Below are 223,321 nucleotides of genomic sequence, written 5' to 3' on the forward strand. Positions count from 1 at the left end.
TGCCAACACCACCACCGGCCTGCCCTTCACGCTGAAGCTCGCGCGGCGCGGCATCACGGTGCCGGTCGCTGCCGACCAGACCGCCGTCGATGCGCTGCACGAAGTGGGCATCGACATTCCCGTCTCGTGCCAGCAGGGCCTGTGCGGCACCTGCGTGGTCGAGGGCGACGGCGAAGCCGCGGAGCACCGCGACTTCTGCCTCACGGGCACCGAGCGGCGCAGCAAGGTGGCACTGTGCTGCTCGCGCGCCAAGGGCCTGGAACTGGTGCTGCAGCTGTGAGCGTCGAGGAAGCCGACAGCGAAGCACCGGCCACGCGCGGGCGCTCCCGCAAGTACACGCAGGTGCTGGGCGTCATCTACCAGGCCGCCATCGAGGTGTTCGCGAGCGAGGGCCTGGCCGGCGCCACGACACAGGCCATCGCCGACAAGGCCGGGCTCTCCAAGGCGCAGCTGCACTACTACATCGACAGCAAGGAGGCGCTCTACCGGCTGGTGCTGCAGGACATCCTCAACGACTGGATCGTGGTGTTCGGTTTCAGCGACGAGGCCTTCGGGCCGCGCAAGGTACTGAGCGATCTGATCCACCGCAAGATGGTCTTCTCGTTCCAGCACCCGCTGCGCTCGCGCATCTTCACCGCCGAGATGATGCGCGGCGCGCCGGTGCTCAACACGATGATGGACACGAGCAAGGCGCGCACCGACCAGGCGGCTGCGGTGATCCAGAACTGGATGAACCAGGGGCTGATGGACGAGGCCGATCCGATGCTGGTGCTGTTCCACATCTGGGCGGTGACGCAGTTCTACGCGGACCACGCGACGCAGGCCGCGTACTTCCGCAACGTCGCGCAGGACGGCGACGACAAGGACCGGCGCTACCTGATCGCGCAGGTGACGGAGTTCCTGCTGAAGGGGGCGGGGGTCAAGTAGCCGGCCGGGGCCTGTCCTCTCCCCATCCATTCACACCGAGCCCCATCCGTTCACGCTGAGCTTGTCGAAGCGCTGCGCAAGGCTTCGACAAGCTCAGCCCGAACGGGAGGGAATCGTGTCCATCATCCGTTCACGCTGAGCCTGTCGAAGCGCCGCGCAAGGCTTCGACAGGCTCAGCCCGAACGGTTCTTCGCAGATGGCCCGCTCACCGCTTCTGCGGCAGATACATCGTCGCTTCGACTTCCACCAGCACCTCGTCCCCCGGCAGGAAGCGCGACACCTCGACCACCGTGCTCACCGGCGGCTCGCCCGGATAGAAGAGCCCGCGCACGCGGTTGTAGAACGCGTAGTGCGGCAGATGGCGGAAGTACTGCACCAGCTTGACCACATCGTCCATCGTGCCGCCATGCTCTCCAGCGATCTGGCGGATGCGCTCCAGCACGAACCAGCTCTGCGCGACGATGGCGGCTTCGAACACATCGACCGACATCTGGCCGGTGGCGTAGCCCACGCCCTGCAATGCAGTGCGGGCTTCTTCGGGGATGTCGTCGTAGCCCGCGACCGCGCGGCGCTTGGCCGGATCGACCGCGACCACGCCGCTCATGAAGACGAAATCGCCGACGCGTTTCGCGGCGGCGTAGTTGGCCATTGGCTTGCCCATGCTCATTTAGTTTTCTCCAGAATTCGACCGGCACGGATGACCGTGCGTTCGCGCCCACGCGCACCGACCAGCTCATGCTCGTCGGTCGCCGCCAGCAGCACCAGGTCCGCGGGGCAGCCCGGCGCGATGCGGCCGTCCCACGCGAGGCCGAGCGCCTTCGCGGGGCTGACGGTGATCGCATCGAGCCAGTCGCCCGCGGGCGCGAGGTGCGCCATCTGCACGCCCAGGCCGAAGGTCTCCAGAAGATCGTAGCTGCCGTAGGGATAGAAGGCATCCTGCACGTTGTCCGTGGCCAGGCTCGCACGCAAGCCCCGTGCCGCCGCCTCGTGGATGCGCGTGATGCCGCGCGGCACGGGCGTGCGGTCCCAGGCGCCTTGCAGGTAGAGGTTGGTGGTCGGCAGCGCGACGATGTGCAGGCCTGCCCCGGCGCAGAGCGCGAGCGTTTCGTTGGCGACCGCGTCGTCCTGCACCGAGAGCGAGCAGCAGTGGCCGCAGACGACGCCCCGCTTGAAGTCTCGCGCGCGCACCAGTTGGGCGATGCTGCGAAGGCCCGTGGCGTCGGCATCGAGCCCTTCGTCCACATGGAAGTCGAGTGCGAGGCCGTGCTGCTGCGCGAGGTCGAACACGCGGCCCAGCTTGTGGACGATGCCTTCGTTGCGGTAGACGAACGCGCCGAGCACGCCACCCGCGCGCTTCACTTCGCTGGCGATACGCTCGCCGGCCGCGAGGTCCGCGAACACGTCGAGCGGGGTGAGCGAGACGAACTGCAGCTCGACGCGGCCGCGCCATTCCTCCCGCAGCGCCTCGAACACGGCCAGCGCGGCCGGCGGCTCGGGCTGCACCCAGTCGATGTGCGTGCGCAGCGCGCGCGTGCCCGATTGCCAGGCGTCGTGCAGCGCGCGTTCCATGCGCAGGCGCAGCGTTTCGCCGGTCCAGCCGGCGCGGTGTTTCTCCATGCGCTCGATGGCCGCGAACAGGTTGCCCTGCGCCGCGCCCACCTCCTGCACCGTGTAGTTCTTGTCGATGTGCGCGTGGGCCTCGACCAGCGCGCTCAACAGCGTGCCGCGCGCCTGCGTCTGCGAGGCGCTGGGCGCGATGGCCGCGACCCTGTCGCCATCGAGCGTGACGTCGAAGACCTGCGCATCGCCCGCCGCGAAGCCGCGCAGCGGCGCCGGAATGCGCAGCGCCTGGAGCTTCATGCGCGCTGCTGCAATGCGCGCAGCCAAGCCAGGCCCGCGGACGTGCCGCCGGGTTCGGCGCCGCGCTTGGGCCGGTACTCGCAACCGACCCAGCCCTGCCAGCCACTTTGCTTCGACACCTCGTCGATCACGTCGAAGAGATAGCCGTAGTTCTGCTCGCCGATGTCGGGCTCGTGGCGCTCGGGCACGCCGGCGATCTGCAGGTGGCCGACGCGGCCGGCGGGCAGGTACTTGCGGATCTTCATCGCCACGTCGCCCTCGACGATCTGGCAGTGGTACAGGTCCATCTGCACCTTGAGGTTGGGCGCGCCGACAGTCTCGACGATCTCGTGCGCGTGGTCCTGGCGGTTGAGAAAGAAGCCGGGAATATCGCGCGTGTTGATCGGCTCGATCAGCACGTCGCAGCCCGCCTTCGCGGCTTCCTCGGCGGCCCAGCGCAGGTTGTCGAGGTACACGGGCTGCACCGCATCGCGCTGCAGGTCCGCGGGCACGAGGCCGGCCATGACGTGGATGCGCGGGCAGTCGAGCGCCACGGCGTAGTCGATGGCTTTCGCGATGCCGTCGCGGAACTCGGCGTCGCGCCCGGGCAGGCACGCCAGGCCGCGTTCGCCGCCCTCCCAGTCGCCGGGCGGGCCGTTGAAGAGCACCTGCTGCAGGCCGTTGTGCTTCAGGCGCGCGACGATGTCTTCCTTCGCGAAGGCGTAGGGGAAGAGGTACTCGACGGCCTTGAAGCCGTCTTTGGCGGCGGCATCGAAACGGTCGAGGAAATCGAGCTCGGGATAGAGCATCGAGAGGTTGGCGGCGAATTGGGGCATGGCTTGTTTCTCTTGCTTCTGTCACCAGCGCGCACCGAAGGTGGTGCGCAGTTCATCGATCTGTTGGGCATCCAGCGGCGCGGGCCTCGCGGCGCTCGTGAGCATCTGGAGCCTGGCGGTTTCCTCGAGTTCCTCGAGCACGGCCATGGCGGCGGCCGGCGTCTCGTGCCACACGTTGGGGCCGAGGCGCTCCAGCATCACGGCGCGGAGGGGCGTGCCCGCCGCACCGAAGTGTTCGATGGCTTGCGCCACCAGTTCTGCTGCCTCGGGCGCACCGGGGCGGTGGTACGGAATGAGCGGCACGTGGCCGACCTTCATCACGAAGTACGGCGTGAGCGCGGGCAGCAGTTCGTCGCCCGATGCGTTCAGCGTGAGCGCGACGCAATGGGTGCTGTGCGTATGGATCACGCAGGCCGTCTGCGCGTCGAACCTGCGCGCGGCCGCGTAGATGCGCGTGTGCAGCGCGATGGTCTTGCTGGCGCGGTCGCCGCCGGTCTGCTTGCCATCGGCATCGAGCCGCGCGAGCCGCGCCGGATCGAGAAACCCGAGGCACGCATCGGTCGGCGTGATGAGGAAACCATCGTCCAGCCGCACGCTGATGTTGCCCGCCGTCGCATGCACGTAGCCGCGCTCGAACAGGCTGCGGCCGACGCGGCAGATTTCTTCGCGTGCTTGGTTCTCGGTCATGCCAGCACTGTAAAGGCCTTGGTGAAGAAATCGTCGCCGCCGAAGTTGCCGGACTTGAGCGCGATGTGCACGCCCGCGCCACCAGCGGCCTTGGCGGCCTCGGCGCGCGCGTGGCACCACGGCACGCCGGGGTCGATCTGCGGGCCGATCTGCATCTGCGCGATGCCCAGCGCCTGCACGCACGCGCCCGAGGTTTCGCCACCCGCGACGACCAGCTGGCGCACGCCCTGGTCGACCAGGCCGCGCGCGATGGCGGCGATGGTGCGCTCGACCATCGCGCCGGCCTCTTCCACACCGAGTTGGCCCTGCACCGACTTCACGGCGCCGGCCTCGGCGGTGGAATAGACCAGCACCGGTTGCTTGCCGACCAGCGGCGCGGCCCATGCCAGCGCTTCGGCCGCGACATCGACGCCCGCCGCGATGCGCAGCGGATCGATCGCCAATGCCGCGCCGCCGCGCTGGATGAAGTCGAGCACCTGCCGGTTGGTGGCGAGAGAACAGCTGCCCGACACGATGGCGCGCAGCCCGCTCGCCGCCGGCAACGCGCTGGCCTGCGAAGAAGGCGCGAGCCCGAAGTTGGCGGGCAGCCCGATGGCCACGCCCGAGCCGGCGGTGACCAGCGGCATCGTCGCGAGCGCCGGGCCGAGGCGCAGCAGATCGTCGTTCGACACCGCATCGACGATGGCAATCGACACGCCCTCGCCTTTCAGTTGCGCGATGCGCTCGGTGATGGCCGCGTCGCCGCGCGCCACCACCGTGTGATCGATGAGCCCCACCTTGCGCGTGCACTGCGCCTGCAGCACGCGCACGAGGTTCGCATCGGTCATCGGCGTGAGCGGATGGTTCTGCATGCCGCTCTCGTTGAGCAGCACGTCGCCCGCGAACAGGTAGCCCTTGAAGACGGTGCGCTTGTTGTCGGGGAAGGCGGGCGTGGCGATGGTGAAGTCGCATTGCAGCGCGTCCATCAGCGCCTCGGTGACGGGGCCGATGTTGCCTTGCGGCGTGCTGTCGAAAGTGGAGCAGTACTTGAAGTAGATCTGCCGCGCGCCCTGCGCCTGCAGCCAGCGCAGCGCGTCGAGCGATTGCGCGATGGCCTCGGCCGGCGCGATGGTGCGCGACTTGAGCGCGACCACCACGGCATCGACATCCGCATCGAGCGGCGTGGTGGGCACGCCGATGGCCTGCACCACGCGCATGCCTGCGCGCACGAGGTTGTTGGCGAGGTCGGTCGCGCCGGTGAAATCGTCGGCGATGCAGCCGAGCACTAGCTTGCCCATGGGTCAGTCCTTGGTGGCAATGGAGAGGACAGGCAGTTTCACCGCCTGCGGGTTCTCGCGCACGTAATCGCGCAGGATGGCGTCGAAGCTCGCATCCGCCGCGAGGCCCAGCGCCCCGGCGCGCGCGGCGTGGATGCGGCTCGGCCAGCTGGTGACGATCCTGGCGACCTGCGCGTCGGGCGTCCAGTCGATCAAACCCGTGGCGTCCTTGCCCGCGAGGCGCTCGAGCGCATCGGCCATCTCGCGCACCGTGGTGGTCAGCGCGGGCAGGTTGATGGCGGTGCGCGCGCCCCATTCGGCCGCGCTCGCGGTGGCGGCGCGCACGAGGCCCGCGACGGTGTTGCCGGGCGAGGCCAGCGCGACCGGCGTTTCAGGCGCGACCGGGCAGCGTGCGCGCTCGCCGGCCAGTGGTTCGCGCAGCATGCCGCTCAGGAAGCTGGAGGCCGCGCCGTTGGGGCGGCCGGGGCGCACGGACACCGTCATGAGCCGCACGTTGCGGCCCTGCACGAAGCCCTTGCGCGTGAAGTCGGCCACCAGCTGCTCGCCGATGAACTTCTGGATGCCGTAGCTGTTCTGCGGCGTCGGCAGCGTCGTGTCCTCGATCACCGCGGGCAGGCGCTGCTCGGGCGAATCGCCGAACACCGCCACCGAACTGGAGAACACGAACACCGGCGCATGGCCCGCGCGGCGGCAGGCGTCGAGCAGCGCGCGGGTGGTGTCGAGGTTGCTGCGCATGCCCAGGTCGAAGTCGGCCTCGCATTCGCCGCTCACGGCGGCGGCGAGGTGGAAGACGGCGTCGGTGTCGGCCAGCGGCAGCGCGCCGTTGCCGGCCTGCTCGTACAGGTCGCCCTGCACGAACTGGACGCGCGCGTCGGACGCGAGATCGGCAGGCGGCGGCACGCGGTCGGCCAGCGTGATGCGCGCGATTTCTTTGGCAGCGCCGCCGGCCAGCGCGAGCGGGCCGCCCGCGAGCAGCGTGCGCGCGAGCCGTGCGCCGAGGAAGCCGCAGCCGCCGGTGATGAGGATGTGCATGGTCGGGTGATTCCTTCTTCAGGCTTTCTTGTTCGGGGTGGGCAGTTCGATGCCCGGGAAGATCTTGATGACCGCGCTGTCGTCCTCGCGCGCGAAGCCCGCGGTCGATGCCTGCATGAACATCTGGTGCGCGGTGGACGAGAGCGGCAGCGGAAACTTGCTCGCACGCGCCACGTCGAGCACGAGCCCCAGGTCCTTCACGAAGATGTCGACGGCCGACAGCGGCGTGTAGTCGCCCGCGAGCACGTGCGCCATGCGGTTCTCGAACATCCAGCTGTTGCCCGCGCTGTGCGTGATGACTTCGTAGAGCGCGTCCGGGTCCACCCCTTCGCGCAGGCCCAGCGCCATCGCCTCGGCGGCCGCGGCGATGTGCACGCCGGCCAGCAGCTGGTTGATGACCTTCACCTTGCTGCCCGCACCGGCCGAATCGCCCAGGCGGTAGACCTTGGCGGCCATCGCATCGAGCATGCCGCCGGCCTTCGCATAAGCGGCGGGGGTGCCAGCGGTCATCATCGTCATCTGGCCGCTCGCGGCCTTGGCGGCGCCGCCGGAGATCGGCGCGTCCAGGTACAGGATGCCCTCTGCCGCCAGCCGCGCCTCGAGCGCGACCGACCAGTTCGGATCGACGGTGGAGCACATCACGAAGAGGCTGCCGGGCTTCATCGACGCCGCGCAGCCGGGCGTGGTGCCGTCGCCGAAGAGCACCGACTCGGTCTGCGCCGCGTTGACGACGACGCTGACCACGATGTCGCATTGCGCGCCGAGCGCGGCCAGCGTGTTGCATGCCGTGCCGCCGTCGCGCGCGAAGGCCTCGGCCACGCCCGGGCGCACGTCGAACACATGCGGCGCATGGCCCGCGCGGCGCAGCGATTGCGCCATGCCGCTGCCCATGGCGCCCAGGCCCACGAGGCCGACGACGGGGGTGTTGTCTTGGTTCATTGGCTCGGGCTCCATCGGGTTTTTTGAAAGGTTGGACAACACGCAATTTGAAGTTCAGGAATTTCCGCGAGGACCGGCTTTGCAGGCGCTGCTCCGGGGAGGAAATTCGCGGAGCGACTCCGGTGCGCAGGGCGCAGAAAGGAGGCAAATGCAGGGAAGCGAGGTCGCGTGCCGGCATCCCGTTCGGTTCTCTCGATTTGTCGGGTCATCATACAAGTTGAGACCCCATTCGTTCAGCCGGGGCAAACCCGCAGGGAACACTTCGCTCCCCCTGCTGGCTCACGGGCCGGCCTTCGCGCAGCACCGAATTGCGCGCCGTAAATGCGAGCCCGCGCCGCATCTCACGCCCCGTGAAGGCCGGTCCGCGTGGCGTGCAGCAGGTTTCAGGAATGCGAGTAGACCAATGCGAGCCTGCGCTCGTATTCTTTCGACACCCGAATCATTCAACGATGTGACTGGAGATCGAACGCATGGAAACCCAATTCAAGGACCGCCCTCATTCCCGCGAGGCGGGCACTGCCTGAACACGCCGATGCTGTACACGACTGCCCTGATGATCCACACCGGCGCGACGCTCGCGGCGATTCTTTCGTTCATGGCCGGCGAGCTGCTTTTTGCCATGGCCCGGAAAGGCCGATGGCGGCCCGCGAGGATGGCGCTGCGCGCCGGCCGCTCCGCGCACTTGCTGCTCAACCTGGGGGTGCTCGCCGGCATCGTCCTGGTGTTCCTCGGTGGCTGGCCGCTGTGGACACCGTGGCTGCTCGCGGCATTCGCCGTCATCGCCGTTGCCATGGCGGTGCGGCACGGATTCGTCGCCCCCTGGGAGTTGCGGGTCGAATCGGCGCTCGGCGGCGAGGCTTCGGTTGCGCAGATCGGAGCGTTCGCGAGCGAAAAGTTTGCCCTCGCTGCGCGCGTGAGCGTGATCGCCCTCTTCGGCGTCGTCGCGGCCTTGATGACGATGAAGCCGGGCTTGCCGCTCCTGTTCGGCGGTTGATCCCGCCGCCCACGCGCGAGGCCCGCACGGATCGATGGACCCGTGCGGGCCGCAGCCGCTAGCATGAGCGACGGCCCGCATTTTTTCATTCGTCTTCAGGAACGCCGACATGCCACGCAAGGCCATCACCCGACCCCGAAAGCACGCCACGCAGGAGCGCTCCAGAGTGACCGTCGATGCGCTGGTCGAAGCAACGGCCCGCATCCTGGTGAAGGAAGGTTTCGACAAGGCCAGCACCAACCGGATCGCCGAGGCGGCGGGCGTCAGCGTCGGCTCGCTCTACCAGTACTTCCCGAGCAAGGAGGCGCTCGTGGCGGCCGTCATCGAACGCCACAACGAGGAGATCGCGCAGCTCGTGCGCGGTGCCATGGCGGAGGTCGCCACGCAGCCGGTGGCCAAGGCGGTGCGCAGGCTCGTTGCGGTGGCCATCGAGGCGCACCGCATCGATCCCAAGCTGCACCGCGCCCTCGCCGAGCAGATTCCGCACACGGGCCGCTTCGAGAACGCGGTGGGCCTCGTTCGCGAGAGCCACTCCTTCTTCGTCGGCTATCTCGAAGCCCATCGCGATGAGCTTCGCGTGACCGACCTCGAGCTGGCCGCCTTCATGTGCGTGACGGCCATCGAAGCGCTGGCGCACACCGCGGTGCTGCACCGCGCGGAGATGCTGTCGGACAAGGCATTGAAGAAGCTCACCGACGAGACCACGCGCTTCGTGGTCGGCTACCTTCAATAGGCGTTCGCCCGGGAGGGCTCGGCTTCGAGAAAGTCCGTGATGCCATCGCGGCTCGGCGTGATGTCCCTCAGTTGCAGAAGGGCCCCGGCATTGCCCCGGTGGTAGCTGCCGTGCAGGCACACATGCAGGATGATTTCGCCGCGCGTCATGCGCGCGGGCTTTCCGCTGGTGAAGACGAAGTCGACCGGCTCGTCGGCATCGCCGGCCGCGAGGCCGTCCACGTAGGCGACGTACCAGTCGTCGATTTCGCGGGTGCCGCTCGCGAGCGCGCCGATCTCGGGCAGTTCTTCGGAGCGTGCCGCCCGGAACGTGTGGGGCAACCCTTGCAGGTGGTGCTGGAAGATCCGGTCGACCGCATGCATGTGGTCGAGAACGCGCCGCATGAGGACAGCGTCCTGCGGACTCAGTTTCCCGAGATTGCGGTCCGCGGCTTCGTAGAGGCCGCGATCGGCCCAGCGCTTCATGGCGACCAGCTGCGCGTAAGGGTGCGCAGCGCCGGCGGTTGCGTGCATGCGCTGTGTGGATGCGATTTTCTCGACGCTCATGGTGACTCCTGTTCGTTGTGTCGTCAGGAAAATAATATGAGCGGAGACTCGCTTTAGATACTCGCATTCGGGCCGCGCCCACGCGCAGTCTCTCGACTGAGAGAACGCGGCGATCGTCTTTTCACAACTCGCATTTCGCCCGGAGAAGAAGGCCGCAACCGACGCGCCAGCGGCGCGCCGGAGGAGCTCAAGAGGCGGTGCCGAGTGCGTAGCGCGCGGCCCGCGCGATGCTCGCCGCGTCCACGCTGAAGAACGCGCGCAGCGCGGCGCGCGTGTCGCTGCGCCCGAACCCGTCGGTGCCGAGCGTGAGGTAACGGCGGCCTTCGGGGAGGAAGGCGCGCACGCTCTCGGGCACGGCGCGCACGTAGTCGGTGGCGGCGACGATCGGCGCCTTGCCCTTGCCCAGCTGCTGCGCGATGAATGCCTCGCCGGCTTCTTCGCCCGCGATGGCGCGCTGCTCGCATGCAAGACCATCGCGCGCGAGCTCGCTCCAGCTGGTGACGCTGAACACCTCGGCCTCGATGCCTTCGTCGGCCAGCAGCTGCGCGGCCTTCACGACCTCGGTGAGGATCGCGCCCGAGCCCATCAGCGTGACCTTCTGCTTGGCCTTGCCGGAACCCGATGCGGCGGGCGCATAGGTGCCGAAGCGATAGCACCCGCGCAGGATGTCGGCTTCCGCGCCCGCGGGCACATCGGGCTGCGCGTAGTTCTCGTTCATGAGCGTGACGTAATAGAAAACGTCCTTCTGCTCGACCATCATTTCGCGGATGCCCGCATCGACGATCACCGCCATCTCGCCCGCATAAGCCGGATCGTAGGCCTTGCAGTTCGGAATGGTCGCGGCCACGAGGTGGCTGCTGCCGTCCTGGTGCTGCAGGCCTTCGCCGCCGAGCGTGGTGCGGCCCGACGTGGCGCCCAGCAGGAAGCCGCGCGCGCGCTGATCGGCCGCGGCCCAGATCGCATCGCCCACGCGCTGGAAACCGAACATCGAGTAGTAGATGTAGAACGGCAGCATCGCCAGGCCATGCACGCTGTAGCTGGTGGCCGCGGCCGTCCAGCTCGCGATGGCGCCGGCTTCGCTGATGCCCTCTTCGAGGATCTGCCCGTCGGTGGCTTCGCGGTAGCTCAGCACCGAGCCGATGTCTTCGGGCGCATAGCGCTGGCCCACGCTCGAATAGATGCCCACCTGCTTGAAGAGATTCGCCATGCCGAAGGTGCGCGCCTCGTCGGCCACGATGGGCACGATGCGCGGGCCCAGGGCCTTGTCCTTCATGAGGTTGCCCAGCATGCGCACGAACGCCATGGTGGTGCTCATCTCCTTGCCGGCCGCGGCCGTGGCGAACTGCGCGTAGCCCGCGATGTCGGGCTTGGGCACCACGTCGCACGCGGTCTCGCGGCGCGGCATGGCGCCGCCGAGCGCTTCGCGGTGCTGGCGCAGATAGCGCATCTCGGCACTGTCTTCGGCCGGGCGGTAGAAGTCCATCGCGGTGGCCTGCGCGTCGGTGAGCGGCAGGTTGAAGCGGTCGCGGAATTCGAGGAGGTCCACGTCGCCCATCTTCTTGTGCGAGTGCGTGGTCATCTTGCCCTGCGCGGCGCTGCCCATGCCGTAGCCCTTCTTGGTGTGGGCGAGGATCACGGTGGGCTGGCCCTTGTGCTTGGCGGCCGCCGCATAGGCGGCGTGGATCTTCACGAGGTCGTGGCCGCCGCGCTTCAAGCGATCGATCTGCTCGTCGGTCATGCCTTCGGCCAGGCGCGCGAGTTCGGGGTTCTGGCCGAAGAAATTGTCGCGGTTGAAGCGGCCGTCCTTCGCGGCGAAGGTCTGCATCTGGCCGTCGACGGTGTTGGCGAACACGCGGGCGAGCGCACCGCTCACGTCCTGCGCGAAGAGGCCATCCCAGTCGCTGCCCCATACGAGCTTGACGACGTTCCAGCCTGCCCCCGCGAAGAGCTTTTCGAGTTCGTCGATGATGCGGCCGTTGCCGCGCACCGGGCCGTCCAGGCGCTGCAGGTTGCAGTTGACGACCCACACGAGGTTGTCGAGTTTTTCGCGCGCGGCGAGCGTGAGCGCGCTCATCGATTCGGGCTCGTCCATCTCGCCGTCGCCGAACACGCCCCACACCTTGCGGCCCTCGCAGTTCAGGAGGTTGCGGTGCGTGAGGTAGCGCATGAAGCGCGCGTGGTAGATCGAGCTGATGGGGCCAATGCCCATCGAGCCGGTGGGGAACTGCCAGAAGTCCGGCATCAGGTACGGATGCGGATAGCTGCTCAGGCCCCGCGCGCCGCGGCCTTGCGTGAAGGCCGGCGCGGTGAGTTCCTGGCGGTAGTGCGCGAGGTCTTCTTCGCTCAGGCGCCCTTCGAGGAACGCGCGCGCATAGACCCCTGGCGCGCTGTGCGGCTGGAAGAACACGAGGTCGCCGCGGTGCTGCTCGCTGCGCGCATGGAAGAAGTGATTGAAGCCCGTCTCGAACAGGTCGGCCGCGCTCGCGTAGCTGGCGATGTGGCCGCCGAGTTCGCCATAGGCCTGGTTGGCCTTGGCCACCATCGCGAGCGCGTTCCAGCGCATCAGCGACGCCAGGCGCTCTTCCACCGCGAGGTCGCCGGGGAACGGCGGCTGGTCTTCGGCGGCGATGGTGTTGACGTACGGCGTGGCCAGCTCGGGCTGCCAGCCGATGCGCTGCTGGCGCGCCACGCGGGCCAGTTCGACCAGCATCTGTCGCGCGCGCTGCGGGCCGTGCGTCTGCGCGAGCGCGAGGAAGGCGTCGCGCCATTCGGCGGTCTCTGCGGGATCGGGGTCGTGCGACATGGGGCTGTCGAGCAACAGGGCGCGCATCTGGTCGGCGGAAATCGGGGCGTTCATGACGGCACTTTAAGCCGACATGCGGAAAATTAGCTACCGGCGCACGCAAGCCCACGCGGGCATCGCAGCATAAAATTCCGCCATCTTTTGATTTCGAAGCATTTCATGCAACTCGATGCCATCGACCTGCGCATTCTCGACGAGCTGCAACGCGACGGCGCGCTGTCGAACGTGGAGCTCGCGCGCCGCGTGCATCTCTCGCCCTCGCCATGCCTGGCGCGCGTGAAGGTGCTCGAAGCGAACGGCGTGATCGACCGCTACGTGGCGCTCGCGAGCGCGAAGGCGCTGGGCCTCGGGCTCAACGTGTTCATCTCGATCAGCCTCACGACGCAGAGCAAGCAGTCGCTGGCCGACTTCGAGCAGCGCATCGCCGAGCACGACGAGGTGATGGAGTGCTACCTGATGACGGGCGACAGCGACTACCTCATCCGCATCGCCGTGGCCGACATGGCGGCGCTGGAGCGGTTCATCATGGAACAGCTCACGCCGATTCCGGGCATCGAGAAGATCCGCTCGAGCTTTGCGCTCAAGCAGGTCAGATACAAAACGGCGCTGCCGTTGCCAGCAGCGCCGTCCTGAAATCCGGGCCAGCCCGAAGGCCGGCTTACTTCTTGAGCTTCGGCTGGATCGGGTCGGCCGTGAGGTAGCCGACGACGGCGCTGAAGCCGTCCTTGTAGTTGGTCTTGATGAGCGGGCCGACCGCGTCCTTCACGCCCTGCACCGTGGTGCCGATGAATTCGCCCGCGTGCTGGAAGTTGCTCATGATGTACGTCCAGCCGTTGATCTCGTCCACGGCATGCAGGCCCGTGCACTCGGCGCCGGCCGGGGTCGAGAGGATGCGGCTGAGCTTCTTCGTGTCGACGTTGTAGGCCCACAGGAAGTTGTTCACGTGGTTGCCGCTGTCTTCGCCGATGAAGAGAGTGCGCATCTTTTCCGAGAACTTGATGTTGTCGGGGCTGGCGATCTTGTCGGGGTTGGCGGTGTTGCCCAGGGCGTCGGCGGCGATGTCCTCGCCCACGATCAGCGCCTTGGTCGAGAAGGGCACCCAGTCGCTGTTGATCGCGGTGCCGCCGATGTCCTTCTTGCCGCCGGCCATCGAATGGGCCAGCACGCCGCCGGCCTTCAGGAGCTTGTCGAGCGAGACGTTCATCTCCGCGCGCCAGGCCTTGCCGTTCTTGACCATCGAGTCCTGGATGTTGGCCAGCGCCGAGTAGGCGACCTTGTCCTTGGCGTTGACGGTGGTGCCTTCCATCTTGGTGAAGGCCATGCTGGCGCCCACGAGGTTGGCGTAGCGGTGCGTCTCCAGGAAGGCAGCGGCCTTCTCCATGCCGGGCACGAGCTTGACCCACTGCGCGACGCCGTCGGCGAAGATCTTCGTGTAGCTCGCATCGAGCGGGTCGGCGAACTTCACATCCATGATGTCGGTCGGGGCGATGGTGTTGGCCAGCGTCTCGATCTCGGCGCTGGTGGCGTGGCCCAGCTTGATCCAGGTGAGCTCGGCGCCAGCGGCGGCCGGGTCGATCGAGAAGCCGGTGCCCACCTTGGCGACGTACAGCGTGCCGGCCGAGAGGTCCTTCTCCTTGTCGGCCACGAACATGAAGAGGCCGCCGTTGGTGTAGTCGTCGCCCATGAGCGCCGTGCGGTTGTCGGGCATCACCTGGATCAGCTCGTGCGAGATGCGCCCGAGGCAATAGTGCTTCTTGACGCTGCCGGTGCCGTCCGGGTTCACGGTGACTTCAGGCAGGTGGCCGTAGTGGTAGGCGCGGGCCGCGGTCTCGCTGCCGAACACGTTCTTGCTGTAGGCCTTGAACTGCGCGTTGGTCGAGGCGGTGAAGGCATCGGGCTCGTACTCTTCGCTGGAGAGGTGCGTGCCCCAGGGCGAGAGGCTCGCGCCGCAGGTGATCCACAGGCCGTGGGCGCTGGACATGTCCACGTTGTGGTACTTCACCAGGCTCAGCTTGCCGGTGGCCTGGTCCTGGTCGAGCGTGAGCACGGCGATCGGCGAGGGCAGCTGGCCGTAGGTGCTGTCGCCCTTCTGGTTCTTGGTCGTGTATTCGAACTGGACCACGGCGAACACCGGCTTGCCCTTGACGCCGGGCACGCTGGCGTTGGGCAGGCTCAAGAGCGAGCTGCCGTCGGGTGCGTCCGAGAAGAACTGGCGCTCCTTGCCGACCACGGAGGCGTCGACGATCGGCTTGTTGTTGATGTCGACGTAGCCGCCGGCGAGCACCTTGCCGCCGTTGCCGTCGGACACCATGTCGCCGGTCAGGAAGAAGGGCTGGTAGGCCAGCTTGTATTCGGTGGAGCTGCCGTTGTCGAACGACACCTTGAGCGTGGAGCCCACGGTGGTGGTGGCCATGGCGGCGGCGTCGGTGAGCGACGGTGCGGCCATGCTGCTGAATTCGGCCGAGACGAAGTTGACGGCGGGCGTCGGTGCGGGCGGTGCCGGCGGGGGCGCAGGCGGCAGCACGATGGGCGGGAAGGCCTGGCCGCCGCCGCCACCGCCGCCGCAGGCGGTGAGGAAGGCGACGCCGCCCAGCGGCAGCATCGGGGCCGCGCCCAGCAGTTTGAGGGCGTGGCGGCGGGAGGCCGTGGGGGCCTTGGTGGAATCAGTCATTTTGTTTTCCGCAGATCGTGGGGTGGTTGCGGTGAGGCCAAAAGTCAGCCTCCCGTCAGACCGTGGACCTTAAGAGGCGCCCGTGACGAATCTGTGCATCGCCCATGACAGAACGATGACGCCGCGCCCTGAAAGCGCTCGCCGGCGGAAAAAGGAAAACGGCGCGGCTTATTTCGGCCAGAGCGCCCACAGGCGCAGCGGCTGGTTCATGCTCGCGGCCAGCCGGCCCGCATCGGGGCCTGTGCCTGCGAAGTAATCGGCGCGCACCGCGCCGAGGATCGCGCTGCCGGTGTCCTGCGCCACCACCAGCTTCTGCAGCTGCGCCGCCGGCCCGCTCGAGGCGAGCCACACCGGCGTGCCGTACGGAATGCTGTCGCGATCGACCGCGATCGAGCGCCCCGCCGTGAGCGGCACGCCCTGCGCGCCGCGCGGGCCGAAGGCGGCGTCCACCTCGCTCATCGTTTCCTCGCGGAAGAACACGTAGCGCGGATTGCTCCACAAAAGCTGCGACACGCGCTGCGGGTTCTGCACGGCCCAGGCCTTGGTGTCGTCGGGCCACTTGCCCACCTTGCTCACGCCCTGGCTCATGAGCCATTGCTGCACGCTGCGGTAGGGCTGCTCGTTGGTGGCCGAGAAGGCCACGCGCACGGTGTGCTGGTAGCCGTTGGCCTCGGTGATGCGCAGGCGCCCGGAGCCCTGGATGTGCAGCATCAGCGCATCGATGGGGTCGGCCATCCACGCGATCTCGCGGCCGCGCAGGGCGGCTTGCGCTTCGGGCAGCGTCTCGATTTCCTGGCGCGTGTACCAGGGGCGCTTGGGCACGAGGCCATCGGGCGCCTGGTAGAGCGGCACGCTGAAGGTGGCGTTCGGCACGCGCGAGGCTTCGTACACCGGCTCGTAGTAGCTGGTGAGCTTGCCTTCGCTCTGGCCCGCGAGCGATTCGACGCGGTAGGGCTGCAGCCGGTCGGTCATCCACTGGCGCTGCTCTTCGGGCGTGGCGATGGCCAGCTGGCGCACCTCGCGGCACAGCGGCGCGAAGGCGGCGTTGGGGCGCGCGCAGTTGGCCAGGAGCGCGATCCAGGCTTCGTGCAGCGGGTCTTCGCCGAAGCCCGGAAGCTCCGCCCAGCCGACGGGCACCCAGCGGCTCTTGGGGTGCGCGAGCGATCCGGTGAGCGGTCCGAGCTCGCGCGGCGGGGTGGCGGCGGGGCGGGTGGGGGCGTCGGGCACGCGGGGGCCGACGGAACAGCCGGCAAGCGTTGCTACGATCGCAAGCCCGACCAGCCACTGGAGTCCATTTCTCATGGGTTTGATTCTGCTTGAAGCCCTCGCCGCGGGACTCGTGTTCATCTTGATCATCTGGTGGACCATGTTTTCCGGCCGCAGCAAGGGCGAATTGCACGACGACGCCGAGCCCGAAGCCGACCGCGCCGCCGATGATCGGGACCCGCCGCCGAAAGCGTGAATTGCTTGTGTAGCCGCAGGCCGCGCGCGCATGTCGGAGAAGCACCTTGTCGCTATTACTTTAGTAGCAATCATCGCAGCAAACATGCGGAACGGCGAAGGTTTTCTTATTTTCCGTAGGGCCTTGAGCCCGTACCATCGCGTACTCTCCCGGGGCTAAGCTCTGGCCCGCTTGATTCAACATCGAAAGGGATCGCCATGAAAAAGTTCGTACTCGCCACCTGCGCCACCGCCATCGTCCTGTCCGGCTGCGCCGGCGGCATGACCGACACGCAACGCAACACCGGCATCGGTGCCGGCATCGGCGCATTGGGCGGCGCCGCCATCGGCTCGGCCACCGGCGGCAACCGCGGTGCCATCGGCACGGGCGCGGTGGTCGGCGCGGCAGCCGGCGCGCTCGGCGGCTACCTGTGGTCGCAGCGCATGGAAAACCAGAAGCGCCAGATGGAAGCCGCCACGCAGGGCACCGGCGTGGCCGTCACGCAAACGCAGAACAACGAGCTGAAGCTGGCCATTCCGAGCGACGTGTCGTTCGACGTGGGCCGCGCCAACATCAAGCCGAACTTCGCGCCGGTGCTCGACCAGTTCGCGAGCGGCCTGCGCAACAACCCGAACGCCGAGGTGCGCATCATCGGCCACACCGACAGCACCGGCTCGGACGCCATCAACAACCCGCTGTCGGTCGACCGTGCCACCAGCACGCGCGACTACCTGGTTGCACGCGGCGTGAACGCGGCGGCCTTCCGCATCGAAGGCCGCGGCTCGCACGAGCCGGTGGCCGACAACAACTCCGACGCCGGCCGCGCGCAGAACCGCCGCGTCGAAATCTACGTGGGTGAGCGCGGCCCGCGCGGCTGAGGCCCATCCACCGGGGAAACCGGCCGCGTCGAACGGCCGGTTCCCCTCACCGTTTTTTCAATGGTCCATTAGAGGGAAATCTCATGAGGAAGCTTCTTGTCTCGGGTGCAGCAGCAGCGGCTGCGTTGATGTTCATTGCAGGTTGCGCTTCGCAGTCCGCACCGCCGCCGGCACCCGCGCCGGCCGCACAGCCGGCACCGCCCGCCAACAGCTGGACCGCGCGCCTGGCAGCCCTGAAGACCGACCTGGAAGCCTCCACCAAGGGCACGGGCGTGGTGATCGAGCAGACCGCCGACAACCAGCTGCACGTGGTGATTCCGAATGAGCTCTCGTTCGACACGGGCCGCGCCAACGTCAAGCGCAACCTCGCGCAGGTGCTCGACAAGGTCGCCGAAGGCCTGAAGACCGCCACCGCCGCCAGCGTGCGCGTGGTCGGCCACACCGACAACACCGGCAGCGAAGAAGGCAACGAGCGCCTCTCGGTGAGCCGTGCCGACAGCGTGCGCAACCACCTGGTGGGCCGCGGCGTGTCGACCACCGCCATCACGACCGACGGCCGCGGCTCGCGCGAACCGCTGGCCGACAACGGCACGCCCGCTGGCCGTGCCCAGAACCGCCGCGTCGAGATCTTCGTCGCGGAAAAGGCCTGATCTCCTAGAGATCCCGAAGTCGGTTCGCCAATTCGACGGCCGACTTCACTTCCATCTTCTCGAACACGCGCGCGCGGTGGACTTCCACCGTGCGCACGCTGATGGCCAGCTGGTCGGCGATCAGCTTGTTCGGCAGTCCCTCGACCACGAGCCGCATCACGTCGCGCTCGCGGTCCGTGAGTTCGGCAATGCGCCCGGCAAGACCGCGGCGCACGCTCTGCACCTCCAGCGCCCGCAGCGACGCACCGAGCGCCTGCTCGATGCGGTCGACCAGCGCGTTGTCGGAGAACGGTTTCTCGCAGAAATCGAAGGCACCGCGCTTGACGGCATCGACCGCCGTCGGCACGTCCGCATGGCCGGTGAGGAAGATCACCGGCATCGCGTCCAGCAGGCCGCGCTCGGCCAGGCGGTCGAACAGCACGAGCCCGCTGGTGCCGGGCATGCGCACGTCCAGCAGCAGGCAGCGCGGCTGATCGGGCAGCGGGCCCTGCGCCAGCAGCTGCTCGAACGCCTCGGCGCTGCCGAAATGCTCGCTGGCCAGGCGCCGCGAGCGCAGCAGCCAGGCCAGCGCCTCGCGCACGCTGGCGTCGTCGTCGACGATATAGATGAGTCCATCGATCAGCGGTTGCATATCCATTTCCAAAACAAGCGTGTCCCCTTCCAGGGACACCGCGGAACCGGCTTCGCCGGGCCACAGGTGTCGCCCCCGGCGCGGGGGGAGGAGAAGCGACACGAAGTGCGCGAAGCCTGGGGGTGAGTCATGTACTTGGCAGGGTGAAGCGGAAGATCGTGCCGCGCGGCCGGTTGGGTTCGTGCATCAAGGCGCCGCCATGCTGCTCCACCACCGTGCGGCACAGGCTCAGGCCCAGGCCCATGCCGTCGGCGCGGGTGGTGAAGAAGGGCGTGAAGAGCCGCTCGGCCACGTCCTGGCCGATGCCGCAGCCCAGGTCGGCCACCGAGAACTCGAGCCAGCGCCGCGCGTCTTCGGTGCCCGGGCCCCCCACCGCCACGGCGCGCGCCACGCGCAGCCGCAGCACGCGGCTGCCGACGTTGTCGGGGCTGTCCATCGCCTGCATGGCATTGCGCGCGAGGTTCAGCAGCACCTGCTCGACCAGCGTGCGGTCGCACATGGCCGCGGGCAGCCGGTCTTCCAGCACCACCTCGATGATCACGCCGAGCTTGCGCGCCTGCAGCCGCACCAGCGGCAGCACCGCGTCGATCAGCGCTTGCGGCGCGACGGCCTCGCGCGTGCGGTCGCGCCGGCGCACGAAGTCGTGCACGCTGCGGATCACCTGGCCCGCGCGGTCGGCCTGCTCGGCGATGCGCCTGACCGCCATCGCGACCTCGCCCTGGTCGCCCTTGGCGTTCGGCCCGAGCAGATTGAGCGAGCCGCTCGCGTAGCTGGCGATCGCGGCCAGCGGCTGCGTGAGTTCGTGGCTTAGCAGCGATGCCATCTCGCCGACCGTGGCCAGCCGGGCGCTCGCCTGCAGGCGCTCCTGGCTCGCGCGCGAGAGCTCCTCGATGCGGCGCTGCTCGCTCACGTCGATGAACGCGCTCATCCAGCCGGTCTGCACGCGGTGCGCGTTGATCAGCGGCGCCTCGAAGATCAGCACCGGAAAGCGCGTGCCGTCCTTGCGCATGAAGACCGATTCGAACCCTTCCCGCGGCGGCATGCCGCCGGCCAGGCGCCGCGCCTGGCGCTGCTGGTATTCGTGCGCGAGTTCGGTGGGCCAGTAGGGGGCTTCGGGCGCATCGGCGATGTCGGCCATGAGCTCCTCTGGGGTGAAGCCGACCATCTCGCAGAAGGCCGGGTTCACATAGGTGATGCGCCCCTGCAGGTCGCGCGCGCGCAGGCCCGTGATGACCGAGTCTTCCATGGCCTTGCGGAAGGCGAGCGCATCGGCCAGGTCGCGCTCCGCGCGCAGGCGCCGCCGCGTGTCGCGCGCGAGCAGCACCAGCACCGACACCAGCGCGATCGAAATGGCGGTGACCAGCGCCGTGAGCATGTTCGGGAACAGGTCGGGCGCGGCGCGCCAGCCATCCACGCGCAGCATCAGCGCGGTGCCCGGCAGGTCGATCAGCTGCTGCGAGGTGAAGACGCGCGTGCCCACGCGGCGCGAGCTGCCCAGCGCCACCAGCCGCGTGCCGTCGGCCTCGGTGAACGAGACCTCCTGGCCGCGCGTGAGCGTGGGGCCGACCAGCTCGATGAGGGCGTCCCGCAGCGAATAGCTCGCCACGAGAAAGCCACCGGCGTCGATCGGCACGCAGAACTCCAGCACCTCGACACCGCCGCCGCCGGCGATCGGCACGTAGTGGCTCGGCGAGTACGCGCCCGCGCCGAGCTTGCGCGCGGCCGCGCAGGCCAGCATCACGTCCGACTGCTCGGGGCCGCGGCTGGTCTCGTCCAGGATGCGCATGCGGTAGGGCGTGTTGACCGCCTCGAGCGGCCGCAACGCAGCGTCGCGCCATTCCAGGCGCAGCCACTCGCGGTGCTCGCGCAGCAGGGCGGCCGCGGCATCGTTCCATTGCGCGCGGTCGGTGCCCGGCAGCTGCGTGGCGCGCAGGCTCTGCGCATTGCGCTGGAAGCCGCTGCGCAGGTCGGAGACGGCATCGGCGGTGTCGCGGTCCATCTGGACCTGCATCTGCTCGACCTCGTGCCGTCCCGCGAGCCACACCACCGTGACCAGCAGCACCGACACCAGCACCGCCAGCAGCAGCCACAGGAACCAGCGCTGCCACAGCGAGCGCAGCCGCACGAACGCGGAGCGCGCCCACCGCGGCGGTGCGACGGTCAACGCATCGGGCATCGCTAGAGAACGCAGTGCGACAGCACCGGCAACTGCGTGCGCGTGCGCTCGATCTGCCTGGCGTCGATGTCGAACAGCACCACACCTTCGTCCGTCGCCTGCTGCGCCACCACCGTGCCCCACGGGTCGATGACGAGCGACTGGCCCCAGGTCTGGCGGCCGTTTTCATGCGTGCCGCCCTGCGCGGGCGCCACCACCCACGCGAGGTTCTCGATGGCGCGGGCGCGCAGCAGCACCTCCCAATGGGCGGCGCCCGTCGTGCGGGTGAAGGCGCTGGGCACCAGCAGCAGGTCGGCGCCTTGCCTGGCGAGCGCGCGGTAGAGCTCGGGAAAGCGCAGGTCGTAGCAGACGCTCATGCCGATGCGCCAGCTGTGGCCGTCGCGCGAAGGCAGGTCGAACACGACCGGCTGGGCGCCCGGTGCGATGACGCGGCGCTCGTCGTAGCGCTCGGTGCCGTTGTCGAAGAAGAAAAGATGGATCTTGTCGTAGCGCGCCACGCAGTGGCCCTCGGGCGAGAAGGCCAGCGAGCTGTTGAAGACGTGCTCGGCATCGGTGCTCTCGATGGGCAGCGTGCCGCCCACGATCCACAGGCCGAACTCGCGCGCCGCATCGGCCAGGAAGCCCTGCACCGTGCCCGCGCCGGCCGTCTCGCGCAGGCCCAGCTTGTCGGTGTCGCGCGCGCCCATCATGCAGAAATACTCGGGCAGCACCGCGAGCTCGGCGCCCGCGGCGGCCGCCTCTGCGAGCAGGTCGTGGGCGCGCGCGAGGTTGGCTTCGCGGGCGATGGCCGACACCATCTGGATGGCTGCGACTTTCATTGCGTGGTCTCCGTTTTTCTGCCTTCTTCCGCGGTCGAGGAACCCGTCTGGCCGCCTTGGCCGGGGAGACCCGGCAGCTGCAGCGTGCGCGGCACCTTGGCGATTTTGGGGTCGGCCCAGGTGCCTTCGATGTGGAACTCCTGCGTCGCGGCGGCGGCGAGCGGCTTGCTCAGCACCCATTGCGCGAGGAAAGTGCCCAGGCCGATGGCCGGGTTGATGGCGGTGGCCACGAGCGCGGCGGTGCCGGCGTTGATCTCGGGCACCACCACCACGCGCAGGTTCTGCGTCTCGCGCACGATGTCGGCCGAGCCGTCCATGAGCGCCGCGGCGTTCACGCCCTTCATCTGCAGGTTGTTGGTGCTCGCAATGCCTTTGTTGATCTTCGCATCGCCGCGGATGAAGTCGAAGGCGAAGCCCTGGCTGAACACGTCTCGGAAATCGAGCGTGAGCCGGCGCGGCAGCGCCTGCAGGCTCAGCACGCCCAGGAGCTTGGCCAGCCCCGGGTCGGCCTTGAGGAACTGGCCCGATTCCACATCGACCTGCAGATTGCCGCCCAGGCTCGGGTAGTCGAGCGAGAACGGCGAGCCGCGCCAGTTGACGTCGCCTTCCAGCCGCCCCTTGCCGCGCCGCAGCACGCCGGGCATGCCGAAGCGCGCGAGCAGGTCGCCGGCATCGGCGATGTCCAGCTTGAAGGTCATGGCCGTGCGGCGCTGGCCGGCCGCGGCGCCGGGCACGGCGGCCCAGGTGCCCTTGGCCGCGAAGCTCGCCTCGGGCATGGTGAAGGTCAGCTTGTTCAGGAGCCACTCGCGGCCCGCGCCGCCGCGGTTGACCGCATCGATCTCGGCGCGGCCCAGGCGCTTGCCGAGCAGCTCGAAGTCGTCGATCACGATGTCCAGCGCGGGCAGCGTGCCCGGCTGCTCGTCGAGCAGGGCCTCCACCTGCGTCGCCTCGGACGGCGCGATCTTCAGGCGCGCGAGCCGCGCATAGAGCCGGCCGGCCTGCGTGTGGCGGTACTCGGCGTAGCCGCTCAGTTCGGTGGCGTCGATGTTGGCGCGCCAGAGCGCGCCCTCGCGCGTGCCGCCCAGCACCACATCGTGCAGCGTGCGCCCGGCGACGTTCAGCTGCTGCGCGCGCACCGCGATGCGCGTGGGCAGGTAGGCCTGCGCGGCATCGTCGCCGGCGCCGGCGGTTTCGCTCGGGGTGCTGCTCGCGGCGGCGCCCAGCAGCGCGTCCCATGCGGGGATGTCGAGCTTGGCGACGTTGACATTCGCGAACACGCCCTTGTCGGGCAGGCTAGCGGTCTCGCCGGCCGAGAGGCCGACGCCGATGCCGCCGCGCAGCACGCGCGCCTCGGCGCCCGAGATGTCACGCACGAACTGCACCGAACCGACGCGGCCCAGCTCCAGCGAGAGCTGGTCTTGCGTGGCCACCGTGACGCCGCCCTGACGGGTTTCACGCGCCAGCACTTTCTTCTCGATGCGCAGCGGCATCTGCTCCTCGGCCGTCTTCACGAGCGGGGCCGGCAGCTGCAGCGCAAGGCCTTGCAGGCTGCTCGTCAGCAGGAGTTCGGAGGCGCCGTCGCGCACCGAGAACGTGGCCGCGTATGGCGTGCTGCCGGTGGCCTTGCCTGCGAGGCGCGCGAGCCAGTCGGCCTCGCGCGCGCCGCGCAGGCCCTCGGCGGTGGCCGTGCCCTGCGCCTTGAGCGCGACCTCGCGGTTGGGTCCGGTGAAGCGGCCCTTGCCTTCGATGCGGATGTCGCCGCCGAGCAGCCTGGCCTGCACACCGGCCAGCGAAAAACCGGTCTCGGTGAAGTTCAGCGTGCCCTTGCTGTGCGTGAGCGAGGGCGCCTCGGGCACGAGCTGCAGTTCGTTGTCGGCCAGCGCGACGCTGGCCTGCACCTTGGCGTTGTCCATCGCCGCGAGCGGCAGCTCCAGGTGCAGCTTGTAGTCGGCCGAACCGGTGGCGCGCGCCTTCAGCATGAGTTCGCCGGTTTCGCCGGCCAGCGGCGCGCCGACGCGCAGCACTTCGCCCAGCGGCCCCCTGGCCTGTGCATCGACGCGCAGCAGCGAGGCGTGATGCGACATGTCGGCGATCTGCGCCTCGGCCTTGGTCACCTCCACGCCGTTGGCGCCGGCCAGCTTTCCGCGCGCATTGCGCACCAGCATGCCGGCGCGCTCGAACACCAGTTCGCCCGACAGGCCCGTGAGCGCGGGCCACGCCGGCGCCGGCGTGCCGGTGCGCGCGGGGATGGCGGTGGCAGTCTGCGGCACGTAGGCGTAGTTGACGTCGGCCACCTTGGCGGCGATGCGGAAATCGCCCTGCTTCGGGTCCATGAACGGCATGTCGTGCAGGTCGCCGCGCACGCGGAAATCGACGGTGCTGGCGGTGCCCTTGGTGACGGCATCGCGCACGTAGTCGCGCGTGTGTTGGGGAATGTCCAGCGGCAGGTAGCGGAACACGCGCGTGCCGTCGGCGCGGGTGAGCTTGCCCTGCAGGTCGAGCACGCCCGGAAAGCGCCCCTTGCCTCTGGAGACGGCCGGATCGCTGGTGCGCCATGTCGCTTCGGCATCGCCCTCGGCGTCGGTGTTGGCGAAGCGCAGCTTGGAGACCTGCACCTGCGCGTTGCCGTTGTCGAGCTTCCACTGGACCTGGGTGGAGAGCCGGTCGATCGGGATGACGGGCTCCTCGAACACCCCGGGGAATTCGAGCGTGCCCTGCGCGATGGCCAGCGTGGCCGTGCCGCCGGTGTGGGTGGCGTCGAAGTCGACGGTGGCGCCGCTCAGGCCGGGCGTGCCGGGATGGGCGTGCGGCGGCGTTGCGGTGGCCGTCGCGGAGGCGGGCGTTGCGGGTGCCGGTGCCGGCGTGGGCGTGGGCGGCGCCGGCTGCGAGGCGACGCGCATGCCGCTCACGCGGCCGCGCGCCTGGTACTTGTCGGGTGCGCCCAGCGAGCCCTGCCAGTTCAGGTCGATGTGCTCGACCAGCCCGCGCGGCGCGTAGCTGTCGAGCACGCGGTGCGTGGCTTCGCCCAGCGGCAGCCGGTCGGCGATGAGCGCGAGCGCGGCCAGGTCGAGCCGGTCGGCGCGCAGGGCGCCCTTCTCGGGCGTGCGGCCCTTGGCCGGCGTGTGCTGCAGCCAGAGATTGCCGCCGGGCCAGCGCAGACCGTCGGAGGTGTCGAACTGCAGCGCGGTGGTCGAGAACTCGAAGGTGTCGTCGTTCAGCTGGCCTGCGAGACGGCCGGTGACCGAGCGCAGCACCAGCGGCTGCAGCCCCTTGCCCAGCGAGGCATCGACGCGGTCGAGCCCCAGGTCGGCCGCGCCGCCCACGAGCTGGCCGTCTTCCACGTCGGCCCAGAGGCGCACCGCGCCGTTGCCTTCGCGGATGCGCGCGTCGAGCGAGACGTATTGGCCCAGGCGCGTGACGTCGATGTAGGGCAGGTCGGCGTAGATCTGGCCGTCCCAGGTCTGCCAGCGGCCGGTGCGCACCGACAGGAGCGGTTGGCGGAACTGCCCGCGCAGCGTGAAGCGCTGGCCCCAGCCGGCCGGCGGCGTGGCGTCGAGCCGGAGGCCGTGGCGGCGGCCGCCGTTGCGCGCCACGAAGCGCACGTCGGTCAGAAGGAGCGGCTCGGCCTGGCGCTGCTCGTCGGTCCAGCGCACGGTGCCGCCTTCGATGACGAGTTCGCGCTGCGCGAAAAACCAGTCGGCGGCGCGGGTCTCTCCGGTCGTGTCGGTGTCCATGTGCAATCCAGCCACATGGAGTTTTCCCTGAGCATCGCGGCGCACATCCAGCTGCGGGCCCTCGATGTAGAGCTGCTCGAAATTCAGGCGCCAGAGCGATCGCGGCGACACGCTGGCCACCACGCGCACGAGGCGAAGGGCCTCGCGCTGGTCGGCATCCTGCAGCACCACGTCGCGCAGTTCGAAGGCGGGGAAAAGCCCCTCGGGGCGGGCGGTGATAGAGCCGATGCGCACCGGCACGCCGATGGCCTTGCTAGCCTGTGCCTCCAGTGCGCCGCGAAAATCACCGATTCGCGGCACAATCCACGCGTGTAGGACAACGACTGACAGCGCCAGCAGAAGCCATGCAGCGATCAGCAAACCCAACAGCCAGCGCGCCGTCACAGCGGTGATTTTGAGCAGACGTGAAGGGGTAGACGCCGTGTCGTTCATTGAGGATCGCGCTGTGTCGGGAATTATGACCGCCAGCATTCAGAGGGGTTCCACGGAAACCGATAGCAGTGTGAACCAGTTGCCAGCCACTTCGACGCAGACCGCGCAGATCGCGTTCTCTTCCTACTCCCGTTTCGTCCAGCGCCTTCGCCGCAGGTATGCGGCCGAGCTTGCATTGCTTGCCCCGGGCGAGCCGCGGCGCGAATCGATGGCCGTGGCCTTCGAGGCATTGCGCCAGCGCGGTGACGCGGTGGGCGATGCCTTGCGCATTGTCAGGCAGCTGGTGATGGAGCGGCTGGTCGCGCTCGATTGCGACCAGCAGGCCCCGCTCGCCGTGGTGACCACCGCGGTCACCGAGCTGGCCGAATTCGCGCTCGACATCGCCTGCGCCGACGCCTGCCACGAACTCGATGCCGTGCACGGCGCGCCGCTCGGCCCCGAGGGCCAGCGCGCGCAGCTCTGGGTGATCGGCATGGGCAAGCTCGGTGCGCGCGAGCTCAACGTGTCCAGCGACATCGACCTCATCTACCTGTACGACCTGGACGGCGAGACCCAGGGCGACGCCGACGGGCGCGGGCGCCTCGCCAACCAGGAGTACTTCTCGCGCGCCGTCAAACGCATCTATGCGCTGGTGGGCGACACCACCGAGCACGGCTTCGTGTTCCGCGTCGACCTGGCCCTGCGGCCCAACGGGAACTCGGGGCCGAGCGTGGTCTCGCTCGATGCGCTCGAAGAGTATTTCCAGGTGCAGGGCCGCGAGTGGGAGCGTTTCGCGTGGATGAAGAGCCGGGTGGTGGCGCCGCGCGACATCGTGCTCGGCGGCCACGCGCAAGGCCTGCGCGGCGCGGTGCTGCCCTTCGTGTTCCGCCGCTACCTGGACTACAGCGTGTTCGACTCGCTGCGCACGCTGCACCGGCAGATCCGCGAGCAGTCGGCGCGCCGCAGCGCCGGGCGGCCCGAGCGCGCGAACGACGTGAAGCTCTCGCGCGGCGGCATCCGCGAAATCGAATTCACCGTGCAACTCTTGCAGGTGGTGCGCGGCGGGCAGTTCCCCGAACTGCGCACGCGGCCCACGCTCGATGCGCTGCAGCGCCTGGCGCGCGCCAACCTCATGCCGCAGGAAACCGCCGACGCGCTGGCGCTGGCCTACGAGTTCCTGCGCCGCGTGGAGCACCGCATCCAGTACCTGGACGACCAGCAGACGCACGTGCTGCCGGTGGCCGACGACGACCTGCGCTGGATCGCGCAGTCGATGGGCTATGCCGACTGCTGCCCCTTCCTCGCGCAGCTGGACACCCACCGCGAGTTCGTCGCGCAGGAGTTCGACAAGCTGCTGGGCGGCGAGAAGCCCTGCAACGGCAAGTGCAACGGCAAGAAGGCCGCGGCGCCCACCGACCTGGCGGACCTGCTCGACGACCTGCCGCCGGTTTTCGCCGATCGCATCCGCGACTGGTGCGAGACGCCGCGCGTGCTCGCCCTGCGCGAGGAGACACGCGGACGGCTGCGCCAGCTGGTGCAGCGCACCGGCCAATGGCTGAAGGAACCCGACGGCGATGGCGCAGGGCAGACGCCGCGCCACGTCGATGCCGCGATGCGCTGGGCCGATTGGATCGAGCCGCTGATGCGCCGCGAGAGCTACCTGGCGCTGTTGGTCGAGCGGCCCGCCGTGCAGGAGCGCCTGCTGCGCCTCCTGGGCGCGGCGAAATGGCCCGCGCGCTACCTGATGCAGCACCCGGGCGTGATCGACGAACTGGCGAGCGACGAGATGCTCTCCGGCCGCTTCGTGGCCGAGGAATTCGAGCGCGAGCTCGAGGCGCGCCACGCATCGCTCACCCGCACCGGCGAGGCCGACGAAGAGCGCCTCCTGAACCTGCTGCGCCATGCCCATCACGCCGAGGTGTTCCGCACCTTGGCGCGCGACGTCGATGGCCGCATCACCGTCGAGCAGGTGGCCGACGACCTGAGCGCGCTGGCCGACACCACGCTGCGCGTGACCGCGCGCTGGTGCTGGCCGCATGTGCGCAACCGGCACCGCGAGGTGGCGCAGTTCGCGATCATCGGCTACGGCAAGCTGGGCGGCAAAGAGCTGGGCTACGGCAGCGACCTGGACATCGTGTTCGTCTACGACGATGACGACGAGCGCGCCGGCGAGGTCTATGCGGCCTATGTGCGCAAGCTGATCAACTGGCTCACGGTGAAGACGCGCGAGGGCGACCTGTTCGAGATCGATACGGCGCTCAGGCCCAACGGCAATTCGGGCCTGCTCACCACGAGCTTCCAGGCCTACGAGAAGTACCAGCTCGGACGCGGCAGCAACACCGCATGGACCTGGGAGCACCAGGCCATGACGCGCGCGCGCTTCGTGCTCGGGAGCGCGGACCACGGCGCCGAACTGGGCGCGCTTTTCGACCAGGTGCGCGAGGCGGTGCTGGTGTCGCCGCGCGACCGCGAGGCGCTCAAGGCCGAGATCATCGCGATGCGCGACAAGCTGCGCGGCGCGCGGCCGGTGAAGGCCGACCGCTTCGACGTGAAGCACAGCCCCGGCGGCATGGTCGATGCCGAGTTCGCGGTGCAGTTCCTGGTGCTGTCGTCCGCGGGCGAGCACCCGGAGCTGATCCCCAACGTGGGCAACATCGCGCTGCTGTTGCGCGCCGAACTGGCCGGACTGCTGCCCGAAGGCATCGGCCGTAGCGCGGCGCGGGCGTATCGCGAGCTGCGCCGCGTGCAGCATCGCGCGCGGCTGAATGAGGAGCCGACGCAAGTCACTCCGCCGGCCCTGGCCGCCGAGCGCGACGCCATGCTGGCGCTATGGAAGGCCGTATTTGGTTGAACTGGCTCTCCCCCAGGCTTCGCGCACTTCGTGTCGCTTCGCCAACCCCCTCACCGGGGGTAACACCGGAGGCCCGGCAAAGCCGGTTCCTCGGTGTTTCTGGCGTGGGCCGTATCTAGAAGCAGCGGGGGTGTGCGCAGTGGCAGTCGCCGTCCTTCTGGCCGGCTGTGCAAGCGGCCCGCGCAGCGGCGGCGGCGTGGCCAGCGGCCGCGACGGCCCCGGCACGAACATCCCCTCGGACCTGGACCGCGTGCCCGACGCCGAGCCACGCATCGAGCCCATCCGCGGCAGCGGCGGCACCAGCAAGCCCTACACGGTGCTGGGCCGCGCCTACCAGCCGATCACCGACGATCGGCCGTTCCAGGAGTCCGGCATCGCCTCGTGGTACGGCCGCAAGTTCCATGCGGCATCGACCGCGAGCGGCGAGCCCTACGACATGTACGCGATGACGGCCGCGCACAAGACGCTGCCGCTGCCCAGCTACGTGCGGGTGCGCAACCCGGCCAACGGGCGCGAGGTGATCGTGCGGGTGAACGACCGCGGGCCGTTCGTCGACGGCCGCATCATCGACCTCAGCTACACGGCCGCGCTCAAGCTGGACCTGCTGCGCGGCGTGGCGCCGGTGGAGATCGAGCGGATCACGAACGAGGACATCCGCACCGGCGCATGGCGGCGGGATTCGGGGACGGCGTATGCCGCCGCTGCCCCGTCGGAGCCGCAGGGCGCCGTGGCGGTGTCGGTGCCTGTGCCTTCGGCATGGGTGGCGCCCGTGGCGATGAGTGCGCCGGTGGCGTCGACGATGCCAGTGGCGCCCCAGTCACCGACGACACCCGTGGCGCCGATCGGGCCTGCGGAGTTGCCTGCTGCACAGGCAGCGCCGCCGGCCGTCGAGCCGGGCGCTGCGCCGTCTTCCGCCGCGGTGGCGGGCTTCTGGGTGCAGCTGGGCGCCTTCCGCGAACGCGACGGCGCCGAGACCATGCGGGGCCAGGCCGCGCGCGGATTGCCTTCGCTGGCGCCGCAGCTGCGCGTGTTCAGCGAGGCCGGCACGCACCGGCTGCAGGCCGGGCCATTCGCCTCGCGCAATGCCGCCGGCGAAGCCGTCACGCAGTTGCGCGAGAGCCTGCGGATCGCGCCGATGGTGGTCGAGCGCCGCTGAGGACGCTCAGTCCAGCGCCTTGACGGCGACGGGCACGCGCATGCCGACGTTGATGCGGTTCCAGGTGTTGATCTGCGCGACCGCCACGGTGAGCTCGGCGATCTCGACGTCGCTGAACTGCGCCTTCAGGGCCGCGAATTCGACTTCGCGCTCGTCGTGGTCGTCGGCCAGCCGCGTGAGCGATTCGGCCCAGGCCAGCGCCGCGCGTTCGCGCTCGTTGAAGAAGCTCACTTCGCGCCATGTGGCCAGGCTGTTGATGCGCTGCCAGCCTTCGCCCTGTTTGCGCAGGTCGCGCACGTGCATATCGAGGCAATAGGCGCAGCCGTTGATCTGCGAGACGCGGGCGAAGACGAAGTCGAGCGTCGTCTTGCCGACGGTGCTCGCGTCGATGCTGGCGCTCACGGCCAGGATGGCTTCGAAGGTCTTGGGGATGGTCTTGAACCAGTTCAGGCGGGGGGTCGTGTTCATGAGAGGACTCCAGTGGGGGGGTTGAAAAAATCTGCTTCCTACCCACTGAAGACGGGCCAGCCATCGGCCCTGTGACACGCCGCGCGAACTATTTCGAGGCAACGATCTGCGCGATGCGCGCGAGCTTGTCCGGGTTGCGCTGCACGCGGATGCGCGCGATGCGTTCGTCCTCGATCTCGAAGGTCTGCGCCGATTCGAGTTCGCCGTCGATGAAGCGCAAGAGGCCCGGCTCGCCGTTGATCTCCACCAGCTCCATGCGCACCACCGGGCCCATGCGGCGCCAGAGCGAGAAGTAGAGCTGCGCGAGGCGCTGGTTGCCGGTGAGGACCTTGCTGAAGGTCTGCACCTTGCCGCCGCCGTCGCCGATGAGTTCGACCTCTTCGGTCATCAGCGCCTTCAGGTCCTGCATGCTGCCGCGCGCGGCGGCGTCGGCGAAGGCGCGCAACAGGCGCTGGTGCGTTTCGCGCGAGACCTGGTAGCGCGGGCGGGCGTCCTGCACCTGCGCCTTGGCGCGGTGCACCAACTGGCGGCAGGCGGCTTCGCTCTTGCCGAGCGTGAGCGCCACTTCGTCGTAGTCGGCGTCGAACACCTCGCGCATCAGGAAGGCGGCGCGCGCCTCGGGCGCCAGGCGCTCGAGCACGGCGAGGAACGCGACGGAGATGCTGTCGGCGCGCTCGAGCGATTCCTCGGGCGTGTCGGGCGACTCGGTCAGCGTCGGTTCGGGCATCCAGGCGCCGATGTAGTGCTCGCGCTGGACCTTGGCGGTGCGCAGCCGGTCGATCGACAGGCGCGTGACGACGGTCACGAGCCAGGCTTCGGCGCTGTCGAAACTGGCCTTGTCGGCCTCATGCCAGCGCAGCCAGGCGTCCTGCACCACCTCTTCGGCCTCCGCAACGGAGCCGAGCATGCGATAGGCGATGCCCTGCAGGCGGCGACGGTGGCTGTCGAAGGTGAGGGTCGGGTCGTCCATGCCCGATTAGACGTTCGGCGCCCGCGGGTTGTGACACCGGACGCCCAAAAAAAATCGCCCCGGATGGCGGGGCGAAGTTTCTGTTCAAGCGCCTTGGTACTCAGGCCTGGGGCCGAGCGTCGCGGCGACTTCCTTGCGGTAGCGGTTCAGTTCCTGCACGGTCTTGAAGCTGCGGTTCATCAGGAGGCTCAGGTTGTGCAGGATGCGCTCGCCGACCTTGGTTTCCCAGACGGCATCGAACTTGATCTGCTTGTCGAGCCAGTGCTCCAGCCAGTCCGGATCGGGCATGCGGCTCTGGATGGTGTCGTTCGGGAACAGCGCCTTGTTCACGTGCAGGTTGGTCGGGTGCAGGGCCTGGGCGGTGCGGCGGGCGCTCGCCATCAGGACGCCGACCTTGGTGAACGCGGCACGGGCCTCGTCGCCGAACTTCTCGAGCGCGCGCTTCATGTAGCGCAAGTACGCGCCGCCGTGGCGGGCTTCGTCCTGGCTCAGCGTGGTGTAGATATGCTTGATGACCGGCTCGGTGTGCCACTGGGCGGCGCGGCGGTACCAGTGATTGAGGCGAATCTCGCCGCAGAAATGCAGCATGAGGGTCTCCAGCGGGGGCGCCGGGTCGAAATCGAAGCGCACTTCGTGCAATTCGGCTTCGGTGGGAGCGTGCTTGGGGCTGAAGCGCTTGAGGTACTCCATCAGCACCAGGGAGTGCTTCTGCTCCTCGAAGAACCAGATCGACATGAAAGCGGAAAAATCGCTATCGTGGCGGTTGTCGCGCAGGAACATCTCGGTGGCCGGCAGCGCTGCCCACTCGGTGATGGCATTCATCTTGATGGTCTGGGCCTGCTCTTCCGTCAGCAAGGAAGCATCGAACGACTGCCAGGGAATGTCCTTGTCCATGTCCCAGCGGACGGATTCGAGTTGTCTGAAGAGTTCCGGATAGAGCATCAAAGTCTTTCTATGGCCGCCGATTTTAGTCGGCCCGTTTGGCGCGCCCATGACAGACGCGCGATGATGCGGATACGTGCGCCGTGGCGGCACGGATGCACACCCCCCTTTTTGAACCAGGAGCCCGCCATGCGAACCCTTTTCTTATTGTCGACGCTCTGGCGCTGCGCACCGGCTGTTTCCCTCGTGGTGGGGCTGTTTACAGCGCTGCCGGCGAGCGCCCAGACGACGCCCGCCGTGCCCGCTCCGGCCGAGGTTGCCGGATGCCCCGTTATTCTTCAACACACCTTCCCGCGCCTGCAGGATGAAAAGCCCCAGACTTTGTGCCAGTACTCGGGCAAGGTGGTCCTGGTGGTCAATACGGCGAGTTTTTGCGGGTTCACGCCGCAGTACAAGGGCCTGGAGGCGCTGGACCTGAAATACCGCAACCGCGGTCTCGTGGTGCTGGGCTTTCCGTCGAACGATTTCTCCCAGGAATCGGGCTCCAACAAGGAAATTGCCGACTTCTGCGAAAGCACGTTCGGCGTGAAGTTTCCGATGTTCGCCAAGTCGTCGGTGCGCGGAACGGACGCCAATCCGCTGTTCAAGCAACTCGCACAAGCCTCCGGCACCACGCCGAAATGGAATTTCTACAAGTATCTGATCGGGCGCGACGGCAAGGTCGTGCAGGCTTGGTCGAGCATGACCGCGCCGGACGAGAACGGCTTCGTGAACGTCATCGAGAAGCAGCTCGGGACAAATTAAGACTGATCAGTTCACAAAAATACGAATCGGTAATATTATTTACCGATGCGTCCATATCATCGTGAACTGAACGTCACAAACGCTTACCACTGCACAGGGAACCGGTCCGGCGAGGGCGTGCTCATAATTTGCGTGGGCGGTAAAAGCCCACCGGTTTTCATGTTGCGAGGTCTTCCAGGCGCTTGTCGTCTGGTCGAAATCCCGAGGCGATTCTTCTCCTCCTCCCTCCCTCCCTCCTTCGCGTCGGGGCGCCTCGCAGCATTTTTGTATTCCCGCCGGAACGGGGGCTCGCGATGACGCAGCCCCCTCGCGTCGCCATCGTCGGCGCCGGCATCTCGGGACTGGCCGCAGCGCACGCCCTGCGCGACGCGGCCCGCATCACCCTCTTCGAAGCCAGTGACTACTTCGGCGGCCACGCGCACACGGCCACGATCGAGCTGCCGCGCTCCCCGAGCGATCCGACCCGCGTCGCCCACGGCGTCGACACCGGCTTCCTGGTCTACAACGACCGCACCTACCCGAACCTGATCCGCCTGTTCGCCGACCTCGGCGTCGAGACCGCGCTGTCGGAAATGTCGTTCTCCGTCCAGGCCACCCGCGACAGCGGCGGCCGGCTCGAATGGAGCGGCAACAACCTCTCCACCGTGTTCGCCCAGCGGCGCAACCTCGCCGACCCGCGCTTCCTCGGCATGTTGGCCGACCTCCTGCGCTTCAACCGCCTGACCACGCGCATCGCCCAGGCCGGCACCGAGGGCGAACTGGCCCAGCCGCTCGGCGAGTTCCTGGCCACCCACCGCTTCGGCGCCGCCTTCCGCGACTGGTACTTCCTGCCGATGATGGGCTGCATCTGGAGCTGCTCGACCACGCAGATGCTGGCGTTCCCGGTCGCGACCATGATCCGCTTCTGCCACAACCACGGGCTGATCCAGATCGCCAACCGGCCGCAGTGGCGCACGGTGCGCGGGGGCTCCCGCCACTACGTCGAGAAGATCGTCGCGGGCATCGAGGACAAGCGCTTGCGCACGCCGGTACGCCGCATCACCCGCACAAGCGAAGGCGTGCTCGTCGCCACCGACGCCGGCACCGAGCGCTTCGACCACGCGATCCTGGCCACCCATTCCGACCAGTCGCTCGCCATGCTCGGCGACGCGAGCCCCGCCGAAGCCGCCGTGCTCGGCGCGATCCGATACCAGCCGAACCACGCCGTGCTCCACACCGATGCCTCGGTGCTGCCGCAGCGCCGATCGGCCTGGGCTGCCTGGAACTACGAGCGCGCGGCCGCCGGCGAGCGCGAATCGGGCCGCGTCTGCCTGCACTACCTGCTGAACAAGCTGCAGCCGCTGCCCTGGGCGCAGCCGGTCGTCGTTTCGTTGAATCCGGTGCGCGAGATCCAGCGTAGTCAGGTCATGGCCGAATACGACTACGACCACCCGGTGCTCGACCTTGCCGCGATCCGCGCGCAAGCCGAGGTTTCCGCCCTGCAAGGCCAGCGCAACACCTGGTTCGCCGGCGCGTGGATGGGCTATGGCTTCCACGAAGACGGCCTCAAAGCCGGCCTGGCCGCCGCCGCAGGGCTCCGCGCCGCGAGGCCCGCGGCATGAGCCAGGCGCATCCGCTTCCGCTGATGGGCTTCGGCGACGTGCGCCACACGCGCCTGCGCCCCGCGCGCAACGCCTTCGTCTACCCGACCTATTTCCTCATGCTGCCGATGCGCACCTTGCGCGCGAACGGCAGCGACGCGCTCGCGCTCAACCGCAGGGCCGCCCTCTCCTTCCACGACATCGACCACGGCGACGGCCGCACGCCCGCGCAAGGCGGCGCGCTGGCCTGGCTCGACGACCTGCTGGCCGCCCACCAGATCCACGATGCGACCGGCGAGGCCTGGCTGCACTGCTATCCACGCGTGTTCGGCTACACCTTCAAGCCGGTGAGCTTCTGGTACTGCCACACGGCCGAGGGCGCGTTGCGCGCCATCGTGGTCGAGGTGAACAACACCTTCGGCGAGCGCCACTGCTACCTGCTGGACCACCCGGTCTACGGCCAGGAGCTCAAGGCCACCAAGGCTTTCCACGTCTCGCCGTTCTGCCAGGTCAGCGGCGGCTACCGCTTCCGCTTCTTCGTCGATGCGGAATTCGCCCACACCGTGGTGCGCATCGACCACGACGACGCCGACGGCCCCCTGCTGCAGACCAGCGTGAGCGGCGAACTCGCACTGCTCACCGCCGCCAGCGCACGGCGCGCACTTTGGCGCTATCCCGCCATGACCTTCGGGCTCATCGCGCGCATCCACTGGCAGGCCGCCAGGCTCTGGCTCAAGCGCGTTCCCTTCGTCGCCAAGCCCGCGCCGCCCCGCCATTTCGTGTCCAGCGACCATCCGCACCAGCAGCAGGCGAACCCATGACCCCGACCACCACCGCCCCCCAGGTTTCGCGCTTTTCGCTGCCGCAGGACGCCCCCGGCGCCGCGCGCACGGTGCTGGGGCTGTTGCAGCGCCTCGCCCACGGCTCGCTCACGGTGCGCCTGCCCGACGATTCGGTGCGGCACTTCGGCGCCGCGCCCGGCAGCAGCAACCTCACGGCCTCGCTCACGCTGCGCAACTGGGAGGTCTGCAAGGCCGCGCTCAAATCGGGCGACATCGGCTTTGCCGAGAGCTACATCGCGGGCGACTGGACCACGCCGAACCTGGTGGAGCTCATCAAGGTGTTCATCGCCAACCGCCGCGCGATCGAGGACGTGGTCTACGGCAGCTGGTTCGGCCGCCTGGTGTACCGCGTGCGGCACCTGATGCACCGCAACAGCAAGGCCGGGAGTTCGCGCAACATCCACGCGCACTACGACCTGGGCAACGCGTTCTACAAGCTCTGGCTCGACGAGACGATGAACTATTCGTCGGCCTGGTTCGAGGGCAACTTCGACAAGCCCATGCCCGACGCGCAACGCGCCAAGGTGCGCCGCGCGCTCGACATGGCGGGCGTGAAGCCCGGCGACCGCGTGCTGGAGATCGGCTGCGGCTGGGGCGCGCTGGCCGAGATGGCCGCCTTCGATTTCGGCGCCTCGGTGACGGGCGTGACGCTCTCCACCGAACAGCTCGCCTTCGCCCGGCAGCGCACCGCGGGCCTTTCGGCCGACCTGCGCCTGCAGGACTACCGCGACATCGACGACGCGCCGTTCGACGCCGTCTGCTCCATCGAGATGGTCGAGGCCGTGGGCCGCGAGTACTGGCCGACGTATTTCCAGAGCGTGAGCCGCCTCCTCAAACCCGGCGGCCGCGCCTGCGTGCAGAGCATCGTGATCGACGACCAGCTCTTCGACCGCTACATCGACTCCACCGACTTCATCCAGCAGTACATCTTCCCGGGCGGCTGCCTGCCCTGCCCGCGCGAGTTCCGGCGCGAGGCCGAGGCGGCTGGCCTCGCGGTGGTGGACGAATTCGCCTTCGGCGCCGACTACGCCGAGACGCTGCGCCGCTGGCGCGAGCGCTTCCTGGCCGAGCGAGGTCAGATCCTGCAGCACGGTTTCGACGAGCGCTTCATGCGCATCTGGGAGTTCTATCTCGCCTACTGCGAGGCGGCGTTCTCGCAAGCCAACATCGACGTGGTGCAGTACACGCTGCAAAAGCGCTAGCCCTTCGTGTCCACCTTCGGACCTTTGGCCGGCGTGCGCTACGGGCTGCTCGGGCTGCCGCTCGCGTTCGTCGCGCTGCCTCTTTATGTGCTGCTGCCGAACCACTACGCGCGCGCCTTCGGCGTGCCGCTCGCCACGCTGGGCGCGGTGCTGCTGGGCGCGCGGCTGCTCGATGCGCTGATCGATCCGCTGCTCGGGCGGCTCAGCGACCGGCTGCATGCGCGTTCGGCGCAAGCGGTGCTCGGCTTCGGCGCTGTCGCCGCGGGCGTCCTGCTGCTGGGCTTCGGGCTGCTCTTCTTTCCGCAACTGCTGGTCGATCCCGCGCGCCATGGCGCACTGCTCGTGGCTGCCGCCGTGCTGCTCGCGCTGACCTACGCGGGCTACAGCATGCTGAGCATCGCGCACCAGTCGTGGGGCGCGATGCTGGGCGGCGACGCCTCGCAGCGCAGTCGCATCGTGGGCTGGCGCGAAGGCATGGGCCTCGTTGGCGTGGTGCTGGCCTCGGTCGTGCCGACGCTGGCGGGACTGCCCGCGATGGTCGCGCTGTTCGGCGTGCTGCTGGTGGTGGGATGGGTCTTCTGGACACAGGCGCCACGGCCGGTGCGCGCCGCCGCGCCGCATGCGTCGATGGACCTGCGGCTGCCGCTGCGCCGTGCGCCGTTTCGCCGCCTGCTCGCGGTGTTCGTGCTCAACGGCATCGCGAGTGCGGTGCCGGCCACGCTGGTGCTGTTCTTCGTGCAGGACCGGCTGCGCGCGCCGGCCGCGATGGAGCCCGCGTTCCTCGGCCTCTACTTCGTGGTGGCCGCCGCGTCGATTCCGGCGTGGCTGCGCATCGTGCGCCGCTGGGGGCTCGCACGCAGCTGGCTCGGCGGCATGAGCATGTCGGTGGCGGTGTTCGCATGGGCCGGCGCGATGGGCGCGGGCGATGCGGTACCGTTTCTCGTCGTCTGCGCGCTGTCGGGTTTCGCGATCGGCTCGGACCTCGTGCTGCCGAGCGCGCTGCTCGCCGGAATCATTGCCGAGGCCGGCGACCAACCGCACGCCGGCGCGTACTTCGGCTGGTGGAATTTCGCGACCAAGCTCAACCTCGCGCTGGCCGCCGGCCTCGCACTGCCGCTGCTCGGGCTGGCGGGCTACGTGCCCGGCGCGCGCGATGCGTCGGCACTGCAGGCGCTGTCGCTCGCTTACTGCCTGCTGCCCTGCGTGCTCAAGGTGATCGCGGGCGTGGCGCTGTGGGCGTTGGTGATTCGATCACCCGCTTCCGCGCCGCCCGTGCCGCTTCCGGCGAAGGCTGCACCGTGAAGCCCTTCAATCCGCCGCTCGCCGACTGGCACGGCAAGACGGCGTGGATCGTCGGCGCCTCCTCGGGCATCGGCCGCGCGACGGCGCTGGCGCTGCTCGAAGGCGGCGCGCGGGTCGCGGTGTCGGCGCGCAACGGCGACGCACTCGAAGAACTTGCATCGCTGCACAACGACGCCGCGCTGCCGCCGCGCGTGATCGTTCTGCCGCTGGACGTGCGCGATGCCGCCGCGGTCGCCGCGGCGTATGCACAGCTGCAGGCGATGGCCGGCACCGTCGATCTGGTGCTCTTCAACGCCGCCACCTACGGCGTGCTGCGCGCCGACGCTTTCGCGCTCGACGAAATGCTCGCGCACCAAGAGGTCAACTACGTCGGCGCGTTGAACGTGCTGGCGGCCGTATTGCCCGGCTTCGTGGCGCGCGGCGCGGGCCACGTGTCGCTCACGGCCAGCGTCGCGGGCTTTCGCGGCCTGCCGAAAAGCCTGGCCTACGGCCCGACCAAGGCCGCGCTGACCCACCTGGCCGAGGTGCTCTACATCGACCTGCATGCGCGCGGCATCGGCGTGAGCGTGATCCAGCCGGGCTTCGTGACCACGGCGCTCACCGCGAAGAACGACTTCGCGATGCCGGCGCTGATCACGCCTGCACAGGCGGCGGAGGCCATGCTCGACGGCTGGCGCCGCGGCGCGTTCGAGATCCACTTTCCGCGGCGCTTCACGTTCTGGATGAAGCTGATGCGGTTGCTGCCGTACCGGCTCTACTTTCCGGCGGTCGCCAGGTTCACCGGGCTCTGAAAAAGAAAAAGGCGCCGCGTGGCGCCTTTCTTCGGGGCTGTGCCGTCTCAGGGCTTCGTGTCGATGAAGCTCGGGCGCAGCATGAGCTTGTCGTAGAGCTTGGCCAGGTTGCCGTGCTCGTCGCGCCAGTCGATGTCGGGAAAGCGCAGGCTGAGCCAACCCAGCGTGCAGCCCACCGCAATGTCCGACAGGCTCAGGTGGATGCCGCTGCAAAAGGGCTTGTCGCCCAGGCCCTTGGACATGGCGGCCACGCCGTCCAGGACCTTGGTGCGCTGGCGCTCGATCCAGCTGGCGCTGCGCTCGTGGTCGTTGCGGCCGGTCCAGGTGGCCTCCAGGCGCCAGAGCACGCCGGCGTCCATGACGCCGTCGGCCAGCGCTTCCCAGGTCTTGACCTCGGCGCGCTCGCGGCCCTGCTGCGGAATGAGCTTGCCGACGGGAGAGAGGGTGTCCAGGTACTCGACGATCACGCGCGAATCGAACATCGCGTCCCCGCCTTCCATGATCAGGCAGGGCACCTTGCCCAGCGGATTGGAGTTGGAGATGGTGGTGTCGGCGGACCAGACGTCCTCGATCACGAACTGGTAGTCGAGCCGCTTCTCGGCCAGCACCACGCGCACCTTGCGCACATAGGGGCTGGCGGCGGATCCGATCAGTTTCATGAAGGCTCTCTCCCTTTGCTCTTGGCTGTATGACACTTGTTCATAATCATTTTAGGTGAACGGGAAAACCGCAGGTCCGGATCCACCCCAATGTGTCGGTACCGCCCCACGAACCGCCGGCCGCCTAAAATTCGGGCATGAGCTTTTCCACCGTCTCCGCCCTCTCCCCCCTTGACGGCCGCTATGCGGCCAAACTCGCGGCGCTGCGTCCGCTGATGAGCGAACAGGGCTATATGCACCGGCGCGTGCAGGTCGAGGTGGCGTGGTTCATTGCGCTGTCCGACTGCGGCTTCGCCGAATTCAAGCCCCTGACCGGCGGCGCCCGCAAGTACCTGCTGGGCCTGGTCGCCCACTTCTCCGAGGCCGATGCACTGGCCATCAAGGAGATCGAGAAAACCACCAACCACGACGTGAAGGCCGTCGAATACTGGATCAAGTCCAAGTTCGAAGCCCGGCCCGAGCTCCTGGCCGCCGCCGAGTTCGTGCACTTCGCCTGCACCAGCGAAGACATCAACAACACCAGCCACGCCCTGCAGATCCAGGCCGCGCGCGAAAAGGTGGTGCTGCCGGCCATCGACGGCCTGATCGCCAAGCTGCGCGAAATGGCGCACCAGTTCGCGGACGTCTCGATGCTCTCGCGCACCCACGGCCAGACCGCCAGCCCGACCACCGTGGGCAAGGAAATCGCCAACGTGGCGGTGCGCCTGTCGAAGGCCCGCGCGCAGATCGCCTCGGTGCAGCTTCTGGGCAAGATGAACGGCGCCGTCGGCAACTACAACGCCCACCTGGCCGCCTGGCCCGACTTCGACTGGGAAGCCTTCAGCCGCAAGGTCATCGAGACGCCGGCGCCGCTCGGCCTGGGCCTGAGCTTCCAGCCGTACAGCATCCAGATCGAGCCGCACGACTACATGGCCGAGCTCTTCGACGCGGTGGCGCGCGCCAACACGATCCTGGTCGACTTCTCGCGCGACGTGTGGGGCTACGTGAGCCTGGGCTACTTCAAGCAGCGCCTGAAGAAGGGCGAGATCGGCTCCTCGACGATGCCGCACAAGGTCAACCCGATCGACTTCGAGAACGCCGAAGGCAACCTGGGCCTGGCCAACGCGGTGCTGCGCCACCTGAGCGAGAAGCTCCCCATCAGCCGCTGGCAGCGCGACCTGACCGACAGCACGGTGCTGCGCAACATCGGCGTGGCCTTCGGCTACGCGACGCTCGCCTACGCGAGCCTGGCCACGGGCCTGGGCAAGCTGGAGCTCAACGAAGAGGCGCTGGCCGAAGACCTCGATGCATCGTGGGAAGTGCTGGCCGAACCGATCCAGACCGTGATGCGCCGCTACGGCGTGCAGGGCGCCTACGAGCAGCTGAAGGAAGTGACGCGCGGCAAGACCGTCACGGCCGAGGCGCTGCACGGGCTGATCCGCTCGCTGGCCATTCCGGAAGAGGAAAAGGCCCGCCTCCTGGCCATGACTCCCGCCAGCTACGTCGGCAAGGCTGCGGAGCTCGCCCGTAGAATCTGACGCGCTTGTGCATCGATCTACCAACCGCGGCGAGCGGTTGGCGCGGTCCGCACACAGACCCCGACTTCCCAGCCAACGCACCCCGCCGCGGGCGCGCCAGCCAACAACCATGACGGGACTCCTCGAGGTCCCCGTGATTCATGCTGCGCGCTCCGCTGCGACGTCTCTGGCTGAAGATCCACCGCTGGACCGGGCTCACGCTCGGCCCGATCCTGGCCCTCACGGCGCTGCTGGGCGCGGTGCTGGTGGTGTCCCGGCCGATCGATCGCCAGGTCCATTCCGATTTCTTCGTCGCGCGCACCGCGGGTGATGCCATCGCGGCCACGGCTGCGCTGCCGCTGGAGCCCCTGCGCCAGCGCATCGTGGCCGAGTTCGGCCCCGACACCAGCTTCACGCTGCGCCCACCCCACCACCCCGACGAAACGCTCTGGGTGCTGGTGCGCGGCAAGTGGGACGGCACGCTCTACCTGGACCCGGCCACCGGCGCCGAGCAGGGCCGGCGCGGCACCGAAGAGGGCTTCTACAACCTGGCCTACAAGGTCCACAACAGCCTGCTGCTGGGCAGCACCGGCAAGGGCATCCTGGCGTTCGTGGCGCTGTCGTACCTGTTCCTCCTGGTGACGGGCCTGGTGCTGTGGTGGCCCACGCGCTGGCCGCCGTCGCTGCGCATCGTGCTGGACCGCGGATTGCTGCGCGGCCTGTTCGACCTGCACCGCACGGGCGGCGCGGTGCTGGGCCTCCTGATCGCGGTGTCGGTGGCCACGGGCGCCTACATGGCGTGGCGGCCGCTGGGCGGCTTCATCTCCGCCGCCGTGGGCCAGAAGCCGGTCAAGGCGCCGACGATCCCCAAGAGCAGCGCAAGCGGCCCGCGCATGCCGCTGGACGAACTCGTGGCCCGCGCGCAGCAGGTGTACCCAGGCCAGCCGATCGGCTACCTGCTGGTGCCCGGCAAGGCGGATCGACCGATTCGCGTGCGCTTTCGGCTGCCCGACGATCCGCACCCGAACGGCATCAGCTCCGTGTGGCTGAACCCGGTCAGTGGCGAGGTGCTCGCCGCGCGCAAGTGGCAGGAGCTGGACGCCGGCAACGGCGCGGTGGCGGTGATCTTTCCGCTGCACACGGGCGAGCTGGGCGGCGTGGCCCACCAGGTCGTCACCGCGCTGCTGGGCCTGGCGCTCGGCGGCCTGGGCTTCAGCGGCATCTGGCTCTGGTGGCGCCGCCGCGCGATGGCCGCCGCGGCTCGCAACAACAACGCGCTGTCCAGCCGGACGACGTCCTGAGGCCCGAGGCCATCCTCGAACCCGAAGAAGACGCCCCACGTCCCGCGCACGGTTTTCCTGTTTTTTTCATTCCCGGAGGAGTCCCCTTGTTCCCGCACAAACGCACAGCCATTGCGATGGCGCTGTTACCCCTGAGCCTGCAGAGCTTCGCCGCCGACGCAGACCCCGCGGCCGATCCGTCCAAGTCGTCGCTGGACACCATCACCGTCACCGGTGACTGGCTCGCCAACCCCAACGAGAAGAAGGTGCTGGAGCACGCCGGCGCGCGCAGCATCGTGGAGCGCAAGCAGATCGAGGAAAGCGGCGCCTCCAGCGTGCGCGACGTGCTGCGCCAGATCCCGGGCGTGCAGGTGCAGGAGAGCAACGGCACCGGCGGCAGCGACATCTCGCTGAACGTGGGCGTGCGCGGCCTCACCTCGCGGCTGTCGCCGCGCTCGACGATCCTGCTGGACGGCGTGCCGCTCGCCTACGCGCCTTACGGCCAGCCGCAGCTGTCGCTGGCGCCACTGTCTCTGGGCAGCATCGAGACGGTCGACGTGGTGCGCGGCGCGGGCTCGGTGCGCTATGGCCCCCAGAACGTGGGCGGCATCATCAACTTCGTGACGCGCGCGATCCCCAAGCAGTTCTCGGGCGAGGTGGGCGTGGGCCTGGAGAGCGCCGGCCACGGCGGCGGCACCAAGACGACGCCCACGCTGTTCGTCGGCGGCACCAACGACAAGGGCCTGGGTCTCGCGCTGCTGTATTCGGGCACGCACGGCGACGGCTTTCGCCAGAGCAACGACCACACGAGCATCGACGACCTGATGCTCAAGGGCGCCTACCGCATCTCCGGCACCGACGACATCGCGGTGTCGCTGCATCACTTCGAGGGCAGCGGCCGCATGCCGGGTGGCTTGACGACGGCGCAGTTCGCGGCGAATCCGTTCCAGTCGGACCGCCCCTTCGACGAATTCACCGGCCGGCGCACCGACGGCTCGATCAAGTACACGCACAACGACGGCGTGAACAAGTTCGAGATGCTGGGCTACTACACCGACTCGTTCCGCGGCAGCCACCTGGAGCAGGAAGGCACCGGCGCCAATGCCGGGAAGCGCCGCCTGACCAGCGCGCCGCGCAACTACAAGACCTTCGCCATCGAGCCGCGCTACTCGCGCCTGATCGATTCGGGCGACGTGGTGCAGGAAGTGAGCGTCGGTTTCCGCTACCTGCGCGAAGAGGCCTCCGAGGTGGCGACGCGCAGCGCCTACTACACGCCGCGCCCGGGCTTCGATGCCTACAGTCTGGCCAACCCGGCCTACCAGACCAGCAAGGGCGGCACGGTGGCGCACGCGTTCTACATCGACGACCGCATCGACATCGGCAACTGGACGATCACGCCGGGCGTGCGCTATGAATCGTTCCGTTCGCACAACGACGTGTTCACCGTGGCGAACAACCGCATCACGAACGCGATCTATCCGACGATCGATTCCAACGAAGTGCTGCCCACGCTGTCGGTGCTCTACCGCATGAACGAGCGCTGGTCGCTGTTCGCGAATGCCGGCGTGTCCTTCGGCCCGCAGCAGTACGCGCAGCTTGCGCAGTCCACCACCAGCCTGCACCCCGAGAAGGCCAAGACCTACGAAATCGGCACGCACTACAAGGGCGAGGCCTGGAGCGGCGAGCTCACGCTGTTCAACATCAACTTCGACAAGGAGCTGCTGCTGGCGCGCTCGATCACCGGCGACGTCGGCCAGTGGACCGACCTGGGCGCCACGCGCCACCGCGGCGTGGAATCGGCGCTGCGCTACGAGCTGAGCGACCTGAGCGCATCGCTCAAGGGGCTGTCGGTGTCGGGCACGTACACGTACACGCAGGCCACCTCCAAGGCCGGCAATTTCGCCGGGCGCGACCTGCCGTTCTATTCGCGCCAGATCTTGACGCTCGGCGCGCGCTACGAGCGCGGCCCGTGGACGCTCAATGCCGACGTGTACGCGCAATCCAAGCAGCGCTCGCCCGGCTCGCCGGACGACGGCGCGCAGTACGTGACGCTGGAAGATTCGACCGGCCGGCTCGGCAACATCCCGGGCTACACCACGATGAACCTGCGCGCCGCGTACGACTTCGGCCCGTCGATGAGCCACCTGAAGCTGGCCGTCGGCGTGAAGAACCTGTTCGACCGCCGCTACTACAACCGCTCGGTGGACAACAACGGCGGCAAGTACGTCGGCCAGCCGCGCACGGTGTACCTGCAGGCGTCGGTGGCGTTCTGACGGCCGTCGTGCGCGGGCGGTCGTGGACGTGCGCGGCAGGCATACTCGCGCACCCATGGCCCTCAAATCCACCATCTTCAAGGTCGCCCTCGCGGTGGCCGACATCGACCACGGCTACTACGCCGACCATGCGCTGACCCTGGCGCGCCACCCGAGCGAGACCGACGAGCGGATGATGATCCGCCTGGTCGCGCTCGCGCTGAACGCCCACCAGCTGCAGGACATCTGCCAGGGCGACGGCACGCTCGCGTTCGGCGCAGGCCTCTCGAACGTGGACGAGCCCGACGTCTGGCTGCGCGACTTCACGGGCGAGACCAAGATCTGGATCGAGGTCGGCCAGCCCGAGGACAAGCCCATCATCAAGGCCTGCGGCAAGGCGGACGAGGTGATCGTCTACTGCTTCAACCATGCGGCCGAGATCTGGTGGCGCGGCATAGAGAACAAGCTCACGCGGCCGCAGAACCTGAAGGTCTACCGCGTGCCGACGGAAGCCTCGCAGGCGCTGGCCGCGCTCGCGCAGCGCAGCATGCAGCTGCAGGCGACCATCCAGGAAAACACGCTCACGCTGGGCGATGGCACGAACAGCATCGACGTCGAGCTGCTGCGCTGGAAGTAGCGCCTCGCCCCCGCAGCGCTAGGCGGCCGGCATCATCTCGCCGCACTGCCAGCACTGCTCGAAACCACCCTCGATCCGCTCACCGCACACGCACTGCCAGTTGCGCTGCGGCCGGTGCTGCGCTGCGTGCAGCAGCTCCTTGGCGCGCTCGAACTGGGCGTCGTCTTCGATCCAGATTTCGGGCAGGCACTGGTCGGGCGGCAGCTGGCCCATCACGGCACCGAGGAATTCGCGCTGCACCGAGGCTTCGACACCGTCCTCCCGCAAGGCGTGAACCCACAGCGTCGCGATCGCGAGATTGGGCGCTTGGGCGAGGCGACGCATGGGCTGCCTCTCAGGGCGCGTCGTCGGGGCCGAGAGGCTCGGCGGGGTCATCGGGCCACTGCGGCGGCTCGGCTTCGCGCGCCCGCTCGGCGTACTTGTTGAAGCGCCAGGCCGAGTCTTCCATCGTGATGCGGCGCCAGGTCACGCGCTTCTCGACCGGCGTCATGGCGGGCCAGTGCTGCACTTCGTCGAAGCTGCGCCCGCAGCCCTTGCATTCGTCGTCGCCCTGGCTGGTGGAGCAGATCGCGATGCAGGGCGTGTCGGGGGTGCTGTGGTACCAGTCGAGCCAGGCGGCCCAGGCCTTGGGCGGGAAGCCGACCTCGTCGACCTCGTCCTCGTGGTGGTACACCATGAGCGCGTAGACCTCGGCGAGCGCGCGCAATTCGGGTGCCAGCGTGACGCCGTCGGGCGAAGGACTCTTGGCGCGCCAGTGGTTGATGGCGGCCTCGATGTCGGTGATGTGGATGGCGGCCATGGGAGAGTGAAAAAGCAGCGAGCGGCGATCATAGTCCGCCAATGTCCCGCGGCCGCGAAGGGACATGAGTGCTACAAAAAACATAGCGCGAGAGCCCCTGTTCACGGGCCCTGCCGGGCGGTTCCTTTTAAATCGCTGAAAACTTTCGGTTGCCACGCCGCGGCCTTCGATGCTCTAATTCCGCCCACGAAGGGGAGTAGCTCCCGACCGCTGTGGACAACGGCGGACATCGACAGGTCGTCAATACGAAGCACAACACTTCCGGCCTTTCGGACAACGCATGCGCACTGGCGCAGGCGCTGTCGAGCAAGACCTTCGATTTGAACCTGTGCAGGTTTGGTCGAAGCGTTCACCAAGTCCCCGGAGTCTCCGGCGTCTTCGTTTCTTCGCTTTCGACCAGCCCCGCGCGGGATGAATCGAAACGCATCGGTATGCGCCTGTCCGTCGTGATCCACACAAGGAGCGGCAGGAACGGCGCGAAGACAAAGAGGAAACTATGGAACTGTTCATGACCCCGGAGTTCTGGGTCGCTGTCGGTCAGATCATCATGATCGACATCCTGCTGGGTGGCGACAACGCCGTCGTCATCGCGCTGGCTTGCCGCAAGCTCCCGCCGGCCCAACGCACCAAGGGCATCCTGTGGGGCACCGCCGGCGCGATCATCCTGCGCGTGATCCTGATCTTCTTCGCGCTCACGCTCCTGGCCATTCCGTTCCTGAAGCTGGTGGGCGCGATCCTGCTGGTGTGGATCGGCATCAAGCTGCTGGCGCCCGAGCATGACGACGCGCACGGCAACATCACCGGCAGCGACAAACTGTGGGGTGCCGTGAAGACCGTGATCATTGCCGACCTGGTGATGAGCGTGGACAACGTGATCGCCATTGCCGGCGCCGCACAGGGTGCGGGCGAAGGCCACCAGATGCCGCTCGTGATCTTCGGCCTGCTCGTGAGCATTCCGATCATCGTCTGGGGCAGCCAGCTGGTCATCAAGCTGATGGACCGCTTCCCGCTGATCATCACGCTGGGCGGCATGCTGCTGGGCTGGATCGCCGGCACGATGGCCGTCTCGGACCCGGCGCTCGCGAACCCCGCCAACTGGACCTGGGTGCCCAAGGTGCCGCAGACCGACACGATCAAGTACGCAGCCGGCATCGGCGGCGCACTGCTGGTGCTCGCGGTCGGCAAGTGGGTGGCCATGCGCCAGGCCCGCAACAAGCCGGCTGCGGCCGTGACGACCGGTTGAGCACTGGCTTACCCCATTGATCGCCCGAAGCTTCGCTGAGAAACTTTCCTGTCCAAACCAGTCTCTGCCACTCTAACTATCCGAAGGAGCACTCATGGAAAAGATCATTCTTTATGTCGACGACGCCGTGTATGCCAGCGAGCAGTTCGCCGAACTCGCACCGGACGCCAACAGCGTCGTGGCGCGCCATTGGGTGCTCGTGGCCTGCGCGCCGCGCATGACGCATCGCATCAGCAAGTGGGTGAGCCACAGCGCGCGCGAGAACTGGCGCGCCAAGTGGTTCAGCAAGGTGCAGGCACAGATGCTGCCCCTGCTCGAGCGCAACGGCGGGCAGGTGACGGCGGTGCTGGCCAAGGGCCCGCTGGCCGAGCTGACGCAGCAACTGAAGCGCGAGCACGCGGCCACCCACGTGGTCGATGCGCGCCGCCCGAAGATCGGCGTCGACCTGGAACCGGTCACGCCCGAGCAGACGCCGGCCCACCAGTCGGGCTGGGCCTTTCCCGGCGCGGTGATGGGCATGGGCGCGTTGCTGGTGCTGGCGAACGAACTGGCTGAATAGGCAAGGCAGACACTCCCCGACGAGCCCCGGCGCGGCAACGCTCCGGGGCTCGTTGTTTTGAGGGCTCTGGGGTATCCTGCGCCGCATGCGCATCATCATCAAATGGCTGCTCAGCGCTGTCGCGCTGCTCGCGGTGGCTTATCTCTACCCCGGTGTCCAGGTTGCGAGCTTCGGCTCCGCGCTCATCGCGGCCGCGGTGATCGGGCTGCTCAACATGATCGTGCGGCCGGTGCTGGTGGTGCTGACGCTGCCGGTCACCATCGTCACGCTGGGGCTGTTCCTGTTCGTGATCAACGCGCTGCTGTTCTGGGCCGCGTCGGGGCTCCTCGGCGGCTTTCACGTCAACGGCTTCGTGGCCGCGCTGATCGGCTCGCTGATCTACTCGCTGCTGGGCCTTCTCATCGAGACCGCGCTGGGCGGGCTGCTCTCCAAGCGCTGAGCATCACCCGCGCCGCTGCCGCTACTTCAGCGGCGGCTCTTCGGCCTGCTGCTTCACCAGCACATCGACGGCCCGCGCGCGGGTGTCGATGATCGACGCCTCGTAGTGATCGATGGGGCCGCCCGACTTGCGCACCAGCTCCTGCGCCGCCTTGAAGCGGTCGCGCGCCGCGGGGTAATCGAGGATCGCCACGTTGGCCTCGGCATCGGCGCGCACCGCGCGCAGCGTGTCGTTCTGCGCGCCATAGAGGTTCCCCAGCGCGCGCCACACCGTGGCGTCGCGCGGATTGGCGGCCACCCAATCGCGCAGCACAGGAATCATCGGCGCGGGCTGGCGCGTGGCGGTTGCGGCCTCGGCCGCGAGGATCATCTCGGGACGTTCCTTCGATCTGGCATCGAGCAGCGCGGCGGCCTTGGCCGGCGCGCCGGCGGCCAGTTCGATCTCGGCACTGAGCCAGCGCGCCTGCTTCGCCGCGGCCGGGTCTTCCGCGGTGCGTGCCACGAGCCGCTCGGCCAGCGTGCGCGCGGCCTTGTAGTCGCGCAGCTCCTTGGCCGCGAGCGCCGCCGCGTAGAGCGTTCCGGCCTGCTGGGCCGGCGTGCTCCGGGCGAATTCGCCGCTGCCGGCCGAGTCGATCCAGAGCCGCAGCACATCGACGCCCGGCCGCGTCAGCACGCGGGCGCGAGAGGCGATCATCGCGTGGTCCATTGCGAGCGGCAGCGCGGGGGCGGTGTCCATGCGGAACTGGAAGCGCCCCTGCATGTCGGAGATACGCTCGGTCGTGAGTGGATGGCTCCGCAGATACGGGTAGGAGCCGTTGTCGTTCAGGCGCGAGGCGTACTGCAGCTTCTCGAACATGGCCGCCGCCCCCTGCGGCGAGAAACCCGCCTGCGTCATCACGCCGAAGCCGATGCGGTCGGCCTCGCGCTCCATGTCGCGCGAGAAGCTCAGCTGGTTCTGCATGAAGAGCGCCTGGCTGCCCATGATCACCGCCTGCCCGGCGTCGCCGTTGCGGCTCTTGCTGGCCGCGATCATCCCGAGAATGAGGCCCGCGATCATGAGCGGCATCTGCTTGCCCTGCTTGCTCATGATCCGCGAGATGTGGCGCTGCGTGACGTGCGAGAGCTCGTGCCCGAGCACCGTTGCCAGTTCGTCGCGGCTGCCGACCGCGGCCACCAGCCCCAGGTTCAGCCCCAGGTAGCCGCCCGGCAGCGCGAAGGCATTGATGTTGCGGTCGCGGCCCAGGAGGACGGTCCAGGCGAAGCGCTCGTCCAGCTCGGGCGTGAGCTCGCCGCGCGCGCGGGCGGCGGTCAGGAGGCGCTGCCAGATCTCCTGCACATAGGCGGCGATCACCGGATCGTCGATGTAGTCGGTGTCCCGGTAGAGCTCGCGGGCGATCTGGTCGCCCAGGCTGCGCTCGGCGCTGGCGGTCATTTCGCCGCCGTCGCCCAAGCCGGGCAGGATCTGCTGCATCTGCGCGCTGGCGGGTATCGGCATCAGGGCCTGTGCCGCTATCAAAACGGAAGCACATATCGCGCGCAGGGCGGGCGTTGCGGTGGTCTTTGGCTTTGCGGAGGGAGTCAAGCGCAGCATTCCTCGTCCATGGCTCGGGCTCGTATGATGCATCTTCAAAACGAACGTTCACCCATGAGCGCCGCGCCGGGCCGCTGCCCCTAGCAAGCCGGGCATCGCGGTGCGAAGCACGAAGGTATCTCCATGAGCACACTCACCCATTTCGACGCCCAGGGCCAGGCCCACATGGTCGACGTGGCCGCCAAGCCGGCGACCCACCGCGTGGCCGTCGCCACCGGACGCATCGAGATGCAGGCGGCGACGCTGGCGCTGATCGAATCGGGGACGGCGAAGAAGGGGGATGTGCTGGGGGTGGCGCGGATCGCGGGAATTCAGGCGGCGAAGAAGACGAGCGACCTGATTCCGCTGTGCCATCCGCTGGCGTTGACGCGGGTGGCGATCGGGTTTGCGCTGGCTGAAGGCGGGGGGGCGCCGCAGGTGGCTTGTACGGCGACTGTAGAGACGGTCGGGCCTACCGGGGTGGAGATGGAGGCGTTGACTGCTGTGCAGGTGGCGCTATTGACGATCTACGACATGTGCAAGGCGGTGGACCGGGGGATGCGGATCACCGATGTGCATGTGTTGGAGAAGCATGGGGGGAAGTCGGGGAGTTGGGTGGCGGGGTGACTCTCAAGCTAAGAATAAACATAGAAAAGAGCGCTAAAGGCCTCTGAATGGGCCGAAATTGAGGGACGAGCGGCATATCGTCCCTGACAGGCGGTTTTTGCGGTTTGCTAACGATTGGTGACAATCTGTGACCACTGTCACTAGATTGCTTCCCCTCGAACGAGCGGGAAACACCTCAGGAAAGCCCGCCGTGAATTACTTGCCCTCCAGCAGCCGCATCCTTGCCTTCCGCCGCCTCGAGCGGGGCTTCACCCTGATCGAGATCATGATCGTGGTGGTGATCATTGGGGTGCTGTCGGCCATTGCAGTGCCGTTGTACGGCGAATACGTACTGCGTGGGCGCATTCCGGACGCAACGGCAAATCTGTCGGCGCTGGCGGTGAAGATGGAGCAGGGCTTTCAGGACAATCGCACCTACAACTTGACCGGCTCCACGACCAAGTGCTTGGTCGACGATGCGACCACAGGGGACATCGTCAAGCTCAACAATACGAACAAAAGTTTCGAGTTCAAGTGCCTGGCTGGAGCCGCGCCCGACACGTTCAAGATCACGGCCACGGGCAGGACAAACACCATGCCCGGTTTCGAGTTCACGCTCGATCAAAAGGGCATCAAGACTTCCAAGGGCAAGACTGGCTGGACGGCCGGTACCAACTGCTGGATCACCAACAAGGGCGGGTGCTGAATGCCGGCCCTCCAACCTCTTCGATCGCCTTCAGCGATGGCCCAACGGGGCGTCTCGCTGATCGAGCTACTCGTCGGCATCGCGATCATCGCGATCGCAGTAGCCATCGGCGCTCCTTCTTTTAGCGAGTGGATCTACAACTCGCAGATCCGCAGCACGGCGGAGTCGGTGCAGAACGGCTTGCAGCTGGCGCGCGCCGAAGCAGTACGCCGCAACACCCCCGTGCGAATGCAGCTCGTCACTTCGCTGGACAACTCCTGCGCCATCGCGACGGCCGGTCCGAATTGGGCTGTGAGCACGGCGTCGCCGGCCTCGAATTGCCTCAGTAACACCGACATCTCTCAGGTCGGGCAGTCCGTTTCAGCACGCACGAGCAGCACGATCGACAGCAACCATTCGGGAGTTTTCGGTTTCAACGGACTGGGCCGCATGACCCCGACAACATCTCCCGACACGAAGGTGGAAGACGCTGTCATCAATATTCAGTCCAGCAAAGGCACCTGCGCCGCCGACGGTGGCAACTTGCGGTGCCTGCGGATTCTGGTATCCGCCGGCGGGCAGATCCGCATGTGCGATCCCAAGCGAGGCAGCGGGGATCCGATGGCCTGCATTCCCTGACGAAGACCATGAACGCCACTCTTCACCATCGAAGCACTCGTCGCGCCCCTGTCGCTCGTGAGCGCAAGCACCAACGCGGCATCGTGCTGCTGGAAGCACTTGTCGCACTGCTGATCTTTTCGGTTGGCGTGCTCGGGCTGATCGGTTTGCAGGCCACATCCGTCAAGCAGGCATCGGCTGCCGAGTACCGCTCGACCGCCGTGCTGCAGGCCAACGACCTGATAAGCCGCATGTGGGTCAGCGACCGCTCCGACGCGATTCTGAAAGCTCAGTTCGCCGCCACCGGCGACGGGTACAAGGCCTGGAAAGACGCCTGGGTCGCTGCGCTTCCGGGAGCGGCCGCCAACCCGCCCGAGGTCGTGATCAAAAGCGAGGACAAGGGTGCCACGGCGTCTCTGGGCACCAACACCGTCACCGTCACCATCTACTGGAAAGCACCCAGTGACGATGACACGCGCAAGTACGTTCTGGTCGCGCAGCTCGACCAACCGCAGAAGTAAGCCCAGCGATGAATCAACCTATCCGCTCCCGCCAATGCCAGGCGGCCTCAGGCTTCAGCCTGATCGAGATCCTGGTCGGCCTGCTGATCGGCATGCTGTCCGTCATCGTCATCATGCAGGTCTTCGGCGTCTTCGAAGGCAACAAGCGCACCACCACCGGCGGCGACGACGCGCAGATCAACGGCACCGTCGCGTTGTATGGCATCGAACGTGACGTGCGCGAAGCCGGCTACGGCATCAATACCTTCAGCTTGCTCGGCTGCAGCCTGAGCTTCAAGACAAGCGAGGACACGAAGACAGTCAAGCTTGCGGCGCTCGCGCCTGTGGTGGTCAACCCCGCGACGACCGTCGTTCCGGCGGGCACGGCCGGCACCGACACCCTCCTGGTCATCTTCGGCACCAGCGACAGTCCTTCCGAAGGCGACCTGATTGCCACGGCCCCTTCGACCAAGACCTATCCGATCACCACGGCCAAGTCCTTCGCCGTTGCCGACTATGTGATCGCCCAGCCCTCGGCCAGGCCGACGCCCTGCGATTTGACGCTCGACAAGGTCACGGCCATCAGCGGCACCACGCTCACCGTGGACCCGGGTGACTCCACTGGCCTGGCACTGGGCAGCATGGTCTACAACATGGGCAAGGGGCTGGTGGTTCGCGCCTACGCGGTGCGTGACGGCAACCTCACCGTATGCGACTACACCGCCTACAACTGCGCCGACGCGACCTACGCGACGCCCAAGAAAGTCGATCCGAAAGTCTGGGTCTCGATCGCCTCCAACATCGCCGGCATGCGCGCGCAATACGGGCGCGACACCTCCGGCATCTCTTCCAACAAATTGTCCGGAATCGTGGACACCTACGACCAGATCACGCCCGGCAGCACAGCGGACACGAGCGGGTTGGCAGTGCAATGCGCGTGGGCACGCACGCTCGCATTGCGCGTGGCACTGGTGGCACGCAGCGGCCAGTACACCAAGTACGACGCAGCAGCCGGTGAGGCACCGTCGACAAGCACGGCGCCCACATGGGCGGGCACGTCGTCCGCGCCCATCGACCTGAGCGGCGAGGGGGATTGGAAGAACTATCGCTACAAGACACTGCAAACCACGATCCCGGTCCGCAATCTGGTCTGGCAAGGGTCGCAGACCACAGCGCAAGGAGGGACCGGCGGATGCTGAGCAATGAATTTCGAATGGGGCGTCCGGGCATGAGCAAAGGGCGCGCGCCCGGCCATCGATCGCGCCAACGCGGCGTCGTGCTGATCCTTGCGCTGATCGTTCTGGTCGCGCTGACACTGGCGGCCGTTGCGCTGACGCGTTCGGTCGGGACCTCCAACTCCATTGCGGGCAATCTCGCATTCCAGCAGGCAGCCACGCATTCCGCCGACCGCGGCGTCGAAGCCGCCGTGAAATGGCTCGAGGACAACGTCAACGAGGCCACAGGCTGCAGCTCCGGCAGTGCGGTGGCATGCGACCAAACAGCCAAGGGCTACCTCGCTGCCAGGACAGATCCCGACACGGCGAGCAAGCAAAGCTGGGGCGAATTCTGGACAAAAGCGCTCATCACCAAGGCCACGCCCGTTGACATCAGCGACGCGTCAACGGGCAACAAGGTGAGCTACATCATTCAACGCATGTGCGAGACCACCGGGGAAGCCAATACCAGTGCGAACGTGTGCGCCACTGCGCCGCGCGCCGTTGCAGGCAGTTGCCCCGGAGGCACGTCGTGCACGGGCGGCGGCGGCCGCGGCGGCACGGGCAGCAATGTGGACTCGCCCAAGCAGACCTACTACCGCATCACCGTGATCGTCAACGGCCCACGCAACACCCAGAGCATGGTCCAGGCCATGGTGGCGATCTAGTCGCCGCAACAGGAAGACATATCCATGAAACGCAGCACCACCCATTTCTTGCAGGCGACTTTCTGCATCGTGCCGTTGCTGGCGGCGATGTACACCGCCATCGCAGCACCAACCGACCTGGCCTCGGCGCCGCTCGAAACCTCGAGCCCCACGCTGGTCAAGCCCAACCTGTTTTTCGTGCTCGACGACTCGGGCAGTATGACCTGGGACTTTTTGCCGGACTGGGCGGGCAGCGACACCGACTACACCGGCACGCCCGGGCTTGTTCGCAACAGCGGCTACAACAAGATCTACTACAACCCGCGCAACACCTATGCCCCGCCGGTCAAGTACGACGGCAGCAGCTATCCCTCGATGACGTCGGACAAATGGGCCGCTGTGCCATATGACGGCTATGGCGTCCAGGTGGCGGATACCGGCAATCCCGGCGGCCTGGCGCAGCTCTTCACCACCAAGAACTCCGGCGTCACACAGAACCTGGTGGGCAACGCCTACTACTACACGTTCGTAGCGGGCGAGTACTGCACGGACCAGAGTCAGCGCAGCTGCACCACACAGACCGCGCCGACGACGGCAAACCCCGTGCTCGCCACCCTGCGCTGGTGCACCAGCAACACCCTGGCCGACTGCCAGGCAACGCGAATCGACACGGCACCGTCCGGAGGCAGTTCCTACACCTACGCACGCTATCCGGGCCAGACGGTCACCGGGCCCAAAAGCGCGACAGGAAAGCTGACCATCGGCGGCTCGGGCTCGTCGTCCGTCAGCGGAGTTACGGTCAACGGCGTGCAGATCATGGCGAACGCCACGGCAGCCACCACCGTTCGCGGCACGCTGGCGCAGTCGATTGCAGACAGCATCAACAAGTGCACGGCGAGCGTCACCGGCAATTGCGCGGTCGCGGGCTACAGCGCGGTGACGTCAGGCTCCACAGTGACGATCGTCGCCCCCAGCTCCCTGGGCGCCATCACCGATTCGCCCACTGCGAGCAAGTCGGGGAGCATGACGATCACTCCCAGCGCTTTCAGCGGCGGCGTGACGGGCGTCTACGTGCCCGGCCAAACCGTGCTCACGACGATTGCGGACGGCGGCAGCTATCCGCAGACCGGCACGCGTGCCGACTGCGTCAGCACCACCTCGTGCACTTACACGGAGGAAATGACCAACTTCGCGAACTGGTGGGCGTACTACCGCACGCGAATGCAGATGACGAAGACGGCCGCGGGCCTTGGCTTCTCCGGTCTGACGAGCAGCTATCGCATCGGCTACATGAGCCTGAACAACAACACGAACTCCGACTTCCTCAACATTGCGGACATCACCACCGCGAAGGATGGGCAGAAGGATCTTTGGTACCGCAAACTGACGGCGTCCAAGCCGAACAACGGCACCGGCCTTCGCGTGGCCCTTTCGACGGCGGGCCGCATGTACGCAGGCAAACTCAAGGGCAGCCAGAAACTGTGGCAAGACGCCTCCAGCGGCAACACGACGGCCGTGAGCGTCGACGACCCGATGCAGTACGCCTGCCAGCGCAATTACACGATGCTCTCGACCGACGGCTATTGGAACGAGTCCGAAACGGTGACGCGCAACAAGGTCACCAGCAACACGATCACGCGCGTCGATGGTACGACCGCAATCGGAGACCAGGACAGCGACAGCACCGTGCTCCGGCCGTACTACGAAAGCGCGAAGGTGTCGAACACGCTGGCCGACGTCGCGCAGTACTACTACACCACCGACATTCGCTCGTCGATCCTTGGTACCGACAAGAACACCGGCGGCACGGACGTCGGAGCCGACAACACGCTGGCCGGCCAGCAACGCATGTACACATACACGATCGGCCTCGGGGTGTCCGGCTACATGCAATACCAGCCGGACTACCAGACGGCGACCAGCGGTGACTATTACGACGTTCTCAAAGGCACGACCGCCTCCAACACGAAGTGCCGCTGGCAGAGTTCGGGCGAGTGCAACTGGCCCACGCCCGTGAGTGGCTCACAAACCACCGTGGACGACCTGTGGCATGCCGCGGTCAACGGCCGGGGCACTTACTACAGCGCCGGCGATCCGGTGGCCGTGAAAGACGGCATCACCAACTTCCTGAACAACGTCGACGCACAGAACAGTGCCGGCGCTGCTGTGTCGCCCAGCACGGCCAACGTGACGAGCAGCGACAACTTCCTGTTCGACTCGGGCTTCACCTCGGTGCAATGGTTCGGCGAAGTGGCTCGGTACTCCATCGATCCGGTGACGGGTACGCCCGGCACCGTGCCCGCTTGGTCGCAATCGGGCACCGCCCAGACGACGTCTGCAACGCCGCCTACTCCTCTGCTGGACAACCGGGCCTGGGCCACGCGCAAGATCTACACCAACGACGGCACCACGTTGACAGACTTCACCTGGAACACGCTGAGCGACGCGATGAAGAACTACTTCAAGATGTCGGCCATCGGCTCCCTGTCGCAGGTCTGCGCAGCAGGTAGCGCTTGCGTACCCGTGGCCCAGCAGATCAACAGCACGACAGCGGGCGCGGACACCGGTATGGCCGGCACGAACCTGGTCAACTTCCTGCGTGGTGATCGCAGCAATGAAGGCGACGGCGGCGGCAAGTACTACTTCAAGCGCACGCACGTACTGGGCGACGTTGTCGGATCGCAATCGGCCTACGTGAAGAAGTCGAACTTCAACTACACCGACACCGGCTACGCGCTCTTCAAGAAGAACAACGAAACGCGGCAAGGGATGCTCTACGTGGGCGCCAACGACGGCATGCTGCACGCGTTCAACGCCGACACCGGCGCCGAGAGCTGGGCCTACATCCCCTCGACCCTGCTGCCCAATCTCTACAAGCTCGCAGAGAAGAATTACAGCCGCAATCACGCGTACTTCGTGAACGGCTCGCCGCAGCAAGGCGAAGCGTATTTCGACGGTGCGTGGCATACGCTCCTGGTCGGCGGCCTTGCTGCCGGCGGCCGTGGCTATTACGCGCTGGACGTCACCACGCCCGACACGCCCAAGGTGTTGTGGGAGTTCAACGTCAACAACGACAACGACCTCGGCTACACCTACGGCATCCCGGTCATCTCCAAGCTGAATGACGGCACCTGGGTCGTGCTCGTGACCTCGGGCTACAACAACGTCTCGCCTGGCGGCGGCGGCGGGCACCTCTGGGTGCTGAATGCAAAGACGGGCGCGGTCATCAAGAAGATCAACACCGGCGTGGGCAGTGCCACCGCCGCAGTCGCGGGTTCGGGGTGCACCGTCGCTCCGTGTCCCAGCGGGCTGTCGCGCATCAGCGCGTGGATGGACAACATCAACCTCAACAACACGTTGACCCAGGTGTATAGCGGCGACCTCTATGGCAACGTGTGGCGCTTCGATCTGAGCAAGTTGAAGTCCGACGGCTCGGGCGCCTCGACCGTCCAATTGCTCGCGACGCTTCAGGACGCCACCAACAACCCACAGCCCATCACCAGCTGGATCGAGCTTGGCTTTACCGCCAGCAGCCACGTCGTCTATGTCGGTACGGGGAGCTACCTGGGTGTTTCGGACCTCGACCCGAACAGCGATCGCGGCAAGCAGGTCCAGACCATCTACGCCATCAAGGATCCGCTGACCGGCAGCAGCGCTGTCACCAGCCTGTACGGCAGCCCGCGAACCACGGCTTGCACCACGACGCTGAAGACCAATTGCTTCATGAAGCAGACGTTCACCGACAAGGACGGCGTGCGCACCGTGTCCAGCACGATGAGCTATGCCACCAACCTGAGCAACATGAATGGCTGGTTCATCGACCTGCCGAATACCGGCGAGCGGATCAACACCGACTCGACGCTGCAGTTGGGCGTGCTGGTGTTCGTCTCGAACATTCCGAACAATGCCAACGCGTGCGGCATCGGCGGATCGAGCTACCTGAACTACGTGGATTACAAGACGGGCCTCTCGCTGTTTGCGGCAACGAAGGCCCAGGTCGTCGGCACCCTCCTCGCAGGCGGCAATGGGTTGGGGGCTTCGGCAGCTGTCTTTGCGCGAAAGGGCAGCCAGCTGATCGGCAGCGTGAAGCTCTCGACCGGCAAGCTGGAGAACGTCGAGTTGCCTCCGGGCGCAGGTGGCCCTGGTACCCGCCGCGTGTCGTGGCGCGAGCTCGTCAACCAGTGATGGCCTGGCGATGAGCGGCAGACGCTGAGGTCAGGAAGCCGATGAATCGATCGGCTTTCCTTCCAGCCAGAGCCCGTACTCGAGCGGAAACGCGATGCTGAATCGCTCCGCTTCGGTACGGGCTTCTTCGTGGAGGCCGAGCAGTTGCGCGCTTTCGACCAACTTGACGATCACGCGAGGCTCGGGGGAAAAATGCAGGATGCGCTGGGCCAATAAATGCACCTCCGCCGCGTTGGCCGTGGTAACGGGCGTTAGCGTGAGCTTCGCGAAGCGGACTTGGTTTGCGAATAACCAGGAGCCATGCACTTTCGTAAGCGTGTCGTCCTCGTACGCAGGCAGACGCTCGTCACGCGGCAGATAAATCTGGCTGATGCGGATGTAGTCCCAGCCTGCGTAGCCGACGACGGCAACCAGTAGAGCGGCTGCCATCGCCGGGAGCCTGCGAGCCCAGGGACACGCGGCTGTTTCGTTGCGATCTTCTGCGGGCCAGAGAATGCCGAGGCACAGACCGAACACCAGTTGAAAGGGGCCGTACCACAGCGGGTATTCAAGAAGGCTGTGCAACACGATCACACCGAGCAGAGCCCAGGCCATGATCCGGAACGGATTGCGATCGCGCCACGGCCGGGCGCGAACCACCAGCCAGAGGAAACCTCCGCAGATCAACGCGGCCGCGGGGATGCCGAGCTCTACGGCCAGATGCAGCGGGAGGTTGTGCGCGTTATCGAGGATTTCGACGAAGCGCTGTCCCGGGTAAAGCCCGCTGTGCATGTAGTGTGCGAAGCTCAGCTCACCCCATCCCCAACCGGTCCATGGGCGCTCGGCGATCAGGGTCAGTACGTTGCTCCAGAGGATCAGCCGGCTGTGTCCGGTAGGCGCGCCCTCGCTCAGACGCTGCATCATGCTGTCGACACCGCTGCCTGCGAGTTGGGGCAGGAGCCAGGCGATGGCGAAGTACAGCGGTATCCACGAAAGCACGACAAGGGGGGACGGCAGTCGCGTCGCGAATACCGAGCCGGCGCGCTGTGCCTGCCGTTCTCGCCGGGCGATGAAGGCGGCCGTTCCGACGATGGCGAGAACCTCGAGCAGGCCGGTGCGTGATGTGGAGGCAGCAGCGGCAGTCAATAAAAGTGCGACGACGGCCGCCCATAGCAAACGTCGCGGCAAAGCTGCGCTTCGGTGGCTCGCGTAGAGCCACAGCGCCGCGATGAGCGCCATGCTGATGAGGCTCGCAAATTGATTGCGTTGCCGCAGGTTGCCGAAGGCCTGGCCGGCGCCGGGTTCGGTGGTCAACGGATGGAGAAAGCCCGCGAGGTCGTAGTACTGCAGCAGCCCCAGCACCGCGCTGAGGGCGCCTGCCCATATGAGGCCGTGAGCCAATGCGGCCTGCATCCGGGCGCGATCTTGCTGCGCGAGCCCGGCGCCGACGAAAGCGACCATGCACGTGGCGAAGACAACTGCAGCGGCGCAGAGCCAAGGGGTGGGTTCGAGAAGAGGGCTGCGGAAAACCGCAACGAGCGCCGCGCTCGCTGCGAGCCACACGAGAACGGACGGGCGTGGCTCGATTTGCTTGGCCCCTGTCAAGAGAAGGAGCGCCGCAACACACATCCAGGAAGCCAGCTGTTGCCAGATGTTGACCGACGGGCCTGCGGTGATGGGAAAGAGAAAGGGCAACGCGATCAACGCGCTGCAGATCCGGGGGGAGAGGTTTTGCTTGGAATGGTCGTCAGCGCTGGCGTGCGTTGCGGAGGGGCTCATCCAGGTGATTTTGCCTCTGGCTCGTGGGCCAAGGCAGGCACCTCACTACAGCGGGCAGGCCGGGGCAACGTACTTGGCGTCAATATTGGCTGCCTTGCAACTCCAGGAGCCGTTCAAGTCGCGGGACCAAGTGATTGTTCCAGCGGTTGCGCCTTGCAATGGAGATCCTGCGAGATTTCCGAAGGTCGCGACAATCTTTGAAGGGACGCTATCAGAAAGAGTGACTTGTGGCACCCCAGTCCCCGCTGCAGCCCAAGTCTCGGCAATTGTGGGCGCTGCATTGCCTGCGGTCGCTTGCATGTTTGACCCGGTAGCTTGGGGATCGCAGTTTTCGGTTAAGGCGGGATCCCCTATCTTGATCTTCCCATTCGACAAGCAGATTTCAATGGCTGGCTTGATTGCTCCCGATTCGCCGACCACGCGCTGTACTTGGGATCGAAAAACGTACGTCTGATACTGAGGAATAGCGATAGCAGCAAGAATCCCGACGATCGCAACCACAACCATCAACTCGATCAGAGTGAATCCGCGAGCCCTGGCGTTTGAGGTGTTCATGACTACTGCTCGAGGGGTTTGGGGTACAAAAAAGCCGCCCGAAGGCGGCCTTTTGGTTGAGTTCACTGATTACTTGACAGTGCCATTCGGGCAACCGGCCGCCGCATACTTTGCGTCAGCGGAGGTAACGCAGCTCCAGCTGCCGGTGTCATCACGAGTCCATTGCACTGCAGCCTTTGCAGCCTTGAGTGCTGCAGATGCGGAGTTGCCAAACGTAGACGTCAAAGTGGCGGTGTTCTTGGCCGAGTCAATAACCAGGACCGGAGCACCGGAGTTCGCGGCGGGCGCGACACCGTTGACGGTGTTACCACCGTCAGCGAGCAGATTCGAGCCGGTGGCGGTGCCACCGCACGTCGTTGCATCGGTCGCCTTGCCAGTGTTAATTTGGCCATTGTTCAGGCAGTCTTCCACAGCAGTCTTTTGCGAGCCGGTTTCCGACACAACACGCGAAACTTGCGACTTGGCGATGTAGGTTTGATATTGCGGAATCGCGATAGCAGCCAAGATACCAATGATCGCCACAACGATCATCAGTTCGATAAGGGTAAAGCCGGCCTGTGCGCGGCGGGCAATCTTGCGAACGTTCATGAGAAAACTCCAGGTTGGTTTGTTAAAGCCCGGGAACCAGCCCGGAGCGGAGTACCTTCCGCAGCATCTGTGCCACCCGGTTTCCCACCCCTGCAGTGACCGAATGCGTCACCTTTGATCACATTCGCGTTACAGCAAGTGACACAACTTGCTTCAAGATGCTACAAGCAGTGACAAATTTGTCATGCCGCGCACCCGGCTAGGCATCAGAAAGTCAGGATCCCATCCGCCTTCAGCCAGCGAATATCTCGCTGCGCCAACCCCGCCACCTGCCGCCCGGCCAGCGTCTCGATCTGGCTCATGATTTCTTCGGTTTCCGCCGGCTTGGTATGGGTGATGTAGATCGGGTATTCCTTGCCCGGATCGATGTGCGCCAGTTCGTCAGCCAGCACCGCGGGCGACAGGTGCAGGCTGCGCTCGGCCAGCGCCTGCTCGCGGCTGCTGAAGGCCGTCTCTATGACCAGCATCGCCACGTCGAGCGCGTTGACGCGGTCCCAGAAGGGCGCGTTGCGTTCGGTGTCTCCGCTGAAGACCCAATGGGGGCCGCCGGTCGCTCGGCGCACGGCGAAGCCGCAGGCCGGCACGGTGTGCACGGCCGGCAGCACCTCGATCAGCTTGGGGGCGACGGTGCCCAGTTGCAGCATCTGCCCGACCGAGATGTCGTGGAAGCTCACGAACGGCGCCTCGGGGCTCGGGATGCTCTCGAAATCGGGCCAGATGACGTTGTTGAACACGTGCGCGCGCAGGGCCTCGATGGTCGCGCGCAGCGCATGCACGCGCAGCGGCTGGGTGCGCCGGCTGCCCACGGCGTCGAGCATCAGGGGCAGGGCGGCGATGTGGTCCAGGTGGCTGTGCGTGAGCACGACGTCGTCGATGCGCGCCATCTCGTCGAGGGTGAGATCGCCGACGCCGGTGCCCGCATCGACGAGCAGGTCCGTGTCGACCAGGAATGAGGTCGTGCGGCAGTCTTTGGCGATGGCGCCTGAGCAACCCAGCACACGAACCTGCATTGTGAGAGACCCCTCGTCTGTGTCTGTCGTCATTTGGTTTCGAACCGGGTTGCGCCGTCCCAGCTCGGGTCTTGCGGACGCAACGCCATCGAGGCTAATCGCTGCGCGTAGAGCTGGTAAAGGACTTTTTTCGCATCCGCGGCGAGCAGGGGCGCGAGCAAGTTCCGGCCCATGGCCCAATCCTGCCGGCGGTAAGCGGCAAGCACCTGCGCCCACCGCTGGAGCTGCCCCGTGCGCTGCGCGGCAATGGCCGCTTCTGTGGTGAGCGGCGTAAAAACGGCAACGGCTTGTGCCTTGCCTTTGACGAGCACGCTGTCCAGTTCCTGCCAGGTGTAGTCGGGGGTCAGGTCGCGCGTCGTTCCGCTGGCCACGATCTCCACCCCGTAGTGCCCGCTGAGGCCCTCCAGGCGCGACGCGAGATTGACCGCGTCGCCCACCACCGTGTAGCTGCGGCGCGCGGCCGAGCCCATGTCGCCGACGCTCATCACGCCGCTGTTGATGCCGATGCCCACGCTGATTTCGGGGCGCCCGCCCGCGCGGTGGATGCGGTTCATGTCGCGCACGGCATCGGTCATGTCGAGCGCCGCGCGCACGGCCAGCGCGGCGTGGTCGGGCGTGTCGATCGGCGCGCCCCAGAAGGCCATGACGCAATCGCCCATGTACTTGTCGACGGTGCCGCGGTGCGCACTGATCACGTTGGTGAGGCGGCTGAAAACGGTGTTCAGGAAGGCCTGCAGTTCAGCCGGCGTCATCTGCTCCGACAGGCGCGTGAAGTCGCGCATGTCGCAGAACAGCACGGTCATTTCCTTGCTCTCGGCGCGCATGCTGTAGCGGCCGGGGCGCTGGAGCATTTCGTTGACCAGTTGGGGCGGCACGTAGGTGCCGAAGAGCCGCACCAGCCCGCGCCGCGTGCGCGACTCGATGAAGTAGCCCCAGCTCATGTTGAGCGCGAAGGCCAGCGCCACCATGACGAGCGCCGACGCGAGCGGCAGCACGAGGCTGTGGCTCGCATAGAGCCAGGTGTTGAGCGCAACCAGCACCGCGGCCGTTCCCGCGCCCAGCAGCACGGCCCGCGGTGCCGACAGCAGCGACAGTCCGAGCGCCAGCACGAGCCCCGCGACGAGCACCGTCAGCACCTCGTAGCCGGGCGCGTAGTCCGGCACGGCGAGGAGGCGGTGATCGAGCAGGCCCGAGACGATGTTGGCGTGCACCTCGACACCCGGAAACGCCGCGCCGACGGGCGTCGCGCGCAGGTCCTGCAGGCCCGGCGCGGTCGCGCCCATGAGCACGATCTTGTCCTTCAGCTCGCCGGGCGCGAGCCGGCCTTCGACGACATCGGCGGCGGCCACGTAGCGGAACGAGCCGCCGTTCGCGCCGCCGGGTCCGCGAAATGGCACCTGCATGCTGGCGGTCTGGTCGACAGGGATGCGCAGGCGCCCGATCGCGAGCGATTCGAGCTGCGGCGCGGCGCCCGGCGCCAGGAGCGGGCGCACCGGCGGCGAGCCGTTCGCGAGCCTGTAGACGGCCAGGCCCAGCGATTCGTAGTAGCCCGGCTGCGCCTGGTCGCCCTCGTAGCGCGCGATGAGCGGCGCGCTGCGAATGGCGCCGTCGCCGGTCTCGCCGACCAGCGTGTTGAGGAACCCCGCGGCGGGCGCGGCCTGCGCCAGCATCGGCAGGCTGGCGCCGAAACCGTTCCAGCCCGTGGCGTAGGCGGCGCCTGCCGCAAAGGTGTCAGGCGGCAGCAGCGGTACCGCCGGCAACTGCCCTTTCGCGCTCGGCACCGGTGTCCGGGTGAAGTAGTAGCCGAGCGCGACGCGCCGGTTGCGCAGCGCCCCGGCGAACGTGATGTCGTGGTCCAGCGTGGGCGCAAGCCGTTCGATTTCGGCGGCAAGCCCCGGCATGTGGCGCAGCGGCCCGTTCGCGATCTGGCGCAGCCGCTCAGTGCTGGAGCTGCGATCGGGCTCCAGGAACATGACGTCGAACCCGAGCACCGCCACCTGCTGGCGGACCAGGAGCTCGGTCGTGAGGCGAGCCATCGTGTCGCGCGCCCAGGGCCATTGCCCCTGGCGCGCGAGGCTCGCATCGTCGACGTCGACGATCACCACGCGCGTGTCCAGCGTCCGCGGCATGGTGGCGCGCAGGCGGATGTCGTAGATCAGGTGATCGAGGCGCTCCAGCGCCGTCAGCGGCCAGATGCCGGTGGCATGCGCCAGCGCCAGCAGAACCGGCAGCAGCGTGATGGCAATGCGCGGCCAGTGCCGCCGCAGCGCGTTCATGCGGTCTCGCTCAGACGGCCTGCGTTGCGCCGGGAAGAAGGAAAAGGCTCAGACCCGGACGAACTGCATGCGCGTGGCGCCGCCGAGTTCGAGCACGTCGCGCTCCTGCAAGGCGACGGCGTCGGTGCCGAGCACCGCGCCGTTGAGCGTGACGTTGCCCATGACGCTGGCCGCCACGTAGCCCTGCCGGCGTCGCGTGACGACCGCGACGGCCACGCCGGGCTTGCCGATGGTGGTGACCACCTTCTGCAGGGGCACGTCCTGCGCGTCCTGGCCATCCGGGTTGTTACCGCTACCGGAGAGTACGCGAAGCATTGGGATGCCCAGCTCGATGAGCGCGCCCGATTCCGTGGGCGCCGACGAGAGCGGAATGGCGGTGGAGAACTCGCCCGGGGCACTGCGCGCGGAGCCCGGGCCGATGGCCAGGTTGCTGCGGGCGCGAAAGTGGATGCGGCAACCACCGACCTCGACGACGTCGTTGTCCTTGAGCGTCTGCTTCTGGACGGCCAGCGCGTTGACGTAGGTGCCGTTGGTGCTGTTGAGATCTTCAATTTGGACTTCGCCACCGCTCATGTGCAGCACGGCATGCTCGCCGCTGACCGCCAGATTGTCGATCACGATGTCGTTGTAGGCGCGCCGGCCCAGCGTCGTGCGGTCCTTGGCGAGCGCCACTTGTCCGATGACCACGCCATCGACCGAAATGATCATCTTCGGCATTGCCGGCTCCCCAAGTGCAAAACTGTATCGAGCGCAAGCGGGGCGGCTGGTTGCCGCCGAGGCCTGCTACCTGGCCATCCGGGACGTGTCGCCAACGTCCGCCCTTGCCAGAACAACCGAAATGTTGTCCCGGCCGCCATTGTCGTTTGCAATTGCAACCAAAAGTTGTGCTTTTTTCTGAAGGCCGACATCGTGTCCTAAAAGCGTGAAAAGCTGCGCATCCGTGATCATCTCGCTCAGCCCATCGGAGCAAAGCATATAGAGATCGCCGGGTCTTGCAGTGTGTTCATGCATCTCCAGCAAGACTTGGGCCTCCACGCCGACCGCCCGGGTCACGAGGTTTCGGGTGGGCGAATTCAGCGCTTCCTCGGGGGTGATCGCGCCGGCATCGAGCTGCTGCTGGCGCAGCGAATGGTCGCGCGTGAGCAATTCCAGCTTGTTGTTGCGCAGGCGATAGCAGCGCGAGTCGCCGATGTGACCGACCAAGACGCGCTGCGGCCGGAAAGCCGCCAGCACCAGCGTCGTTCCCATGCCCTGCAGTTCCGCGTTGGTCGTGCCGGCATGCAGGATCGATGCGTTGGCCTCGTCCGTGGCGGCCTGCAGCGCCCGGCGAACCACGCGCGCCGGCGCCTGGAGCCCGGCCTGGGCGAACCAGCGGGCGAAGCTGGCGTGCAGCAGCGAGACGGCCATGGCGCTGGCCACCTCGCCGCCCTTGTAGCCGCCCATGCCGTCGGCCAGCACGGACAGTCCGAGCTCCGGGTCGACGTGCACGGCGTCTTCGTTGTGGGCCCGCACGCGCCCGGTGTCGGTCAGCGCCGCGAACTCCCAGCACAGCGCCGGGCGGCTCGAGAAAAGGGAAGCGCCGACGCTCGCCATGGTCTGAAGGCGTCGGCCGAGCGAACGCTCAGTGGGCAGCGGCGTGGGAGCGCCGTTGCAGCAGGCGGCCCACGGCCACGACGAACACCGCACCGGCCGCAGCCGCTGCATAGTGCAACCAGGGGTTGGCCACCAGCACGTCGCGCAGCGCGACGTCGCTCACGATGGTTTCGCCGCCGACCCAGCCGATCAGCGCGGCACCCAGCATGACGATGATCGGGAAGCGTTCCATGAGCTTGATCATGAGGGTGCTGCCGAAAATGACCAAGGGAATGCTGATCGCCAGGCCCAGGATCAGCAGAACCATGCTGCCCTGTGCGGCGGCCGCCACGGCAATCACGTTGTCCAGGCTCATCACCAGGTCGGCCAGCAGGATGGTGCGCACCGCGGCCATCATGCTGCCGTATTCCTTGGATTCGCCGTCGCCGTCGTCTTCTTCGCCCAGGAGCTGCAGGCCGATCCACAGCAGCAGGATGCCGCCGATGACCTGAAGGTACGGCAGCGCCAGCAGCTTGGCGGCCACCACCGTCAGCACGATCCGCAGCACCACGGCCGCGCCCGAGCCGAACAGCACGGCCTTTTTCTGCTGCGCAGGCGGCAGCGAGCGCGCCGCCATGGCGATCACCACGGCGTTGTCGCCCGAAAGAATGATGTTGATCCAGATGATCTTGACCAGACCGATCCAGAAATCTGTGCTTTGAAGGAGTTCCATGTCTCTGATCCCACTGTGTTTTATTTGAAAAAAGCGCCCGCAATCGAGTGCGGGCGCTTTTTTATTTCTGTGGTCCTCGCATGACCCGGCTCTGTGGCCGGTGTCCTGCAGCCGTCTCTTACAGCTTGGCCTTGAGCAGCTTGGCCAGTTCCGAGAAGTTGCGCGTCACGGTGAAGCCGCACTCTTCCATGATGGCCAGCTTGGCATCGGCCGTGTCGGCGCCGCCCGAGATCAGCGCGCCAGCGTGGCCCATGCGCTTGCCGGGAGGGGCGGTGACACCGGCGATGAAGCCGACGACCGGCTTCTTCATGTGTTCCTTGCACCAGCGGGCTGCATCGGCTTCGTCGGGGCCGCCGATTTCGCCGATCATGATGACGGCGTCGGTGTCCGGATCGTCGTTGAAGGCCTTCATCACGTCGATGTGCTTCAGACCGTTGATCGGGTCGCCGCCGATGCCCACTGCCGACGATTGGCCGAGGCCGATTTCGGTCAGCTGAGCCACGGCTTCGTACGTCAGCGTGCCCGAGCGCGAGACCACGCCGATGCGGCCCTTGCGGTGGATGTGGCCGGGCATGATGCCGATCTTGATTTCGTCGGGCGTGATGAGGCCGGGGCAGTTCGGGCCCAGCAGCAGCGTCTTCTTGCCGCCGGCCGCTTCCTTGGCCTTCATCTTGTTGCGCACTTCGAGCATGTCGCGAACCGGGATGCCTTCGGTGATGCAGATCGCCAGGTCCAGATCGGCCTCGACGGCTTCCCAGATGGCGGCCGCGGCGCCTGCCGGCGGCACGTAGATCACCGAGACGGTGGCGCCGGTCTGCGAAGCGGCTTCTTTCACCGAGCCGAAGATCGGGATGTTGAAGATCGACTCGCCGGCCTTCTTCGGGTTCACGCCCGCCACGAAGGCGTTCTTGCCGTTCGCGTATTCCTGGCACTTCTCGGTGTGAAACTGGCCGGTCTTGCCGGTGATGCCTTGCGTGATGACTTTGGTGTCTTTGTTGATATAGATCGACATGACTTGTTCCTTAGGCCTTCTTGACTGCTGCGACGACCTTCTGGGCCGCGTCCGCCATGGTGTCGGCGCTGATGATCGGCAGGCCCGAATCGGCCAGCAGCTTCTTGCCTTCGACTTCGTTGGTGCCCTTCATGCGCACGACCAGCGGCACTTGCAGGTTCACGGCCTTGCAGGCCGCGATCACGCCGGTGGCGATGGTGTCGCACTTCATGATGCCGCCGAAGATGTTCACGAGGATGGCTTCCACGTTCTTGTTCTTCAGCATGATCTTGAAGGCTTCGGTGACCTTCTCGGGGGTGGCGCCGCCGCCCACGTCCAGGAAGTTGGCCGGCTCGCCGCCGAACAGCTTGATGGTGTCCATGGTGGCCATGGCCAGGCCCGCGCCGTTCACCAGACAACCGATGTTGCCGTCCAGCGAGATGTAGGCCAGGTCGAACTTGGAGGCTTCCACTTCGGCCGCGTCTTCCTCGTCCAGATCGCGCAGAGCCACGATGTCGGGGTGGCGGAACAGCGCGTTGCTGTCGAAGTTGAACTTGGCGTCCAGGGCCATGACGTTGCCCTTGCTGTCACGGTTGAGCGGGTTGATCTCGACCAGCGAGGCGTCCGTCTCCATGTAGCAGGTGTAGAGCTTCTTGAGGATGTCGACCGTCTGGGCGGTCGAGTCGGCCGGCATGCCGATGCCGTCGGCGATCTGCTTGGCCTGTTCGTCGGTCAGGCCCTTTTCGGGGTCCGCGAACACCGTGATGATCTTCTCGGGCGAGGAGTGGGCCACTTCCTCGATGTCCATGCCGCCTTCGCTCGAAGCGATGAAGGCCACCTTCTGGGTGGCGCGGTCGGTCACGGCCGAGACGTAGTATTCCTTGTTGATGTCGGCGCCATCTTCGATGTAGAGGCGGCGCACCTTCTGGCCTTCGGGGCCGGTCTGGTGGGTCTTGAGCTGCATGCCGAGGATTTCACCGGCGAGCTTCTTGACGTCTTCGATCGACTTGGCGACCTTGACGCCGCCGCCCTTGCCGCGGCCACCCGCGTGGATCTGGGCCTTGACGACCCAGACCGGGCCTCCAAGCTTCTGGGCGGCTTCGACAGCCTCCTGAACCGTATAGGCCGGGATGCCGCGCGGCACCGGCACGCCGAACTTGGCAAGGATTTCCTTGCCTTGGTACTCGTGAATCTTCATGAGGGATGTCTCTCGGAAGGAGGAGGTTGAGAACGGGAGATCTGGGGTCTGAGGCTTCTTTGGCTCTGTTGCTCGCGGGCGACGGCAGCCTGACGGCTGGGGGCGGCGAACAACCGCGGACTGTATCATGGTGCGCCGCACCAATACTCGACGTGCGGTTGCGGTCAATACGTACTTTCTTCTAGTCACTCTACGCACACTCCGATATGGCCAAGGTTTTCATCGACGGCGAAGCCGGCACCACCGGCCTTCAGATTCGCGAGCGGTTGCAGACGATGCCGAACATCGAACTCGTGAGCATCGCGCCCGAGCTTCGAAAAGACGTGAACGCCAAGCGCGAACTCATGGCCGGCGTCGACCTCGTGGTGCTGTGCCTGCACGACGACGCGGCCCGCGAATCGGTCGCGCTGATTGACCAGCTGCCGGCCAAGAAACCCAAGATCATCGACGCCTCCACCGCGCACCGCGTGGCGCCCGGCTGGGTGTTCGGCTTCCCCGAACTGGTCGAAGGCCACTGGCAGGCCGTGGCGAAGGCCGACCGCGTCGGCAACCCCGGCTGCTATGCGACCGGCGCCATCGCCATCGTGCGTCCGCTGGTCGACGCGGGCATCCTGCCTGTCGACTTCCCGGTATCGCTCCCTTCGGTGAGCGGCTATTCGGGCGGCGGCCGGGCCATGATCGAGGAGTACGAGGGCGGCAAGGCGCCGCTGTTCGAGACCTACGCGCTGGGCCTGAAGCACAAGCACATTCCCGAAATCATGAAGTACACCGGCCTCACGCGCCGCCCCGTCTTCATTCCCTCGGTGGGCAATTTCAAGCAGGGCATGCTGGTGCAGTTGCCGCTGCATCTGGACCTTCTGCCCGGCAAGCCGAAGTCCGGCGACCTGCAGGATGCGCTCGCCGCGCACTACGCGCGCAGCAACACGCCCGAGCAGTTCGTGAAGGTGCTGCCGCCCACCGAGAACGGCAAGCTCGACGCGCTGGCGCTCAACGACACCAACGAGCTCGATATCCGCGTGTTCCCGAACGAAGACCACCGCCACGCCGTGGTGATCGCGCGCCTGGACAACCTCGGCAAAGGCGCCAGCGGCGCCGCGGTGCAGAACCTGAAGCTGATGCTGGCGCTCTGAGCGCCACGCACCTTTTCCGTCTTACCTGACGAGCCAGAGGCCCACGCCCAGCAACACGGCGTGCGCGCCCAACGCGATGTAGAGCGGCTTGCGCGAAGGCGTCGACATCTCCTGCAGCGTCTCGTTGATGCGGCGCGTGAGCAACGCGCGAAGCGCCGGGTCTTGCGCCGCACCCTCCCCCGCCACCGGCTCGCCATGTTCGACGCGGCCTTGCTGCCACTCGGCCAGCATGTCGCTGAGCGGCAGGCGGTTCACCACGAACGCCACCACCGACCGCACCGCCCTGCCCTCGCCCAGCACCGGTGCGAGCTGCTTGGTCAACGCATCGACCGACAGCCAGTCGGCCGTGCGCTGCAGCGCGCCGTGCGTGCGCGGCATCGCCTCGATGCGGCCCGCGACGGCGCCCGCCAGACGCTGCGACACCGCCTCGCCACGCGCGGCGACCAGGTGCTGCATCGCCTTGGCGCGCCCCTGCTGCACGCCCAGCATCGCGTAGACGACCACGAACAGCAGCAGCAGCACCGCGACCAGCACCGGCGGCGAGGTGACGAGCGCCACGATGGCGCCCGCACCGCCGGCCCGCGCCGCCGGATTGCCGGGCCCGTTCAGCTGGCTCAGGTAGAAAAAGAAGACACCGCCACCGAGCACGATGCCCAGCAGCACGCCCTTGATGACCGAGCCGGCGAAGCTGAGGCCGGCCTTGGCGCCGGTGCGGACGAGAGACGGTTGGCTGACAGGTTCAGATGGCATGGGGGCTCCTCCGGGATTTTTTTGGAAAACCGGCGCATGCGACGCCGGCCGCCGCAGATCATGCCATCGCCGCCCTGCCCCACCTCGCCGCAGGCGCGATCGGCTCCGCTTCGAGCAGCCGCTTGAGCGACTGCAGGTCGCGCGCGATCCAGGCGGCATCGCGCTCGAAGGCCGCATCGTCCATGTGCGGCTGGCGCAGCAGCGTGAACTGCAGCTCGCAGGCATCGGGCGCAACGCCGATCACGCGGAACGGCAAATAGACCTCGGGCACGCCCTCGGGCGCGACCCAGTGGTCGAGCACGCCCAGGTCATTGGCGGGCGCAAAGCGCATGCGGGCATCGCCGCTCTCGGGCGTGCGCACGATCCAGTGGTCGCCCTGCGGCAGCAGCGCGCTCTTGGCGAGGCCGCTGGCCCAGTCGGGCAGGCGCGCCGGATCGGCGGCGACCCGGTAGGCACGGCGCCATTCGCAGGCCACGCGCTGCACGATGACGCGCGACTGCGCGCCGCGGTCTTCATTCGTCTGCTGTTGGTTCATCGAAATCGCTCCTGAGCACCTTGGACACGACGGCGCCCGAGAAACCGCGCGCCATCAGGAATCGCATCTGCTTGCCCCGCTCCTTCGCGTCGGCCGGCGGCGCGTCGAAGCGGCGGCGCCAGAGGGCCGTGGCGCGTTCGACCTCGGTGTCCCGCAGGCCGGCCACCGCCTCGGCGATGGCCTCTGGCGCAATGCCCTTGGCCTGCAGTTCCTGCCGCACCCGCAGTGCGCCCGAGCGGGCGGCACGCTGGTTCAGCACCGAGGCCACCACGCGCGGCTCGCTGATGAAGTCCTTGGCGACCAGTTCGTCGAGCGCCTTCGCCAGCGTGCCAGGCTCTTCTTCGTGCTTCGCGAGCTTGCGCTCCAGCTCCGCGCGCGAATGCTCCCGCTGGCTCAGGAGCCGCAGCGCGCGGCCTTTGAGGGAAGGAGCACCGAAAGCCATTCGAAGGACCAGGACCGCTCGCGCGGCCCATGAAAGGCCGCGCGCTCGAACTTACTCAGCCGCCTTGTCGGCCTTGGGCGCCTTGGCGGGCTTCTCGGCCTTCTCGGGCTCCGAGCCTGCGTCGGCGGCCAGCAGCGGAATGCCCAGCGACTCGCGCACCTTGTTCTCGATCTCGCGCGACAGCTCGGGGTTCTCGCGCAGGAACTCGCGGGCGTTGTCGCGGCCCTGGCCGATCTTCTCGCCGTTGTAGGCGTACCAGGCGCCCGACTTGTCGACGATCTTGGCCGTCACGCCCATGTCGATGACCTCGCCTTCGCGGCTGATGCCCTCGCCGAACAGGATGTCGAACTCCGCCGTCTTGAACGGGGGGCTCACCTTGTTCTTCACCACCTTCACCTTGGTTTCGTTGCCGATGGCCTCGTCGCCCTTCTTGATGGTGCCGATGCGGCGGATGTCCAGGCGCACCGAGGCGTAGAACTTCAGCGCATTGCCGCCGGTGGTGGTTTCGGGCGAGCCGAACATCACGCCGATCTTCATGCGGATCTGGTTGATGAAGATGACCATGCAGTTGGTCTTCTTGATCGTGGCCGTGAGCTTGCGCAGCGCCTGGCTCATCAGGCGAGCCTGCAGGCCGGGCAGCGAGTCGCCCATTTCGCCTTCGATTTCGGCCTTGGGCGTGAGCGCGGCGACCGAGTCGATGACGATCAGGTCCACGGCACCCGAGCGCACCAGCGAGTCGACGATTTCGAGCGCTTGTTCACCGGTATCGGGCTGGCTGATCAGCAGGTCAGACAGGTTCACGCCGAGCTTCTGGGCGTACTGCACGTCGAGCGCGTGCTCGGCGTCGACGAAAGCGCAGGTGCCGGCCTGCTTCTGCATGGAGGCGATGACCTGCAGCGTGAGCGTGGTCTTGCCCGACGATTCCGGGCCGTAGATCTCGATCACCCGGCCGCGCGGCAGGCCGCCGACGCCCAGGGCGATGTCCAGGCCGAGCGAGCCGGTGGAGACCACCTGGATGTCTTCCAGCGCCTCGCCTTCACCCAGCCGCATGATCGTGCCCTTGCCGAATTGCTTTTCGATCTGGGCCAGCGCGGCTTGAAGAGCCTTGGCCTTTTCACTGTTGGCGACCGAGATGCTTGCGCCCTTGACGACTGCGTCCATGTGGAAATCTCCTTGAAAATCAACGGTTTGTGTCTGGTTTCAATCCATCTGCTTTTAATCACAGGCTGGATGCTTGAACAGTAGTGTAGGGGTTGATGGGTTTCCGTAAACCCATTTTTTAGTCAGTTTGATTTACCATCTGGTGCCATGGCCGAAGCCGCTTTCCCGACCGATCCCGACGCCTGGCGCCAGACCCACCTGGGCCGCCTGCTGGGCCATGCGATGCGCCGTTTCGACGAGCGCGTGCTGGAGCTGATGGCGCACGACGTCGATGTGCCGCTCGCCCTCTCGAACCTCGCCGCGCGCGCCCAGGTGAGCGCCGCGCACATCCACATCACCCGGCATCTCGCGCGCGAGGGTTCGCGCCTCACCGAAATGGCCGAGCGCGCCGGCATGACCAAGCAGGCGATGGGCGCGCTGGTGGACCAGTGCGAGGCCTGGGGGCTGGTCACGCGCGGGCCCGACCCGCTCGATGCGCGCGCGCGGCGCGTGCTCTTCACCGCCGACGGCCTGGCCTGGCTCGACGCCTTTCGCAGCGCCGTGACCCAGGCCGAGCGCGAGTTCCGCAGCAGCGTCGGCGACGAGATCGCCACCGTGGTAACCATCGGTCTGGAGGCCTACACAGCGGGCTAGACTCGCCCGGAGAGACAAATGTGAACGGCGCCGGCATGGCGCCCGAACCGGCCGGAGGTGGCTCATGCGAATACTGATTGCCGAAGACGACCAGGTGCTCGCCGATGCCCTGCTGCGCAGCCTGCGCACCTCGGGCGCGGCGGTCGACCACGTGGCCAACGGCTCGCAGGCCGACACCGCGCTCATGACCCACAGCGAGTTCGACCTGCTGATCCTGGACCTGGGCCTGCCCAGCCTGCACGGCATCGAGATCCTCAAGCGCCTGCGCGCCCGCGGCTCGCAACTGCCCGTGCTGGTGCTCACCGCGGCCGACAGCGTGGAAGAACGCGTCAAGGGCCTGGACCACGGCGCCGACGACTACATGGCCAAGCCCTTCAGCCTGCAGGAGCTGGAGGCGCGCGTGCGCGCCCTCACCCGCCGCGGCATGGGCGCCACCAGCAACGCGATCCGCCACGGCCCGCTGGTCTACGACCAGGCCGGCCGCGTGGCCACCATCGACGGCAAGATGATCGAACTCTCGGCGCGCGAGCTCGGCCTGCTCGAAGTGCTGCTGCAGCGCGCCGGCCGCCTTGTGAGCAAGGACCAATTGGTCGATCGCCTCTGCGAATGGGGCGAAGAGGTGAGCCTGAACGCGATCGAGGTCTACATCCACCGCCTGCGCAAGAAGATCGAGAAGGGCCCCGTGCGCATCGCTACGGTTCGTGGCCTGGGCTACTGCCTCGAAAAGATCCAGTGAAGGTGGCGCAGCCGCCCCGCATGCGCCGAATGCACCACGTGCGCGACATGCGGGACGTGCGCGGCATGCCGAAGGGCTCGGCCCGATGAAGTTGTTCCAGCGCGCGCAGCGCTCCCTGTTCGGCGAGATCCTCGACTGGATGCTCACGCCGCTCCTGCTGCTGGTGCCCGTGAGCATCGGCGTCACTTGGCTGGTGGCGCAGGGCATCGCCAACGCGCCGTTCGACCGCGCGCTCGAACACAACGTGAAGGCGCTGGCCGAACTGGTGACGGTGAAGGACGGGCAGACGCAGTTCGTGCTCTCGCAGCCCGCGCGCGAGATCCTGCGCGCCGACAACGCCGGCCACGTGTACTACCAGCTGCTCGACGGCCACGACACGCTGCTCAGCGGCGATCGCGAACTCCCGATGCCCGGCTTGGACGAGCCGCTGCCCCCCGGCCAGGTCTTCCTGCACAACAGCGCCCTGCACGGCAAGGAAGTGCGCGTGGCCTCGCTGTGGATCGCGAGCGGCGTCGAAGACGTGCCGCCCACGCTGCTGCAGCTGGCCGAGACGCGCGAGAAACAGTCGGTGCTCGCCATCGAGATCATCAAGGGGGTGCTGCTGCCGCAGTTCGCGATCCTGCCGCTCGCGGTGCTCTTGATCTGGCTCGCGCTGGTGCGCGGCATCAAGCCGCTGTCGGTGGTGGAAGCGCGCATCCGCGAGCGGCGGCCCGGCGACCTGAGCCCGCTCGATGAATCGTCGGTGCCGCTCGAAGTGGTGCCGCTGGTGTCGTCGGTCAACGAACTGCTGAACAAGCTCAACGATTCGATCGACACGCAGAAGCGCTTTCTCGCCGATGCGGCGCACCAGCTCAAGACGCCGCTCGCGGGCCTGCGCATGCAGGCCGACCTGGCGCAGCGCGAGGGCGCCAACGCCGATGAGCTCAAGCAATCGCTCAAGCAGATCGGCCGCGCCAGCGTGCGCGCCACGCACACGGTCAACCAGCTGCTGTCGCTCGCGCGCGCCGAGGGCAACAGCGCCAACACGCACCGCCAGCCCTGCGACCTCGCGCGGCTCACGATCGAGGTGGTGCGCGAAGCGGTGCCGCGCGCGATCGAAAAGCGCATCGACCTGGGCTACGACGGCGCGGAGGCCGGCGCGCCCGGCGTGATGTTCGAAGGCAACCCGACGCTGCTGAAGGAGCTGGTGCGCAACCTCGTGGACAACGCGATCAACTACACGCCCTCCACGCCCGATCACCCCGGCGTGATCACCGCGCGCGTGCTGGCCGACCCCTTCGGCCACGTGCTGCTGCTGCAGGTGGAGGACAACGGCCCGGGCATCGCCGAGTCCGACCGCGAGCTGGTGTTCGAGCCCTTCTACCGCGTGCTGGGCAACGAGGCCGACGGCTCGGGACTGGGCCTGCCGATCGTGCGGGAGATCGCGAACCAGCACCACGCACAGGTGAAGCTGGAGGATGCGCACCCCGGCAAGCATCCACCGGGTGCGCGCTTCACGGTGCGCTTCGAGAGCGGGGCGCTGCCGTAAGAGCGAGCGGGCCGGTCAGGGCGCGGGCGCGCCCGCCTTCACGTCCTTGCGCACCTGCACCCACTCGGGCTTGATCTGCCGCGCCATGCGCTGCGGCTCGCGCTCGTTGAGGCTCGCCGGCGCGAGGCCGAAGCCCACCAGGTCGCCGCGTGCCCACAGGAAGTAGCCGGCGTTGGCCAGCAGCAGGACGATGAGTGCCAGGCGCAGTTTCATGGGTGATGTTCAGAAAGCCATGCCGCGAGGGCGCACGCTCACTTCGTCGCTCGTGATGGTCTGCAATCCCGCGTCCGTGCGCACCTGCAGCTCGCCGCTCCAGGCCACGCCTTCGCAGACACCGGCCGTGCCGTCGCTGAGCACCACCTCGCGGCCGCGCAGCACGTCGCGCGCCGCAAAGCGCTCGGCGAACTGCGCGAAGCCCTGCGCCTGGAAGGCCAACACATTGCGCACCAGCGGCTCGGCCAGTTCGCGCAGCACCTCGGGCGCGGCCGCCTCGGGGCGCCACTGGTGCAGCCATGCGGGCGGCGTGCGCATGCCGTCGGATTCGCGCGCGCCGATGTTGATGCCGATGCCGATCACCACGTAGCGCTGCGCAGCGGGCCCGCCGGCGTGCGGCAATGCGGTTTCGATAAGGATGCCGACCAGCTTGCGGTCGTTCACCCAGATGTCGTTGGGCCACTTGAGGCCGACCTTGTGCGCGCCCGACGGGTCGAGCCCCTCGGCCACGCTGACACCGACGGCGAGCGACAGGCCCGACCAGTCGGCCGGCGCGAGCGGCAGGCCCAGCGAGAACAGGAGCGATGCCTGCGCGTCGCCCGGCTGCGCGCTCTGCCATGCGCGGCCCAGGCGGCCGCGGCCCGCGGTCTGGCGCTCGGCCACCAGCAGCACGGGCTCTGTGCGGCCGGCGCGCGCGCGGCGCATCAACTCGGTGTTGGTGGAATCGATCTCGGCCACGGCCTCGACCGCGAACCCGGGCAGCAGCGGCGCCACCGACGCGGCAATCCGGTCTTCGTGCCAGTCGACCGTGGTGTTGCCCATGCTCAGTCCTTCTTGGACTTCTTCTTGTCGGTTTTTTTATCGGCCTTTTTTTCGGCCTTCTTTTCGGATTTGGCGTCCGATTTCCTGTCGGCTTTTTTGGCCTCTTTTTTCTCGGCCTTTTTCTTTTCGGCCTTCTTTTTGGCCTTCTTCTTTTTTTTCTTTTCTTCGTCCTCATCCTTGGGAGTCAGCAGCGTGCCGCGGCACTGCTCGGAGCCGCACCAGCAAGGAAATTCGGACAGGAGCTTTTCCGTGTACGGCTCGTCGATGATCAAGCCGTAGTCGTAATTGAGCTCTTCTCCTGCAGCGATGTTGCGCAGTGCCTTGATATAAACGCGCCCATCGACTTCGTCGGCCTCGCAATTCGGCTCGCACGAGTGATTGATCCACCGGGCGTCGTTGCCCTTGACGTTGCCGTCGATCACGCGGCCGTCGTCGATGTGGAAATAGAAGGTGTGGTTCGGCTGGGCCGGGTCGTGCGGATGGCGGCGCAGCGCCTCTTTCCAGTTGATGACCTCGCCCTTGTATTCGATCAGCGTTTCGCCTTCGGCCAGGTCCTGCAGGGCAAAGACGCCGTTGCCGTGGACATCCGAGCGTCGCATCTGGATGCGGCGGCCGGCGGAAAGTGGGGATTTGGAAGGCATCGCCGAAGTCTGTTAGTTTGAATATGCACACATGCGCGTGTGCGCGTGTGCACGCGGGAAGCCGCAGAGTATAGAGAGCCCTTAGATGACAAAGACGTTGGTAATCGCAGAAAAGCCGTCGGTGGCGCAGGACATCGTCCGCGCACTCACGCCCGTGGCCGGCAAATTCGACAAACACGATGAGCATTTCGAGAACGACAGCTATGTCGTGACCAGCGCTGTCGGTCACCTGGTCGAAATCCAGGCGCCCGAGGAGTTCGACGTCAAGCGGGGCAAGTGGAGCTTTGCCAACCTCCCCGTGATCCCGCCGCACTTCGACCTGAAGCCCGTCGACAAGACCAAGACGCGCCTGAACGCCGTGGTCAAGCAGGCCAAGCGCAAGGACGTGACGCAACTCATCAACGCCTGCGACGCGGGCCGCGAGGGCGAATTGATCTTCCGCCTGATCGAGCAGTACGCCGGCGGCAAGAGCCCGCTGGGCAAGCCGGTCAAGCGCCTGTGGCTGCAGTCGATGACGCCGCAGGCGATCCGCGACGGCTTCGATGCGCTGCGCACCGAAAAGCAGATGCAGGGCCTGGCCGACGCGGCGCGTTCGCGCTCCGAAGCCGACTGGCTGGTGGGCATCAATGGCACGCGCGCCATGACGGCATTCAATTCGCGCGACGGCGGCTTCTTCCTGACGACCGTGGGCCGCGTGCAGACGCCGACGCTCTCCGTCGTCGTGGAGCGCGAGGAGCAGATCCGCAAGTTCGTCTCGCGCGACTACTGGGAAATCCACGGCAGCTTCGCGGCCGAGGCCGGCCAGTACCCGGGCAAGTGGTTCAACCCCGACTGGAAGAAGGCCAACGCGCCGCTCCTGGCCAACGGCGAACCCGATGCCGAGCAGCGCGCCGACCGCGTCTGGAACGAGCAGGAGGCCATTGCCATCGCCAACGCCGCGCGCGGCAAGCCCGCCACGGTGACCGAGGAGAGCAAGCCCACCACGCAGGCCTCGCCGATGCTGTTCGACCTGACCTCGCTGCAGCGCGAGGCCAACGGCCGCTTCGGCTTCAGCGCCAAGACCACGCTCGCGCTGGCCCAGAGCCTGTACGAGCGCCACAAGGCGCTGACCTATCCGCGTACCGATTCGCGTGCGCTGCCCGAAGACTATCTGCCGGTGGTCAAGGACACCATGGGCATGCTGGCCAACAGCGGCATGAAGCACCTGGCGCCGTTCGCCAAGCAGGCGGTCGACGGCAACTACGTCAAGCCCAACAAGCGCATCTTCGACAACGCCAAGGTGTCGGATCACTTCGCCATCATCCCGACGCTGCAGGCCCCCAGCGGCCTGAGCGACGCCGAGCAGAAGCTCTATGACTTCGTGGTGCGGCGCTTTCTCTCGGTGTTCTTCCCGAGCGCCGAGCACCAGGTGACCACGCGCATCAGCACGGTGGAAGAGGGCGGCAAGAAGTACCCGTTCCGCACCGACGGCAAGGTGCTTGTGAAGCCGGGCTGGCTCGCCATCTACGGCAAGGAAGCCCAGGACGACGAGAAGGAAGACGACAAGGACGGCAAGCGCCTCGTGCCGGTGAAGCCGGGCGAGATCGTCAACACCGAGTCGGCTGACACCAAGGGCCTGAAGACGCGCCCGCCCGCGCGCTATTCGGAAGCGACGCTGCTCGGCGCCATGGAAGGCGCCGGCAAGACCATCGACGACGACGAGCTGCGCGAAGCCATGCAGGAGAAGGGCCTGGGCACGCCAGCCACGCGCGCGGCCACCATCGAAGGCCTGATCACCGAGAAGTACATGCTGCGCGAAGGCCGCGAGCTGATTCCGACGGCCAAGGCCTTCCAGCTCATGACGCTCCTGCGCGGTCTGGGCGTGGAAGAACTCTCCAAGGCCGAGCTCACCGGCGAGTGGGAATACAAGCTCGCGCAGATGGAGAAGGGCGCCCTGAGCCGCGATGCCTTCATGCGCGAGATCGCCCAGATGACCGAGCACATCGTCAAGAAGGCCAAGGAGTACGACCGCGACACCGTGCCGGGCGACTACGCCACGCTCGCGACGCCGTGCCCCAACTGCGGCGGCGTCGTGCGCGAAAACTACCGCCGCTACGGCTGCGTGGGCAAGAGCGGCACGGGCGAGGACGCCTGCGGCTTCTCGTTCGGCAAGTCGCCGGCCGGGCGCACCTTCGAGGTGGCCGAGGCCGAGGCGCTCCTGCGCGACAAGCACATCGGTCCGCTGGAGGGCTTTCGCTCCAAGGCGGGCTGGCCGTTCACCGCCGAGATCATCCTCAAGTACGACGAGGAAGAATCCAAGAACTGGAAGCTGGAGTTCGACTTCGGCGACGACAAGAACGGCGACACCGGCGAGATCGTCGACTTCAGCGAGCAGGACACCGTGGGCCCGTGCCCGGTGTGCGGCGCGCCGGTGTTCGAACACGGCAGCAACTACGTCTGCGAGAAGTCGGTGCCGACCAACGCGCAGCCCACACCCAGCTGCACCTTCAAGACCGGCAAGATCATCCTGCAGCAGCCCGTGGAGCGCGCGCAGATGGAAAAGCTGCTGGCCACCGGCAAGACCGACCTGCTGGACAAGTTCGTGAGCATGCGCACGCGCCGCGCCTTCAAGGCCTTCCTCACGTGGAACGCCGAAGAAGGCAAGGTGACCTTCGAATTCGCGCCGCGCGAAGGCGGCAGCAAGTTCCCGCCGCGCAAGACCTTCGGCAAGCCCGCGGCCAAGACCGCGGCCGCGAAGAAGGTCGCGGCGAAGAAGACGCCCGCCGCCAAGAAAGCACCGGCCGCGAAGAAGGCCGCCGCGCCGCGCAAGCCCGGCGCGGGCCTGAAGCCCAGCGACTCGCTGGCCGCGGTGATCGGCGCCGAACCGGTGGCGCGCACCGAGGTCATCAAGAAGCTGTGGGACTACATCAAGGCCAACGGCCTGCAGGACGCGACCAACAAGCGCGCGATCAATGCCGATGCGAAGTTGAAGCCCGTGTTCGGCAAGGACCAGGTGACGATGTTCGAACTCGCGGGCATCGTGGGCAAGCACCTCTCGGCGCCCGACGCGGCCTGATGAAGATGCAGCGCCGACCACTGGCCGTTGCACTGGCTGCAGCGATGCTGCTGGCCGGCGCGGGCCTCGCCAACGCCGCCGCGTGGCCCGACCGGCCCGTCAAGCTGGTCGTGCCTTTCCCGCCGGGGCAGGCCACCGACATCTTCGCCCGCGCGCTCGCCGAGCAACTGGGCAAGCGGCTGGGCCAGCCCGTCATCATCGACAACAAGGCCGGCGCCGGCAGCAACATCGGCACCGAGTTCGTGGTGCGCGCGCCGCCCGACGGCTACACGCTGGTGGTGGCCGGCAGCGCGATGGCGGTGAACCAGACGCTCTATGCCAAGCCCGGCTTCGATCCGCGCCGCGACCTGGTGGGCATCTCGCTCGTCGCGAAGGTGCCGCTGGTGTTTCTCGCCACGCCCGAGAGCGGCATCCGCACGCTGCCCGAGCTCACCGCGCGCGCCAAGGCCGAGCCGGGAAAGCTGAGTTACGCGAGCGCCGGCATCGGCGGCACGCAGCACCTGTCGGGCGAGATGTACAAATCGGCCGCGCATGTGTTCATCACGCACATCCCGTACCGCGGCAGCGGGCCGGCGCAGTCGGATTTCCTGGGCAACCAGGTGCCGCTGATGGTCGATTCGGTGACGGCCGCGCTGCCGCACATCAAGTCGGGCAAGGCCGTTGCGCTGGCGGTGACTTCCGCCACGCGCTCGTCGCAACTGCCCGAGGTGCCCACCGTGCGCGAGAGCGGCGTGGCGGGCACGAAGAATTTCGAGGCCGTCGGCTGGCTCGGCCTGATGGCGCCGCGCGGCACGCCGCCCGAGGTCGTGGAACGGCTGAACCACGAGGTGACCGACATCCTGAAGACCGAGCAGATGGCGCGCTTCATCCGCGAACGCGGCGCCGAACCCGCGCCCACGAGCGGTGCCGAGTTCGACCGCTTCGTGGCGAGCGAGATCGGGGTCTGGGGCGCGGCGGTGAAGGCCTCGGGCGCGAAGCCCGAATAGCAGGCCGGGCCGCAAGGGCCCCGGCGGCGCGTGGGTTGTTACAGAAGCGGGCGGGGCGCGCGCCTATAGTGGTCCGCAGTCCCACCCATTCCTGGAGTTTTCCGTGAAGTCATTCATTGCAGCTGTGTTCGCCCTCGCGATGGGCGCCCTCGTGGCGGGCTGCGCCGGCACCGGTTCGACGAGCTCGGCCAGCGGCGCGCCCGGTGCCTCGTCCGGCAGCGGCGTCACCGTGTTCGGCACGATCGACGCCAGCGTCAGCGGCGGCACGAGCCGCTCGGACCGCCGCTGATCCTTCAGCGCCGCAGCAGCGCCTGGCGCAGCACCCGCGCCGCACGGTCGCGGATCTTGCCGGAGCCCGAACGCGGCGGCGTCTTCGGCGCGACCTTGGCGGTCGCGCAGGCCCACAGGAAGTCATGCAGGATCGGCGTGTCGTCGACCGTCTCGGTGCTGCCGTACTTGTGGAATTCGGGGTGCCACTGGGTCGCGGCGATGTAGCTGCGGCCGCGCTCGGGCCGGCGGCGGATCGCCTCGGGCACCCGGTCGGGCAGGCTCCAGGCCTCGATCTCGAAACCCGGGGCGAGCCCCTTGATGCCCTGGTGGTGGATGCTGTTGACGCGCGCGGTCTCCACCTGCGGGTAGAGCTTGGACAGGCGCGTGCCCTGCACGATCTCGATCTCGTGGAAGTTCTGGTCGTAGGTCACCGGGTCGCGGTGGCGCAGGCCCCCTTCGTGCTGTTCCTCGATGTCCTGGTAGAGCGTGCCGCCGAAGGCCACGTTGATGAGCTGAAGGCCGCGGCACACGCCGAAGACGGGCTTGCCGGCTTGCTCGAAGGCCTCGACCAGTGCGAGGTCGTAGAGGTCGCGGATCTGGTCGCCGATCCACGCGTCCTTCAGCGGCACCTCGCCGTAGCTGCCGGGCCAGACGTCGGCGCCGCCGTGCATCACCACGCCGTCGAGCCACTCCGCGTAGTGCGAGAGCTTGGTGTCGCCGCGCGCAGTTTCGCCGGTGGGGCAGGGCACCATCACCACCATCGCGCCGGCCGACATGAGCCAGTGCGCGATCGATTGCTCGACGTACTGCAGCGTCTTGTTGGTGAAGAGCGAGCGGGCCGGGTCGGCGTGCGAGAAGCAGGCCGACAGGCCGATCTTGAGCCGGGCGGAAACGGGTTGCGTCATCGCGGGACTGTCAGCGCGAACTGATCGGAGGGTGCGAAAAGGAAAGTCCATTGTGGCTCGTTGGCCTCTCGCACGGGGTCGGACGACACGCCAAGTATGCTTTCAACGCCGCCACGGCGTATAAGGAAGACAAGCCATGAAGACCATCAAGGGCCCCGCCATATTCCTGGCCCAGTTCGCCGGAGACACCGCCCCCTTCAACACGCTCGACGCCATCGCCGGCTGGGCCGCGGGCCTGGGCTACAAGGGCGTGCAGATCCCCAGCTGGGACGCGCGCCTGTTCGATCTCCAGAAAGCCGCCGAGAGCAAGACCTACTGCGAGGAAGTGAAGGGCACGCTCGCCCATCACGGGCTGGAAATCACCGAGCTCTCCACGCACCTGCAGGGCCAGCTGGTCGCCGTGCACCCGGCCTACGACGCGGGCTTCGACGGCTTCGCGGCGCCCGAGGTGCGCGGCGACCCGGTGCGGCGCCAGCAATGGGCCGTGCAGCAGCTGCACTTCGCGGCGAAAGCCTCGGCCCATCTCGGGCTCACGGCGCACGCGACCTTCTCGGGTGCGCTGGCGTGGCCGTATCTCTACTCGTGGCCGCCGCGCCCGCCGGGACTCATCGAAGAGGCCTTCGACGAGCTCGCGCGCCGCTGGCGCCCGATCCTGGATGCCTTCGACGCCGCGGGCGTGGACGTGGGCTACGAGATCCACCCCGGCGAAGACCTGCACGACGGCGTGAGCTACGAGATGTTTTTGGAGCGCGTGAACAACCACCCGCGCGCCTGCCTGCTGTACGACCCGAGCCACTTCATGCTGCAGCAGCTGGACTACCTCGCGTACATCGACCACTACCACGAGCGCATCAAGATCTTTCACGTGAAGGACGCCGAGTTCAACCCGACCGGCAAGCAAGGCGTGTACGGCGGCTTCCAGAGCTGGATCAACCGCGCCGGGCGCTTCCGGTCGCTGGGCGACGGGCAGGTGGACTTCAAGGCCATCTTCTCGAAGATGGCGCAGTACGACTTCCCCGGCTGGGCGGTGCTCGAATGGGAGTGCTGCATCAAGCACCCAGAAGACGGCGCGCGCGAGGGTGCGGCCTTCATCGCCGATCACATCATCCGCGTGGCCGACCGGGCCTTCGACGACTTCGCGGCGGGCGGCGTGGACGTGGCGTCGAACCGGAAGATGCTCGGCCTCGGCTGAACCTTCTCAGCGGTGCAACGGGCACCCGTTGCGTTCGCTGCGGTAGTTCGACGAGGCGGCATACGCGGCCTTGCGCGCGCGCATCACCTGGCCCAGCGGCCGGTGCGCGGCCAGCGCGTGCCAGGGGTTGAAGGCCATGCCGTCGTCGATCTCGCGCGCGAGCTCATCGCTCCAGCCGGCCTGCGGGCCGACGGTAATGCGCGCCACGGGCACGAAGGGGCTCAGGTCCTGCGGCCATTCGACCGAGGCGTCTTCGATGGGCATGCGCTCCAGGTCCACGCACAGCTGCACGCGCAGTTCCCATTCGGCGGGCTGCTGACGCACGACGTCCATGACCGCTTCGCGCGTGCCATCGGGCTTGTCGTCCAGGTCGATCGGCTGGCCCTCGAGCGCCAACAGGTTGGGCGAGACCGGCGCCAACTGCAGCTTCGCGATGTGGTTGCCGTAGCGCAGCGGCACCTGCGTGAAGAAGGTGGCGCCCAGCGGATGGACCTCGGGGTGGCCGCCCATCGCGATCAGCTTGCCGCTCTGGCCGCCGACCGCCTCGACGGCCTTTTCCACGCCCTGCAGCACGCTGGAGAGCACGCGCTTGGCGTTGGGCGCCTTGTCGGTGGTGCCGGCCAGCAGCTTCAGGCTCTTGAGAAATCCCTTCGCGTCGGGCGCGAGGAACACGGGTCCGTCGACGAACAGGAAGTCCTGCGTGGTGTGGGCTTCCGAGCCTTCCACGCGCTCGCCTTCGACGTCCATCACCTTGAGCGCCATGCCGCGCGGCAGCGAGACGCGGTCGTCCAGCATCTCGGCGGGCGGCGTGGAGATGCGCATCACGACCGCATGGCGGCCCGGCGCGGCGAAGAGGCCCTGCGCCAGCGGCTCGGACAGGCCGTCGAGCACACGCAGTTCGCCGTGCAGCAGGCCATGGCTCTTGGCATGCACGCTGCGCGCCGCATGGCCGGTGTGGTCAGCCATGGTGCGGGACATGCCCAGCAGCGTGGCGACGAGTTCGGCCTGGGTGTGGAGCTCGTCGTCAACCAGCGTCTCCACGGACGGGTCGAAACGCACGGGGGTGGCGGAAAGCGTGGCGGTGTTCATCGGCGGTCTTTCTTCTGCGTGGGACTGAAACCCACGATCCGGCGCGCCCGCGAGGCGCCGTGTAGGAGCGCAGCGCCAATGCGTGCGCGAAGGGCGGCGCTCAGAGCAGCGCGGCGAGGCGGCGGATCGCGCCGTCGATCTGCGATTCGTCGATCAGGCCGTAGCCGAAGGCGAGGCCGTTGGGCACGCCGGGCGCGTTCGGATCGAATGCGAAGCGCGAGAGCGGCGGCAGCGTGATGCCGGCCGCGGCCGCGCGTTCGACCGCGGCGTGGTCGCGCGAATCCGTGCGCAGCCACGCCGACAGGTGCAGCCCCGCATCGGACGGAATCACCTCGAGCCGCCCCGCGCAGTGCCTGGCCAGCGCCTCGAGCAGCGCGGCGCGCCGCGCGCCGTAGACCTTGCGCATCTTGCGGATGTGGCGCGCGAGGTGCCCCTCGGCGATGAAGGCGGCGAGCGCCTCCTGCCCGAGCACCGGGCCGTGCCAGTCGGCCAGCTCGCGCGCCCGCACGAGCGCCGCGCGCGCCCAGGGCGGCGCGACCACGAAACCGAGACGCAGCGCGGGGAACAGGCTCTTGGAGAAGGTGCCGACGTAGCAGACCGATTCGGCGCGGTCGAGCGTCTGCAGCGCGTCGAGCGGGCGGCCGGCGAAGCGGAATTCGCTGTCGTAGTCGTCCTCGATGACCACCGCGTTGCGCGCCCGCGCGAAGGCCAGCAGCGCCGCGCGGCGCTGCGGCGACATCGCGACGCCTGTGGGGAACTGGTGCGAGGGCGTCACGCAGATCACGCGCGCCTCGGGCGGCAGGCGCTCGACGCACAGGCCCTCGACATCGGTCGGCACGGTGACCACCTTCGCGCCCGCGGCGGTCATGGCCTCGCGCAGCGACGGATAGAAAAGCTGCTCCACCGCGACCACCGTGCGCCCGGGCACGACGAGGATGCGCGCGAGCAGCCCGAAGGCCTGCTGCGCGCCGGCGGTGACCACGATGTCGTCGGCCGTGCAGCCGACCGCGCGGGTGAACGACACGTGCCTGGCGATCGCCTCGCGCAGCGCGGCCTGGCCCTGCGGCTGGGCGTAGTCGGCGGGCTCGCGTGCGATGCGGCGCAGCGCGCGGTCGGACAGGCGCCGCCAGATATCGAACGGAAAGGCGCCGGTGTCGGGCAGGCCGACGCGGAAATCGTCGCGTGCGCGTGGCGGCTGCAGCGTGGGCGCGAGGTCGGCGCCGGGCACGTTCAGCGGCACCAGCCGCGGATCGCGCCGGGCCGGTGCGCCTTTTTTGGACGTGCGGCCGCGGCGCGACCGGGGCAGAGTGTCGGCCACGTAGGTGCCGGCGCCGGGGCGCGCGAGCAGGTAGCCCTCGCTCAACAGCAGGTCGTAGGCCGCGAGCATGGTGTTGCGCGAGACGCCCAGCCGCCCGGCGAGCGCGCGCGTGGCGGGCAGCCGCGCGCCGGGCTGCAGCCGGCCGTCGAGGATGGCGTCGCGCAACTGCCGGTGCACCTCGCGCAGCAGGTCGCGCGAGCCGGTGCCCGGCAGGCGAATGGCGAGTTCGAAAAGTGGCTCCATGAAGTTCGCCGATTGTGGTTCTTTTGAAGAGCCAATCGCAAGCCTATTCTGAAGGCCTCAGAACGCTCACCGGAGTCTCGCCATGCACACCGAACCTCTCGCCGCCGCGCCCGCGCAACCCGCCGAACGCCTGCCCCTCGGCCTGGCGTGGCTGGCGCTGGGCGCCTTTGCCCTGGGCACCGAGAGCTTCATGGTCGTCGGCCTGCTGCCGATGCTGGCGGCCGACCTGCAGGTGAGCGCCACGCGCGCCGGGCAGCTGGTGCTGCTGTTCGCGCTGAGCTATGCGATCGGCTCGCCGCTGATGGCCGCACTGTTCGCGCGCTTCGGCCGGCGGCCGCTGCTGGTCGCGAGTCTTGCGGCATTCGCGGGCATCACGCTGGCCGCCTCGATGGCGCAGGGCTTCGCGCAGCTGGCGCTGGCGCGCATCGCGCTCGGACTGGTGGCCGGCGTGTTCCTGCCGACAGCGAGCGCGGTGGCGGCGTCGATGGTGTCGCCCGCGCTGCGCGGACGGGCGCTGGCCATCGTGACGGGCGGCGGCACGGTGGCGGTCGCCGTCGGCGTGCCGCTGGGCGCGTGGATCGCGGGCTGGGGCGGCTGGCGCACGGCCTATTTGCTGGTGGCCGCAGTCGCGGCGCTGGCCGCCTGGGGCGTGGCCGTCGGTTTGCCGCGCAGCCTGGCTTCTTCGGCGCCGGCGACTGCCGCGCGCGCGCCGTCGTTCTCGGTGGCCCGCGCGCCCGGCGTGCTGCCCGCGCTGCTGACCACCGTGCTGTGGACCACGGGCGGCTTCAGTTTCTATACCTACATCGCGTCGTTCCTGTCGGGCACGGTGGGCTTCGGCGCCCAGGGCGTGAGCGCCGTGTTCTGCGCGATCGGCGTCGCGGCCGCCCTCGGCACCGCCACCGGCGGCTGGGCGACCGACCGCTTCGGCGCCGACCGCGTGGCGCAGGCCTTCGCGCTCGTGCTGGTGGCGATCTTCGGCGGGCTGTCGTTCTCGGCGCAGATGCTGCCGCGCGAGCTGGCGCTGCCGCTGATCGTGGGCCTGTCGGCGCTCTGGGGCTTCGCTGGCTGGGGGTTCGGCCCGGCGCAGGCGGTGCGGCTGATCCGCCTGGCACCCGATCGCGCGCCGATGACGCTGTCGCTCAACGCCTCGGCGATCTACCTGGGCATCGCGGCGGGCTCGGCGCTGGGCGGCGTGGTGATCGACCTGTTCGGCGTCGGCGCGGTTGGCTGGGCGGGCGCCGCCAGCCAAATCGTGGGGCTAGGCCTGATGTTGCGCGCGGCCCACAGGTCGCGGACGGCGCTTTCTTTGCCGACATCGCCGCTGGCTGCCTGATTGCGGCGTGTTTTGCTATATTTTCAATAGCAGACTTCGCAGGAGCGACCGTCCTTCGCGGGGCCATCGGGCCCCGGCTTGCTTTGAAGATGAGCAACTGTCATGCCCGTCAAGCTATAATGACGGGTTCGTTTCGATACCACGACGAAGCACTTCGTCATATTGCCGGCTGACCTGCACTGTCCCTTGGATTCTTCAGGCCCCCACACTTTCAGCCGGCTTCACAGTGTGTTGGAGCGCCAGACCGGGCGCCCATGATTGCCACCACTGCCTTCGTTCTTGTTGAAGCGAATAGCGCGTTCGCCGCGCCATTGCGGCCGGCCCACGCCCGTTTTCAATTATTTTTCAGGCACTTCGCGTCCAACATTCGCGCGCTGTGCCAAGGCTCCATGGACATCATTCAACACAGTATCGCGGTGGGCAAGTACCTTGTTTCCCCGCTCATTCGACACCAGGACGACGGCCATTTCGCCGCCTCCGTCTCGATCCGCTCCGGCCACGGCAGCGGCATGCACGACCGCGTGATGCGCTTCACGCCGCGTTTTGCGAGCCACGCCGCCGCCCTGCGCTATGCCATCGACCAGGGCCTTTGCTGGGTGCGCGAGCGCAACACGCGCAACGCCCCGCTCGCCTTGCCGTGCGCAGGCTGAAACAATCACGCCCATCTTCATATCCAACACACATCGAACGAGATTCAGAGGTAATCACACATGCCCAAGGAAGAACTGATCGAAATGAACGGCGCAGTGACCGAAGTCCTGCCCGACTCGCGCTACCGTGTCACGCTGGACAACGGCCATCAGCTGATCGCCTACAGCGGCGGCAAGATGCGCAAGCACCACATCCGCATCCTGGCGGGTGACAAGGTGTCGCTCGAACTCTCGCCCTACGACCTGACCAAGGGTCGCATCACCTTCCGCCACCTGGAACGTCGCGGCCCGCCGCCGACCGGCGGCAACAACTCCCCCCGCCGCTGATCCGCGACGGACAAGAGGCCTTGCGGCACCCCGCGAAGGGTGCCGGCAAGGCCTTTGTTTTTCCCGGGTCCCGGCTGCTGAAACGATGACCACGACCAATCCCACAGCCGACGGCTCCAACGCCCAGGTTTCGACCGACAACGGCTTTGCCACGCTGGCGCTCTCGCCCCAGATGCTGGCCAACCTCACCCAGCTGGGCTACACGCAGATGACGGCCATCCAGGCCGCCGCGCTGCCGCCGGCGCTGTTGGGCAAGGACCTGATCGCCCAGGCCAAGACCGGCAGCGGCAAGACCGCCGCCTTCGCCCTGGCGCTGCTCGCCAACCTCAACGCACGCCGCTTCGCCATCCAGGCGATGGTGCTGTGCCCGACGCGCGAGCTGGCCGACCAGGTCACGACCGAGATCCGGCGTCTCGCGCGCGCCGAAGAAAACATCAAGGTGGTCACGCTCTGCGGCGGCGTCGCGCTGCGCGGGCAGATTGCGAGCCTTGAGCACGGCGCGCACATCGTCGTGGGCACGCCGGGCCGCATCATGGACCACCTGGAGCGCGGCAATCTGGACCTCTCGGCGCTCAACACGCTGGTGCTCGACGAAGCCGACCGCATGCTGGACATGGGCTTCTTCGAGGACATCGTGAAGGTCGCGCGCCAGTGCCCGAAGGAGCGCCAGACGCTGCTCTTCTCGGCCACGTACCCCGAAGGCATCGCCAAGCTCGCGCAGCAGTTCATGAAGAGCCCGCAGCAGATCACGGTGCAGGCGCAGCACGAAGGCAGCAAGATCCGCCAACGCTGGTACCAGGTGAAGGACAGCGAGCGGCTGCACACCGTGAGCCTGCTGCTGGACCATTTCCGCCCTGTCAGCACGCTGGCCTTCTGCAATACCAAGCAGCAGTGCCGCGACCTGGTCGAAGTGCTGCAGGCGCAGGGCTTCAGCGCGCTGGCGCTCTTCGGCGAACTCGAACAGCGCGAGCGCGACCAGGTGCTGGTGCAGTTCGCCAACCGCAGTTGCTCGGTGCTGGTGGCCACCGACGTGGCGGCGCGGGGCCTCGATATCTCGCACCTCGAAGCGGTGATCAATGTCGACGTGACGCCCGATTCCGAGATCCACATCCACCGCGTCGGCCGCACCGGCCGCGTGGGCCAGTCGGGCGATGCCGAAGGCCTCGCGCTGAACCTGGCGAGCATGAACGAGATGGGCAGCGTCGGAAAGATCGAGCAGTTGCAGGGCCGCGAGTCCGAATGGCACGAACTGGCCGAGCTCACGCCGGCCAAGGGCGCGCCGCTGCAGCCGCCGATGGCCACGCTGCAGATCGTGGGCGGGCGCAAGGAAAAGATCCGCGCCGGCGACGTGCTGGGCGCCCTCACGGGCGACTGCGGCTACACGAAGGACCAGGTCGGCAAGATCAACGTCAACGAGTTCTCGACGTATGTGGCCGTCGATCGCGCCATCGCCGCCGAGGCCGCGCACAAGCTCGGCAGCGGCCGCGTCAAGGGCAAGTCGGTCAAGGTGCGGCTGCTGACGCTGCAGGACCAGTAGCGGCCACAGGCTGCGGCGTGGCGAGCGCCGCAGCATCGCCATGCGCCGAAGTCGGCGCCACCGGCGCATCGAGCACGGGAGTGGGCGCTTTCGCCGACGGCTCCTGCCGCGCCAGTTTCGACGCCAGCCGGAACGCCACCACCACCGCCAGCAATCCGAAGATCGACGAGCCCACGGCCTGCCCGACGAGCACGCCGGCCGCGCCGTAGTGCGAGCCCCACCAGGCGAACGGAATCGTGCCCAGCGTGGCGCGCCCCCAGTTGAAGAACGTCGACAGCAGCGGATGCCCGAGGTTGTTGAACGACGCGTTCGCCACGAACAACCCGCCCGCAAAAAAGAAGCTCGCCGCGAGCCACGTGCAGAAGAGCGCGATCAATTCGGCCGCCTGCCCCTCGGCCGAGAACGCGCGGATCAGCACGCCCTGTCCCAGCGCCAGCACGAGCCAGGCGACGGCCACCGAGGCCACCATGAACAGCAGGCTGTCGCGCAGCCCCTCCTGCACGCGGCGGTACTGGCCCGCGCCGAGGTTCTGCGCCAGGATCGGCCCGACCGCGCCGCTCAGCGCGTAGACGAGCCCGAAGGCCACGGGACTCAGGCGGTCGATGGTCGCCGCACCCGCCACCGCCGACGGGCCGAACTGCGCGATCGCATGCGTGACGAACGCAGCGCCCACGGGCGTCGCGAGGTTCGTCAGCACCGCCGGCCCCGCCACGCTCGCAAGGGCGCGCGCGTCGCCCGCCAGCCGCGGCGGCTCGAAGCGCCCGAGCATGCGGTGCTTCACCATCACGCCGTGCAGCCCGATGGCCGCGAGCGCCATGCGCGAGACCACCGCGCTGATCGCCGCGCCGTCGAGCCCCAGCCCGAAGCCGAAGATCAATATCGGATCGAGCACCGCCGTGACGAACGCCGCCGCGAGCGTGACCGTCATCGAGCGGCGCGCATCGCCGATGGAGCGCAAAAGCGCCGAGCACGCCATGCCCAGGCCCAGCAGCGGCAGCGTGTGCACCGTCACCGAGAGATAGCGCTGCGCGAGTCGCGCCGTCTCGCCCTCGGCGCCCAGCGCGTGCAGGGCAGGGTGCAGGAAAAAAGCCGTGCCGCTGCCCACCACCACCGACGCGGCCGTCATCAGCACGAGGCTGGAGGTGGCGATGCGGCGCGCATCCATCGCGCGGCCGGCACCCACGGTGCGCGACACCACGGCCGCGATGCCGATGGTCAACCCGATGCACAGCGATGCATGAAAGAACCCCACCACGCCCGCGAAACCGACCGCCGCCGCCGTCTCTTTCTCCCCGAGCAGCGAGATGTAGAAGAGGTTGATCAGGTCGACCGCGAACACCGCGATCAGCCCGATGGCACCGGTGCCCGCCATCACGCAAACATGGCGCAGGAGCGAGCCCGAAACGAAGCGCGGACGCTCGACGGCACCCGCCGTTTCGGTTATTGGCATATGAAATCCTCGATGTGGCCTAATTGCAGGTTCGAACATTACTTTTACCCGAGCTTTTCATGCCCAAGACATTCCGTACCGAAGCCGAACGCGTTGCCACCCCGAAGCCGACGCCGCTGCCCGGCTACGCCCTGCCCAAGACCGGCGGTGGCCAGAAGGTCAGCCTGGAACGCGGCACCGCAACGCGCAGCAAGAAGAACCCTGGCAAGCGCGCCAAGAAGGGCGGCTGATCCAGCCCCTGCGGCTCCTCTGGAGCCACGACGAACGCGCCCCCGGGCGCGTTTTGTCATTGGGCCAGCTATAAAGCAGCGATGTCCGACGACAACCAGATCTTCATCCCGCCCTCGTTCTTCGCGGTCTACAGCGACGCGCGCCAGCGCCTGAGCGAACCGATCGGCGTGGTGCGCGAGCGCTACGAGATCTGCGAGGACCTGGCCAGCCACCTGGTGGGCCACGCGCAGATCCAGCACCACACCGAGGTGCCGGTCGAGAGCGAAATCCTGCGGCGCATCCACGCCGGACTCGCGACGCCGGAATCCGGCGTGTCGCCCGCCGAGGCCGAATGGATCGTGCAGCGGCTGGCCGAGCTGCTGGGCTGGCCCGGCCCCGAGCCCACACCGGCCCCGGCACCGGCCGGCGAATAAAAAACAAAGAGGCGCGCGATGCTGCTCAAGGTCGGCGAACTCGCGAAACACACCGGCCTCACGGTGCGCACGCTGCACCACTACGACGCCATCGGGCTGCTCGCCCCCTCGGCGCGCTCGGACGCCGGCTACCGCCTCTACAACGCCGCCGACATCGGCCGGCTGCACGCCATCCAGGCGCTGCGGCTGCTGGGGCTGCCGCTGGCGGAAATCGGCGGGCTGCTGGGCGCCGAAAGCGGCGCGCTGCCCCCGATCATCCAGCGCCAGATCGCATCGCTCGACCAGCAGATCGCGCAGGCCACGGCCCTGCGCGAGCGGCTCGGCCTCCTCGCGCAGCGGCTCGCCGAAGGCGCCCAGCCCGACATGAAGGACTGGCTCGTCACGCTGGAGCAGATGACCACCTACGGCCGCTACTTCAGCCCCGCCGAGATCCAGTCGCTCATGGCCAACTGGCGCGCCGTGGCCGGCCAGTGGCCCCCGCTCATCGCCGACGCGGCCGCGCTGATGACGCGCGGCGTGCCTGCCGATGCGCTCGAGGTGCAGCCGATCGCCGCCCGCTGGATGACCTTGATGGGCCAGTGGATGGACGGCAACTACGACCTCATCACGCGCTGGGGCGAGATGTACCGGCGCGAGCCCGTGGCGCGGCGCGACGACGGGCCGCCGGCCGAACTGATCGACTACATCGGCGAGGCCATCGGCCTGCGGATGGCGGCGCTGCTGCGCCACCTGGACACCGAGGACCTCGCGCGCCTGGGCAGGCCGCCCGAAGACGAATGGCACCGCCTCGGCGCGGAACTGGCCGCGCTGCAGGCCGGTGGCGTGCGTCCCGACGACCCGGCCGCGCAGGCCATCGCGCAATCGTGGCTGCAGCTCTTCGAGGCGTTCACGGACCACGACCCCGCGCTCGCGGCCCGCCTGTCGGCGGCAATCGCCGCGGAGCCGGTGCTGCAGGCGGCCGCCGTGGTCGGCCCCGCGGTGCGCGGTTACCTGCTGCAGGCCATCGCCGCGCTTCCGCCAAAAAGTCCGGCGCCAGGTCCGAAACCCCCTTGACCCTGACGTTGCGTGAGGCCCAACAGTCGGCCTCATGAACAACGCACACACCCCACACCCCCAACCACGGCTCCACGCGCTCGACAACCTCCGCGCCCTGATGATGTGGCTCGGCATCGTGCTGCATGTGGCCATCAACCACCTCACCGTCGATTCGCCGCTGCCCTGGCGCGACCCGAAGACATCGCATGTGGCCGACCTGCTGCTGCTCTTCATCCACAGCTTCCGCATGCCGGTGTTCTTCGTGCTGGCCGGCTTCTTCGTCGCGCTGCTGGTCGCGCGGCGCGGGGCGGACGGCATGCTGAAGAACCGCGGCTTGCGGCTCGCGCTGCCGTTTGCGATCTTCTGGCCGCCGCTGTTCGTGCTGACCACGGTGCTTGCGATGGTCTACATCCACCTGACCGCGCGCGGCGTGCCGGGCATCGACACCGCGCTCACGCCCGCGCGGCAGCCCGGCGGCTCACCCTTCAACACGATGCACCTGTGGTTCCTCTACCAGCTGTTCTGGTTCAGCGTCGTGGCATGGGCCGGCGTGCGGCTGCAGCGCTTCATTCCGATGACGGTGCGCGATGCCGTCGCCCGCGGCTTCGCGGTGCTCGCGGAACGCCGCTGGGGCTTCGTGGTGCTCGCGCTGCCGCTGGCGGTGACGGGCGCTTTTCATCCGTCCGGCTTCGTGATGGAAAGCAGCGCGTTCCTGCCCTCGTTCTCCGAGTGGGTGCAGAGCGGCCTGTTCTTCGTGTTCGGCTGGTACCTGCACCGCGACCAGGAGCGCCTGCTCTCGCGCTTCGCTGCGCGCTGCAAGGGCCATGCGCTGGCCGGGCTGGTGTTCTTCATCGCGACGATCGCGCTGCTGGGCGCGCTGCACGGGCCCGGTGCGCACCGCCTGCCGCATCCCGAGTTCTGGATCGCCTTCGCCTACAACGCGGCTTCGTGGCTCTGGAGCCTGGCGTTGATCGGCGCCTTCGTGCGCTGGCTGCCGCGCCAGAACGCGGTGCTGGCGTACCTCTCGCAAAGCTCGTACTGGGTGTACCTGGTGCACATGCTCGGCACCATCGGCTTCGGCATCCTGCTGTTCGATGCGCCGCTGGGCGCGCTCGCGAAGATGGGCCTCAACATCGCGGCCACTTCGCTCGTGGCACTCGCGAGCTACCAGCTGCTGGTGCGCTACACGCCCGTCGGCACGCTGCTGAACGGTCGGCGAGTTACGCCGGCGCTGCGGCCGTCGCCTGCCTCAGAAGGCTCAGATAACCCGGCTGAACTTCCATCCGCTCGGTGATGCCCCGGCGCAGCAGCAGGCGGTGCGCCTCTGGCAACGCCCAGCAGGGCAGGCTGGTGAACACGTGGTGCTCGCAGTGGTAGTTGACCCAGTACGGCGCAATGAGGATGCGCTCGATGAGGTTGGCATGCGTGGTGCGCGCCTGGCGCAGCGGATCGGCCTCGTTCTGCGCCACCAGCGCGTGCTCGGCGATGTTGCGCACGCGGCTCACGAGCGGCAGCCACGTCGCCATCGGCAGCAGCCACATCAGCACCCAGGCCCACCCGTAGCCGGCCAACGCAAAGGCCAGCAGGCCGAGGCCGTTGCCGACGAGGAATCGCCTGTCCTTCGCGATCTCGCGGCCGAACACCTTCAGCGCCGATTCGCCCGGCGCGCGTTGGCGGATGCCCTCGGCGATGTGCCCGAAGCGCTGCTTGTAGAAGGTCTGTCCGCTCAGGTCGCGCACGACCTTGCGCCACATGGATTCGCGCGTGATCGGGAAGGGCGCCGAGAGCACGAGGTCCGGGTCTTCGGTCTGCTGCACGAAGCGGTGATGCTGCAGGTGATAAGGCCGGTAATCGCGCAGCGTGGACGAGCACAGCCAGTGCCCCACCCAGTCGTTGACCTTGCGGCTGCGGTGCAGGCCCGCGTGCGCCGCGTCGTGCATCAGGATGAAGAGCCCCAGCTGCCGCGCGCCGACGATGGGCACCATGAGCGGCACGGTCCACGGCCACACGCTGCCCGCGAGCATCGCGGCGCCGACGACGCCCCAGCAATGCGCCACCAGCCACAGGCCCTTCCATGACGAACGGCGGGTGAGCGATTGCCACTCCTCGGGCGTGAAGAAGTCCTCGGGTTGGGCGCGGGGTGCGACGGCCATCGGGCCAGTATGCGCCGCGGGCCGCGGCAAACCACTCGGAATTCCCCGGTAGTCCTTCGACCTATTTGTCGATGATCTTGCGGGCGAAAAGCTCCAGGTAATCCATGAGGCGTTCGGCACCTGCAATGGCCGCCGCCTCGTCGCCGGTCGCGATGCCTTGCGCCAATTCGAGGTGCGCGTTCGCGCCTTCGACGATCTCGCCTTCGTGCTGGTAGGCGTACCAGAAGCGCCGGCATTGCACGATGGGCGGGATCACCGCCTTCACCGCCGAATCGTTGTGGCTCGCCTGGTGGTTGACCAGGTCGAGCGCGTGGTCGGCGCGCATGTAGTCGGCCAGGTCGCCGCGGCCCGCGGCCTCGACCATCGCCTCGGCGCAGCGCACGATGTCCTTGCGCTGCAGCGCGGTCGCGCGGCGCGCCGAGCACGCCGCGATCAGGCGCTCCAACACGCGCCGGGTCTGGATCACATCCAGGTGGTCGGCCAGGTCGATCGCGGACACCAGGAGCCCGCGGCGCGGCTGCTGCACGATGAGCCCGATCGACACCATGCGCATCAGCGCCTCGCGCACCGGCGTGCGGCCCAGGCCCGTGCGCTCGGCGAGGTCGGCCTCCACGATCTGGCTGCCGGGCTCCAGCTGCATGGTGGACAGCAGCGTCTCGATGGCGTCGTAGGCCACGTCGGCGGCGCGGCGCTTGGGCGGGGGGCGGAGGGCGGTTTTCGGGGCGGCCATGGTTGTCTTCGGATGGGGCCTCATTGTCGGGCGTCGCTCCCTTCCGCGAGGTTCGCCAGGCCGGCCAGCGTCGCGATGCGCACCGGCGACAGCGGCGGGCGCGGCGCGGGCGGCGTCCAGCCGAAGAGGAACTGCGCCGCATCGCCGCACACGCGGCCCTGGCAGGCGCCCATGCCGCAGCGGCGATGGAGCTTGGCATCGGTCCAGCCGATGCAGTCGGCGAGCGCGGAGTAGGGCACGTCTTCGCAGCGGCACACGAGGGTGTCGGGCTGCGGCATCTGTTTGATCTCGGGGGCGAGCGCGAAGCTGCGGTGCAGCTGCGCGGCGAAGGCGTTCCAGCGGGCGCGTTCGCCTTCGTGCTGCTTTGCGGCGCGCTCGTTGCCGACCGCCGCGTAGCCGGCGATGGCGCCTTGCGCGAGCGCGCGCTCGCTGCCGCCGAAGCCGGTGCACTCGCCGGCGGCGTAGACGTCGGGCAGGCTGGTGAGCTGCCGCGCATCGACGGCCAGCGCCTGCGCGCCTTCGGACGCGAGGGCGCAGCCGAGCAGACGGCCGAGCTGCGTGTTGGGCGTGAGGCCGAAGCCGCAGGCCACGCGCTCGCAGGCGATTTCCACTTCGCGGCCGCCCTGAAAAAGCCGGACCGATTCGACCTGCGCGCCGCCTTGCGCCGAGACGATGCGCGACGCGGTGCGGTACTGCGGATCGGCCAGCGTCACCGACTGCGCGGCCTTGCCGGGCCAGCGCCACAGGTTCGCGGCGAAACCCGCGACCGACGCGAACGCGGCCTGCTCGGCGATGCGCACGACCTTTGCGCCGGCAGCGCGCGCAGTAGAAGCCGCGGCGAGCAACAGTGGCCCGCTGCCTGCGATCACGATGCGTTCGCCTTCGACCGGCATGCCCGCCTTGATGAGCGCCTGCAGGCCGCCCGCACCCGTCACGCCAGGCAATGTCCAGCCGGGAAACGGCAGCAGCAATTCGCGCGCGCCGGTGCAGAGGATCAGTTTTTTCCACTGCATGCGCCAGCCGCGCTCGGCGTCTTCCAGCAGCAGTTCGTTGCGCGCGGGCGCGGCGATCACGCGCGTGCCGCTGCACACGCGGATGTTGGCGTGGCGCGCGAGCGCATCGCGCCACTTGCGCGCAGCGGCAGGCAGTGAGGCGCCGGGTCCGTCGCGCCAGATCTGTCCGCCAGGCGCGGGGTTGTCGTCGATCACGACGATCGATGCGCCGCTCGGCGCGGCAGCAACCGCCGCCGCCATGCCGGCCGGGCCCGCGCCGACGATCAACACATCGCAGTGTTCGAGCGCGGTCATTCCGAGGTCTCCACGCGCATGCCTTCGGCGCAGACCGTCTGGCACGCGAGCCGGCGCCGGCCGTCGATGAGCACACGGCATTCCTGGCACACGCCCATGCCGCAGAACGGCGCGCGCGGCAGGCCCGTGACGGAGGTTCGCGCCACGCCCATGCCGCCTGCGATGCGCAACGCGGCGGCGACCGAACTGCCCGCCTTCACGCGCACGAGGTTGCCGTCGATGTGCAGCAAGGTGTGGCTGCTCATGCCATCTCCAGCAGGCCGCGCGGCGCATAGGGCGCCGCATCGAATTCAGGTGCAGCGCCGGTCATCAGCGCCGCGAGCACATGCGCGCTGCCCGGCGCGGTGGTCACGCCCAGGCCTTCGTGGCCGACGGCGAGCCAGAGCTTCTCGCGCCATGGGTGCTTGCCCAGCAGCGGCAGCCCATCGGGCGACGCGGCGCGCATGCCGGTCCACGCGCGCACCGCATTGAGATTGCCGAGCCCCGGCAGGTAGTCGAGCGTGCGCTGCAGCATGCGCGCGAGCATCGGCGCTTCCACGGCCGGATCGGTCGTGTCGAACTGCCGCGAGGAGCCGACCAGCAACTGCCCTGTCGGCCGCGGCTGCACGTTGAACGCCACCGAGTCGCCGTCGCTGTGATGCGCGCTGGTCACGTAGCCGAGCTCCACGAGCTGGTGATGCACCGTGCCCGGATAGCGGTCGGTGATCAGCAGGTGGCCTTTCTTCGGGCGGATGGGGAGCTCGGGGCAGAGCGTCGTCGCCTCGATGCCGTTGGCCAGCACGATCTGCGGCGCGGTGCGGCGGGTGCCGTCGGCCAGACGCAGCGTGCCGTCGTCTTCGATCGCCTCGACCTTCGCGTGCTCGATGCGGATTGCATCGCCACCCTGGCCGAGCAGCCAGCGCGCCGCGTTCGGCGCGTAGAGGATGCCGTCGCCCGGCACTTCGAGCGCGCCCGCGAGGCCTTTGCGCAATGCGGGTTCGGCGCGCGCCAGTGCGGCTGCGTCGAGCATGCGGGCATCGATGCCGTGTTCACGCAGGCGCTGTTGCTTGCGTTCGGCCTCGGCCATTTCTTCTGCGTTCGCGGCGATCCAGAGCGTGCCGCAGGCGCTGTACGCGCAGTCCTCGGGCATGTGCGGCGCGAGGGCGCGCCATCGCGCGGTCGAGTCGCGGCTCAGTGCAAGCTCGGCCGGGTTGTCGTCCATCACCACGAGGTGGCCCATGCCCGCGCCCGTAGCGCCGCCGATGCGCGCATCGAGCACCAGCACCCGGCGGCCAGCCTGCGCCAGCGCATGGGCGCAGGCGGCGCCGACGATGCCGGCGCCGATGACGATCACATCCGCGTTCATGCCAGCGGCGTCAGAAGGTGTGAATGAATCCGGCGTGCCCGAGCAGCCCGCCCAGGCGCGCCCGATCAAGGCGCAAAGCACAGCCATAGCTCGGGCTATGGCGAGCATTTGCAACGCCGAGCGGGTGTGCTTGGGCGGGATGAGCGGGCATGGCGGGTTCGTTCACACCTTCTCAGAGCCGGATGCCCCATCCGAAGGGATCGTTGTCATCGACCAGCAGCGTGGCCTCGGCACTGATGTGCGCGCGGCCGCGCAGCGTCGGGATGACCTTGTCGCCGTCCATCGCGTAGCTGGCCTCGAAGCGGCTGCCGATCACGCTGGCCTGCGTCCACGTCTCGCCCGGCGCGAGCTTGCCGTCGGCGGCGAGGCACGCGATCTTGGCGCTGGTGCCGGTGCCGCAGGGCGAGCGGTCGTAGGCGTTGCCGGGGCAGAGCACGAAGTTGCGGCTGTCCGCGCCATCGTCGTCATTCGCGAAGAGCTCGATGTGATCGATCTCCGCACCGTCCGCACCCGTGATGCCCTGCGCCGCGAGCGCTTTGCGCAATGCGGCGGTGTAGTCGGTCAGCGCCGCGAGGTTGTCGCTCGCCACGCGCTGGCCGTGCTCGCTCACCAGGAAGAACCAGTTGCCGCCATACGCCACATCGCCGCGCACGACGCCATGGCCCGGCAGCTCGACCGCCACCTGGTGCAGGTGCCGGTACGCCGGCACGTTGCGCACGCTCACCGAGCCGTCGTCGTGCAGCGTGGTGGTGACCGTGCCGACCGGCGTCTCGATGCGGTGCTCGCCCACGCCGATGCGCCCCATGTGCGCCAGGCTCGCGACCAGCCCGATCGTGCCGTGGCCGCACATGCCCAGGTAGCCGGCGTTGTTGAAGAAGATCACGCCCGCGGCCGCGTCGCGCGACACCGGCGCGCACAGCAGCGCGCCGACCACCACGTCGCTGCCGCGCGGCTCGAGCACGGTGGCCGCGCGCCATTTGTCGTGCTGGTCCGCGAGCAGCGCGCGGCGCGCGGCCATGCTGCCGCCACCCAGGTCGGGAAACCCGCCGATCACAAGGCGCGTGGGCTCGCCGCCCGTGTGCGAGTCGACGATCTGGATGCGTTGCATGGGCGTCGTCCGATCAGTAGCTGGCGATGGGAACGGGAGCGGCGTTCTTGAAGGTGAACACCGTGATCGGCGCCTGCTTCATGTTGCCCTTGTCGTCGTACGCATACGTCGCGGCCACGCCCTTGTAGGTGTCCTTGTAGAGCTGCGCGCCCACCTTGTCGGGGTCGATCGAGTTGGCCTTCTTCATCGATTCGCCGATGAACAGCACCTGGTCGTAGTACGAGGCGGCGTACGCATCCGCATCGGCGCTGAAGCGCTTCTTGAACTTCTCCTTGAAGGCCGGGCCGCTCTGCGCCTTCTCCAGGATGGAGCCGCCCTGCGCGCAATACACCAGGTCGTTGACCGCGTCGCCGCCGAGCTTGCCGGTGGCGGGGCTGCAGACGGTGTCGCCGCCCAGGAGCTTGCCGGGCACGGCCAGCTGCTTCATCTGCCGTGCCATCGGTGCGGCCTGCGGCGCGTAGCCGCCGAAGAAGATCGCCTCGGGCGCCTTGGCCTTCATGTTGGTGAGGATGGCGGTGAAGTCCACGGCCTTGTCGGTGGTGAATTCCTTGCCCACGACCGTGAGGCCCTGCTTCTGCGCTTCCTTGGTGAACTCTTCCGCCAGGCCCTGGCCGAAGGCGGTGCGGTCGTCGATCACGCCGACCTTCTTGACCTTCAGCTCCTTGGCCGCGTACACGGCCATGCTGGAGCCGATCTGGTTGTCGCTCGCGATGATGCGGTAGAGGTTCTTGTAGCCGCCCTGCGTGACCTTCGGGTTGGTGCCCACGGTGGAGACCAGGGTGCCGCCGTCGCTGTAGATGCGCGAGGCCGGGATCGCCACGCCCGAACAGTACGGGCCCATGACGAACTTCACGCCGTCGTCCACGAACTTCTGCGCCACGCTCACGCCGGTCTTGGCATCGCACTGGTCGTCTTCGGAAACCAGCTCGAACTTCAGCGTCTTGCCGCCGACGCTGAGCTTCTTGGCGTTGAGCTCCTCGATGGCCAGGCGCACGCCGTTTTCATTGTCCTTGCCCGCGAACGCGTTGGGGCCCGAGAGGGGACCGCTGTGGCCGATCTTGACGACCTGCTCCTGCGCATTGGCATGACCCGCGAGGGCGAATGCCGCGAGGCCGACGAGACCGAAAAAGGGAACCATGCCTGCTTTTGTCTTCATGTTTCTTCCTAGGTTGGGACAATGAAAGGGCGGTTATTACACAACCGATTGGTACTGCGCCGGCCGCGTCGCGAGCGCCTTCTTCACGATGCCTTCGATGAAGGCGCGCTCATCGCCGATGAGCGGCAGGCGCGGGCGGCGCATGTGCTCGGTGCCCACGCCGACCAGGAGGTCGATGAGCTTGAGGTTCTGCACCAGCTTGGTCGATACGTCCAGGTGCAGCATCGGCGTCATCCACTGGTAGAGCTTGAGCGCCTCGGCGAACTTGCCGGCCTTCATGAGGTCGTAGAGCGCCACGGTCTCGCGCGGGAACGCGCAGCCCACGCCGGCCAGGAGGCCATCGCAGCCGAGCGCCAGGCCCTCGTAGGCCAAGTCGTCCACGCCCAGGAACAGCTGGTAGCGGTCGCCCACCGTGTTGCGCAGGTCCGTGATGCGGCGGATGTTGTCGGTGCTCTCCTTGATCGCGGCGATCCATTCGCAGTCGGCCAGCTCCACCATGTGCTCGGGCTTCAGGTCCACGCGGTAGGCCACCGGGTTGTTGTAGACCATGATGGGTTGCTGCGCGGCGTTGGCGATGGTGCGCACGTTGAGCATCGCCTCGCGCGCATCGGCCACGTAGATCACCGAGGGCATCACCATGAAGCCGGCCACGCCCAGCTTGTTGGCGCCGTCCACGTAGCGCAGCGCTTCACGCGTGCTGGTCTCCGACACGTTGGCCAGCACCGGGATGCGGCCGTCGGCGGCCTCCAGCGCAATCTTGGCGACCTGCAGTTTTTCCTCGAGCGTCAGCGTGCTGGCTTCGCCGAGCGAGCCGCAGGTCACCAGGCCATGGATGCCGTTGCGGATCTGGAAGTCGATGTGGCGCGCGGTGCCCTCGGCATCGATGCTTTCGTCGGCGTGGAACTTGGTGGTGATGGCGGGAAAGATGCCTTGCCAGCGGGGATTGCTCACGGGTTGCTCCTCAGGGGATGACGGTGGGAAAGGTCCGCACTTTAAATATATTAAGGATATATCGTCAAGCTGCGCGTGGGGCAAGCGCTCTTCCGTAGCGGGTGGGTTGTGTGATATCGCCGGGCGGATCGCGCGCCGGCGCGGCGCCGGCGCCTATTTGCGGCCGTCCGCCGGGCGCAGCAGGCCTTTGCGCAGCGTGACCGGCTTGCCGATCGGCGGCGCGGTCTTCGTCTCGACCGTGCGCAGCGAGCCGTTGTCCATGCGCACCGCGACCTCGTAGACCGTGACGGTGCGCACGTGCTTCTCGACCTCATTGCCCGCGAAGCCGCCGCCGACCGCGCCCAGCACGGTGGTCGCGACGCGGCCGTTGCCATGGCCGAACTGGTTGCCGACAAGCCCGCCCACCACGCCGCCGGCCACGGCGCCCACGCCGGTGGTGTTCTGCGCGCGCTTTTGCACCGGGCGCACCGATTCGACATGGCCGCAGACGGCGCAGGGTGGTGGGGCCGGAGCGACGGGTGCGGCCGCAGCGACCGGGGCGGCGCCGGGGCCTGGGGACGGCGCAGGTGCGGCAGTCATGGCCTGCGGCGCCGCGCCGGTCGTCACCGGCGGCACGGCCGGCGCTGGCGCCACTGGCATCGCTTCAGGCTTGAAGTCGTCCGGTGCGGTGGGCGAACCCGCGGCCGGCGCGGCGGCCACTATCGCCGGCGGCGCGCCCGCATCCTGCCGATGCAGCAACACGCCGCCGAGCGCGGCGACGGCCACTGCCAGCACGCCGATCACCGGCCACAGGACCTTCGGCAGCCTGCTCGCGGGTGCGCCCGAAGGCAGGTTGGGTGGCGAAATCGAGTCCATGAAAAGTCCCCTTGCGGTCCGGGGCGGATGCACCGGAACTCACCAAGGAGCATGAGCGCGGCGGGCGCGTTGTCAATTGACCGGCGTCCTACACGCCGCGCCGGCCGCGCTCAGTCGATCTTCGCGCCCGACGCCTTCACCACCACGCCCATCGCATCCCAGTCCGCGCGCAGCAGCTTCTGGAACTCTTCCGCGCTCTGGCTGCGCGGCTCCACGCCCAGGCGCTTGAAGCGCTCTTGGATCGCCGGATCGGCCAGCACCTTGTTGGCCGCGGCATTGAGGCGCTCGACCTCGGCCTTGGGCGTGCCGGCTGGCGCGAGCAGGCCGATCCACGAATCGAAGGCGTAGCCCGGCAAGCCGCTCTCGGCCACGGTCGGCAGCTTCGGCAGGAAGGGGCTGCGCGACTGGCCGGTGGAGGCGAGCAGCTTCATGCGCGCATCGTCCTGGAAGCCCATCACGCCGATGCTCGAGGAGATCACCGCCTGCACCCGGCCCGCGAGCACTTCGTTGACGGCCTCGCCGGTCGATTTGGTCGGGATGTGCGTCATCTGCAGGCCCGCCTTCGCGAGGAACGACGCCATCGCCAGGTGCGTGGCGCTGCCGTTGCCGGCCGAGGCGTAGTTGTACTTGCCCGGGTTGGCCTTGACCTCCTTGATGAAGTCGGCCGTGTTCGACACGTTCATGCCGCTGGCCACCGCCAGCACGTAGCCCGCGTTGCCCACGTTGGCCACGCCGACGAAGTCCTTCAGCGGGTCGTAGGGCAGCTTGCTGTAGAGGAACGCCGCGATGTTGTGGCTCGCGGCCGCCAGCACCAGCGTGTTGCCGTCGGCCGGCGCGCGCGCCACGATGGCCGCGCCCACGGTGCCGCCCGCGCCCGCGCGATTCTCCACGATGGCGCTCGCATTGAGCGCCGCGCCCAGCTCGTTGTTGAAGGCGCGCGCCACCGTGTCCTGCACGGCGCCGGTGCCGAAGGGCACGATGACGTGGATCACGCGCTGCTGCGCGTGGGCAGCGCCGAAACTGCCGAAACCGCAGAAGGCCACGGCGGCTGCAGCCGCAGCCAGCGAACGCCGGGTGAACAGGGTGGAAGTCATCGTTGTGGCCACTTTCATCATCGTCAACAGGAAAGGAACTCAGGTGCCCGACGGCAGCCAGCGCTGCACCAGCTTCACGAAATAGCTGGCACCGATCGGGATGATCTCGTCGTTGAAATCGAACGAGGTGTTGTGAATGATGCAAGGGCCGGGCCCGTGGCCGTCGAGCCGGTGGTCGCCGTCGCCGTTGCCCAAAAATGCATAGCAGCCGGGCCGCGCGAGCAGCATGTGCGCGAAGTCTTCTGCGCCCATCACTGCGGGGAAGTCGTCGGTGACCATGTCGTCGCCCACGACCTCGCGCATCACGCCGGCGGCAAAGCGCGCCTCGGCCGGATGGTTCACCGTCGGCGGGGAGGAGCGGTTGAAGTACACCTCGGCCGTGCAGCCATGCGCCGCCGCCACGCCGGCCGCCACTTCACGCAGGCGTGCCTCGATCTTGTCGATGGCCTCGATGGAGAAGGTGCGGATCGTGCCGCCGACCGTCGCCACATCGGGAATCACATTGGGCGCATCGGAGCCCTGCATCTGCGTGACCGCGAGCAGTGCACGCTCGGTGCTGGGAATGGTGCGCGCCACGATCGTCTGCAGCTGCTGCGCGAGCGTGACCACCGCGGCCACCGGGTCGATGCCCGTGTGCGGCATCGAGGCGTGCGTGCCGCGCCCGTGCACGGTGATCCTGTAGGTGTTGCTGGAGGCCATCAGCGCGCCTTCGTTGAGCGCGAAGCGGCCCACGTCGCCGACCGGAAAGTTGTGCAGCCCGAAGACCGCGTCGCACGGAAAGCGCTCGAAGAGGCCCTCGTCGATCATCTTCCTGGCGCCGGCCTTGCCCATCTCTTCGGCGGGCTGGAAGATGAAATGCACGGTGCCGTCGAAGTCATCCGGCCCTTGCTGCGACAGGTGCCAGGCGGCGGCCAGCAGCATCGTCGTGTGGCCGTCGTGGCCGCAGGCGTGCATGCGGCCGGGGTGGGTGGACTTGTGGGCGAAGTCGTTGGCTTCGTTGAGCGGCAGCGCGTCCATGTCGGCGCGCAGGCCGATGGTGCGGCTGCCCGTGCCCTTGCGCAGCACGCCCACGAGGCCGGTGCCCGCGATGCCGCGGTGCACCTCGATGCCCCATTCGGCCAGAAGGTTGGCCACCTTCTCGGAGGTGCGGTGTTCTTCGAAGCCCAGCTCGGGGTGGGCGTGGATGTCGCGTCGGATGTCTACGAAGCGGGCGGCGTTGCTGGCAAAGGCGTCAACGAGGTTCATGGCGGGTGGGGCTGCGGGAGTCGTTCGAAGCGAACGATTCTGGCGCAGCCGCCCGCCGGGCGCACGCTGGTTTGCGCTGGGTCTGCTCTTGGCCTGCTGTGGCCGAATCAGCCCAGCCGGCCTTCCTGCCGCAGCTTCGCGCCGATGCGGCGGATCTCCGCCTCGCCCTGCTCCAGCGTTGCGCGGCTCGTGTGCACCGAGTAGTGCCCCATCACGAGGTCGTGCGGGTGCTTGACCGCCGAGCCCAGCACGAACGACGTGTCGCCGCGCGCCGTGAAATCGATGGCCTCGCCGGACTCCTCGAACACCGCCAGCTCGCCGGTGCCGATCGGCCCGCCGGTGCTGTCGCCCGCATCGAGCGCGCCGCCATTGACCGCGACCCACCCGACCGTGTGGCCGGCCGGCGGCGTGTAGCGCCAATGCTCGCCGTCCTTCAGCTGCACGGCCAGGTAGTTCATCGGCGCCGGCGCCGGAATGGCGCTCTGCGCCGCGCCGTAGCGCCCGAGCAGCACGCGCGCGGGGCCCTCCTGCGGCACCTGCGAAGGCGCGAGGTAGATGCTTTGCGCCGGCGCGTTTTCTTCCGAGGCCGGGAGCGCCACCCAGAGCTGGAAGCCGCGCACGCGCTTCACGTCCGGCGCGGGCGCGCCCGTGTGCCACACGCCGTTGCCCGCGCGCATCCACTCGACGCCGCCGCCGCGCAGCACGCCCCGCTCGCCCTCCTTGCCGGTCGTGTCTTCGTAGAGCGTGTCGCCCTCGATGAGCCAGGTCAGCGTCGCGATGCCCGAGTGCGGGTGCATGCCGAAGCCCTTGTGGCCGCCGCCGACATCGAAGCCGAACAGGTCCAGGAACACGAAGGGCTTCAAAAATTCGCCCAGGTCGCCCGGGCTCATGAGCCGGGTGATCGGCCCGTGCTGCGCGCCGCGCGTGCGGTAGACGATGGCGCGGGCTTGCGTGGCGACTTCAATTGCGGTGGTCATGCGGCCTCCCTTGCTGTCTTCAGCGCGCGGGTCCACCACGCGAGGTCGTCCAGCATGCCGGTGGCGGCCTGCGCGAGGTGCGGAAAGTCGTCGAAGCTCTTGCCCTGCTGCCAGATGCCCATGAACTCGACCATGCCGATGTGCACCGCGTTGCGCACCGGCGCCATCTGCATCTCGACCGCGACCAGCCGCAGCTGCTCGACCGCGCGCGCCGCGCCCACGCCGCCGTAGCCCACGAAGCCGATCGGCTTGCGCACGAACTCCTTGTAGGCCCAGTCGATCGCGTTCTTGAGCACGGCGCTCGGGCCGTGGTTGTATTCGGGCGTGACGATGACGAGGCCGTCGAAGGTGGCCAGCTTGGCCTGCCAGTGCTGCGCGGCCTCGTTCTTCACCGGGCCCCAGGCGGGCGCGCCGGCTTCGTTGAAGAAGGGCAGCGGATGGTCGCGCAGGTCGACCAGCTCGAAGGCGAGATCGGTGCGCTGCTTTGCGATGTCGTGGATCCACTGCGCAGGCTTCTCGCCGAAACGGCCCTCGCGGGTCGAGCCGAGGACGATACCGATGAGAGGTTTTTGCTGGGTCATGGAGTGCTCCTGAATGGGGGTGGGCTGGAGGCTGGAAAAGCCATGACCTGAAGATTAGGGTCACACCCATTGATCGACTAGACGGTAGAGTCGGATTGCACTCGTCCATTCTTGGAAGGAATCCACCCATGCTCGACCTCAACGACATCGCCATGTTCGTGCAGGTGGTGCGCCACGGTAGCTTTGCCGAAGCCGCCCGGCGCCTGGGCCTGCCGCCCAACACCGTGAGCCGGCGCATCCAGCAGCTCGAGGCGCAGTTGGGCACCCGGCTGATGCAGCGCTCGACCCGCAAGCTGACGCTCACGAGCGCGGGCGAGGCGTTTCACGAACGCTGCGCGGGGGCCGTCGACGGGCTGATCGACGCCGGGCAGGAGCTGATCACCGGCAGCCAGGAGCCCAGCGGGCTCGTGCGCGTGGCGGCGACGGCGGATTTCTTCGATTTCTTTCCGATGGAGTGGGTGGCGGATTTCCTGGCGGCGAATCCGCTGGTGCGCGTCGATTTCGTGCTGAGCGACGCGAAGGCCGACCTGATCGCCGACCAGATCGACGTGGCGTTTCGCGGCGGAGCGCTGCCCGATTCAGGCTTCGTCGGCCGCAAACTGCTGGGGCCGCGCACGGACGGGATGGTGGCGAGCCCCGCGTACATCGCCGCGCGCGGCGCGCCTCTGACGCTGCAGGACCTGGCGGATCACGACTGCGTGACGGCGGCGCATCCGAGCGGCCGGGCGACTTGGCGCGTGACCGGGCCCGATGGGGTGGACGAGGAAGTGCAGGTCACCGGGCGCTTCAGCGGGAATACGGCGCAGGCGTTGCGCAAGGCCGCGGTGGCTGGTTTGGGGATCGCGCTGCTGCCGCCATCGATGGGGCGGCTCGATGTGGAAGCTGGTCGGCTGGTGCCGGTGCTGCCGCAGTACCAGCGCACGGGGCATGGGCTGAGCGTGCTGTATCCGAGCCGCAAGCACCTGCCGCTGGCGGTGTCGGCGTTCATCGGGATGGTGATGGAGAAGCTCAGCACGGAGGAGACGCTGCCGGCGGCGTTCAAGTCGTGGGAAAACCTGGGTCCAACGGCGAATCGATTTCCACAGAAAATGCCCCGATGAAAATCGAAAAAGACACCGTCGTCACCATCAAGTACAAAGTCTCCGACGCCCAGGGCAAGCTCATCGAAGCCAGCCCCGAGCCGATGGCCTACCTGCATGGTGGTTACGAAAACACGCTGCCCAAGATCGAGGAAGCGCTCGACGGCAAGGAAAAGGGCTTCCAGACCGTGCTGAACCTCGCCCCCGAAGACGCCTTCGGCCAGCGCGACGAGGCGCTGGTGCGCACCATCCCCAAGACCGAATTTCCTCCGGGCGTGAAGGTGGGCGGGCAGTTGCAGGGCCGGCTCGACGACGGCACCGAGCACGTCTTCACCGTGACCAAGATCAAGGGCCCGGTCGTGCTGCTCGACGGCAACCACCCGTGGGCCGGCAAGGCGCTGAAGTTCAGCCTGCAGGTGACGGACGTGCGCGCGGCGCTGCCGGTGGAAATCGAGCACCGGCATGTGCATGGTGCACACGGGCACCATCACTGAGATCGAAGCTCGGCGGGCGCGCGCCGGCTACTTCCAGAACCGCGGCGCCTCGTCGATCCCGTTCAGCGCCTTGCGGCATGTCTTTGCATGGACCGCATGCCTCGCGCTGAACCAGCCGACCGCAAACCACGCGCGCCCATCGCGCTCGGTGGCTTCGCGGTAGAGCGCGAGCGCGACGGCTTCGTCGTTGAATTCGCCCAGCGCGTCCTGCGCGGGGCGCAGGTGCTTCAGGTAGCGCTCGGCGGCTGACGACGACTTTTCATCGGCATCGAACAGCGGGGCGACGAACTCCGCGAGGTAGCGCAGGCGCTTGAGCCGCTTGCGCACGCGGTGCTGGCTTTCGGTGTCGAGCGACTCGAAGCGCTTGCCGTCGCGCACCGCTTGCTTGTGCAGGTGCTGGAGGCGCTTGCGCAGGAAGCGGCGGGCGTCGTTCAGGCTCATCGGGGCCGGCGCCGGAGGGGTTTCGTCGGTCGTTTCGGCGTCGGAGGCCTTCGGCGCGGCTTCTGGCTCCGGCGCTGCAGCGGTGAAGCCGATCAGCGAAACCAGCACCGACTGGAATGCCGGCGCGCGGACGATGTCGCCCGACGACGGCGCATCGACCGCCGCCGCGTCACCGCCCGCCAGCGGATCGAACTCCGGCGCCCCTGCTTCGCGCAGTTGCGGCTGCGCCAGCTTCACCACCTGTTCGCGATCGCGCAGGTCGCCGAGCGCGCGGAAGGCGTCGACCAGCGGCGGCTCCCATCGGGCCGCGTCGAAATGGCCGCTGCCCGCATTGAGCCCCGCCAGTTCGCGCAGCGCGGTGCGCAGGCGCCGGATGCCGATGCGCAGTTGGTGGATCTGCTCTTCATCGGTGCTGCCCGCCGCGATCTCGCTGGCGTTGGGCAGCATCTGCGCGAGGCACGACGCGACGATGGCCTGCTGGATCGCGCGGCCGTCGAGCTTGTCCTTGCCTTCGGGAAAGCGCGGTGTCTCGGCCTTCACGGCCGCCACGACCTCCACCTTCGCCAGCAGCCGCGCGCCGCGCTCGGCCTTGGACACGGTGCTGAACCACAGCCCGTGCTGGTGCGACCAGCGGCGCGCGAGCGCCACGAGCCCCTGCACGTCGCCGCGCTTGAGTTCGAGCTCCAGTTCGCACACGGGCGATTCGGACTGCTCGGGCGTGCCGGCGTGCGCCACGACCTTGCCGACATCGAGCGCCATCTCCACGACCGCGGCGCCGGGCCCGCTGACGCGCACGTCGCGCGTGAGCCGCACGATGTCGGTGGACTGCCGCTCGACCAGCGGCGCGCCGCTCGCGGCCAGCGCCTTGGTGAGCCGGTCGCCCACGAGCGTGCCCTGGTGGCGCTGCGGGTCGATGCTCGGTGATGCGGCGGCGGTGCCGAGTTCGACGTTGTGCTCCAGACGGTGCAGCGCGTTGTCGCCCGTCGCCTTGACGGTCTGCACCCAGCGCCGCCCCTCCTTGCGAAGGCGCAGCACGATGCCCTCGGCGGCGAGCGCCTGGTCGGCGGTGTCGAAATAGCGCGCCTGCAGGCGGGTGCGCACGACGGTGCCGCGCCGCAGCGCCGCCTCGACGGCCTGCAGCCGGTTGGCCGGAATCTCAAACTTGAACTCGATTTCCATGGCGGCCATGATGCCCCGCCTTCTTCGGGCGCCACGCAATCTCCCGAGGGCCCGACCGGGCAAAAACAAAGATTCGAAAAATCATGTGGACGCCGTCCATTTTCTTTGTTATCGTTTGTGGACGGTGTACACAACACACCGGCAAACCTCCAGATCCAACCCTTCATCGACACAGGAAACATCATGGCCAACAAGCAGATCTTCGTGAACCTCCCCGTCAAGAACCTCGAGAAGACCAAGACGTTCTTCGCCGCGCTGGGCTACACCTTCAACGCGCAGTTCACCGATGCGAATGCCGCCTGCATGGTGATCGAGAAGGACAGCATCTTCGCGATGCTGCTGGTGGAGGACTTCTTCAAGACCTTCACCACCAAGAGCATCACCGACACGAGCACCAGCACCGAGGTGCTGGTGTGCCTGTCGTGCGAGAGCCGCGCCGAGGTCGACGCGCTGGTCGCCAAGGCGGTGGCCGCCGGCGGCACCACGCCGCGCGAACCCCAGGACTACGGCTTCATGTACGGCCACGGCTTCCAGGACATCGACGGCCACCTCTGGGAGCTGATGTACATGGACCCGAACGCGGTCGTCCAGCACCAGAACCCCTGACGCCCCGGCGCTGAGGAACAAGAGCCATGCCCATCGTTCCATACGCGCTCTTCACTGTTGCAGGGAAGGCCCCTACCGGAAGGCGCAGGCGCCCCGATATTCCATCCATTGGCACGGCATCATCGGCCGAGCCCCCCATGGAAAGGAATAGCCGCATGTCCGACAACAACAACAACAAGGGTCCCATCGTCCAGGTCAAGCCGCTCGGCTTTCCCTGGCAGACGATCGACCCGTTCCTGTTCTGCGTCTATCACGACGACGCCTACCCCAAGGCCAACGGCCGCATGGGCCCCGAGGCCTCGCTCGCGGGCCGCCAGATCGGCCAGGACTTCAGCCGCAAGGACGGCTGGAGCATGTACCACGGCGACACGGTGCCGGGCTTTCCCTCGCACCCGCACCGCGGATTCGAGACGGTGACCATCGTGCGCAAGGGCCTGGTCGATCACTCCGATTCGCTGGGCGCCACCGCGCGCTTCGGCGGCGGCGACGTGCAGTGGCTCACTGCCGGCAAGGGCATCGTGCATTCGGAGATGTTCCCGCTGCTGGACGCGGCCGCGCCCAATCCGCTGGAGCTCTTCCAGATCTGGCTCAACCTGCCGGCCAAGAACAAGATGGCCGAGCCGCACTTCACGATGTTCTGGTCGGACGCGATTCCGCGCTTCGCCTCGGACGACGCGAAGGGCGGGCGCACCGAGGTGGCGGTCATCGCGGGCCGGCTCGGCGACGCCGGCAACGGCCAGGATCCGATCCAGCCGCTCGCGCCGCCGCCCGCTTCATGGGCTGCAGAGGCCGATGCCGACGTGGCGATCTGGACGATCAAGATGACGCCCGGCGCGCAATGGACGCTGCCGCCCGCCACGGGCGAGGGCACGCGGCGGATGCTCTATTTCTTCAAGGGCGCGGCCGCGCAGATCGGCGGCGAGCGCATCGAAGGGCCGGTGGCGGTCGAGCTGCGCGCGGATGCGGCTGTCGAACTGGTCAACGGCGACGACGAGAGCGAGTTCCTCGTGCTGCAGGGCCGCCCGATTGCCGAGCCGGTGGCGCAGTACGGCCCTTTCGTGATGAACACCCAGGCCGAGATCAGCCAGACCATGGCCGACTACCGCCGCACGCAGTTCGGCGGCTGGCCCTGGGACGACTCGGCGCCGGTGCACGACGCCAAGGCCGCGCGCTTTGCGCGGCACCCGGGCGGCCGAGAGGAAGTGCCGGCAGCGACGTAAGACCCGGGGGTCTTGTCGCGAAACACCGCGGAACCGGCTTCGCCGGGCCGCAGGTGTTGCCCCCGGTAGGGGTTGGCGAAGCGACACGAAGTGCGCGGAGCCTGGGGGCGAGCTCGATGTTCTGGGGCGAGGTCGATCAGAACGTCTTGATGACCTCGATGCTCGGGGCGGTCATGCTGGGGACGAATTCCGTCACGTCCATCCGCGCCACGCCGCCCTGCACGAACGGGTCGCGCGCCAGCACCGCTTCGAGCGCCTCGCGGTCGCCTGAGCGCGCGAGGATCACGCCGCCCGTGCGCGGCACCTGCCGGCCCGACGCCACGAAGAGGCCGCTCTCGTAGTGCTTCTTGAGCCAGACCATGTGCGGGTCCATCAGCGCATCGACTTCTGCCAGGGGGCGGGTGTAGGTGAGGGTGACGATGAACATGGGCAGGATGGCGTGAATACGGAAAGCCCCAATCCTATGCCTTGGCGGGGTACCCACCGCGCGAGAGTGTGCGCGTGCGTAACCGAACGCCTGCGCGCTATTCGATCGCCACGCCGCCTTCTTTCAGCAACTTCGCGAATCTGGCGGTTTCCTCGCGGATCTGGTGGGTCATGTTCTGCGGCGAGCGGTTCGCTGACAACTGGAAAGAGAAACCGCCACGGCCCGCGCCTGCGGCTTTCTGCTACCGTATTTTTCATCGCCGACCGCTCACCGGAGACCTGCTCATGCCGCTTCGCCCGCCACCGATCCTGCCGCCCAGCTTCGTACCGCCGTACCTGCTGGACCGGCTCGCGGCGCACGCCGATGCACCGGTCAGCGCGCGCGCGGCCAACACGCTGATGATCGACCGCGAGCACCGCGGACTGCGCGAATTCCTCGCGCCCAAGGTGTCGTCGAGCCCCGCGCCGCAGTACGCGAAACGCGGCTCGCCCGAGCGCAAGATCCATGACGCGGGCAACACCACGCAACTGCCCGGCAAGCTGATCCGCAGCGAAGGCCAGGCGGCCAGCAAGGACCTCGCGGTCGACGAGGCCTACGACGCCCTGGGCGCCACCTGGCGCCTGTACCACGACATCTACGCGCGCGACTCCATCGACGCTGCCGGCATGCCGCTCACGGGCAGCGTGCACTACGGCAACGACTACGACAACGCCTTCTGGAACGGCACGCAGATGGTGTTCGGCGATGGCGACGGCGAGGTGTTCAACCGCTTCACCATTGCCGTGGACATCATCGGCCACGAGCTCACGCACGGCGTGATCGATCACGAGTCCGGGCTGGTCTACCAGGGCCAGTCGGGCGCGCTCAACGAATCGATCTGCGACGTGTTCGGCGCGCTGGTCAAGCAGCACGTGCTCCAGCAGACCGCGCAGCAGGCCGACTGGCTGGTGGGCGCGGGGCTTTTCAAGGAAACGGTGAAGGCGCGCGCGCTGCGCTCGATGGCCGAGCCCGGCACCGCTTACGACGACCCGGTGCTCGGCAAGGACCCGCAGCCCGCGCACATGAAAGACATCGTCGTCACGCGGCAGGACAATGGCGGCGTGCACATCAATTCCGGCATTCCGAACCGCGCCTTCCATCTCGCCGCGACCGCCATCGAAGGCCCGGCGTGGGAGACGGCCGGGCGCATCTGGTACGACACCGTGTGCGACCGCCGGTTGAAGCAGGACGCCGATTTCGCCGCCTTCGCCGAGCTGACCGTGAGCGCCGCGGCCAAACGCTTCGGCGCCGGCAGCGCGGCGCACAAGGCGGTCATCGCCGCATGGAACACCGTGGGAGTCACCGCATCATGATCCACCTGCCGCCCCTGACCGAAGCCACCGTCGTGCGCGTAACGCGCGAGGGCGGCATTGCCTACATGCCGGGCCTCGCACGGCCGCGCAGCTTCCAGCTGGGCGATTGCACCGAGGAGCTGCGCCGGCAGATCGACGACGCGCTGCAAAGCGCCATGCCGCATGCCGAGGAAAGCGGCGCCACATCGCCGGGCGGCGACCAGCGCGTCTACCGCGTGGAGGTGGTGATGGAGAACACGGCCACCGCCAGTTCGGTCAGCTTCGACGTGCCCGAGACCGAGGCGCCCGCGGCGCTGGTGCATCTGTGGAAGGACGCGGGCAAGCGCCGCTGACCTTGCGCTTTGTCCTCAGCCCTTGCCGAGGACGACGGAGCCGATCAGCCACACGTTGGCCGCGCCGATCACACCGAAAAGGCCCCAGGCCAGCAGCTTCACCACCGGGCCGTTGGCAAAGCCGCCCATCATGCTGCGGCTGCTCGTGAAACGGATCAGCGGCCACATCGCAAAGGGCAGCTGGAAGCTCAGCACCACCTGGCTGAGCACCAGCATCTTGCCCACGCCGCCATCGCCGAACCACCAGACACCGAAGAACGCCGGGCCGAGCGCCAGCGCGCGCGTGAGGAGGCGCCGCTGCCAGCAGGGGATCTTCAGGTCGAGAAAACCTTCCATGATGATCTGGCCCGCGATGGTGCCGGTGAAGGTCGAGCTCTGGCCCGAGGCCAGCAGCGCGATGCCGAACAGCGTGGCCGCGAACGCGCTGCCCACGATGGGTTCGATGAGCCGGTAGGCATCGTCGATCTCGGTCACGTCCTGGTGGCCGGTCGCGTGGAACGCGCTGGCCGCGAGCACCATGATGGCCGCGTTGACCAGGAGCGCGAGAGACAGCGACACCACCGCGTCGAGCGTGCAGAAGCGCACCGCCTCGCGGCGCGCCGCATCGGTGTCGGCGATGAGCCGCGTCTGCACGATGGACGAATGCAGGTACAGGTTGTGCGGCATCACGGTGGCGCCGACCACGCCGATCGCAAGGTACAGCGCGCCCGGCTGCTGCAGCCGCTCGAAGCTCGGCGCAAAGCCCATCGCCACGCCGAACCAGTTGGGCTGCGACATCGCGAGCTCCACGATGAAGCAGCCCGCGATGGTGCCCACCAGCCCGAGCACGATGGCCTCCACGCGCCGGAAGCCCGCGCCCTGCAGGCCCAGCACGAGCAGCGTGTCGAAGGCCGTGATGGCAATGCCCACCGGGATCGACACGCCGAACAGCAGGTGCAGCGCGAGCGCGCTGCCCAGCACCTCGGCGAGGTCGCAGGCCACGATGGCCAGTTCGGCACCGAGCCAGAGGAAGCGGTTCACGCGCGGCGAATAGTGCTCGCGGCAGGCGCGCGCGAGGTCTTTCTGTGCGACCAGCCCGAGCCGCACGCACAGCGTCTGCAAGAGCATCGCCGCCAGGCTCGCGAGCAGCACCACGAAGAGCAGGCCGTAGCCGAAGCGCGAGCCCGCCTCGATGTCGGTCGCCCAGTTGCCCGGGTCCATGTAGCCCACAGAAACCAGGAGGCCCGGACCCGCGTAGCGCAAGAGCTTCTTGCCGAAGGGCAGGTCCTGCGGAACCGCCACGCTGCCCTTGACTTCGGAAGGGCAGAAGGGCGCAGTGGCCGTGCGGGGGAGCGGGAAGAACATGCGCGCGATGATAGGGTGGGGCACCGGGTCTCGTGCAAGACCTGCGCCGCGGCGCCGGATCTTTTAGATTCGACGTTCGCACTCAACAACATCACAACCATCCGGAGCCATTCCAATGATTCACGTAGTCGCTGTCATCAACGCCAAGCCCGGCCAGCGCGCCCAACTGCTCGAAGCCTTCGCCGCCAACCGCGCGGCCGTGCTGGCCGAAGAGGGTTGCATCGAGTACGGCGCGACGATCGATGCGCAGGGCGTTCCTCCCTCGAAGGCGAGCTTCGGGGCCGACACTTTCGTCGTCGTCGAGAAGTGGGAAACGCTCGCCCACCTGCAGGCGCACGCCGTCGCGCCGCACATGAAAGCCCATGGCGAGAAGACCAAGGAGCTGGTCGAGAGCAAGCTGATCCACGTGCTAGAACCCGTCTAGGTTCTTCCCTTAGCGGCCTTCGCGCGCGGCGCGGGGCGTGCTACCTTCGCGCCGGGAGCAGAAGACATCTCGGACGAGGGGACTCGAGACATGGCGATCGTTTTCAGACCGCATGGTTTCCGCCTGCACGCTTTCGCCGCGAGGCTCGGCGCATGCGCCGCGATGCTGCTTGCGGCCGGTTGCGCGCAGCTCGGCGCGCCGCCTTATGCCGCCGACTACGAAGCGCTCGATCGCCTGGAGGCCAACAACCCCGGCAAGGTGGCGGTCGCCAAGGTGCAGCCGACCGACCCCAGCGACAAGATCAACACGCTGAGCCTGCGCCGCGCAAAACTCGTGTCGCCCAGCGGCACCTTCGCGCAGTACCTCGAAGACGCGCTGATGCGCGACCTGAGCGAGATCGCGGTCTACGACCCGAAGGCGCCGACGCGCATCGCGGCGCGCATCGTCGTCAACGAACTCGACCTGGGCGTGATCAACGGCACCGGCCGCATGGACGTGGAGGTCACCGTCACGCGCGATGCGGCGCAGAAGCTGCGCAAGACCTACCGCGGCGAGATCGCCTTCGATTCGAGCTACGCGAACATCGTGGCGGTGCCCGCCGGGCAGGCCGCGTATCCGAGGCTGGTGCGCGCGCTGCTGCGGCAGATGTATGCCGATCCGCAATTCGTCGCGGCCATCGCCACGTCAGCGCCATAAAGCCGGAGAAGCACCATGTCGTTTCTTCTTTCTTCTCCGATGCCCCGCCTGGCTGCCGCGCTGGCAACCGCTGCCCTCCTGGCCGGCTGCTCCCACCCGATCACGATGATCACGGAGACGGCGCCGCCGCGCTCCGTCGCACACCTTATCCCGAAGAAGGTCGCGTATGTGATGACCGATGCGCAGCGCGACCTGCAGGTCACGACCGCCGGCGGCAGCGGCGACCGCGTGAGCTACTACCCGTACCGCGACCTGGAAAAATCCATCCGTGATGCGCTGCGCGGGGTCTACCGCAACGTGATCGTCGTTCGCACCGCGAGCGATGCGAAGGCCAACGAAGCAGCGGGCGTCTCGCTGGTGTTCACGCCGCAGATCAAGACGGATTCGAGCTCGTCCTCATGGGTCACCTGGCCGCCCACTGCGTTCACGGCCGAGGTGTCGTGCGTGGTGACGGACGCCGCGGGCGCCGAGGTCACGCGTGTGCGCGCGAGCGGCAACGGCACGGCGGAATTCGGCGAGTTCAATGGCGACTACGGGCTGGCCGCGCGACGTGCGGCCAGGCAGATGACTTCGCAGCTGAGCAGCGAGATTCGGAGGAACGAGAAGCTGCGCTGAGTGCGTTGCCGCGTCGGGCCCAGCGGCAGTCTGTGTGACGAAATACCGCGCTTCGGTCGTAGCACCGTGTTACCGTTCCGTCTCCAAAACAACCCATAGAGGAGGAGAGCGTGACAGTAACTCGCATGCATGGATTTGCCTTCTGCGCCTTGGCCGTCCTGGCCACAGGGTGCGCACAGTTGAAGGCACCGCCCTACGCGGCGGACTACGAAGCCCTTGACCGGCTCAAGGCAAGCAAGCCGGCCCCCGTGGCAGTGGTCAAGGTGCAGCCGACCGATCCGAACGATCCGGTCAACAACCTCTCGCTGCGCGGCGCGCGCCTGATTTCGCCCAGCGGCACATTCGCCAAGTATCTCGAGGACGCGCTGGTGAATGACCTCAAGGAAGTGTCGGCGTACGACGCGAAATCGCGCACGCGAATCGACGCACGCATCCTCAACAACGAGATCAGCGTGGGGAACATCGTCACCGGCACAGGTGTGATGGAGGTCCAGATCGAGGTCACGCGCGAAGGTGTGCAGCGCCTGAAGAAAACCTACAAGGCGAACACCAGCTTCGAGTCGAGCTTCGCGGGCATTGTGGCCATCCCTGCAGGGCAGGCCGCCTACTCGGATCTCGTGCGCACGCTGCTGCGGCAGGTGTATGCCGACCCCCAGTTCGCCACCGCCCTCGCTTCCTAAAAAAACAGAACCCGGAGAAGAAATTTCATGTCCATCGTTTCCAGAATCCTTCGCGTCGCCACGGCGTTCGCTGTGGTGGCCGTGCTCGCAGGCTGCGCGCATCCCATCAATGTCGGCACCGACACCTCGCCGCCGCGCGTGGAAGCCAACCTGATCCAAAAGAAGGTGGCCTACACCATGACCGACGCCCAGCGTGCCCTGCAGGCCGTGACGCCAGGCGGCGGCGGCGACCGGATCAGCTACTACCCGTACCGTGACCTGGAGAAGTCGATCCGCGATGCGCTGCGCGCGGTCTACCAGGACGTGGTTGTCCTCAAGTCCACCGCGGACGCCGGTGCCGTCCAGACGTCGGGCGCCTCGCTTGTGTTCACGCCCGAGATCAAGACCGATTCGGGCTCGCCGTCGCCCTTCACCTGGCCGCCCACGTACTTCACGACCGAGGTGTCGTGCGTCGTGACCGACCCGTCGGGCGCCGAGATCACCCGCGTCAAGGCATCGGGCCGGGGAGAAGCGGAGTTCAGCGAGTTCAAGGGCGAGTTCGGTCTCTCCGCAAAGCGCGCTGCGACCAAGGTGGCCACCGAGCTCAGCAGCGAGATCGCCAGGAACGAGAAGCTGCGCTGAGCGGCCCTGTCATCCGACCCATGAAAAAACGCGCCCGAGGGCGCGTTTTTCATTGAAGCCGCGAAGCCTTACTTCGACACGACCTTCACCATCTCCAGGCACTTGTTCGAGTAGCCCCATTCGTTGTCGTACCAGCTCACGAGCTTCACGAAAGTGCTGTCCAGCGCGATGCCGGCTTCGGCGTCGAAGATCGAGGTGCGCGGGTCGCCGCGGAAGTCGGTGGCCACCACCTTGTCTTCGGTGTAGCCCAGCACGCCATTGAGCGCGCCTTCGCTCTGTGCCTTCATTTCGGCGCAGATTTCCTTGTACGTGGCTTCCTTCTCGAGCTCGACCACGAGGTCGACCACCGACACGTCGGAGGTCGGCACGCGAAAGCTCATGCCCGTGAGCTTCTTGTTGAGCTCGGGGATCACCACGCCCACGGCCTTGGCGGCGCCGGTGCTCGAGGGAATGATGTTTTCCAGGATGCCGCGGCCGCCGCGCCAGTCCTTGTTGCTCGGGCCGTCGACGGTCTTCTGCGTGGCGGTGGCGGCGTGCACGGTGGTCATCAGGCCGCGCTTGATGCCCCACTTGTCGTGCAGCACCTTGGCCAGCGGCGCCAGGCAGTTGGTGGTGCAGCTGGCGTTGCTGATGATGGCTTCGCCGGCGTACTTCTTGTCGTTCACGCCGTAGACGAACATGGGGGTGTCGTCCTTGGACGGTGCCGAAAGAATCACCTTCTTGGCGCCCGCGTCGATATGCTTTTGCGCCGTTTCCTTCGTGAGGAAGAGGCCGGTCGATTCGAGCACGACGTCGGCACCGACTTCGTTCCACTTGAGCTGCGACGGGTCGCGCTCTTGCGTGAGGCGAATCTTCTTGCCGTTGACGATCAGCGTGTTGCCTTCGACCGTCACTTCGCCCTTGAAGCGGCCATGCACCGAGTCGTACTGGAGCATGTAGGCGAGGTAATCGGGCTCGAGCAAGTCGTTGATGGCAACGATCTCGATGTCGTTCTTGAAGTTCTGCACCGCTGCGCGCAGCACGTTGCGACCGATGCGGCCGAAGCCGTTGATACCGAGTTTGATAGCCATCTGACTTGCTCCTAAGGTTGAAAAATTCGTGATCGGACGGGAAGAAGAACGCCGGGGACGATCAGTCCCGCAGAGCGGCTTCCACGGTGGCGGCGACGTTCTCTGCCGTGAATCCGAAATACTTGAACAGCTCCGGTGCCGGTGCCGATTCGCCGTACGTGTCGATGCCCACGACGGCCGCGCAGCCGTACTTCCACCAGCCGCCGGTGCAGCCCATCTCGACGGCGATGCGCGGGATCTTCTTGGGCAGCACGGCCTTCTTGTAGGCGACGTCCTGGCGGTCGAAGGTGGTGGTCGAGGGCATCGACACCACGCGCACGGCGATCTTCTTGTCGGCCAGGAGCTTCTGGGCGGCCAGCGCGAGCGGCACTTCGGAGCCGGTGGCGATGATGACGGCGGCGGTCTTCTTGCTCTTGAGGCCCACGGTCTCGGGCTCGGACAGCACATAGGCGCCGCGGCTGATGTCGCCCAGTTCCTTCTTCGGCGCGTAGGCGATGTTCTGGCGGCTCAAGAGCAGCGCGGTCGGGCGCGACTGGTTCTGCAGCGCCACGGCCCAGGCCACGGCGGTTTCGGCCGTGTCGCCCGGACGCCAGACGTCCAGGTTCGGAATCAGGCGCAGCGACGCGGCGTGTTCGATCGACTGGTGCGTCGGGCCGTCTTCGCCCAGGCCGATGGAGTCGTGCGTGAACACGTGGATCACGCGGCGCTTCATGAGCGCGGCCATGCGGATGGCGTTGCGGCTGTAGTCGCTGAAGGTGAGGAAGGTGCCGCCGTAGGGGATGTAGCCGCCATGCAGCGCCACGCCGTTCATGATGGCGGCCATGCCGAATTCGCGCACGCCGTAGTTGATGTGGCGGCCGATGGTGCCGTGCGGTGCTTCGGCGGGGGCTTCGGGCTTGGCTTCGTCTTCGGCGCCTTGCTTGGGCGGCACGGCCGGCACGTTCATGACCACGGCGCCGGTCTTCGCATCGAAGCGGAGCGCCGCGGTGCTCTTGGTGTTGGTGAGGTTCGAGCCGGTCAGGTCGGCGCTGCCGCCGAGCATTTCGGGCAGCGCCGCCGTGAAGGCTTCCAGCGCGAGCTGGCTGGCCTTGCGGCTGGCGACGGTCTCGCCCTTGGTGTGGGCGGCGACCACGGTGTCGAACGCGACCTGGTGGAAGTTCTTGGGCAGCTCGCCCTTCATGCGGCGGGTGAACTCGCCGGCCAGGTCGGGGAAGGCCACGGCATAGGCGGCGAACTTCTCGTTCCAGGCGGCTTCGGTCTTGGCGCCGGCGTCCTTGTGGTCCCAGTCGGCGTACACCTCGGCCGGGATCTCGAAGGGCGCGTAGTGCCAGTCGATCGCGTCGCGGGTGAGCTTGATTTCTTCGGCGCCCAGCGCCTCGCCGTGCGCCTTGGAGGTGCCGGCGCGGTTCGGGCTGCCCTTGCCGATGACGGTCTTGCAGTTGATGAGCGTGGGCTTGTCCGTCGACTGCTTGGCCTTGGCGATGGCCTTGGACACGGCCTTGGCGTCGTTGCCGTCGATCGGGCCGATCACGTGCCAGCCATAGGCGTGGAAGCGCTCGGCGACGTTGTCGATGTACCAGGGCTTGACCTGGCCGTCGATGCTGATGCCGTTGTCGTCGTACAGCGCGATCAGCTTGTTCAGGTGCCAGGCGCCAGCCAGGGCGCAGGCTTCGTGGCTGATGCCTTCCATCATGCAACCGTCGCCCAGGAACGCGTAGGTGTGGTGGTCGACGATGTCGTGGCTCTTGCGGTTGAATTCGGCCGCGAGCAGCTTCTCGGCGAGCGCGAAGCCGACCGCGTTGGTGATGCCCTGGCCCAGCGGGCCGGTGGTGGTTTCCACACCGGGGGTCACGTCGATCTCGGGGTGGCCGGCGGTCTTGCTGTGCAGCTGGCGGAAGTGCTTGAGCTCTTCCATCGGCAGGTTGTAGCCCGTGAGGTGCAGCACCGAATACAGCAGCATCGAGGCGTGGCCATTGGACAGCACGAAGCGGTCGCGGTCGAACCAGTGCGGGTTGGCCGGGTTGTAGCGCAGGTGCTCGCCCCAGAGTGCGACGGCCATGTCGGCCATGCCCATCGGTGCACCGGGATGTCCGGAATTTGCTTGTTGGACGGCATCCATAGCCAGAGCGCGGATTGCGTTGGCCATCAGGGCGTGGTTTGCCATGTGCGGTGGACTTTCGGAGGGAAAAGGAAAGGTTGGGGGCGGGAGAACCCGCGATTTTACCGGGCGAGCCCCGGCCGGCCTCGATACGCCCAGAACACCCTTCCGATGTTCTCTTGTGCACCGGGCCGGCTGCTAGAGTTGCCACCCATGCATGGGTTGCACCTCACCGCCGATCTCCACGACTGCCGATGCGGTCTCCAATGGCTCACCGACGGGGCGGCCCTCGGGGCGGTCTGCCTCAAGGCGGTATCGGCCGCGGGGCTGCAGGCGGTGGGCAAGATCGTCCATTCTTTTCCCGCGACGCCGCAAGGGCCGGGCGGGGTGACGGCCACGGTGCTGCTGGCCGAATCGCACCTGTGCATCCACACCTGGCCCGAGCAGCGCGGCGTGACGCTGGACGTGTACGTGTGCAATTTCGGGGGCGACCATTCGGCAAAAGCGCATGCGCTGATGGAGTGCCTGGTCTCGCTGTTCCAGCCGACTCACAGCGAACGCAACGAGCTGCAGCGCGGCCGCATCGCAGCGTGAGCACGGCGATTTCTCCCGTGCGGGCGATGATCCTGGCCGCAGGCCGCGGCGAGCGCATGCGGCCGCTGACCGACGCCACACCCAAGCCCCTGCTCGAAGTGCGCGGCAAGCCGCTGATGCAGTGGCCGATGGAGGCGCTGGCCGACGGCGGGTTCACGCAGCTGGTCGTCAACACCGACTGGCTGGGCGCGCAGATTTCGACTCGCTTCGGCGCAACGCCCTTGCTGGACGGGCATGGCGCGCTATCGATTTCATATTCCGACGAGGGCCATGACTTCGGCGGCGCCCTCGAAACAGCCGGCGGCATCGTGCGTGCGCTGCCTTTGCTTGGCGAGGTGTTCTGGGTCGCGGCCGGCGACGTCTTCGCGCCGGAATTCCGCTTCACGCAGGCCTCGGTCGACCGCTTCCTGGCCAGCGGCAAGCTGGCGCACCTGTGGCTGGTGCCGAACCCCGCGCACAACCTCAAAGGCGACTTCGGTCTCTCCGCCGGAGGGCTCGCGCTGAACCAGGCTGCCGAGAAGCACACCTTCTCGACCATCGGCCTCTACCGCGCCGCCCTGTTCGCGCCGCCGTACTGCGGCATCCCGCCCGGCAATCCGGCCGGCGTGAAAGCCCCGTTGGCGCCGATCCTGCGGGCCGCGATGGACAATGAACGCGTGAGCGCCGAGCTCTACACCGGCCCCTGGACCGATGTGGGAACCCCCGAACGGCTTGCCCAACTGAACACCACGCCAAGATGACCTCCGCAGACACCACCACGATCTACGCTGAGCGCCGCGCGCGCCTCGCCTCGCACCTCGGCAAGGACGGCATCGCCATCATCCCGACCGCGCCCGAGCGCCCGCGCAACCGCGATACCGATTTCCTGTACCGCCACGACAGCTACTTCTATTACCTGACCGGCTTCACCGAGCCGAACGCCTGGCTGGTGCTGGCCGGCGACGGCCGCGCCACGCTGTTCTGCGCGCCGAAAGACCTGGAACGCGAGATCTGGGACGGCTACCGCCTGGGCCCCGAGGCGGCGCCAGCGGCGCTCGGCGTGGACGAAGCGTTCTCCGTGACCGACCTCGACGCGAAGCTTCCCAAGCTGCTGGAGAACCGCTCGACCGTCTGGTTTCCGTTCGCCATCCACAAGGGGCTGGAGACCCGCATCGACGGCTGGCTGCAGTCGGTGCGCGCGCGCGTGCGCTACGGCGCGCTGTGCCCCGAGGAGCAGCGCGACCTGTGCGGCCCGCTCGACGAGATGCGCCTGGTGAAAGACGCGCACGAGCAGGACATCATGCGGCGCGCCGCGCAGATCAGCGCCCGTGCCCACGTGCGCGCGATGCAGCTGTCGTCGCGCATGCTGCGCGAGGGCAAGGACGTGCGCGAGTACCACCTGGATGCCGAGCTGCTGCATGAATTCCGCTTCGGCGGCTCGCAGTACCCGGCGTACTACTCCATCGTCGCGGCCGGCGCCAACGCCTGCGTGCTGCACTACCGCGCCGACGCCGCGCCGCTGCGCCCGGGCGAGCTGGTGCTGATCGACGCGGGCTGCGAGCTGGACGGCTACGCGAGCGACATCACCCGCACCTTTCCGGCCGACGGCAAGTTCACCGGTCCGCAGCGCGCGCTGTACGACCTGGTGCTCGCGAGCCAGGATGCCGCGGCCGCCGCCACCAAGGCCGGCAACCGCTTCACCGACCCGCACGACGCCGCGGTGCGGGTGCTGGCGCAGGGCATGCTCGACTTCGGCCTGCTCGATGCGAACAAGGTCGGCAGCGTTCAGGATGTGATCGACTCGCGCGCCTACTTCCAGTTCTACATGCACCGCACCGGCCACTGGCTGGGCATGGACGTGCACGACTGCGGCAGCTACGTGGAGCCCACGCAGGTGGGCGAGGTGAGCGAGCGGAAAGATCCGCTCTCCAACGAAGTCATCAAGAACCGCCCGAGCCGCATCCTGCAGCCGGGCATGGTGCTCACGCTGGAGCCGGGCATCTACGTGCGGCCCGCCGAGGGCGTGCCCGAGCAGTTCCACAACATCGGCATCCGCATCGAGGACGACGCGATCGTCACGGCCACAGGCTGCGAACTCATTTCGCGCGGCGTGCCGGTGAAGGCGGACGAGATCGAGGCGTTGATGCGGGCTTGACGGCGCGCTGCGACACCGGCGGCGGCGCATGCCGTGCCTGCAGGAAGTCGATGAACACCCGCAGCTTGCGCGGCACCTGCGCGCGGCTCGGGTGATAGAGATAGAAGCCCGGAAAGGTCGGCCACCAGGGCTCCAGCAGCGGCACGAGGCGGCCGCTCTCGAAGTCGGCGCGCACCGCGTCCTCGAACGCCACCATGATTCCCGCGCCCGAACGCGCGGCCGCCAGCAGCACGTCGCTGTCGTTGCTGACCAGCGGCCCGGCCACCTCGACATCGAGCGCGCGGCCGTCCTGTGCGTATTCCCACCGGTAGAGGCCGCCCGTGGTCAGGCGGTAGTTCAGGCACTGGTGCGCGCGCAGGTCCTCGGGTGACCTGGGCAGCGTGCGGCCCGCGAGGTAGCGCGGCGATGCGAAGGTCACCATGCGCTGCGGCCCGCCCACGGGCACGGCCACCACGTGCTGCGCCAGGCTCTCGCCGAGCCGGATGCCTGCGTCGAAGCCGCCTTCCACCAGGTCGACCATGCGGTTGTCGCAGACCAGCTCGATCGTGATGTCGGGATAGGCCTGCGCGAAGTCGCCGAAGTGCGGATAGAGCAGCAGCTCGGCCGACACGCGCGCGGCATTCAGGCGCAGCAGGCCGGCCGGCTTGTCGCGCGCCTCGTCGATGCCCTCCACCGCCTGCGCCAGCGCGTCCAGCCCCGGCGCCGCGCCCGCGAGGAATTGCTGGCCCAGTTCGGTGACGCCGACGCGCCGCGTGGTGCGATCCAGGAGGCGCACGCCCAGGCGTTGCTCGAGCGTGCGCACGGTCTGCGACAGGGCGGAGGGCGACACGCCCAGTTCCTGCGCGGCGCGCGTGAAGCTGGCGTGGTGGGCCACCCGCGCGAAGGCGGCGATGGCGGGGAGCAGTTCGGGCGACATGCCTGCAATTATGAAGACTGGCTTCACAAAGCATCCGCCCAGGCGGGCTTTTTCCGAATCAATGCCGGCACTACCTTCGAGGCCATGGCGATGCAGCCGCCTCGCCGCCCACCTCGAAAAGGACATTCACCATGAAGCTGGACAACTACCTCACCCTCGGCCGCTCGGGCCTGCGCGTCAGCCCCATGTCGCTGGGCACCATGACCTTCGGCCAGGAGTGGGGCTGGGGCGCCGATGCCGGCGAATCGCGCCGCATGTTCGACGCCTACGTGGCGCGCGGCGGCAACTTCATCGACACCGCCAACTTCTATACCAACGGCAGCTCGGAGCGCCTGGTCGGCCAGTTCATCGCGGACAGGCGCGAGTCGGTGGTAGTCGCCACCAAGTACTCGCTCAACATGCAGCCGGGCAACCCCAACGCGGGCGGCAACCACCGCCGCAACATGGTCCGCTCGGTGGAGGCGAGCCTGCAGCGCCTGGGCACCGACTACATCGACCTGCTGTACCTGCACATCTGGGACGACCTCACGCCCTTCGAGGAAGTGATGCGCGCCTTCGACGACCTCGTGCGCTCGGGCAAGGTGCTCTACGCGGGCATCTCGGACACGCCGGCCTGGCAGGTCGCGCGCATGCAGACGCTGGCCGAACTGCGCGGCTGGGCGCCGCTGGTGGCGCTGCAAATCGAGCACAGCCTCATCGAGCGCACCGTGGAGCGCGAGCTGCTGCCGATGGCGCACGAGCTCGGCCTGGGTGTGATGGCGTGGTCGCCGCTGGGCAGCGGCGTGCTGACCGGCAAGTACACGCGCGCCGACCTCGACCACACGCAAAGCACCGCCGCCGGCGTGACCGGTTCGCGCAAGGACGTGGCGGCCGGCAACGGCGCGCTGCATGCGCGCTCGCTCGACATCGCGGACGTGGTCGCGCAGATCGCGAAGGAGCAGGACCGCTCGCCGGCGCAGATCGCGCTGGCCTGGCTGCTGCACCGCAGTGCGCCGACGGTGATGCCGATCATCGGCGCGCGCACCTTCGCGCAGTTCGAGGACAACCTGGGCGCGCTCGACGTGACGCTCGACAGTTCGGCGCTGCAGCGCCTGGACGCGGTCAGCGCCATCAAGCTGGGCTTTCCGCACGACTTCATGGCGCTGCCGACGACGCAGGGCGTGCTGTCGGGCGGCGCTTCGGTGCGGCGGCCGGCGTGAAGCGGCTGGTGATCGGCGCCGGCGGCGCCATCGGCTGAGCTGCGGCGCGTCGCCCGCGCATCGCGATTTCGTCCAACCCCGTGCCGACGCCCCCGGCTTTTACTTCGCCTGCAGCAACGCCCCCACTTCAAGCAACACCAGCTCGTTGTCGTCCGCCTTGTTCGGCTCGCGGCTGCTCGAGAACGGCAGGTTGTTGTCGTTGCCGACCACGATGTGCGTGGCGTCGATCACGTCGACGTTCTCGATCGTGAAGAACGGAAACTTCAGCACGCCGTCGTTCAGCGGTTTGCGCGCGAGCTTGTCGGGGTCGGCGATGTTCAGGAGGTCGATGTAGCCGATCTTGCGCACCGCGCCGCCCACGTTCGCATCGCTCAGCTCGATCTTGTAGACGCGCTTGAACTTCGCGATGTCGTGGAAGCAGTCGGTGCGCTTCTGGCCTTCGGGGCAGGCCTTGTCGCTCGTGCCTTCGCCGTTGTCGCGCTCGATGATGAGACCCGTGGCGCCGTCGATCATGTTGAAGTCGCCGATGGCGTTGCCGTTGGCTTCGAGCGGGTACTTCCAATGGCGGCCCGTCCATTTCTCGGACGCCACGTCGAACTCCAGAACGCGCAGCGCCTCCTTGCCGTCGAGCTTCTCGTAGTCCTTGGTCTCGGCGTTCCACACCGGGCCTTCGAGCAGCGCGTAGAGCTTGCTGCCGTCCTTGGACGAGGCCATGCCTTCGAAGCCCTTGGAGCGCTTGATCTGGAAATCGACCGCGCCACCGGGCACGCCAGGCGTCGTCACTGCCGGATGATCGGGCGAGCGCACGACCTTGCCATCGACCTGCGTGTCGAACACCGCGAGCACCTTGCCCTTCAAATCGGCCATGATCAGGAAGGGACCGAACTCCTCGCCGATCCACAGCGCGCCACCCGCGAACTGGAAGCTCTCGGGATCGAAGTCCGACCCCGTCAGGTAGCGCTGCTTCGTGCCTTCGTGGACGATGCGAAACGGCACCTTCTTGTCCGGGTCGTGCAGGAAGATCGTGCTCAGGCGATTGAACTTGCCGCTCTTGAAGTCCACCTTGTAGTGGTTCAGGTAGAGCATGAAGTCGGGCGAGTTGGCCTTCGCGCCGGCGCCGTTGTCGGTGAGGATCCAGAACGAGCCGTCGTCCATCTTCTTGATGCCCGAGTGCCCCTGCAGCGGCTGGCCCTTGAAGGGCACCGAGACGCCCGTGCCGCGGCCGCCCGAGAGCCCTTCGACGGTGCCCAGCGACTCGACGCGCTTGCCCGAGGTGAACTTGCCGCTCGCCTGCAGGTCGGCCGGCGCGTCCTTGGGCGCGGCGACGAAGCTCTGCGCGGGCAGCACCGCGTGGCCGGCGAGCGTGGCGGGGAAGGCGGTCTGTGCGGCCGTGCCGCCGCAGGCGAGTGCGGTGGCAAGGGCAATGAAGGAGAGGGAGGCAAGACGCGTCATGAGCGGGAAAGTCCAAGTCGAAAACGCGTGACCATGCCGGCGATGCATGACGTGGCCATGACATCCGTGACGCCCGATGTGCGTTTGCGATCAGTCCACAAAAACCGTTCGGGCTGAGCTTGTCGAAGCCTCGCGCCGCGCTTCGACAAGCTCAGCGAGAACGGCTCTGTCGTTGAAGACCAGGGATGCGACCGCTACGGTGCGATGTCCACCGTCACTTCGCGTGACTCGGCGCGGCCCTGGTCGTCGACTGCGCGCAGCACGTAGCGCCGGCCCGAGTCGGCCATGTCGGGCATCCACGTGATGCCTTCGCCGGGCGACGCCTTGCCGATCAACGCGTCGTCGGCGAACCAGTAGATCGCCTGCGTGCCCGCGGCTGCTTCGGCGCGCAGCACGAGCGGCTCGGGCTTCTTCACGCGCAGCGTGTGCCGCACGCCGCGCAGGGGCGAGGTGATGAGCGGCGCCGTCTCCGAGGCATCGCCTCTCTCGCAGCCATCGGCCGGCAAGCTCGCGCGCGGCAGGCCGGCCTGGCGGAACAGCCGGCGCATGTCGCTGCCCCATTGCTCGACCACCTGCTGGCGCGCGTTGGGCTGCGGCCCGCACACCACCTTGCCGGTCGTCTCGTCCACCCACACCGCGCGGTGCAGGTTGCTGACCTGGATCGGCGACTTGCCGGCGATGAACCATGTCGTGGTGCGCACCGGGCACAGCGCATCGGGCAGGCCGCCCGTCGCGGTGCACACCTCGACCTGCCGCAGATCCGCCGGCTGCCGCGTCGCGACTTCGCCGGGGTCGAGCCGCTCGGCGCGCAGCGCATCGACCATGCGCAGGAAGAGCGGCGCGGCCGCATCGACGCCCACCAGCGCGGGGTTGCTCGTGCCGTCGAAGTTGCCGACCCACACCACCAGCACATGGCGGCCGAACACGCCCGCGGTCCACGCATCGCGAAAGCCCCACGAAGTGCCCGTCTTCCATGCGATGGCGGGGCGCGCGGGCAGCGTGGTGTCGGGGCGCGGCGTGTGGCGCAGCATGTCCAGCGTGATGAACGATGCCTCTTCGCTCAGGAGGCGCAGCGGCTGCGCGGGCCGCTCGTCGGGCGCGGGCTGCGTGTAGCGAATCGGCTGCGAGATGCCGCCATTGGCCAGCGTCGCGTAGAGGCCCGCGAGCTCCTCGGGCGTGACCTCGCCACCGCCCAGCACCAGTGCGAGGCCGTAGTGCGATTCGCTCTGCAGCTTCTGCACGCCCGCGAGCCGCATGAAGTCGTAGAGCCCGGGTTTCGAGAGCTTCGCGGCGATGGCCACCGCGGGGATGTTGCGGCTGCGGATCAATGCCTCCTGCGCGGGCAGGGGGCCGGCGAAGCGATGGTCGAAGTTCTCGGGCGTGTAGGGGCCGAACGATGTCGGCGCGTCCTTGAGCATGGTCTTCGGATGCAGCAGCCCCTGGTCGAGCGCGAGCGCATAGATGAAGGGCTTGAGCGTGGAGCCCGGCGAGCGCTTGGCCTGCGTGCCGTTGACCTGCCCGGCGATCGCATCGTTGTGCCAATCGGCCGAGCCGATCAGCGCGCGCACCTGCATGGTCGAGGCATCGAGCAGCAGCGCGCTCGCATTGGTCATGCCCACGTCGGCGTGCGTGCGCAGGTACTGGCCCATCACGCGTTCGAGCGTGGCCTGCATGCGCAGGTCGATGGTGGTGCGCACCTCGTTCTGTGGAGCCCCCACGCTCGGCACTTCGTGTCCTCGCTGCCCCCCGAGGGGGCGCCGCCCGCCTTGGGGCGGCCCGGCGGCGGACTCGCCGCGCTCCTGCGCGAGCAGCATGTCGGTGGCGTGCGGCGCGAGAAAGGGGAGGCTGCCGCGCGACTGTGCGGAGAGCGCGAGTTGCGCATCGGGCGCGTGCTGTTTCGCGGTCGGGTCGCGCTCGGCCCACAGCGCCCACAGCCGTTCGCGCGCCGATTGCAGTTCGGCATTGCGGCCGCGCTCGGCGATGCGCTTGACCGGGTTCTGCGGAATCACCGCGAGCGTCAGCGCTTCGGGGAGGCTCAGCTTGGCGGCGTCCTTGCGAAAGTAGATGAGGCTCGCGGCCTGCACGCCTTCGATGTTGCCGCCGTAGGGCGCGGTGTTCAGGTACGCCTCGAGGATCTCGCGCTTGCCGAAGCGCGCCTCCAGCCAGAGCGCCGCGCCGATCTGCGCGATTTTGCCCAGCGCCGTGCGGCTGTCGATGCCGTAGACGCGCCGCGCGAGCTGCATCGTGAGCGTCGAGCCGCCCTGCCTGCGCTCGCCGCTGGCGATGCGCCAGGCACTGCGCGCGAGCGCGGCCGGGTTGACGCCCGGATGCGCGTAGAAGCGGCGGTCTTCATAGAGCAGCACCGCATCGACCAGCGTTGGAGAGATGCGATCGAGCGGCACCCAGAGGCGGTATTGCTCATCGCCCGCGAGCGTGAGGCGCAAGAGCTCGCCGCCTTGCGCGTACACAGCACGCGAGCTGCCGACGGTTTCGCTCAGGGGCGCGTGCGGCCACAAGCGCAACAGCGCGAGCAGGAAGGCAACCGCCAGCGCCCACAGCGCGGGCTTGCGGAGCCTTCCCAACTTCACGCTGAAGCGCATCACGGTCTCGCTGCCTCGCGTCAGTTCGCGACCACCTGGAAGCGCGCACCCGCCGAGCGCGAATACACGCGCCGGTCGTACATCGCTTCGCCATACGCGGCCGGCACCACGAAGTCGCCGACGTTGGTGGCGCGCGCCTTGTAGGTCACTTCGAGCAGGTTCTTGTCGACGGCGCCGTAGAACACCACGCGGTCTTCGCGGATGTCGGCGTACTGCACCTTCCACGAACCGCCGCCGCCCAGGCGCTTCTTCCAGATCGGCGCATCGGCATTGGCGTCCTCATCGTCGCCCACGGCCTGCAGCACCGGCTCCAGCCCGCCGGGCAGCAGGTCGACCAGCGCCACGTCGTTGAGCTGCGCGCGCTCCAGGCTGCGCACGCGCACCCGCACAGTGACCTCTTCGCCTAGCCGGGCCTTGGTGATCGGATTGCCCTTGGCATCGAGCACTTCATGAAAGATCTCCAGGCCCTGGTTCACCGGCGTGGCGGGCACGTTGCGCTCGAAGCCCTGTTCGGCCCAGCTGTAGTAGAGGTTGAAGTCGCTGTCGTTCGAGAGCTTGAGCTTCGCCGTTCCGGCCGGCACCGCGGCGCGCGTGATCGGGTTCACCGCGCCCAGCGCGAGCGCCGCGGCCTGGCCTTGCGCGTTGACGCTCTGCGCCGTCAGCTTGCCTTCGACGTTCTGGCCCACCGCCTCGAAGTACGCATCGACCGCGAGCAGCATCGAGGCCGACGACAGGCTGTTGTACCAGCCGTCGCGCACCATCGCGCCCATGCCTTCCCACACCTCGGGCTTGAGCGTCTTCAGGCGCGAGGGGAAGTGGCGGCCCACCAGGTGCAGCGTCATGCTGTCGTGCACCAGCGGGTCGTAGTAGGCACCCCAGACGTTGCGGCGCTGCTTCTTCTCGGTGCGGGCGAGCAGGTCCGACCACACGGCGTTCAGCAGCTCGTTGGCCACCTGCTCCTGCTTCACGAGCTGGTAGCTCGCGGCGAGGTACACGGCGCCCAGGTCGTCGCTCCACCCTTGCGTCTGCTTGTTGCGCCAGGCTTCGCGCAGGTTGGCCAGTGCGGCCGGCGCGATGATGCCCTGGCGCGTGAGGAGGTACGCCGCCTGCGTGCGCTGGCGCCAGCCATCGAGCGACGTGTCGGCGCTGCCGAGCCAGCCCTGAAGGTAGGTGTTGGCCTTTTGCAGCAGGTCCTGCGGCACGGGCAGCTTGTGGTCCTTGGCTTCGATGAGCAGGTGCACCGCGTAGAGCGTGGCGAAGGCATCGGTGCCCGCGCCGGGCCACAGCGAGAAGCCGCCGTCGGCCGTCTGCCGTGCGCGCAGCTGCACGAGGTAGCGCTCGAAGGTCTTGCGCGCCTCGGGCATCGGGCCCTGCTCGGGGGTGCGGCCGCGCGCCATTTCCTTGACCAGCTCGGGGCGGCTCGATAGCAGCACGGCCGGGAAAGTCTGACTCGTGATCTGCTCGGTGCAGCCGTGCGGGTAGACCTCCAGGTACTGCATGAGGCCGGTCGCGAAGGCCCACGGCGCCGCCGATACCGCCACGTCGCTCTTGCGGAAGTTCGGGTACAGGTCGGCCTTGCTCGCGAGCTCGCCCGCGCGCTGGAAGCTGCCCGCCTGCACCATCGTGACGAACGGCGACGCGGGCCGCACGCTCACTTCGGTCGACAGGCGCGCGCTGAAGGTCTTGTGCGTGGAGGTGAACACCAGCGCCGACGAACCCAGCACCGCCTGCTCGCCCGGCTTGGCGCGCACGTTGAACTTGGTGCTCGCTTCGCCGCGCTCGTTGACCTTGAGCGTCTGCGTCGCGTCGCCCACCACTTCGAGGCCGCCCGAAGCGGTGAGCGTGAGCGCGATGGGCACGTCCTTGCCCGAGCCCACGATGTTGTTCGCCAAGCCCACGCCCACTTCGACGGTATCGCCCGGCGCCATCGCGAGCGGCGCGTTCGGCAGGATCACCATGTCGCCGCGCACCACGGTGCGGGTGCTCTTGGCGGCGGTGGTTTCGTCGTTCACCGCGACGGCCATCACGCGCAGGCTGCCGTTGAAGCTCTCGGGCACGGTGTAGCTGAATTCGCGGCTGCCGTTCACATCGACCAGGCCCGACCAGTAGGCCACCGGCTTGTCGCGCTTGCGCTTGAACGGGTTCAGGTGCTTGCCGAGCTCGCCTTCACCGTCGCCGCCGGGGGCTGCGCCCTGCATGAGCTTCTTGAACTCCGGCAGGATCAGGTCGAGCGTTTGCAGCGTGCCGACTTCGAGCGCCCGCTTCTGGAAGAAGTGCTTGAGCGGGTCGGGCGTCTTGTAGCGCGCCACCTGCAGGATGCCCTCGTCCACCGCGAACAGCACGGCGCGCGTGGGCTTGTCGCTGGTGAGCTTCATCTTCACCGTCTGGCCGGGCTTCACGAGTTCGCTGCTGGTGAGCTGCAGGTTCGCGGTGCGCTTGGCAAGGCTCGTGGCGAAGGGGATGACGCCGTACGACAGCGGGCTCATGTAGACCTCGTCCGAGGCCGGGTCGCGCACGAAGTGCACGTTGATGTAGCCGGTGCCCTCGAAGTCCTTGGGCAGCGTGATCTTCTGCACCGAGGCGGTCTTGTCGGTCTTGAACCACGCGTGGGCGTAGACCTTGTCGCGCTCGATGGTGATGAGGCCCGCGCCCACGTACGGCGCGCGGATGCTCACCTCGATCTCCTGGCCCGGCTCGTAGTCCTTGCGGTCGAGCGTGAGCTGCAGTTCGGCGTTGCGGTCCAGCGAGCGCGAGACGTTCGCGTTGCCCGCGACGCTGTATTCGACGCGGTTCAATTCCAGCCCACCCGCATTGCGCACCACGTAGGCGAAGTTGCCGGGCGTGGATGTGTTCAGCGCGATGGTGTTGCCCGCGGCGGCGATGGCCAGCGGCTTCTCGTCGATCACGATTTCCTTCTTGCGCGACTCGTAGCGGTACAGGCCGCTGTCCTGCTTCACGAGCACCGACAGCACCTTGCGCTCCACGCGCTCGATCTTGAGGTCGTCCACGGCCGTCTTCTTCGCCTGCGGGTCGATCGCGATCACCGTGGCGTTGCGCGCGGCGCCCTTGCTCACGTAGCTGGTGTCGCCGTCGACCTTCACGCCCACGAGGTAGGGCATGTCGCTCACCAGCGTCTGTACTTCGGCCGAGACGCTGCGGCCGCCCTCGGGCTCGAAGGCCTTGGCGAGCACATGCACCTGGTACGTCGCTGCATCGAAGCGCGAGAGGCGCAGGTCGAACTCGGCCTTGCCTTCGGCGCTGGTCTGCACGCTGCCCAGGTCGTCGACCTGCTTCTCGGTGGCGCGCTGCGGATCGAAGAAGGCGTAGTCGGCGAACGCGCGGAACACCGGGAAGGCCGGGCTCAGCGTGAGCGTGCCTTCGACCTTGCGGTCTGGCGCGGGCGTGCCGAAGAGGTTCTGCACGTCGATGAGCGCCTTCAGGTCCTTGGGTTTGACCCATCCCTCGGCGACTTCGCTGCTGAGCTTGGCGACGACCTTGGTGCGGTCGGGCAGGAACTCCTGCACCTTCACCGTGGTGCTGCCGATCAGCAGGCCTTCCACCTCGGGGTTGCCGGGCGACGACTCGCGCGGCAGGTAGAGGTTGACGGTGTAGTTGCCGGTGGGCGACGTGTCCTGCGTGGTGTGGGCGATTTCCGCCGCGCCGCCGGGGCCGAGCTTGAGCTTTTCGCGGCGCACGCTCAGGCCGCGCGCATCGATGATCTCGGCCTCCAGCGGCAGGTCGCGCAGCGACGTGGCCCAGTTGCCGGCCTTGACCATCATCGCGATGTGCATCGTGTCGCCCGGGCGGTAGATGCCGCGGTCGCTGAACACGTAGGCCGTCATCTGGTTCGGCACGCCGGCCGCGCGCAGGCCACCGACGTCGAAGCGCGAGATGTCCAACGTGCGGTCGCTGCGGTTGAAGGGCAGGAAGCTCAGGTCGCCGTCCTTGCGCACGACCAGCACCACGGGCGCTTTCTCGCGCTGGTAGCCGGCGAGGTTGGGCAGCTTGGCGGCGCCCGTGGCATCGGTGGATTGCGACGCGACGATCATGCCGTTGCGGCCCCACACCTCGACCAGCGCACCGGCCACGGGCTGGCCGTTGGCGATGCTCTGCACGAACACATCGCGCGTGCCGTCGAGCGATTTCTTGGCGACGATGCCCAGGTCTGTGACCAGCACCAGGCGCTGGTCCTTCTGGTCTTCGGGGTTGCCGCTTTCGGGATTGCCGTCGCCCTCGTACTGTTGCTGCTCTTCCTCGGGCTGCGCCTGGGTGGCATCGCCTTCGGGCTTCTTCTTGGCCTTGGGATCGAAGCCCTGCACCTTCAGCAAGAACACGCCGCGGCGGTCAGCCACGTCGCTGCGCAGGTACTCGGCGAAGTCGACGGTTTCGTAGTGCGCCTTGCCGGCGGGGATGCTGAGCGGGATCTCCTTCTGGAAGCGATCGACGAGGTTGTCCGACTGCAGGCCGCCATAGAACTGCGGATGCGCGAAGTCGCCGTTGGTCTGCGTGACCAGGTGCTGCAGCTGCTGCGGCAGCAGGCGGCCGATTTCCAGGCGGATGCCGGGCAGGTCGCGCACCAGGATCGGCAGCTTGCGCTCGCCCGAGAGCGCGAGCAGCGAACCCTGGCTCATGATGGTGAGTTCGGGCGCGAAGGTCTTGAGCAGGCGCACGTCCTGCCGCGCGGCGCCGAGCTGGTAGCCGCCGGGCGTCTTCAGGCCCTTGGCCACGCGCACCAGGAGGTAGCGGCCGCCCTCGGCTTGCGGGAGGCGGAAGCTGACCATCTCGGTCACTTCGCGCTCGCTGGCGATGGGCTGCAGGGTGATCTTCTTCGCGCGGCGCAGCACGGCGTCTGTCACCTTCGACGGATCGGCGGACCAGTCGAATTTTTCCTCCGGGTCGCCCTTGGCTTCTTCGGTGGCGGGCAGGAGCCAGGCCTGCACCACGCGCGCCATTTCGCGTTCGTGCACCGGCATCGATGCGGTGACGTGCATCACATGCTCGGGCTCGCCGTTCTCGCCCGTGACGATGGTCGGGTCGATGCTGGCGATGTCGAGGCTGAAGAGGCCGGGGATGTCGACCGCGCGCGAGATGTCGCTGCGCTGGGCGGGGCCGCCCTTCTGCGCGACCGCGCCGGACGTGAGGCTCAGCACGACGGGGCGCGTCTTCTCTGGAATGGGCAGCGGCTCGGACTGCAGCGTCGCGGTGAGGCGCAGCTTGTCGTAGCTGACGGTGAACTTCTCGCTCGCGCACTTGCCCACGCTGAAGATCGAGGTGCCGCAGGCCTGGTCATAAGTGAGCACCAGGCGCTTTTCGAACTCTGCCGTGTTGACGGGGTGCGAGAAGCGCACCTGGAAGAGCGCGCGCCGCACGTTGGCCTGCACCGGGTCTTGATAGAACTCCGCGCCCGCGATGCGCGCGTTGAATTCGGGCGAGGTGAATTCGTACTTGCGCTGCTCGATCTCGATGTGCGGCGCGAGCGCATCCTTCGCGAGCTGCACCTTGTAGGGCTGGCCGACCGGCCAATCCTGCGCGGGCAGGAATTCGAGCTTCTTCTGGCTGCTCCACGTCCAGCGGCCGGCGATGGCGGGCTCGATGGTGACGCCGGTCGCCTCCTGGCCGATGCGCGCGATCGGCGCGACCGAGGCGGTGAAGTTGATGACGACCGGGTTGGGCCCCTTGTCGTTTTCGATCTGCGTGCGCGGCGGCGGCACGATCTGCGCGGTCGAAACGACCGGCTCGACGCGATCTGGCGTGAGGCCGTGCCACCACTTCAACACATGCGGGCTGGCGAACCAGCCGGCGAGCACCAGCAGCGCCAGCACCACCAGCCAGGCCAGCCGTTGCTGCAACCACTGCAGTGCGAAGAGAACAAAGGCGCCCACGATGCGCAGCCACCCCGGAGGTCGCCAGGAACCGACGAGTCCGCGTGCCAGCGGCCGCAGAAAACCGAGCGCACGGCCCAGTCCGGTGAAGAGCACGTCGCTGAGCGACGCGAGTTTTCGATTGGCGATTTGAAGCATGAAAGCTCCCCCGGTGTTTTTGTTGGCGCCTGGCAGTCTCCCGACTGCCTGTGAAGCAATGGCGCTGTGTGTGAAGTCTGCGTGAAAACCGCACAGGCCCGCGCACCGGCCCGTCTCGAATCAGAACGAAAGCGCGGGTTTGTTCACCATGAGCCAGAAGACCGCGGCCATGGCCACGAAAGCCGGGTAGCCGAGCAGTTCCCAATAGCGTTGGTAGCGCGCGTACAGCGGCGGCAGCGGCATGGCGTCGTGATGCGCCCGCCCGGCCATCGTGGCCATGCGGATCTGCAGCCACACCACCGGCAGCCAGCAGATTCCCGCGAACACGAAGAGGCCCAGCGACACAGCGAGCCAAGGCGTCGACAGCGGCCAGCCCGCCATGTGCGCCAGCGCGAAGCCGGTGGCCGGCTGCAGGATGACCGTGGGCGTGGTGAACCACCAGTCCGCGCGCACCACCAGCCGGCTCACCACCGCCTGCGCCGGCACGCTGCCGCTGCGGTTGGCAAAGAACATGTAGAAGGCCGAGCCCAGCCCCGTGCCGACCATCAGCACGCTGGAGACGATGTGCAGCCACTTGAGGACGAGGTAAGTGTTCATGGCACGGAGCGCCGGTACAGGTGCCAGAGCAGCGCGGCGATGGGCAGGTTCTTGAGCAGCGGGCCCAGCGGATGCAGCCACAGGGCGGGCTGCAGAAAGGTCGCAACCGCGGTCATGAGCAGCATCAGGCCGAGGGCCGCGAGATAGCTCGCGCGACCGGGCCGCAGCCAGAGCGCCAAGCCGATGACGAGATCGGCCGCCGCACCGCCGAAGATCAGCCCCTGCACCAGCCACGGCGGCGATGCGATGCCGGCATCTGCCAGCACCTGGCGGCTCTGCCCATTCAATTCGACGATGCTGGCGAAGGCCGTGAACAGCCAGACCGCGACGAGGCTCAGGCGCAGCAGGCGATCGTCGTCAGCCGGTCGCGTCATGAGGCGGACAACGTCTCGTCGATCACGTCGGTCACCATCCCCCAGCGCGCGAACTCGGGCTCGAATTCCGGCAGCGTGAGCAGCCCGGCGCAGGCATGCGCCCCGACAGCGAGCGCACCGCCGCGCGCGAGCCGTCGTGCCAGCAGGATCGCGGCCATGCAGGGAATCTCGGGGCCGTGGTTGTCGTCGGCGGCGATGTGCCAGGCGCGGCGCGCTTCGGCGCCTTGCGCATCGATGCCTTCGACCCGCACCACCATGCCGCCCAGCGTGGTGCCGAGCGCATCGAACACGCCGCCCGTCGAGTGCAGCAGCGGCGCCAGCTTCTGCGGCGCGCGCAGCAGGCCGATGCGGTGCATGGACGCCATGAAGGCGAAGGCCTGCTGCGCGATGCCGACTTCGAGCGCCGCGCGGAACATGACCGACTGCACGCCCGCATAGCGCGACGGAAAGAGTTCGAGATCGGGGATGTCGCACAACGCACCGCGGCGCGGCCGCATGCGCGCGAACTGCACCTTCACGGGATTCGACCAGCCGGGCTGCTCGGTCCATCGGCCGTCCTGCCAGACGCGGATCGGCGCGCCGCAGTACGCGAGCACGCCCGCCAACGTGGCCTCGCCGCGCGGCGCGCCTTGCGCGGGCGCGATGCAGATATCGATGCTGCGCACGCCTTGCCAGCCCGCCGTGAGATGGTCGACCACCGCCGACGAGAGCGCCGGCACGGTGCTGGCGCCTGCAACGGCCGTTCGCCCTGCATCGCGGAAGGTGGTATCCATCGCGACGGGAAAGTCGCAGACGAAGCGGCGGCCATCCGCCAGGTCGATGTAGTGCGCGCCGGCGGCCGCCACGGCTTGCGGCACGCGGTAGTCCTGGTTCTGAAACGGGCCCGCCGTGTGGATGACGAGATCGACGCCCAGGTACCCCAGCCCTTGCGCGAGATCGGGTGATTGCGCATCGACGCGAACGCCGCGCGCACTGCCGCCCAGCGATTGCGCAAACGCCGTCGCGCGCTCCAGGTCGCGCCCGCCGATCAGCAGTTCGATGCTTGCATCCGCCGCCAGCGCACGGCAGATGCGCGCGCCGAAATTGCCGTAGCCGCCGAGCACCAGCGTCTTCATGCCAGGCTCGCGCCCGCGACGTGGCCACGCGTGAACGCTTCCTCGAAGATCGAGTAGCCCGACCAGTCCGCGTGCGCGAACGACAGGCGTCCCGCGATGACGCTGCCGCGATGCGCATCGTCCGGCGCGGTGCGTTGCGAGCCGATCTCGGCCAGCAGCCCGGGCCGGGGGATCGACATGGCATGGCCGTAGCGCGTGATCTCGATGCGCGTGGCAAGCGAGGGCAGGTCCGGGTGCGGCACCGACAGCTCGGCGAGCAGGTCGTCGCGCCAGCCGGTCCAGGGGCGCTCCAACAGCAGCTTGCGGCCGTCGGCGGTGTCGTAGCTGCTTGGGCCCAGCGGCCGGTACCAGCTCAGCACTGTGCCGCGCGGCGTGGGGTCGAGCGTCTGGTGGCGCGCATCGACGTAGCCCAAGCCGCGCGTACCGTAGATGACGTTGTCCCAGCTCGGCGCGGCGCCCACGCGGTCGGCCAGCGGACCGCGCAAATGCACGTTGGCCACCAGCCAGGGCGCATAGCGCACGTGCGCGGCGGCGTGCTTCAGCACCTCGGGCGCATTCTCGACCACGCGCGCAGCGATGAACACCGGCAGCGCGACGATGCAGCGCTCGGCCTGCCAGCGCACCATCGATTTCGATGCGGCATCCCACGCATCGACCTCGACGCCGCCGCGCAGCTCGGCGATGCGCGTAACGACCTGGCCTGTGCAGAGGCGCTCGCCGAGCGGCGCGGCCAGTTGTTTCGTGAGCCAGCCGTTGCCTTCGGGCCAGGTGAGCACGCCATCGCGCTCGGGGTTCGCGTCGTTGGCGCTGCCGCTCGGGTCGCCGGGCGCATGGAAGCCGTGCCGGCTCGCGAAGTAATGGATGCCGGCCCAGGCCGAGACCTGCTCGATGCCCGCGCCGTAGTCGTCGCGGCAGCAGTAGTCCAGGTACCAGCGCAGCTGCGCGTCGCTGAAGCCTTCGCTGTCGAGCCAGCGCGAGAAGGCGATGGCATCGAGCGCCAGCAGCTCGGGCGTGACCGCGACCTTGAGCGTCGGAATGGCGAAGTGCGCCGCGTGCTGCAGCGCGTCGATGCGCTGCGCGAACTTGCGGTACTGCGCGATCGTGTCCACGCCCACGCCGTGCATGGGCAGCAGGCCGTCCTGCCACTCGCCGTGGAAGAAGAGACGCTCCTGCGGGCTGTGGCAGAGGTTGCGCTCGTCGTACGCCCAGCGGCCCGCCACGCGCTGGCGCAGGCCCAGTTCCTCGAGCAGGTCCTGCACCTCGCGCGCGTCGTCGCCAGGCACCGGCAGGTAGTGCGCGCCGAGCGGACAGGCAATGCCGTTGACCATGCCGCCGCGCGCATTGCCGCCGGCGGTGTCTTCCAGTTCGAGCAGGGTGAAGTCTTCGATGCCCGCGAGCCGCAAGGCGCGCGCGGCCGCAAGACCCGCGACACCGCCGCCGGCGATCACCACGCGCGTGCGCTTCACGATCGCGGGTGCCTGGCTCCTGAGCGCGCCGTCGCGCATCGCATGGCCGCGCGCGACGTCGATGCCGGTGAAGCCGCCTTCGATGGGCGGCGGCACCTCGCAGCCGGCCAGCGCCAGGGCGCTCGCCGCACCTGCCACGCCGAGGAAGTCGCGCCGTTGCATGGTCTCGAGGCTAATGCGCCATTACCTTGCCCCACTCCTGTTCATAAGTGGTGACTAGGGTCTGATTCGACAGGCGATTCACTTCGGTCGGCACGCGCGCCATGTCGAGCGGAAAGTCGAACATCAAAGGCAGTGTCGAAGGCGAGAGGAAGCGCAGCCCCGAAGGCAGCGCATCGGGCATCCGGTAGGGCCGGCGGCTCGCGATGATGTAGCCCCATTCGCCGAAGCTGGGCACATGCGCGTGGTAGGGCGTCGCGCGCAGCCCCACCGATTCGATGGTCGTCGCCACGGTCCAGTAGCTCTTGCGCGCCACCAGCGGCGAGGTGGTCTGGATCACCGCGTAGCCGCTGGCCGACAGGCGCTTCTCCAGCAGCGAATAGAAGCTGTTGGTGTAGAGCTTGCCGATCGCGAAGTTGGTCGGATCGGGAAAGTCGACCACGATCACATCGAACATGTCGCCCGGCTGCTGCAGCCACTGGAAGGCGTCGGTGTTGACGATCTTCACCTTGGGCGACGACAGCGAATGCGCGTTGAGCGCGGCCAGCGTTTCGTGCTCGGTGAAGAGCTTGGTCATGTTCGGATCGAGTTCCACGAGCGTGACCGATTCGACCGAGGGGTACTTGAGGATCTCGCGCACCGCCATGCCGTCGCCGCCGCCGAGCACGGCGACCTTCTTCGGCGCGCCCTGTGCGGCCATCACCGGATGCACGAGCGCTTCGTGATAGCGGTACTCGTCGCGCTCGGCGAACTGCAGGTTGCCGTTCAGGAAGAGGCGATGACCCAGTTGCCCGCGCGTGACCACGATGCGCTGGTAGGGCGAGGTGGCGCTGAAGACGATGCGGTCCTGATAGAACTTGTCTTCGGCCAGCGTAGTGATGTGGTCGGCCCCGGCGAAAGCGCCGATCAGCGCGGCCAGCGCGAGAAAGCAGGCCAGCGCGTGCGCGCCGACGCGGCGCAGTTCATGGCGAAAGAGCCACAGCGCCCACACCGCCACCGCCGCGTTCATGACGCCGAACAGCAATCCGGTGCGGATCATTCCGAGCTGCGGCACGAGGATGAGCGGAAACGCCACCGACACCGCGAGCGCGCCCAGGTAGTCGAAGGTCAGCACCTGCGAGACCAGGTTCTTGAGCACGATGTTGCGCTTCAGGATGCGCATGACCAGCGGGATCTCCAGCCCCACCAGCGTGCCGACGACCATCACGAGGCCGTAGAGCAGCAGCCGGAACGCGCTCGGAACGTACGCGTTGGCCAGGAACAGGATCGCCGGCAGCGCGCCGCCGATCAGCGCCACGAGCAGTTCGATGCGAAGGAAGTGCGCCGGCAGCTGGCGGTCGAAATAGCGCGAGAACCAGGAGCCCACGCCCATCGCGAACAGGTAGGTGCCGATGATGGTGCTGAACTGCAGCACCGAATCGCCGAGCAGGTAGGAGCTCAGCGCCGCCGCGCTCAGTTCGTAGACCAGCCCGCAGGCCGCGACCACGAACACGCTGGCGAGCAGGGCGATCTCGATGGGCTGCGGCCCGCGCGCGTCGGCTGGGCGCGCGGACAGTGCCGCCTCCTCGTTCAATGGATTGCTGCGGCGACGATGATGCAGATGCCCAGGCTCATCGCGGCGACCACGAGGCCGAGCGCCACGTTCTGCTTCTCGACGATCTCGCCCCACAGGTCATAGGGCGTGATCTTGTCGATGATGAGAAAGCACAGCCAGAAGATGATCACGCCGATCAGTGCGTACACGAGCGATCCGAGGACCACGCCCGGTTTCAGCCATTCAAATCCCATGGGGACCTCCAGTCGTAGCAGTCATAAGTGAAATTGCAATGGGCGAGCGCATCTTCGTCATTTGTGGCCGCCACCGCTCGAATAGCCCCCGTACGAGCCGCCCGAGCTGCGGTAGCCGCTCGAGGAACCGCCACGGCCGCTGCAGGTGCTCAGGATGATCAAGAGGATGATGATGACGACGATGATCAGGATGATCGTGCCGCAGCCCATGCCGGACGCGGCGCTCACCGGCAACGCGTCGCCGCGCTTGAACATGTCCTTCTTGGCATCGAGCTTGAAGGCGGTCGCGACCACGCCGCTGTCCAGCTTGATGCCCGACGACCAGGTCAGCTCGTTGGCCGAGCGCTCCATCGACAGCAGCGCCGGGCCGCTGGCGAAATCGCGGTTGAAGGTCTTCTGCCCGCGCTCGACCTGCCAGTAGAACTCGCCCGCCACGTAGGTGGTCTCGGCGTTGTAGGCGTACTGCTGCTGGTAGCGCTTGCTCAGATAAGTGGCGGTGCTGCCGTTCTCGGCCATCACCGGCGCGCCGGTGGTCGGCTTGACCATGCTCCAGCCGTCCTCGGCATCGACCAGGAAACTGAAGCCGCGCTTCTGGTTGAAGAGCAGGTACTCGTCCCAGCCGAAGTGCTCGTCGTCGCCGGGCTCCACGCCCATGCGGTGCTGGAAGCCCACCACCTGCCACTGCGCGCCCTGCAACTGGCCCATGGTGCCCAGGGCGATGAGCGGTCGCACCGGCTCTTCCTGTGTCGCGTGCTTGAGTTCGCCGCCGATGCCCTGCGACAAGTCGATGATGCTGTTGCACGAACGGCAGGTGATGCTCTTGCTGTCGGCCAGGTTGACGGTGACCGGCGAGCCGCAGTTGGGGCAGTTGAAGCTGCGGCCCTTTTCGTCTTTCGCGGACTCCTCGCGCAGGCCTGCAAGTTGCAGGTCTTCCAGCTGCACCGAGCGGCCGAGGTAGGCGCTGGGCTTGGCGGTGCCGTAGTCGATGCTGAGCACCAGCCCCTTGTCGTTGCGCAGCTCGACCATCGCGAACGGCCGGCCGAGATCGGGCAGGTGCGGCAGCTCGCCCTGCGCGGAGGTGAGCGCGACCTGCTCGTTCGAGGTGACGGTGTAGCTCTGGCCGGCGAAGGCGCTGGTGGCGCCCACGCGCAGGTCGACCGGCGGCGGCGCGGTGCGCTGCAGGTCGAAGGGCAGCGCGAAGACGTAGGCGCCGTTGTCCTCGCTCAGGATGGCGGTGCGCTCGTCGTCGAGCGCGGCGATCCATTCGGTCCAGCGGCCGCCGGGGTAGGTGTATTGCAGCCGGCCGATCAGCGTGAAGGGCTTGTCCTGGATGCGGCCGATGGCAAAGAGCTGCAGCGGGCTGAAGTCGTCGAACAGCTCCGCCATCTTGCCGGTGCGCGCGAGCGTCTCGCCCTGGCGCACGACGGTGCTCTGGCAGTAGGGACAGACCGCGTGCGTCGATTGCGCCGAGCGGAATTCGACCGGCGCGCCGCAGCCGGGGCAGGGCGCGCGGTAGTAGCGTTGGTTGCCGGTTTCCTCAGCCATCACGGCCGCCGGCAGCAGATGCAGTTAAGGGGAATGCCGTGGAACCGGCTGCGCCGGGCCACAGGCATTGCCCCCTGCAAGGGGGAGGGAGAAGCGACACGAAGTGCGCGAAGCCTGGGGGTTAGACCAGCTTCTTGAGCAGTTCGGCCTTCTTGGCGTCGAACTCTTCCTGCGTAAGGATGCCCTTGGTCTTGAGCTCGCCGAGCTTCTCGAGCGTGGTCATCACGTCGACGGGGCTCACCACGGCCACGGCGGGTTGCTGCTGCGTTGCCGCGGCCTGGGCGGCCGCATTCGGGCTCAGGCCCTGGGCGAGGTTCTGCGCCAGCACCTGGCCGAGCGCCACGCCGGCGCCCAGGCCCATCGCGTCGCCGGCGATGCCGCCGCCGTTGGCCGCGCCTTCGGCGAATTTCGGAATCGCCTGCGCCGTCTGGTACTGCATGAACTTGCCCATGTCGTTGCCGACCATGCCCATGCCGATCTTCTGGTCGAGGATCTTCTGCAGCTCTTCGGGCAGCGAGACGTTCTGCACCGTGATGTTCTCGAGCTTGATGCCGATCTTCTCGAACTCGGGCACGAGCTGCGCGGCGAGCGCCTGCGCAAACTGGATCTGGTTGGCCGCGAGATCGAGGAAGGGCACGCCGCTGGACGCGATGGCATTGCTGATGTTCTGCAGCACGAGGCCGCGCAGCTGGCCGTCCAGGTCGGCCACGCTGTAGATGTCGCGCGTGCCGGAGATCTCGGTGTGGAACAGCTTGGCATCCCCGATGCGGAAGCTGTAGTTGCCGAAGGCCCGCAGGCGCACGGCGCCGAAGTCCTTGTCGCGGATGGTGATCGGCTGGGGCGTGCCCCACTTCTGGTCGACCTGCTGGCGGGTGCTGAAGAAGTAGACGTCGCTCTTGAAGGGGGACTCGAAGAGCTTGTCCCAGTTCTTCAGGTACGTGAGCACGGGCAGCGTCTGCGTCGTGAGCTTGTACATGCCGGGGCCGAACACGTCGGCCACCTTGCCTTCGTTGACGAACACGGCCACCTGCGACTCGCGAACGGTGAGCGAGGCGCCGTTCTGGATTTCCATCTCGGCCATCGGGAACCGCCAGGCCAACGTGCCATCGCCGGTCTCGGTCCACTGGATGATGTCGATGAACTGTTTCTTGATGAAATCCATCAGGGCCATGGTTGCTCCTCTACGAGTTTTTTCAGGTTTTGTCCGAGCGGTGGATATTGCCACATCGTCTTGACAGCGCCCCGTGCTTTTGGTCATGCCTCGCACCGGCCATGCGGCGTATGGCTTTACGAACCGAGGTCTACAATCGGCGCCCCCAGAAGAAGCGCCACCAGGAGCTACAGGCACATGTCCGATTCGACCCCTTCGACCTCATCGACTCCCACGCCCGAAGACAAGCGCGCCGAGCTGCGCCGTGCCGCCCTCGAGTACCACGAGTTTCCCGTCCCCGGCAAGATCGCCATCGCGGCGACCAAGCAGATGGTCAACCAGCGCGACCTGTCGCTGGCCTACTCGCCCGGCGTGGCCGCGCCCTGCGAGGAAATCGTCAAGGACCCGCTGAACGCCTTCAAGTACACCTCGCGCGGCAATCTCGTGGGCGTCATCAGCAACGGCACCGCGGTGCTCGGCCTGGGCGACATCGGCGCGCTGGCGTCCAAGCCTGTGATGGAAGGCAAGGGCGTTCTCTTCAAGAAGTTTGCCGGCGTCGACGTGTTCGACATCGAGATCGACGAGAAGGACCCGGTCAAGCTGGTGGAGATCATCGCTTCGCTGGAGCCCACCTTCGGCGCCATCAACCTGGAAGACATCAAGGCCCCGGACTGCTTCTACGTGGAGCGCGAGCTGCGCAAGCGCATGAAGATCCCTGTGTTCCACGACGACCAGCACGGCACGGCCATCACCGTGGCGGCAGCCATGGTCAACGGCCTGAAGGTGGCCGGAAAGAACATCGCCGACGTCAAGCTGGTCACCTCGGGCGCGGGCGCCGCGGCGCTGGCCTGTCTGAACCTGCTGCTCAAGGTGGGCCTCAAGCGCGAGAACGTGTTCGTCACCGACCTGGCCGGCGTGGTCTACGAAGGCCGCGAAGAGCTGATGGACGACGACAAGCGCCAGTACATGCAGAAAACCGAGCTGCGCAAGCTCGCGCAGGTGATCGTCGGTGCCGACGTGTTCCTGGGCCTCTCGGCCGGTGGCGTGCTCAAGCCCGAGATGGTCGCCAGCATGGCGGCCAAGCCGGTGATTTTCGCGCTGGCCAACCCGAACCCCGAGATCGCCCCCGAAGACGCGCACGCAGTGCGCCCCGACGTGATCATGGCCACGGGCCGTACCGACTATCCGAACCAGGTCAACAACGTCCTGTGCTTCCCGTACATCTTCCGCGGCGCGCTCGACTCCGGCGCGACCACGATCACCGACGAGATGGAAATCGCCGCGGTTCACGCGATTGCCGATCTGGCGCAGGCCGAGCAGAGCGAACGCGTGGCTGCCGCGTACGTCGGTGAAAAGCTGTCCTTCGGCCCCGAATACCTGATTCCGAAGCCCTTCGATCCGCGTCTCATGATGAAGATCGCGCCGGCGGTGGCCAAGGCGGCCGAGGAAAGCGGTGTGGCAACGCGTCCGATCAAGGACATGGATGCCTACCGCGACAAGCTGCAGAACTTCGTCTATGCCTCGGGCACGACGATGAAGCCGATCTTCGAAGCGGCCCGCCGGGCGCAGAAAAAACGCGTGGCGTACTGCGAGGGCGAGGAAGAACGCGTGCTGCGCGCCGCGCAGATCGTGGTCGACGAAGGCATCGCGCGCCCGACACTGATCGGCCGCCCGGCCGTCATCGCGCAGCGCATCGAGAAGTTCGGCCTGCGCCTGAAGGAAGAGCTGGACTACGACATCGTCAACGTCGAGCAGGACCACCGCTACCGCGATTTCTGGCAGACCTACCACCGCATGACCGAGCGCAAGGGCCAGACGGTGCAGACCGCCAAGATCGAGATGCGCCGCCGCCTCACGCTGATCGGCGCGATGCTGCTGCACAAGGACGAGGTCGACGGCATGATCTGCGGCACCTGGGGCACCACACTGATCCACCTGCACTACATCGACCAGGTGATCGGCAAGCGCCCTGGCGGCTGCGAGAGCACCCCGCAGGACGTGCCGGTGTACGCCTGCATGAACGGCCTGCTCTTGCCGGACCGCCAGGTGTTCCTGGTCGACACGCACGTCAACTACGACCCCTCGCCCGAGGAACTGGCCGAGATCACGACGATGGCGGCCGAGGAAATGATGCGCTTTGGCTTGAAGCCCAAGGCGGCGCTGCTGTCGCATTCGAACTTCGGCACCAGCAACGAGCCCAGCGCCATCAAGATGCGCAAGACGCTCGACCTGCTGCGCGTCCAGGCGCCCTGGCTCGAAGTGGACGGCGAAATGCACGGCGACGTGGCGTTGGACAGCAAGCAGCGCGCGGTCGTCATGCCGCACAGCGCGCTGGCGGGCGATGCCAATCTGTTGGTTTTTCCGAACATCGACGCGGCCAATATTTCGTACAACCTGCTCAAAACTGCAGCAGGCGGCAACATCGCCATCGGCCCGGTCCTGCTCGGCGCGGCCAAACCTGTGCACATTCTCACGGCCAGCGCGACTGTTCGGCGCATCGTGAACATGACAGCCTTGACAGTGGCCGACGCAAACGCCGAGAGATAGGCCATTCGGCGAAAGTGGACGCTGACTTAGCGGCCCACTTTCGCTTCTTGCGACTGCTCAAACTTTGGGCAGTCGCTTGCTATTTTGGCCAGCGTGGTGCACACTCGCGGGCTTGAATTTGCGGGTTAACCCCGAGGTTGAGCGCAATTCGAACCCCCCGCTCTTTTCTCTTGTGGTGTCCCATGGCGGCTTACGCCTCGATCACGTCCTCTGTCTCAAAGTTTGCGCTCACCAGCTTGATGCTGTTGGCGTTGACGACCGGGGCCGAGGCTCGCGGATGGTTCGGCGCAGGAAAAACGTCCGCTGAGGAATCGATTGCACTGACCGACCTTCCGGTACAGGGCCAGCGAACCTATCAGGCCATCTTGAACGGTGGCCCCTTCCGGTACGAAAAGGACGGCACCGTATTTGGCAATCGTGAGCGTCTTCTGCCGCCGGCACGGCGCGGCCACTACCGGGAGTACACGGTGACGACACCGGGCGCTCGCAACCGGGGTGCCCAGCGAATCATCTGCGGCGGCGAGCAGCGCACGACACCCGAGGCCTGCTGGTACACGGCAGACCACTATGCAAGTTTCAGACGGATTGCGCCATGAGCGATGAAAACGACCTGAGCGGCGCCCCCAAGCGCCCCGAAGAAATGATGATGACTATGGAAAGACCAGCGGAGATGACCTTATCCCTTCGTGCCGTACGCCCGAACATCGTGCAATCGATCCGCGCGTTCCGCGTGAACGACCTGCAGGACGCCGCCAACGCGGCCGGCCAGCACTTCCTGTACGCCAACCTGGGCAACGCCCAGACCAAGCAGGACGTGCTCGACCTGATCGCCCAGCAGTTCACCTTCCCGGCGCACTTCGGCAAGAACTTCGACGCGCTGTACGACTGCATGACCGACCCGTTGCATAAATCGGGCCCGCAGCCAGGTTTTGTCATCGTGCTCGAGCAGATCCCGGCCAACGCCAAGTTCGACAAGGAAGCGCGCGAGCAGCTGCTCGACATCTTCCGGGACGCTTCGGATTACTGGGGCGACCGCAAGGTCCCCTTCCGGTGCTTCTATTCTTTTCTGTAGCCCGTTCTGCATCTACCAGCCAAGCAGAACGGGCGAACGAGGCTCAGCCGAACGCTGAAACCCTCGATGGCATCGAAGTGAACCCCAACGCCGCCGCAACGGCCGCCGCCAGCACCGAGCCGGCCGGCGAAAAAATGCCGACCGACAAACTGGTCGACGTGTCGCCGCTGGCGCTGCGCATGAGCAGCCCCTTCAACGCGGGGTACTGGCTGGCCGCCGCTTGATTGCAGCAACCGCCTGAATGAAAAAAGCCCGTCGACGACGGGCTTTTTTCATGGGGGAACGGCCTGGGCCAGTGCGACGTATTCGGCCACCGGCACTTCCTCGGCGCGCCGCTGGGGGTCGAACGCCCCCTCGAAGCCATGCGTCTCCAGCCATTTGCCCAGCGTGTGCCGCAGGATCTTGCGGCGCTGGCTGAAGGCCACCTGCACGATCTCGCCCAGCCGCGCGGCATCGACCACCGGCGGCTGCGCCAGCGGCACCATCCGCACCACGGCGCTGTCCACGCGCGGCGGCGGATCGAAGCTCTCGGGCGGCACGAAGAGCACGTTTTGCATGTCGTAGCGCCACTGCAGCATCACGCTCAGGCGGCTGTAGTCCGACGTGGCGGGCCTGGCCACCATGCGGTCGATCACTTCCTTTTGCAGCATGAAGTGCTGGTCCGCGATCAGGTGGGCAAAGCCCAGCAGGTGGAACAGGATCGGCGTGGAGATGTTGTAGGGCAGGTTGCCCACCACGCGCAGCGGCTTCGGCGCGGCCTTGGCCGCGAGTTCGGCGAAGTCCACCTTCAGCACATCGGATTCGATGACCTCCAGCTGCGGGTGCTCGCGCAGCCGCTTGGCCAGGTCGCGGTCGAGCTCGATGACCGTCAGGCGCCCGAGCCGCTCGACCAGCGGCTGCGTGAGCGCCGCGAGCCCCGGCCCGATCTCGACCATCGCATCGCCGGGCTGCGGCGCGATCTCGTGAACGATCGCATCGATGATCCCGCCGTCGGACAGGAAATGCTGCCCGAACCGCTTCCTGGCGATGTGTGCCATCGGATCAGGACTGCGGCGGGTCGCGGTATTCCACGTAGGCGCGCGCGCGCACTTCCTGCACCCAGGTGGTGAAGGCTTCCTCGACGCGCTGTTCGCGCAGCACATTGCGCGCGGCCTCGCGCTGCTCGGTCTGCGTGAGCTTGGAATCGCGGCGCCCGACCACCTGGATCAGGTGCACGCCGAAGCGCGACACGACAGGATCGCTGATCTGGCCCGGCGACAGCCGGTCCATGGCTTCCTCGAACTCGGGCACGAACTGGCCGGGGCGCGACCAGCCGAGATCGCCGCCTTCCTTGGCGCTCGCGTCCTGCGAGTTGTCGCGCGCCAGGCCCGCGAAGTCGGCCGTGCCGGCCTGCACGCGGCGCTTGAATTCCGCCAGCTGCGCCACCGCCTGCGCCGTGGTGCGCTTGGGGTCGTTGAGCAGCAGGATGTGGCGCACCTGGGTCTGCGTGACGGTTGCGTCCAGCGAGCCGATCTGCGCCTTGGCCAGCACCTTGAGCACATGGAAGCCGGCGCTGGAGCGGACCGGGCCGGCAATGCCGTTCAGCCCCGTCGATTGCACCGCGTCGACGAACAGCGGCGGGTAGCGATCGGCGGTGCGCATGCCGATGGCGCCGCCGTTGGCGCGGTCGGGCGAATCGGAGTTCTCCCGCACCAGCTTGGCGAAGTCCTCGCCCGAACGGGCGCGATCGGCGATGCCCTGCGCCTTCTTCTGCGCGGCGGCCACCTGGGCGTCCGTGGCGTTCTCGGGGAGGGCGACGAGCACCTGCGCGAGATTGAGGTTCTGCAAGGCCGCATTCTTGGTGGTCGAGTTGCGCTGGTCGCGCAGGTACTCGTCGGCCTCGGTGTCGCTGATCTTGACCTTCGACTCGACTTCGCGGTCGCGAAGGCGCGTGAGCAGCAGCTGGTCGCGCAGGTCGTTGCGGAAGTCCGCGAGCGCGATGCCCTCGGCCGCCACGCGGCGGCGCAGCTCGACCAGGCTGATCTCGTTCTGGCGCGCCACGGTCTGTTCGGCCTGATCGATCGCCACGTCGTCGACCTTGATGCCGCCTTCCTTGGCCAGCTGCAGCTGCGCGCGCTCGGAGATCAGGCGCTCCAGCACCAGGCGCGTGAGCTCGCCGCGCGGCACGCGTTCCGCATCGGGGTTCTCCTTGAGCAGGCGCGTCACCCGCGACTGCACGTCGGTGTTGGTGATCGGCTCGGAGTTGACCAGCGCCACGATGAATTCAGCCGCCCGCTGCACGGGCGCCGCCGTCGGCGCGGCCGGGGCGCGCTGCACCGGCGGGGGCCCCAGTCGCGGACCGGCGCGCATGATGTCCGTGATGCCGCTGCCAGAGCGAAAGCCCTGCGCACCCGACGTTGCGGCCATTGCCGCAAGGCAGCCCAGGGTGATGATGGAACGGATGTGTTTCATGGCGTTGCTCAGTCAGTCGTCTCAGTCGTAATTGGTGAAGCGGCTCGGCGCCTCGCCAGGTTGGCGCAGGGGTTCGTAGCGCTGGATGTTCTGCCGCAGCGCCTGCATCGGGCTGGAGCCGATGCTGGAGAAGCCGACAAATTCGAGCTGGAACATGATGCGGGTGTTGGCCGTCACCTGGCCGGTGGTGATGCGCTGCAGCACCACGCGCCCGATCCAGCAGCAGCCGTCGTACTCGAAGCCGAGCACGCCGTCCGTGAGTTTCTTGTCCTGCAGGTCGTAGTTCAGACGGCCCACCGCGTACCAGCGCCCGCCGCCCTGGCCCTTGCCCGGGCCCAGGTTCTTGCCCTTGTCGCCCCACAGGTCGTTCAGCGGCCACTGCCAGCCCACGTCGATCGACTTGTTGCCGTCGTTCACCGCGGTGGTGTTCGGGTTGGCCAGCAGCGCGGCCTGGTACGCCGCGCTCGGCGCCTGGTAGCGGAACGCCACGCTCAGGTTGTGGTACGGCTCGGGGTTGTAGCGCGCGCTGAGCGCCGCACGGGTCGAGCGGCGCGTGTCGGGGTTGTACTGCACGAGCGCGTCGGTGCTCCACTTGGGCGTCCAGTTGATCTGGCCGCCCACGAGGAAATCGCTCGCGCGGTCGGTCACCGGCAGGCCGCCGGGGAGCACGACCTTCTGGTCGGCAAAGCGCAGCCGCTGCGCGATGCCGATGCGTGCCGCCTCGACGCCGGTGTCCGGGTCGATCAGGCGCGAACTCACGCCCAGCGTGAGTGCGTTGGTGTCCGAGATGCGGTCGTTGCCCGAGAACGCGTTCTCGGTGTAGATGGTCGCAAAGCTGAAGTCGTTGGCCGCCGAGTCGTAGTTCGGCAGCATGCTCTGGTTGCGGTACGGCGTGTAGACGTAGTACGCGCGCGGCTCCAGCGTCTGGCGGAAGGCGCGGCCGAAGTAGCTGGCGTCGCGCTCGAAGATCAGGCCGCTGTCCAGGCTGAAGGTCGGCACCGTGCGGTTGGCCGAGGTCGGGAAGAAGTACAGCGAATTCGGGTTGTAGGGCACGCCGTTGACGTACTGCACCCCGTTGATCGTGAGCTTCGGAATGTCCGACTGCGGCCGGTAGAAGCTGTACGACGTCGCATTGAGCTGCAGCTTCGGAATGACGAAGGAGCTGGGCGTAATGAACGGCCGGCTGATCGTGGCCAGCGCGAAGGCGCGGTCGCCATCGGGCTGCGACTGCTGGATGAGATCGAAACCGGGCTGGCCGCTCAGGATCGTGTTGACCCGGAAGCGCGTGTAGTCCAGGTTCAGCGAGACGTCGAAGCCGTGCCAGTCGTACTTGTTGTAGTTGGCCGTGATCTGCGGCATGCGGTCGTACGACGGCACGATGGGCGACAGGTTGTACTGCAGCGTCTGGTAGCGCAGCGCGCGGACCGCGCCGCTCCAGTCGTCCTTGCTCCAGTTGAGCGAGGCCTCGTTGGGCAGCTGGCGTTGCGCCAGCGTCGGCGTGCGCGTGAAGTCGCGCCAGTAGTCGTTGTCGCTGACCCGGTTGATGTTGATGTTGGCCGACAGCGAATCCAGGCCGAGCGCCTTGGCGTCGAAGTCCTGGTGGTGGTTCGCCCAGATGCCCCAGCGCTTGGTGCTGCCGGGCGGCGCGGTCAGGTCCTTGGCCTGGATTTCTCCATTGGCCAGCTGCTGCAGCTGCGAGGCGCGCAGCTCGTTGTAGCGCTGGCCCACCAGGCGGTCGGCCCCCATCAGGTCCAGCCGGATGCTGCCGCTGTAGTCCTTCTCCAGGTACCGGAACTCGGTGCCCAGGTTCAGGCCGCGCTTGCTCATGATCGTCGGCGTGATCGTGGCGTCGCGGTTGGGTGCGATGTTCCAGTAGTACGGCTGCGAGATCTCGATGCCGTTGGTGTTGTCCACGCCGATGGTGGGCGGCAGGAGGCCGCTCTTGCGCGCGTTGGACAGCGGAAAGCTCACGCTCGGGATCGGCGGCGTGCTGATGCCCATGAAGCTCAGGCGCGCGTTGGTGGCCACGCCCTCGTTCTCTTCGGTGTCGGTGGTGATGGTGGCCGCGGTCAGGAGCCACGCCGGCATCCAGCCCGGAAAGTCTTCGCGGCGGCAGGTGGTGTAGGTGGCGCGCCGGGCGATCGAGACGTTGGCGTCGACGAAATCGATGCGCTCCGCATCGCCGTGGCCGCCGTTCGCCAGGAACCGGTAGCGCACGTTGTTGAAGAAGCCCTCGAAGGTCTCCAGCTTGAGTTCGAGCTCGGGGCCTTCGTACACGTTGCCGCCCTGGTTGACGCGCACATTGCCCTTGGCCTTGGCGCGGTCGTCGGGCTGGTAGTACTCCAGGCGGTCGGCGGTGATGGCGACCGGGCCGCGACGCAGCGTCGCATTGCCTTCGACCACGGTCTCCAGGTCGGGGCGGCCGGACATCCGGTCGCCGGTGACCAGGCTGGGCAGCTGGCCGCGCTCGGTGGGCGGAATGACTTCGGTGAGCAGCGGGGTGCGCTTGAGCGTCAACGGGCCGTCCAGGCCGCCGGCGGGCTGTGCGAAGGCGCCGTGCGCCTGCAGGAGCGCCAGCGACAGCATGGCCAGCTTCAGCGGCGGGCTGGCGCGTCGCAGGGCAACACGTCGGCTCATCAAGCCTCCCGCCAGGCCGTTCCGAGGAAAGCCCGCGGCCCCCCCGAGGAGAGCAGCGAGCGCACAAGGTGCCAAGCGTGGGGGCTTTGGGTCGTAGGCATCGGTTCGGAACGAAAGATCGTCGGGGAGACGGCGCGGCAGGCCGGCGGGTTGCAGGGGCCGGCAGCAACCTCTGTTCGATCGGTGGCCGACCGGAGGGGGTTGCCGCGCCAGGCGGATTTGTAGAATCGATTATCCATGACAGCACCCCTGCCCCCGGCCTCATTGGCCCCACGCCCCGCCGAGGCCCTTCTCTGGACAGATCCGCAGCGCGCCGAAGTGTTCCGGGGCTGGCTGTCGGGCATCGCCGCCGCACAGCATCTTCTGCCCGACACCGTGCGCCTGGCCTCGGCCGATGCGAGCTTTCGCCGCTATTTCCGCGTCGACACGCGCATCCCCGGCACGCCGACGCGCATCGTGATGGACGCCCCGCCCGACAAGGAGAACAGCGATCCCTTCGTGCAGGTGGCCGGGCTCATGGCCGAGGCCGGCGTCACGGCGCCGCAGGTGCTCGAATGGGACCGCCCGAACGGCTTCCTGCTGCTGGACGACCTGGGCCGCCAGACCATGCTCGAGGTGATCGACCCGGCCCAGCCGGACGCCAGCCGCCCGCTCTACGACCAGGCCATCGATGCGCTCATCCGCTGGCAGCTGGCCTCCAAGCCCGGTGTGCTGCCGCCCTACGACCGGGCGCTGCTGGAGCGTGAACTGGCGCTCTTTCCCGAGTGGTACATCGGCCGCCACCGCGGCGTGGCCATCGAAGGAAAGCTTAAGGAGCGCCTGGAGCGCAGCTTCAAGCTGATCGTGGAGAGCAACCTGGCGTCGCCCAGCGTCTACGTGCACCGCGACTTCATGCCGCGCAATTTGATGATCGGCAACGGCACCGCCCTCGGCGTGCTCGACTTCCAGGACGCCGTCTACGGCCCCATCACCTACGACATCGCCAGCCTGATGCGCGACGCCTTCCTCAGCTGGGACGAGGAGTTCGTGCTCGACGTCACCGTGCGCTATTGGCAGGCGGCGCGCAAGGCGGGGCTGCCGGTGGACGAGGATTTCGGCGCTTTCTATCGCGCGGTCGAATGGATGGGCCTGCAGCGCCACCTGAAGGTCGCCGGCATCTTCGCGCGCCTCACGCTGCGCGACGGCAAGCCCCGGTACCTGGCCGACACGCCGCGCTTCATCGCCTACATCCGCGCCACCGCCAGCCGCTACATGGAGCTCACGCCGCTCGTGCGGGTGATCGACGAGGTCGAGGGCACCTCGGCGCTCACCGGCTTTGCCTACGGCCGGGTCTGAAGCGAAATTTATAAAAAACCGCCCGGGATGCCCACGCCACGGCTGCATTCCTTGCTCCACATTTCATAGCATGCCCCGTTTCCATTGCTCCGTGCCGCTGAGCGCCGGCGCCGCTTTCGCGCTGCCGCCCGGGGCCGCGCGCCACGTGCAGGTGCTGCGGATGCAGCCCGGCGATGCGCTGACCCTGTTCGACGGCGCGGGCGGCGAGTACGAGGCCACGATCGAGCGCATGGGCCGCAGCGACGTCTCGGTGACGGTCGGCGCCCACCACCCCATCGAGCGCGAGGCGGCGCGCGCGGTGCACCTGGCCGTCGGCATGCCGGCCAACGAGCGCATGGACTGGCTGGTCGAGAAGGCCACGGAGCTGGGCGTCGCGAGCATCCAGCCGCTGGCCACGGCGCACGGCGTGCTGCGTCTTTCGGGCGAGCGCGCCGAGAAGAAACGGGCGCACTGGGAAGCCATCGCCATCGCGGCGTGCGAGCAGTGCGGCCGCAATCGCGTGCCGGTGATTCATCCGGTGCGGTCGTTCTCGGGAAATTCGGGATGGATCGATGCGCAGGGCGAAGCAGGCGCCGCGGCGCGCTTCGTGCTGAGCCTGGCCGAGGGCACGCAGGACATCGCCGCGGCCGTTGCGGCGCACGCCCCCGACCACCGCGACGTGCGCGTGCTGAGCGGCCCCGAAGGCGGCCTCAGCGCCGCCGAGGAGCAGGAAGCGATCGCACGCGGCTTTGCGCCGGTCACGCTCGGCGCGCGCGTGCTGCGCGCCGAAACCGCCGCGCTCGCGGCCCTGGTGTTGCTCGGCGGCGCCTAGGGGGTGTTTTCCGCGACGCGCGCGCGGACAGGCTGCGGAAGAATGGGTACCTCACCCGTTCATCACGACCAAGAAGGACCCTCCGCCCATGTCCCGTTCGCTCCGTCTCGCGCCTTTTGCCCCTCTCTTTCTCGCCGCGCTGTGCGCCGCGAACAGCGTCCACGCCCAGAGCAACGCCGTCGCGCCCACGCCGGCGCAGGTCAGCCCTGAAGTCGACAGGACCTACACCCAGCTGATGGCCTCGCCCGCGATCCAGAAGCTGCTGGACGCGGTCAAGGCCGACCACGAGCGCGCGGTCGATGAGTTGAAGACGCTGACGGAAATCGAGGCGCCGCCCTTCAAGGAACAGAAGCGCGCCGAGGCCTTCCTCGCGCGCATGAAGGCCCTGGGCCTCGCCGACGCGAAGATCGACGCCGAAGGCAACGTCGTGGGCCTGCGCAAGGGCGTGGGCAATGGTCCGAAGCTGCTGATCTCCGCGCACCTCGATACGGTGTTCCCCGCCGGCACCGATGTGAAGGTGAAAGAGCGCGACGGCCGGCTCCATGCACCCGGCATCGCGGACGACACGCGCGGCCTCACGGTGCTGCTGTCGTGGCTCAAGGTGCTCAACGACAACAAGGTGCAGACGGCGGGCGACCTCTTGATCGTCGCCAACGTCGGGGAAGAAGAGCTGGGCAACCTGCGCGGCATCAAGGCGATCTTTCGCGACCACCTGGACATCGACGGCATGGTCGGGCTGGAGCCATCGCCCGACGGCCACGTGCTGGTGCTGGGCACCGCGAGCCATCGCTACGAGGTCAACTTCAAGGGCCCGGGCGGCCACAGCTTCGGTGCGTTCGGCCAGGTGCCCAGCGCGATCCACGGCATGGGCCGCGCGATCGCCAGGATCGCCGAGGTGCGCACGCCGAGCTTTCCCAAGACCACCTTCACCGTCGGCACCGTGGGCGGCGGCACCTCGGTCAACACTATCGCGCCGGATGCGCGCATGGCCATCGACATCCGCTCGGACGACATGGCCTCGCTGCTGGAGACCGAGAAGAAGATCCTCGCGGCCATCGACGAAGCGGTGGTGGAAGAGAACAAGCGCTGGAACGTGACCACGCTGAGCGCGAGCCACAAGCTGATCGGCGACCGTCCGGGCGGACGCACCCCGACCGACTCGGTGATCGTCGAAGCGGCCACGCGTTCGAACACCGCCTTCGGGCACAAGACGCTGCTGCGCGGCGGCAGCACCGATGCCAATGTGCCGATCTCGCTGGGCATCCCGGCCATCATCATCGGGGGCGGCGGCAAGTCCTCCGGTTCCCATGCGTTGAGTGAGTCGATCGACGTGACAGATGCATGGAAAGGCGCGCAGAATTCGCTCGTGACCGTGCTCGGGCTCGTCGGCGTGCAGGGGGTCACCCCCGCATTGCTGCCCAAACGCCCGGCACGTACCAAGTAATTTGTCACGTTGCAAGTTCGAAAGTGGGCGCTCCACTTACGGCTTGCGGTCCGTCACACGGAAAATGCGACGGTTCTGTCACACACCAAGGAAATGACCATGGGATTGCTCGATTCGGTGCTCGGTCAAGTGCTCGGAGGCGCTGGCCAACAGCAGCAACCGCAAGGCGGAGGCATCGGGGGATTGGGAGATCTCGGCGGCCTGGCCGGCGCGCTGGGTGGCCTGCTCGCCAACAACGGCGGTCAAGGCGGCCTGGGTGGCCTGGTCTCCAAGTTCGAACAGGCCGGCATGGGCGATGTCATCGGCTCGTGGATCGGCAAGGGGGACAACCAGCCGGTGTCGGGCGACCAGCTGCAAAACGCGCTCGGTGGCGACACCATCGCGAACATCGCGGCCAAGCTCGGCATCAATGCGCAAACGCTGCTGCCCATGCTCGCCACCATGCTGCCGGCCCTCATCGACCAGCTCACGCCGCATGGCAAGGTGCCCGACCAGGGCCTGGGCAACCATGACGACCTGCTGGGTTCGCTCAGCGGCTTGCTGCAAGGCAAGCAGTCCTGAACGAGGCCTGCCTCACCAGAATTCCGGCGCCCGCGAGGGCGCTTTTTTTTTGGCCGGCTCATGGCCGATCCTTGGCTGGCGCCTAGACAACGAATCCCGTAGAACCCTTGCCATGAACCGCAACCTCTGGCTCCTGGCCATCTGTCAGGGCCTCTTCCTGACCAACAACGTCACCTTCATCGCCATCAACGGGCTGGTGGGCCTGGCCATCGCGCCGCGCGGCTGGATGGCGACGCTGCCGGTGATGGGCTATGTGGTGGGCGGCGCGCTCACCACCGGGCTGGTGGCGCGCACGCAGCAACGGTTCGGGCGCCGCGGGTCGTTCCAGATCGGACTGGCGGTGGCGCTGGGCTCGGCACTGCTGTGCGCCTATGCGGCGATCTCCAGGAACTTCTGGCTGCTGTGCTTCGCGACGGTCGTGGCCGGCTACTACAACGCCAACGCCAATCTCTACCGCTTTGCCGCTGCCGAGCTCGCTGCGCCGGAATGGCGCGAGAAGGCGGTGTCGCTGGTGATGGCCGGCGGCCTGATCGGCGCGGTGGCCGGTCCCAACCTCGCGTCCGCGACGCGCGAACTCTTCGCCGTGCCGTTCGCGGGCGCCTACATCGCGCTGGCCGCGGTGGCGCTGCTCTCGATGGCGGTGATGCGCTTCATCGACTTCCCCGCGCCCCTGACCCGGCAGCAGGCCCTGGGCGGACGGCCGCTCTCCGAAATCGTGCGGCAGCCCGTGTTCATCGTCGCCGCCGCCGCGGGTGCGCTGGGCTTCGGCGTGATGAACCTGCTGATGGCCGCGACGCCGATCGCCATGCAGATCTGCAGCCTGCCGTTTTCCGACGCCGCGCTGGTGCTCGAATGGCATGTGATCGGCATGTTCGCGCCGGGGTTCTTCACCGGCCACCTGATCCGCCGCTTCGGCGCGCTCCCCGTGATGGGTGTGGGGCTCGCGCTCAACCTGGGCTGCATCGCCGTCGCGCTGTCGGGGGTGGAACTGCAGCACTTCCTCGTGGCGCTGTGCCTGCTGGGCGTGGGCTGGAATTTTCTCTTCACCGGCAGCACGACGCTCTCGCTCACGGCCTACACGGCCGAGGAGCGCGACCGGGCCCAGGGCGCGCTCAATTTCTGCGTGTTCGCAACGCTGGCGCTGACCTCGTTCGCCTCGGGCGTGCTGGTCATGACGCAAGGCTGGCAGCTGCTGAACTACGGTTCGCTGGTGCCGGTGGTGCTGACCGGCGCGGCACTGCTGTGGCTCGCGCGGACGCGGCGGCGCTCGGCCGCGGTCTGACGCGGCGCGATCAGTTCGACGGGAACCGCTGGTCGAGCCAGCGCTGCAGCGCGGCGAACACGGGCTCGGCGTCCAGCTCGTTGAAGATCTCGTGGTACAGGGTCTCGAAGCACTGCGCCTGGACCATGCCGCTGGGCGCCGCGGCAGCAGCGAATGCGCGGCTCGCGGCGGGCTTCACGAGCCGGTCGTCGCCCGCGTAGATCAGCAGCGTGGGCACCGGCCAGCGCGCTGCCGCCTGCTGCACCGTGGCGCCTTCGTAGGCGAGGAAGCGCGCGAGCCGGCTGCCGATGCGGTCGTGCGTGAGGGGATCGTCGCGGTAGGCCTGCACGACGGTGCGGTCGTGCGAGAGAAAGTTGTCGTCCAGCCCGTTGCCCACGCGCAGGTTCGGCGCGATGCGCGGGAGCACCGCGAGCAGCGCCTTCTGGAACCCGCTCAGGCCCGGGTCGAGCCCCGGCGACGAGAGCACCAGGCCATCGACCGGCCGCACGCCGCGCGCCACCAGGCTGGCCGCGACCAGCCCGCCGAGGCTGTGCCCCAGCAGCACGAGCGGCACGCCGGGGTTTTCGCGGCGCGCGTCGTCGATCACCAGCGCGAGGTCGTCGACCAATCGCAGTTCACTCGGCAGGCCGCCCCGCGCACCGGTCGATTCGCCGTGCCCGTAGTGGTCGTGCGCCCAGACAGCGAAGCCCCATTCGTGCAGCCGCTTCGCGAGGCCGTGATAGCGCCCCGAATGCTCACCCAACCCGTGGACCACAACCACCACGGCGCGGGGCGTTGCGGCAACGGGCAGCCGGCGCAGGGCGAGCGTCTCGCCATCCGGAGTGGGTAGCGCCACGCGCTGCGGCAGCGGCAGCGCGTCGCTCATTGGTGCACCCTTGGCGCTGCGCGCCTACCCGCCAAGCGGGAGCGAGCTTGCCTGGGGCGGCCCGGCGCGTCGCTCAAGCGGCCGCCGGCTCCACGGCGGCAGCGCGGTGCGCGACCGGCAGGGCGGCGATCACCTCGGCCACGGCAGCCGTGAGCTTCTTGGCATACGGCACGTGCAGGAACTCGTTGGGTCCGTGCGCGTTGCTCTTGGGGCCGAGCACACCGCAGACCATCATCTGCGCCTTGGGGAAGCCGGCGCTCAACATGTTCATCAGCGGGATGGTGCCGCCCTGGCCGATGTAGCCGCAGGACGCGCCGAAGTGCGCCTGCGAGGCCTTGTTGAGCGCGTCCTCGAACCACGGGGTGATCGTCGGCGCGTTCCAGCCGGTCGCGCCGCCGTTGCTCTCGAAGGTGACGCGCGCCTGGTAGGGCGCGTTGTCTTCCAGCAGCTTCTTGAGGTGCTGCACCGACTCGGCCGCATCGACCAGCGGCGGCAGGCGCAGCGAGAGCTTGAACGCGGTGTAGGGGCGCAGCACGTTGCCCGCGTCCTTCAGCGCCGGAAAGCCTTCGGCGCCGGTGACCGACAGCGTGGGCTTCCAGGTGCGGTTGAGCAGCGCCTCCACCGGGTCGGTGGTGGTGGGCAGCGCGAACATCGTCGAGCCGCCGCAGTCGTAGTGCGCCCACGGAAAGCGCTTGTAGACCTCTTCACCGAGGATCGCGGCGGTCGCCTTGGCCTGCGCGAGGCGGTCGGCCGGCACTTCGCAGTGGAAGCTCGCGGGCAGCAGGCGCCCGGTGGCGCTGTCTTCCAGGCGGTCGAGCACCTGCCGCATGATGCGAAAGCTCGAGGGCACGAGGCCGGAGGCGTCGCCGGAGTGAATGCCTTCGGTCAGCACCTCGACCTTGAGCGTGCCGCTGGCCATGCCGCGCAGCGACGTGGTGAGCCACAGCTGGTCGTAGTTGCCAGCGCCGGAATCCAGGCAGATCACGAGTTCGACATTGCCCAGGCGCGGACGCAGCGCGTCGACGTAGGGCAAGAGGTCGTAGGAGCCGCTTTCCTCGCAGGTCTCGATCAGCCCGACGATGCGCGGATGCGCCACGCCCTGCGCCTTGAGCGCCTGCAGCGCGGCGACGCTCGCGTACACCGCGTAGCCGTCGTCGGCGCCGCCGCGGCCGTAGAGCAGGCCGTTCTCGTACTTGGGCGTCCAGGGGCCGAGGTCGTTGCGCCAGCCGGTGAATTCGGGCTGCTTGTCCAGGTGGCCGTACATCAGAACGGTCTCGCCCATGTCGGTGCCGGTGGCCGGCACTTCGAAGAACAGCACCGGCGTGCGGCCATCGAGGCGCACGATCTCCAGCTTCAGGCCTTCGACCTTCTGGGCCTCGACCCAGGCGGCGGCGTTGCGCAGCACGGTCTCCAGGTAGCCGTGGGCCGACCAGTCCTTGTCGAAGCCGGGCGACTTGGCCGGGATGGCGATGTAGTCGGTGAGCTGCCTGACGATGTCGCCGTCCCACTGGGCGGTGACATCGGAGAGGGCGCGCGTCGCGTCGAGCGTGCCGGCAGGCATTTCGCGGTGCAGGGGGGCGTTCATCGGTGGGTTCTCCGCGTGGGACGAAAAAAACGCATTTTGCGCCTCGCGGCGAGCGCGCGTAGAGTGCGGGCGATCTCAACCCGGAGCGCAATGTGAGCAAGGCAACGACGACTCGGATCAAGGTGGGCATCGGAGGCTGGACCTACGAGCCCTGGCGCGACAACTTCTATCCCAAGGGGCTCGTGCAGGCCAAGGAGCTGAACTACGCGAGCCGCCACGTGAGCGCCATCGAGATCAACGGCACCTACTACAGCACCTTCAAGCCCGAGACCTTCCGCAAGTGGCACGACGACACGCCCGAGGACTTCATGTTCTCGATGAAGGCCTCGCGCTTCACCACCAACCGCAAGGTGCTGGCGACCGCGGGCGAATCGATCCAGCGCTTCATCGACAGCGGCGTGAGCGAACTGGGCGACAAGCTCGGGCCGATCGTATGGCAGTTCATGCCGACCAAGCAGTTCGATGCGGAAGACTTCGAGGCGTTTCTGGAACTGTTGCCGAAGAAGGAGGGCAGCCGCGTGCTGCGGCACGTGATGGACGTGCGGCACGAGAGCTTCATCACGCCCGCGTACAAGGCGCTCGCGAAGAAGCACAAGGTCTCGACCGTGTTCACCGACGCGGACAAGTTTCCGTCGTTCGAGGAGCCCGAGGGCGACGTGGCCTATGCGCGGCTCATGATGGCCGACGCGAAGCTCAAGACGGGGTATGGACCGAAGGCGCTCGATACCTGGGCCGAGCGCGCGCAGGGCTGGACCGAGTCACCAAAGAAGCGCGATGTGTTCGTCTACTTCATCAACGGCGCCAAAGAAAGAGCACCGGCCGCGGCCGGTGCCTTGTTGGAGCGCTTGGGGTGGAAGCCCCCCGTGGAGGCTTAGGCTGCCGCTTGCAGCGACGGCTTGGCGCCGAAGCTGATTTCGCCGGACAGCTGGCCGCCTTCTTCGATCACGATCTTGCCGTAGCGGATCTTGCCGGTGACCTTGCCGGTCGAATGGATCACGAGCTTCTCGCGCACCGTGAGGTTGCCGTCGAAGATGCCGCGGATTTCGGCAATGTCTATTTCGGCCGAGCCCTTGAACTCGCCCTGTTCGGCGATCTGCATCAGGCGCGAGTCCATGGTCGCTTCGACCAGGCCTTCGACCACGAGCGTGTCGCAATCGGTGATCTCGACGCCCTTCAGCTTGATGTTGGGGCCGACGGTGAGTTTGCTGCCGCCTTCCTTGGCGACGGGTGCTGCCGCTGCGGCGGCGTTGAGGCCGCCTTGCTGCGCGGTCAACGAAGAGGGATTGACGGGCGTGCCCGACAGATTGGTGCCCGAACCGACCAGCGGTGCGGGGCGGGATGTCAACGAGTCGGTGTCACGATCGCGCTTGCCGAAGAAGGGGGACTGTGTAGCCAATGGGGAGCTCCTCAAGAAAGGGACTATCGTAAGAACGCACTCACGGACCGCGGCACTTCATTGCGCAAGAAGCGTAACTGAATAAATCGACCGTGGACATGACAATGTGCGCCATGACCCGTCCGAACGCCGAGCCCCTGTCCTCCGCACATCCTGCACTCGCCTCGCGCGCCATGTCCTCCGTCACCGACGCGCGCTTCGACAAACCGGCGCACGGCTGGCGGCGCACGCTGTTCACGGTGATCTTCGAGGCCGACACGCGCGCGGGCCTGATGTTCGACCTGGCGCTGATCGCGGTGATCGTGACCAGCGTACTGGTGGTGATCCTGGACAGCGTGCAGTCGATTCGGGAGCACTGGCGGCCGCTGTTCAGCGCGCTCGAATGGGTGTTCACCATTCTCTTCACGCTGGAATACATCGCGCGGCTGAGCTGCGTGAACAAGCCGCTGCGCTACGCGCTGAGCTTCTATGGCGTGATCGACCTGCTCGCGCTGCTGCCGACTTTTCTCGTGGCCTTCGCACCCGAGCTGGCCTACCTGATCGACGTGCGCATCCTGCGGCTCCTGCGCGTGTTCCGCATCTTCAAGCTTTCGCGCTACTCGGTGGAGTACCGCGCGCTGGTGTCGGCCGTGGCGGCGAGCCGGCGCAAGATCACGGTGTTCGTGGGCTTCGTGATGCTGGTGGTGCTGGTGATGGGCACGCTGATGTACGTGGTCGAGGGGCCGGTGCACGGCTTCACGAGCATTCCGGTGGCGATCTACTGGGCGATTTCGACGATGGCCACGGTGGGCTTCGGCGACCTCGTGCCCAAGACCGACCTGGGCCGCGCGATCGCCTCGGTGATGATGCTGCTGGGCTGGGGCGTGCTGGCCGTGCCCACCGGCATCGTGACCGCCGAGATGGCGCGGCGTGGACCCGACGACGAAGTGATGCCGCTGGCCGGGCGCGGCATCCTCGCGATGACGCCGCCTGCCGCACCGCCGCGGCGGCTCACGCCGGCTGCCAGACGACGCGCCCTTGCGCAGCATCGTCGAGGCGGGCGATGAAGGCATTCGCCTCGGGCTCGGCAAGCGTGAAGGCGAAGTGCACGTCGTCAGCGTGCTGCACGCTGTCGAGCACCGCGCCGACGGCGGCCAGCTCTCGCCGCACCAATCCTTCGAGCGCATAGGGCACGGCGCAGCGCAGGTTCCGCTGGCGCACCAGCGGCACGAGCGTGGCGCCGAGCAGGGCCTGCGCGATGGCGTCGGTGTAGGCGCGCACGAGGCCGCCGGCACCGAGCTTCACGCCGCCGAAATAGCGCACCACCGTCGCGAGCGAGCCTTCGATCTGTTGATGGCGCAGCACTTCCAGCATGGGGCGTCCCGCCGTGCCGCCGGGCTCGCCGTCGTCGTTGGCCGCCGACTGGCCGCCGGCCATCAGCGCCCAGCACACATGCGCGGCCACGGGGTGCTCGACACGCAGCGATGCGACGACGGCCAAAGCGGCCGCGCGGTCGGCCACGGGCTGCACGCAGCCGATGAACCGGCTCTTCTTGATGACCAGTTCGCTGTGAACCGGCTGGGCCAGCGTGAAGCTCATCCGGTGCGCTGCGGCGCGGTGTTCAGCCGCCGCGCTCGAACTTGAAGACCGCGGTGCTGGCGCGCGCGTTCGGCAGCCAGCGCACGTCGCGCCCGTTCTGCAGGCCGAAGGCATCGAGCACGCGCAGGTTGTTCTTGCCGGCCAGCACCTCGAAGTCCTTGAAGGTGCCCACGCGGATGTTGGGCGTGTCGTACCACTGGTAGGGCAGGCGGCGCGTCACCGGCATGCGCCCGCGCGCGATGCTCAGGCGGTTTGGCCAGTGCGCGAAGTTGGGAAAGGCGACGATGCCGATGCGGCCCACGCGCGCGGTTTCGCGCAGCATCACTTCGGCATTGCGCAGGTGCTGCAGCGTGTCGATCTGCAGCACCACATCGAACGAGGCGTCGTCGAACATCGCGAGGCCTTCGTCCAGGTTCAGCTGGATCACGTCGACGCCGCGGCGGATGCACTGCAGCACGTTGCCATCGGCGATTTCCACGCCGTAGCCGGTGCAGCCGCGCTCGCGCTGCAAGAGGTCGAGCAGGGCGCCGTCGCCGCAGCCCAGGTCGAGCACGCGCGCGCCTTCGGGCACGAGCGCGGCGATCAGTTTCTGGTTGTCGAGGTCGCTCATTGGATTTCCTTGGCGACGCGTTCGAAGTAGGAGCGCACCACGCCGATGTAGCGCACGTCGTCCAGCAGGAAGGCGTCGTGGCCGTGCGGCGCGTCGATCTCGGCGTAGCTCACGTTGCGGCGGTTGTCCAGGAGCGCCTTCACCAGTTCGCGACTGCGCGCGGGCGAGAAGCGCCAGTCGGTCTTGAAGCTCACGAGCAGGAACTTGGCAGTCGCCTTCGCGAGCGCGGTGCTGAGCTGGCCGCCGTGGCCGCGCGCGGGGTCGAAGTAGTCGAGCGCGCGGGTGATCAGGAGGTAGGTGTTCGCGTCGAAGTACTCGCTGAACTTGTCGCCCTGGTAGCGCAGGTAGCTCTCGATCTGGAACTCGACGTCCTGCGTGGAGTAGCGGTAGTCCAGCCCCGCGGCCTCGCCCTCGACGGCGCTGCGCAGGATGCGCCCGAACTTCTCGTTCATCACGTCGTCGCTCAGGTACGTGATGTGGCCAATCATCCGCGCGATGCGCAGGCCCCGCTTGGGGATCACGCCGTGCTCGTAGAAGTGGCCGCCATGGAAGTCGGGGTCGGTCACGATGGCGCGGCGCGCCACTTCGTTGAAGGCGATGTTCTCGGCCGTGAGGTTGGGCGCGCTGGCCACGACCACGGCGTGGCGCACGCGGTCGGGGTACTGCAGCGTCCACGAGAGCGCCTGCATGCCGCCGAGGCTGCCGCCCATCACGGCGGCGAGCGTCCGGATGCCCAAGGCATCGAGCAGCACGGCCTGCGCATCGACCCAGTCTTCGACGGTCACCACCGGGAAGTCGGCGCCGTAGACGCGGCCGGTCGCGGCGTTCACGTGCATCGGGCCGGTCGAGCCGAAGCAGGAACCGAGGTTGTTGACGCCGATCACGAAGAAGCGGTCGGTGTCGACCGGCTTGCCCGGGCCGACCATGTTGTCCCACCAGCCCTCGGAGCGCGCCTGGCCTTCGTAGACGCCCGCCACGTGGTGCGAGGCGTTCAGCGCATGGCAGACCAGCACCGCGTTGCTGCGGTCGGCGTTGAGGGTGCCGTAGGTTTCGTAGGCGAGCGTGTAGTCGCTGATCGATGCGCCGCTGCGCAGGGCCAGCGGGCCTGCGAACTGCATCGACTGCGGACTGACGACCAAAGGAGGTGACGACATGAATGAAAAAACCCGGCCTCGCCAAAAACGAGCCGGGTTCCGGTGCCGTCTTTAGCTGAATTTATAAAGCGCCCGCAAGCTGTAGCAAATCGGCGCAATGCAAAGTATATCCCCCAGGCTGCGCGCACTTCGTGTCGCTTCGCCAACCCCCTTCGGGGGCAACACCTGCGGCCCGGCGAAGCCGGTTCCGCGGTGTTTCTGGAAGGAATCCTTTCTACCAGCCGACGATCATCACGATGCCCAGCACCAGGAAGATCGCCGCCGAGATGCCATGCACGAGCTTGATCGGCACGCGCCGCACGATCTTCTCGCCCAGCCACACCACCGGCGCATTGGCCAGCATCATCCCGAGCGTGGTGCCGGCGACGACCCAGAAGTAGTCCTGCGTGAAGCGGGCGGCGAGCATGACGGTGGCGATCTGGGTCTTGTCGCCCATCTCGGCCAGGAAGAATGCGACGAGCGTGGTGCCGAAGACGCCGAAGTGCGAGGCGCCGGGCGCGTCGTCATCGTCGAGCTTGTCGGGAATCAGCATCCAGACGGCCATCGCGATGAAGGAGCCGCCAAGGATCCAGCGCAGCACCTCGGGACCGAGCCAGCGCGTGATGTAGTTGCCGACGGCGCCCGCCAGCGCGTGGTTGACGATGGTGGCGGCGAAGATGCCCAGGACGATGGGCCAGGGTTTCCTGAAACGCGCGGCCAGGAGAAGGGCCAGGAGCTGGGTCTTGTCGCCCATTTCCGCGAGCGCGACGACGCCCGTTGCTACGAGAAAAGCTTCCATGATGAACGTGGGGTTCCTTGGGCCGAAGGACGCAATTGACCGTGCAACACCTTCGGCCATATTCCCGAAGTTGCACGGTCAAAGGTCTCGCCAGGTGTGTTCACTGCACGCGCCATGTCCTGTGTGGGGCAGGACAAGTCTGTTGACGCGGGCCCTTCTCGAAAAACGGAAGGCGGCTACTCCCCAATGACGGGGCGGATTCTACCTGTAACGCCAACCGCCTCATTCCGTTCCGGTAAGCGTGCGCTAGCTTTCCTGGGTTTTGACAAGTGCTACTCCAAGAAGCAATTTCCCGCTTGCTTTTTGCATATTTCACCCATAATGCACGAGCCTCCCTCTTCATTTCTGGTCGGGGGGTAGTTCGGTGATCGGTCAGTTTCGCGCGACTCGACGGCTCTCGTTTGAGTGATGCTTTCGGGACTCCATCGCTTTTCTTGATGTGTTTATAGGAGTCCCTTGATGGGCAACAAACTGTACGTCGGCAACCTGCCTTACTCGGTGCGCGACGGTGATCTCGAACAGGCATTCGGACAATTCGGCGCAGTGACCAGCGCCAAGGTCATGATGGAACGCGACACCGGTCGCTCGAAGGGCTTCGGCTTCGTCGAGATGGGCAGTGACGCCGAAGCGCAAGCTGCCATCAGTGGCATGAACGGCCAGCCCCTGGGCGGCCGCAGCGTCGTCGTCAACGAAGCACGTCCCATGGAAGCTCGTCCCCCGCGCAGCGGTGGTGGCGGCTACGGCGGCGGCGGTGGCCGCAGTGGCGGCGGTGGTGGCGATGGCGGTTTCCGCAGCCCCTACGGCGCGGGCCCCCGTGGCGGCGGCGGCGGTGGTCGCTCCGGCGGTGGTGGTGGCGGCTACGGCGGCGGTGGCAACAGCGGCTACTGATCCCTGCGCACACAAAGACAAAAGGCTCCCTCGGGAGCCTTTTTCATGGGTGAATCGCCCGACTTGTTCAGCTTTCGCCGCTGCGCTTCTTGCGTCCTCGGCCTTGGACGACGCGGTCGAGCGCGGCATTCGGCAGCATGCGCATGATCTTGGCGATCACGCCCATCTGCCACGGAATCACGCGGTAGCTGGTGCCGGCCTCGATGGCGCGCAGCGCTTGGTCCGCGAAGTCCTCGGCCTTCATGAGAAAGGGCATGCCGTAGCGGTTGCCATGCGTGAGCGGCGTGTCGATGTAGCCCGGGCACAGCGTGACGACCTTGACGCCGCTCTTGTGCAGCTCGCCGCGCAGGCTTTCGCAGTACGCGACCACGCCCGCCTTGCTCGCGCAATAGGCGCCGTGCCCCGGCAGCCCGCGGATGGCCGCGACGCTCGCGATGCCGACCAGCCGCCCGCTGCCGCGCCGCCGCATCGCCGCCACGAACGGATGAAAGGTGGCCATCAGCCCCACGTTGTTGGTCGCGAAGGTGCGTGTCATCACGTCGATGTCCCCGCGCTCCACGGTATCGACGCCGACGCTGATGCCGGCGTTGGCGATCACCACGTCGGGCAGCCCCTGGTGCTCGATGCAGGCGGCGCCGGCCGCCACGATGCTGTCGGTCTGCGACACGTCCGCGCTGTAGATCTGGTAGCGGCCTGCGTCCAGTCGGCGGGCGCTCGCCCACGATTCGATCTCAGCCGTGCGCCGTGCCACCAGCGCCAGCCGATAGCCCGCGTCATAAAAACGCGAGGCCAGCGCCTGGCCGATGCCGCTCGATGCGCCGGTGATGAAGACGAGCGGGGAGGTGGTTGTCATGCGTGAGTGGGTGTCTTCTTCAGCGCGGCTTCTTGCCAGCGCCCGCGGCCGTGGCGGCCGAGGGCACCAGCAGCCCGCGCACCCGGCCGGTCAGGTTGGCCACGCCGCTCAGGTTGTCGTAGTCGAGGTTGTCGGCGGTGAACTGGTCGACGCCGCGAATCAGCGTGACCGGCTTGTTCGACGTCACCCGCTCGGTGTCGAGAAAGGCGTGCAGGAAATCGCCGCGGAATTCGAGCCGCGGCGTGGGCTTGCCGTTGGCGCCCACCGACGGGTCGCGGATGACGATCGCATTGCCGAACAGCTGGATCTCGCTACCGTCCGAATTCGAGAGCCCCCGGTTGGCCGTCGCGTGCGTGGTGTAGCCCTGCGGCGAGACCGAGCGCATGCGCACGTCGTCGACCTCGACCGTGTCGGTGTCCGGATAGTGCCGGCCTTCCTTGCCGTGCAGTTCGCTGCGCAGGTCGCCGTTGGGCAGGAAGTTCTTGATCACGAAGTCGCGCATGAAATAGTCGGGCTCGTGCGTGGGCGCCACCTTGGCGGTGGGCTCCAGCAGCTTGGGCGCGTTGCGCACCAGCCAGTAGGTGCCGAGCGCCACGGCCGCCGTCAGGATGATCGGCAGGTAGATCGTCGCGCGGTCGAGCACGTCGCGCACCAGGCCCCATGCGCTTTTCAGGTTGGTCATGGGTTCGGGCCTCGCGCGGCGTCGAGCAGGTGCCGGTACTGGCCGCAAGCCGTGAGCAGCAGGTCGCAGAATTCGCGCGCCGCGCCTTCGCCGCCGCGCGCCTGGGTGACGTAGCGCGCAACGCCGCGCACTTCGACATGCGCATTGGCCGGCGCCGCCGCAAAGCCCACGCGGGTGAGCACCGGCAGGTCGGGCCAGTCGTCGCCGATGGCCGCGGCCTGCGCCCAGGTGAAGCCCAGTTGCTCGAGCATGGTTTCGGCCGCGGGCAATTTGTCTTCGGTGCCGTAGCGCACATGCTCGATGCCCAGCGCCTCGAGCCGCACGCGCAGCGGCTTGGAATCGCGCCCCGTGATCACGGCCGGCACGATGCCCGCCAGCCGCAACAGTTTCAGGCCGTAGCCATCGAGGATGCTGAATCGCTTGAGCGTTTCGCCGTGCTCGGTGAAATAGACGCCGCCGTCGGTCAGCACGCCGTCGATGTCGAAGAAGACGATGCGGACATCCTGCGCGGCGAGCAATGTTTCGGCCTGGAACGCGAGCGGCATCAGATGACTTTCGCGCGCATCAGGTCGTTGATGCTCAGCGCGCCGATCAGGAGGCCCGCGGCGTCGACCACCAGCACGCTGGTGATGCGGTGGTTTTCCATCAGCTCGGCCGCCTCGACGGCCAGCGCGTCGGCGCGCAGCGTGCGGGGGCCCGGATGCATGACGTCGGCGGCCGTCAAGGCGCGCAGGTCGGCGCCGGTCTCGACCTTCCGGCGCAGGTCGCCGTCGGTGAAGATGCCGATCGCCCGGCCCTCGGCGTCGACCACGGCGGTGGCGCCGAGCCCCTTGGAGCTCATCTCGCGCATCAGCTCGCTCAGCGATGCGGTGGGCGCGACGCGCGGCACCTCGGCGTCCGAGCGCATCACGTCGCTCACGTGGGTCAGGAGCTTGCGACCCAGCGCGCCGCCGGGGTGCGAGCGCGCGAAATCCTCGGAGCCGAAGCCGCGCGCATCGAGCAGCGCCACGGCCAGCGCATCGCCCATCGCCATCTGCGCGGTGGTGCTCGCGGTGGGGGCGAGGTTGAGGGGGCAGGCTTCCTTGGACACACCGGCGTCGAGCACGATGTCGGCATGGCGTCCGAGCGTCGAGTCGGCGCGGCCGGTCATGGCGATCAGCGGCACGCCCTGGCGCTTGACCACGGGCAGGATCACCGTGAGTTCCTGGACCTCGCCGCTGTTGGAGATGGCCAGCACCAGGTCGACCGCCTTGATCATCCCCAGGTCGCCATGGCTGGCCTCGGCCGGGTGCACGAACATCGCCGGCGTGCCGGTGGAGGCGAGGGTGGCGGCGATCTTGCGGCCGACGTGGCCGCTCTTGCCCATACCCATCACGACCACGCGGCCGCGCACCTCCAGGATCTTGCGCACGGCGTCCACGAAGCTGGGACCGACACGGTCCTTCAGGCCGAGGACGGCTTGGGCTTCGATGTCGAACGTGAGGCGTGCCCGAGCGAGGATGGCGTCGGGGTCGACCACGGGGGCCGGGGCGGGGCGGGAACTCATCGGCCGATTTTACGGGCCGCTCAGAGTCGATTGGCGGCTTGCCCCGGGGAAGCCCGGGGCACGGACATTGCTCTAGCATCCGCACCCATGTCTTCGTTCGATCTCACGCTGTTGTATTTGCTGGCCGCAGTGATCGGCGTGGTGGTCTGCCGGTCGCTCAAGCTGCCGCCGATGCTGGGGTATCTCTCGGCGGGGGTCCTGATCGGGCCGCATGCATTCGCATTGGCGCAGAACTCCGAAGGCATCCGCCACCTGGGCGAATTCGGCGTCGTGTTCCTCATGTTCGTGATCGGGCTCGAGTTCAGCCTGCCCAAGCTGCGGGCGATGCGCAAGCACGTGTTCGGCCTCGGCCTCCTGCAGGTGCTGCTCACGATGGCCATCGCCACGGCCGGCGCCCTGGTCATCGCCACGCAGCTGCCGCCGGCCTGGCGCCTGGGCTGGCAGACGGCGCTCGCGCTCTCGGGCGCGCTCACCATGAGCAGCACCGCCATCGTGGTCAAGCTGATGTCCGAGCGGCTCGAGCTGGAGAGCGAGCACGGCAAGCGGGTGATGGGCGTGCTGCTGTTCCAGGACTTGGCGGTGGTGCCGCTGCTGGTGCTGATCCCCGCACTCGGCGCACCGCCCGAGGCGCTGGCCAAGGCGCTGGGCCTGGCGCTGGTGAAGGCGACGGTTCTCATCGGCCTTCTGCTCTACGGCGGCCCGCGCGTGATGCGCTGGTGGCTCACCATCGTTGCGCGGCGGCGCAGTGAGGAGCTCTTCATCCTGAACGTGTTGCTGATCACGCTGGGGCTCGCGTGGCTCACCGAGCTGGCGGGCCTGAGCCTCGCGCTGGGTGCGTTCATCGCCGGCATGCTGGTGTCGGAGACCGAATACAAGCACCAGGTCGAAACCGACATCCGCCCGTTCCACGACGTGCTGCTGGGCCTGTTCTTCATCACGGTCGGCATGTCGCTGGACTGGCACATCGTGGTCGACCGGTGGCTCCTGGTGGCCGTGCTGCTGCTGGTGCCGCTGCTCTTCAAGCTAGCGCTGGTGACGCTGCTCGCGCGGGTGCTGGGCGCGACCTCCGGAGTGTCGCTGCGCACCGGCCTCTATCTTGCGCAGGCCGGCGAGTTCGGCTTCGTGCTGCTGACGCTCGCGCAGGACAGGAGCCTGCTGCCGCCCTGGCTTGCGAACCCGGTGCTGGCCTCGATGGTGCTGTCGATGCTCGCGACGCCGTTCATCATCATGTACAGCAACGCCATCGTGCGAAAGCTGGTGGCCAGCGACTGGCTGCAGCAGTCGCTGCAGATGACCAGCATCGCGCGCAAGACCATCAACACCGCCAGGCACGTGATCATCTGCGGCTACGGGCGCTGCGGGCAGAACCTGGCGCGCATCCTGGAGCGCGAAGGCATTCCGTACATGGCGCTCGACCTCGACCCCGACCGCGTGCGCCAGGCCGCCGCCGCCGGCGACTCGGTGGTGTTCGGCGACGCAGCGCGGCTGCAGGCGCTGATGGCCGCGGGCCTCGCGCGCGCCAGCGCGGTCGTCGTCACGTACCTGGACGTGCCCGGCGCGATGAAGGTGCTGGCCAACACGCGCGCCCACGCTGCCCATGTGCCGGTGATCGTGCGCACGCAGGACGACCACGACCTGGAGAAGCTGCAGGCCGCCGGCGCGACCGAGGTGGTGCCCGAGGCGATCGAGGGTTCGCTGATGCTCGCGAGCCACGCGCTGGCGCTGGTCGGCGTGCCGATGCGCCGCGTGATCCGCGTGGTGCAGGACCAGCGTGACGCGCGCTACAACCTGCTGCGCGGCTACTTCCACGGCGCCGACGACGACAACGCCGACGAGATCGACCACGAGCGGCTCAACAGCTTCACCCTGAACCCCGGCGCCCGCGCCATCGGCCACACCCTGGAGCAGCTGGCGCTGGACACCCTGGGCGTGCGCGTCGCCACCCTGCGCCGCCAGGACGGCCAGGCCCGCGTGCCCACCGGCGAGACCGTGCTGACGGATGGCGACACGCTGGTGCTCTCGGGCAAACCCACCGCCCTGGCCATCGCCATCGAACGCCTTCAAAAAGGCTAGCTTCTTGTTCGGGAATACCGAGGAACCGGCTTTGCCGGGCCTCAGGTATTGCTCCCGGTAGGGGGTGGGCGAAGCGGACACGAAGTGCCGCGCAGCCTGGGGGCGAGCTAATTGATCAGGGTGGGGTTGCGCTTTTCTTCTTCGAGCCGCTGCTGGCGCCGCACCGCTTCGCACTGCGCATGCGCCTTGAACTCGGGCTTCACGCACTGCGCCGCCATGCACTGGGCCTTGGCGATGAAGTTGCGGTCGCCGCACAGGGCCTGCGGTTCGGCGGGAGCGGCCGGAGCCGCGGGCGGCGGCGCCGGCGCGGCGGCGGGTGCCGGGGCTTCGGGCGCTGCGGACGGCGGCGTGGCTGCTGCCTGCTTGCGCGGCGGCTTGGCCACAGGCTTGGGTGTTGCGGCCGGCGTGGCTGGGACCGCTTCTGCCGCAGTCGCTTCGACAGCCGGCGTCTCAGGGAGTGCAGCGGATTCGGCGGGCGGTGGCATGGCAACCGGCGGTGCGGCAGCAGGTGCCGGAGCAGGCACTGCGACGGGCGGCGGCGGCGCCTCGGCCTGCTCCGCCGCCTTGCGCGTGCCATAGCCATACCAGCCGGCGATAACCATCACCACCGCGACCGCCAGCAGGCTCAGCCAGAGAACGAGGCCACGCCGGCGCAACGCCGGTTCAGGCGGCTCGGGTGTGCGAGGCACCTTGACCCGCGCGCGCTTGCGTTCGGACCGCTCGCTGATGGAAGACGGCGTCGGCACAGGCTGGCCGGGCGCGAGGATCACGGTGCGCTCGTCGCCCGGTACAGCGGCCGGCGCCCGGCCGAAAAAGCTGCGCGCGGACGGCGCGGGCTCGGGGAGGTCGAAAAGCGGCGCCGGGATCGTCGGCGCGCGCAACTGGGCGGGCGCGGTGGTGGCCCATTCGCGATCGGCCTGGCTGCCCAAATTGAGGGGGCTGGGGGCAGGAGGAATCCGGCTCGCCGTCGCGGACAGCGTCGTGCCGCAGCTCTTGCAGAAATTCGCGCCGTCACGGTTTTCCGTGCTGCAGACCGGGCAGATCGAGGCCATGGCTTACTTACTGACTACTCTCGGAATCCAAAAGAACAAACACTCTGCTGCGCGTGCGGCCTGCGAATCGGTCTGGCTGTGCGCCGAAGGCGCCTCAGGTCACGGCCACGCGCTTGGAGCGGTGCGCCATGCGCTTGGCGATCACGGCGCCCAGCGCCATCGCGATCTCCAGCGCCATGTTGGGCTGGCGGTTCGACATTTCCGCAAAGCGGATCGCGGTGAGGCGCCAGACGCGTCCCGCGCCGGTGACGACCACGTTGGCCGAGTGCGGCTGGCGCGAGAAGAAAGCGCCTTCGCCCACCACCGCGCCGGGCGTGAGGACCGCCAGGCGCATCTGTTCCTTGCTGCTGACGCGGTGCACGCTGATGGCGCCGCTCTCGACAAAGAACACTGACCGGTCGGGTGTGTTCTGCTCGATCAGCACGTCGCCCACGCCGGTGTCGATGGGCTGCAGGTAACCGGCCACCGTTTCCCATTGCTGGACGGTGAAGGTCAACGCAAAGGCGTCGGTGCTCGTGTTTTCCGCGATGGCGCGGCTCAGGTTCAGGATGGACATGTTTTTTTCGGCCCCCGCATGTGAGTCGAAGTATCCGCGAAGGCCACGCGTTTCGGCTACAAGTGTTTACGTTTCGCCGGGCGGCGCGTCGCCATGTGTCGCTATTTCCCGATACAGAAGCGCGAAAAGATGACGCCCAGCAGATCGTCGGCGCCGAACTCCCCGGTGATCTCGTTGAGCGCGTTCTGCGCGAGGCGCAGCTCCTCGGCCAAGAGATCAAGCAGCTGCGCTTGGGCCGCGAGGTGGCTCGCGGCCAGCGCCAGGTGCGTCTCGACCCGGCCGAGCGCCTGCACGTGGCGCGCGCGCGCGAGGTAGACGCCTTCAGGCACGGATTGCCAGCCGGCCATGGCCAGCAACTGATCGCGCAGGGCCTCGATGCCCAGGCCGGTCTTCGCCGAGAGCGCGATGCCTTGAGCCGGAGCGGTGCCCGGCGCAGCGTCCTGCTTGTTCCAGACATCGAGCACCGGCACGCTCGCGGGCAGCTTGCCCTGCAGGCCGCGCAGGATTTCGGCGTCGGCGGCGGCGTAGTCCGGCTGCTCGGCGCGCGTCAGGTCGTGCAGGAACAGCACGGCGTCGGCGTTTTCGATTTGTCCCCAGGCGCGCGCCACGCCGATCTGCTCGACCTCGTCGCTGCTGTCGCGCAGGCCCGCCGTGTCGGCCACGTGCAGCGGCACGCCGTGGATCTGGATGGTCTGCGAGACCACGTCGCGCGTGGTGCCCGCCACCGCGCTCACGATGGCCAGCTCGGCGCCGGCCAGGGCGTTGAGCAGCGAGCTCTTGCCCGCGTTCGGCTGGCCCGCGATGACGACCTTGATGCCTTCGCGCAGCAGGGCGCCTTGCTTGGCGCGCTGCTGCACGGCGGCGAGTTGCGACTGCAGCCTCGCGAGCTGCCCAGCCGCATCGGCCTTCTGCAGGAAGTCGATTTCCTCTTCCGGAAAGTCGAGCGTCGCCTCGACCAGCATGCGCAGGTGGATCAGCGCATCGCGCAGCGTGTGGATCTCGCGCGAGAACGCGCCCGAGAGCGAACGCCCGGCGCTGCGTGCCGCGGCCTCGGTGCTGGCGTCGATCAGGTCGGCGATGGCCTCGGCCTGCGCCAGATCGATCTTGCCGTTGAGGAACGCGCGCTGGCTGAATTCGCCCGGCTCGGCCACGCGCAGGCCGACAAGGCGCGGGCGTCCGGTGACCGGGTCGGCTTCGGCCGCGGCTTCGAGACAGCGCGCCAGCAGCAGCTGCAACACGACCGTGCCGCCGTGCGCCTGCAGCTCGAGCACGTCTTCGCCGGTGAAGGAGTTCGGCGAAGGAAAGTGGATCGCCAGCCCGTGATCGACCGGCTCGCCGCCGGCGTCCCGAAACGGCAGGTACGTCGCCTCGCGCGGCTTGAGCGCGCGCCCGCAGACCGCCTCGATCAACGGCGCCAGCCGGGCGCCGGACACCCGCACGATGCCCACTGCCCCGCGCCCCGAGGCGGTGGCGACGGCGACGATGGGATCGGTGGTGCGGGCGAAGGTCATGGCAGCGCGATTCTTTCAGCAAAAAGGAAAAGGGCCGCGGATGCGGCCCTTTGCGGTGGCGACGAAGCGCCGGTGGGTGGGCGGCTTACTTGCCCAGCACGCCCAGCCGCTTGTTGATGAACCACTGCTGCGCGATCGACAGCACGTTGTTCGTGATCCAGTACAGCACGAGGCCGGCGGGGAAGAAGATGAACATCACGCTGAACGCGAGCGGCATGATCCACATCAGCTTGGCCTGCATCGGATCGGGCGGCGTCGGGTTGAGCCAGGTCTGGAAGAGCGACGTGAGCGTCATCACGACCGGCAGGATGTACCAGGGGTCCGGTGCCGAGAGGTCGGTGATCCAGCCGATCCACGGTGCGTGGCGCATTTCGACCGACGACAGCAGCACCCAGTAGAGCGCGATGAACACCGGGATCTGGATCACGATGGGGAAACAGCCGCCCATCGGATTGACCTTCTCGGTCTTGTAGATCCGCATCATCTCCTGCTGCATCTCTTGCGGCTTGTCTTTGAGCCGCTCGCGCATTTCCATGATCTTGGGATTGATGGCCTTCATCTTGGCCATGCTGGCGTAGGCCTTGGCGTTGAGCCAGTAGAAGGCCGCCTTCAGCAGCACCACCAGCGCCACGATCGACCAGCCCCAGTTGCCCAGGATGCCGTGCAGCTGGGTGAGCAGCCAGTACAGCGGCTTGGAGATGATCGCGAAGATGCCGTAGTCCTTCACCAGGTCCAGGCCGGGGGCGATGGTTTCGAGCTTCTTTTCTTCTTCGGGGCCGGCGAACAGCACGCTGTTCACGAGTTGCGTGGCGCCCGGGGCAATCTTGGGCAGCGTGGCCACCATGGCGACGGTGAAGAGGTTGTCGCCCAGGTCCTTCACGCGGAATTCGCGGCGCAGTTGCTCGCTGGCCGGGTCACCCTTGAGGAGCCAAGCCGACGCGAAGTAGTGCTGCACCATCGCGATCCAGCCGTCGTTGGCCGGCGGCGGCGGCTCGATCTTGCCCTTGGCAATGTCCTTGAAGTCGAGCTTGTGGAACTTCTTCTCGTTGGTGTAGGCGGCCGGACCGGTGAAGGTGTTGGTGCCGAACATCGTGCTGCTGGCCACCGTGCCGTGGCGCAGGAGCTGCATGTAGAGCTGCGCGTCGCGCGGCTGGTCGCTCACGTTGGCCACTTCGTGGCGCACGCCGATGGCGTAGTCGCCGCGGTGGAACACGTAGGTCTTGGTGTACTTCAGGCCGCCGACGGGGGCGCTCTCGAAGCTCACTTCCAGCGTGTTCTGGCCGTCGGCCATTTCGCGGGGGCCGGCCTTGGCCGTCATCGGCGTCAGGTGGTTGGGAAAGCGCTCACCCGAGTCGACGGGGTTCAGGAGGCCCGTCTGCGCCACGTAGCGCGTGGCCGGCGAGCCGTTCTCGAACAGCACGACGCGCTTGGTGCGGTCGGCCTCGTCGTACTTCTGCAGCTCCAGGTTGTTGACCGTGCCGCCATCGCTGTCGATCGTGGCCTTGAACAGGTCGGTGGTCACGACGACCTGCTCGCGGGGCGCGGCCGCCGCGGCCTGCGTGGGCACGGCGCCGGCGTTGCCGCTGGTGGTGCCGGATGCCGTCGGCACGCCGTTGCTGCTGGTTGCGGGTGTGGTGCCGGCCGGCGCTGCGGCCACGGCCGCCGGCTTGCTCGACGGCAGGAAGGTCGGCTTGTTGCCGTTGAAGACCTGCCATTGGTCCCACAGCAATACCAGCGAGAACCCAAAAATCACCCACAGGATCGTGCGGCGGATATCGTTCATGACGAAGACTTCTTGTCGGAGGAGAGAAGAGACGAAAACAGCGAGCCTGACTTGTCAGTGCGACACGGTGATTTCGGTGGAACCGGATCGTGGCCGCCCTGGCACCAGGGCTGGCAACGCGCGATGCGGTGCAGAGTGAGGTAGCTGCCCTTGAGCGCACCGTGCACCTCCAGCGCCTCGATCGAATACACCGAGCAGGTCGGCGTGAAGCGGCACGACTGGCCGAGCCAGGGGCTCAGCAGCAGGCGGTAGCCCTTCACGAGGCCGATCAGCAGGCGTTTCATGAGGAGGAGGGAGAAGAAGGTGCCGGTGCCGGTGCCGGTGCGGGTGAACGCGCGGCGCGCGCCAGCAACTGCTGGAGTTCGGCGCGCACGGCGCCCTTGAGCTTGTCCGAGGACGCGCTCACGAATTCCTTGCGATCGAACCCCGCCCGCAGCCGCACCACGTGCGCAGCACGAGGCAAGCCGACGTCGGGCGCGGCGCTCACGGTATAGATCTGGCGCTTGATGGCGTTGCGCGTGACGGCACGACGCGCCCAGCGCTTGGGCACCATGGCGCCCAGCCAGACATCGTCAGACGCGAACAGCGGCGCTGCGCTCGATGCGAGATCGAGCGCACAGCGATGCAATGCGAAATGGGCAGTGCGCGCCACAGTGGCACCTGCGAGGACGGCCTGGAATTGCGCGCGGGTCTTGAGCCGCTGCATGGAACCCGAGCCGCGTCCGTCGTTACCGATCGGGCCGCGTGCGCCAGCTGAAGGTGCTGGCGCGGGCGGTTCGGCTGCTGGCAACGGCAGGTGAGCCGCCGTCAGACGGCCAGGCGCTTGCGGCCCTTGGCGCGGCGTGCGTTGATGACGGCACGGCCGCCGCGGGTCTTCATGCGGACCAGAAAGCCGTGGGTACGGGCGCGGCGGACTTTGGATGCTTGGTATGTGCGTTTCATGATGGTTCCAGATTCCCTGATTTCCGCATGCGAAAAGCGCGCGGGCGCTGGGGAGCGTGTTTCGGATGGCCCCCGAAAGACGCAATGAGGTTTTCAGGGAAACCCGCAATTATCGCAAACATTCGGCCGGGGAACAATCTTCGACTGGATTTGCGGGCCTTTCGCAGCCGTCCACAGCGTGTGGATAAGGTTTTGACAAGTTAGAATGCCCGGCGCCTTCCAGCAGAGAATATCCACAATACCTATACCAAGAAATGCCCGAGGGATTCACCACTTTTCAAAGCGCCCATGTCGACTGACGGCATCGGCGAAAGCCTCTGGCAGGCCTGCGTCGACCAGCTCGCGCAGGAGCTGTCCGAGCAGCAGTTCAACACCTGGATCAAGCCCCTGACCGCACAGGTTGCGGACGACCTGTCGCGCATGACGGTGTTCGTGGCCAACCGCTTCAAGCTCGACTGGATCCGCGCCCAGTACGCCGGCAAGATCGCCGCCATGGCCGAGAAGATGTACGGCCAGCCGGTGGCTGTCGAGTTAGCGCTTGCTCCTCGCGAAGCGCCCGTGCGCTCTACCCCCGTGGCCGTGATGACCGAGACCGACGTGCCGCGCGACGTGGCCGGTCCGGGCGAGGAGCCGGCCGCCGCCGGCTTCAAGAATCGCCTCAATTCAGGCCTCACTTTCGACACCCTGGTCGAAGGCACGGCCAACCGCATGGCGCGCGCCGCGGCCATGCACGTGGCCGGCATGCCGGGCCATCTGTACAACCCGCTTTTCATCTACGGCGGCGTCGGCCTGGGCAAGACCCACCTGATGCACGCTGTGGGTAACCGGCTCCTGGCCGATCGCCCCGATTCCAAAGTTCTCTACATCCACGCCGAGCAATTCGTCTCGGATGTGGTCAAAGCCTATCAGCGCAAGACTTTCGATGAGTTCAAGGAGCGGTACCACTCGCTCGACCTGCTCCTAATCGACGACGTGCAGTTCTTCGCCAACAAGGACCGCACGCAGGAAGAATTCTTCAACGCGTTCGAGGCCCTGCTGGCCAAGAAGTCGCACATCGTGATGACCAGCGACACCTATCCCAAGGGCCTGGCCGACATCCACGAGCGCCTGGTTTCGCGCTTCGATTCGGGCCTCACGGTCGCGATCGAGCCGCCCGAGCTCGAGATGCGCGTGGCCATCCTGATCAACAAGGCGCGCGCCGAATCGGCCGAAATGCCCGAGGAAGTGGCCTTCTTCGTCGCCAAGAACGTGCGCTCCAACGTGCGCGAGCTCGAAGGGGCGCTGCGCAAGATCCTGGCTTACTCGCGCTTCAACCAGAAGGAGATCTCGATCGCCCTGGCGCGCGAGGCGCTGCGCGACCTGCTGTCGATCCAGAATCGCCAGATCTCGGTCGAGAATATCCAGAAGACGGTGGCCGACTACTACAAGATCAAGGTCGCCGACATGTACAGCAAGAAACGCCCGGCCAGCATTGCGCGGCCGCGGCAGATCGCGATGTACCTGGCCAAGGAGCTCACCCAGAAGAGCCTGCCGGAAATCGGCGAGCTGTTCGGCGGGCGCGACCACACGACGGTGCTGCACGCGGTGCGCAAGATCTCGGGCGAGCGCCAGCAGCTCACCGAGCTCAACCAGCAGCTGCACGTCCTCGAACAGACGCTCAAGGGCTGAAGCCGGATGCCATCAAAAATGCCCCTCGCGACAGCGGAGAATGGCGTCTTACAAGCTGATTCAAAGAGATAAGAGAAGAGGAAGAAGACATGATCGTTTTGAAGGCAACCCAAGACAAGGTTCTTGCAGCGCTGCAGTCGGTGTCGGGCATCGTCGAGCGGCGCCACACGCTGCCGATCCTGGCGAACGTGCTGATCCGCAAGACCGGCGGCCAGCTGCAGCTGACCACCAGCGACCTCGAGATCCAGATCCGCACCACGGCCGAGCTGGGCGGTGACGAAGGCAACTTCACCACCACCATCGGCGCGCGCAAGCTCATCGACATCCTGCGCACCATGCCCGCCGACCAGACCGTGAGCCTGGAATCGAGCGCGAGCAAGCTGGTGCTCAAGGGCGGCAAGAGCCGCTTCACGCTGCAGTCGCTGCCCGCCGAAGACTTTCCGCTGGTGCAGGAAGCGGCCAATTTCGGCCCCGTGTTCAGCGTGCCGCAAAAGACGCTGAAGGACCTGCTCTCGCAGGTCTCGTTCGCGATGGCGGTGCATGACATCCGCTATTACCTGAACGGCATCCTCTTCGTGGCCGAAGGCAAGCAGCTGAGCCTGGTGGCCACCGACGGTCACCGCCTGGCGTTCTCCTCGGCCATGCTGGACGTCGAAGTGCCGCGGCAAGAGGTGATCCTTCCGCGCAAGACGGTGCTGGAGATGCAGCGCCTCCTGTCCGACGCCGAAGGCGCCATCGAGATGCAGTTCGCCAACAACCAGGCCAAGTTCAGCTTCGGCGGCATGGAGTTCGTCACCAAGCTGGTCGAGGGCAAGTTCCCCGACTACAACCGCGTGATCCCCAAGAACCACAAGAACACCGTCACGCTCGGCCGCGCGCCGCTCTTGGCCAGCCTGCAGCGCACCGCCATCCTGACCAGCGAGAAGTTCAAGGGCGTGCGCCTGAACATCGAGCCGGGCACGCTGCGCATCGCATCGAACAACGCCGAGCAGGAAGAAGCCCAGGACGAACTCGACATCGACTACGGCGGCGACGCCATCGAAATCGGCTTCAACGTCACCTACCTGATCGACGCGCTGTCCAACATGGACCAGGACATGGTCAAGCTGGACTTGGCCGACTCCAACAGCTCGGCCTTGTTAACCATCCCCGAGAACGCATCTTTCAAGTACGTCGTGATGCCGATGCGTATCTAGCAGACAGACCACAAAGCGCCTTGCGCACACAACCCGCGGCCCTCCGCGGGTTTGCGCTTTCAAGAGGCGGCGAATTGAGTTCTTGAGAGCCCGAAAAATCACGTCAATGCCGTGAGAGAGATAGAGGAATATCGAATGAGTGCAGAAGAAAACAAGCCCGAAGTCCCGCACACCGAGCCGGTCTACACCCCTGAAGTCCAGATCGTCGCGCCCGAGGTCATCCTGGCCGACACCAGCTACGGCGAAGGCTCGATCACGATCCTGGAAGGGCTTGAAGCCGTGCGCAAGCGCCCCGGCATGTACATCGGTGACACCTCCGACGGCACGGGCCTGCACCACCTGGTGTTCGAAGTGGTGGACAACTCCATCGACGAGGCGCTCGCGGGCCACTGCGACGACATCGTCGTCACGATCCACAGCGACAACTCCATCTCCGTCACCGACAACGGCCGCGGCATCCCGACCGGCGTGAAGATGGACGACAAGCACGAGCCCAAGCGCTCGGCCGCCGAAATCGCCCTCACCGAACTGCACGCGGGCGGCAAGTTCAACCAGAACAGCTACAAGGTCTCGGGCGGCCTGCACGGCGTGGGCGTCTCCTGCGTGAACGCGCTGAGCGTGAAGCTGCGCCTGATCGTGCGCCGCGAAGGCAAGATCCACGAGCTCGAATTCAGCCGCGGCTTCGTGCAGAACCGCCTGCTGGAAACCGTGAACGGCTTCGAGGTCTCGCCCATGAAGATCATCGGCGACACCGACAAGCGCGGCACCGAAGTGCACTTCCTGCCCGACACCGAGATCTTCAAAGAGAACGCCGACTTCCACTATGAAATTCTCAGCAAGCGCCTGCGCGAGCTGAGCTTCCTGAACAACGGCGTGCGCATCCGCCTCTTGGACGAGCGCACCGGCAAGGAAGACGACTTCTCGGGCACCGGCGGCGTGCGCGGCTTCGTGGAGTTCATCAACAAGGGCAAGACCGTCCTGCACCCGAACTCGTTCTATGCGGCGGGCGAAAAGCCGGCCGACACCTACGGCGGCATCCCCGGCACGCACATCGGCGTGGAAGTGGCCATGCAGTGGAACAGCGGCTACAACGAGCAGGTGCTCTGCTTCACCAACAACATCCCCCAGCGTGACGGCGGCACCCACCTGACGGGCCTGCGCGCCGCGATGACCCGCGTCATCAACAAGTACATCGAAGAGAACGAGTTCGCCAAGAAGGCGAAGGTCGAAGTCACCGGCGACGACATGCGCGAAGGCCTGTGCTGCGTGCTGAGCGTGAAGGTGCCCGAGCCCAAGTTCTCCAGCCAGACCAAGGACAAGCTGGTGTCCAGCGAAGTGCGCGCGCCCGTGGAAGACATCGTCGGCCGCCTGCTCACCGACTACCTGCAGGAGCGCCCGAACGACGCCAAGATCATCTGCGGCAAGATCGTCGAGGCCGCCCGCGCCCGCGAAGCGGCCCGCAAGGCCCGCGAAATGACCCGCCGCAAGGGCGTGCTCGACGGCATGGGCCTGCCCGGCAAGCTGGCCGACTGCCAGGAGAAAGATCCTGCCCTCTGCGAGGTCTATCTGGTGGAGGGCGACTCCGCCGGCGGGTCCGCCAAGCAGGGCCGCGACCGGAAGTTCCAGGCCATCCTGCCGCTGCGCGGCAAGATCCTGAACGTGGAGAAAGCGCGCTACGAGAAGCTGCTCACCAGCAACGAAATCCTGACGATGATCACCGCGCTGGGCACCGGCATCGGCCGCGCGGGCGCCACGACCTCGGGCGGCGGCGCGGACGACTTCAACGTCGCCAAGCTGCGCTACCACCGCATCATCATCATGACCGACGCCGACGTGGACGGCGCCCACATCCGCACGCTGCTGCTCACGTTCTTCTACCGGCAGATGCCCGAGCTGGTCGAGCGCGGCCACATCTACATCGCGCAGCCGCCGCTGTACAAGGTGAAGGTCGGCAAGGAAGAGCAGTACCTGAAAGACGGCCCCGCGCTGGACGCGTTCCTCTTGAAGGTGGCGTTGAAGGACGCGCGCATCGAGACCGGCGGCGCCGGCTCCACCACGCTCTCGGGCGACACGCTGGGCGAGCTGGCGCGCAAGCACCAGGTGGCCGAGGCCGTGATCGCGCGCCTTCGCAACTTCATGGACGCCGAGGCCCTGCGCGCCATCGCCGACGGCGTGGCGCTCGACCTGGACACCACGCCCGCCGCCGAAGCCTCGGCCGTGGCGCTGCAGGCCAAGCTGCGCGAACTCAACACCACCGGCATCCCGGCCGAGGTGAGCAGCGAATTCGACGCCCGCACCGACAAGCCGCTCTTGCGCATCAGCCGGCGCCACCACGGCAACATCAAGAGCAGCGTGCTCACGCAGGACTTCGTGCACGGCGCCGACTACGCCGCGCTGGCCGAAGCGGCCAACACCTTCCGCGGCCTCCTGAGCACCGAAGGTGCCGTGGTCAAGCGCGGCGAGGGCGAACGCGCCAAGGAAGAAAAGGTCGACGACTTCCGCCAGGCCATGAAGTGGCTCATCAGCGAAGCCGAACGCGCCACCTCGCGCCAGCGCTACAAGGGCCTGGGCGAAATGAACCCCGAGCAGCTGTGGGAAACCACCATGGACCCGGCCGTGCGGCGCCTCCTGCGCGTGCAGATCGACGACGCGATCGAAGCGGACCGCGTGTTCACGATGCTGATGGGCGACGAGGTGGAACCGCGGCGCGAGTTCATCGAGCAGAACGCATTGCGGGCGGCGAATATCGACGTTTGAGCGGAGCGCGTAATTTCCGAAATGATTGCCGCAATTCCTGAGGGGATTGCGGCAATTTTTATTGCGCCGACGCAATAGGCCGGAATTTACCGAAAATACCTTCACCGAATTATCAATTCCTGGCGCAGGAATTGAATGACGTGCGTTGGAAAATTCCATAGCCCGAGGCGTTCAAATGCCTGCGCCGTGGCGTCTTGACGGGATGATCTCTCGGCTTTCAACCGGCGGGAGAGCCAGAAATTTCTCCGGCCTTCCTGGGCTGAAGCCGCATAAACAGGGGCTTCCGGGCGATCACTGGCTGGCTTATTTATCAGCCGTATATTCTTCTTCCCCCTGACTTCTAAAGCAAAAAAATCCGGGGGAGTTCTAATTAAATTGCCTATTCAATTGCTTCGCTCTTGCACCGCGCTATTGGCGGCCTAGCCAAAACCGCCGGTCCCGCGCTGCCTTTCTTTCGCTCCGCAAGCGATCCTGCGAATTCAAATCCTGCGGCCGCCGCGCGGCGACATCGAGCCTTCTGACGTATTCATCTAGCTGGCTGCATCCGGCTATTGCGCTGTTGGTGTTGCTGCTCGACGATGACAACTCGTGAGACATGGCTTTTCGTGTTCATCGAGGCATGAATAAAGGCACGCGGACGCGAGCCGGCGCGCGGCCATGCACCGCCGTAGGCCCGGCCCATGCACCCCCGCGGACCGCCCTCCAGACCGTCGCACATCAGGGTTTCCGTGAGGTAGGTAGCCGAAACGGGCCGCGATGCCCGTCACACAGCCGTCATCAGCTATTAAAACAATAGCGTTCAACTCGAATTCGAGGATCGTTCCTCGTAAACGCTATATCTAGCCCGACTCTTGCTAAGCAAAATCCTCGACGGATTTCACGTCATGCAAGATCGAGGACAACAAGCAATGAACCCTACGCGTCTCCGGCGGCCCCTGGCCGCTTTGGTACTGGGCGGTACAGCAGCATTCCTCGGCGCCGTTTTGCCGGCCCACGCTTTCTCGAACCCGCCCATCCAGGTGGCGCAGGGCATCGAGTACATGTGCGGCGGCGCAGTCAAGGGCGAGGCCGAGTTCATGGAAATGGTGGCGCCGCGCTGGGCCGCGACGATCGAGCTGGGCGTGAGCGATGGCAAGGGCGCGCAGCTGGCCGGCTTTCCGGCCAAGGCCTCGGTGCAGATCCGCCAGAAGTACACCGGCCAGGCAGTGATGGACGTGGAAACGCGCGCGCCCTACATGCTGGCGCGCCTGAACCCCGGCGCCTACGACGTGAACGTGACGCTGGGCGGGCTCACGCTCACCCAGTCGCTGATCGTGATTGCCGGCGCGCCGGCCCGCGCGTCGTTCCTCTGGCCGTCGAACTTCGACATGGCCTCGGTCACGCCGCCGATGCCGCAGACGCAGGCGCTGGCGCAGACTTCCGCCGCCCGCTGAGCATTCATCGGCAAGAGCACCACGGCCGCATGCGTGGCCTGTGGTCAGCCTTTTCTAAGTCGTGCGCCGCACATTCGCGATGTGGCTTCTCGCCACCACGACCAGGAAAGGATTCAAGACCATGACCTCCCGTTTTTCTTCTTCACCGGGCACGCGGCCGCTGGCGGCCGCCCTGTTGTGCGGCGCCGTCCTGCTGGGGGCGTTTTCGACGGCCCAGGCGGCGGTGAATCCGCCGATCTACATGACGCACGGCGTCGAATACATGAGCGGCGGCATCGGTAGCGATGAAGCGCAGCTGATGGAGACGGTCTCGCCGCGCTGGCCCGCCACGTTCGAATTCGCGGTCAAGGACCACAAGGGCAGCGCCGACTTCGCCGCCGGCGTGCACGTCACGGTGCGCGACAGCAGCGGCACCGCGCTGCTGGAGAACGTGGTCTCGGGCGGCCCGTTCATGGTGGCGCGGCTGGAGCCGGGCAACTACGAAGTCGAAGCGCGCATCGGCAGCCAGGTGCTCAAGCAGCCGCTGCATGTGCTGCAGGGCGCGGCCGCGAAGGCCGTCTTCGAATGGCCGGCGGGCACCGACATGGCCTCGGCCGGCACGCGCACGGTGCAGTGACGCGGCGGCGCCGGCGGACGGCACAGTTCGCCGAGGCCCGTCCGGCGGCGAAATTTTGACGATCGTCAACCCGCAGCGCCCGCTATCCGGGCGCCGTGCGCTATAGAAAAAATAGCGACGGCAACGCCTTCGGGCGTCTTGAATGCGCGGCATGCGCCTTGCAGGTGGTGTATCCCGGGCAATGCCCGAACCCATTGCCCCGATGCCGATCCGCCCCCTGAGCGCCCTGACCGCGCTGCTGCACGTCTACATCGCGCTGCGCCTCGTGCCCGCGCTGGCCATGCTCACGCCGGCGTGGCCGCTGGCGCTGGCGCTGGTGCTGCTGGCGCTGCTGGTGGTGTCGGCGCTCACGATCCCGTTGCCTTTCGTCTCGCGCCGCATCGCGCCCAACGCATCGGTGGGCGAGGTGCTCAAGTGGGTCGGGCTCATCAGCATGGGCTGGTTCTCCTCGATGTTCGTGCTGACGCTGCTGCGCGATGCCGGCCTGCTGCTCACCTGGCTCGCGAGCGCGCTGGGCGTGGCAGAGGTGCGCTGGAATGCGCTCTTGCCGTGGAGCGCGCTGGCGGTGCTGGTGATGGCCACGGGCACGTCGCTGGTGGGCTTCATCAACGCGCGCCGCACGGCGGGCGTCAAGCGCGTGGAGGTGCCGATCCGCGGGCTGCCGACGGCGCTGGAGGGCTTCACGATCGCGCAGCTGAGCGACATCCACGTCGGGCCGACGATCCGCAGCGCCTACATCCAGCGCATCGTCGACGCGGTGAACCGGCTGGGCGCCGACGCCATCGCGATCACCGGCGACCTCGTGGACGGCACGGTGCCCGAACTGCGCGAACACATCGCGCCGCTCGCCGGCCTGCGCGCGCGCCACGGCACTTTCGTGGTCACGGGCAACCACGAGTACTACGCGGGCGCGCATGCCTGGATCGACGAGCTGCGCCGGCTCGGGCTGAAGGTGCTGCTCAACGAGCACGTGGTGCTGCAGACGCGCAACGTGCGCGGCGCGCAGACCGATGAGGAACTCTTCGAAAGCGCCCTGGTGCTGGCCGGCGTGACCGACTTCACCGCCGGGCACTTCGACGCGGCGCATGCGAGCGATCCGCACCTGGCGCTGTTCGATGCGCCGCCGCTGGTGCACACGCGCGTGCTGCTGGCGCACCAGCCGCGCAGCGCGACGGTGGCGGCCGCGGCGGGCTACCAGCTGCAGCTGTCGGGCCACACGCATGGCGGCCAGTTCTTTCCGTGGAACCTGTTCGTGCCGATGCAGCAGCCTTTCACGGCGGGCCTGCACCGGCTGCACGACATGTGGATCTACGTGAGCCGGGGCACCGGCTACTGGGGACCGCCGAAGCGCTTCGGTGCGCCTTCGGAAATCACGCTGCTGACGCTGGTGCCCGCGCGGCCCTGACGGCGCCGCGCTTCTTTTCTCTTCAGGATTGCAGTTCGGCCAGTCGCCGCGCGTTCGACGTGGCCGCGGCGTGAATGGGCTTGAGGCCTTCGCGCGCGATGCGGACAGCAACGCCGGAGAGCTGGCTGGCTGCGTTCGCCGAGCGGGTCGCGGTCTGCACGAAGGCATCGCTGCGCGCGGCCGCCTGCGCAGGGGTGACGCTGCCGGCCATCGAGAAGAAGGCCGTCGTGCCCTGGAGCCACTGCTGCAGCGCCTTGTTGGCCAGCGCGAAATGGCTGCTGTGCCACTGCTTGACCATCGCGATGCCCGATTCGCTCGCGGCGGCGAGCTTCTCGTGCCCCATGAGCTGGAACTCCGCCAGATCGGCCGCGGTGGGCGTGAGCCCGGCCTTGGCGATGCGCTCGGTCCGCATGCGGATCACCGAGCCGGAGGACAGCAGCATCTCGTTGGTCTTCTGGGCCAGGTCGAGCCACTGCATGAACGGATTGGCCAGACGGGCGGTGGAACTGAGAGATGACATGTGGGGGGCCAATGCGTGGGAGGAGGAGAACCACTATAGGCCTCGACCGTTTCGATTGCTGCAGTGCAGCAATATCAATCCGCATTCTTGGTGAACAAGTCCTACCTTCGGATGTGGAAATTACGTGCTGTCGCCGCGCGGGACGTCATGGAAAGTAAATATGCAGACTTTCTCTCACCATCCGCATCGGACGCTCACAACATGAAATCAAATCCTTGCGCGCCCCTCCGGGCCGCCGTGTTCGCAGGTCTTTTCGGCTTGCTGGGCACGGCGGCTCACGCTTTTGGAGACGACACCCGCGGCTTCTACATCGATGGCGGCCACGCACGGCACGGGGAACGGGGCGACACCAACTCGACCACCCTCGGCATGACGGTGCCGTGGTCGATCACCGAGAGGCCGCCGGGAGGCGCGCTCAGCTCGTACCTCGACTTTTTCGTGAGCAACTGGCATGCGCGCCCGCTGGACGACGGCCCACGCAATTTCGTCCAGATCGGCGCGATCTACACCTTGCGCTATCGCTTCGGCGACGGCGCCTCGCCCTGGTTCGCCGAAGGCGGCGTGGGCGCGACCTTGATGGACCATGTCTACCGCACGCCCGACCGCAGCTTCAGCACAGCCTTCCAGTTCACCGAGGTGCTGGGCATCGGGCGCAGCTTCGGCGACAACGGCGCGCACGAAGTCTCGCTGCGGGTGCAGCACGTGTCGAATGGCGGCATCAAGAAGCCCAACCCGGGCGAGACGTTCCTGCGCCTGCGCTACACGTACCATTTTTGAGGCAGCTTCTGAGGCAGGGCGCTAGGCCAGCCGGCGACGGCGGCGCGCGCGCATCTCCATGACCAGGTAGGCGCCCAGCGCCACCGCCAGGGGCAGCAGGTAATAAAGGCCGCGATAGGCCAGCAGCGCCCCCAGCAGCGTGGCTTCGGGCACCTGGTACGACAGCAGCGCGACGAACACCGCCTCGAGCACGCCGAGCCCCGCCGGCACGTGCGTGACGACGCCGGCCACAGCGGCCACCAGCAGCACCGCGAGCACGTGCGGATAGCCGACCTGACCCTGCAGCAGCAGCCAGATCACGCCGCCCATCAGCGACCAATTGAGGCACGACATCGCCAGCTGCAGCAGCGCCATCGCGAGCCCCGGCGTCTTGAACGTGTGGCCGCGCACACGCCACACGCGCCCGGCCGAAAAGGCGCACAGCGCCAGATAACCCGCCGACAGCGCCAGCAGCGCAGCGCCGAGCACGCGCAGGCCGCCGCTGCCGAGCTTCCATTCGGGCGGCAGCGTCATCGGCCAGAAAAAGAAGGCCGCGCCGGCCACCACCAGGTAGCCGAGCCAGTTGGTCAGCATGCTGAAGCCCAGCACGCGGGTGATGGTCGCGTTGCCCAGGCCCAGGCGCGAATAGAGCCGGTAGCGAAAGGCCACGCCGCCGACCAGCGAGCCGAAGTTCAGGTTGAAGGCGTAGCTGATGAAGGTCACGCCCATCACGGAGCCGGCGCCCAGCTTGTGCCTGGTCAAGTGCCGGCCCAGCAGGTCGTAGGTGCTGTAGAGCGCGAAGCTGCAGGCGGCCAATGCGCCGGCCGCGAGCAACGTGGTCGCGGGCAGCGCGCGGATCGCATCGAGCACCTCGCTCCAGTCGATGGCGCGCGCCTGGGTCACCAGCAGCCAGGCGACGAGCCCGAAGAAGCCCCACACGACCACGCGGCGGGCCCAGGGCCACCAGGACTGGCGAGCGAGGGCCATCGCGGTCATAACTTGATGGGCCGCACCAGCCTCATGCCGCTTCCGTCGGCGTGGCGCCGCCGGTGTTGTTGTGGGCGTTGTTGTTCTTCTCGTTCTTCTGCCGTTCGGCCAGATCGGTCGCCTCGGCGAGCGTCAGCCGCGGCGCATGGCGCGGCAGGCGGTCCAGCCACGCGGGATACCAGCGCAAGAAGTGAAAGATGAAGAAGCTGCGCACCAGCCGCCAGCCGCTCCATTCGCTCGCGAGGTCTGTCGTTTCGATGCGCTTGCAGCTGTTCTGCATGAGCTGGTCCATGCGGTTCCACAGCACCTCGTTGAAGGCCTTGTCGCGCACGACCACGTTGGCTTCGAGATTGAGCGACAGGCTCAGCGGATCGAGGTTGCTCGAGCCCACCGTGCTCCAGCGGTCGTCCATCAACGCGACCTTGCCGTGCAGCGGCCGGTCGCAGTACTCGTAGATGCGCACGCCCGCGTGCAGCAGGTGGTGGTAGAGCATGCTGGCCGCGGTCTTCACGATCGGCATGTCGGGCTCGCCCTGCAGGATGAGCCGCACGTCCACGCCCCGGCGCGCGGCGCGCCGGAGCTCCTTGATGAGCCGGTAGCCCGGAAAGAAGTACGCGTTGGCGATCACGATGCGCTCGCGCGCCGAGCGGATCGCGGCGCGGTAGTGGCGCTCGATGTCGTTGGTGTGGCGGCGGTTGTCGCGCGTGACGAGGATCGCGTCGGCCTCACCGGCCACGGTGTGGCGCACCGGCGGCGCCTGCTTGAGCCGGCGGCGGAACCACCCCGCGCCCTTGCCGCCGACGGCGATGGCACGCAGCACGAACTGGTGGATCTCCGCCACGATCGGGCCGGCGAGCTCCACCGCGTAGTCCTGCTTGGCCTTGGGGCCGAAGTCCATCAGATGGTCGGCCGAATAGTTGATGCCGCCGACGAAGGCGCGCTCGCCATCGACCACCACGATCTTGCGGTGCATGCGGCGGAACACATTCAGCCGCTGCCCCATGAAGCGATGGCCCGGATCGAACACCCGCACCTTCACGCCGACCGAGGTGAGCCCTTCGATGAATTCGCGCGAGAGATCGGGCGAGCCGAAGCCGTCCACCATCAGGTCGACCTTGGCGCCGCGCTGCGCGGCTTCGCGCAGCGCCGCGTGCAGCGCGAGGCCCACCTTGTCCTCGAACAGGATGAAGGTCTCGACGATCACTTCGCGCTCTGCCGCGCGGATCGCGTCGAACACGCGCGGAAAGAACTCCTCGCCGTTCTCCAGCAGCTCGATGCGGTTCCCGCCAATCCAATGGTTCTGGCTCATGGCTGCGCCCCGCTCAAAGATCGATGTCCGCCACCAGCGGCGCGTGGTCCGACAGGTGCGACCAGGGCCTGCGCGGCAGCACCACCGGCGCGTGCACGCCGGCGTTGCGAACGTAGATGCGGTCCAGCGAAAGCACCGGGAACCGCGAGGGAAAGGTCTTCGCGGCGCGCCCGTTGGCATGCACGAACACCTCGCGCAGTGCGGCGCCTTTTTCCAGCACCTCGTGCGCGCGGCCGCGCCAGTCGTTGAAGTCGCCCGCCACGATCAGCGGCGCGTCGGCCGGCACTTCGTCGCGCACGATGTGGCAGAGCAGCTCCAGCTGCTGCTGGCGGTGCGCCTCGGCCAGCCCCAGGTGCGCGCAGATCACATGCACATCGACCGTGCGGCCCGGCAGGCGCAGCACGCAGTGCAGCAGGCCGCGCTTCTCGGGGCCGCTCACCGACACGTCGTGGTTGCGGAAATGCACGATCGGAAATTTCGACAGGACCGCGTTGCCGTGGTGGCCCTTCGGGTACACGGCGTTGCGGCCGTAGGCGAACTGCGGCCACATGGTGTCGGCCAGGAATTCGTAGTGCGGCGCCTCCGGCCAGTTGCTCACCTTGCGCGAATGCCGCGAGTGCGTGCCCAGCACCTCCTGCAGGAACACCACGTCGGCGCCCACCGTGCGCACGGCGTCGCGCAGCTCGGGCAGGATGAACTTGCGGTTGAGCGCGGTGAAGCCCTTGTGGGTGTTCACCGTCATGACCTTGAGCGAGGTCGGCGCGGGCGCCGGCACGGCCTCGGGGATCGGGGAGGAAGACATCAACCCGGTTGTACGTGGGCGCACCGGCTGCGCCTGTAGGAACGCGCCACCTTCTTGCGTGCCGTTCCGCGCACCGTTTCGCGCGGTTTTCGCTACACCTTCGCGCGCGGGAGGCGGGCTCCTACAGGCACGCCTGCCGCGCCCCGACACGGGCCGCTTCAAGGGCCTCCTACGGTGATTTCAGGGCTGGCGAACAAGGCGGCCCAAGTTTCTCCATTCACTCCAACCATCACTCATTCGAGACAAGCAAAGGAACACACCATGAAGCAGCAAACCATTGTTCGAAGTACGGTGCTTGCCGTGCTGATGGCCGCGGCCGGCGGCGCGATGGCCCAGGCCACGTCGATCCCCGCGCAGCCCGACCCGTCCGTGGGCGGCGAGGCCAGCACGATGACGCCGGCCGGCGTGGCCAATCCGCCGCAGCGCCCCGACAACTCGATGCCGGCCTCGCGCGAAGCCGTGAAGGCCGAGGCGCGCGTGCAGAACCGCAACAACGCCAACAGCATGGTGCCCAAGGGCGAGGCCACGACCACCATCAACCACCAGCCCAACGCCATGCCGCAGCCGACTGGCGAGATGTCGCGCGCGGAGGTCAGCCAGCAGGCGCGCAAGGTGAAGCCGCGCTTCGGCGAAAAGGGCGAGCGCCCGGAAGTGCCGACCAATCCGACCGACAAGACCGGTACGCCGAAGTAAGCGGGTACCGCACCTGAACGAAAAAGAGCCCGCAGCGCCTTGTGCGCTGCGGGCTCTTTTGTTTCAGGGGCCACCGTCGGCGGTGGTCCGTTGCTCAGCTCTTGACGGGCGCTGCGTTGCGCTGGCCGTCATGGCCGTCGTGGCCGCGATGGAAGCGATGGCCGTGGCCGCCGGCATGCACCGTTTCGGCATCGAAGGTCTTCTGCTGCTCGGGCGTCAGCGCGGCATAGAAGGTCTTGGTGGCATCGGCGCGCTTGGCGAACATCGCGCTGCGCTCGGCCTGGCGGGCCTTCATGCGTTCCAGGCGCTCGGGCGTGGTCAGCTTGGCGAACTCGGCGCGGTCCATGCGCTGCGGGCGGGCACCGGCCGGCGGCTGGTTGGCCGTGGTGTAGGTGCTCCATGCGCCTTCCTGGGCGGCGGTCAGCTTGAGCTTGTCCTTCAGCGCGGCGAGGCGCTTGGCACGGTGCTCCTTCATGCGCTCCATGCGCTGGGCCGGGTCCATGCGCTTGTGCTGCGCCTTGGGCGCGGCGGTGGTGTCGGCCTGCGCCACGGCGGCGGCAGGTGCCGGCGTGGTGGTGGCGGCCGGCGCTTGAGCGAAGGCACCCGAAGAGGCGAGGGCGGCGGAGCCCAGGAGGCTCGCCCAGACGATGCGTTGGCGAAGAGAAATCATGAGAAGTGCTTCCTTTCGAAGAAGCCCGCCACCGAGGGGCAGCAGGTGAGGGCAAGTGTGGAAGACCTCTGTATCGCCTCCGTTAGCCTGGAGTGAGCTTGCGTAAAGAATGGTGAATCGCGCGATGGGCCACGCCTTTTGCGTGTGACTTATTTGGGTCGCGGGTGCTTCAGGCCCCGATCGGGCGCCTGCAATTTGCCGGCGCGCAATTCGCCCACGGCGCGAGCGACGGCGCGCGCCACGTTGCGCACTTCTTCCTGCACGTCGGCGTCTTCGTCCAGCGCGTCGTGGCTGGTCGCATAGGGCTCGTAGTAACCGATGTAGCGGTCCAGGCGCGCCTGCATGCCGGCATCAATCAAACCCATCCAGTCGAGCCAGTCGGTGAGATTGCGGCGCAGGCTTTCGACGCCGGCCACGTCGCCGTGCACCACCACGCCGTAGACGCGGCCGTCGAGGTGCTTGGGATAGCCCCAGCCCTCGAGCTCGAGGGCCTTGGCCTCTTCGGGCTTCTTGCCGTGCGTGCTGGTGGGGTCGGGGTTGCCGCCGTCGGCGCACACGAGCCGGTCAATCATCAGCTTCAACGGGCTGGTGGCCTGGTACCAGTGCGTGGGCGTGAGCAGGATCACGCCGTGCGCGGCGACCCAGCGTTCGTAGATCTCGTTCATCCAGTCGCCGGTCTGGCGCAGCGAATGGTTGGGGTAGCAACTGCAGGGCCAGTGGCACAGTGGCATGGCGGTGGAGACGCAGCCCTTGCAGGGATGGATCTGCCGGCCGTATTCCGAGGTGACGAGGCTCAGGTCGAGCACGTCGGTTTCGATGCCGCTGCCTTCGAGCACTTCGCGCGCCAACTCGGTGAGGCGCCAGGTCTTGGAGATCTCGCCGGGGCAGGTGCCGTCGTTTCGCGGGGAGCCGTTGATCAGCAAGACGCGCGAGCGCGTCTGCGGCTGGCCCCACGCCGCCTGCGCGGCATCGATGCGCGCCTTGGCCTCGAGCCAGTCGACCGAGAGGTCGTAGTCGGGGTCCGCATAGCCGGGCCCCGCCTTGCGCGTGACGGGCGACTTGCGGCCTTCCTGGTAGGCCTCCCACGCGATCAGTTCGATGCGCTGCAGCGAATCGGACTCGGCCTTGAAAGCCGGGTCCTGGAAGGGCTGCATGAAGCGGTTGTGGAACTGGGCGCGCTGCAGCGTGTCGGGCGCCTGTCCTTTGCGGATCGTGGGGGGCATGTGCGCAATCTATGCGCCGGATGCCACGACGCGGCCTGCACCGCGATGCCGACTTTCGGTAGGCCCGCGACTACAACCTGGCCTCAGCGCTCGGCCTCTCGACCTTTCAGCCTCTCAGCCTCTCAGCCGAGCTGGCCGTTCTGGAAGTCGTGCACCGCCTGCTTCACTTCTTCCTGCGTGTTCATCACGAACGGACCGTACTGCGCGATGGGTTCGTGCAGCGGCCGGCCCGCGATGAGCAGCGCGCGCGCCGGGCTGTGGTTGGTGGCGCCGGCACGCAGCACCACGCCGTCGCTGCCCGCGTCGTTGGCAAGAATCGCCATGCGGCGCGTCGGCACTTCGCTTCCCGCAATCCAGAGCGATTCGCGGAACACGTAGACCAGCACGTTGTGGTCCGCGGGCAGCGGCTGCGCGAACTCGGCGCCCGGCGGCAGCGTGATGTCCAGGTAGAGCGGCTCGGTGTGCGCGCGCAGCACCGCGCCTTCGATGCCGTGGCTGGTGCCGGCGATCACGCGCACGTGCACGCCTTCGGCGGTGGTGTATTCGGGGATCTCTTCGCTCTGGATGTCGCGGTACCAGGGCTCGCGCATCTTGTCCTTGGCGGGCAGGTTGAGCCAGAGCTGAAAGCCTTCCATGAGGCCCTCTTCCTGCTCGGGCAGCTCGCTGTGCACGAGGCCGCGGCCGGCGGTCATCCACTGCACGCCGCCGTTCTCCAGCAGCCCTTCGTGGCCCGCGCTGTCGCGGTGGCGCATGCGGCCCGCGATCATGTACGTGACGGTTTCGAAGCCCCGGTGCGGATGGTTCGGAAAGCCGCCGATGTAGTCGCCCGGGTTGTCGCTGCCGAAAGCGTCGAGCATCAGGTACGGGTCGAGCCGTTTCTGCAGCGGCTGCTGCAGCACGCGGGTGAGTTTGACGCCGTCGCCGTCGCTGGTGGAAACGCCCGCCACGATGTGGTCGAGGCTGCGCGGCGTGGTGACGGGTTCGGTGGGGTGGTTGGCATTCTTCTTCATCGGCCCATGGTGTCACTAACCCCCCGACCGCGCCACCGGTGGGGACGAGCGCATCCGTGTCAGCCGGCAGCCTGGAATTTCGCCCGCATGTGCTCGGGGTACCACTGGGTGAAGCGGATCGCGCCGACGATGGCCGCGACCGTCACCGCAATGCCCACCCACAGGGGCAGCGCGGGCAGGTAGATCATGGCCACGTCCGCCAGCACCATGAGCGCGAAGGCGACGGCCCATGCGGCGGTGATGACGTTGTTGACCCACCGGAAGCCCGGCTGCGTCCACACCTCGGGCGGCGTCTGCTCCTTGGCGTACTGCAGCGTGAAGGGCTGGCCGATGAGCATGGAGCCGAGCACCACGATCAGGAGGCCGGCGTCCACGCGCAGGCGCACGCCCAGCAGCGACCACTCGGTGTGCGCCGCGAGGGCATAGACGGCGAGGCCACCGAACAGCAGCACGGTGCCGATCTCCAGCACCTTGACCGTGCGCTTGGGGCTCAACCAGTCGCGCGCGAGGAAGGCGGCCGAGAGCAGCGCCGCGGCGCACAGCGCGGGCACGACGCCCAGGACGCGGTCGAACACCGCGAAGACGATGAAGGGCACGAAGGCCAGCAGCATGCTCATGCGCGTTCTCCAAACCAGTTGCCATGAAAGCCCACCGGCACGCGGTGCGGCAGCGACGCCGTGCAGACCGGCCCCTTGGCCAGCGCGCGGGCGTCGAAGATGACGAGATCGCTGGTGTTCGTCGCGCCGCGCCACACGGTGGCCAGCAGCCAGCCGTCGCCTTCTTCCGCATCGGGCGCGCGCGGGACGAAGACGCCCTCGGACACCAGGTCGGGCGCGGGGAACACGTACATGTCGTGCCCACCCAAGACGTGGTCGACGTGGCGCAGGCCCGCATAGAGGCGCTGCGGTTCGCCGGGCTGCGCCTCGGCCCGGCACACGTACCAGCCGTGGCGGTACGGCAGGCCTGCGAAGCGATCGTCGATGCGCGGGAATTCGCCCGAAATGTCCTCCAGCCGCGTCTGCGTGAATTCGCGCGACGGCATCGACAGATCGAACTGCCAGCGCGCCAGCCAGCTGGGCGGCGTCGTCTCGCTCGCGGGCGAGCCGTCGGGCTTCGGAAAGAGCGGCGGCGTGGCGAACTGGATCACGTCGGCGAACAGGCTGCCGCCGGCCTCCCAGGCGTTCATGACGTGGAACATGTAGCAGCTCGCGCCGCGCCACCAGACGATGTCGGCGGTGCTGCCGCCCCGCGGCATCACGCCCACGCGGGTGCCGTATTCCGGCTCCCAGGCGTAGGGCGGGCGGCCGCTCTGGGCGCGCTCCATGCTGGCGGTGAGCGGCATGATGGGGAACATCACGTGGCGGTCGGTCACCATGAAGTCGTGGACCATGCTGGCGTAGGGCGCCTCGAACTGCTCGAAGCGCGCGACGCGGCCCTCGGGCGAGATCACGCCGAAGCTCATGCCGTTCGACAGCCGCGCCGGCGTTCCGTAGCCGAAGAACAGCAACTCGCCGGTGCGCGGATCGGTCTTCGGATGGGCGGTGAAGCTGCCCTGCAGGGCGCCGTCGAAATCGGTGGCGCCCAGGGTGTCGAGCGTGCGCAGGTCGACTTCGATCGGCAGGTGCGCCTCCTCCAGCGCGAGCATGTGGCCGGCGTGGCCGATCACGTTGGTGTTGGCCGTGCCGTCGGTCGGCTGGGGCGCCTGGCCGGCGGGTGCCTTCTGGAAGCCGCTTGCGAGGTCGCGCCCTTCGGTGGCGGCCCGCCAGAGCTCGGTGCGCACCCAGCGGTTGCGGTAGCCCACCTGGCCGTCCGCCAGGGTGAACGAATGCAGCATGCCGTCGCCCGCGAACCAGTGCGCCTTGGGATCGGGCACCACTGGGTTCGGGCCGTTGCGCACCAGCGTACCGCGCAGGCCTTCGGGCAGGGCGCCTTGCAGGGGCAGCGGACCGAGTTCCGTCTCGAAGTCGATCGGCCCCATGTTGGGCGGCGGGGTGCGGGGGAGGGTGGCGTCGTTCATCGGGGCTCCTGGGAATTCGTTAGATCGCTCGCATATCTTTCCAGTGGAAATATCAACGAACCGGCCGATGAAGTCAAGGGATTTTTCCAGTGGTAAGATTTTTGACTTCCTTCCCGTTCTTCGCTCTTCTCCCCGATGACCACCGACACCCCGCCCAAGCGCTACCACCACGGCTCCCTGCCCGAGGCCCTGCTCGCCGCGGCCGAGACGGTGCTGCTGCGCGACGGCATTCCCGGCCTGGGCCTGCGGGCCATCGCCCGGGAGGCAGGGGTGTCGCACACGGCGCCCAAGCACCATTTCGGCGACACGACGGGCTTGGTGAGCGAGCTGGCCGCGGTCGGCTTCCGGCGCCTGACCGAGGCGATGCGCAGCGCCGCGCCCGAGACGGCCGACGTGCGCGAGCGCCGCAATGCGATCGCCCGCGCCTATGTGCACTTCGCCCATGACAACGCGGCGATGTTCGGCCTGATGTTCCGCAACGAGATGATCGACATGCGCCGCCCCGCGCTGCACGAATCCGCCCGCGAGGCGATGCGCGTGATGGCCGCCATCATCGGCGGCAGGCCGGAAACCTCGGGGGAAACGCCGGTGTCACTGGGCGACACCGAAGCCGTGCGGATGACCGCCGCGTGGGGCTACGTGCACGGCCTGGCGATTTTGCTGATCGACCAGCGCCTGGGCGGCATCCTCCAGGTCACGCCCGGATTCGCTAGCCCGATCGATTTGGTCGATGCAACGCTGCGGGATGCGCGCTTCGGCTTCGAAGCAGGCGAGGCGCCTGAACAAAAGCCCTGAGGCTTTATCCAGGCCACTGCTGGCGTTGCCAGTAGCGGTATTGCCAGTGGGTTGTGAACCCGGCGCGGCGGTAAAGCGACAGCGCCGGATGGTTCTGCGCATCGACCTGCAGGAACACGCGTTCGAAGCCCGCCGTCAACGCCGCTTGTGCGAGCCCCGCCAGCACGCGCCCAGCGAGTCCCCGGCCGCGGTGCGCCTTGTCGGTGCGCATGCCGTGCACGCTGGCCCAGCCGTGCCCGAAGGCCATGGCGCCCGCGGCCACGGTGCGTCCGTTCTCGCGCACGCTGGCATAGAGCGAGCCCTTGGCGCGGGCCAGCGAGCGCACGCGGTGGGCGCCGTCCACCGGGTCGAACCCTTCGCCGAGAAACAGCGCGGCCCAGGCATCGTCGGGGGCACGGTCCACATCGGCCATCGAACCGGCGCCGGGCGCCACTTGCCGCATCTGCCGCGCCGTTCCGATCTGCACGCAGGTGGGGTTGTCCTGCACGTAGTGCCGGCGCTCCAGCTCGGCGCGCAGGCCGTCGAAGCAGTCGACGTCGGCCAGCCGCAGCGCGGGCACGACCTGGCGGCTGTCGTAGCGGTCCTCGATGCGGTCGAGCGTGGCCGCGTCCACCGCGCTGCGATGCAGGGGAACTGCCGACTTGGCGCGCTTGACGGTGCCGCCATCGAAAGGCAGCAGCCAGCCGTCGAGCTCCTCGGACGCCTCGGGCGACACCGCTGCGATGGTGGCGCGCTCGATGGCTTCGATGTCGGCGATGCTTGGCGCTGTGGTCATGGGGTACTGGCTTCCGGTGCGGTGTACTTGGCTGCGGCCACGCTCTTGAGCAGTGTTTCGCGCTGGTTGCGGCTGATGCCGCGCACGCTTTCCGCAACCCACTTGGTGCGGTCCGCGTCGATGCGTCCGTCGCGGCGCCATTGTTCGAGCACGGCCTGCGGCTTGTGCAGCATCGCGGCGAGCCACACGGCCTGCGCGGGCTCCAGCGTGCGCGCGCTGCGCTTGAAGTAGCGCCGCGCCGCCGCCTCGGCGCCGCAGATGTTGCCGCCCCAGGGCGCGTTGTCCAGATAGAGCTGCAGGATGCGGGCCTTGCCCAGCGTCTGCTCCATCTCGACCGCGTAGAGCATTTCGCGCAGCTTGCGCTCGGCCGTGCGGTCGCTGCCGGTCACCAGCAGCTTGGCCAGTTGCTGGGTGAGCGTGCTGCCGCCGCGCTTGGTCTGGCCTTCCTTCTGGTTGTTGTCGATCGACGCGAGGATCTCGGTGATGTCGTAGCCGGCGTGCGTGAAGAAGCGCTGGTCTTCGGCCGCGATGACGGCGCGCGCCAGCCAGCTGTCGTTGGCCAGCTTGGCGGAAGGGCCGCAGCTGGTGCGGGCGCCGAGCATCGCCTCGGTGCCGAGCCCCTGGACCGTGAACTGGCTGATGACCGGCTGCACGGCGAAGGTGGCTTCGGGCAGCACCAGCTGGCCGCTCAGCGCGAGCGTGCCGCCGATGCGCGCGCGCTGCAGCTCGGGCAGCGTGGGCAGCAGCACCGCATACCAGCGGGCGATGGGCGCGTCCTGGACCTTGGCGCTCAGATGCAGGTTCTTGGGCGCCAGGCGGCCTTCCCATTGGCCCTGGAGCATGTCCGTCTCGGTGGTCCTGGGGGTGGCTTCGAAGGTGCCGGTCAGCGTGTTGCCGTCGCGGCGCACCGTGGCCACCAGGCGCTCGACCTTGATCGGCTGCGTGCCGAGCGCGGGCACCTCGACGCTGCAGGGCTCGCAACGCAGCTCCTGCAGGCCCGTCGCATCTTTCCAGCTGAAACGCACGGTGCCGAAACGGGTGTCGAGCGAGTGGCCGTCCAGGCGCGGCGCGAACCAGGGCGATGTGGCCAGGCGCACGGCCGTCGGCACGCCGATCTCGAAATCGAGCGGGCCGGCTTTCACCGAGGTGCTCCATTCGCCCGCCGCCGGTGCCAGCGCGAATTTCACTATCAGAAAGATAGCTACAAGCGCTGTCAACACGAGGGCCAGCAGCCCGAAAAGCACAAATCGCAAGGTCTTCTTCACAAACACGCTCTCACATCGGTCTCGCCACGGTGACGGCTTGCCACGGGCCGGTCGACTGCCCGCTGGCCGCCGACCAGTACCAGGCTGAAGTGTCGGTGAAAGCGGTGCCTCGGGCATCGACGATGCGCTCGCAAACGCGGAACTTTTGCGCGCCGTGCCGTTGCGCAACAAAACAGCGCCACAAACGCGCCTGCGCATCGCGCTCCAGCCGCGCCTGTTCGATGCGGTAGCCGAGCGCGCGATAGCAGTCCGCGGCCGGATGGAGCATGCGCGTGGGCTGTTTCACCTCGCGCATGACGAGGGTCTGGGTGCCGTCCGTCATGCGTCCGATGGCGCCGGGGAAGCGGTCGGCGAAGCGCTGCTCGACCTCGCTCAGCGCGAGCGGGCGCAACGGAACACCGTCCCACTGGCTGGGCCATTCATGGGACATCGCCGTCTCGCCGAGTGCATCCGGCGCGCGCAGCGCCGCCGCGGTCGACCAGAGCATGCACAGCAGCATCGCCAGCGCGAAGGCGCTCTTGTGGCCGATGCGGTTGATGAAATGATTGGCGAACCAGCGTTCAAAGAACGGTGTCGACATGGCGGCCTCCTTGCGTGGTGATCAGGCCCGGGATCGGGTGGTCGCCAGGTTCCGGCACGGCGCGCGCGGGCACCATCAGGCGTGCGATGGCGCCGCACACGGCCGCCAGCACGACCAGGCCCAGCGCGTTGTGCGCCCACGGCGCCAATGCATGGCCCGCGCCCTCGAAAGCGATGAGCACGCTGTTGCGCACGATGTTGCCGGCCAGCACCAGCAGGCCGACCATCGGCAGGCGCCGCACGAAGGCCTTGTCGCTGCGGCGCGCCCACAGCGCGACGGCGCAGGCCGTGAAGTAGCCCAGCCACACCATCTGCACGCCGGAGCAGGGCGCATCGACGATCACCAGGCGGCCGTCCACCATCAGGCTCGTGCCTTCACGCGCCACATCGAAGCCCGGCGCGAGCAGCCAGCGGCTGGCCTCGGCGGTCACCACGCGCAGCGGATAGCCCGCGTAGAACTGCAGCGACGACAGCAGCGGCAGCGCAAGCACCGCCAATCCCGCCACCGGCAATGCAGCCACGCGCCTCGGCAGGAAGGCCAGCAGGCCGCAGGCCAGTGCCAGCACGGCCACCAATCCCGCCGCCAACGGGGGCAGCGCGGGCACGATGCCGAGCCCCGAGCGCAGCAGCGTGGCGAGCACAGTGCCGGCGCCTGCGAGCGCCAGCCAGCCCAACCGCGGGGAGGCGCGCAGCTCGCGCCGGCATTGCCACGCCAATGCTGCGAGCGCTACCAGCGCCACCAGGCCCAGCGGATCGTCCGAGCCGTCGCGCATGCGCTGGACCATCCATGCCCACGTGGGCGTCAGCGCGGCGAACTGCAGCGCGAGCCAGCCGGCGGCCGGCGTGCGGTCGATGTGAATGCCCCAATCCACGATGCGCGGATGACGGTGGGCGAGCGTTGCCAAGGACATGTTCTTCTCGATCGTTCAGGAGGTGAAGCGGCGTGCGTCGTTGCGGCGCGCTCGGCGGCGCAGCATGGCCAGCATCGACAGCACGACGGCGATGGCGCCCAGCGACTCCGGTTCCGGCGTGCTGGGCACTTCGGCGCCCAGCGCCTGGTTGCTCACGCCTTGCGGCATCGGCAGCGGCTGGTTCACATCCACGCTGTTCTGCGGCGCCGCGTTGCGCACCACCTTGTCGACCGCGATGAAGCTCGTGTATTGCGTGAGCAGGCTGTACTTCAGCCCCAGCTCGGTGATGCGTTCCTTGAAAGCCGCACTGCCTTCGAGCGTTTCCTGGTCGCTCAGGCTCTGGATGCGATGGCGCGCCCACAGCGTGCGCAGCGCCGCGGTGTCCAGGCGGGTGCGCTCATCGATGCGCACTTCCTGGCGGTAGGGGCCGCTGGCGCTCTGGCCTTCGATGATCACGCGGCCCCTGGGTTCGCCACGCCACTTGCCGAACACGATCACCGGGCGTTCGCCGAGCACGTCGGGCAGGGCCTGCGGTTCCACTTCGTACACATCGAGGCCGCCGAAGGTGGCCTTCACGCTGGTGAGCACCGGCGACTCCACCATGCGACGAAAGCGCGCGGCCTGCTCGGGCGCCTGCACCGGGTCGGTGATGATGAACGGCTCGCCCATGCCGGCGCGTGCAATGCCTTCCATCAGGCTGCGGTTGACCGAAGAACCGATGCCGAAGGCGAACACGTTGGCCTTCGAGAGGTTGTTGCGCACCAGGTCGAAGGCTTCGCGCTCGACCGTCACGTAGCCGTCGGTCACAACGACCACGGTGCGCGACACGTTCTCTTCCTTCGGCTCGGCGTAGACACGCTTCAATGCGGGAATCAGTTCGGTGCTGCCGCTGCCGTCGTAGTTCTTGATCGTCGCGAGTGCCTGCTCGATGTTGGCGCGCGTGGCCGGCACGGATTTGGGCGAGAGCATCTTGTTGCTGCCCGAGAACAGCAGCACGTTGAAGGTGTCGCTCGGGCGGAGACCCCCGATCAGGCGTTCGAGCACCGTCTTGGCGGTGTCCAGCGGAAAGCCGTGCATCGAGCCCGAGATGTCGACCACGAAGATGTAGTCTCGCGGCGAGATAGCACTGGCGGCCACGGCCTTGGGGGGCTCGACCATGGCGAGGAAAAAGTTCTCGGCGTTCTCGCCCTGGCCCTTGTAGAGCATCAGGCCCGACTCGATCTTTTCGCCCGCGAGGCGGTAGTCGAGCACGAAGTCGCGGTTGTCGGCGGGGCGGCCATCGGCTGTGAGCGTGATGTCGGCGTGCTGGTCTTCGTCGCTCTTCTTCACGTCGATCGCGTGGGTGGTCGAGCGCACTTCCTTCAGGCCCATCGGCGTGTCGATGGTGGCCTTGAGCTTGAAGCTGGTGCTCGGCGCGACGCCTGCCTGCAGCGTGGGTTGGGCGACCCACTTGGCTTGTGCGTTCGTCGATTGCGGGCTGTTGTAGCGCGGGCCGACCACGGTCGGGAACACGAACTCGTAGTTGCCCGATTGCGGCACCAGGAGTTCGGTGTAGCGCAGCTCCACCTTCACGTCGTCGCCGGGCAGGATGTTGGCAACGTTCATCTGGAACACGTTGGGCAGGTGCTGCTCGAGCAGCGCGGCGGTCTTGCCCTCTTTCTTGGCGGTGTCGTATTCGATCTGCGCTTGCTGCTTCTCGCGGATCTGCGCGGTGATCAGGCGGTCGGCCAATCGAATGTTGAGGCCGCTCACCGCGGCCTTGGTCGAACCGGGGAACACGTATTTGGCCTCGATGGCGCGCTGGCCTTCGTTGCGGTAGGTCTGCGTGACCGTGACATCGGCGATCACGCCCGAAATCTTCACGGCGACTTCGGTGCCCTTGAGCGGCAGGCGATCGACCGAGGGGTCGTCGCTCTTGACGAAGAAGTAGGGGCTCTCCGTCTTCAGGCGCGGGCCGGCGGGTGCTTCCTGCGCATGCACCGGGCGCAGGCCCATGGCGATGAAGCCTGCGGTCGCCAGGCTCACGGTGGCGAGCCAGAGCCAGCGGCCGGGACGTGGGGTGATGGTGGCATCCATGGCGGGGGTCCTTGTCCGTGCGAACTTGCACGGCCGCAACTTTCGGCACCCCGCGAGAAGGCAGTTGGAAGGCTCCTTGAAGTCGCCGACCGCGAACGTCGCGCTCTGTGAAGCCTGTGTGAAGTGACACCGCCCGGGTGCTTCACACAGCCTTCGGCTCGTGCGAAGAGCATCGCCGCTTCGCTACAGACGAGGAGAAAAAATCATGCTTCAGTTCCTGAAAGCCCTTCAGGCGTCCGTGCTGGCCAAGGTGGCCGGCCTGTTCTTCCTGGTGCTGCTGCTGTGCATTCCGCTGGCAGAAATCGATTCGATCAACCGCGAGCGCGGCGAGAGCCAGCGCGAAGCGGCCCAGGAGCTCGCCGCCACCTATGCCAGCCGCCAGACCATGGTCGGGCCGCTGTTGCTGGTTCCGTATGTCGAGCGCTGGATGGAGCCGCTGCGCGATGCCCAAGGCAAGGTGATCGGCCAGGAGCAGCGCAGCAAGGAAATGGCCCACGTGGTGTTTCCCGACAAGCTGCACATCGACGGCTCGATGACGCCGCAAGAGCGCTATCGCGGCATCTTCAAGATCCCGTTCTACACGCTCAACGCGACGCTGACCGGTGGTTTCGCGGCCTTCGACCCCAGGGTCCTGCCGCACAGCGAAACCGATTCGAAGATCGAATTCAAGGCGCCCTTCGTCGCCTTCAACGTGAGCGACCTGCGCGGTCTCGACGGTTCGCCGGCGCTGGTGATGGGTGGCGAGGCGCTGCGTTTCAAGCAGCGCGTGCCGGGCATTGCCGACGACGCCTGGTTCGCCGACGGCATCCACGCGCCGGTCACTGGCGCCGCGCTCGCGGCGTGGCAAGCCAACGCGCCCTTGACCTTCGAGATGAAACTCGGCCTGGTCGGCCAGGACACCCTCGCGATCGCCCCCATCGCCGAAGAGACCACCGCGCGCCTCACCTCCCCCTGGGCGCACCCGAGTTTCGGCGGTCGCTTTCTCGCTGCGCAACGCAACGTGACGCCGCAGGGCTTCGATGCGCAATGGCGCATCTCGTCGCTCGTGACCTCGGCGCGCGAGCAGGTGCGCGCCGGGCTCTCCGGCCGCGGCGATGCGAGCGACGCCGCAGCCGCAGCCGCAACGGCAAGCAGCGCACGGCCGCAACGCAACCTCGGCACGTTGCAGACTTTCGACGTGTCGCTCGCGCAGCCGATCAACGTCTATTCGATGAGCACACGCGCCGGCAAGTACGGCATGCTGTTCATCGGCCTGGTGCTGATGGCCGCCTTCATGTTCGAGCTCTTTCGCAAGCTGCGGCTGCACCCGATCCAGTACGGCCTGGTGGGCCTTTCGATCGCGCTGTTCTTCCTGCTGCTGCTCGCGCTGTCGGAGAAGTTCGCGTTCTGGATCGCTTATGCGAGCGCGGCCAGCGCGAGCGTCGCACTGCTCGCCGTGTACTTCAGCGCGGTGCTCGGCGGCTGGCGACGCGGCCTGTCGTTCGGTGCTTTCATCGCGCTGTTGTACGGCGCGCTCTACGGGCTGCTCGCCTCCGAAAGCAATGCACTGTTGCTCGGCGCACTGCTGATATTCGGGATGCTGGCCACGCTGATGCTGGTGACGCGCAAGGTCGACTGGTACGCGCTGTCGCGGCGCGTGGAGCCCACCGTGCCCGTCGCGCCCATCGCACAAGGCGCATGAAACTCCTGCGGTTCGCGCTCGGCGCCCTGGGCTGGCTGGCCCTGGCAGCGCTGTGGTTCTGGGCCTGGCACCTGAAGGACCCGCATCTGCGCTTCATGCGCACTGGGGAGTTGCCGATGTTGCTGAGTGCGCTGTGCCTGAGCGCGGTGACCGCATGGCGTTTCGGGCGTCGCGTGTTGCGCCCGGTGTCGCTGGGCCTGGTGTTCGCGGCGTTGCTCACGGCCCTCGGCAACGAAGCGGCGGGCTGGCGTCACCGTGCCGACGTGGCGACTTCGTCCGGGCCGGTGGCGCAAACGCTGGGCGCGCACTTCATGGTCGGCTACGACGACGCGAAGGACCTGCACGAGCTCGCGCGCAAGGGCTTGATCGGCGGCGTGTTCATCACGGGCCGCAACGTGAGGGGGCGCACTGCCGCCGATCTGCGCAAGGAGATCGACGACTTGCAGGCGCTGCGCCGCGAAGCCGGCCTGCCCGCGCTGATCGTTGCGACGGACCAGGAGGGCGGCGCGGTATCCCGCCTCTCGCCCTTGATCGAACGCCAGCCCGGTCTCTCCACGCTGCTCGATGCCGACGTGCCCGAAGCCGAACTCGCGCAGCGTGCCCATGCCTACGGCGCGCAGCAAGGCCGCTCGCTCGCCGCGCTCGGCATCACGCTCAACTTCAGCCCCGTGGTCGATCTGCGCACCGGCCGCGCGCCCGGCAAGTGGGACTTGCACACCCGCATCGACGAACGCGCCATCTCGGCCGATCCCGCACTCACCGCGCAGGTGGCGCTCGCTTACGAGCAAGGCCTCGAATCGGCTGGCGTGCGCGGCACCCTCAAGCACTTTCCCGGCCTTGCGGGCGTGACCGAAGACACGCACCACTTCGCCGCGACCCTGCGCACGCCCGTCGCCCGACTTGCAACACATGACTGGAAGCCGTTTCAAGACGTGTCGAAAAACTCGAACGCCGCGATCATGCTCGGCCATGTGATCGTTCCGGAACTCGACGCGGTCTATCCGGCCTCTTTCTCGCGCAAAATCGTGCAGCAGCTGATTCGCGGCGAGTGGGGCTTTGAAGGCCTCCTCGTCACCGACGATCTGACGATGGGCGCGGCCTACAACCGCGGGCTGTGCGACGCCACGGTCCGCGCCCTCGATGCCGGTGTGGACCTGTTGTTGATCGCCTTCGACCACGACAAGTATTTCGACGCCATGCATTGCGCGCAGCAGGCCGCGCAGCGCGGCGCACTCGACCTGCCGATGCTGGAACGCAGCGGCCCCCGTCGGCTCCAACCCTTTCGCTAGCAGCCCCTTTTTATGTTCAAACGTTCAAGCTCCTCCCCACCCGAAGACGGCGCCACGCCGGACGACCGCAACGCGCGCTGGCAACGCATCGGCAAATGGAGCGCCATCGTGGTGGGCTCCGGCGCACTGGTGGTGCTGGTCGCATCCATCGTCACGGTGGTCGCCATCTATCCGAAGCTGCCCGACATTTCCGAGCTCGCCGACTACCGGCCCAAGCTGCCGCTGCGCGTGTACTCGACCGAAGGCACGCTGATCGGCGAGTTCGGCGAAGAGCGCCGCAACCTCACGCCCTTCGCGAGCATTCCGAAGATCATGAAAGACGCCGTGCTCGCCGTGGAAGACGCGCGCTTCTACGACCACGGCGGCGTCGACTACAAGGGCTTCATGCGCGCCGCGGTGGCCAGCCTCAAGGGCGGCCGCAAGCAGGGCGCCTCGACCATCACGATGCAGGTGGCGCGCAACGTCTACCTGAGCTCGGAGCGCACGCTCAGCCGCAAGACCTACGAGATCATGCTGGCCTTCCGGCTCGAGCAGCAGCTCACGAAGGACCAGATCCTGGAGATCTACCTGAACCAGATCTACCTGGGCAATCGCGCCTACGGTTTCGCCGCCGCCTCCGAGGCGTATTTCGGCAAGCCTTTGCAGAACGTGACCATCGCCGAAGCCGCCATGCTCGCCGGTTTGCCGAAGGCCCCTGGCGCGAACAACCCGGTGGCCAACCCGCGCCGCGCGCGGGCGCGCCAGCTCTACGTGATCGACCGCATGCAGGAGACCGGCTTCATCACCGCCGACCAGGCGGCCGAAGCGAAGAAGGAAGAGCTGCACCTGCGCGACGCGGCCGATCCGAACCGGCTGCACGCCGAGTACGTGGCCGAGACCGTGCGGCAGATGATGTACGCGCAGTACGGCGACAGCATCTACACCAGCGGCATGAAGGTCTACACCTCGCTCGTCGCGGCCGACCAGGCCGCCGCCTACAAGTCGCTGCGCAAGGGCATCATGGATTACGAGCGGCGCCAGGTCTATCGTGGCCCCGAGAAGTTCGTCGATTTGCCGACCGAGCAAAAGGAAGTCGACGAAGCCGTGGACGACGCGCTGGCAGAACATCCGGACAACGGCGATGTGATCGCCGCCGTCGTGCTCGATGCCAACGCGAAGGAAATCAACGCCGTGCGCGCCAACGGCGAAGCGATCCAGATCACCGGCGAAGGCCTCAAGCCCGCGCAGTCGGGCCTCGCGGCCAAGGCCCCGCCCAATATCAAGATCCGCCGCGGCGCGGTGATCCGCGTGGCGAAGACGCCCAAGGGCACGTGGGAAATCACGCAACTGCCCGAAGTCGAAGGCGCCTTCATCGCCATGGACCCGCGCAGCGGCGCGATCCGGGCACTGGTTGGCGGTTTCGATTTCGGCAAGAACAAGTTCAACCACGTGACGCAGGCGTGGCGCCAGCCGGGTTCGAGCTTCAAGCCGTTCATCTATTCGGCCGCGCTCGAAAAGGGCTTCACCCCCGCCACCGTGGTGAACGATGCGCCGCTGTATTTCGATGCCAACGCCAACGGCGGCCAGCCCTGGGAGCCGAAGAATTTCGAAGGCACCTACGAAGGCCCGATGCCGCTGCGCACCGCGCTCATGAAATCCAAGAACCTGGTGACGCTGCGCGTGCTGCAGTCGATCGGCGCGCCCTATGCGCAGGACTGGGTCACCAAGTTCGGCTTCGACAAGGACAAGCAGCCCGCCAACCTGCCGATGGGCCTGGGCGCCGGCTCGGTCACGCCGATGCAGATGGCGGTGGGCTACTCGGTGTTCGCCAACGGCGGCTACCGCGTCAATCCGTACCTGGTCACGCGCGTCACCGACATGAAGGACAAGGTCATCATGGAAACCGAGCCGCCGGTGCTCGACGAAGCGCGTCGCGCCATTCCCCAGCGCAATGCCTTCATCATGGATTCGCTGCTGCAAAGCGTGGTGAAGGGCGGCACCGCGTTCAAGGCGCACCAGGCCCTGAAGCGCGACGACCTCTACGGCAAGACCGGCACCACCAACGATTCCTTCGACACCTGGTTCGCGGGCTTCCAGCCCACGCGCGTGGGCATCGCATGGATCGGCTACGACACGCCGCGCCAGCTCGGCGTGCGCGGCGAAACCGGCGGCAGCCTGAGCCTGCCGATCTGGATCGGCTACATGCAGTCGGCGCTGCAGGGCGTGCCGGTGACGCAGCCGGCCGAACCGCCCGGCGTGGTGAACATCGACGGCGAGTGGTACTTCGACGACTTCACACCGGGCCACAACGTGGCGAGCCTGGGCCTGGAAAACGCGGAGCAGGCGCCGCCGCCGGTGGAAGAACTCACGGGTGCGCCGATCGGCGCGCCGCCGCCGCCCGAAGAACGCAGCCGCATCCTCGACTTCTTCAGGTAACCGCGCCGGAAGGGGGACGCCACCGGGTCTCTACACTCGGTGCCGTCCCCTTTTTTTGCTTTGGCCGAACGCATTCATGGAAATCCTCACGCTGGTGGCGCTGCTTCTTGTCGGCGCCTACATCCTCAAGTCCAGAGACCAGCGCCAGCGCATCGCGCTGCTGGGAAGCCACCTGGGCCAGTACCAGATCGAGAAGCTGATGGAGAGCCTGACCCAGGGCTACCTGCGGTGCCTCGGCGAAGACGATCCCGAACGCCGCCAGCAGATCTGGAGCCTGCTCGATACCACCGAGGAAAAACTCTCGGCGCAGTTCGACAATTTCGCGGCCGAGTTCGCACGCGTTCCCGAAGCGGAAACGCGCGTGAGCAAGCTGCCCCTGGCCATTCCCTACGCGCACAAGCTCTTTCCGTCCGCGACCTTCGACCTGCGCGAAGCGTTGAAGATCCACGCGCGCGGCATCGCCGGCGTGATGAAGAACGCATCGAGCCGTCCGGCCAAGTCCAAGGCCTTCACCATGTCGGCCGAGCTCTTCCTGATGCAGCACACCTGCCACTGGTTCTGCAAGTCGAAGACGGTGGCATCGGCGCGCATGCTGGCGCGGCACCAGACCTCGTACGAGCAGTTGCTCGATGCGGTGAGCCCCGAGACGCGCAGCGCCTACGGCGCCCTGATTGGCCAGTGATCGGCCAGTGACCCGATCAGTGGTGTGACGCCAGCGGCAGCGTGAGCGTCGCTACCGCGCCGCCGCGCGCCGCATTGCCCAGTTCGATGCGCCCGCGGTGCAGCGCCGCGATTTCCTTGACGAACGCCAGCCCCAGCCCCGTGCTTTTCTTCTGGTTGTGCGGCCGCGCGAGCGAATAGAACTTCTGGAAGACTTTTTCCTGCGCGTACTCTGGAATGCCTGGCCCGTGATCGCGCACGCTCACGCGCGCGAGCTTCGCGGTGGTCTCCAGCGTCAGCAGCACTTCGCTGTCGGGCGGTGAGAAATCGATCGCGTTGTCCAGCAGGTTGCTGATCGCGCGGCGCAGCAGGAACGGATCGCCTTCCGTGCTGGCTTCGGCGCGAATGTTCACCAGGAGGCGGATGTTCCGCTTGGCCGCCGCGGGCTGCGCGCTGATGGCAATGTCGTCGATCAGCGAAGCCAGCGGCACCGGCTCCGTGCGCTCCAGCGCGCGCCGCGTTTCGAGCGCGGTGAGCTCCATCATGCGGTCGACGATTTCCTGGATGCGCTGCGTCTCGCGCTCGATGTTCTTCAAGAACCGCTCGCGCTCCGCATGCGGCATCGACGGCTCCTGCAGCAGCTCGGCCGCGCCGCGAATCGCCGAGAGCGGGCTCTTCACTTCGTGCGTGAAGGTCTGCACGTAGTCGGCCACGTAGTTGCGGCCCGTCAATGCATCGCGCATTTCGCTGAAGCCGGTGCGCACTGCGTCGACCGCGCGCCGCGCCATGCGCGAGAAGCTCAGGCTGCGCTGTGCGCGGACCCAGGTCCAGTAGTCCGAGATCAGCCCGAACGGCCGCACCAACCAGACCGAAACGATCAGCGCCAGCAGCAACAGCGCCAGGCCCGAACCCACGCCGACCCACAGCGTGCGGGCCCGCGCGTCTTCCACGAACTGGCCGAAGCTCTGCACCGGCTTGCCGACGCTGACCATGCCGACGATCTCGTTGTTCCAGCGGATCGGCGCGCCCACGTACATCACCGAGGTGCGCGGATCGCCGTCGACGTCGCGCGAGGTGCGCGCGCCGTAGAGACCCGCGAGCGTGCGGCTCACGTCGCTCCACTGCGAGTAGTCGGCGCCCAGGTGCCTGCCGAGCGAATCGAACATCACGCGGCCGCTGCGGTCCGTGACGTACACGCGCAGTTCCACCTGGCTTTTGTGCAGGTTGTAGATCTGCGCCGAGAACTCGCGCGCATAGACCGTGCGGAACAGCGGCTCCAGCCGATCGGTGTTGATGGCGCCCGCGATCACGTCCTGCTCGACCAGGCTGGCCATCAATTGCGAAGTCTCGACCAGCGATTCCTCGGCCGATTCGCGGTAGCGCGGATCGATGTCCGACACCACGCGGTAAAGCAGAAAGGCGATGCCCGCCGTGTAGATCAGCAGGATGCCGATGAAGATCCGCGTGCGCCGGGTCACGAAACCCTGGCCGGCAATTCTTCGTTCAGCGCATAGCCGGTACCGCGCAGCGTGCGGATCGGCTCGACGTCGGGCGCCACCGCCTTGAGCTTGGCGCGCAGCGTCTTGATGTGCGCATCGACCGTGCGATCGAAGCTGTCGCTCGCGTCGTCCCAGACGTGTTCCAGCAATTCGTCGCGCGTGAAGACGCGGCCCGGCCGCTGCACGAGCAGCCGCAGGAGCCCGTATTCGTAGCGCGAGAGCTCCAGGAGCCGGCCGTAGTACCGGATCTGCATCCGCTCGTTGTCGACCGCGAAGGGCATTGGCGGGGCCTGTGGCGTCGCTGGAGGCGCTGCGGTCGAATTTTGAGGGGGTACCCCGGTTCCCTGCGCTGCGGCCGTTCCGGGGCCTCCAGGGCTGTTGCGCGTGCTGCGCCGCAGGATCGTGCGGACCCGCGCGACCAGTTCGCGCGGCGAAAACGGCTTGGCGATGTAGTCGTCCGCGCCCAGTTCCAGCCCCACCACGCGGTCGATTTCGTCGCTGCGGGCCGTGAGAAACAGCATCGGCACCTCGGGACCGCCCTGCGACTGGTTCAGCGCCCTCAGGCGCTTGAAGAGTTCGAACCCGTTGAGATCGGGCAGGCCGATGTCCAGGATGGCCAGCGCGGGCGGCTCCTGCGCGAACTGCGCGATCGCTTCTTCGGCGGTGGCGCACCAGACCGGCGTGAAGCCGTCGCTCTTGAGGACGTACTGCAGCGTATCGGCGATGCCCGATTCGTCTTCGGCGATCAGGATCCGGGGTTTGAAGCTCATCCGCGAATGTTAGCGAGGGGAAGGAAGGCGGCGATGCCGGTTTTCGTCCGAGGCGCCGGGGACCGGCGCGGCCGTTCGCGGCCTTTTTTTTGGCGCGGCGCTCTTTCTGTCTTCTATTTCTTATTCTTCTTATTCAAATTAGTAGTAGTAGATAAGGGAAGCCCTCTTCTGTGGACAGGGCACTTTTTTCGTTATGTGACAACGACTTGTCACAGCTGCGTCACTGTGCGCAGCCCTGCTTCCGGGATGTACCCGCAAAAGGGACAACATCGGGCAACCCGCCGGCCCTGTGGATAACCGATGGCTTGTGCCAAAACTCTCCCCAGAGTTGTCCTTTGACAGTCCCCGACAAATCTGCGAAAGACGGTTTTGGGCGCAAGAAATTCATTGCCTCTTATTTGGGCAATATGTAGATTTCCTTTTGAAATCAACCACTTGCCACACCCCTACACAGAAGTGCCGACGTTATCCACAGAGTTGCCCAAGTTTTGCGGGGACAACGCGGAAAGGAACCTTCGAGGCTCGTGGCGACCCAATGCCGTCCTTCACATTGCGAAAAATTTCGAACATGACACCCTCAGAAACCAAGGCCATCGTGACCCTGAGCCTGCTGGCTGCCTTTGTCGACGGCGAGAAACACGAGCGCGAACGCGCCGAGATCAAGCGCATTGCGGAGGGCCTGTCGCAAGCCGACGGGTTGAACCTGCCGACGCTCTACCAGGACGTGCTGATGAAGCGTGTTTCCCTCGCTTCGGTGGCGGGTGAGCTGACCAGCAACGAATCGAAGCAGCTCGCCTATGAGATGGCGGTGTGCGTCTGCGATGCCGACGGCGCGCAATCGGAAGCGGAGCGCATGTTCCTTGCGGACGTGCGCACCTCGCTCGGCCTCGATGCCTCGGCGGCGCGGTTCTCGCAGCAGGCCGAAGAGATTGCCGCGGTGCCCGTGGGTGCTGCGGCAGGCACCGCCGTCACGGCGGTGGCCGCCCCCAACACGCCCGACAGCGCCGAGCTCGACAAGTCGATCCTCAATGCCGCGATCCTCAACGGCGCGCTCGAACTGCTGCCCGAGACGCTCTCGACCATGGCGATCATTCCGCTGCAGATGAAGCTGGTCTACCGCATCGGCCAGGCCCATGGCTACCAGCTCGACAGCGGCCACATCAAGGATTTCCTGGCCACGGTCGGCGTGGGCCTGACTTCGCAGTATCTGGAGCAGGCCGGGCGCAAGCTGCTGGGTGGCTTGCTCGGCAAGGTGGGCGGCGGCCTGCTGCGGGGCCTCGGCAACCAGGCCGTGAGTTCGGGCATGAGCTTCGCCTCGACCTACGCGCTGGGCCATGTGGCCAAGCGCTACTACGCCGGCGGCCGCACGCTCTCGACGCAGATGCTCAAGGACGCGTTCTCCGGCGTGGTGAAGGAAGGGCAGAGCCTGCAGACGCAATACCTGCCGGCCATCCAGGAGAAGGCCCGCACGCTGGATGCGGGCAAGGTGCTGTCGCTTGTACGAGGCGCCTGAAACAGGCACTCCCCCAGGCTTCGCGCACTGCGTGTCGCTTCGCCAACCCCCTCGCCGGGGGCAACACCAGCGGCCCGGCAAAGCCGGTTCCGCGGTGTTTCTAGAGGAGAGAGTCGGCTAAACCTTGCTCAGGTCGTCCAGGATCGGGCAGTCCGGCCGCGCATCGCCGTGACAGCAATGCACCAGGTGCGCGAGCGTGTTGCGCATCGACTGCATGTCCGCGATGCGCTGCTCCAGTTCGCCCAGGTGCTTCTGCGCGATCCGCTTGACGCTCGAACTCGCGCGCCGGCGGTTGTGCCAGAGGCCCACCAGTTCGGCGATTTCTTCCATCGAGAAACCCAGGTCGCGCGAGCGCTTGATGAAGCGCAGCGTGTGCACATCGGCCTCGCCGTACTGGCGGTAGCCGCTGTCGGTGCGCGCCACCGCCGGCAACAGGCCCAGCCCCTCGTAGTGCCGGACCATGCGCGCCGACACGCCCGACAGGCGCGCCGCTTCGCAGATGGCGACCTGGCCCGTCATTGAACGCCGTAGCCCGCGTTCTCGATCGCGGCCACGATGTCCTTGCGCGGCTGCTCGCTCAGCACGTCGACATGGCCCGTCTCGAGGTCCACCGTGACCTGCGCTTCGGGATCGACCGTCTGCACCGCGTTCTGCACCGCGCTCACGCAGTGGCCGCAGCTCATGCCCGAGACCTGGAATTTCTGGCTCATCGTTCTGACTCCTTCTTGGATGGATGAATGAATGAATGCAATGAGCCGCCAGTTTGAACCCTCTCACGATGTCAACGTCCAGCGAAGGGGCACTTCAGATCCGGCCTTGACCTTGCCATGGTGTGAGGCTTTAGTCTTCGGGACATGGAAACCTTGCAGCAACTCCCCTCGTCAACCACCGCCACGCTGGACCTCTCGGTGGGCGGCATGACCTGCGCTTCGTGCGTGATGCGCGTGGAGCGCGCCTTGAAGAATGTGCCCGGCGTGCAGGACGTGAGCGTCAACCTCGCGACCGAATCGGCCCGCGTGGTGACCACCGATGCCGAAGACATGGACGCGCGCCTGCGCCGCGCCGTGCGGGCCGCCGGCTACGAGCCGCGCGCGGCGAGCAGCGCGGCCGACGAAGCGGCGGCCCTGTCACCGTGGCACGGCTTCGGCCCGGTGGCCGTCGGCCTGGCACTGTCGATTCCGCTTTTGGCGCCGATGCTCGGCGATCCGTTCGGACAGGACTGGATGCTGCCGCCCTGGCTGCAGCTGTTGCTCGCCGCGCCGGTGCAGTTCTGGCTCGGGGCGCGTTTCTATCGCGCGGGCTGGCATGCGGCCAAGGCCCGCACCGGCAACATGGACCTGCTGGTGGCACTCGGCACCAGCGCGGCCTTCGGGCTGTCGCTGTGGCTGTGGTGGCGCGCGGCGACCGGCGAACACGCGGGCCACGGCGGGATGCCGCATCTCTATTTCGAAGCAGCCGCAGTAGTGATCACGCTGGTGCTGCTGGGCAAGTGGCTCGAGGCGCGTGCCAAGCGCCAGGCGACTTCCGCGATCCGTGCGCTGCAGCAATTGCGGCCCGAAGTGGCGCACCTGGTGGGCGCGCGCGGCGAGAGCGATGTGCCGCTCGCCGAGGTGATGGTAGGCGACCGCCTCGCCGTGCGGCCCGGCGAGCGCGTGCCCGCCGATTCGCGCGTGATCGAAGGCCAGTCCGAAGTCGATGAATCGATGCTCACCGGCGAACCCCTGCCGGTGGCCAAGGAACCGGGCGATGCGCTCACAGGCGGTGCGGTCAACGGCGATGGCCGGATGGTGATCGAGGTGCGTGCGATCGGCGCCGAGAGCGTGCTGGCACGCATCATCCGCCTGGTCGAGGATGCGCAAGCCGCCAAGGCGCCGATCCAGCGGTTGGTGGACAAGGTCGCGGCCGTGTTCGTGCCCGTGGTGCTGGTGATTGCGCTGGTCACGCTGATGGGCTGGTTGATCGCAGGCGCGGGCATCGAAACCGCGTTGATCCATGCGGTCGCCGTGTTGGTGATTGCCTGCCCTTGCGCGTTGGGCCTCGCCACGCCAGTGGCCGTGATGGCCGGCACCGGCGTGGCTGCGCGGCACGGCATCCTGATCAAGGACGCACGCTCGCTGGAGATCGCGCACCGCGTCGACACCGTCGCCTTCGACAAGACCGGCACGCTGACATTGGGGCGGCCGGTGCTCACTGCATTGCTGCCGGTTGCAGGCATCGAGGCCACGGAAGACCAACTGCTGGCAACGGCCGCCAGCCTGCAAGGCGGCAGCGAGCATCCGCTCGCACGCGCGGTGCTCGCGGCCGCTGCGCAGCGCGGCGTGCAGGCGCTGCCCCTGGGCGCGATGCAGGCCATGCCGGGCCGTGGCGTTCGCGGCGAAGTGAACGGCGCCACCTGGGCCATCGCGAGCCTGCGCTGGTGCAGGGAGCTCGATGCGATGCCCGCGGAAGCCGAGATCGACAGCCTGCAGGTGCAAGGCGCCACGGTGTCGGCACTGTTGCGTTTCGATGAAGCAGGTGCCGCACATGTGCAGGCCCTGCTGGGCTTCGCCGACGAGCCCAAGCCACAGGCTGCCGAAGCCATTCGCACGCTGCGTGCGCGAGGCCTGCGCGTGGTGATGATCTCGGGCGACAACCTGCGCGCGGCGCAGGCGATGGCGGCGCGGCTCGGCATCGCGATCGAGGATGTGCGCGCCGACGTGCTGCCGGCCGACAAGGCCGCGCAGGTCAGCGCCTTGCGTCGCGACGGCCACGTGGTGGCGATGGTCGGCGATGGCGCCAACGACGCGCCCGCGCTCGCCGCGGCCGACGTGGGGATCGCGATGGCGCCCTCGGGCGGTGGCACCGACGTGGCGATGGAAGCGGCCGGCATCACGCTGATGCGCGGCGACCTCGCGCTGGTGGCCCAGGCGTTCGAACTCTCCGCGCGCACCGTGGCCAAGATCCGGCAGAACCTGTTCTGGGCCTTTGCCTACAACGTGGCCGGCATCCCGCTCGCGGCCTTCGGCCTGCTGAGCCCGGTGGTGGCCGGCGCGGCGATGGCGCTGTCGAGCGTGAGCGTGATGGCCAATGCGCTGCTGCTGCGCCGCTGGAAGCCCTGAGGGGCTTTCAGTCGAACAGCAGCGCCATCATGTGATCGTCGATGGCTTCTGCGTCATCGGCTCGTTGGTAGAACTTGCGCAGCGTGCCTTCGCGCTGGAAACCCAGCTTCTCGTAGAAGCGCAGGCCCGGCGCGTTGTCGCTTTCCACGCAGAGCTCGATGCGCTTGACGCCTGCCGCCTTCAGTTCGTCGATCGCCTGGCTCACCATCGCGAGCGCCACGCCCTGGCCATGCAGCGCGGGATCGACGGCCAGCGTGCCCAGGCTGGCCACATGGCGCACCCGCCCCTGATAGCGCGTCGCGCGATAGAAGCCGGCGATCCGCCCGTCCAGTTCGTAGACGAAGAAGCGGCCGCTCTCGACCATCTCCTGGTAGATGGGCCGGAAGTCCTCGAGCGGCATCGGGTCGTAGCCGAGATAGGGCACGACCTTCTCGTGCATGTAGAGCGTGAAGACGGCGTGGAGGTCTTCGGGCGTGGCGAGCCTGCGCATGGTGAAAGTCCCGGAGCGATGGAAGCGCCGAGCTTAGCGACTGCGCTTCAGGCCATCAGCACCATCGAGAACGCCAGCAACGCGCATTGAATGCACCAGGCCCATCGCAGGCGAATGCGCGAATCCAGCACCGCGCCGATGGCCCAGAAACCTGCGACGGCCAGCGCAAGGATTTCAAGCCCGGTCCGGAACGCGATATCGTCCGCGTCCCACAGAAAAGCGAGCGTCACGCCGATCCATCCGATGAAGTGGATCGATGCCGAGACCACCTGCGCGCGGGTCAGCGCCGGATCGTGGATGTGCATCGCCTCGCCGAGCGAGAACGCCGCTTCCGGAAATTGCGCCGCCACATCCGCCGGTCGCCACCCCGGCGGCTTGAACCACACCGAGAGCTTGTCGCGCCACCTGCGCGTGTGCCAGCTGTCGCGCAACAGCGGTGCATACGGCCCGAGGATCGCCCGCAGCGGATCGAAGCTCGCGAGTGCCTTGCGCGTGCCGTAGACGCAGCGCTCGTTCTCTTCGGCGAAAGTGCCGAACAGGCGGTCCCACACCACGAGCATGCCGCCGTAGTTGCGGTCCACATACCCGTCGTTCATCGCGTGGTGCACGCGGTGGTTCGAGGGCGAGGAAAACACGCGGTCGAACCAGCCGAGCTTGCCGATGTGCTCGGTATGGATCCAGAACTGGTAGACCAGCACGATGAGCCCCGCGATGCCGAACTGCTCGGGCGGCACGCCGACGACCGCCATCGGCAGGTAGAAGGCCCAGCCGAGAAAAGCCACCATGCTTTCTTGCCGCAGCGCGGTCGAGAAGTTGAACTGCTGGCTCTGGTGGTGCACCGAGTGCGCGGCCCAGAACACCGCCGACTCATGGCCCGCGCGATGCAGCCAGTAGTCGCAGAAGTCGAACAGCAGCACCGCGGCGATCCAGCCGATGGCGCTGTCCCAGAAGGTGGGCCGCGTCCAGATCGCGACCAGTGGATAGACCATCGCGTAGAGACCGATCTGGAAGAGCTGCGTGCACACCGCGAGCGCCTGGCTCAAGAGGCCCTGGCTCAGGCTGCCGAGCGTGTCGCTGAAGCGGTAGGTGTTGCGGCGCTTCGACCAGCCCCATGCGAATTCGCACGCCATGAGCAGCGCGAACACGGGCACGACGAGAACGACCAGCCGATGCACTGCGCTCTTTTTTTCAGCAGGCCTTCAGCGAATCTTCAGCGACCCGACCCGCCCGGTGCATCCGAAGAAAGGCCGGCCACGATCACCGCGTTGGTGCCGCCGAAAGCGAAGGAGTTGGAGAGCGCGTAGCGGATGCCCTTGGCTTCGCGCGCCTCACCGCGCACGAAGTCGAGATCGAAAGCGGCATCGGGCGTCTGCAGGTTGGCGATGGGCGGAAGCGATTCGCGCGCCAGCGCGCGCAGCGCTGCAATGAGCTCGATGGCGCCGCCGCCGCCGAGCACGTGGCCGTGGATCGCCTTGGTGGCGCTCACGGGCGTGGCGTTGCCGAACACCTCGCGGATCGATGCGGCTTCGGCCGCGTCGCCGGCCGAGGTGGCGGTGCCGTGCGCGTTGATGTGGCCGATGTCCGAGGCCTCGATGCCGGCATCGCGCAAGGCGGCGCGCATGGCACGCACCTGGCCGGCGCTGTCGGGGTTGGTGATGTGCGTGCCGTCGCAGTTGGTGGCGTAGCCCGCGAGCACGAAGGGAGACGCTTGCGCACCGCGTGCCTGTGCATGCGCTTCGGATTCGATCACCAGCGCGGCTGCGCCTTCGCCGATGGCAAAGCCGGCGCGGTCGCCGGAGAAAGGCCGGCAGGCGGCGGAGGGCGCATCGGCTGGCGGCGGCGCCATCACGCGCATCGCGTGCCAGCTGGCCATCACGCCGGGCGTGAGCATGGCGTCGTGGCCGCCGACGATGGCCACGTCGATCCAGCCGCCGCGGATGGCGCGCATCGCCTCGCCGATGGCCATGGCCGAGGAGGCGCAGGCGCACGCGTAGGCAATGGCCGAGCCGCGCGCGCCGAAGTGCAGTGCAAGTTCGGCGACCGCGGCGTTGGGCATCACGGTGAGCACGGTCGTCGGGCGCATGCGCTTGTGCTCGCCGTAGAGCGCGCTGGTCGTGGTGTCGAAGGCGCCCGCGCCCGCCAGGCCGCTGCCCCAGAAGATGCCCAGGCGCTCGGGGTCGACGCTGCCGGCGCCGAGCCTGGCCTGCGTAGCCGCGTCCTGCGCGGCGGCCAGCGCCATCGCCGTGCCGCGGTCCAGCGGCAGGCGCGAGGTGCTGCGCACGCCGTTCGAATCGAAATCGCAGGCGGCGACGGCGAGCGACATCGGGTCCATGCCCTTGATCTCGAGCGTCTGTGCGCGCACGGCCGAGCGGCCGGCGAAGAGCGCAGCGTCGAAGGCTTCCACGGTGCGGCCGATGGGCGTGACAAAACCCATGCCGCTCACGCGAACGGGTGCCGATGCGGCACGTGCCGCGGAGGCGGCGAGAACGGCGTGCGCGGCACCGCTGCTCATGCGTGGGCCGCTTCGGCGGAAGGCGCGGCCACGCCGCTGCTCTCCGTGTCGATCACCTCGCACAGGCGCTGCAGCGTGATGCCGGCCTCGCGCGGGTCGAGCCGGTCCTCGGGAATGCGCAGGTGAAAGGCGTCTTCCACCGCGAAGACGAACTCCATCAGCGCGAGCGAATCGAGGCCGAGGTCGGTCAGCACGGTGGCCGGCGAGATGGCGCTGCGATCGAGCTTGAAGTCGGTCTCCAGGATCGTCGCGATGCTGTTGAAGGTGGGCGAGGACATGGGCGGTGTTCCTTTCGGGTGTGTGCGTTCTTGCGAACTCATGCGTACAGGGGATGCGCGGGCATCGTCCCATGCGCGACCGCGTCGGCGAACGACACGGTTTCGCGCACGACCTGCTGGCGGTCGTTGTCGATCGTGATCATGTGGTAGCTGTTGGCCACGACCACGGTGCGGAAGGCGCGGCAGCGAAGGCCGCGCGCGAGGATGTCGAGGTTGGCCACGCTGGCCACCTCGTCCTGCTGGGCATGCAGCGCGAGCACGTTGTCGCATTGCACGGCGTTCAGGTTGCGCCGCACATGGCGGATCAGCCGGTCGTGTTCGCGCAGGTGCCCCACGCCGATCACCGAGCTGCCGGCGCGCGAGATCTTGCGATGCCGCAGCTCGCGCTCGATCCAGGCGCGCACGCGTTCGTTCTTCACGCCGTAGGGCGGGCGTTCGCGGTATTGCCAGAGGCGTCCGAGCGGCGTGTAGAAGGCCAGCGGCAAGAGGAACTGCGTGCGCGGAATCGCCCAGCCGTCAAAGCGCAGCGTGGTGGACATGAGCACCAGCGCATCGACGTCGCGCCCGCAGCGGATGGCCGCGCCCAGCGCGAGCGAGGCGCCGGCGGAGATGCCGACCAGCATCACCCGGTCGTGCTGCGCGCGCAGCGCCTTGACCTGCGCCTGGATGGCATCGAGCCAGCGCTCGTAAGGCGCGGCATGCTGCAGCGGCGCACTGGCATCGAACGAGTAGCCGTCGATCGACAGCGGGTGCACCGCATACCCCCGGGCGCGCAATGCCGATTGCACGGTCAGCAACTCGTCAGGCGTGCTGCATAAACCATGCAGCAGGACCACCGCGGTGCGTTGCACCTCGCGCGGCACCATGCTCAGCTGATCGGAGGAATCGCGGGCGCTCATCGTGTGGCGCCGGCCACGAAAATGGCCCCTGTTTCATGCTGCTGTCGTATGCTCATGCAACGACTATCGTGTGGAGCTACTGACCGGCCCCTGACCCATCCATTCAGCAACTCTTCACACTTCCACCACCCCCACCACCATGCGAATCCTGCTTGTCGAAGATGACGCCGTCCTGCGCGATGTGATGCTGCGCAGCCTGGCGGACGCGGGCCACCGGGTCGACGTGTCGACCAACGTCGAAGACGCCGACCACCTCTGGCGCGTGCAGCCCTTCGACGCGGTGCTGCTCGACCTCAACCTGCCGGCCACCGCGAGCCCCACGAGCGGCCTGGCGAGCGGCCTCACGGCGCTGAGGCAGGCCCGCGCACGCGGCGACCGCACGCCGGTGCTCGTGCTCACCGCGCGCGGCCGCACCGAGGAGCGCATCGCGGGCCTGGATGCGGGTGCCGACGACTACCTGGGCAAGCCCTTCGATCTGGCCGAAGTCGAGGCGCGCCTGCGTGCATTGGTGCGCCGCGCGAAGGGCACCGAAGACATCGTGCTGCTCGGCCAGTTGAAGCTCGACCGCAAGGCGCGCCGCTTCTCCACCGCGGGCGGCCCGCTCGATTTGCCCGCGCGTGAGTTCGAGGTGCTGTGGGAGCTGATGAGCCCGCCGGGCCGCACCGTGAGCAAGCGTGCGCTGTCCGACAAGCTCTCCAGCTTCGACGAGTCGCTGGGCGACAACGCGCTCGAGGCCTTCATCTCGCGGTTGCGCAAGAAACTGCTGGGCACCGGCGCGAGCATCCGCACGCTGCGCGGCATCGGCTACCTGCTCGAAGCCGAGGTGTGACGGACAGCACCGCTTCGCTGATCGCGCGGCCGATCGCGCCGTCGCTCACGCGGCGCGTCCTGCGCAACGTGCTGGTGCCGCTGGCACTCACGTGGATGCTCGGCGCGGTGATCGCGCTGGTCATCGCCAACTACTTTTCCGAACAGGCTTTCGACCGCGGCATGCTCGACGATGCGTATGCGCTGTCGGCCAACGTGCAGGCGGGCGAGCGCGGCATCGAGCTTTTGCTCACGCCGCGCGAAGTGGCCACGGTGCTCTTCGACCAGATCGACAAGGTCCACTTCTCGGTGCAGCGGCTCGACGGCACGCTGATCTCGGGCGAGTCGGAACTGCAGGCGCCGTTGCCCGCGGGCGGCGCGCGCTACCGTTTCTCCGACGTGACCTACCAGGGCAAGTCCATGCGCGCGGTGACGCTCGAACACGATGCGGAACCGGGCATCGCCATGCCCTACCGCGTGGTGATCGCGCAGACCACGCTGAGCCGCACGGCGCTCGTGCGGCAGCTGCTCGGCTTTGCATTGGCGCCGCAGATCCTGCTGCTGGTGCTGCTGGCCGTGTGGCTCTGGTACGGCATCCGCAGCGACCTGCGGCCCCTGGGCGATCTGCAGCGCGCGCTCGACCGGCGCGACGTGCGCGATCTTTCTCCGGTGGCGGTGGCGCAGACCTCGCGCGAGCTGCAGCGCCTGGGCAATGCGGTCAACTCGCTGTTCGAGCGGCTGGGCCACAGCGTGCAGGCGCAGCGCGAATTCGTGGGCAACGTGGCGCATGAATTGCGCACGCCGCTCGCGGGCATCCGCGCGCTGGCCGAGTACGGCCTCGCGCAGCACGACACGACGGTCTGGCGCGAGCAGCTCGAGCGCGTGTCGGAGCGCCAGGCGCGTGCGAGCCACCTGATCGACCAGCTGCTCGCACTCGCGCTGGCCGAGGAAGCACGCACGAGCCTGGCGCGCGCGCCGGTGCACCTCGATGCGCTGGCCGAGCAGACGGTGCTGCGCCACCTGGCGCGCGCGGATGCGCGGGGCGTGGACCTCGGTGCGCGCGGCCTGGACGACGGCGTGGTCGTGATGGCCAACGAAGCGC

Annotated in this window: 207 protein-coding genes, 1 pseudogene and 1 riboswitch (1 of these 209 cut by a window edge); of the genes and pseudogenes, 91 read left to right on the forward strand and 117 right to left on the reverse strand. The window is 67.6% G+C overall.

Annotated elements, in window-relative coordinates; translation table 11 throughout:
* Window positions 1-280: 2Fe-2S iron-sulfur cluster-binding protein (locus JC881_RS08620; RefSeq protein ID WP_198785313.1), on the forward strand; the 280-nt coding region annotated here is incomplete at its 5' end.
* Window positions 277-927: a TetR family transcriptional regulator C-terminal domain-containing protein gene (locus tag JC881_RS08625; protein WP_198785314.1), complete on the forward strand. Its 651-nt coding sequence runs from the start codon at window positions 277-279 to the stop codon at window positions 925-927. The genes JC881_RS08620 and JC881_RS08625, both read left to right, overlap by 4 nt.
* A 205-nt stretch (window positions 928-1,132) precedes the next feature.
* On the opposite strand, the gene JC881_RS08630 is transcribed toward JC881_RS08625, so the two are convergent.
* The 7 genes from JC881_RS08630 to ltnD are packed head-to-tail and all read right to left on the reverse strand — an operon-like array spanning window position 1,133 to window position 7,537.
* Window positions 1,133-1,594, reverse strand: a complete 462-nt coding sequence (locus tag JC881_RS08630; RefSeq protein ID WP_198785315.1) for a RidA family protein — start codon at window positions 1,592-1,594, stop codon at window positions 1,133-1,135.
* The gene (locus tag JC881_RS08635; RefSeq protein ID WP_198785316.1) at window positions 1,591-2,787 is read right to left on the reverse strand and encodes an amidohydrolase family protein; all 1,197 of its coding nucleotides are present in this window, start codon (window positions 2,785-2,787) and stop codon (window positions 1,591-1,593) included. Before JC881_RS08635 ends, JC881_RS08630 begins: the two co-directional genes overlap by 4 nt.
* Window positions 2,784-3,602 (reverse strand): 2-oxo-tetronate isomerase, encoded by an 819-nt coding sequence (otnI, locus tag JC881_RS08640; protein ID WP_198785317.1) that lies wholly within the window; start codon window positions 3,600-3,602, stop codon window positions 2,784-2,786. Before otnI ends, JC881_RS08635 begins: the two co-directional genes overlap by 4 nt.
* 21 nt (window positions 3,603-3,623) lie before the next feature.
* The gene (locus JC881_RS08645) at window positions 3,624-4,289 is read right to left on the reverse strand and encodes a class II aldolase/adducin family protein (RefSeq protein WP_198785318.1); all 666 of its coding nucleotides are present in this window, start codon (window positions 4,287-4,289) and stop codon (window positions 3,624-3,626) included.
* Window positions 4,286-5,566, reverse strand: coding sequence for a 3-oxo-tetronate kinase (gene otnK, locus JC881_RS08650; RefSeq protein WP_198785319.1), 1,281 nt, complete (start codon window positions 5,564-5,566; stop codon window positions 4,286-4,288). The genes JC881_RS08645 and otnK overlap by 4 nt, the downstream gene beginning before the upstream one ends.
* 3 nt (window positions 5,567-5,569) lie before the next feature.
* The gene (gene denD / locus JC881_RS08655; RefSeq protein ID WP_198785320.1) at window positions 5,570-6,598 is read right to left on the reverse strand and encodes a D-erythronate dehydrogenase; all 1,029 of its coding nucleotides are present in this window, start codon (window positions 6,596-6,598) and stop codon (window positions 5,570-5,572) included.
* 18 nt (window positions 6,599-6,616) lie between these two features.
* Entirely contained in the window at window positions 6,617-7,537 is a 921-nt protein-coding gene (gene ltnD / locus JC881_RS08660) for an L-threonate dehydrogenase (RefSeq protein WP_198785321.1), read from the reverse strand.
* A 532-nt stretch (window positions 7,538-8,069) separates the two neighbouring features.
* On the opposite strand from ltnD, the gene JC881_RS08665 reads away from it, so the two are divergent.
* Together JC881_RS08665 and JC881_RS08670 are read left to right on the forward strand one after the other, a co-directional pair.
* Window positions 8,070-8,531, forward strand: a complete 462-nt coding sequence (locus JC881_RS08665) for a hypothetical protein (RefSeq protein ID WP_198785322.1) — start codon at window positions 8,070-8,072, stop codon at window positions 8,529-8,531.
* Window positions 8,532-8,640: 109 nt separating this feature from the next.
* Window positions 8,641-9,264 carry a TetR/AcrR family transcriptional regulator gene (locus JC881_RS08670; protein ID WP_198785323.1) on the forward strand — a complete coding sequence of 208 codons (624 nt, stop codon included), beginning with the start codon at window positions 8,641-8,643 and terminating at the stop codon, window positions 9,262-9,264.
* Here the strand turns inward: JC881_RS08670 and JC881_RS08675 are convergent.
* Together JC881_RS08675 and mdeB are read right to left on the reverse strand one after the other, a co-directional pair.
* Complete coding sequence (locus JC881_RS08675; protein WP_233101667.1) at window positions 9,258-9,809, reverse strand: DinB family protein; 552 nt, start codon at window positions 9,807-9,809, stop codon at window positions 9,258-9,260. The two genes, JC881_RS08670 and JC881_RS08675, sit on opposite strands and share 7 nt — an antisense overlap.
* A 187-nt stretch (window positions 9,810-9,996) precedes the next feature.
* On the reverse strand, window positions 9,997-12,666 hold the full coding sequence (gene mdeB / locus JC881_RS08680; protein ID WP_198785324.1) for an alpha-ketoglutarate dehydrogenase: 2,670 nt from the start codon (window positions 12,664-12,666) through the stop codon (window positions 9,997-9,999).
* Between the two features lie 105 nt (window positions 12,667-12,771).
* On the opposite strand from mdeB, the gene JC881_RS08685 reads away from it, so the two are divergent.
* The gene (locus JC881_RS08685) at window positions 12,772-13,245 is read left to right on the forward strand and encodes an Lrp/AsnC family transcriptional regulator (RefSeq protein ID WP_176661269.1); all 474 of its coding nucleotides are present in this window, start codon (window positions 12,772-12,774) and stop codon (window positions 13,243-13,245) included.
* A 25-nt stretch (window positions 13,246-13,270) separates the two neighbouring features.
* Here the strand turns inward: JC881_RS08685 and JC881_RS08690 are convergent, their stop codons facing one another.
* Together JC881_RS08690 and mltA are read right to left on the reverse strand one after the other, a co-directional pair.
* Window positions 13,271-15,283 (reverse strand): PhoX family protein, encoded by a 2,013-nt coding sequence (locus tag JC881_RS08690; protein WP_198785325.1) that lies wholly within the window; start codon window positions 15,281-15,283, stop codon window positions 13,271-13,273.
* Between the two features lie 168 nt (window positions 15,284-15,451).
* The gene (mltA, locus tag JC881_RS08695; protein WP_198785326.1) at window positions 15,452-16,585 is read right to left on the reverse strand and encodes a murein transglycosylase A; all 1,134 of its coding nucleotides are present in this window, start codon (window positions 16,583-16,585) and stop codon (window positions 15,452-15,454) included.
* Between mltA and JC881_RS08700 the strand changes: the two genes are divergently transcribed.
* The 3 genes from JC881_RS08700 to JC881_RS08710 all read left to right on the forward strand — a co-directional run bounded on the left by JC881_RS08700 (window position 16,584) and on the right by JC881_RS08710 (window position 18,252).
* Complete coding sequence (locus tag JC881_RS08700) at window positions 16,584-16,745, forward strand: hypothetical protein (protein WP_198785327.1); 162 nt, start codon at window positions 16,584-16,586, stop codon at window positions 16,743-16,745. The genes mltA and JC881_RS08700 overlap by 2 nt on opposite strands.
* Window positions 16,746-16,942: 197 nt before the next feature.
* Window positions 16,943-17,602 (forward strand): OmpA family protein, encoded by a 660-nt coding sequence (locus JC881_RS08705; RefSeq protein WP_042577385.1) that lies wholly within the window; start codon window positions 16,943-16,945, stop codon window positions 17,600-17,602.
* An 83-nt stretch (window positions 17,603-17,685) separates the two neighbouring features.
* Complete coding sequence (locus JC881_RS08710; RefSeq protein ID WP_198785328.1) at window positions 17,686-18,252, forward strand: OmpA family protein; 567 nt, start codon at window positions 17,686-17,688, stop codon at window positions 18,250-18,252.
* A gap of 4 nt (window positions 18,253-18,256) precedes the next feature.
* Here the strand turns inward: JC881_RS08710 and JC881_RS08715 are convergent, their stop codons facing one another.
* From JC881_RS08715 to JC881_RS08730, 4 genes are all read right to left on the reverse strand, one after another.
* Window positions 18,257-18,883, reverse strand: coding sequence for a response regulator transcription factor (locus tag JC881_RS08715; RefSeq protein ID WP_198785329.1), 627 nt, complete (start codon window positions 18,881-18,883; stop codon window positions 18,257-18,259).
* Window positions 18,884-19,010: 127 nt separating this feature from the next.
* Complete coding sequence (locus JC881_RS08720) at window positions 19,011-21,059, reverse strand: two-component system sensor histidine kinase NtrB (protein ID WP_198785330.1); 2,049 nt, start codon at window positions 21,057-21,059, stop codon at window positions 19,011-19,013.
* Between the two features lie 2 nt (window positions 21,060-21,061).
* Window positions 21,062-21,877 carry a carbon-nitrogen hydrolase family protein gene (locus JC881_RS08725; RefSeq protein WP_198785331.1) on the reverse strand — a complete coding sequence of 272 codons (816 nt, stop codon included), beginning with the start codon at window positions 21,875-21,877 and terminating at the stop codon, window positions 21,062-21,064.
* Complete coding sequence (locus JC881_RS08730) at window positions 21,874-26,043, reverse strand: YhdP family protein (protein ID WP_198785332.1); 4,170 nt, start codon at window positions 26,041-26,043, stop codon at window positions 21,874-21,876. The genes JC881_RS08725 and JC881_RS08730 overlap by 4 nt, the downstream gene beginning before the upstream one ends.
* A gap of 25 nt (window positions 26,044-26,068) precedes the next feature.
* Between JC881_RS08730 and glnE the strand changes: the two genes are divergently transcribed.
* Both glnE and JC881_RS08740 read left to right on the forward strand, forming a co-directional pair.
* A complete protein-coding gene (gene glnE, locus JC881_RS08735; protein ID WP_198785333.1) occupies window positions 26,069-28,873 on the forward strand; it encodes a bifunctional [glutamate--ammonia ligase]-adenylyl-L-tyrosine phosphorylase/[glutamate--ammonia-ligase] adenylyltransferase in 2,805 nt (934 codons plus the stop codon).
* A gap of 139 nt (window positions 28,874-29,012) precedes the next feature.
* Window positions 29,013-30,029: a septal ring lytic transglycosylase RlpA family protein gene (locus tag JC881_RS08740; RefSeq protein ID WP_443083335.1), complete on the forward strand. Its 1,017-nt coding sequence runs from the start codon at window positions 29,013-29,015 to the stop codon at window positions 30,027-30,029.
* A gap of 6 nt (window positions 30,030-30,035) precedes the next feature.
* On the opposite strand, the gene JC881_RS08745 is transcribed toward JC881_RS08740, so the two are convergent.
* From JC881_RS08745 to JC881_RS08755, 3 genes are all read right to left on the reverse strand, one after another.
* Window positions 30,036-30,497, reverse strand: coding sequence for a carboxymuconolactone decarboxylase family protein (locus JC881_RS08745; RefSeq protein ID WP_198785335.1), 462 nt, complete (start codon window positions 30,495-30,497; stop codon window positions 30,036-30,038).
* Window positions 30,498-30,585: 88 nt separating this feature from the next.
* Complete coding sequence (locus JC881_RS08750; protein ID WP_198785336.1) at window positions 30,586-31,467, reverse strand: RNA polymerase sigma-70 factor; 882 nt, start codon at window positions 31,465-31,467, stop codon at window positions 30,586-30,588.
* Between the two features lie 84 nt (window positions 31,468-31,551).
* A complete protein-coding gene (locus JC881_RS08755; protein ID WP_042577375.1) occupies window positions 31,552-32,409 on the reverse strand; it encodes a ferritin in 858 nt (285 codons plus the stop codon).
* Window positions 32,410-32,538: 129 nt separating this feature from the next.
* Here JC881_RS08755 and JC881_RS08760 point away from each other — a divergent pair, with 129 nt between their 5' ends.
* The 6 genes from JC881_RS08760 to JC881_RS08785 all read left to right on the forward strand — a co-directional run bounded on the left by JC881_RS08760 (window position 32,539) and on the right by JC881_RS08785 (window position 38,870).
* Entirely contained in the window at window positions 32,539-33,153 is a 615-nt protein-coding gene (locus tag JC881_RS08760; RefSeq protein ID WP_198785337.1) for a glutathione peroxidase, read from the forward strand.
* A 293-nt stretch (window positions 33,154-33,446) separates the two neighbouring features.
* Window positions 33,447-34,754, forward strand: a complete 1,308-nt coding sequence (locus JC881_RS08765; RefSeq protein ID WP_198785338.1) for an NAD(P)/FAD-dependent oxidoreductase — start codon at window positions 33,447-33,449, stop codon at window positions 34,752-34,754.
* Window positions 34,751-35,554 (forward strand): DUF1365 domain-containing protein, encoded by an 804-nt coding sequence (locus JC881_RS08770; protein WP_198785339.1) that lies wholly within the window; start codon window positions 34,751-34,753, stop codon window positions 35,552-35,554. Before JC881_RS08765 ends, JC881_RS08770 begins: the two co-directional genes overlap by 4 nt.
* Window positions 35,551-36,777 carry an SAM-dependent methyltransferase gene (locus JC881_RS08775; RefSeq protein WP_198785340.1) on the forward strand — a complete coding sequence of 409 codons (1,227 nt, stop codon included), beginning with the start codon at window positions 35,551-35,553 and terminating at the stop codon, window positions 36,775-36,777. Before JC881_RS08770 ends, JC881_RS08775 begins: the two co-directional genes overlap by 4 nt.
* Before the next feature lie 6 nt (window positions 36,778-36,783).
* Window positions 36,784-38,079: an MFS transporter gene (locus JC881_RS08780; protein ID WP_198785341.1), complete on the forward strand. Its 1,296-nt coding sequence runs from the start codon at window positions 36,784-36,786 to the stop codon at window positions 38,077-38,079.
* The gene (locus JC881_RS08785; protein ID WP_198785342.1) at window positions 38,076-38,870 is read left to right on the forward strand and encodes an SDR family NAD(P)-dependent oxidoreductase; all 795 of its coding nucleotides are present in this window, start codon (window positions 38,076-38,078) and stop codon (window positions 38,868-38,870) included. The genes JC881_RS08780 and JC881_RS08785 overlap by 4 nt, the downstream gene beginning before the upstream one ends.
* Window positions 38,871-38,917: 47 nt before the next feature.
* Here the strand turns inward: JC881_RS08785 and JC881_RS08790 are convergent, their stop codons facing one another.
* Entirely contained in the window at window positions 38,918-39,529 is a 612-nt protein-coding gene (locus JC881_RS08790) for a glutathione S-transferase N-terminal domain-containing protein (RefSeq protein WP_198785343.1), read from the reverse strand.
* 137 nt (window positions 39,530-39,666) lie between these two features.
* Between JC881_RS08790 and purB the strand changes: the two genes are divergently transcribed.
* The 4 genes from purB (at window position 39,667) to JC881_RS08810 (ending at window position 45,194) form a co-directional block, all read left to right on the forward strand.
* Complete coding sequence (purB, locus tag JC881_RS08795) at window positions 39,667-41,046, forward strand: adenylosuccinate lyase (RefSeq protein WP_198785344.1); 1,380 nt, start codon at window positions 39,667-39,669, stop codon at window positions 41,044-41,046.
* 140 nt (window positions 41,047-41,186) lie between these two features.
* Window positions 41,187-42,326: a PepSY-associated TM helix domain-containing protein gene (locus tag JC881_RS08800; protein ID WP_198785345.1), complete on the forward strand. Its 1,140-nt coding sequence runs from the start codon at window positions 41,187-41,189 to the stop codon at window positions 42,324-42,326.
* A gap of 116 nt (window positions 42,327-42,442) precedes the next feature.
* The gene (locus tag JC881_RS08805) at window positions 42,443-44,578 is read left to right on the forward strand and encodes a TonB-dependent receptor family protein (RefSeq protein WP_198785621.1); all 2,136 of its coding nucleotides are present in this window, start codon (window positions 42,443-42,445) and stop codon (window positions 44,576-44,578) included.
* 55 nt (window positions 44,579-44,633) lie between these two features.
* Window positions 44,634-45,194: a YaeQ family protein gene (locus JC881_RS08810; RefSeq protein WP_198785346.1), complete on the forward strand. Its 561-nt coding sequence runs from the start codon at window positions 44,634-44,636 to the stop codon at window positions 45,192-45,194.
* Window positions 45,195-45,212: 18 nt separating this feature from the next.
* On the opposite strand, the gene JC881_RS08815 is transcribed toward JC881_RS08810, so the two are convergent.
* Together JC881_RS08815 and JC881_RS08820 are read right to left on the reverse strand one after the other, a co-directional pair.
* Window positions 45,213-45,518, reverse strand: coding sequence for a putative signal transducing protein (locus JC881_RS08815; RefSeq protein WP_198785347.1), 306 nt, complete (start codon window positions 45,516-45,518; stop codon window positions 45,213-45,215).
* 10 nt (window positions 45,519-45,528) lie between these two features.
* Complete coding sequence (locus JC881_RS08820) at window positions 45,529-45,993, reverse strand: DUF3717 domain-containing protein (RefSeq protein ID WP_198785348.1); 465 nt, start codon at window positions 45,991-45,993, stop codon at window positions 45,529-45,531.
* Between the two features lie 496 nt (window positions 45,994-46,489).
* Here JC881_RS08820 and JC881_RS08825 point away from each other — a divergent pair, with 496 nt between their 5' ends.
* From JC881_RS08825 to JC881_RS08835, 3 genes are all read left to right on the forward strand, one after another.
* Window positions 46,490-47,236, forward strand: coding sequence for a TerC family protein (locus tag JC881_RS08825; RefSeq protein WP_198785349.1), 747 nt, complete (start codon window positions 46,490-46,492; stop codon window positions 47,234-47,236).
* A gap of 94 nt (window positions 47,237-47,330) precedes the next feature.
* Entirely contained in the window at window positions 47,331-47,795 is a 465-nt protein-coding gene (locus JC881_RS08830) for a hypothetical protein (RefSeq protein ID WP_198785350.1), read from the forward strand.
* Window positions 47,796-47,880: 85 nt separating this feature from the next.
* Entirely contained in the window at window positions 47,881-48,234 is a 354-nt protein-coding gene (locus JC881_RS08835; protein WP_198785351.1) for a phage holin family protein, read from the forward strand.
* A 21-nt stretch (window positions 48,235-48,255) separates the two neighbouring features.
* Here the strand turns inward: JC881_RS08835 and JC881_RS08840 are convergent, their stop codons facing one another.
* Entirely contained in the window at window positions 48,256-49,824 is a 1,569-nt protein-coding gene (locus JC881_RS08840; protein ID WP_198785352.1) for a M48 family metalloprotease, read from the reverse strand.
* A 123-nt stretch (window positions 49,825-49,947) separates the two neighbouring features.
* On the opposite strand from JC881_RS08840, the gene moaC reads away from it, so the two are divergent.
* From moaC to JC881_RS08875, 7 genes are all read left to right on the forward strand, one after another.
* Entirely contained in the window at window positions 49,948-50,430 is a 483-nt protein-coding gene (moaC, locus tag JC881_RS08845) for a cyclic pyranopterin monophosphate synthase MoaC (RefSeq protein ID WP_198785353.1), read from the forward strand.
* A 190-nt stretch (window positions 50,431-50,620) separates the two neighbouring features.
* The gene (locus JC881_RS08850; protein WP_332875208.1) at window positions 50,621-51,115 is read left to right on the forward strand and encodes a type IV pilin protein; all 495 of its coding nucleotides are present in this window, start codon (window positions 50,621-50,623) and stop codon (window positions 51,113-51,115) included.
* Between the two features lie 36 nt (window positions 51,116-51,151).
* Complete coding sequence (locus JC881_RS08855) at window positions 51,152-51,733, forward strand: GspH/FimT family pseudopilin (RefSeq protein ID WP_198785354.1); 582 nt, start codon at window positions 51,152-51,154, stop codon at window positions 51,731-51,733.
* Window positions 51,734-51,741: 8 nt separating this feature from the next.
* On the forward strand, window positions 51,742-52,233 hold the full coding sequence (gene pilV / locus JC881_RS08860; protein WP_198785355.1) for a type IV pilus modification protein PilV: 492 nt from the start codon (window positions 51,742-51,744) through the stop codon (window positions 52,231-52,233).
* Window positions 52,234-52,241: 8 nt separating this feature from the next.
* On the forward strand, window positions 52,242-53,411 hold the full coding sequence (locus JC881_RS08865; protein ID WP_198785356.1) for a PilW family protein: 1,170 nt from the start codon (window positions 52,242-52,244) through the stop codon (window positions 53,409-53,411).
* Window positions 53,405-54,094: a pilus assembly PilX family protein gene (locus JC881_RS08870; RefSeq protein WP_198785357.1), complete on the forward strand. Its 690-nt coding sequence runs from the start codon at window positions 53,405-53,407 to the stop codon at window positions 54,092-54,094. Before JC881_RS08865 ends, JC881_RS08870 begins: the two co-directional genes overlap by 7 nt.
* 24 nt (window positions 54,095-54,118) lie before the next feature.
* Window positions 54,119-58,258: a pilus assembly protein gene (locus JC881_RS08875; RefSeq protein ID WP_198785358.1), complete on the forward strand. Its 4,140-nt coding sequence runs from the start codon at window positions 54,119-54,121 to the stop codon at window positions 58,256-58,258.
* 30 nt (window positions 58,259-58,288) lie between these two features.
* Here JC881_RS08875 and JC881_RS08880 read toward each other — a convergent pair whose 3' ends face one another.
* The 10 genes from JC881_RS08880 to sucC all read right to left on the reverse strand — a co-directional run bounded on the left by JC881_RS08880 (window position 58,289) and on the right by sucC (window position 68,939).
* The gene (locus tag JC881_RS08880; RefSeq protein ID WP_198785359.1) at window positions 58,289-60,016 is read right to left on the reverse strand and encodes a PglL family O-oligosaccharyltransferase; all 1,728 of its coding nucleotides are present in this window, start codon (window positions 60,014-60,016) and stop codon (window positions 58,289-58,291) included.
* 45 nt (window positions 60,017-60,061) lie between these two features.
* The gene (locus JC881_RS08885) at window positions 60,062-60,571 is read right to left on the reverse strand and encodes a pilin (protein WP_198785360.1); all 510 of its coding nucleotides are present in this window, start codon (window positions 60,569-60,571) and stop codon (window positions 60,062-60,064) included.
* A gap of 69 nt (window positions 60,572-60,640) precedes the next feature.
* Window positions 60,641-61,159 (reverse strand): pilin, encoded by a 519-nt coding sequence (locus JC881_RS32570; protein WP_198785361.1) that lies wholly within the window; start codon window positions 61,157-61,159, stop codon window positions 60,641-60,643.
* Between the two features lie 206 nt (window positions 61,160-61,365).
* Window positions 61,366-62,169, reverse strand: a complete 804-nt coding sequence (locus tag JC881_RS08895; RefSeq protein WP_198785623.1) for a 3',5'-cyclic-nucleotide phosphodiesterase — start codon at window positions 62,167-62,169, stop codon at window positions 61,366-61,368.
* A gap of 29 nt (window positions 62,170-62,198) precedes the next feature.
* On the reverse strand, window positions 62,199-64,445 hold the full coding sequence (locus JC881_RS08900) for a CHASE2 domain-containing protein (protein ID WP_198785362.1): 2,247 nt from the start codon (window positions 64,443-64,445) through the stop codon (window positions 62,199-62,201).
* 48 nt (window positions 64,446-64,493) lie between these two features.
* Entirely contained in the window at window positions 64,494-65,162 is a 669-nt protein-coding gene (locus tag JC881_RS08905) for an FHA domain-containing protein (protein ID WP_198785363.1), read from the reverse strand.
* Window positions 65,163-65,228: 66 nt separating this feature from the next.
* The gene (locus JC881_RS08910) at window positions 65,229-66,038 is read right to left on the reverse strand and encodes a Stp1/IreP family PP2C-type Ser/Thr phosphatase (protein WP_198785364.1); all 810 of its coding nucleotides are present in this window, start codon (window positions 66,036-66,038) and stop codon (window positions 65,229-65,231) included.
* A 28-nt stretch (window positions 66,039-66,066) separates the two neighbouring features.
* Window positions 66,067-66,750: a TerC family protein gene (locus JC881_RS08915; RefSeq protein WP_198785365.1), complete on the reverse strand. Its 684-nt coding sequence runs from the start codon at window positions 66,748-66,750 to the stop codon at window positions 66,067-66,069.
* A 118-nt stretch (window positions 66,751-66,868) separates the two neighbouring features.
* Window positions 66,869-67,762 (reverse strand): succinate--CoA ligase subunit alpha, encoded by an 894-nt coding sequence (gene sucD / locus JC881_RS08920; protein ID WP_013544258.1) that lies wholly within the window; start codon window positions 67,760-67,762, stop codon window positions 66,869-66,871.
* 10 nt (window positions 67,763-67,772) lie between these two features.
* Entirely contained in the window at window positions 67,773-68,939 is a 1,167-nt protein-coding gene (sucC, locus tag JC881_RS08925) for an ADP-forming succinate--CoA ligase subunit beta (RefSeq protein WP_198785366.1), read from the reverse strand.
* A gap of 206 nt (window positions 68,940-69,145) precedes the next feature.
* Between sucC and argC the strand changes: the two genes are divergently transcribed.
* Entirely contained in the window at window positions 69,146-70,069 is a 924-nt protein-coding gene (gene argC, locus JC881_RS08930; RefSeq protein WP_198785367.1) for an N-acetyl-gamma-glutamyl-phosphate reductase, read from the forward strand.
* Window positions 70,070-70,090: 21 nt separating this feature from the next.
* On the opposite strand, the gene JC881_RS08935 is transcribed toward argC, so the two are convergent.
* From JC881_RS08935 to recA, 4 genes are read right to left on the reverse strand one after another with little or no spacing between them, the layout of a single operon-like run.
* On the reverse strand, window positions 70,091-70,819 hold the full coding sequence (locus JC881_RS08935; protein WP_198785368.1) for a hypothetical protein: 729 nt from the start codon (window positions 70,817-70,819) through the stop codon (window positions 70,091-70,093).
* A gap of 58 nt (window positions 70,820-70,877) precedes the next feature.
* Entirely contained in the window at window positions 70,878-71,354 is a 477-nt protein-coding gene (locus JC881_RS08940) for an SRPBCC family protein (protein ID WP_198785369.1), read from the reverse strand.
* The gene (gene recX / locus JC881_RS08945; protein WP_198785370.1) at window positions 71,332-71,796 is read right to left on the reverse strand and encodes a recombination regulator RecX; all 465 of its coding nucleotides are present in this window, start codon (window positions 71,794-71,796) and stop codon (window positions 71,332-71,334) included. The genes JC881_RS08940 and recX overlap by 23 nt, the downstream gene beginning before the upstream one ends.
* A gap of 51 nt (window positions 71,797-71,847) precedes the next feature.
* Window positions 71,848-72,957 carry a recombinase RecA gene (recA, locus tag JC881_RS08950; protein WP_198785371.1) on the reverse strand — a complete coding sequence of 370 codons (1,110 nt, stop codon included), beginning with the start codon at window positions 72,955-72,957 and terminating at the stop codon, window positions 71,848-71,850.
* 147 nt (window positions 72,958-73,104) lie between these two features.
* Between recA and JC881_RS08955 the strand changes: the two genes are divergently transcribed.
* The 3 genes from JC881_RS08955 to JC881_RS08965 all read left to right on the forward strand — a co-directional run bounded on the left by JC881_RS08955 (window position 73,105) and on the right by JC881_RS08965 (window position 75,854).
* Window positions 73,105-73,590: a MarR family winged helix-turn-helix transcriptional regulator gene (locus JC881_RS08955; protein WP_198785372.1), complete on the forward strand. Its 486-nt coding sequence runs from the start codon at window positions 73,105-73,107 to the stop codon at window positions 73,588-73,590.
* A gap of 64 nt (window positions 73,591-73,654) precedes the next feature.
* A complete protein-coding gene (locus JC881_RS08960; protein ID WP_176661219.1) occupies window positions 73,655-74,326 on the forward strand; it encodes a response regulator transcription factor in 672 nt (223 codons plus the stop codon).
* Between the two features lie 85 nt (window positions 74,327-74,411).
* Complete coding sequence (locus JC881_RS08965; protein WP_198785373.1) at window positions 74,412-75,854, forward strand: sensor histidine kinase; 1,443 nt, start codon at window positions 74,412-74,414, stop codon at window positions 75,852-75,854.
* Window positions 75,855-75,869: 15 nt separating this feature from the next.
* On the opposite strand, the gene JC881_RS08970 is transcribed toward JC881_RS08965, so the two are convergent.
* Genes JC881_RS08970 through JC881_RS08980 form a run of 3 tightly spaced genes read right to left on the reverse strand, consistent with a single transcriptional unit; the run spans window position 75,870 to window position 77,530 of the window.
* Window positions 75,870-76,067, reverse strand: coding sequence for a sporulation protein (locus JC881_RS08970; protein WP_198785374.1), 198 nt, complete (start codon window positions 76,065-76,067; stop codon window positions 75,870-75,872).
* 9 nt (window positions 76,068-76,076) lie between these two features.
* Window positions 76,077-76,889, reverse strand: coding sequence for a biotin--[acetyl-CoA-carboxylase] ligase (locus JC881_RS08975; protein ID WP_198785375.1), 813 nt, complete (start codon window positions 76,887-76,889; stop codon window positions 76,077-76,079).
* Window positions 76,890-76,891: 2 nt separating this feature from the next.
* On the reverse strand, window positions 76,892-77,530 hold the full coding sequence (locus JC881_RS08980) for an SET domain-containing protein (protein WP_198785376.1): 639 nt from the start codon (window positions 77,528-77,530) through the stop codon (window positions 76,892-76,894).
* 85 nt (window positions 77,531-77,615) lie between these two features.
* Here JC881_RS08980 and JC881_RS08985 point away from each other — a divergent pair, with 85 nt between their 5' ends.
* The 3 genes from JC881_RS08985 (at window position 77,616) to JC881_RS08995 (ending at window position 81,860) form a co-directional block, all read left to right on the forward strand.
* On the forward strand, window positions 77,616-80,585 hold the full coding sequence (locus JC881_RS08985; RefSeq protein WP_198785377.1) for a DNA topoisomerase III: 2,970 nt from the start codon (window positions 77,616-77,618) through the stop codon (window positions 80,583-80,585).
* 5 nt (window positions 80,586-80,590) lie between these two features.
* Window positions 80,591-81,571: a tripartite tricarboxylate transporter substrate binding protein gene (locus tag JC881_RS08990; RefSeq protein ID WP_443083336.1), complete on the forward strand. Its 981-nt coding sequence runs from the start codon at window positions 80,591-80,593 to the stop codon at window positions 81,569-81,571.
* Window positions 81,572-81,674: 103 nt separating this feature from the next.
* Window positions 81,675-81,860, forward strand: coding sequence for a hypothetical protein (locus JC881_RS08995; protein WP_198785379.1), 186 nt, complete (start codon window positions 81,675-81,677; stop codon window positions 81,858-81,860).
* Window positions 81,861-81,864: 4 nt separating this feature from the next.
* Here JC881_RS08995 and JC881_RS09000 read toward each other — a convergent pair whose 3' ends face one another.
* Entirely contained in the window at window positions 81,865-82,746 is an 882-nt protein-coding gene (locus tag JC881_RS09000) for a gamma-glutamyl-gamma-aminobutyrate hydrolase family protein (protein WP_198785380.1), read from the reverse strand.
* A 136-nt stretch (window positions 82,747-82,882) separates the two neighbouring features.
* Here JC881_RS09000 and JC881_RS09005 point away from each other — a divergent pair, with 136 nt between their 5' ends.
* A complete protein-coding gene (locus tag JC881_RS09005) occupies window positions 82,883-83,938 on the forward strand; it encodes a sugar phosphate isomerase/epimerase family protein (protein ID WP_198785381.1) in 1,056 nt (351 codons plus the stop codon).
* Window positions 83,939-83,944: 6 nt separating this feature from the next.
* On the opposite strand, the gene JC881_RS09010 is transcribed toward JC881_RS09005, so the two are convergent.
* Both JC881_RS09010 and pdxR read right to left on the reverse strand, forming a co-directional pair.
* Window positions 83,945-85,027, reverse strand: a complete 1,083-nt coding sequence (locus tag JC881_RS09010; RefSeq protein ID WP_198785382.1) for a catalase family protein — start codon at window positions 85,025-85,027, stop codon at window positions 83,945-83,947.
* A 100-nt stretch (window positions 85,028-85,127) separates the two neighbouring features.
* On the reverse strand, window positions 85,128-86,588 hold the full coding sequence (pdxR, locus tag JC881_RS09015) for a MocR-like pyridoxine biosynthesis transcription factor PdxR (RefSeq protein WP_198785383.1): 1,461 nt from the start codon (window positions 86,586-86,588) through the stop codon (window positions 85,128-85,130).
* A gap of 82 nt (window positions 86,589-86,670) precedes the next feature.
* Between pdxR and JC881_RS09020 the strand changes: the two genes are divergently transcribed.
* The 4 genes from JC881_RS09020 (at window position 86,671) to dbpA (ending at window position 90,435) form a co-directional block, all read left to right on the forward strand.
* Entirely contained in the window at window positions 86,671-87,921 is a 1,251-nt protein-coding gene (locus JC881_RS09020) for an MFS transporter (protein WP_198785384.1), read from the forward strand.
* A gap of 389 nt (window positions 87,922-88,310) precedes the next feature.
* Window positions 88,311-88,571: a hypothetical protein gene (locus JC881_RS09025; RefSeq protein ID WP_198785624.1), complete on the forward strand. Its 261-nt coding sequence runs from the start codon at window positions 88,311-88,313 to the stop codon at window positions 88,569-88,571.
* A 60-nt stretch (window positions 88,572-88,631) separates the two neighbouring features.
* Window positions 88,632-88,898: a translation initiation factor IF-1 gene (gene infA, locus JC881_RS09030; RefSeq protein WP_093128941.1), complete on the forward strand. Its 267-nt coding sequence runs from the start codon at window positions 88,632-88,634 to the stop codon at window positions 88,896-88,898.
* Window positions 88,899-88,983: 85 nt separating this feature from the next.
* Window positions 88,984-90,435 (forward strand): ATP-dependent RNA helicase DbpA, encoded by a 1,452-nt coding sequence (dbpA, locus tag JC881_RS09035; RefSeq protein ID WP_198785385.1) that lies wholly within the window; start codon window positions 88,984-88,986, stop codon window positions 90,433-90,435.
* Here dbpA and JC881_RS09040 read toward each other — a convergent pair.
* On the reverse strand, window positions 90,401-91,885 hold the full coding sequence (locus JC881_RS09040; protein ID WP_198785386.1) for an MATE family efflux transporter: 1,485 nt from the start codon (window positions 91,883-91,885) through the stop codon (window positions 90,401-90,403). The two genes, dbpA and JC881_RS09040, sit on opposite strands and share 35 nt — an antisense overlap.
* 59 nt (window positions 91,886-91,944) lie before the next feature.
* Between JC881_RS09040 and JC881_RS09045 the strand changes: the two genes are divergently transcribed.
* The 4 genes from JC881_RS09045 (at window position 91,945) to JC881_RS09060 (ending at window position 94,858) form a co-directional block, all read left to right on the forward strand.
* Entirely contained in the window at window positions 91,945-92,115 is a 171-nt protein-coding gene (locus tag JC881_RS09045) for a hypothetical protein (protein ID WP_177224862.1), read from the forward strand.
* Window positions 92,116-92,196: 81 nt separating this feature from the next.
* Window positions 92,197-92,529 (forward strand): hypothetical protein, encoded by a 333-nt coding sequence (locus tag JC881_RS09050; RefSeq protein WP_198785387.1) that lies wholly within the window; start codon window positions 92,197-92,199, stop codon window positions 92,527-92,529.
* A gap of 18 nt (window positions 92,530-92,547) precedes the next feature.
* Window positions 92,548-93,582 (forward strand): MerR family transcriptional regulator, encoded by a 1,035-nt coding sequence (locus JC881_RS09055; protein WP_198785388.1) that lies wholly within the window; start codon window positions 92,548-92,550, stop codon window positions 93,580-93,582.
* 34 nt (window positions 93,583-93,616) lie between these two features.
* A complete protein-coding gene (locus JC881_RS09060) occupies window positions 93,617-94,858 on the forward strand; it encodes an acyltransferase family protein (RefSeq protein WP_198785389.1) in 1,242 nt (413 codons plus the stop codon).
* On the opposite strand, the gene JC881_RS09065 is transcribed toward JC881_RS09060, so the two are convergent.
* The 13 genes from JC881_RS09065 to JC881_RS09125 form a co-directional block, all read right to left on the reverse strand.
* Window positions 94,785-95,717: a fatty acid desaturase family protein gene (locus JC881_RS09065; protein ID WP_198785390.1), complete on the reverse strand. Its 933-nt coding sequence runs from the start codon at window positions 95,715-95,717 to the stop codon at window positions 94,785-94,787. The two genes, JC881_RS09060 and JC881_RS09065, sit on opposite strands and share 74 nt — an antisense overlap.
* Before the next feature lie 61 nt (window positions 95,718-95,778).
* Window positions 95,779-96,447, reverse strand: a complete 669-nt coding sequence (locus JC881_RS09070; RefSeq protein WP_233101668.1) for a GntR family transcriptional regulator — start codon at window positions 96,445-96,447, stop codon at window positions 95,779-95,781.
* Window positions 96,448-96,467: 20 nt separating this feature from the next.
* Window positions 96,468-97,754: an NAD(P)/FAD-dependent oxidoreductase gene (locus tag JC881_RS09075; protein WP_198785392.1), complete on the reverse strand. Its 1,287-nt coding sequence runs from the start codon at window positions 97,752-97,754 to the stop codon at window positions 96,468-96,470.
* Window positions 97,751-97,999, reverse strand: a complete 249-nt coding sequence (locus JC881_RS09080; protein WP_198785393.1) for a (2Fe-2S)-binding protein — start codon at window positions 97,997-97,999, stop codon at window positions 97,751-97,753. Before JC881_RS09080 ends, JC881_RS09075 begins: the two co-directional genes overlap by 4 nt.
* Window positions 97,996-99,099: an NAD(P)/FAD-dependent oxidoreductase gene (locus tag JC881_RS09085; protein WP_198785394.1), complete on the reverse strand. Its 1,104-nt coding sequence runs from the start codon at window positions 99,097-99,099 to the stop codon at window positions 97,996-97,998. The genes JC881_RS09080 and JC881_RS09085 overlap by 4 nt, the downstream gene beginning before the upstream one ends.
* Window positions 99,100-99,271: 172 nt before the next feature.
* Entirely contained in the window at window positions 99,272-100,207 is a 936-nt protein-coding gene (locus tag JC881_RS09090; RefSeq protein WP_198785395.1) for a 4-hydroxyproline epimerase, read from the reverse strand.
* A gap of 13 nt (window positions 100,208-100,220) precedes the next feature.
* On the reverse strand, window positions 100,221-101,363 hold the full coding sequence (locus JC881_RS09095; protein WP_198785396.1) for a branched-chain amino acid ABC transporter substrate-binding protein: 1,143 nt from the start codon (window positions 101,361-101,363) through the stop codon (window positions 100,221-100,223).
* A gap of 36 nt (window positions 101,364-101,399) precedes the next feature.
* Complete coding sequence (locus JC881_RS09100) at window positions 101,400-102,314, reverse strand: dihydrodipicolinate synthase family protein (protein ID WP_198785397.1); 915 nt, start codon at window positions 102,312-102,314, stop codon at window positions 101,400-101,402.
* A 153-nt stretch (window positions 102,315-102,467) separates the two neighbouring features.
* Complete coding sequence (locus tag JC881_RS09105) at window positions 102,468-103,169, reverse strand: glycine zipper 2TM domain-containing protein (RefSeq protein WP_198785398.1); 702 nt, start codon at window positions 103,167-103,169, stop codon at window positions 102,468-102,470.
* A 110-nt stretch (window positions 103,170-103,279) separates the two neighbouring features.
* The gene (locus JC881_RS09110; RefSeq protein WP_198785399.1) at window positions 103,280-104,263 is read right to left on the reverse strand and encodes a tripartite tricarboxylate transporter substrate-binding protein; all 984 of its coding nucleotides are present in this window, start codon (window positions 104,261-104,263) and stop codon (window positions 103,280-103,282) included.
* Window positions 104,264-104,302: 39 nt separating this feature from the next.
* Complete coding sequence (locus JC881_RS09115; RefSeq protein WP_198785400.1) at window positions 104,303-105,508, reverse strand: M20 aminoacylase family protein; 1,206 nt, start codon at window positions 105,506-105,508, stop codon at window positions 104,303-104,305.
* 107 nt (window positions 105,509-105,615) lie between these two features.
* Window positions 105,616-106,485 (reverse strand): pirin family protein, encoded by an 870-nt coding sequence (locus tag JC881_RS09120; RefSeq protein WP_198785401.1) that lies wholly within the window; start codon window positions 106,483-106,485, stop codon window positions 105,616-105,618.
* Complete coding sequence (locus JC881_RS09125; RefSeq protein WP_198785402.1) at window positions 106,482-107,066, reverse strand: NADPH-dependent FMN reductase; 585 nt, start codon at window positions 107,064-107,066, stop codon at window positions 106,482-106,484. Before JC881_RS09125 ends, JC881_RS09120 begins: the two co-directional genes overlap by 4 nt.
* A 128-nt stretch (window positions 107,067-107,194) precedes the next feature.
* On the opposite strand from JC881_RS09125, the gene JC881_RS09130 reads away from it, so the two are divergent.
* Window positions 107,195-108,166 (forward strand): LysR family transcriptional regulator, encoded by a 972-nt coding sequence (locus JC881_RS09130; protein ID WP_198785403.1) that lies wholly within the window; start codon window positions 107,195-107,197, stop codon window positions 108,164-108,166.
* Complete coding sequence (locus JC881_RS09135) at window positions 108,163-108,639, forward strand: FKBP-type peptidyl-prolyl cis-trans isomerase (RefSeq protein ID WP_198785404.1); 477 nt, start codon at window positions 108,163-108,165, stop codon at window positions 108,637-108,639. Before JC881_RS09130 ends, JC881_RS09135 begins: the two co-directional genes overlap by 4 nt.
* A gap of 27 nt (window positions 108,640-108,666) precedes the next feature.
* Here the strand turns inward: JC881_RS09135 and JC881_RS09140 are convergent, their stop codons facing one another.
* Window positions 108,667-110,268: a CYTH and CHAD domain-containing protein gene (locus tag JC881_RS09140; RefSeq protein ID WP_198785405.1), complete on the reverse strand. Its 1,602-nt coding sequence runs from the start codon at window positions 110,266-110,268 to the stop codon at window positions 108,667-108,669.
* Between the two features lie 174 nt (window positions 110,269-110,442).
* Here JC881_RS09140 and JC881_RS09145 point away from each other — a divergent pair, with 174 nt between their 5' ends.
* Both JC881_RS09145 and JC881_RS09150 read left to right on the forward strand, forming a co-directional pair.
* Window positions 110,443-110,865 carry a VOC family protein gene (locus JC881_RS09145; RefSeq protein WP_198785406.1) on the forward strand — a complete coding sequence of 141 codons (423 nt, stop codon included), beginning with the start codon at window positions 110,443-110,445 and terminating at the stop codon, window positions 110,863-110,865.
* A gap of 155 nt (window positions 110,866-111,020) precedes the next feature.
* The gene (locus JC881_RS09150) at window positions 111,021-112,085 is read left to right on the forward strand and encodes a pirin family protein (RefSeq protein WP_198785407.1); all 1,065 of its coding nucleotides are present in this window, start codon (window positions 111,021-111,023) and stop codon (window positions 112,083-112,085) included.
* A 136-nt stretch (window positions 112,086-112,221) separates the two neighbouring features.
* On the opposite strand, the gene JC881_RS09155 is transcribed toward JC881_RS09150, so the two are convergent.
* The gene (locus tag JC881_RS09155) at window positions 112,222-112,512 is read right to left on the reverse strand and encodes a YciI family protein (RefSeq protein ID WP_198785408.1); all 291 of its coding nucleotides are present in this window, start codon (window positions 112,510-112,512) and stop codon (window positions 112,222-112,224) included.
* A gap of 284 nt (window positions 112,513-112,796) precedes the next feature.
* On the opposite strand from JC881_RS09155, the gene JC881_RS09160 reads away from it, so the two are divergent.
* Window positions 112,797-113,864 (forward strand): M4 family metallopeptidase, encoded by a 1,068-nt coding sequence (locus JC881_RS09160; protein WP_198785409.1) that lies wholly within the window; start codon window positions 112,797-112,799, stop codon window positions 113,862-113,864.
* Window positions 113,861-114,196 carry a protealysin inhibitor emfourin gene (locus tag JC881_RS09165; protein WP_198785410.1) on the forward strand — a complete coding sequence of 112 codons (336 nt, stop codon included), beginning with the start codon at window positions 113,861-113,863 and terminating at the stop codon, window positions 114,194-114,196. Before JC881_RS09160 ends, JC881_RS09165 begins: the two co-directional genes overlap by 4 nt.
* 15 nt (window positions 114,197-114,211) lie before the next feature.
* Here the strand turns inward: JC881_RS09165 and JC881_RS09170 are convergent, their stop codons facing one another.
* Complete coding sequence (locus JC881_RS09170; RefSeq protein ID WP_198785625.1) at window positions 114,212-115,540, reverse strand: Nramp family divalent metal transporter; 1,329 nt, start codon at window positions 115,538-115,540, stop codon at window positions 114,212-114,214.
* Between the two features lie 115 nt (window positions 115,541-115,655).
* Here JC881_RS09170 and JC881_RS09175 point away from each other — a divergent pair, with 115 nt between their 5' ends.
* The 5 genes from JC881_RS09175 to JC881_RS09195 all read left to right on the forward strand — a co-directional run bounded on the left by JC881_RS09175 (window position 115,656) and on the right by JC881_RS09195 (window position 118,576).
* A complete protein-coding gene (locus JC881_RS09175) occupies window positions 115,656-115,964 on the forward strand; it encodes a putative quinol monooxygenase (RefSeq protein WP_198785411.1) in 309 nt (102 codons plus the stop codon).
* 90 nt (window positions 115,965-116,054) lie between these two features.
* A complete protein-coding gene (locus JC881_RS09180; RefSeq protein ID WP_198785412.1) occupies window positions 116,055-116,660 on the forward strand; it encodes a hypothetical protein in 606 nt (201 codons plus the stop codon).
* A gap of 15 nt (window positions 116,661-116,675) precedes the next feature.
* Window positions 116,676-117,275, forward strand: a complete 600-nt coding sequence (locus JC881_RS09185; RefSeq protein ID WP_198785413.1) for a hypothetical protein — start codon at window positions 116,676-116,678, stop codon at window positions 117,273-117,275.
* A 149-nt stretch (window positions 117,276-117,424) separates the two neighbouring features.
* Window positions 117,425-117,955, forward strand: coding sequence for a hypothetical protein (locus JC881_RS09190; RefSeq protein WP_233101669.1), 531 nt, complete (start codon window positions 117,425-117,427; stop codon window positions 117,953-117,955).
* 27 nt (window positions 117,956-117,982) lie between these two features.
* Window positions 117,983-118,576, forward strand: a complete 594-nt coding sequence (locus JC881_RS09195) for a hypothetical protein (RefSeq protein WP_198785414.1) — start codon at window positions 117,983-117,985, stop codon at window positions 118,574-118,576.
* A gap of 68 nt (window positions 118,577-118,644) precedes the next feature.
* Here JC881_RS09195 and gap read toward each other — a convergent pair whose 3' ends face one another.
* Both gap and JC881_RS09205 read right to left on the reverse strand, forming a co-directional pair.
* On the reverse strand, window positions 118,645-119,646 hold the full coding sequence (gene gap / locus JC881_RS09200; RefSeq protein WP_198785415.1) for a type I glyceraldehyde-3-phosphate dehydrogenase: 1,002 nt from the start codon (window positions 119,644-119,646) through the stop codon (window positions 118,645-118,647).
* A 61-nt stretch (window positions 119,647-119,707) separates the two neighbouring features.
* Entirely contained in the window at window positions 119,708-121,810 is a 2,103-nt protein-coding gene (locus JC881_RS09205) for a transketolase family protein (protein ID WP_198785416.1), read from the reverse strand.
* Between the two features lie 147 nt (window positions 121,811-121,957).
* Here JC881_RS09205 and speD point away from each other — a divergent pair, with 147 nt between their 5' ends.
* The 3 genes from speD to JC881_RS09220 are packed head-to-tail and all read left to right on the forward strand — an operon-like array spanning window position 121,958 to window position 124,472.
* Window positions 121,958-122,338: an adenosylmethionine decarboxylase gene (gene speD, locus JC881_RS09210; protein WP_198785417.1), complete on the forward strand. Its 381-nt coding sequence runs from the start codon at window positions 121,958-121,960 to the stop codon at window positions 122,336-122,338.
* A 26-nt stretch (window positions 122,339-122,364) separates the two neighbouring features.
* A complete protein-coding gene (locus JC881_RS09215; protein WP_198785627.1) occupies window positions 122,365-123,078 on the forward strand; it encodes a nucleotidyltransferase family protein in 714 nt (237 codons plus the stop codon).
* The gene (locus JC881_RS09220) at window positions 123,075-124,472 is read left to right on the forward strand and encodes an aminopeptidase P N-terminal domain-containing protein (RefSeq protein ID WP_198785418.1); all 1,398 of its coding nucleotides are present in this window, start codon (window positions 123,075-123,077) and stop codon (window positions 124,470-124,472) included. Before JC881_RS09215 ends, JC881_RS09220 begins: the two co-directional genes overlap by 4 nt.
* Here JC881_RS09220 and JC881_RS09225 read toward each other — a convergent pair.
* Window positions 124,414-125,388, reverse strand: a complete 975-nt coding sequence (locus tag JC881_RS09225; protein WP_198785419.1) for a LysR family transcriptional regulator — start codon at window positions 125,386-125,388, stop codon at window positions 124,414-124,416. The genes JC881_RS09220 and JC881_RS09225 overlap by 59 nt on opposite strands.
* Before the next feature lie 131 nt (window positions 125,389-125,519).
* On the opposite strand from JC881_RS09225, the gene JC881_RS09230 reads away from it, so the two are divergent.
* The gene (locus tag JC881_RS09230) at window positions 125,520-126,587 is read left to right on the forward strand and encodes an aldo/keto reductase (RefSeq protein ID WP_198785420.1); all 1,068 of its coding nucleotides are present in this window, start codon (window positions 125,520-125,522) and stop codon (window positions 126,585-126,587) included.
* 99 nt (window positions 126,588-126,686) lie between these two features.
* Here the strand turns inward: JC881_RS09230 and JC881_RS09235 are convergent, their stop codons facing one another.
* The 11 genes from JC881_RS09235 to JC881_RS09285 all read right to left on the reverse strand — a co-directional run bounded on the left by JC881_RS09235 (window position 126,687) and on the right by JC881_RS09285 (window position 144,874).
* Window positions 126,687-128,039 carry an esterase-like activity of phytase family protein gene (locus tag JC881_RS09235; protein ID WP_198785421.1) on the reverse strand — a complete coding sequence of 451 codons (1,353 nt, stop codon included), beginning with the start codon at window positions 128,037-128,039 and terminating at the stop codon, window positions 126,687-126,689.
* 194 nt (window positions 128,040-128,233) lie between these two features.
* Window positions 128,234-130,639: a penicillin-binding protein 1C gene (gene pbpC / locus JC881_RS09240; protein ID WP_233101682.1), complete on the reverse strand. Its 2,406-nt coding sequence runs from the start codon at window positions 130,637-130,639 to the stop codon at window positions 128,234-128,236.
* Window positions 130,640-130,659: 20 nt separating this feature from the next.
* Window positions 130,660-136,659 (reverse strand): alpha-2-macroglobulin, encoded by a 6,000-nt coding sequence (locus JC881_RS09245; RefSeq protein ID WP_198785422.1) that lies wholly within the window; start codon window positions 136,657-136,659, stop codon window positions 130,660-130,662.
* 120 nt (window positions 136,660-136,779) lie between these two features.
* Window positions 136,780-137,256, reverse strand: coding sequence for a DUF2269 family protein (locus JC881_RS09250; RefSeq protein ID WP_198785423.1), 477 nt, complete (start codon window positions 137,254-137,256; stop codon window positions 136,780-136,782).
* Window positions 137,253-137,630, reverse strand: a complete 378-nt coding sequence (locus JC881_RS09255; RefSeq protein WP_198785424.1) for a DoxX-like family protein — start codon at window positions 137,628-137,630, stop codon at window positions 137,253-137,255. The genes JC881_RS09250 and JC881_RS09255 overlap by 4 nt, the downstream gene beginning before the upstream one ends.
* Complete coding sequence (locus tag JC881_RS09260) at window positions 137,627-138,745, reverse strand: saccharopine dehydrogenase family protein (protein ID WP_198785425.1); 1,119 nt, start codon at window positions 138,743-138,745, stop codon at window positions 137,627-137,629. The genes JC881_RS09255 and JC881_RS09260 overlap by 4 nt, the downstream gene beginning before the upstream one ends.
* Window positions 138,742-140,373: an FAD-dependent oxidoreductase gene (locus JC881_RS09265; RefSeq protein ID WP_198785426.1), complete on the reverse strand. Its 1,632-nt coding sequence runs from the start codon at window positions 140,371-140,373 to the stop codon at window positions 138,742-138,744. Before JC881_RS09265 ends, JC881_RS09260 begins: the two co-directional genes overlap by 4 nt.
* Window positions 140,374-140,383: 10 nt before the next feature.
* The gene (locus tag JC881_RS09270) at window positions 140,384-141,925 is read right to left on the reverse strand and encodes a polyamine aminopropyltransferase (protein WP_198785629.1); all 1,542 of its coding nucleotides are present in this window, start codon (window positions 141,923-141,925) and stop codon (window positions 140,384-140,386) included.
* 14 nt (window positions 141,926-141,939) lie between these two features.
* On the reverse strand, window positions 141,940-142,158 hold the full coding sequence (locus tag JC881_RS09275) for a DUF350 domain-containing protein (protein ID WP_013544332.1): 219 nt from the start codon (window positions 142,156-142,158) through the stop codon (window positions 141,940-141,942).
* 57 nt (window positions 142,159-142,215) lie between these two features.
* On the reverse strand, window positions 142,216-143,703 hold the full coding sequence (locus tag JC881_RS09280; RefSeq protein WP_198785427.1) for a DUF4178 domain-containing protein: 1,488 nt from the start codon (window positions 143,701-143,703) through the stop codon (window positions 142,216-142,218).
* Window positions 143,704-143,824: 121 nt separating this feature from the next.
* A complete protein-coding gene (locus JC881_RS09285; protein ID WP_198785428.1) occupies window positions 143,825-144,874 on the reverse strand; it encodes an SPFH domain-containing protein in 1,050 nt (349 codons plus the stop codon).
* A 177-nt stretch (window positions 144,875-145,051) separates the two neighbouring features.
* On the opposite strand from JC881_RS09285, the gene JC881_RS09290 reads away from it, so the two are divergent.
* From JC881_RS09290 to JC881_RS32350, 4 genes are all read left to right on the forward strand, one after another.
* Window positions 145,052-147,400 carry an NADP-dependent malic enzyme gene (locus JC881_RS09290; RefSeq protein WP_198785429.1) on the forward strand — a complete coding sequence of 783 codons (2,349 nt, stop codon included), beginning with the start codon at window positions 145,052-145,054 and terminating at the stop codon, window positions 147,398-147,400.
* A gap of 182 nt (window positions 147,401-147,582) precedes the next feature.
* Window positions 147,583-147,996 carry a ribonuclease domain-containing protein gene (locus JC881_RS09295; RefSeq protein ID WP_198785430.1) on the forward strand — a complete coding sequence of 138 codons (414 nt, stop codon included), beginning with the start codon at window positions 147,583-147,585 and terminating at the stop codon, window positions 147,994-147,996.
* A 50-nt stretch (window positions 147,997-148,046) separates the two neighbouring features.
* Window positions 148,047-148,472, forward strand: coding sequence for a barstar family protein (locus JC881_RS09300; protein WP_086011111.1), 426 nt, complete (start codon window positions 148,047-148,049; stop codon window positions 148,470-148,472).
* 77 nt (window positions 148,473-148,549) lie between these two features.
* Entirely contained in the window at window positions 148,550-148,696 is a 147-nt protein-coding gene (locus JC881_RS32350) for a hypothetical protein (RefSeq protein ID WP_155403714.1), read from the forward strand.
* 48 nt (window positions 148,697-148,744) lie between these two features.
* Here the strand turns inward: JC881_RS32350 and rsmA are convergent, their stop codons facing one another.
* The 3 genes from rsmA to JC881_RS09320 are packed head-to-tail and all read right to left on the reverse strand — an operon-like array spanning window position 148,745 to window position 153,560.
* Window positions 148,745-149,509 (reverse strand): 16S rRNA (adenine(1518)-N(6)/adenine(1519)-N(6))-dimethyltransferase RsmA, encoded by a 765-nt coding sequence (gene rsmA / locus JC881_RS09310; RefSeq protein WP_198785432.1) that lies wholly within the window; start codon window positions 149,507-149,509, stop codon window positions 148,745-148,747.
* Window positions 149,510-149,513: 4 nt separating this feature from the next.
* Window positions 149,514-150,923 (reverse strand): peptidylprolyl isomerase, encoded by a 1,410-nt coding sequence (locus JC881_RS09315; protein ID WP_198785433.1) that lies wholly within the window; start codon window positions 150,921-150,923, stop codon window positions 149,514-149,516.
* Window positions 150,924-150,944: 21 nt separating this feature from the next.
* Entirely contained in the window at window positions 150,945-153,560 is a 2,616-nt protein-coding gene (locus tag JC881_RS09320; protein ID WP_198785434.1) for an LPS-assembly protein LptD, read from the reverse strand.
* A 237-nt stretch (window positions 153,561-153,797) separates the two neighbouring features.
* Between JC881_RS09320 and JC881_RS09325 the strand changes: the two genes are divergently transcribed.
* The 5 genes from JC881_RS09325 (at window position 153,798) to JC881_RS09345 (ending at window position 158,993) form a co-directional block, all read left to right on the forward strand.
* Window positions 153,798-154,895 (forward strand): aminoglycoside phosphotransferase family protein, encoded by a 1,098-nt coding sequence (locus tag JC881_RS09325; RefSeq protein ID WP_198785435.1) that lies wholly within the window; start codon window positions 153,798-153,800, stop codon window positions 154,893-154,895.
* Between the two features lie 70 nt (window positions 154,896-154,965).
* The gene (locus JC881_RS09330) at window positions 154,966-155,706 is read left to right on the forward strand and encodes a 16S rRNA (uracil(1498)-N(3))-methyltransferase (protein ID WP_198785436.1); all 741 of its coding nucleotides are present in this window, start codon (window positions 154,966-154,968) and stop codon (window positions 155,704-155,706) included.
* Between the two features lie 88 nt (window positions 155,707-155,794).
* Window positions 155,795-157,150, forward strand: coding sequence for a M20/M25/M40 family metallo-hydrolase (locus JC881_RS09335; RefSeq protein WP_198785437.1), 1,356 nt, complete (start codon window positions 155,795-155,797; stop codon window positions 157,148-157,150).
* A gap of 99 nt (window positions 157,151-157,249) precedes the next feature.
* On the forward strand, window positions 157,250-157,711 hold the full coding sequence (locus JC881_RS09340; protein ID WP_198785438.1) for a YidB family protein: 462 nt from the start codon (window positions 157,250-157,252) through the stop codon (window positions 157,709-157,711).
* Between the two features lie 112 nt (window positions 157,712-157,823).
* Window positions 157,824-158,993 (forward strand): MFS transporter, encoded by a 1,170-nt coding sequence (locus JC881_RS09345; RefSeq protein WP_198785439.1) that lies wholly within the window; start codon window positions 157,824-157,826, stop codon window positions 158,991-158,993.
* A gap of 10 nt (window positions 158,994-159,003) precedes the next feature.
* Here JC881_RS09345 and JC881_RS09350 read toward each other — a convergent pair whose 3' ends face one another.
* Window positions 159,004-159,858, reverse strand: coding sequence for an alpha/beta hydrolase (locus JC881_RS09350; protein WP_198785440.1), 855 nt, complete (start codon window positions 159,856-159,858; stop codon window positions 159,004-159,006).
* A 73-nt stretch (window positions 159,859-159,931) separates the two neighbouring features.
* The gene (locus JC881_RS09355; protein WP_198785441.1) at window positions 159,932-161,443 is read right to left on the reverse strand and encodes a M20 family metallopeptidase; all 1,512 of its coding nucleotides are present in this window, start codon (window positions 161,441-161,443) and stop codon (window positions 159,932-159,934) included.
* 92 nt (window positions 161,444-161,535) lie between these two features.
* Here JC881_RS09355 and JC881_RS09360 point away from each other — a divergent pair, with 92 nt between their 5' ends.
* Window positions 161,536-162,318, forward strand: a complete 783-nt coding sequence (locus tag JC881_RS09360) for a DUF72 domain-containing protein (RefSeq protein ID WP_198785442.1) — start codon at window positions 161,536-161,538, stop codon at window positions 162,316-162,318.
* On the opposite strand, the gene JC881_RS09365 is transcribed toward JC881_RS09360, so the two are convergent.
* Window positions 162,315-162,839 carry a bactofilin family protein gene (locus JC881_RS09365; protein ID WP_198785443.1) on the reverse strand — a complete coding sequence of 175 codons (525 nt, stop codon included), beginning with the start codon at window positions 162,837-162,839 and terminating at the stop codon, window positions 162,315-162,317. The two genes, JC881_RS09360 and JC881_RS09365, sit on opposite strands and share 4 nt — an antisense overlap.
* A gap of 173 nt (window positions 162,840-163,012) precedes the next feature.
* Between JC881_RS09365 and JC881_RS09370 the strand changes: the two genes are divergently transcribed.
* Window positions 163,013-163,885 carry an ion transporter gene (locus tag JC881_RS09370; RefSeq protein WP_233101670.1) on the forward strand — a complete coding sequence of 291 codons (873 nt, stop codon included), beginning with the start codon at window positions 163,013-163,015 and terminating at the stop codon, window positions 163,883-163,885.
* Here JC881_RS09370 and JC881_RS09375 read toward each other — a convergent pair.
* The 4 genes from JC881_RS09375 to JC881_RS09390 form a co-directional block, all read right to left on the reverse strand.
* Entirely contained in the window at window positions 163,830-164,417 is a 588-nt protein-coding gene (locus JC881_RS09375) for an IMPACT family protein (protein ID WP_198785445.1), read from the reverse strand. The two genes, JC881_RS09370 and JC881_RS09375, sit on opposite strands and share 56 nt — an antisense overlap.
* A 22-nt stretch (window positions 164,418-164,439) precedes the next feature.
* Window positions 164,440-165,027, reverse strand: a complete 588-nt coding sequence (gene metW / locus JC881_RS09380) for a methionine biosynthesis protein MetW (RefSeq protein WP_198785446.1) — start codon at window positions 165,025-165,027, stop codon at window positions 164,440-164,442.
* On the reverse strand, window positions 165,024-166,181 hold the full coding sequence (metX, locus tag JC881_RS09385; RefSeq protein ID WP_198785447.1) for a homoserine O-succinyltransferase MetX: 1,158 nt from the start codon (window positions 166,179-166,181) through the stop codon (window positions 165,024-165,026). The genes metW and metX overlap by 4 nt, the downstream gene beginning before the upstream one ends.
* A 214-nt stretch (window positions 166,182-166,395) precedes the next feature.
* Window positions 166,396-166,959, reverse strand: a complete 564-nt coding sequence (locus tag JC881_RS09390; RefSeq protein ID WP_198785448.1) for a TMEM165/GDT1 family protein — start codon at window positions 166,957-166,959, stop codon at window positions 166,396-166,398.
* 9 nt (window positions 166,960-166,968) lie between these two features.
* A riboswitch (yybP-ykoY riboswitch) is annotated at window positions 166,969-167,156 on the reverse strand.
* A gap of 262 nt (window positions 167,157-167,418) precedes the next feature.
* Here JC881_RS09390 and JC881_RS09395 point away from each other — a divergent pair.
* Complete coding sequence (locus JC881_RS09395; RefSeq protein WP_198785449.1) at window positions 167,419-167,847, forward strand: RNA recognition motif domain-containing protein; 429 nt, start codon at window positions 167,419-167,421, stop codon at window positions 167,845-167,847.
* Window positions 167,848-167,914: 67 nt separating this feature from the next.
* Here the strand turns inward: JC881_RS09395 and JC881_RS09400 are convergent, their stop codons facing one another.
* The 4 genes from JC881_RS09400 to JC881_RS09415 are packed head-to-tail and all read right to left on the reverse strand — an operon-like array spanning window position 167,915 to window position 170,928.
* A complete protein-coding gene (locus JC881_RS09400) occupies window positions 167,915-168,700 on the reverse strand; it encodes an SDR family oxidoreductase (protein WP_198785450.1) in 786 nt (261 codons plus the stop codon).
* A gap of 19 nt (window positions 168,701-168,719) precedes the next feature.
* Window positions 168,720-169,382 (reverse strand): LPS export ABC transporter periplasmic protein LptC, encoded by a 663-nt coding sequence (gene lptC / locus JC881_RS09405; RefSeq protein WP_198785451.1) that lies wholly within the window; start codon window positions 169,380-169,382, stop codon window positions 168,720-168,722.
* Window positions 169,379-169,927 (reverse strand): KdsC family phosphatase, encoded by a 549-nt coding sequence (locus JC881_RS09410; RefSeq protein ID WP_198785452.1) that lies wholly within the window; start codon window positions 169,925-169,927, stop codon window positions 169,379-169,381. The genes lptC and JC881_RS09410 overlap by 4 nt, the downstream gene beginning before the upstream one ends.
* Window positions 169,927-170,928, reverse strand: a complete 1,002-nt coding sequence (locus JC881_RS09415) for a KpsF/GutQ family sugar-phosphate isomerase (RefSeq protein WP_198785453.1) — start codon at window positions 170,926-170,928, stop codon at window positions 169,927-169,929. Before JC881_RS09415 ends, JC881_RS09410 begins: the two co-directional genes overlap by 1 nt.
* An 87-nt stretch (window positions 170,929-171,015) precedes the next feature.
* On the opposite strand from JC881_RS09415, the gene JC881_RS09420 reads away from it, so the two are divergent.
* Complete coding sequence (locus JC881_RS09420; RefSeq protein WP_198785454.1) at window positions 171,016-173,001, forward strand: monovalent cation:proton antiporter-2 (CPA2) family protein; 1,986 nt, start codon at window positions 171,016-171,018, stop codon at window positions 172,999-173,001.
* Between the two features lie 107 nt (window positions 173,002-173,108).
* Here the strand turns inward: JC881_RS09420 and JC881_RS09425 are convergent, their stop codons facing one another.
* The 7 genes from JC881_RS09425 to rpmH form a co-directional block, all read right to left on the reverse strand.
* Window positions 173,109-174,053, reverse strand: coding sequence for a zinc ribbon domain-containing protein (locus JC881_RS09425; protein WP_198785455.1), 945 nt, complete (start codon window positions 174,051-174,053; stop codon window positions 173,109-173,111).
* Between the two features lie 94 nt (window positions 174,054-174,147).
* On the reverse strand, window positions 174,148-174,609 hold the full coding sequence (locus tag JC881_RS09430) for a Crp/Fnr family transcriptional regulator (RefSeq protein ID WP_198785456.1): 462 nt from the start codon (window positions 174,607-174,609) through the stop codon (window positions 174,148-174,150).
* Window positions 174,610-174,710: 101 nt separating this feature from the next.
* On the reverse strand, window positions 174,711-176,120 hold the full coding sequence (gene mnmE, locus JC881_RS09435; protein WP_198785457.1) for a tRNA uridine-5-carboxymethylaminomethyl(34) synthesis GTPase MnmE: 1,410 nt from the start codon (window positions 176,118-176,120) through the stop codon (window positions 174,711-174,713).
* 85 nt (window positions 176,121-176,205) lie between these two features.
* Entirely contained in the window at window positions 176,206-177,903 is a 1,698-nt protein-coding gene (gene yidC / locus JC881_RS09440) for a membrane protein insertase YidC (RefSeq protein WP_198785458.1), read from the reverse strand.
* Complete coding sequence (gene yidD, locus JC881_RS09445; protein ID WP_013544365.1) at window positions 177,900-178,187, reverse strand: membrane protein insertion efficiency factor YidD; 288 nt, start codon at window positions 178,185-178,187, stop codon at window positions 177,900-177,902. Before yidD ends, yidC begins: the two co-directional genes overlap by 4 nt.
* Window positions 178,184-178,609 carry a ribonuclease P protein component gene (locus JC881_RS09450; RefSeq protein WP_198785459.1) on the reverse strand — a complete coding sequence of 142 codons (426 nt, stop codon included), beginning with the start codon at window positions 178,607-178,609 and terminating at the stop codon, window positions 178,184-178,186. The genes yidD and JC881_RS09450 overlap by 4 nt, the downstream gene beginning before the upstream one ends.
* Before the next feature lie 101 nt (window positions 178,610-178,710).
* Complete coding sequence (gene rpmH / locus JC881_RS09455; RefSeq protein ID WP_007834827.1) at window positions 178,711-178,845, reverse strand: 50S ribosomal protein L34; 135 nt, start codon at window positions 178,843-178,845, stop codon at window positions 178,711-178,713.
* A 288-nt stretch (window positions 178,846-179,133) separates the two neighbouring features.
* Between rpmH and dnaA the strand changes: the two genes are divergently transcribed.
* From dnaA to JC881_RS09485, 6 genes are all read left to right on the forward strand, one after another.
* Window positions 179,134-180,513 (forward strand): chromosomal replication initiator protein DnaA, encoded by a 1,380-nt coding sequence (dnaA, locus tag JC881_RS09460; protein WP_093435740.1) that lies wholly within the window; start codon window positions 179,134-179,136, stop codon window positions 180,511-180,513.
* An 89-nt stretch (window positions 180,514-180,602) separates the two neighbouring features.
* Window positions 180,603-181,709, forward strand: coding sequence for a DNA polymerase III subunit beta (gene dnaN / locus JC881_RS09465; protein WP_013538472.1), 1,107 nt, complete (start codon window positions 180,603-180,605; stop codon window positions 181,707-181,709).
* A gap of 135 nt (window positions 181,710-181,844) precedes the next feature.
* Window positions 181,845-184,466, forward strand: a complete 2,622-nt coding sequence (gene gyrB / locus JC881_RS09470; protein ID WP_198785460.1) for a DNA topoisomerase (ATP-hydrolyzing) subunit B — start codon at window positions 181,845-181,847, stop codon at window positions 184,464-184,466.
* Window positions 184,467-185,374: 908 nt separating this feature from the next.
* Complete coding sequence (locus JC881_RS09475; protein WP_198785461.1) at window positions 185,375-185,899, forward strand: hypothetical protein; 525 nt, start codon at window positions 185,375-185,377, stop codon at window positions 185,897-185,899.
* Between the two features lie 121 nt (window positions 185,900-186,020).
* Window positions 186,021-186,515 (forward strand): hypothetical protein, encoded by a 495-nt coding sequence (locus JC881_RS09480; protein WP_198785462.1) that lies wholly within the window; start codon window positions 186,021-186,023, stop codon window positions 186,513-186,515.
* Between the two features lie 142 nt (window positions 186,516-186,657).
* Window positions 186,658-187,920 (forward strand): metallophosphoesterase, encoded by a 1,263-nt coding sequence (locus JC881_RS09485; RefSeq protein ID WP_198785463.1) that lies wholly within the window; start codon window positions 186,658-186,660, stop codon window positions 187,918-187,920.
* Window positions 187,921-187,942: 22 nt separating this feature from the next.
* On the opposite strand, the gene JC881_RS09490 is transcribed toward JC881_RS09485, so the two are convergent.
* Window positions 187,943-188,440 carry a polyhydroxyalkanoate granule-associated phasin gene (locus tag JC881_RS09490; protein ID WP_198785464.1) on the reverse strand — a complete coding sequence of 166 codons (498 nt, stop codon included), beginning with the start codon at window positions 188,438-188,440 and terminating at the stop codon, window positions 187,943-187,945.
* Window positions 188,441-188,641: 201 nt separating this feature from the next.
* Between JC881_RS09490 and JC881_RS09495 the strand changes: the two genes are divergently transcribed.
* Window positions 188,642-189,217: an acyloxyacyl hydrolase gene (locus JC881_RS09495; protein WP_198785465.1), complete on the forward strand. Its 576-nt coding sequence runs from the start codon at window positions 188,642-188,644 to the stop codon at window positions 189,215-189,217.
* Between the two features lie 21 nt (window positions 189,218-189,238).
* On the opposite strand, the gene JC881_RS09500 is transcribed toward JC881_RS09495, so the two are convergent.
* From JC881_RS09500 to JC881_RS09510, 3 genes are read right to left on the reverse strand one after another with little or no spacing between them, the layout of a single operon-like run.
* Window positions 189,239-190,192 carry a lysylphosphatidylglycerol synthase domain-containing protein gene (locus tag JC881_RS09500; protein ID WP_198785466.1) on the reverse strand — a complete coding sequence of 318 codons (954 nt, stop codon included), beginning with the start codon at window positions 190,190-190,192 and terminating at the stop codon, window positions 189,239-189,241.
* Window positions 190,193-190,214: 22 nt separating this feature from the next.
* Window positions 190,215-191,492 (reverse strand): cardiolipin synthase ClsB, encoded by a 1,278-nt coding sequence (gene clsB / locus JC881_RS09505; RefSeq protein WP_198785467.1) that lies wholly within the window; start codon window positions 191,490-191,492, stop codon window positions 190,215-190,217.
* 13 nt (window positions 191,493-191,505) lie between these two features.
* The gene (locus tag JC881_RS09510) at window positions 191,506-192,294 is read right to left on the reverse strand and encodes an endonuclease/exonuclease/phosphatase family protein (protein WP_198785468.1); all 789 of its coding nucleotides are present in this window, start codon (window positions 192,292-192,294) and stop codon (window positions 191,506-191,508) included.
* 261 nt (window positions 192,295-192,555) lie between these two features.
* Here JC881_RS09510 and JC881_RS09515 point away from each other — a divergent pair, with 261 nt between their 5' ends.
* The gene (locus JC881_RS09515; RefSeq protein WP_198785469.1) at window positions 192,556-192,987 is read left to right on the forward strand and encodes a serine/threonine protein kinase; all 432 of its coding nucleotides are present in this window, start codon (window positions 192,556-192,558) and stop codon (window positions 192,985-192,987) included.
* Window positions 192,988-193,081: 94 nt separating this feature from the next.
* On the opposite strand, the gene JC881_RS09520 is transcribed toward JC881_RS09515, so the two are convergent.
* The 5 genes from JC881_RS09520 to JC881_RS09540 form a co-directional block, all read right to left on the reverse strand.
* On the reverse strand, window positions 193,082-193,657 hold the full coding sequence (locus JC881_RS09520; protein ID WP_198785470.1) for a Spy/CpxP family protein refolding chaperone: 576 nt from the start codon (window positions 193,655-193,657) through the stop codon (window positions 193,082-193,084).
* Between the two features lie 149 nt (window positions 193,658-193,806).
* On the reverse strand, window positions 193,807-194,880 hold the full coding sequence (locus tag JC881_RS09525) for a flavodoxin family protein (RefSeq protein WP_198785471.1): 1,074 nt from the start codon (window positions 194,878-194,880) through the stop codon (window positions 193,807-193,809).
* A gap of 122 nt (window positions 194,881-195,002) precedes the next feature.
* The gene (locus JC881_RS09530) at window positions 195,003-195,890 is read right to left on the reverse strand and encodes a pirin family protein (protein WP_198785472.1); all 888 of its coding nucleotides are present in this window, start codon (window positions 195,888-195,890) and stop codon (window positions 195,003-195,005) included.
* Window positions 195,891-195,949: 59 nt separating this feature from the next.
* Window positions 195,950-196,507 carry a hypothetical protein gene (locus JC881_RS09535; RefSeq protein WP_198785473.1) on the reverse strand — a complete coding sequence of 186 codons (558 nt, stop codon included), beginning with the start codon at window positions 196,505-196,507 and terminating at the stop codon, window positions 195,950-195,952.
* Window positions 196,504-197,907: a carotenoid oxygenase family protein gene (locus JC881_RS09540; RefSeq protein WP_198785474.1), complete on the reverse strand. Its 1,404-nt coding sequence runs from the start codon at window positions 197,905-197,907 to the stop codon at window positions 196,504-196,506. The genes JC881_RS09535 and JC881_RS09540 overlap by 4 nt, the downstream gene beginning before the upstream one ends.
* A gap of 135 nt (window positions 197,908-198,042) precedes the next feature.
* On the opposite strand from JC881_RS09540, the gene JC881_RS09545 reads away from it, so the two are divergent.
* Window positions 198,043-198,702 carry a TetR/AcrR family transcriptional regulator gene (locus JC881_RS09545; protein WP_198785475.1) on the forward strand — a complete coding sequence of 220 codons (660 nt, stop codon included), beginning with the start codon at window positions 198,043-198,045 and terminating at the stop codon, window positions 198,700-198,702.
* Window positions 198,703-198,706: 4 nt separating this feature from the next.
* Here the strand turns inward: JC881_RS09545 and JC881_RS09550 are convergent, their stop codons facing one another.
* The 5 genes from JC881_RS09550 to JC881_RS09570 form a co-directional block, all read right to left on the reverse strand.
* Window positions 198,707-199,477: a GNAT family N-acetyltransferase gene (locus JC881_RS09550; protein WP_198785476.1), complete on the reverse strand. Its 771-nt coding sequence runs from the start codon at window positions 199,475-199,477 to the stop codon at window positions 198,707-198,709.
* Window positions 199,474-200,664: a biosynthetic peptidoglycan transglycosylase gene (locus JC881_RS09555; protein WP_332875212.1), complete on the reverse strand. Its 1,191-nt coding sequence runs from the start codon at window positions 200,662-200,664 to the stop codon at window positions 199,474-199,476. Before JC881_RS09555 ends, JC881_RS09550 begins: the two co-directional genes overlap by 4 nt.
* A gap of 88 nt (window positions 200,665-200,752) precedes the next feature.
* Window positions 200,753-201,322 (reverse strand): hypothetical protein, encoded by a 570-nt coding sequence (locus tag JC881_RS09560; protein WP_198785477.1) that lies wholly within the window; start codon window positions 201,320-201,322, stop codon window positions 200,753-200,755.
* Complete coding sequence (gene xrtQ / locus JC881_RS09565) at window positions 201,303-202,232, reverse strand: exosortase Q (RefSeq protein WP_198785478.1); 930 nt, start codon at window positions 202,230-202,232, stop codon at window positions 201,303-201,305. The genes JC881_RS09560 and xrtQ overlap by 20 nt, the downstream gene beginning before the upstream one ends.
* A 15-nt stretch (window positions 202,233-202,247) precedes the next feature.
* On the reverse strand, window positions 202,248-204,308 hold the full coding sequence (locus JC881_RS09570; protein WP_198785479.1) for a VIT and vWA domain-containing protein: 2,061 nt from the start codon (window positions 204,306-204,308) through the stop codon (window positions 202,248-202,250).
* Between the two features lie 205 nt (window positions 204,309-204,513).
* Between JC881_RS09570 and creD the strand changes: the two genes are divergently transcribed.
* The 4 genes from creD (at window position 204,514) to JC881_RS09590 (ending at window position 210,375) form a co-directional block, all read left to right on the forward strand.
* Complete coding sequence (gene creD / locus JC881_RS09575; protein ID WP_198785480.1) at window positions 204,514-205,989, forward strand: cell envelope integrity protein CreD; 1,476 nt, start codon at window positions 204,514-204,516, stop codon at window positions 205,987-205,989.
* The gene (locus tag JC881_RS09580; RefSeq protein WP_198785481.1) at window positions 205,986-207,278 is read left to right on the forward strand and encodes a glycoside hydrolase family 3 protein; all 1,293 of its coding nucleotides are present in this window, start codon (window positions 205,986-205,988) and stop codon (window positions 207,276-207,278) included. The genes creD and JC881_RS09580 overlap by 4 nt, the downstream gene beginning before the upstream one ends.
* A 12-nt stretch (window positions 207,279-207,290) precedes the next feature.
* Complete coding sequence (locus tag JC881_RS09585) at window positions 207,291-209,693, forward strand: penicillin-binding protein 1A (protein ID WP_198785482.1); 2,403 nt, start codon at window positions 207,291-207,293, stop codon at window positions 209,691-209,693.
* Window positions 209,694-209,769: 76 nt separating this feature from the next.
* Window positions 209,770-210,375: a hypothetical protein gene (locus JC881_RS09590; RefSeq protein ID WP_198785483.1), complete on the forward strand. Its 606-nt coding sequence runs from the start codon at window positions 209,770-209,772 to the stop codon at window positions 210,373-210,375.
* 16 nt (window positions 210,376-210,391) lie between these two features.
* Here the strand turns inward: JC881_RS09590 and creC are convergent, their stop codons facing one another.
* Window positions 210,392-211,831, reverse strand: a complete 1,440-nt coding sequence (creC, locus tag JC881_RS09595) for a two-component system sensor histidine kinase CreC (protein WP_198785484.1) — start codon at window positions 211,829-211,831, stop codon at window positions 210,392-210,394.
* Complete coding sequence (creB, locus tag JC881_RS09600; protein ID WP_198785485.1) at window positions 211,828-212,622, reverse strand: two-component system response regulator CreB; 795 nt, start codon at window positions 212,620-212,622, stop codon at window positions 211,828-211,830. The genes creC and creB overlap by 4 nt, the downstream gene beginning before the upstream one ends.
* A 568-nt stretch (window positions 212,623-213,190) precedes the next feature.
* On the opposite strand from creB, the gene JC881_RS09605 reads away from it, so the two are divergent.
* Window positions 213,191-214,135, forward strand: a complete 945-nt coding sequence (locus JC881_RS09605; RefSeq protein WP_198785486.1) for a YcjF family protein — start codon at window positions 213,191-213,193, stop codon at window positions 214,133-214,135.
* A 117-nt stretch (window positions 214,136-214,252) separates the two neighbouring features.
* Here JC881_RS09605 and cueR read toward each other — a convergent pair whose 3' ends face one another.
* Window positions 214,253-214,654, reverse strand: a complete 402-nt coding sequence (cueR, locus tag JC881_RS09610) for a Cu(I)-responsive transcriptional regulator (protein WP_198785487.1) — start codon at window positions 214,652-214,654, stop codon at window positions 214,253-214,255.
* Window positions 214,651-214,845 (reverse strand): heavy-metal-associated domain-containing protein, encoded by a 195-nt coding sequence (locus JC881_RS09615; RefSeq protein WP_198785488.1) that lies wholly within the window; start codon window positions 214,843-214,845, stop codon window positions 214,651-214,653. Before JC881_RS09615 ends, cueR begins: the two co-directional genes overlap by 4 nt.
* Window positions 214,846-214,989: 144 nt before the next feature.
* Here JC881_RS09615 and JC881_RS09620 point away from each other — a divergent pair, with 144 nt between their 5' ends.
* Window positions 214,990-217,233, forward strand: coding sequence for a heavy metal translocating P-type ATPase (locus tag JC881_RS09620; protein WP_198785489.1), 2,244 nt, complete (start codon window positions 214,990-214,992; stop codon window positions 217,231-217,233).
* A gap of 7 nt (window positions 217,234-217,240) precedes the next feature.
* Here the strand turns inward: JC881_RS09620 and JC881_RS09625 are convergent.
* The 5 genes and pseudogenes from JC881_RS09625 to JC881_RS09645 form a co-directional block, all read right to left on the reverse strand.
* A pseudogene (locus tag JC881_RS09625) lies at window positions 217,241-217,741 on the reverse strand (GNAT family N-acetyltransferase); the annotation flags it as partial.
* 29 nt (window positions 217,742-217,770) lie between these two features.
* Complete coding sequence (locus tag JC881_RS09630; RefSeq protein WP_198785491.1) at window positions 217,771-218,898, reverse strand: sterol desaturase family protein; 1,128 nt, start codon at window positions 218,896-218,898, stop codon at window positions 217,771-217,773.
* A 35-nt stretch (window positions 218,899-218,933) separates the two neighbouring features.
* Entirely contained in the window at window positions 218,934-220,235 is a 1,302-nt protein-coding gene (locus tag JC881_RS09635) for a beta-ketoacyl-[acyl-carrier-protein] synthase family protein (protein ID WP_198785492.1), read from the reverse strand.
* Window positions 220,232-220,513 carry a phosphopantetheine-binding protein gene (locus JC881_RS09640; protein ID WP_093435640.1) on the reverse strand — a complete coding sequence of 94 codons (282 nt, stop codon included), beginning with the start codon at window positions 220,511-220,513 and terminating at the stop codon, window positions 220,232-220,234. The genes JC881_RS09635 and JC881_RS09640 overlap by 4 nt, the downstream gene beginning before the upstream one ends.
* Window positions 220,514-220,551: 38 nt before the next feature.
* Window positions 220,552-221,412: an alpha/beta hydrolase gene (locus JC881_RS09645; protein WP_198785493.1), complete on the reverse strand. Its 861-nt coding sequence runs from the start codon at window positions 221,410-221,412 to the stop codon at window positions 220,552-220,554.
* Between the two features lie 139 nt (window positions 221,413-221,551).
* Between JC881_RS09645 and JC881_RS09650 the strand changes: the two genes are divergently transcribed.
* Window positions 221,552-222,241: a response regulator transcription factor gene (locus tag JC881_RS09650; RefSeq protein WP_013538509.1), complete on the forward strand. Its 690-nt coding sequence runs from the start codon at window positions 221,552-221,554 to the stop codon at window positions 222,239-222,241.
* Window positions 222,238-223,321: the 5' portion of a sensor histidine kinase gene (locus JC881_RS09655; protein WP_198785494.1), read on the forward strand. The gene runs 308 nt beyond the window's last position; 1,084 of the gene's 1,392 nt are visible here — the first part of the coding sequence; its start codon is at window positions 222,238-222,240; its stop codon lies off the right edge, out of view. The genes JC881_RS09650 and JC881_RS09655 overlap by 4 nt, the downstream gene beginning before the upstream one ends.

The organism is Variovorax sp. IB41, from assembly GCF_016405905.1.
GTDB lineage: Bacteria > Pseudomonadota > Gammaproteobacteria > Burkholderiales > Burkholderiaceae_C > Variovorax.

Coding starts and splice junctions, on each gene's coding strand:
- JC881_RS09345 (WP_198785439.1), top strand. CDS start 157,824: ATGAACCGCAACCTCTGGCTCCTGGCCATCTGTCAGGGCCTCTTCCTG.
- JC881_RS08855 (WP_198785354.1), top strand. CDS start 51,152: ATGGCCCAACGGGGCGTCTCGCTGATCGAGCTACTCGTCGGCATCGCG.
- JC881_RS08825 (WP_198785349.1), top strand. CDS start 46,490: ATGGAACTGTTCATGACCCCGGAGTTCTGGGTCGCTGTCGGTCAGATC.
- JC881_RS08915 (WP_198785365.1), bottom strand. CDS start 66,750: ATGGAACTCCTTCAAAGCACAGATTTCTGGATCGGTCTGGTCAAGATC.
- JC881_RS09475 (WP_198785461.1), top strand. CDS start 185,375: ATGAACCCTACGCGTCTCCGGCGGCCCCTGGCCGCTTTGGTACTGGGC.
- JC881_RS08905 (WP_198785363.1), bottom strand. CDS start 65,162: ATGCCGAAGATGATCATTTCGGTCGATGGCGTGGTCATCGGACAAGTG.
- JC881_RS09550 (WP_198785476.1), bottom strand. CDS start 199,477: ATGACCACAGCGCCAAGCATCGCCGACATCGAAGCCATCGAGCGCGCC.
- JC881_RS09215 (WP_198785627.1), top strand. CDS start 122,365: ATGATCCTGGCCGCAGGCCGCGGCGAGCGCATGCGGCCGCTGACCGAC.
- JC881_RS09175 (WP_198785411.1), top strand. CDS start 115,656: ATGATTCACGTAGTCGCTGTCATCAACGCCAAGCCCGGCCAGCGCGCC.
- JC881_RS09060 (WP_198785389.1), top strand. CDS start 93,617: ATGAACAACGCACACACCCCACACCCCCAACCACGGCTCCACGCGCTC.
- JC881_RS09280 (WP_198785427.1), bottom strand. CDS start 143,703: ATGGCTGAGGAAACCGGCAACCAACGCTACTACCGCGCGCCCTGCCCC.
- mdeB (WP_198785324.1), bottom strand. CDS start 12,666: ATGAACGCCCCGATTTCCGCCGACCAGATGCGCGCCCTGTTGCTCGAC.
- JC881_RS08900 (WP_198785362.1), bottom strand. CDS start 64,445: ATGAACGCGCTGCGGCGGCACTGGCCGCGCATTGCCATCACGCTGCTG.
- JC881_RS09040 (WP_198785386.1), bottom strand. CDS start 91,885: ATGCCAATAACCGAAACGGCGGGTGCCGTCGAGCGTCCGCGCTTCGTT.
- JC881_RS09530 (WP_198785472.1), bottom strand. CDS start 195,890: ATGAAGAAGAATGCCAACCACCCCACCGAACCCGTCACCACGCCGCGC.
- gap (WP_198785415.1), bottom strand. CDS start 119,646: ATGGCTATCAAACTCGGTATCAACGGCTTCGGCCGCATCGGTCGCAAC.
- JC881_RS09155 (WP_198785408.1), bottom strand. CDS start 112,512: ATGTTCATCGTCACCCTCACCTACACCCGCCCCCTGGCAGAAGTCGAT.
- JC881_RS09070 (WP_233101668.1), bottom strand. CDS start 96,447: ATGGCCGCCCCGAAAACCGCCCTCCGCCCCCCGCCCAAGCGCCGCGCC.
- JC881_RS09605 (WP_198785486.1), top strand. CDS start 213,191: ATGACACCCTCAGAAACCAAGGCCATCGTGACCCTGAGCCTGCTGGCT.
- JC881_RS09510 (WP_198785468.1), bottom strand. CDS start 192,294: ATGTCTTCCTCCCCGATCCCCGAGGCCGTGCCGGCGCCCGCGCCGACC.
- gyrB (WP_198785460.1), top strand. CDS start 181,845: ATGAGTGCAGAAGAAAACAAGCCCGAAGTCCCGCACACCGAGCCGGTC.
- infA (WP_093128941.1), top strand. CDS start 88,632: ATGCCCAAGGAAGAACTGATCGAAATGAACGGCGCAGTGACCGAAGTC.
- JC881_RS08760 (WP_198785337.1), top strand. CDS start 32,539: ATGCGAACCCTTTTCTTATTGTCGACGCTCTGGCGCTGCGCACCGGCT.
- JC881_RS09020 (WP_198785384.1), top strand. CDS start 86,671: ATGCACACCGAACCTCTCGCCGCCGCGCCCGCGCAACCCGCCGAACGC.
- glnE (WP_198785333.1), top strand. CDS start 26,069: ATGACCGCCAGCATTCAGAGGGGTTCCACGGAAACCGATAGCAGTGTG.
- JC881_RS08670 (WP_198785323.1), top strand. CDS start 8,641: ATGCCACGCAAGGCCATCACCCGACCCCGAAAGCACGCCACGCAGGAG.
- yidD (WP_013544365.1), bottom strand. CDS start 178,187: ATGAAACGCCTGCTGATCGGCCTCGTGAAGGGCTACCGCCTGCTGCTG.
- yidC (WP_198785458.1), bottom strand. CDS start 177,903: ATGAACGATATCCGCCGCACGATCCTGTGGGTGATTTTTGGGTTCTCG.
- JC881_RS09615 (WP_198785488.1), bottom strand. CDS start 214,845: ATGAGCCAGAAATTCCAGGTCTCGGGCATGAGCTGCGGCCACTGCGTG.
- JC881_RS09535 (WP_198785473.1), bottom strand. CDS start 196,507: ATGAGCATGCTGCTGGCCTTCGTGCCCTTCATCGTCTTCGCGGTGTTC.
- JC881_RS09180 (WP_198785412.1), top strand. CDS start 116,055: ATGGCGATCGTTTTCAGACCGCATGGTTTCCGCCTGCACGCTTTCGCC.
- JC881_RS09620 (WP_198785489.1), top strand. CDS start 214,990: ATGGAAACCTTGCAGCAACTCCCCTCGTCAACCACCGCCACGCTGGAC.
- rsmA (WP_198785432.1), bottom strand. CDS start 149,509: ATGGCACACATCGCCAGGAAGCGGTTCGGGCAGCATTTCCTGTCCGAC.
- denD (WP_198785320.1), bottom strand. CDS start 6,598: ATGCACATCCTCATCACCGGCGGCTGCGGCTTCCTCGGCGCACGGCTC.
- JC881_RS09395 (WP_198785449.1), top strand. CDS start 167,419: ATGGGCAACAAACTGTACGTCGGCAACCTGCCTTACTCGGTGCGCGAC.
- JC881_RS09120 (WP_198785401.1), bottom strand. CDS start 106,485: ATGACCACCGCAATTGAAGTCGCCACGCAAGCCCGCGCCATCGTCTAC.
- JC881_RS09105 (WP_198785398.1), bottom strand. CDS start 103,169: ATGGACTCGATTTCGCCACCCAACCTGCCTTCGGGCGCACCCGCGAGC.
- rpmH (WP_007834827.1), bottom strand. CDS start 178,845: ATGAAACGCACATACCAAGCATCCAAAGTCCGCCGCGCCCGTACCCAC.
- JC881_RS09265 (WP_198785426.1), bottom strand. CDS start 140,373: ATGCAACGGCGCGACTTCCTCGGCGTGGCAGGTGCGGCGAGCGCCCTG.
- JC881_RS09390 (WP_198785448.1), bottom strand. CDS start 166,959: ATGGAAGCTTTTCTCGTAGCAACGGGCGTCGTCGCGCTCGCGGAAATG.
- JC881_RS09585 (WP_198785482.1), top strand. CDS start 207,291: ATGTTCAAACGTTCAAGCTCCTCCCCACCCGAAGACGGCGCCACGCCG.
- JC881_RS08755 (WP_042577375.1), bottom strand. CDS start 32,409: ATGCTCTATCCGGAACTCTTCAGACAACTCGAATCCGTCCGCTGGGAC.
- mnmE (WP_198785457.1), bottom strand. CDS start 176,120: ATGACCTTCGCCCGCACCACCGATCCCATCGTCGCCGTCGCCACCGCC.
- JC881_RS09220 (WP_198785418.1), top strand. CDS start 123,075: ATGACCTCCGCAGACACCACCACGATCTACGCTGAGCGCCGCGCGCGC.
- JC881_RS09290 (WP_198785429.1), top strand. CDS start 145,052: ATGTCCGATTCGACCCCTTCGACCTCATCGACTCCCACGCCCGAAGAC.
- JC881_RS09580 (WP_198785481.1), top strand. CDS start 205,986: ATGAAACTCCTGCGGTTCGCGCTCGGCGCCCTGGGCTGGCTGGCCCTG.
- JC881_RS09275 (WP_013544332.1), bottom strand. CDS start 142,158: ATGGGATTTGAATGGCTGAAACCGGGCGTGGTCCTCGGATCGCTCGTG.
- JC881_RS09590 (WP_198785483.1), top strand. CDS start 209,770: ATGGAAATCCTCACGCTGGTGGCGCTGCTTCTTGTCGGCGCCTACATC.
- JC881_RS09255 (WP_198785424.1), bottom strand. CDS start 137,630: ATGACGCGACCGGCTGACGACGATCGCCTGCTGCGCCTGAGCCTCGTC.
- JC881_RS08645 (WP_198785318.1), bottom strand. CDS start 4,289: ATGACCGAGAACCAAGCACGCGAAGAAATCTGCCGCGTCGGCCGCAGC.
- mltA (WP_198785326.1), bottom strand. CDS start 16,585: ATGAGAAATGGACTCCAGTGGCTGGTCGGGCTTGCGATCGTAGCAACG.
- JC881_RS09545 (WP_198785475.1), top strand. CDS start 198,043: ATGACCACCGACACCCCGCCCAAGCGCTACCACCACGGCTCCCTGCCC.
- JC881_RS08775 (WP_198785340.1), top strand. CDS start 35,551: ATGACCCCGACCACCACCGCCCCCCAGGTTTCGCGCTTTTCGCTGCCG.
- JC881_RS09410 (WP_198785452.1), bottom strand. CDS start 169,927: ATGCCGCTCGCGTTCCAGGCCGAAACATTGCTCGCCGCGCAGGATGTC.
- JC881_RS09520 (WP_198785470.1), bottom strand. CDS start 193,657: ATGATTTCTCTTCGCCAACGCATCGTCTGGGCGAGCCTCCTGGGCTCC.
- JC881_RS09115 (WP_198785400.1), bottom strand. CDS start 105,508: ATGAACCTCGTTGACGCCTTTGCCAGCAACGCCGCCCGCTTCGTAGAC.
- clsB (WP_198785467.1), bottom strand. CDS start 191,492: ATGAGCCAGAACCATTGGATTGGCGGGAACCGCATCGAGCTGCTGGAG.
- metX (WP_198785447.1), bottom strand. CDS start 166,181: ATGTCGTCACCTCCTTTGGTCGTCAGTCCGCAGTCGATGCAGTTCGCA.
- JC881_RS09090 (WP_198785395.1), bottom strand. CDS start 100,207: ATGCAACGCATCCAGATCGTCGACTCGCACACGGGCGGCGAGCCCACG.
- JC881_RS09055 (WP_198785388.1), top strand. CDS start 92,548: ATGCTGCTCAAGGTCGGCGAACTCGCGAAACACACCGGCCTCACGGTG.
- JC881_RS09645 (WP_198785493.1), bottom strand. CDS start 221,412: ATGAGCGCCCGCGATTCCTCCGATCAGCTGAGCATGGTGCCGCGCGAG.
- otnI (WP_198785317.1), bottom strand. CDS start 3,602: ATGCCCCAATTCGCCGCCAACCTCTCGATGCTCTATCCCGAGCTCGAT.
- JC881_RS08865 (WP_198785356.1), top strand. CDS start 52,242: ATGAATCAACCTATCCGCTCCCGCCAATGCCAGGCGGCCTCAGGCTTC.
- JC881_RS08635 (WP_198785316.1), bottom strand. CDS start 2,787: ATGAAGCTCCAGGCGCTGCGCATTCCGGCGCCGCTGCGCGGCTTCGCG.
- JC881_RS09230 (WP_198785420.1), top strand. CDS start 125,520: ATGAAGCTGGACAACTACCTCACCCTCGGCCGCTCGGGCCTGCGCGTC.
- JC881_RS08970 (WP_198785374.1), bottom strand. CDS start 76,067: ATGAAACTGCGCCTGGCACTCATCGTCCTGCTGCTGGCCAACGCCGGC.
- JC881_RS09490 (WP_198785464.1), bottom strand. CDS start 188,440: ATGTCATCTCTCAGTTCCACCGCCCGTCTGGCCAATCCGTTCATGCAG.
- JC881_RS08730 (WP_198785332.1), bottom strand. CDS start 26,043: ATGAACGACACGGCGTCTACCCCTTCACGTCTGCTCAAAATCACCGCT.
- JC881_RS09355 (WP_198785441.1), bottom strand. CDS start 161,443: ATGAACGCCCCCCTGCACCGCGAAATGCCTGCCGGCACGCTCGACGCG.
- JC881_RS08885 (WP_198785360.1), bottom strand. CDS start 60,571: ATGAACACCTCAAACGCCAGGGCTCGCGGATTCACTCTGATCGAGTTG.
- JC881_RS09075 (WP_198785392.1), bottom strand. CDS start 97,754: ATGACCGCGCTCGAACACTGCGATGTGTTGATCGTCGGCGCGGGCCCG.
- JC881_RS09480 (WP_198785462.1), top strand. CDS start 186,021: ATGACCTCCCGTTTTTCTTCTTCACCGGGCACGCGGCCGCTGGCGGCC.
- JC881_RS09145 (WP_198785406.1), top strand. CDS start 110,443: ATGGCCAACAAGCAGATCTTCGTGAACCTCCCCGTCAAGAACCTCGAG.
- metW (WP_198785446.1), bottom strand. CDS start 165,027: ATGAGCGACCTCGACAACCAGAAACTGATCGCCGCGCTCGTGCCCGAA.
- JC881_RS09285 (WP_198785428.1), bottom strand. CDS start 144,874: ATGGCCCTGATGGATTTCATCAAGAAACAGTTCATCGACATCATCCAG.
- JC881_RS09025 (WP_198785624.1), top strand. CDS start 88,311: ATGGACATCATTCAACACAGTATCGCGGTGGGCAAGTACCTTGTTTCC.
- JC881_RS09635 (WP_198785492.1), bottom strand. CDS start 220,235: ATGAGCAGCGGTGCCGCGCACGCCGTTCTCGCCGCCTCCGCGGCACGT.
- JC881_RS09195 (WP_198785414.1), top strand. CDS start 117,983: ATGTCCATCGTTTCCAGAATCCTTCGCGTCGCCACGGCGTTCGCTGTG.
- JC881_RS08805 (WP_198785621.1), top strand. CDS start 42,443: ATGGCGCTGTTACCCCTGAGCCTGCAGAGCTTCGCCGCCGACGCAGAC.
- JC881_RS08750 (WP_198785336.1), bottom strand. CDS start 31,467: ATGGACGACCCGACCCTCACCTTCGACAGCCACCGTCGCCGCCTGCAG.
- JC881_RS09375 (WP_198785445.1), bottom strand. CDS start 164,417: ATGAGCTTCACGCTGGCCCAGCCGGTTCACAGCGAACTGGTCATCAAG.
- JC881_RS09095 (WP_198785396.1), bottom strand. CDS start 101,363: ATGAAGACAAAAGCAGGCATGGTTCCCTTTTTCGGTCTCGTCGGCCTC.
- JC881_RS09135 (WP_198785404.1), top strand. CDS start 108,163: ATGAAAATCGAAAAAGACACCGTCGTCACCATCAAGTACAAAGTCTCC.
- JC881_RS08715 (WP_198785329.1), bottom strand. CDS start 18,883: ATGCAACCGCTGATCGATGGACTCATCTATATCGTCGACGACGACGCC.
- JC881_RS09050 (WP_198785387.1), top strand. CDS start 92,197: ATGTCCGACGACAACCAGATCTTCATCCCGCCCTCGTTCTTCGCGGTC.
- JC881_RS08745 (WP_198785335.1), bottom strand. CDS start 30,497: ATGAACACGACCCCCCGCCTGAACTGGTTCAAGACCATCCCCAAGACC.
- JC881_RS08880 (WP_198785359.1), bottom strand. CDS start 60,016: ATGAGCCCCTCCGCAACGCACGCCAGCGCTGACGACCATTCCAAGCAA.
- JC881_RS08690 (WP_198785325.1), bottom strand. CDS start 15,283: ATGACTGATTCCACCAAGGCCCCCACGGCCTCCCGCCGCCACGCCCTC.
- JC881_RS09300 (WP_086011111.1), top strand. CDS start 148,047: ATGACTATGGAAAGACCAGCGGAGATGACCTTATCCCTTCGTGCCGTA.
- dnaN (WP_013538472.1), top strand. CDS start 180,603: ATGATCGTTTTGAAGGCAACCCAAGACAAGGTTCTTGCAGCGCTGCAG.
- JC881_RS09140 (WP_198785405.1), bottom strand. CDS start 110,268: ATGGCCGCCATGGAAATCGAGTTCAAGTTTGAGATTCCGGCCAACCGG.
- JC881_RS09205 (WP_198785416.1), bottom strand. CDS start 121,810: ATGGCAAACCACGCCCTGATGGCCAACGCAATCCGCGCTCTGGCTATG.
- JC881_RS09370 (WP_233101670.1), top strand. CDS start 163,013: ATGTCCTCCGTCACCGACGCGCGCTTCGACAAACCGGCGCACGGCTGG.
- JC881_RS09295 (WP_198785430.1), top strand. CDS start 147,583: ATGGCGGCTTACGCCTCGATCACGTCCTCTGTCTCAAAGTTTGCGCTC.
- JC881_RS09500 (WP_198785466.1), bottom strand. CDS start 190,192: ATGACCGCGATGGCCCTCGCTCGCCAGTCCTGGTGGCCCTGGGCCCGC.
- JC881_RS09325 (WP_198785435.1), top strand. CDS start 153,798: ATGACAGCACCCCTGCCCCCGGCCTCATTGGCCCCACGCCCCGCCGAG.
- JC881_RS08935 (WP_198785368.1), bottom strand. CDS start 70,819: ATGCCATCTGAACCTGTCAGCCAACCGTCTCTCGTCCGCACCGGCGCC.
- JC881_RS08940 (WP_198785369.1), bottom strand. CDS start 71,354: ATGAACCAACAGCAGACGAATGAAGACCGCGGCGCGCAGTCGCGCGTC.
- JC881_RS08685 (WP_176661269.1), top strand. CDS start 12,772: ATGCAACTCGATGCCATCGACCTGCGCATTCTCGACGAGCTGCAACGC.
- JC881_RS09225 (WP_198785419.1), bottom strand. CDS start 125,388: ATGTCGCCCGAACTGCTCCCCGCCATCGCCGCCTTCGCGCGGGTGGCC.
- JC881_RS09650 (WP_013538509.1), top strand. CDS start 221,552: ATGCGAATCCTGCTTGTCGAAGATGACGCCGTCCTGCGCGATGTGATG.
- JC881_RS09245 (WP_198785422.1), bottom strand. CDS start 136,659: ATGCTTCAAATCGCCAATCGAAAACTCGCGTCGCTCAGCGACGTGCTC.
- sucD (WP_013544258.1), bottom strand. CDS start 67,762: ATGTCGATCTATATCAACAAAGACACCAAAGTCATCACGCAAGGCATC.
- JC881_RS09170 (WP_198785625.1), bottom strand. CDS start 115,540: ATGTTCTTCCCGCTCCCCCGCACGGCCACTGCGCCCTTCTGCCCTTCC.
- JC881_RS09495 (WP_198785465.1), top strand. CDS start 188,642: ATGAAATCAAATCCTTGCGCGCCCCTCCGGGCCGCCGTGTTCGCAGGT.
- JC881_RS09420 (WP_198785454.1), top strand. CDS start 171,016: ATGTCTTCGTTCGATCTCACGCTGTTGTATTTGCTGGCCGCAGTGATC.
- pbpC (WP_233101682.1), bottom strand. CDS start 130,639: ATGCGCTTCAGCGTGAAGTTGGGAAGGCTCCGCAAGCCCGCGCTGTGG.
- JC881_RS09335 (WP_198785437.1), top strand. CDS start 155,795: ATGTCCCGTTCGCTCCGTCTCGCGCCTTTTGCCCCTCTCTTTCTCGCC.
- speD (WP_198785417.1), top strand. CDS start 121,958: ATGCATGGGTTGCACCTCACCGCCGATCTCCACGACTGCCGATGCGGT.
- JC881_RS09160 (WP_198785409.1), top strand. CDS start 112,797: ATGCCGCTTCGCCCGCCACCGATCCTGCCGCCCAGCTTCGTACCGCCG.
- JC881_RS09235 (WP_198785421.1), bottom strand. CDS start 128,039: ATGACGCGTCTTGCCTCCCTCTCCTTCATTGCCCTTGCCACCGCACTC.
- JC881_RS08870 (WP_198785357.1), top strand. CDS start 53,405: ATGCTGAGCAATGAATTTCGAATGGGGCGTCCGGGCATGAGCAAAGGG.
- JC881_RS08790 (WP_198785343.1), bottom strand. CDS start 39,529: ATGAAACTGATCGGATCCGCCGCCAGCCCCTATGTGCGCAAGGTGCGC.
- JC881_RS08960 (WP_176661219.1), top strand. CDS start 73,655: ATGCGAATACTGATTGCCGAAGACGACCAGGTGCTCGCCGATGCCCTG.
- JC881_RS08665 (WP_198785322.1), top strand. CDS start 8,070: ATGCTGTACACGACTGCCCTGATGATCCACACCGGCGCGACGCTCGCG.
- JC881_RS09010 (WP_198785382.1), bottom strand. CDS start 85,027: ATGAACACCGCCACGCTTTCCGCCACCCCCGTGCGTTTCGACCCGTCC.
- JC881_RS09085 (WP_198785394.1), bottom strand. CDS start 99,099: ATGAACGCGGATGTGATCGTCATCGGCGCCGGCATCGTCGGCGCCGCC.
- JC881_RS09165 (WP_198785410.1), top strand. CDS start 113,861: ATGATCCACCTGCCGCCCCTGACCGAAGCCACCGTCGTGCGCGTAACG.
- moaC (WP_198785353.1), top strand. CDS start 49,948: ATGAGCACACTCACCCATTTCGACGCCCAGGGCCAGGCCCACATGGTC.
- JC881_RS08985 (WP_198785377.1), top strand. CDS start 77,616: ATGACAAAGACGTTGGTAATCGCAGAAAAGCCGTCGGTGGCGCAGGAC.
- JC881_RS09185 (WP_198785413.1), top strand. CDS start 116,676: ATGTCGTTTCTTCTTTCTTCTCCGATGCCCCGCCTGGCTGCCGCGCTG.
- dnaA (WP_093435740.1), top strand. CDS start 179,134: ATGTCGACTGACGGCATCGGCGAAAGCCTCTGGCAGGCCTGCGTCGAC.
- argC (WP_198785367.1), top strand. CDS start 69,146: ATGGCCAAGGTTTTCATCGACGGCGAAGCCGGCACCACCGGCCTTCAG.
- JC881_RS09400 (WP_198785450.1), bottom strand. CDS start 168,700: ATGACAACCACCTCCCCGCTCGTCTTCATCACCGGCGCATCGAGCGGC.
- JC881_RS08875 (WP_198785358.1), top strand. CDS start 54,119: ATGAAACGCAGCACCACCCATTTCTTGCAGGCGACTTTCTGCATCGTG.
- JC881_RS09415 (WP_198785453.1), bottom strand. CDS start 170,928: ATGAGTTCCCGCCCCGCCCCGGCCCCCGTGGTCGACCCCGACGCCATC.
- pdxR (WP_198785383.1), bottom strand. CDS start 86,588: ATGGAGCCACTTTTCGAACTCGCCATTCGCCTGCCGGGCACCGGCTCG.
- JC881_RS08810 (WP_198785346.1), top strand. CDS start 44,634: ATGGCCCTCAAATCCACCATCTTCAAGGTCGCCCTCGCGGTGGCCGAC.
- JC881_RS09005 (WP_198785381.1), top strand. CDS start 82,883: ATGAAGACCATCAAGGGCCCCGCCATATTCCTGGCCCAGTTCGCCGGA.
- JC881_RS09485 (WP_198785463.1), top strand. CDS start 186,658: ATGCGCGGCATGCGCCTTGCAGGTGGTGTATCCCGGGCAATGCCCGAA.
- cueR (WP_198785487.1), bottom strand. CDS start 214,654: ATGACGGGCCAGGTCGCCATCTGCGAAGCGGCGCGCCTGTCGGGCGTG.
- JC881_RS08980 (WP_198785376.1), bottom strand. CDS start 77,530: ATGCCTTCCAAATCCCCACTTTCCGCCGGCCGCCGCATCCAGATGCGA.
- lptC (WP_198785451.1), bottom strand. CDS start 169,382: ATGACCAACCTGAAAAGCGCATGGGGCCTGGTGCGCGACGTGCTCGAC.
- JC881_RS08720 (WP_198785330.1), bottom strand. CDS start 21,059: ATGCCCGATGCGTTGACCGTCGCACCGCCGCGGTGGGCGCGCTCCGCG.
- JC881_RS09150 (WP_198785407.1), top strand. CDS start 111,021: ATGTCCGACAACAACAACAACAAGGGTCCCATCGTCCAGGTCAAGCCG.
- ltnD (WP_198785321.1), bottom strand. CDS start 7,537: ATGAACCAAGACAACACCCCCGTCGTCGGCCTCGTGGGCCTGGGCGCC.
- JC881_RS09340 (WP_198785438.1), top strand. CDS start 157,250: ATGGGATTGCTCGATTCGGTGCTCGGTCAAGTGCTCGGAGGCGCTGGC.
- JC881_RS08830 (WP_198785350.1), top strand. CDS start 47,331: ATGGAAAAGATCATTCTTTATGTCGACGACGCCGTGTATGCCAGCGAG.
- JC881_RS32570 (WP_198785361.1), bottom strand. CDS start 61,159: ATGAACGTTCGCAAGATTGCCCGCCGCGCACAGGCCGGCTTTACCCTT.
- JC881_RS09125 (WP_198785402.1), bottom strand. CDS start 107,066: ATGACCCAGCAAAAACCTCTCATCGGTATCGTCCTCGGCTCGACCCGC.
- JC881_RS09570 (WP_198785479.1), bottom strand. CDS start 204,308: ATGGATGCCACCATCACCCCACGTCCCGGCCGCTGGCTCTGGCTCGCC.
- JC881_RS08765 (WP_198785338.1), top strand. CDS start 33,447: ATGACGCAGCCCCCTCGCGTCGCCATCGTCGGCGCCGGCATCTCGGGA.
- creD (WP_198785480.1), top strand. CDS start 204,514: ATGCTTCAGTTCCTGAAAGCCCTTCAGGCGTCCGTGCTGGCCAAGGTG.
- JC881_RS08630 (WP_198785315.1), bottom strand. CDS start 1,594: ATGAGCATGGGCAAGCCAATGGCCAACTACGCCGCCGCGAAACGCGTC.
- JC881_RS09130 (WP_198785403.1), top strand. CDS start 107,195: ATGCTCGACCTCAACGACATCGCCATGTTCGTGCAGGTGGTGCGCCAC.
- purB (WP_198785344.1), top strand. CDS start 39,667: ATGAGCTTTTCCACCGTCTCCGCCCTCTCCCCCCTTGACGGCCGCTAT.
- JC881_RS09080 (WP_198785393.1), bottom strand. CDS start 97,999: ATGAGCAGCCACACCTTGCTGCACATCGACGGCAACCTCGTGCGCGTG.
- JC881_RS09000 (WP_198785380.1), bottom strand. CDS start 82,746: ATGACGCAACCCGTTTCCGCCCGGCTCAAGATCGGCCTGTCGGCCTGC.
- JC881_RS08770 (WP_198785339.1), top strand. CDS start 34,751: ATGAGCCAGGCGCATCCGCTTCCGCTGATGGGCTTCGGCGACGTGCGC.
- JC881_RS08815 (WP_198785347.1), bottom strand. CDS start 45,518: ATGCGTCGCCTCGCCCAAGCGCCCAATCTCGCGATCGCGACGCTGTGG.
- JC881_RS08840 (WP_198785352.1), bottom strand. CDS start 49,824: ATGCTGCGCTTGACTCCCTCCGCAAAGCCAAAGACCACCGCAACGCCC.
- JC881_RS08710 (WP_198785328.1), top strand. CDS start 17,686: ATGAGGAAGCTTCTTGTCTCGGGTGCAGCAGCAGCGGCTGCGTTGATG.
- JC881_RS08820 (WP_198785348.1), bottom strand. CDS start 45,993: ATGGCCGCCATCCACATCACCGACATCGAGGCCGCCATCAACCACTGG.
- JC881_RS09320 (WP_198785434.1), bottom strand. CDS start 153,560: ATGAGCCGACGTGTTGCCCTGCGACGCGCCAGCCCGCCGCTGAAGCTG.
- xrtQ (WP_198785478.1), bottom strand. CDS start 202,232: ATGTCCTTGGCAACGCTCGCCCACCGTCATCCGCGCATCGTGGATTGG.
- JC881_RS08990 (WP_443083336.1), top strand. CDS start 80,591: ATGCAGCGCCGACCACTGGCCGTTGCACTGGCTGCAGCGATGCTGCTG.
- JC881_RS09515 (WP_198785469.1), top strand. CDS start 192,556: ATGAAGCAGCAAACCATTGTTCGAAGTACGGTGCTTGCCGTGCTGATG.
- pilV (WP_198785355.1), top strand. CDS start 51,742: ATGAACGCCACTCTTCACCATCGAAGCACTCGTCGCGCCCCTGTCGCT.
- JC881_RS09425 (WP_198785455.1), bottom strand. CDS start 174,053: ATGGCCTCGATCTGCCCGGTCTGCAGCACGGAAAACCGTGACGGCGCG.
- JC881_RS09315 (WP_198785433.1), bottom strand. CDS start 150,923: ATGAAACACATCCGTTCCATCATCACCCTGGGCTGCCTTGCGGCAATG.
- JC881_RS08835 (WP_198785351.1), top strand. CDS start 47,881: ATGCGCATCATCATCAAATGGCTGCTCAGCGCTGTCGCGCTGCTCGCG.
- JC881_RS09430 (WP_198785456.1), bottom strand. CDS start 174,609: ATGTCCATCCTGAACCTGAGCCGCGCCATCGCGGAAAACACGAGCACC.
- JC881_RS09640 (WP_093435640.1), bottom strand. CDS start 220,513: ATGTCCTCGCCCACCTTCAACAGCATCGCGACGATCCTGGAGACCGAC.
- JC881_RS09525 (WP_198785471.1), bottom strand. CDS start 194,880: ATGCCCCCCACGATCCGCAAAGGACAGGCGCCCGACACGCTGCAGCGC.
- JC881_RS09110 (WP_198785399.1), bottom strand. CDS start 104,263: ATGACTTCCACCCTGTTCACCCGGCGTTCGCTGGCTGCGGCTGCAGCC.
- JC881_RS09330 (WP_198785436.1), top strand. CDS start 154,966: ATGCCCCGTTTCCATTGCTCCGTGCCGCTGAGCGCCGGCGCCGCTTTC.
- JC881_RS08975 (WP_198785375.1), bottom strand. CDS start 76,889: ATGGGCAACACCACGGTCGACTGGCACGAAGACCGGATTGCCGCGTCG.
- JC881_RS09350 (WP_198785440.1), bottom strand. CDS start 159,858: ATGAGCGACGCGCTGCCGCTGCCGCAGCGCGTGGCGCTACCCACTCCG.
- JC881_RS08675 (WP_233101667.1), bottom strand. CDS start 9,809: ATGAGCGTCGAGAAAATCGCATCCACACAGCGCATGCACGCAACCGCC.
- creB (WP_198785485.1), bottom strand. CDS start 212,622: ATGAGCTTCAAACCCCGGATCCTGATCGCCGAAGACGAATCGGGCATC.
- sucC (WP_198785366.1), bottom strand. CDS start 68,939: ATGAAGATTCACGAGTACCAAGGCAAGGAAATCCTTGCCAAGTTCGGC.
- JC881_RS09250 (WP_198785423.1), bottom strand. CDS start 137,256: ATGAACACTTACCTCGTCCTCAAGTGGCTGCACATCGTCTCCAGCGTG.
- JC881_RS08700 (WP_198785327.1), top strand. CDS start 16,584: ATGGGTTTGATTCTGCTTGAAGCCCTCGCCGCGGGACTCGTGTTCATC.
- JC881_RS09540 (WP_198785474.1), bottom strand. CDS start 197,907: ATGAACGACGCCACCCTCCCCCGCACCCCGCCGCCCAACATGGGGCCG.
- JC881_RS08955 (WP_198785372.1), top strand. CDS start 73,105: ATGGCCGAAGCCGCTTTCCCGACCGATCCCGACGCCTGGCGCCAGACC.
- JC881_RS09045 (WP_177224862.1), top strand. CDS start 91,945: ATGCCCAAGACATTCCGTACCGAAGCCGAACGCGTTGCCACCCCGAAG.
- JC881_RS09065 (WP_198785390.1), bottom strand. CDS start 95,717: ATGGCCGTCGCACCCCGCGCCCAACCCGAGGACTTCTTCACGCCCGAG.
- JC881_RS08705 (WP_042577385.1), top strand. CDS start 16,943: ATGAAAAAGTTCGTACTCGCCACCTGCGCCACCGCCATCGTCCTGTCC.
- JC881_RS08725 (WP_198785331.1), bottom strand. CDS start 21,877: ATGAAAGTCGCAGCCATCCAGATGGTGTCGGCCATCGCCCGCGAAGCC.
- dbpA (WP_198785385.1), top strand. CDS start 88,984: ATGACCACGACCAATCCCACAGCCGACGGCTCCAACGCCCAGGTTTCG.
- recA (WP_198785371.1), bottom strand. CDS start 72,957: ATGGACGCAGTCGTCAAGGGCGCAAGCATCTCGGTCGCCAACAGTGAA.
- JC881_RS08910 (WP_198785364.1), bottom strand. CDS start 66,038: ATGGCGAGCGTCGGCGCTTCCCTTTTCTCGAGCCGCCCGGCGCTGTGC.
- otnK (WP_198785319.1), bottom strand. CDS start 5,566: ATGGGCAAGCTAGTGCTCGGCTGCATCGCCGACGATTTCACCGGCGCG.
- recX (WP_198785370.1), bottom strand. CDS start 71,796: ATGGCTTTCGGTGCTCCTTCCCTCAAAGGCCGCGCGCTGCGGCTCCTG.
- JC881_RS09450 (WP_198785459.1), bottom strand. CDS start 178,609: ATGCAGCGGCTCAAGACCCGCGCGCAATTCCAGGCCGTCCTCGCAGGT.
- JC881_RS09560 (WP_198785477.1), bottom strand. CDS start 201,322: ATGTCGACACCGTTCTTTGAACGCTGGTTCGCCAATCATTTCATCAAC.
- JC881_RS09260 (WP_198785425.1), bottom strand. CDS start 138,745: ATGAAGACGCTGGTGCTCGGCGGCTACGGCAATTTCGGCGCGCGCATC.
- JC881_RS08895 (WP_198785623.1), bottom strand. CDS start 62,169: ATGCAGGTTCGTGTGCTGGGTTGCTCAGGCGCCATCGCCAAAGACTGC.
- JC881_RS08800 (WP_198785345.1), top strand. CDS start 41,187: ATGCTGCGCGCTCCGCTGCGACGTCTCTGGCTGAAGATCCACCGCTGG.
- JC881_RS08965 (WP_198785373.1), top strand. CDS start 74,412: ATGAAGTTGTTCCAGCGCGCGCAGCGCTCCCTGTTCGGCGAGATCCTC.